Source organism: Clostridium sp. AF23-6LB (genome assembly GCF_003461085.1).
Lineage (GTDB): Bacteria > Bacillota > Clostridia > Lachnospirales > Lachnospiraceae > Coprococcus > Coprococcus ammoniilyticus.
This window is the reverse complement of record NZ_QTWK01000002.1, coordinates 231,985-462,670: the sequence shown is the minus strand read 5'-3', so window position 1 is coordinate 462,670 and position 230,686 is coordinate 231,985. Positions and strand designations below refer to the sequence as shown.

Here is a 230,686-nt window from a genome sequence, read left to right as displayed (position 1 = left end):
CGTCCATACATCGTTACAGTTACCGCAGGCTCCTTGAATATCCCGCTGATCGCGGTATCTCCATACACAACATCCATGTGAAGCTCCTTCGCAAGATCAGAAAGCTCCCGCAGAATTTTTTTCATACGCTTCTCATCATTTTCCGGCATCATAACCGTATCTGTAAGTGCAAATGGCTGATACCCGCCAAGCCGTAATTTATTATATTGTTTGATAACATCCGAAGTCACCGTACCCAGTGCATTTGCAAGGCAGAGTCCTTCCGTTACTGCAAGCTCACTATCCAACAACACAAGCCGGCTATAGTCATCTCCTATGCCGGCTTGTGTTACGTCAGAATGTTCCTGTTTATTCAACGATCTTAAGATTGACCGCTTCTGCTGTATAAATCGAAACTTTTCTTTATTCATCCCTGATACCTTTTAGAATGCATATGCAAGCATACCGATTACCATAGCTGCTACCAGGATTCCAACTATAATTGCAGATGCTACCTTTTTACCCTTTGAACTGCTTAAATTGATCATTTCCCATTTCTCCTTTATATTTTAAACTTATAATTTTCTGATATTATCCGCCCCACATCAGACCTTTTCCCGTCTTATGCAGCGACATCATGTATAGATTAACGCTGAATTTTCACTTTGTCCAGATATAATAGCATTATTTTATAGCAATTTAGCATTTGTGCCAGATTCTGCCAACTGCTTATTCCGTTACATTTGCCGATGGACATACATGGTTCAGCGCGCATTCGGCACATTTTGGTCGTCTGGCGATACAGATCGTTCTTCCAAGTGTAATGATCTGAATATTATATAAGATCCACTGTTCCTTTGGAAGCTTTTCCATAAGCTCATGCTCGATCTTCACCGGATCATCACTATCTGTCAGCCCAAGCAGCCTGGAAATACGTTTTACATGTGTATCAACGACGATACTTGGCTCGTGGTAGATATTGCCACGGATCACATTTGCGGTTTTTCTTCCAACACCGTCTAATTTCGTCAGGCTCTCGATATCACTCGGCACTTCTCCGCCATATTCACTGATGAGCTTCTTTGCACAGCCAATTATATTCTTCGCTTTATTCTTATAAAATCCGGTCGAGTAAATATCCTTTTCCAATTCCTTGATATCTGCATCGGCGAATGCCTGCAAGGTAGGATATTTCACGAACAGATCTTTTGTTACAATGTTTACTCTGGCATCTGTACATTGTGCCGACAGCATCGTTGCGATCAGAAGCTGCCATGCATTTTCATGATTCAGATAACACTTGTAATCTGTTCCATATGTCTCATTCAAGATCCGGCAGATCTCCGCGACCTGCTGCTTTTCTTTTTTTGTCATATTGCATTACTCCTGTTTTCCTGCCAGATAGTTGATAAACTGCTGGGCTGTACGACCGGAGATTCCACCATGCGACAGCTCCCATTTGTTTGCTTCTGCGCAGAGTTCCTCCTCTGTCATATGGATGCCATTCTTCTCTGCCAGACCTACAACGATCTGGAAATATTCCTTCTGTGATGGCTTGCTGTAATTGATCGTAACACCAAAACGATTGACCAGTGACAGCTTCTCCTGCATCGTATCACTCTTGTGCATACCATTATTATTCTCAAGATCGGTACGATCTGTCCATGTCTCACGGATCAGATGACGACGGTTCGAGGTTGCATAGATCAAAACATTATCCGGCTTGATCTCCAAGCCACCTTCGATGACTGCCTTCAGATATTTGTATTCTGTCTCAAACTCCTCAAAGGACAGATCATCCATGTAAATGATGAATCGATAGTTACGGTTCTTGATCTGGGAAATAACCTGAGACAGATCCTGAAACTGATGCTTATAGATCTCGATCATACGAAGTCCCTGATCGTAATATTCATTTATGATCGCCTTGATCGTTGTTGACTTTCCGGTTCCGCTGTCACCAAATAACAGCGCATTATTTGCCTTACGTCCTGCAACAAAGGCTTCCGTATTCTCCACGATCTTCTGTTTCTGGATCTCATATCCGATCAGATCATCCAGACGAACATCCTCTGTGTTATTGATCGGAACAAACTGCATATCTCCATTTGTCGGATGAACGATACGGAATGCCTTGTTCAGTCCGAACATTCCAACACCATATGCCTTATAGAAATCCGTCACGATCTTGAAGATATCATTTTCATCCTTTGCCCCTTCGATCGCACGGCTGATATCCTGTACCTTTGTGCTGACATTCTTATTATACATACGTTCTTTCTTGCCGATGGCTTTATAATTATTCACGATCGTGAAGCAGTCAATATCCAACGCTTCCTCAATCTCAGAGAAATCAAAATCAAACAGCTTCTTGAAGATCTTGAAATCATTTTTTGCAAAATAATTAACGGTTCCGTCATTGGCACCCACTTTTTCACTCGTCATAGAGAATGAATTCTCATTTGTGATAAGAATAAATGCCAGATAATTGTGCCACAGATTTGTGTCAAATCCATAATCGGTAGCAAGATCCAGCAACCGCTTGATCTGGTCGTAGATCCTTGCAACCAGCTCCGCATTCGGACAGTCTCCGCGGTCAAAATCCTCAAATATCCCGGACAGCTTCATCAGAATACTGTTCTCCCCCAGATTTCTATATAATACTAATTTCGCTATATCTCTGTACATCTTAAATTATCCTTCTTTCTTCATTTGTCTATATAAACAGGCATTTGCCCTGTTTTATCCAGCTCGTTTCTCTCAGGCATTTTCCTTGCTTCTTTTCTCTTTCATGCGTCTGGACTGTCGTCTCTGCTTCCGCTTCCGGGGTTTCTCCCTCCAGCCATCATCCGACGAAGCGTAAGGTTCTCCATACTTTTCCCAGGCGACTCCCTTTTCCCGCAATCTCATAAGTACGAATTCCTTCACCAGTGCATATAAGACAGAGGATAACGGTACAAATATCAACATACCGAGAATTCCCATCAGATCTCCGCCAATGATAACTGCAACCAACACCCATATAGATGGAAGTCCGACGGAACCGCCTACCACATGCGGATAGATCAGATTTCCCTCGACCTGCTGCAGTATGATAAACAGGATCAAAAATACCAGTACCTTTTTCGGATCGTCAACCAGAATGAGAAATGCACCAACACCACATCCAATAAATGCACCAAAGACCGGAATCAATGCCGTTACCACAATCGTAACACTGACCGTCAGTGCATATGGAATACTAAGAACGCTCATGGATACAAAGAACATCAAGCCCAGAATACATGCCTCCAAGCACTGTCCGGTTATGAAATTTGCAAATGTCTCATCTGCCATAACGCAGGTCTTGATGATCTTATCTGCTGTTTTCTCTTTAAATAACGCATATATCAGACCCTTTGTCTGACGCTTCAAGTTCTCCTTCTGTGCCAGAATATAGATTGCGAAAAATAATCCAACCACAAAATCGACTATACCGCTGACAACGGAGGTTGCAAAATTAAATGTTGATGACAACAGGCTTCCGCTTCCATTCTTTATCAGATTGATCGCGCTCTCACTCACCTTATCCCATGCAATATCAATCTCCATGATCCGGTCAACGATATCCGGATATCCCGCTGCCAGATTCACCGCCCAATTCTTAATTGCCTCCATCGTAGACGGGAACTGCTGTCCGATCGCTGTAATTGTCCGGCTGACCTCCGGTATCAGCATCGTGATCACAAAAGCAATCACCAGGACGACGCAGATAATGGAAAGCACCATACAGACCGGTCTCCGGAACCGATACCATCTACTTTTTTCATTTCGGAATAACAGATTTTCAAATCCCTTCATCGGCACATTCAGAATGAACGCAATCGCAAATCCAATCACGAACGGCATAAGCAACCCGATGATCCATGTACCGCAGGCATAGATTTTATCAAAACGAAATACGCAAAATACGACTAATACAGTTATAATGATCAGTTTTATGAGCTTTTTCATATTCGAATTATTCAGTTCCAAATTCAATTTCCTCTGCTTTCTTTTTACATTTTTTTGAGCAGGCACATAGAACGTGTCTGCTCAATCATGCCAAGACCATTTATTCCGGCAGATTGATGTTTCCAAATACATCTCCTATGGAATAGGTCATATTCTCTTTTGGTTTATAAGCATTCATAATCGGAGCCATGATCTTCTCAAACTTCTCCCTGTTCTTTGAAAGAACGAATACTTCTGCTGTATTTCTGGCATCCCACAATGCATCATGCTCTTTTCCCTGAAAATCTTCTCCCAGATAGAATACCGCATCTGACAGTGCCAGTCTTCTTCTGGTTCCAAGCATACGTGCAAATTCCTTCTGGAAATCCTTCCATTTGGATGCAAGCTTCTGTGCATCCGGATTATTGTAGGATTTTAACTTGCGTTCCCGGTTAAACTGCCGCAGATCATTCTCACTCCATGCATAGATCACATCCGCGCTTAAGCCCCATGCAATGAACCGATCCATCGCAATCGCAAAATCCGGTGCATCGTCTACCATCTCATTTGTGATCCCGGTAAGATTTGTTATTCTGGATGTCACAGGCGTAATTCCCGGCTTTACATAAGTCTTGAATGAATCAATCTCCTTATATGTATCGTCCAGCTTAACAGCTCCTATTTCAATTATTTCATTTTTGCAAATTTTTAATTCATCGGGATGAGAATTATCGATCTGATTCATCTCAAAATCCACAAATATATACTCCATGTGTCACAACCTTCCTACAGCTGTCTTCCGGATGAAAGCCGCCTGTCGAACATGGCTTCCACCGTCACAATCTTACCTTACAGCATACCATTCACGTCCAAAAAAGTCTATCTTTTTCTTGGTGGAGATTTCCTGTAAATGCCCTGTTAAAAAATGTAGCTATTTTCTACCTGTTTTTTTACACATATGAATCGCCACAAGTATAAACGGCAATGAAAATACCCCTGACAGTACATCGGAGATTCCCTGTGTAAGAGCCACGCCTGTTTCCTGAAAACACATTGGAAGAAGCCAGATCAATGGCAGGAAAAAGATTCCCTGTCTGGTGGAGGATATGAGAATGGCTTTTCCGATCTCCCCTATTGCCTGAAATAACATACCGCTGACCAGACACACCGCCATAAATGGCAATGATACCGCGTGCATCCGAAGAGAAAGAACTCCCAGCTCAAGTGCCGCATTTTCTCCAAATAATGAGATAATCGAGGATGCAAATATCCACACAAGAATACCTGTAACAGCCGATGCAATGACCTGACTTAGAATCGTAAATATGATCGCTTTTCTTACTCTATCATTCTTCTTTGCTCCATAATTATAACCGGCCACCGGTGCAAAGCCCTGCCCATATCCGACCATGACTGCAAATAATATGGCAAATACTTTATTTGATACTGATATCGCAGCTATCACGTCATCCCCATATGCTCTGGCTGCCCGATTCAACAGGATGGTCGCCACACAGACCAGCCCCTGACGGAAAAAGGATGGGATTCCGGTTCTCGTAATATCGATGGCTGTCTGCTTAAACACCGCTAAACCCCGTCTATCCTCTCTCTTTATCTGCTCAATTTTAACTCGCATTCCTGTTGGTTTATATTTGGCATCTGCATTTTGGGACAAATGATCCATTATGTCTGTATTTTTATTAAACCTGATCACACTTTTCCCACTCAGCATCACGATCAGCATAATAATGAGACTTACGCTCTGTCCACAAAATGTGGCAATTCCTGCTCCTCGGATTCCAAGCTCCAAACCTGACACCAGAATTGGATCTAAGACCGCATTTAAGACAGCACCGCTTCCAATTCCAACTAACGCCCAGACGGGCATTCCTTCCGCCCGCAGAACATTGTTGAGTACATACGACACACACATAACCGGCGCTGTAAGCAGGATCCAGAATCCATAATCTAATGCAAATGTCGCGATCGTATCCGTCGATCCCAGGAACTCAACCAACGGTTTCTGCCACAGAAATCCTGCTCCCATCAGTATAAGTCCGGCAATCAGCGACATTAAGACCGCAACCAGTGCATCTCTGCCTGCTTCCTTTTCTTTCTGTTCACCTAAAAATCGGGATATTCTGCTGCCTGCACCCATGCCAAATGTATACCCTACCGCCTGTATCATGGCAAGTACCGAAAATAAAACCCCAACTGCCGCAACTGCACTGTTTCCAAGGTCCGAAACAAAATACATATCTACGATATTGTACGTCGTTCCGGCAAGCATACTGACAATGGTTGAACACGATAATCGCAAAATAAGAGAAGGCACAGGAGTCTTTGTCATTTTCACATGATTCTCCTGTGCCTTATCCTTCGTATTGTCAGTTTTACCTTGAACATTATCATTTTTCATATGCAGACATCCTGCCTTATAGCCATAGTAAGAAACTGACAAATAAATATTTCTGTATCTATCCAAACTCTGATACCAAAATCATAACAATCTTTTTATATCAGCCAGATATTTATGCATTATTTCAGAAATTCAGCCACTTCCTCGATCTTATTCTGTGCATCATACACGCCCAGATCGTACATTGCCTGAATCTTCTTATCATCCTTTTCCGTTCTTGATATGTCGATCTGTACACTCGGACGGATAATAAGAACCTCGCCCTTCTGTTCCAGTTCAGCCAGCTTCTCCAATGTCTTATTATAATACAAATGCCTCATGGCTATTCGTTTCACATACTCCGGATATTCCTTATACCGGATTGCTTCCAGCTTCAACATGCTGTCTTCTTCCTTGACGTAACCTTCCGGTCTGGTCAAAACTACGATATCTTTTCGATATCCCATTCTCCTGAACTGGAAGATCGGAATGCTGTCTGCAGTTCCGCCATCCAATAACTTCTTGCCATCTACTTCTACAATCTGTGACACGATTGGAAGTGATGCTGATGCACGAAGCTTGTCCATATCCTTTCGAAGATCCGTACATTCCAGATACTCCGGCTGTCCGGTTTCTACATTTGTACAGCATACATAAAATCTCGTTGGATTCTCCTCAAATGCATCATAGTCGAATTTGTACAATTCATTTGGCAGTCGATCATAACAAAAATCAACTCCAAATAAATTTCCCGTTTTCAGCAATGACTTCAAGCTCATATATTCCTTATTGTTTCGGTATTCTAGGCTGTATGCAATATTTCTTCCACGCTGCTTGGATACGAAAGAGGCTCCATGAATAGCTCCCGCCGATACACCGATCACGCCATCCACTGTAATATTATGATCTAAAAATACATCCAGTACTCCGGCAGTATAGATGCCACGCATGCCACCGCCTTCTAAAACCAATCCTGTCTTTGTCATATATCTTCAACTTCCTTTCAAAACGAATTTGCTATCTTTTGTTTTTACTATGATAACGCAAATCTGGATTTTGGCAAGGGGAATTTTGGAGGTGGGGTGATGAATAAATAGGATGATGGATAATCTTATATTATCCATTGTTTTAGTAAGTAAGTAGTTCTATTAGAGACCGATAGATTATATGACTTTTGCAATATAAGATAATAACTAATACATATGGAGTACTATTATGAATAAAGATAATGAAATACTATTACAAAATGCAATAAATGATACAACTATTTCACAAGAAGATGTTATAAAGGCACAGATTGAATTAAAAAAACATGTAAAAAATAAAGATTTTTACAGAATAGATCAATATAAAATAAATTTCGGAACTCAGATTTCTAAAAATTATTCTAATTTGAATCAGCGTCGTTCCTTTTATTCTGATTGTTATTTTACAAAATCAAATTTTACAAATACGGGGTTTACTGGTTCTATTTTTTCTAATTGTAATTTTACAAATAATTTATTAAAGCGTACAGTTTTTGATTCATGTAATTTTAGACAATGTAATTTTGAATATTCAATCAGTGGTAATAATACATTAGAAGGCACAGATTTTAACAATGCTGTATTTGTAGAATGTACATTTGAAGGAATTACTTTTGATGCTGGAATGGCTTCTAATGCTATATTTCAAAGCGTAAGTTTTAAAGAATGTGTATTTTTAGGTATGCTTTGGGAAGCTGCAACTTTTGAGGATGTGTATTTTGATAATTGTCAAATGAAAGGACTTAATTTTGAACAGTGTGTTTTTGATAATATCCATATGAATAATACTCGTCTATTATTTCCGACTATTCCATATATAATTAACGGGATAAAATATTTAATGCAGACTGATGATAATGTTCAAATTTCTTCTGCAAATAGTTCAAGTGGTTTAATAAAGAAAGAAGAATATTTAAAACTTCTCCCTATATTAGAAAAATTTTATTATGGTACAAAAAATTATTTCCCATTGGCAAATATTTATGTCGCTCAAAATAAGTATCAAGATGCATACAATGCAATAATAAACGGGGTGCGTGTCGCTATGCAATTAAGGTCGTTTCGAAGTTTACGAAGTTTTTGTATATTGCTGAAAACCATTCCTGTTTTAGAGCCAAAACATTTTAATTTTGTATATGAATGTATACAAAATGAAATTGGATGTCAATTTTTTTCATCGACAGATTATTATATTTTATCAAGATACCTCGGTGAAGTTCGCCAACTACTAGTAAATGGAAAAGATGGTACTGTGGTAGGAATTACTATTAAAACAAATATAGAATCCAATGAATGTGATAAGTTAGGGATATTAATCTCAGTCATAAACTCTATAATTGATTATTCGTCAACAAATGCAAATAATTATATTGAGTTAAGGCATTATTCTCCATATGAAATTTTTTGTCAAATAACAGCTAATCCTGAATGTATTTTTTATATAATAGGCATTATATATTCTGGATTATTAGGTGTAGATACATTATATAAAAAATATAAAGAAAATATCAAAAATGAAATAGATGAAAAAAAATCTCTTGCTCAAATAGAATTAATAAAGGCTCAAACGGAACAAATAAAAATAGATAATTTATTAAAGAAAGAGCAAATAGAAAAACAAAGTAGCGAGAAAATTAAACATTCTCAACAGATTATTCAGGCTAATCAGATTACAATTAATAGCATAAGTCATAATATTACAGCAGGATCAATATTAAATTGTGATCCTATATTTCAAAGTTATTCTGCGTCTAACAATCAGTAAGGAATAGATGTAACATATAAATGATAACCAGCCTTTTGGGAGCTTAAGGCTGGTTATCATTTATATTTATATATCAATAGGATTAAAAGTATTGTTTTGATTATAAATATTTGGTGGCCCTAATTTGATATTATATTTTTTTGTTATCTCTATTGCAGTATTTATATACTGTTTACATTCTTCAAAATTTGGTGGAACATAGTTTGCTAATTTTGTATTTTGCATAGGCCGAAACGGAGATATCATGGGAGATACTCCAATTTTGCATAAGACCTCTATACCTTTTTTAAATGATTCAAGCGGCTCTAAACCTACAATTAGCATACTACGTACTTGTCCATCATTTCCAAAGACTTCTACAGCTTTTTGTAAAGCTTTTAGATATTCATTCCGTGAAATCATTCCTTTACCGGGCATTATTTCCTTTGAAATGGTTTCGTCATAAATTTCGAGATTAAAAGCAATTTCGTTTGCACCCAATTTCTTATATTCTTGAATATCATTTAAATCTTGTGGTGGAAGACTCATGATATAAATTGGTTTATCTGTATGTATTCTAATTATTTTAAGAATATCCTTTATGAGTGTTGGCTCATATATTCTATCGTTTGAAGCGCCACCTATCATAATTTCCTTAAATTCAAAATTTTCTAGATAAAACAAAAAGGATTCCGTTATATCGTCTAAATCAAAATTATAGTATTCTTCATTTTTTGCATGACAAAAATGACAGCCTTTTCCATTTTGTTTAAACAAACATATTGAATTATGACGAATGCGAATACGCATATTATTGCGCTGCACCATTTTTGAATATAATAAACCGGAATGTGTTTTAACATTTGGGATAGAATCTTTTTTATCTACATATACAATACTTATATTTTTTTCAAGATAAAATAAATAAAAGTTTTTTTCTATATATTTTAAAGTAAATGGCGAGAAATCTATAAAAGGGATTTTAAGTGGACAATTTACTATTAAGTCATTAGAAAATCTAATATCAACAGCATCAAATGTTCCTTCTTGAATTCCACCACATTCCGTTAATGCAATCATAGCAGATATATCAATTTTAATTCCTTGTAATAATAAGGCTGTCTTTAGATTATTCCAATCCATATTAGATTTTATTGAACACCGTATTATTTCATTCGAAAGTAAATTTTGATAAATATTAATTTGATGATTTGGATTCAAACTTATTATATTTCTTTTAGAAATAAAACGAAACATATATCCTCTAAGTTGAATATTATTTTGTATATTTAAACCATCCATAAAATATTTATCGATATCTTTACAATTACATAATTTATTGAAATATTCTACAGCTATATTTTTACTATATTTTATCTTGTAATAGCTATAATTAATATTCAAATTTTCTAATTTTTTCTTTTCTATTTTAATTGGTTCATTAGAAAATGCCATTTCATTTAATTCATATAATGATGGAAGGTTGTTTTCAAATAATGTACGATTAATCAAAAAAGAGGAACCTTGAAATCTGGGATTTATTTCAATAAAATATAATTTATTGTTTTGAACAATAAAGTCTAAACCACAGATTCCCCTATAATTCATTTTTCCTAGTTTATTACCTATTTTTTTTGCACAATTATATAAATTATTAATAATTAATTTTGGAATTTTTTGTGCTTCGATATAGTCAGATCCTCTAAAAATCAACGGAGATTGATTTGGGTCAATTATCTGGATTGATGGTGAGAATATTATTTGATTAAATTTACCAACTAATATATGTATATTTATTGAATAACTATTTTTCAATAATGGTGAAACTAAATAAATATTGCACGGATTGAGTATGTTAGCTTTCATATTTTGATCTTTTTTAATTATGAAACTACCTAATCCGCCAGATGAATAATTATCTTGAATTACAAATTCATTTTCTTGTGGAAATAATTTTTTAAAATTAGAAAAGGTACATTCACTTCCAGTAACAGTACAAAATGATGGTACATCAATAAGATTTTGGGCCCATACACGAACTAATGTTTTGTTTGATAGCCAATCAAGCAATTCTCTTGAATTAATATTTAAAATATGCTCTTTGCATTCCGGAAATTTGTTTATGACTTCATATGCATAACTCTGGTTATAAAAAATAAAATTATATTTGTCTAATCTGTATTTTATATTTTTTATAATAAAATTTATAAACACATTTTTGTCATAAACACGTGAATGTTTTGAGCAACAATATATATTGCCATTTGTTCCATCTCCATAGAAGGTAATGGAACCATTAAAATAATGACCTGTATATGCCATATCTGACTGATACTTTCCAATGAACATTAAAAACATTTATTAATCCCTCCGCAATTATTTTGATTATTATTTGGGGCTAAAGAATACCTGTGTAATTTATAAAACTTATAGATGATATAATTTAAGTATTATTCATCCTTTAGATTGATAATATAAGATTATCCATCACTTATTTTCTTATTTTCCTTCCCCTCCAATCTATCCCCAATCCCATGCAAAATCAACCATTTTGCATAAAACGACCATATATTACAGAAAATGACCAAATTTCTCTTATTTTTCGATTGTATTCTTCCATTTTATAAATTCTAGAATATATACTAAGCAAGGCAGAACCCTGCTACGGAGATTCTATGCACAGCAAAATAACCTTGGTAAGATCCATACCGGACTTATATCGGATCTATCTTGAAGTGCATCTAATAAATAATTTTAAGGAGAACAGATACAAATGACTACGACTCTTTTATCTACACACATTCAAAACTATCTCACCTACTGTAAGAACCAGAAGCGATTGGATGAGAAAACATTAAAAGCATACCGGATTGATCTGGCACAATTTGCACATGCACAAATTCCTTCTGACATCACAGATATCACTCCCGATCTTTTAGAGGAATATGTTGCAGGTCTTCACGAACAATATAAACCAAGAACGGTAAAACGGAAAATTGCTTCATTAAAAGCCTTCTTTCATTACCTGTTATATAAGGATTTTCTGCCTCAAAATCCATTCGATAAGCTTCAACTGCGTTTTCGCGAACCTATTATTTTACCAAAAACAATCCCATTAGCTACTGTCGAAACGCTTCTGTCTGTAGCACACAGACAGCAAACACTGGCGCCAACAGAATATCAACGAAAAAATGCATTAAGAGATACTGCCGTACTGGAACTACTCTTTGCAACGGGTATTCGAATCTCCGAGCTTTGCTCTCTTCACAATGATTCCATTGATCTGCAAGACGGAACCATTCTAATCTATGGAAAGGGATCAAAGGAACGCCGCATCCAGATTGGGAATGAATCTGTGCTTTATATTTTGAAAAAATATAAGATAACTTTTCACAAAGAAATATTCGCCTGCGATTCTTTCTTTGTTAATCAGGCTGCGAAACCCTTATCCGATCAGGCTGTACGGCGTATGATAAATAAATACACAGAACTTGCATCTATTGATATGCATATTACACCGCATATGTTTCGTCATACATTTGCAACCAGCCTTTTGGATGCGGATGTAGATATTCGATATATACAGGAAATGCTTGGTCACAGTTCGATCACCATAACCGAAATATATACTCATGTAGCTGTCGCCAAACAGCGTAATATTCTGGCAACCAGACATCCTCGAAATCAATTCATGCTATAAACCATATAGCATATATCAAAAAAGATGATGCAGAATATATCAAACTTCAATATTAGATTTTCAAATCTAACCTTTGAAGCTGGTATATTCCACACCATCTTTTCACATTTCTTCCAGATCATCTCTAGTCTTCTGTCGATTCCTCTATAACACAGTCTGGAAATTTTGAATGAATAAACAATTTTTCTTCTTCCGACAGCTTACGCCATAAATTAACCTTTGATAAATTATTAAATTTGCAAATATCATTTATATGTTTACTTTGAACATCTGCATTCAAATCTATTGTCTCTGGATAAATCTCTGCTATTTCTTTCAAAGTAACGCCCTTCGCTTCTATTATCATTTTTATATCTTCTGTATCTGGATATACGTAGATTTGAAATGTATCTCCCCATCCACTATAAAAATAGAAATATAAATTTCTCTTTTCATTCGTATTGCTATAATATTCCTTTGCTATATTTTCGTATACTGATTTAAGCTCCGGTAAACATTTTTCAAATTTCTTTTTCATCCGAAAATCAATTACAATAGTACTATCATCCTCATCTGATATATACATACCTCTATATGACATCAGCTTATGGTAATCTTTCCAATCAGACCATACAATCAGTCTTAAACGTTTAAAATCCAGAAGAATAAAAATTAACCCTAAGAAAATAACAATGATTGAAAAGGCTGCTAGCCATTCTTTTTTCAATCGCATCCACCTCCACCTCTTATGTCATCTTACGATGTATCATGCAATTCAAATAATAATATACCCATACCTGCCATATAATTACCACGGAACCTTTTCTATTTCCCAATAATTGGATAAGTCACGAATCTCACAATCAGGGAATATGGACCATATATATTCTTTCCAATTTTCCGGCATTGTTTCCCTAAAGCACCACCAATCCTGCAAACTCTCCAACTGTTCAATGGATTTTAAATCATCGAATGACATTACTACACTTCCATCTGTATTTATAGATGTCATATCCGGAAATGCCTCTATAATCCTAGGTAATGTAATACCACGCCCATCTAACTGCGTAAAAGATATCATCTTTTTGTTGCTATCATAATTTGTAACCAAAAATGCTCTTCCTGCATAACCTTTAAACATAAATGATAATGAATATAATTGATATTCTTCTCCCATATAACTTCTTATCTTTGGTGCGAGAATATAGCTTATTTTAGCCATATTGTCTAAATTCCAAGTATCTGTCTTATCCTGGAAACGAACTATAATTCCAGCATATTGTTTATCTGTTTCCGATCTTATCTCTACATTATCCAGTTCCCAATCAGGTTCATACACTTCACTATATTGCCTCACAAAAACATTATATGGATTCTCTTCTTTTTCCGGCTTGTTATTGTTATAGCGAATAATACCACTAACCATAATAAGTATTACTACTACTATGCAGACTGGAATAAGCCATTTTTTTCTCTTCCTTATATTTTTCTTCAATAGATCCTCTCATTTCTTTAATATCTCTCTTCATCCCGAATTACACAATCCAAATAGCAAAGCATGCATGATTTAACCAAATCAATCAAATCATGCATACCTGTTATATAATTACCACGGAACCTTTTCTATTTCCCAGTAATTGGATAAGTCACGGATCTCACAATCAGGGAATATGGACCATATATATTCTTTCCAATTTTCCGGCATTGTATCTGAAAAGCACCACCAATCCTGTAAACTATCCAACTGTTCAATAGCTTTTAAATCATCGAATGACATTGCTACACTTCCGTCTGTGCTTATGGATGTCATATCCGGAAATGCCTCTATAATCTCTGCTAATGTGATATAATGCGATCTTTGATGATCAAAAGCAATCATTCTTTTATTTGTATCATAATATATAAATTGGAATATAGCTCCTGCATACCCTTCAAAGCTGATTACCAATGCATACGATTGATATTCTTCTCCCATATAACTTCTTATTTTGGGTGCAAGCGTATAACAGATATGTGCCATATCAGTTAAGTTCCATACATCATTTTCTCCCCAAAAACGTACTTTAATTCTTGCATATTCATAATCCGTTTCAGACGATATACCCACATTATCCAATTCCCAATCCGGCTCATATATATCACTATATTGCCTTACATAAATATTATATGGATTTTTTTCTTCTATCGGTCTGGTATAACGGACAATTCCAATAATGATTGCTATTATTATCGCACCCGCTATACAGACAGGAATGATCCATTTTATTCTTTTTTTCATCAGAATCTCCTCCCGATCATTCTATAGTAATATGTAAAATATTTGTCGCAACACTTCCCATAGAGGCATATACCTGCATGTAATTCATATATTCTGCATAATCAAGGTAATACTTTTCTCCCCATGACGATACCTGTAGCCAGATCCTATCTTCTATAGAATTTTTAATTACCCCTGTAACCGTAACATAATGATTATTAAATGTTGATCTGACCATATTGTAATTCTTCTCTCTTGGAATTTCAGAATCATTTTTATACATCGCTATATATAATCCATCTTCCTCCGCTTGTGCCTTATACTCTTTCTTTATTGCATTAGCGGACAAAGTCACAGGAATATCACATTCCAGCATTTTTTCTATCCGATTTAGTATTTTATCTGTCCAACTCCCCCAGTTTCCATGTATGCCAACATTATAAAACCAGTTATATTTATTAACACCATTTGCAATCGATATTCCATTAATTCCACTTACTACTTTTTCTCCAGCAAAATCAATATCTCTTACATGAAAAAAATTCTTTTCCATATAACTTATATACTCAATATAAGAATTATATTCTATTGCTCCATTATCAGTCCTGATAAGATCTGTCATATCCGTCGAATACTTACTATCTACACTCGCTAAATACAACAAGATATCACTTATAGAAATCAAACCACACCCATAGCTTCTAATTGTTGAATATTTCTCAATATTATTTTGTTTATATTCCTCTCCAAACCATCCCTGATTTCCACCATATGAAATTTGACTATTACCATCTTCGTCTATATAATTTACCGCTATATAATCGTGCTTCAACTCATAAATATGGACATCACTGAATAATGGATTGGAATGATATGTTCTTACCTCTTCATAATCTGTATAACCATCATTATCAGTATCCGGATTATTTGGGCTGGATTTCATGTAATAAAAATCAGCATTTTTAGGAACATTCAGTGTCATTATATTCGAAAACTGCTTATTTCGTCTTGTCGGATCCATCTCCTCTCCATCTGTCAATTTATCCCCATCAGTATCCTTTTTCTCTGGATCAGTATATACGATCATACCATACTGATTTCTCATTCCTTCTCGTTCTACTACATCAGGAATACCATCTTCATCCGTATCTATTTTAAATTCATCTGGAAGTTCACTACTGCCTCCGGCTAATCCAGACTCATTTTCCGGAAGTTCACCAATTTTCATTTTTGAAATCAACTCATCTACATTGTCACGGTTAACCTCTTCTACTTTATAAAATTGTCCACCTGTTGCCTGTGATGCTTTAATAAGTGGTGCCGCATACGCATAATCTCCTATCATCAGCGTATCAATTCGAATATTTTCTTTTTTTGCTAATGCTAGTGTATTCTCTGAAATATTCCCTATATTGCCACCACAAACCAATATAATTCTTCGATCCGGAATGACAGTATTGCCGAGTTTGGCATCTTCCCTTGCCGTTACTATATAATCCCATACCATTATATTAACATTATCATTTCCACTCATCTGTGCGTCTGCATCATCATATCCCCAGTCAGCCCTCAGATAAACTCCAAGTTCATTTCCATTTATTTTATCTCTAAGATATTTCTTAGGATTCTCCTTCAATTCATTATTAAGAAGATAATCATACATGCCAGATCCCCACTGCTTATTTGAATGGTAAAGACCACAATCACACACATATCCCACCCGATCGTTTTCATGCATGGTGTTAATTGCTGCATTTATAATCTGTCTGGTTTGAGATATATAACTCACATGATACTCTGTTAATTGCTTTCCCTTTATATCTTCTGTATTTCCTGCTGTGTCTTTCAGCACTGTTGGAACCGCACCAAAAAAATACATATATGTATAACATGCATCTGCCCTACTTTGTTGTCTTTCCTCATAGGGGAACTTATGCTTCCATATCTCCGCCCATTTTTTTGCATCTACCAACATATATTTGCTAAAATGTGTTGTCTCCGTACTAACAATCCCCGTCTCAGCGTCATGCTCTGTCTCCAACTCAACCATCTGTTTATTATCCTCATCATACCATAAAAACAGAAGATCATTAAACTCCGTTTCTCCAAGTTTTGTCTGATCAACCTTATAAGAAAGTGTTGCGGTTTCAAATGTACATGTTGTTGTTATCTCAAATGGTTCACCCACCAGACCTGCTACATTTGAACATCCATAATCTGTATCCATTATACTTTCAATTGTTGTTGATGCCGTAAGGCTGCCGGATGTCACCATATCCACCTGAATCTCTGTAACAGCACACTCCTTATTCTCAACCTCATATGTAACACTCTGTTCAATCCGTTCTTTTCCATCAGGGATTCCATTTTCATCGGTATCCGGCTTTGTAGGATCAAATCCCATTGCCGGTTCATCCCCATCGATCAAACCATCTCCATCCGTATCCGGTTTTAATGGATCTGTTCCATATACCAGAACTTCCTCTCCATCGGACAGCCCATCCTGGTCGGTATCCGACTCCCATGGAAGCGTTCCATACATATATTCCTGCGCATTATTCAAACCATCACCATCAAAATCCTCCTCCGCATCGCTAATGCCATTTTCATCGGTATCCGGTTCAGTTAATGATGTTCCAAGCTGTAAAAACTCGTAATAATCATCTAAACCATCGCCATCGGTATCCGGAAGATTTTTGTCACTGCCCAGTAAGTCTTCCATTTCATCCGGTAACCCATCCTCATCAGTATCCAGATAAGAGTTCCAATTATCAAAATCACTCATCAATTCCTCATATCTTTTCTGTTTCGCATCCCAATCCTCTGTTGTCGTTTCCGTACTACTATCTTCTGTTGTATTTTCTTCGGTACTGTTGTCCTCTGTTGTTTCTTCTGAATTATTTTCTTCAGTAGTAACATCTGGGAGCTCTCTTCCCTCCAGATATTTTTTCTCATCATCCGGTATGTCTGGTAATTCAGACTCTGTGCCTATAAACTCTGCCATTTGACTACTATAATTTACATTTACACTACTACTTATGATCGTAACTGTTTCCGCTATTACAATAATGTTATTTAATCCCAGATTCTGTGCCTGTATCTTCACATGTCCAAATGGTGCGTAGATCAAGCCACTCAGATTCACATTTGTACTGTCAATAATGATATCTCCATATTTGGAATAGATAACAGAATTATTTGTATTTTTCACCTCTCCGGTAAGCGTTATGGTTTCCAATGCCTTAATTGCCGTATTCAGGTTAATATTTCCCTCCAGATTCATCTCTCCGGATGCCGCAACCGGAGTACTGATATTGATATTCGTCTCCTCTAAAACATAGTCTCCTTCACATGCCACATAATCGGTATCAGTAAAATATGCATCATCTATTGCATGAAACAAATACATCATAGATTCCTCTGCTGATTCTTTTTTTGTTCCATTAATTTGAAGATTTCCCGATGCTGATATCGTTCCATTCGTCACCATATCACCATTCAAGCAGAAATTATCTGCATTTATCGTAATGGCTCCTTCTTTCTGTGCTGATGCAAATATAGTATATGGATACCTGGTCTTCTCCTCAGCCTTTGCTGGCAATATCGTCATGCTGCCTGCCACCATTGCTCCAGCAGCAATAACCGCTGTTATCTGTTTCCATTTTCTTCTCCAATTCATAATAAATACCCTCCCATGTATTGATCCTTTTTCTTTTGTTACTTAATTATTTTTTGTTTCCTCCTTTTCATGCACTATACTGTTTTATCCCCCTCCAAACAACCCACTTTGCAGAAAACGACAATATATTGCAGAAAATGACCAAACTCACGTAAATCAATATTTATATGCTGTAAATGCTTCCTCTACTTCCTTATATCTGGCTTTCGGTATCGAAATAATATCACCATTATGAAGCGTAACTTCATATCTTGATACCTGCCTGATATGCTGCAAATTTACCAGATAACTTTGATGCACCCGGATAAAATGATATGACTTCAGCTCTGCTTCCAGATCATTCATGGTGCCATACCTGGTATATATCCGAACTTTCCCATTTTCTATAATATGGAACTCCAGTTTATGTAATTTACTTTCAATATATAAAATGTGATTGAATAAAACCTCTGTCTGCCCTTCTTTAAATGTAAATTTCTTTCTGGCAGTATGCGGTTCCCGTTTATCCAGAACTGCATCCAGACATTCTTCCACACAAGTTGTATTGGTATCAAGGAATATAATAGAATTTTCAGGAAGGGATTCTCCCTCACACAGGAACATCTCTCCTGAATCGAATGTATCAATTGTATATAAGATCTCTTTTGTATCCAGATAATTCTCTATGGATGTCCGCATCTGATCGCGGCATTTCTTTTCACCATTACATATGGCAATCTTCATCATATGTCCCCCTCTTTTTCGCATAATGCATTATGTCTGTAAACAATATAATATAAGATTTTCGCCCATAAATCAATCGTCTGCTCTTTTTATTCAACAAAAAACAACATCAACATGCCAGCCATAAGACTACCTTCTGATAATCTTATTTTTAACATATTGATGTTGCTTTTATATGTCCTCTATTCGATTATTTATTACTTATTCTTCGCCCAGATATTTGTCGATGCTGACCAGCTTTACACACAGCACAAAGATCTTGGAAGCTGCTTCCATCTCCTCAACAGATGGGAAGGATGGTGCGATACGGATATTGCTGTCTTTTGGATCTTTACCATATGGATATGTTGCACCTGCGCCTGTCAGAACAACTCCTGCATCCTTACACATTGCTACGATCTTCTTTGCACAGCCCTCTAATGCATCAAATGAAATGAAATATCCACCAACCGGTCTAACCCATGAACCGATCTCAAGTCCTGCAAGCTCCTTATCAAATTCATTCAGAACCGCCTCAAACTTTGGTCTTAAGATATCTGCATGCTTCTCCATATGAGCCTTCATGCCATCGATATTCTTAAAGAATCTTGTATGACGAAGCTGGTTGATCTTATCATGTCCGATTGTCTGAACGGTAAGCTGCTTCTTGATAAATTCAACATTTCTTGGAGATGTTGCAATTGCTGCTACACCGGAGCCAGGGAATGTGATCTTGGAAGTAGAGCCAAACATGTATACCATATCCGGATTTCCGGCTTTCTCACATTCATCTATGATATTTAAAATCTCTGCCTGCTTGTCCTTATATAAATGATGGATGCAGTATGCGTTATCCCAGAAGATTCTGAAGTCTTCTGCAGCAGGCTTTAATGCCGCAAAACGTCTTACAACTTCATCTGAATATACGATTCCGGTTGGATTTGAATACTTTGGTACACACCAGATACCCTTTACTGCAGGGTCGTTATTTACATACTGCTCTACAAGATCCATATCCGGACCATCCTCTAACAGAGGAATGTTGATCATATCTATTCCAAAGAACTCCGTGATCTTGAAATGTCTGTCATATCCCGGTACAGGGCAAAGGAACTTCACCTTGTCCAGCTTACACCATGGAGTAGAACCATTTACACCATGTGTCATGGAACGGGATACTGTATCATACATTACATTTAAGCTGGAGTTACCATATACGATGATATTCTCCTTTTTCACTTCCATCATATCTGCCATAAGCTGACGGCACTCACCGATACCATCCAGATCACCATAGTTTCTGGTATCGTTTCCTAACAAAGTTCTCATATCCGAAGAACTATTGATCTCATCCAACATTCCCATAGACAATGCAAGCTGTGAGAATCCAGGCTTACCTCTTGCCATGTTCAGACTCAGACCTTTTGCCTGTTCTTCCTTATACTCCTCCAAAAGAGCGGCTTTTAAAGTCAATAATTCATCTTTACTCATATCTTTGTATTTCTTCATTCTACATACCTGTGCCTTTCACTTATTCTATTCCGGTTAAATCAGTTATGTCCTGTAAAATTCCTATTAGCTATTTTAAAACATTTTTCAAAAAAGGCAAGCCTATAATTGAAAGTTCTTGTCTATTTCGTTTCAAATATCAACTATTTTATTGAATTTTCTTTATTTTATTCTGTTTTTTCTGCAAAAATCGCATTTTTCTCCATTATTTTCATGTATGACTTGTTTTCATTAAGTAATATGCAAACAAAATAACACCGGTCAGACTCTCTCTCCAACCGGTGCCATCTTATATGTATTTACAAATTGATACTTTTACAAGCTTTCATCTTAGTATATGGAACTAAAATCCAGATACCATTTTCCGCCTCTCTTATAGACATACATAGTGAAATCATTCTCGATATCATCATCCTTGCCCTTTACCTTGACCGTGCCTTCCACGCGTGCAACCTGGCTAACCTTGATATCGTATTCATCTTCATAGTCTTCCTGCTTATCTTCCAGCTTGCTGCCTTTTAACTTCTTAACCTTCTTGAACTTAACCTTGATGCTCTTTACTTTACCAACCTGGTTTTCGAGAGATTCACCTGACCATTCCAGAATCTGATCTAACTTATCGATCATTTCATCTTTATCCATATCTTCTTCGTCCTTCGTATATTTAAGGACTTTCTTATCAATCAGCTTATACAGCTTCTTACCGCTCTGCTTTTCTACTGCATTTACATAAGCCTTAACAACTGCCTTTGGGCTCTGCTTACCGTGACCAGCAATTCCACCGATAATGTTAAAGATCAGGATCAATGCAACAACTGCTGCCGCCGCAATAATAACGATCTTCTTATTATTCACAATCGCATTCTTTACTTTATCAAATCCACCGCCTGCCGGCTTATTACCCTGTGGCTGCTGTCCATACTGTCCACCATATGCCTGCTGGTTCGGATCGTAATACTGCTGTCCGCCGTATGCCTGCTGGTTCGGATCATAATACTGCTGTCCGCCATATGCCTGCTGGTTCGGATCATAATACTGCTGTCCGCCGTATGCCTGCTGATTCGGATCATAATACTGCTGTCCGCCATATGCCTGCTGATTCGGATCATAATACTGCTGTCCGCCGTATGCCTGCTGATTTGGATTCATATTCTGAGCTGCTCCATCCGGCTGTCCGGCATTCATGCCATTTTGCTGATTTCCATTCATATTCTCGTCCATGTTACTCTCCTTTATAATTCAGACTAAATTTCACCTGACAGCCTCATCTGCCAGATAGCCCATCGATAACACAATATATTCATTATCGACAAAATTTATTCTACCATCTAAAATCTCAACAGACAATATATTTCTAAAATTTTTGCTAAAGAAATGCCACACTTGTATATGTTCAAACCCCAAAATTCAGATACAACATTTCTGCTCTGTCTGGATTTCCACGAAAAAAAAGAGATAACATAACTGCTATCTCTCTTTTCTTCGGCAATCTCCTACCAGTCATTCAGGCTCTCCATCTTGTCGAGCTGGTTCTGGATCAGTGAAACTACCATATCTCTTATCTCATAGGTCTTCATATCTGCAAATGTCTCATATGGGATCGGCGGCAGAAAATGAAGCTGTGTAATAACCTTTCGGAAAGATTTTCCTTCGAATGGTTTAAATGAATCATATAATACAACCGGCACGATCGGGCATTTTGCCTTCTGTGCGATCTTGAAGCTTCCCGGCAGGAAGCCTCTCAGAGAATTATGGTTATGGTTATATCCGCCTTCCGGGAAAAGAATATATCGTCTTCCCGCTTTGATCTCTGTCGCAACGTCATTAATTACCTGAACCTGCTGCCTGAGATCGGTTTTATCCAGACGCTTTGCCTTTAACAGCTCACACAACTGCGTGACGATAAACAAATGTGATCGCTTCGCATCCATTACATATGTGCATGGCTTTTCATGTACGCTTATAACACCAAGTGCATCGTACTTGCCCTGATGATTTGCAAACATGATATATCCGCCTTCCGTCGGCAGATTCTCCATGCCGGATGCAACCGTCTCGATACGCCCTCTTTTCTTTACATGCTCGATCATAACCTGTGCCATTCTGTAGCATGTCTCCTCATCATATTTCTCACCATGTCTGGCATAATATGACATCTTCGGAACATAATACAAAATCAGAAAAAAACAGGAAATGATCACTATAAAAAATCTAACCATCTACCTAAATCCCCTGAATTTACAACTCTCTGTCCAAAAGTACTGCAATATCCAACAACTGTTTTTTTGATCCGGTGCGATCCGCACCGGATCCGGCCATTTATAAATCTCTACCCGTTACCTTTAATCGCATTAACGCTCTGGAAAGAGATGCTTCTGTCTGTTTGTACTCTTTCAGACTTTCCTTCTGTCTCAAACGCTCTTTCGCACGTTCAAGTGCCTGTTCAGCACGGACTCTGTCGATATCCTCCGGATGCTCTGCAGAATCCACCAGCATCGTTACACGGTTATTTACGATCTGGGCAAATCCTTCCCCGACAACACCAAGGATCTTCTTTCCATCCGGTGTATCAATTCGGATCTCCCCGATACTGGTTGCAATGATCATATTCTCATGGTGAGGAAGGACTGCCATCTCACCATCTTCCAAAGGCAATACAAACTTCGTAACCTTATCATCAAAAAATACTTTATTACTTGATATGACTCTCAGGTAAAATGTATTCATGTCTGTCTGCCTCCTTTATCCTACTGTCCCTTTGCGGCTTTTTCTTTGACTTCTTCGATTCCGCCTACGTTAAAGAATGCCCACTCAGGATATTCATCCATCTCACCGTCTAAGATAGCCTTAAAGCCCTTTACTGTTTCTTTAAGAGGTACATATTTTCCCGGAACACCTGTAAAGTTCTCTGCTACATGGAATGGCTGTGATAAGAACTTCTGCACCTTACGTGCTCTTGTAACCGTAATCTTATCTTCCTCTGATAATTCTTCCATACCAAGAATTGCGATGATATCCTGTAATTCTCTGTATTTCTGAAGAATCTCCTGAACGCCTCTGGCTACATTATAATGTTCTTCACCGACAACGTCCACCTCCAGAATACGGGAATTGGATTCCAGAGGATCAACAGCAGGATAGATACCCTGTTCTACGATCTTTCTGGAAAGAACGGTTGTCGCATCCAGATGCGCAAATGTAGTTGCCGGAGCCGGGTCTGTCAGGTCATCGGCAGGCACATAAACTGCCTGTACGGATGTAACGGATCCTGACTTTGTAGAAGCGATTCGCTCCTGCAACTCACCAAGCTCATTTGCCAGAGTTGGCTGATAACCAACTGCGGATGGCATACGTCCAAGCAGGGAAGAAACCTCTGATCCTGCCTGTACAAAACGAAAGATATTATCTATAAATAATAACACATCCTGATGATTTACGTCACGGAAATATTCTGCCATCGTAAGTCCTGTTTCCGCAACACGCATTCTTGCTCCAGGTGGCTCGTTCATCTGTCCAAACACTAAGGCTGTCTTGGACAATACCCCTGACTCTTTCATCTCTGTCCAGAGGTCATTACCCTCTCTGGAACGCTCACCAACACCGGTGAAGATAGAATATCCGCCATGCTCTGTTGCTACATTCTGGATCAGCTCCTGGATCAGAACGGTCTTACCTACACCGGCACCACCGAACAGACCGATCTTACCACCTTTGGCATATGGGGCAAGAAGATCGATAACCTTGATACCTGTTTCGAGAATCTCAACAACAGGGCTCTGATCCTCAAATGACGGAGGATCTCTGTGGATGACCCAGTGCTCTGTATCTGCCAGATTCGGTCCACCGTCCAGAGTGTCACCGGTTACATTAAATAATCTGCCAAGGGTATCTGTACCAACCGGAACCTTGATTCCTGATCCTGTCGGAACAACCTCCATATCTCTGGATAAGCCCTCGCTTGCTGCCAGCATGATGCATCTGACGGTATTATTTCCGATGTGCTGTGCAGCTTCCATTATGCATTTCTTTCCATGATTATCAACTTCCAGAGCATCCTTGATGTTTGGTAAATCATTATCCGGAAATTCTACGTCTACAACAGGTCCCATGACCTGTACTATTTTACCGTTTTTCAAAACATCAGACCTCCTATTTCTTATTCTGCAGAGCCTTCGCACCACCAACTACCTCGGTAATCTCCTGCGTGATCGCAGCCTGTCTGGCTCTGTTGTATTTAATACTGAGATCAGCTAACATATCTTTCGCACTTCTGGTTGCAGAATCCATTGCCATCATTCGGGAATTCTGTTCACTACAGAAGGATTCAACCAGTGCTCCATATATGAAACCTGTAATATAATTCGGAACAATTCGATCCATGACCGCTCTCGGAGAAGGTTCAATGATGATCTCCTCATGATAGACATCCGCCTGTGAGATCTTGAAATCCATCTTTCTGAACGGAAGAAGCTGGATCATCTCCGGCTCTGCCGTTACACTGTTTATCATCTTCGTATAAATGATATAGACTTCATCGATCTTACCGCTTTCATAGTTTTCCAGCATCTTATCCGCAATAACCCTTGCTCTGTGAAGACTTGGGTTCTGTGCTGTATACTGGAAATGAATATCAACCGGCACATTCTTCCTTGCAAAATAATGTCTTCCCACCTGTCCGACAACGTATAATTCGCTGTCCGGGTGGTTTGCCAGTTCTTCTTCTGCGATCTTAATGATATTATGGTTATATGCACCTGCCATGCCCTTATCGGCTGTAACTACAATATAACCTCTTTTTGGATTTTCCTTCTTTTCATCGTCTTCATTTTCGAAATAAAGATGATCCATATCAGGAAGATGTCGTAACAGTCGTGCCAGAGAAACCTGTAAAGTATAGAAATACGGTTCCGTATTCTCCAGATCCTTCTTCGCTTTTTTCAGTTTGGAAGAAGAGATCATGTACATGGCATTTGTGATCTTCATTGTATCCTTAATGCTTTTTATTCTGTTTTGGATTTCTTTGGTACTTGCCAATTACTCCACCCTCTTCATAAACTCTTTTCCTGCTTCAAGAATATGTTCTTTCAGATCATCTGTAAGAACCTTTCCTTCTTCAATCTCTTTGATAACATCCGGTTCTGCATCCTTGAAATATGCAAGCATATCCATCTGTGTCTGCTTTACTTTCTTGATATCTACATTTAAGAACAGCTTATTTGTTGCTGCAACCAGTGTAATAACCTGCTCTGCCATACTAAGCGGATGACATAACGGCTGCTTTAACAGCTCCATCAATCCCTTACCATAAGTAAGCTGCTCCTTTGTATTCTCATCCAGATCGGAACTGAACTGGGTGAATACTTCCATCTCACGGAACTGTGCAAGGTCGATACGGACGGTACCGGTTGCTTTCTTCATAGCCTTGGTCTGCGCTGCACCACCGACACGGGATACGGACAATCCTACATTTACCGCAGGACGCATACCTGAGAAGAACAGATCACTCTCAAGGAAGATCTGACCATCCGTGATGGAGATAACATTTGTTGGGATGTATGCAGATACATCACCTGCCTGTGTCTCTATAATAGGAAGGGCTGTGATCGAACCACCGCCTAATGAATCCTTTAACTTACTGGAACGCTCAAGCAGTCTGGAATGCAGATAGAATACATCACCAGGATATGCCTCACGTCCAGGGGAACGTCCAAGTAACAAGGACAGTGTTCTGTATGCTACTGCATGCTTTGACAGATCATCGTATACGATGAGCACGTCTTTTCCCTTATGCATAAAATATTCTGCCATCGATGTTCCTGCATATGGTGCTATATACTGAAGCGGTGCAGGATCACTGGCTGTTGATGCTACAATGATCGTATAGTCCATTGCATCATTCTTCTCAAGTGTGGAAACAATCTTTGCAACGGTGGATGCTTTCTGACCGATCGCTACATAGATGCAGACAACATCCTTTCCACGCTGGTTGATGATCGTATCAAGTGCGATCGAAGTCTTACCGGTCTGACGATCACCGATGATCAGCTCACGCTGTCCTTTACCGATCGGGAACATGGAATCGATCGACAGAATACCGGTCTGAAGTGGTTCATTGACCGACTGTCTGTCTGCGATACTTGGTGCTTCCTGCTCAACCGGCATGTAATCTGCCTCTTTGATCGCTCCCTTACCATCAATTGGTGCACCCAATGCATTGATGATTCTTCCAAGGAATTCTTCACCTACCGGTACGCCGGCTCTCTTACCTGTTCTGGTAACCTTTGTACCTTCTTTTATTCCGGTATCTTTTCCGAACAGGATACATCCAATCTCGGTTCTTCTGATATCCTGTACCATACCCTTGATACCATTTTCAAATACTACAATCTCACCATACATGGCATTATCAATACCATATATCGTTACTATTCCATCTCCTACCCAGATGACAGTTCCTACTTCTTTGTCCCGGGTGTCGAAGTCAAAATTCTCTATCTCACTTTTCAGTATGGAGATAATATCTCCTGAACTTATTGAACTCAAATCTTATCACCTCGTAACCAATCTTTGTGTAAGCCGCTTACATCTGCCTGCCAGACTCCAGTCATATTCCTTATTTCCGACCTTAATAATAAAGCCGCCGATCAGACTGTCTTTCTTCTCCAATGTCAGTTCCACATCTGAGGTCTTATATTCCTTTTTCAGAAAATCTTCAATCCCCTTCTTCTGTGTCTCCGTTGGAGGTGTCACATAATAAAGGGTTGCAAGAAGGACATCTGCCTTCTTCTTTATAAGAACTCTGTATTCCCTGCATATCTCAAAGAACTGATCAAAATCAGAATTGTTGCAAAGTACCTTTAAGAATTTTACCGTAGTCTTTGAACCGTCGAATATCTTATCGATAACTTCTGACTTTTTTTCTCTGCTGACAACCGGACACGTAAGTGCCTCCTGTAATTCAGGATTCTCCCTGACAACTGCTTCCATATCTGAAAGCTCAGCCGCATCAATATTCAGCTCGCACAAAACTTCAGCATAATTAATTGCTTTCTGTGTCATGGGCCTCACCTGCTTTTTCTATAAACTCATCATATAGTGACTGATTTTTCGCGTCATTTGAGTCTTCACCCAGAATCTTAGCCGCTGCCGACATTGCAAGCTCTGCAACCTGAGATTCCATATCGCTCAAAGCCTTTTCACGCTGTACTTCTATAGTTTTTTCCGCATCCTTGATCATACGGTTTGATTTCTCGCCTGCATCTGCCACAATCCTGTTATATTCATTCTGTGCAGCCTGTCTGGATTTATCCCGCATGGTATCACATTCATCCTGAACACCTGCGAGAGTATCTTCATATTGCTGCTTCAGTTTCATGGCATCATCCTTCGTCTGATTGGCATTCGCGATCGAGGATTTGATCATCTCTTCACGTTCTGCCATGATCTTATTGATCGGACCGATCAGGAATTTCTTTAACAGAAGAAACAAAACTATAATATTAATTATGGTTATGGCTATGGACGAGACACTTAAATTTATCATTTAATGACCTCCTGCCTTTCTGTCTGTTTTCGTTATCCGACAATTACGATTCCTTCATATCTATTATGATATAGTGCCGCAATCATCATATTCTTATAAATATTATTTCAGAAGAAGAATGATCAAAAGACCAATTACCAGACCGTAAACGGCTGTTGCCTCTGCAAGTGCTCCACCAATGATCAGAAGCTTTGTGATCTTACTGTCTGCTTCCGGCTGTCTTGCTACTGCTTCTACTGCCTTTGATGTTGCGATTCCAAGTCCGATACCTGCACCAATACCTGTTAATACTGCTATAGCAGCTCCAATTGCGATTACTGTATTCATAATTATTATCTCCTTTTCATTTTCCTTATGTTAATCTTAGTCTTCTCCCAATCCTTCCTGCATGTAGAGTGCAGTTAAGAATGTGAATACAAATGCCTGAAGTAAGCCATCAAAGATATCAAAATAAAGGCTTAACGGAATAGGCACAATGACAGGCGCTACCGCCTCAATTAATTTCATTACAACAAATGCACCTAAAACATTGCCGAACAATCGCATACATAACGACAATGGTTTTATTACAAGCTCCATTACATTTATAGGTGCTACTATTGCTACCGGCTCTGCAAAGCTCTTAAGCCAGCCTTTCGGTCCCCTGCTTCTGATACAGACAACCTGAACCATGACTATACTCATGATCGCCAGTGCTGCTGTTACGTTCAGATCCTTGGTTGGTGGTTTAAATCCAAATATACCTGCGATATTTGCCATTCCGATATACAAAATGACAGTGATCAGATACGGTATATATGCCTTACCTTTTTCTCCCAAAACGTCACTAAACAGATTATTAAATGTCGTAATGATCGACTCCAGAGCAAGCTGTTTCTTTCCCGGATTCTCAACTTTCAGATTCCGGACAAGTATAACGGACAACAGAACAAGTACCGCCATAATGATCCATGTTACCACGATTGATTCCGAGATCGGGATTCCACCAAAAATTGGAATGGTAAAGAGAGTCTCGCAATTCAGCTCCTCTGTTAACTTTTCTGCAAGGTCACCCGTAGGTCTTCACTTCCTCTCATGTAATTTTTTCAAAGGGCATACTAACTGTTAAGGATATTTATTACTTCTCTTGCATCACTCTCGGAAAATCCTTTTACTGTATTCTCCGTATTGATCCAGTAATCAGCAAGTCCAACTCTGTCCCAGTCTGAATCCATGTCATCTAAGATCACCAGCCTGTCTACATCGTGTTGGTCTACATAGTCCTTAACCTCAAAGCACCGTCCATAATCCTCATACTTGCCGGATATATGTTCCTGCGGCGGAGTTACATCGGATATAACGAGACCTTCCTCCTTAAGCTTCAGGATCAGCTCCTGTGCTCTCTCGTCACATACCGGATCTTTCATAACCTCTTTCCGCCAGTTAAAGATCGCTACCAGCTTCGCATCTGTTGCCTTTACAACATCTGCAAGGTTTTTTACATTTTTTCTGTCAACGGTTTCACCCGGATTGTTACAGATGAATTTGTTTGAATTTAACACACCGTCAATGTCGAAAAAAATGACTTTCATTTAAATTTCCTCCTGCATCCTTCCATGTGCTTCCAGTCGTCCTTTAAACAACAACGTATTATAGCACACCATTTTTTATTTTTCACCTTTTATTAATATATTAATAAAAAATATATTTCTAAACTTTTTATAAAAAATCATAACTAATTCTACTCTGTAAAGTAAAATAGCCCCATCCTTTTCAGGCTTTCTTCTGTTTTTTACGTTGTTCATAAAACAGAAGAAACTCTTACCGGAGAATGGGGCTTTATTTCTGAATATCTGTATTCTATTCAGCCCCACCTGTAATGATCCATGGTGCCGGCTGAGCAACAAATACATTTTCTTTATTTGTCTTGGATACGTTGATCTGTAACGCTTCCATATTCTGAATACCGAATTTGTCAAAAATCAGCTTGGTCTCTGCAAGGATACCAAGATCTAATGTGTAAATAACAAACTGCATCTGCGGATTGATCGCAAGCAGGCGTTCAATATCAGATTCCAGATAATGATTCGCAACGATAAATGCAAGTCTTGGTACCGGAATCTTACTTAAGGATTCTTCGCTCATATCTGGAATGATCTGCACGTTATGAACTCCAAACTTCTCAACATTTTCCTCCATAGATCTTCTGGAACCGCTGTCCGGCTCTACTGCAATGATCTGACCTTCACTCGCTGTGATCGCAGCTTCGATAACGATACTCTCTGCCATCAGAGCAAGAATCGTGTCATGCGTATCTACACCGAGAATACTCATGATAACCGCGCGGATCTCATTGCATACATAATGAACCGAGCCCTTTGTAAACAGATCATTCTTCATGCCATACCGAACGGATTCTCTGGTCTTCTCATTTACGATAAAGACAACCGTCGGTTCGGATATCTTCTTATTAATAACATTCTTGAGTTTTGCATTTGTAAGTTCACTTCCCGGCTCTGTTCCCTCGCCGATCCAGATATCATATTCGCCAAATCCCGCTTCCCATAATGTATAGAAGAGATCCTCATGACTGGTATCTGTATAGATCAGAACCCGCTTGTGTGTATCAATCGTTGGCACGACATTTTTCTGTCTGCCGCAGATATTAAGCATCTTTATCTTCTCCGGGCTGACATCCATCTTATTCGCAAAAAAGCCAAGCCAGTTCAACATGCCTGAATTACTGAACGTATTTTTCATTGTTTTCTACCCCACTTTTCTATCGTATTTTCCAATCAGAAACCTTCTCCAATCGGATTGTCGTTTTCTAAAACAGTCTTTATAATTATACAATTTTTCTCGTTAACTGTAAATTCTTTTGTGCGCTTTTCACACATCTATCCACGAAGTGTTTCATCAATTCCGAGTGCGATCGCATTCACGATATCTTCAAACCGGTAATCAAACAGATAATTATCCTTATCACTGTCAATAAATCCAGTCTCGATCAGAATTGCCGGCATCGTTGTCCGGCGCAGAACAGCCAGATTCTTCCGTTCCTCAACTCCCAGATTCTCAAATCCGATCTTTGCAAGCTCTGCATCCACATTTTCTGCCATTTCATATGCAATCCCTGATGTATTATAAACCAAGGTTTCCACTCCGTTATATTTGTTCGGATACGGTGCAGCATTCCTGTGCAGGGAGATAAAATAATCCGCACCGCTCTCATTTCCGATCTGTGCTTTTCTTGTCGGCGAATCATAGACATCTGTCGTTCTCGTAAATTCCACGTCATAACCAAGCTCTGACAACGCATCACCAAGTGCCAAAGCCAAATTCAGGTTGTCATTCTTCTCCGTTCTGCCATTATAAGATGCCCCATTGTCAAATCCACCATGTCCGGCATCGATCATTATTTTTATAGCCATAAAAAACCTGCATACTCTGTTTGCTACAGTATATGCAGGTTCTCTGTTATATGTACTTAATTTTCATGACCTTAATATGCCTTTCTTACATACTGCGTACATTTTTATATGAAAGGACCGATCTTAAGCCAGTACTTTCTTGATAGCTGCGAGCAGCTCATCATATGTCTCATAAGCCGGAAGATCAGGATTGTCTGCTTTGATCTGATCGGTACTCTTAAAGAGGAATCCGGCCTTGCTTGCGCGGATCATTCCAAGATCGTTGTGGCTGTCACCACTTGCGATCGTATCATAACCGATAGACTGAAGTGCTTTTACGGTTGTGTATTTGGATTTCTCACAACGCATCTTAAAGCCTGTGATCTCTCCACTTTCTGCTACCTCTAATGAATTACAGAAAATTGTCGGCCAGCCGAGCTTCTTCATAAGCGGGCTTGCAAACTGTGTAAATGTATCACTGATAATGATAACCTGTGTCATGGAACGAAGCTCATCTAAGAATTCCTTTGCACCGGGAATCGGATCGATCTTTGCGATCGTTTCCTGAATCTCTTTTAAGCCAAGTCCATGTTCTTTTAATATGCCAAGACGCCAGTTCATTAATTTGTCATAATCCGGCTCATCTCTTGTTGTTCTCTTTAACTCCGGGATACCGCTTGCCTCTGCAAATGCGATCCAAATCTCCGGTACTAATACGCCTTCCAAATCCAAACATACAATGTCCATTTCGGGTTCCTCCTGTTATCTACATTCTCGCTTCATTATAATATACCGCCTGCCATTCTGCAATACCCTTGGGCTAACAGAATAGCTGGGGTGGGTTATGAATGGGCTATCCGTATGTATATAAAAGATCCGTTTCGTTCCCTGTGAACTACATATGCCTGATTCGCTCATGCTCCTGTGCAAACTCGTCCTTCGGACTCAGACATGCACCCGCATTCGCTGGCAATATGTAGCTCCCTACGGAAACTCCACTATATATCTTTTATATACATACGGATAGCCCATCTACAACCCACCCCAGCTATTCTTTCCACTTATGTACATTTCTCTCCCTCTGCCTTGTATCTGCTACAGATACAAGGTGATGTCTATATATCAGAAATGTTGCACAGAGAATCCTTCCTATATCAAAAGCTTTGCTCCTTTATCGTTATAAGATACATATGGCTGACGTCAGGGCTGCACCGGGCATTGCAATAACATTGTGAGGATTTCGTTATGAGGTTTGCACTAGCTGTCAGCACAAAGCCCTTGTCTGAGTCCGTAAGGACGAGTTTGGGCGACTGCTGACAAATAAGCGTGCGAACCGAATAGAAACCCGGAACTCGTTATTGCAATGCCCGGTGCAGCCCTGACGCCAGCCATATGTATCGAAGATGGATCAGAAGAATAAAATCTTGTGGCCCTGGTCAATCTGGTAGTAGGAGATTTTGTGCTGTTGGGCAAATTCCTTCTCTGTTTCCATCTCGCCATGGAGGTTGGAGCGAAGCATCCACGACAGCAACAGACCTGCCGCAAACAGTCCGCCACAGACAATGCCCTGTATGATCGGTAACAATTTAAATCCTGCAAGTAAAATATTTATCGAATCCATGTCTTATCCTGCCTTTCTTTTACATAATCAGTCGTTGTTGAGGATGCAAGTCGTTCTTTGTCGTGCTTATACCTGTTGTATTTACTGAGATTTCTGGTAAAAAGTCCCGCCGCCAGCATAAAAAGGAATACAATGATCGACCCTCCATATTCATGGAAAAAGCCATACCCTTTTGCAATTCCCTGATTGATTTCATAAAATACAACCGCTCCGATCGTGCAGCATACAACTCCGGCCATCACCGCATCCGAAATAAAACTCCTTTTATTCACTGGAATATTGCCAACAACCTTTCCGGTCTGCCCATTGACCAGAATCGTATAAAGCTCATGCCTATACCAGAAGGTCATGAACCATGCAGGCAGGAGCGCATACTCAATCTTATCCACACTGTACTGTTCAATGCTCTTCTCTATGTAAGTCGTTCCTGTATCTTCTATCATTGCTTTATCCATAGCATCACTTATCCTCTGATGGATGTCCGGCGCAGCCTCTCTGGACGGCACATCATACCGATCTGCATAGAATCCGGACAGATACGATGGATCAAATGGCTTTAATGCTTCCATATGATATGGTTCCAGACGACTGGATAGCCGATCATCTAATTTTCTGGATGCATCAAAGGTAACCTGTTCAAAATTTCCATATGCATCTGCAAACATATCTGTCTTCTCATTTATACCTACAGAGACACTTCTCGTTTCCGCATCATATTTCTGATTCTGAAATGATCCCGGATACAATCCCATCTTCTTCGATGACTGCAGCATCGTATAAAAGGATTGGTTTCTGTTCATTCCGGCATTAAAGATATTTTCCGGTTCTTTCTTCTCAGCTTCATTACTCGTTACCAGATGCAGATTTGCTTTTTTCCGCATATACACTGTATACAGCCAATATGGAATATAGATTCCACGGATCTTGTCAATCTTCGGATGCTTGATCTCTCTTGGCACATATCTGCCTGTACCGAATTTCTCTTTGATCGCATCCACTGCCTGCTGTTCCGTTATGGAAAATGGAATGATATAATCCGGCCATACTTCCTTCGATTCACGGTCAAATATAACCGTCGGCTGTCCACAAAACGAACAAAAAGTTGCCCGCTCATTTCCATGGATCATAATCTGTGCTCCGCAGGAAGTACAGCGGAATATCTGAACCGACATCAGTCGTTCTCCCTGCATCTCTCTCCGGTCATCTGTATAAGCAGTGTCTTGTGCCTGCTGCTCTGATTTTTCTGATATATCTTCTGCTTCCGTCTGTTTTGATGCAGCCGATATATCTTCCGGTCTGTTATTCCGCATCTCAAATGCCAACAGATCCGCATCCCAGTCAGGATTGATCTGGATTTCCTTCTCTCCATGCCACTTCTGATCTTTATCAAGACCAAACCACAGATTGTCAAATGATCGTTTTCCGTCTTCTTTTTCCTCTGTATCCGGATCTACTTCCTTTAACTTCATATGGAATCTGCGTTCACTTGTTTGACCACATTGTGTACATTTCATTTTTCCGAGATCCGGATCATATACCAGCACACCCCCACATGCCTCACACTTATAGATCATATGTTTCTCCCCTTGAAATTCATCAAATTATATTATGATATTTTTTCGATACTGGACTCGTTGCCTGCTCCAGCCATATGCGTTCTTCCTCCGTCAGATGTGGAGCGATCTTCTCGTACACATTCTTGTGATATTCATTCAATCGTTGGAGCTCACGATCTGTCATCAGTTCCGGTATCAAAGCTTCTGTATCAAACGGAACCCAGGTCAGAGTTTCAAATTCCAGAAATGTTCCATTTGCTTCCGTTTCTTTCAAGAATACCTCCGGAAGCTTGCCTGCCGGTTTTCCTGCTTTCTTACAAAGAACCAGATTCTCATGACGGATGCCAAACCTTCCTTCTATATATATACCCGGTTCATCTGACGTGATCATTCCGTCTTCGAATACTGCTGTCGGTCTGCGTTCTTCCATGATTCGGAAGTGGATCCTGTTTGGCCCTTCGTGTACATTTAACAGATATCCGACTCCATGACCGGTGCCGTGATTGAAATCCAGGCCATACCGCCACAGTGGTTCACGCGCCAGATAATCGAGATTCTCACCACGCGTTCCATGTTTAAATCTTGCTGCTGCCAGATTCAGATGTCCGATCAACACCAGTGTATACGCCCATTTCTCTTCCTCTGTCAGAGTTCCGAGCGTGATCGTTCTGGTGATATCAGTTGTTCCCTCCATGTAATGGCCGCCGCTGTCCACTAATAAGAAGCTCTCCGGTTTTAGTTCGACATTTGTCTCCTCTGTCGGTTCATAATGTACGATCGCGCCATGTGGACCATATGCAGATATCGTATCAAAGCTCGGCTCGATATACCCCTTTTGCTCTTTTCGAAAAGACTCCAGCTTCTCTGCTGCCGAAAGCTCTGTGATCGTTTCTGTTCCGATATGATGCTTAAGCCAGTAGATAAATTTCGTTACAGCAACTCCATCCTTGATATGCGCATTCCGTTCATTTTCGCACTCTACAGAATTCTTCTGTGCCTTCATCAACTGAATAGCAGACGGTTCATCGACTACGGATACAGTCTCCGGTATACAGCTTCTCAATCTGTAATTGGCCTGACAACCATCCAGCAATATTGTTACCTGCTCTGCCTTTTTATGTGTTTGAATGACCTCCGGCAACCGCTTCAGATCCGTATAGATCTCATTATACGGATGAAGTGTGATCCCATCAACGGCAAGTCCTCTGGTGATTTCATCGTTTAAGATTGCATCATTGATATATAAACGACAGTCTTCATCTGCGATCAGCATATATGACAGGAATACCGGATTACAGTCTATATCATTTCCTCGCAGATTCAGAAGCCATGCGATCTCGTCCAGCGCAGAGATCACCCGGGCATCCGCACCTGCGGATCTTATTGACGCTCTGACACGCGCAAGCTTATCCGCACGGGTTTCGCCTGTGTATGAAAATGGTAATTCAAATACCGGCTCATGTGACAGCTCCGGTCTGTCCGCCCAGAGTTCATCGACCAGATCCAGTTCACCATTTAAAGTAACCTTTTTATCGCCCAGTTTGCCAAGCATCCTATCAGCAAAATCCAAGCTGACGGTTCTTCCATCAAAGCCTACAACCTTTTCCGGTTCCAGATGGTCATACAAATATTCTTCGATCGTTGGAACGCCCGGCTGTCCACTCTTCATCAGTTCGATCGTACTGCCTGCAAGCTGTGCTTCCGCCTGAATGAAATACCGCCCATCTGTAAACAATGCCGCCGTATCAGGGAGCACAACCAGTGTTCCGGCAGATCCTGTAAACCCGGACATATATTCTCTTTCCCTGAAATATGCTCCAACATATTCGGATGCATGAAAGTCATCCGTAGTGATCACATAAGCATCTACACCTGTTTCCTTCATTTTCTCACGCAGCTCTGCCAGCTTCTCTATTGTCGTCATCATATTCACCTTCTCATGTTCTAATCGACCGGTTTCAGGTAAATTCCGGAAAATGCCGGAAGGTCAAATCCAAAATCTCCATTTACACCCTTAATCGTTTTCTCTGTATCTTTTGTGCTTCCGCCAAACTTATTCCAGTCGCTGTTGATCAGTACCTTCATTGTATCACCATTTCCATAATTAAAGTGATAATTTTTATATACAAGTCCCGACAGGTTTAATACAACGATCACCTTATCTTCATTTACTTCGCGCTGAAAGATATAGACAACATCATTTTCCTTACCGCAAAGGATCCATGCAAATCCATTCGGATCATCATCCCATGCAGATAATGCCGGCTCTTTCATATAAATCTTATTCAGTGCTTTCATATACTGGTGGAAAGAATCATGGTTCGGATATTTCAAAAGATCCCAGTCCTGCTCGCGCTTCTCATCCCACTCGCGGAACTGTCCGATCTCATTTCCCATAAAGTTCAGCTTCTTGCCCGGATGCGCATACATATAAGCATATAATGCCTTTGCCTGCGGGAACTTTTCTTCATACATACCCGCCATCTTCTGAATGATCGTTGCCTTTCCATGTACAACCTCATCGTGTGACAAAGGAAGCAGATATCGTTCATTATAGTTATACATCATCGAGAATGTCAGGTCATGATAATGCTCGCCGCGGACAAATGGAAGTGTACGGAAGAAATTCAGTGTATCATTCATCCAGCCCATATCCCATTTGTAATCAAAGCCCAGTCCACCATATTTTGTTTCCTTCGTTGTACCCTTAAAGTCTGTCGAGTCTTCGGCACACAGGATGATCGAAGGATGACGATCCTTTAACCCCTGATTCATATTCCGGATAAAATCAACCGCCCGGTCATTTACACCACGGCTCTCATCGCCCATCCAGTAAATGATACGGCTGATCGCATCCATACGAAGTCCGTCAAAATGATACTCTGACAGCCAGTAATTCGACGCAGACTGTAAGAAGCTCCGCACTTCTCCTTTGGAATGAATGAAGTTCATGCTTCCCCACTCACTGTATCCCACATCGTTGCTTGGATATTCATACAATGCCGTGCCATCATATCTGGCAAGTCCATAGCCATCAAGTGCGAAATGAACCGGAACAAAATCAAGAATTGTGCCAATATTATGCTGATGCAGAATATCAATCATTTCCTTCAGGTCATCTGCTGTTCCATATCTGGATGTCGGACTGAAAAATCCGGTATTCTGATAGCCCCAGGACTGATCGGACGGATGCTCGGAGAGCGGCATGAACTCTACATAATTATATCCCTGCTCTTTCACATATTCCGCAAGCATCGGAGCGATCTCCTTATAGGTATACCAGCTCTCCGCTATCCGGTTGCTTTCTGCGATCTCCTCCGGTGTCAGCGGATTTCCCTGTTCATCAAAGACCGGTTTTGTGCGCCAGGAACCCAGATGAACTTCATAGATGTTAAGTGGACTTCCCTGACATACACTACGGTTCTTCATCCATTTGGCATCATGGAAACGATAAGTATCCATATCCCGAATAATGGATGCAAATGCCGGACGCAGCTCCATGCCGAAGCCATACGGATCACAATGCTCCATGCTGCTGCCGTCTCTGTGATAGATCTTATATTTGTACATCATGCCCGGTCTTGCTTCCGGCACAAATACCTTGAAAAAGCTGCCGTCATAACAGCGTTCCATGACCGTCTCGTTCCAGTCGTTGAATTCACCGATCACATTTACCCCCAGAGCATTCGGTGCATATGTGACAAATTCCACACCACTGACAACCGTCTTCTTTCCTGTGACCTCTTTCTTCACATGCGCCCCCAGTTCTCTATATGCATCAAAGCTTCTTCCGGAATAAAATTCGTAAATATCCATGTCATTCTCCTTTTGTATTTATACAGATGATTCTTGCACGGGCAGTTCGACCTTGCCAACTAGTGGCATTTGAAGCCGCCGGTCCTTAGATGGCGCATATGCGGCATCTTAGTACCGTTGCAGGCTGAAACGAGCGAGAGCGTCCACATGTTAGCAAGGTCGAACTGCCCGTGTAAGAATCATCTGTTTTGTTTCTTTATTGACTATAGTAAATTTATAGATTAAAATAGACATGTTTATTATATGAGATTACAAAAGCTGACACCATAGCCAATAATTGAATAACGTCAATTTATTGACCATAGTCAACAAATAGTAAATCAGGAGATTGCAATGGATTTAAGAATACAGAAAACCAAGAACAGCATTTTCAGTGCTTTTATAGAATTACGTGCGGCAAAACCGCTCGAAAAGATTACGATCCGGGAGCTGACCCAGAAAGCAAATATCAGCAAACAGACATTTTATCTTCATTTTAAAGATATCTACGATCTGTCGGAATATCTGGAAAATGACGCGATCACGTCACTGGTTGCAGACATTCCAAATCCGGATCTTATCATCACAGATCCGGCTGCCGCAGCCAGACTGCTCTGTACCGCATTTATCACACAGGGACATCTGTTCAACATTCTTTTCCCGGATGATGACAGAAGCTGTGGCGTGCTCACCAACAAACTGGAAGCCCGCATTAAGGAACTGATCTTTATCACGCATCCGGAATTCAAAGACAATCTGGAGAAAAATATCACAATTTCTCTGCTGATTCAAGGAAGCGTACATACTTTCTTAAAATATAAGGAAGAAGATACCGAGCAGGTGATTGAGATTCTTGCCGATACCATCGGAAGGATTGCCGACCATTCCTAATCATTCCTCGAACACTTCTCTGCATCAATCGCCAGAACAAACATAAGTGCAATAAGTGCATTTTGTGGATCATATACATCGATCACATATTGATCTGTCATATGAAACAGTTCCTTTGATATGGATGCAACCATACCACCTGCAGCATCTGTGATCTTGTAATCCCATTCCATAAAGCTTCCATCAATATGCCATCCATTATAATCAATATCATATCGGGGCTTAAGAAAGGAAAACTCTTTCTTAATGCATCCCAGATATTGATTTCCCTGATAGATCTCAAATTTTGGAAGAAATGTGAATATCTGCTCCTTTACTGTACCGACTTCATTCCCATATGGATCGAAAATCTTCAGACAATGTCCCCAGGATATCTGTCCCTTTACCACATATATCGGATTCCCCTGTTCATTATAAATATCATAACTGTCAAACCACGAAAACAATCTCTGTTTAAAATACATTCTCATACTGCCACCTCCGCTCATTTCGCCATATTTACTTATATTATCATTATCATCGCTTCATTGCCTTGAGTGCAGCTTTTTCCTCCGGTGTGATACGGAAGGATTCCTGCATCTTCTGGATTGCTTTGTTAAATGTGAAATCATCCAGATGGTTATTATTTAAAAATACCTTCGTCGGCTCCGGACATTTTACATAGGCTTCTGCAAGTCCCCATGCAACACCCATTTTCAGATAATAGCCATCATTCTTCATATGATCGTATGCATATAACACCTTATCAATATAGGCATCATTCAGATAATAATTCAACATCATAACTGCTACAAACCGCAGTTCAAACTCACGATTTCTCTCGTTAGCAGGCTTGCCATCGATTACTCCCTGCTCGTCCAGATATGGCATCAGGAAATCCCACACTTCCTGCTGATACTGGTTTGCGATCTTAAAGGTATTACAGCAAGTATCGCAGATCGACCAGTCATCGATCTTTGGTATGAACCGTCCCATGTATGTGAGAATGTCGTCGATCTTTCCTCTGGCATAGCCTAGCACGATGCCCTGTAGCATGACTTCTTCAAAGGTATCATCCCTTGCACCATCCAGATACTCCTTCCAGTTTACAGACGCGATCTCTTTCGCCATTTTGCGCAGCACCGGAATCCGAACGCCGATGATATTTCCTGCTCCCGGTGACAGACTTGCTGTAAATTTTCCATATTCAACATCCATATTTTTATACAACTCATCCCGTACCAGATCGTGAACTGTATATTCATTCGTATCTCCCATTTTTCCTCCTGCACCTGCACCCATATCGTTTAAAATTTAAACACCTTGCCAACCTCCGGTGTATAGCCATCCAGATAAGAAAGGATCTCATCTATATCTGTCATCACCTGATAGATCTCGTTTGTTACATGGTTCATAAAACCCTTCTCGACACATTCATCCATCATCTGAAACAGGGAATTAAAGAATCCATCCTGGTTATAGACAATGATCGCCTTGCCATGTCGTCCAAGCTGCTTTAAAGTCAGCACCTCAAAAAATTCCTCAAATGTTCCGATTCCACCCGGCACCATGATAAATGCATCACTCTGATCCTCCATGATCTGTTTCCGCTCACGCATCGTCTCTGTCCGGATCAGCTCTGTACATTTGTCATATATGATGCCGTCCACATTAAAAAATGTCGGTGCAACGCCAACGATCTCACCGTTTCCGGCACTTGCTCCTCTGGCGGCAGCCCCCATAAGACCTCTTGCACCCGCGCCAAATACTAATGTATGTCCTCTCTCTGCCAGCTTTTTTCCAAGATTAAAAACCGCATCCATGTATGCCTGATCAATGTCATTACTGGATGCACCAAATATACATATATTCATACTGCTACTCCATTTTCCTTTTATCACTGTTCATCGCTCTGTAAGCAACCTTATCCTATAGTATGCTATAGAGTTCACTGAAATTCAAATTATATTCTTATAAACCAGTCCAGTTCTTCCACCCGGTCGAGATTCTCATCCGAATGTTCGATCTCTCTGGAATACCGGTACACCAGTTCGATCAGATCAGCCATCTCTAACTTCTCACTGCACTTTATCCATCTGGCGAGAAGCAGCAGGAAGATTACTGTCACATGACCCACCGCGGAATCTATTTTACCAAGAATATTCCCATCATAGACCGCACCTAACAAATAGATCGAGATAAAATAAACAACGATCTGCTCCAGCACGATTTCAAGTGAAGGCAGGCTGCTGTTTCCCCACCATGACAGAAATCGTTTCTTATTCGCTGTGAAACCGGCTTCCCCCAGATCAAACAAAAGCACTTCGGATTCCACCAGCACATCGTCCCAGTCCTGATATAACAGCTCCAGCTCCTCTGACAGGAATCTCATATGCTTCCGGAACAGTTCATATTCATCTTTCACGCAGACTTTATCTGTATCCTCACATTCATCCCAGTCGATCAGATCCCCTTCTTCATAATGTCTCTGTGCGGAAGCACCGATCTGCAATACCTTTCTGATCCTTGCTTTCAGACTTTCTTCCCGGTTCTGGGTAATCTTCAAAATCTCCTCCCGGATATCCTCAAGATTGGAAAACAGGAAATAATCATAATCCTCAAATACTTCTTCCTCATCGTCTTCTTCACAGACAAATGTTACCGGTTCTGTCTTCTGCATCAATATCCTTGCCACCTCCGGGCAGGAAAGCGATAATGAAATCTCTCTTATATTTTCAAATTCTTCCGTATGTCTTGGATATTCCCGACAGGTCGTGCATAAGCTGTCTTTTCCCATATGCTTATACATGTCGCACAGTCCATCATCCCGCAAAAATGCACATTTGCCCTTCCGGTTATGTCCGAATACGCCTTCTTCCCACTGTATATTCCGGTGAAGTGTCTGCCTGTATTCTCCTGCGTAATTCCGATATTTTTCCAGTGATTCATCATCGATCACGATCTGCCAGTCAGAACAGCAAGTGTCCGGGCATTTGTCCGCTATACATCTAAACTTTTTATAATAATCCGGATAAGAATAAATCATATCTCTGCCTCACAAACATTTATATATCGTCACTGAGAATATTGCTCTCCCATTTTCCCTTATGCCGGTGCCGAAATGCCAACGATCATTTTATCCTTCAATCAAATGATACGAAATCTGAACACGGCAATTTCTATTATATTAGACCTGCATAAATGAATCAAGCTCGCAATCCATAGAAATTATTGACAAACGATAATTTTAATGATATTTTGAAACTGTAATTATTGTTTTTCGATAATTTTTAGATAAAATCAGCTATCAGAAAGGATATAACCATGAATCAGATTTTTACAACTCCGTTTGAATGGATCGCAGTATGGCTTCGAAAGCTTTCATTATCCGGAAACTCCGGTAACTGTATCGCGGTCATACTTTATATCATTATCTGCTGTCTCCCGGCAATCGCATTTCTGCTTCTTTGTCTGAGGAAAAAGAAGATCCGTGCAGACTATCTGTTACTCGTATGCTCTGCTGCCCTCTTTATCGGCATTTACCTGATGATAAATCCGGGGCTTATGACCCCCTATTTTCGTTATTCGATACCTATGATCAATCTGGCAATATCGACAACCCTGTGGTCCATCTTTATCTGTTACATCATTCTCCGGGTTCTTGCCATAATCCGGTATGCAAATGAGATCAATCTGGCAAAGATCGCACAGGTTTTCATCATTCTTGTAATGATCATATCAATCATTAATATCTGTTTCATAAAGCTTCCAAAACTATGGGCTTCTGCAAATCAAACAGGTCCTGACCTGTATTCCCGGATCATATCATCAGAAGATGGTGCTGTTATGCTTGATAATGGCAGCATGAGATCATTTCAGCCTGACCGCATTCCGTTACTCCTCTGCGACCTGGTTCCATCCCTGTTATTCATCTGGGTATTGATCGCATCCTTCCGGCTGTGTCGTTCTCTGAAAGACAATCATTTCACCGATCAGACGATCCAGGATGCAGGGGCACTCTCCCATCTGTGTGTAAGAGTTCTCTGCATTACGGCAGTACTTGAAGTTGTTCGAAATATCCTGCAGCTTCTTATGCTTCCGTCACTTTCAGATACGACCTTTACCGTATCTCTTCCTATTATAGAGATACTTCTGACCGTAACGGCATTTATCCTTGCAAAGAAATTCGAGACAGCACACACGCTGGAAGAAGAAAATGAAGCATTCATTTAACACGGAGGTTTCATATGGCAATTAAGATCAATCTGGAAAAAGTCTTAAAAGAAAATAATATGACTTCTAAAGAATTATGCAAAAAGATCGGCATAACCGAAGCAAATCTTTCCATTTTGCGAAGCGGAAAAGCAAAAGGTGTCCGATTTACAACCATCAATAAAATATGTTACTACCTGCACTGTGATGTAGGCGATATTCTGTCATTTGACGGAAATCTTGATGAGGAGGAAGAAGCATGAAGAAATTTTTATCTATAAGTATACTGACCATTTTAGGTCTGACTGTCCTTTCCGGCTGTCAGCTTGCAAAGAAAGAAAATACCCCATCTGCAGTTACCAGGCATCTGATTGGTATCTATTGTACAGCAACACCTCTGGATGATCAGGAAGAACCGATTTCCTGCACATATGATCAGAAAACAGATACTTTCAAACCGGATAATCCCGATATCTCCGGCTGCTATCTTGCTGCAATTAAAGTTGATGTATCCGAAGAAGAAGGAGGTTTCTATTATTCGTTCTGTTCCGATATGATGGCTGAACCATCTATAAACATTTCCGGTTCCGATGGAACGAGCACTACCTCCTATGAGTCTTCATCCCATACACTAACCGGTCAAAGCAATTATATATATCCGCCTGATGGTACCACAGAAGCTTCCTTATCCCTTTCCGGCACTCTCTATGTTGATCCGGACAAAACAGATTATTCCACAGATTCAGATCTTTATTATATCTATCTGAATCTAATCTATCAGAAAGAAAATGGTGATCTCTTTATAACACCCGGCTCTCCTGTTTCAATCATGAACGAAGGCGAATCAACGACTCAAACCTTCTCTGAAAGCTACACAGAATCAGGCATCGATTCCAATGCCACTACAACGAATACGATCTCCCTTACGGTACGATCCATTTCAGATCCTGTAGACAGCTACACCTTCTATGGTATGTCCGATGACAATACCATACTTTGGAGCGACACACAAAAAGCAGCCACCCTCACCGATGAACCGATATCCTTAAAAGGTGCTTCCTATCTGCTCATAAAAGAAGTGTCCACCAAAGGCACTGTTTCCTACGACGTCCTTACCCATACAGATGATGACGCAGAAACCACAGATCCTGACTACCACAACCGCTATATCGCAACCGACAGCTTTTACTATCAGCCTTCAGAGATCCATATTGTAAAGTAACCGGACGAAAAATATAGCCGGCTGTCCGGCACAGATACTTTTCATTCCGCAAGACGCTCTCGCTCTATTCTCATGTAGCGGTACTAAGCTCCCACTTCCGTGGATCGCTAAGAACCGACATTCGAACAGGCTTGCTTCATGAAAATATCTGTTGCAGAACAGCCGGCTATATTTTTCTGTCTTTGGTTCTTCCTCAAACAGAAAACACCACGGTATATATTCAAGGAACAGAACTCGGGCCGGGCTTATACTATTATGAAGCAAACCTTTCCGAGCGTCGGTACTTAGGCTGCGTCTTGCGCAGCCTTATGTACCGCTACGCCGAGGAATAGAGCGAAAGCGTTTTGCGTAATAATAGATATAAGCCCGGCCCGAATTCGTCACTTGACCATACACCGTGGTGTTTTCGTCTGCTACTTTAAAGTCTCTCGACAACCTTGTTGAGGACTTCAATCTCTTTGGCCTTTGCGGTCATGATATACTTCTCAAAACGATCAAGGCAGTTCACATTTCCTGTGATGGATGTCTTGATCAGAAGGTTTCTTGCTGTCAGCATATTGTTGACAACCTCCATGTACTCGTCAAGAATCTCATTATCATAAGCCAGCACACCTTTTGCCATCATATACTTCAGACGTTCATTCATCAGAACTTTATGATCGTATAACAGGTGAAGTGCACGGATATCAAAATCAGGTTCATCTCCTGAAAGCTGCTTTTCGATCTGCTTATATACTGCATCGTATACATTTACACCGAATACTGTATCTGAGAAACGGTTTCTCATCATACGGAAATGATTCTTGGAATCCTTTGCTTCCAGATATTCAACCAATGTATCCTTGATATATGCCACATCCAGATCATAATACATCTCAGCGGTATTCTTCTGGATCACATATAAACCACGTCTGCCTTTATAATCATCCTTAAACATATGATCTTCGGATGCTGTTATGATATCGTAACCCCGCTTAACATCCTCAAAAGATACAGTTGAATAAGAATAATGCTCACCAAATGTGAAATCACCAACATGGAATTCTTCCTTATCCTTATCATAGCCAAAAATAAATAACTCATGTGGGAATTTGTAATCTGCACCGGAATCGCACAGGATCTTTGCCTCGTCAAATACACCATAGACATATCCGTTCAGGTCGATCGTTTTAATAATGAAGTTAATGATATCTCCACAGTAGCTCTCTACCTGCTCTTTTGTCATCAGTGAGAACAGAAGATATGGACACTCCTTCAAAGAACTGCTTCCCGGCATCATATCTGCCAGAAGCATCTCATCTCCTGTGAAAATCTCCTCAATATTATAACATCTAAGCTGGATGTAATTGCTGAAGATCCAGTTCTTAGCTTTTTCGTCATCCCCCAGAATTGAGAATAATGTTGCATGCCACTGCCATGATGTAATCATCGGGTAGCTGACTGGCAATATCTTTTTATTGCTCATGATTATACCTCCCTTATCTTCTCTAATTCAACTTGGCTGCAACAGCGGCAACCACATCATTCATATCATAATACAAGCCCAATGCAAGTTCTGAATCCTGAAATTCAATATTAAAATCATTTTCAAGCTCTACGATCAACTGAATAATTGATACAGAATTAACCCCATATTCTTTTGTCAACTCGGCTGTCATGTCAAGCTTGCTGATGTCGATCTCCGGCATAACACAAGCTACAGCCTGTAAAACCTTTGCTTCCAAATCCTTTCTGTCCATTACTGACCTCCTATCTGATATTTTGGAACCCGGCATATTATATCGTCAGGTTCTTTTTGTTAATATTTACCAAATACTGTTATTAACATTGTATATGTTTTAACACTTTTTTTCAATAACTTCTTACTATATTAATAGCTTTTATTCTTTCCCCGCATCCAGAATCATCTGCCTGACTGCCTCAACTGCGGTCTTTACTGCCATGTCCGTATCGTATGCCAGTGGATTTTCAAGCCCTGCTGCCTTCCGCTCCTGATTTCCAACCACCAGATAACAGGCTCCGACCTTCACGCCCAGATAAGCACCTACGATAAATAACGCCGCTGACTCCATCTCGGATGCCAGACAGCCCATCCGCTTCCATGCCTCCCATTTGGCTTCCAGTTCATAGGACACCGGCTTGGTTCCCGGCTCATGCTGTCCATAGAAGGAATCCTTGCTCTGAACAACTCCGGTATGGTATCGAACTCCGGTCGTCTCGCAGGCTTTTGTCAATGCCTGAATGACCGGATAGCTTGCAACCGCCGGATATTCGATCGGAGCATATTCCTTTGATGTACCCTCCATCCGGACAGCACCGGTTGCCACCACGATATCTCCTCCCATGATATCTAACTGCATCGCGCCACAGGTTCCAACCCTTATAAATGTATCCGCGCCACAATGCACCAGTTCCTCCAATGCGATCGCTGCTGATGGTCCGCCGATACCTGTCGATGTTACACTGACCTTCTCGCCCTCCAGATATCCGGTATATGTCACGAATTCCCGGTTGTCCGCAACCAGCTTTGCATCATCCAGATAAGCTGCAATCTTCGCTGACCGCTTCGGGTCCCCCGGCAGGATCACATATTTTCCGATTTCGTTCTTCCCTGTCTTTATGTGATATTCCCGTCCTGATTCTTCCTGATAGATCATACTGCCACCTCCGTTTCTGTCTGCTTTTGTTCCGGTCAATCCCTGTTTTTTTACAGCTATTTACAAAAGCAGATACATATCAACTGCTATTTACCTGTATTATACCGAAAATATACACCAAAATCACCAATTTCTCCTATTTTGTACAAATTTTTCATAGCAATTTGTAACACCATTACAGTTTTACTACATATAAATGAATATCCTTAACTTAAAAATGCCGATTTTTGAATTTCTTTAGGATAAAATTTCTATCCGCTTTAAAAAATTTTATAAATTGGTAATAATTTTGCTTTTTGTTCACACTTTCATAATTTGACTTTAGCAAAAAAAAGGATTATAAATTGTTCAACAAATCAAGGAGGCGAGTTTTATGGCTAAATCAACTGACATTAAAGTAAAATTAAGCAGCGTTGATGAAGTAAAGCAGTTTGTAGATGTAATGAGAGGATATCATGGTGATGTCGATATATCAGCTACAAACAAAAACTATATGGTAGATGCAAAATCTATTCTTGGTGTTATCAGTCTCGATCTGAGAGATGAATTAACCGTAAAATTCTATGATGGTATTTCCGATTCATACATGTCAACACTGAAGCCTTTCATCGCTGAACCAGCAGTCGCATAAGGCAACTTACATTTAATAAAAGGAATATACGACAAACAGAAGCTATAAGAGCAGTCGTAAAAAAGGATATCCGGTCATGATTACCGGGTATCCTTTTTTCATTGTAAGGAAAAGGGTTATTGACGTAGCTAGAAAACCATCATAAAATGGATAAGTAAATTTGAATAATGATTTGAGGAACACAAATGAACTTATTAACAATGAAAAATATTCATAAAGCCTATACAGACAAGGTTCTCTTTAAGGGAGCCGATTTTTCTGTCAACACCGGTGATAAGATTGGTGTGATTGGTATAAATGGTACGGGAAAATCCTCCTTGTTAAAAATGATTGCCGGTATCGATACCTGCGATGCCGGATTGATCGTGAGAGGCAATAATGTTGTTGTCAATTATCTTCCACAGAGTCCGACTTTCCATGATGATGAAACAATCTACGAACATGTTATCACGGCAAACAGCACAGAAGAAAATAAGTGGAGCATTGAAGGAGATGCACGGGCACTTCTGGATAAGCTTGGATTCACAGATACCAGCATCTCGGTTTCCAGTCTGTCCGGCGGTCAGAAGAAAAAGGTAGCCCTTGCCGCTGCCCTTCTTTCAAGCTGTGATATTCTGGTTCTTGATGAACCAACTAACCATCTGGATAATGATATGACCGAATATCTAGAGGACTATCTGAACAACTACAGGGGTGCACTGGTCATGGTCACACATGACCGTTATTTTCTCGATCGTGTAACAAACCGGATCGTTGAGATCGACAAAGGATACATCTACAACTATGATGCCAATTATGAAGGCTATCTCATGTTGAAAGCCGAACGTGAAAATATTGCGCTTGCCACCGAACGCAAGCACCAGAATATTCTCCGGAAAGAGATCGCATGGATCCGCCGTGGTGCGCGCGCAAGAAGCACCAAACAAAAGGCTCATATCAAGCGCTATGAAGCCCTTGCAGCCGAAGAAATGATGGAAGCTGATAAGACAGTAAATCTCAGCTCAATTGCCAGCAGACTTGGAAATAAAACGATAGAACTTCATAATATTTCAAAAAGCTTTCCGGGACTTACTCACCCACTCATCGAGAACTTCTCTTATAATTTTCTGCGTAATGACAGAATCGGTATTACCGGACCAAATGGCTGTGGTAAATCAACCCTTATGAAGCTGATCACCGGCAAGCTGGAACCCGACTCCGGTATCATAGAGATCGGTGAAACCGTAAATATCGGATATTTCTCACAGGAAAATGAAATGCTGGACGATAACAAGATTGTACTGGACTATGTGAAGGAAACCGCAGAATATATCCGAACCGTCGATGGATATATGTCGGCATCTACCCTTTGTGAGGAATTCCTGTTTGACTCCACCCTGCAGCACCAACGGATCGGCAAGCTGTCCGGCGGGGAAAAGCGCCGCCTGTATCTGCTTAAGATCCTTGCCGGCTCGCCGAATGTTCTGATCCTGGATGAACCAACCAATGATCTGGATATATCAACACTCTGTATTCTGGAAGATTATCTGGATACCTTTCAGGGCATTCTGATCGCAGTTTCCCACGACCGGTATTTCCTTGACCGTGTTGTAAAACGGCTGTTTGTCTATGACGGCTATGGACAGATCAGGCAGTTTGAAGGAAGCTATACCGACTATTATCTGGAATATGGAACATTTGCAAATTCTGTAAAGTCCGGTTCCGGTTCTGCAAAGCCTGCTCCGGCTTCCAAGGGAAAACCTGCAGCAGATATTTCAAAATCAGAAACAGCAGAAAAGGATACCGCACCGAAACGTGCAAAAACCAAATTCACTTTTAATGAACAGCGTGAATACGATACCATAGAAGACGACATTGCTGCCTGTGAAGAAACCATTGATGGACTGGACAGGGAAATCGCAGCTTCCACAACAGATTTTACAAAGCTGAATCACCTGATGGCAGAAAAGGAAAATGCCGAACTGAAGCTGGAACATCTGATGGAACGGTATGTTTACCTTACAGATCTTCTGGAATCCTTTAAAAAATAGGTATAATCATAATAAATAAGAAAATGAGGAGACAGGCTTACATCTGTTTCCTCACTACTTTATACTCATCATCTAACTGAAAATATGGACAGCTTTCATATGAGCTCGTTATAAATCTGGCATAATCATCTTCATCCATATTCACCATGCATTCCGAAAAATCATCTTCTTCATCATACACATAGTGTGCGCATAAATCACAACTCGCTGCTCCCATAAGCACCTTCCTTCTTGTCATTTTTCCAAATTAATTTCCTGTTTTCAGTAAATATTACACATATTATTTCCAATTTGCAAGTCCTATCCCATAATATATTGTTCATGCCTACAGAAAAGAGTTTTTGACTGGCAATACTTTCCATATTGTGATATTATTAAGAAAGTATAATTTTATAACTTTTCTGATATAGAAAAGAAACTGGGGTGCGTAATTATGAGGAAAAAACTACTATTATTTATAATAGCTGCTATTTTTACTTTTTCAAGTATGACAGTCCTCGCCGCAGAGGATACCGCAGACAAAAATGCAAAAGATAAAAAGTCTGCCGCAGCTACCATCGATACTTCTTTATACTATTATAACAATTTCGATAACGATGCTTACCGGGATGCTTATAACCAGTTAAAAGAAGCAGCAGATGCATTTCACAATTCAAACCAGAATGCGGAATACGAAAATGCGAATACCGAAAACAGCTACTATAAAGCATTTTCGATCAATGTTACAAGCAAAACATGGGAAGTTATCGGTCCGACAGGTATGCAGGCAGTTATCAATGCCTTTCTGGCAGATAATCCTACATACTTCTGGATGTCTCCTTCCTTTAATTACAGTACCAAGTCTTTAGATGGCGGTGCTGTATGCTATAATGTCGAGATTGTCTGTTATAATGATTATGCAAATGGAAGTTCCAGACAGGTCATTAAGAATAACATTGATATCTCCGTATCAAATCTTGCTGGCAATCTGGAAAAAGATCTTCCTGATTACCAGAAGGAATATCTGATCCATAATGCGATCATTGAAGATACTTACTTCCAGGTCAGCAATGAAAACTCACATTCCGGATTAAGCTGGTCCTATACAGTAGATGGTATTTTCAACGCAAAGCATAAGACAGCAACTTCATTTGGATATGCCAAAGCATTCAAGGCAGTTATGGATGCCACCGGTGTAAAATGTATCTATGTAGAAGGAAATACCAAAGAAAACGATGATTCTACCTATAATTCACATGCATGGAACATGGTTTATCTGGATGATGGCTGGTATATTGTAGATCTTGCGTATGATCATCCGGAAACAACCTCCGGCAAAAATGTTCTGATCTATGATTATTTTAACATTACCAGTGATGAAGCATCCGATCTGAATCCTGCATCTGACTGGCTGCCTGGTATTCCAACCTGTACCGGTACGGCTCACAGTATCGACAGCATCCAGTCTACACTGGAAGCTGAAAACATCTGGCAGGAAGACAATTACAATTTTTTCGATAAAATACTGGATAAATACGGTGTGTCCGTTGTCCTGATCAGCCTTGGTGTTATCATAATCCTGATCGTCACTTTGGTTAAACGGATTCACAAAAGACGGAAAGCAAGACGTGTCGAAAAGATTAAGAATACAAAGACCGTAACGATCGATCATTCCGAACTGGATGAGGAACTTCGTCGTCCACCACTGTCATAATAAAAAAGTGGAACTATACCTATGATAACAAAGGTACAGTTCCACTTTTTTTCTTATTAATTTCCTATGATCAGCCAGGAGGTCAGGATTCCCAACAGGCGTTCATCCGGGTGTCCTGTCTCTGTTAAAAAGATCAGGCCAATCCTTTCATGATCTCTTCTGCTTTCTTCATAGTATTTCTTAACATTCATAACTTTTTCATCATATGCAACAAAGCGGAAACGTTCAGACGGATGTTTCTCCAGCTCAATATATTCCTGAAGATCCCGAAACCGGGTTTTCTCATCAATATGACAATTTGTGTCTCCCAACAAATACGGAAAAATACAGTTGTCACTGAAATCTCCCACTACCCTTTTATCTTTCAGGATTGGCACATGAGAAATATTTCTGTCATTCATGATCCGGATAACCGGCATAACCGGATCATCCAACGAACGCCATACCAGATTATTAAAGGGTACTGCAATATCCATACACCGCACCGGATTCTTAATACGATCCAGCACCATTTCCAGAAGCTCGATCATCTTCTTGCCCGGCTGTACAGCAAATTCCTCATCCAGCCGTTGATTATGCTGCAGCAGATTTCTCACTTCTCTGCAATAATTCAGTTCAAACCGGATATCCTTGAATTCACTCCGTTTTTCCAGCTTGGCAACCGCCGAACCATCCGGCGGAAGTTTGAATTCATTGATTGCTGCATTTTCCAGCTCCTTGTATTTATCAAGGAAAATTTCCGTATTATCCATAATGACATCCTCCCAATTTCTGATCTGATATCAGCCAGCAAGCTACACCCGAAAGTGTTTATTTTAAATAATTAAAATCACCCAGATTATCAATGGATATCCAGGTTCCTTCGTTTATGATCGTCTGAACCAGTTCATCATTTTCATCCATTTCCTTACTGCTGCAATCATCAGAAACTTCATATAGTATACTGTTATTGATCAATACATTTGCTGTTTTCTTATCTTTATCCGGATAGTATACATATACTCCATTATCCGATACCGCATATCCCTTATCCCGGTTATATGCACGGATTGCCAGCGCCGCATTCTTCATATCCCCTTCAAAGCCATATACGGTAACTGTAATATCCTTTGATGATGAATTATTGCTCCAGTCTGTAACACGAAGTGTACAGTCCAGATCTCCGGTCTTTGTTGTATCGATCTGACGGTTGATCGTAAGTTCATTGGTCAGATCCGGCTGTGAATCCTCTACTGAATAGTAATCCAGCAGATCGACCTGCTCATTTATGAAAACGCCCAGATTATCCGGTCCGATAATTTCCGGGAAATCTCTGTCAACTACTTCAAGCGTAAGTTTTTTCTTCTTTTTCAGCTTTCCGCATTTTACTATATAGCTCACTTTATAGGAACCAATCTTCTCCGGTGCAAAATCCGCTGTATCGCAGGTAACAACCGCCTTACTGTTCACCGGCTCTACATATGCCGTGATATCAAATTTCGAACCCAATACATATTCGCTTGAAATCTGCTTTACCTTGAGATAGCGGCCACGCATAATGCCATTTACCATAAAAAGCAGAATAATGCCTACAACAACTGCAAGCAGCAATGTAAACTGATTTGCCGTTATTCTCCTGCGTCTTCTTTTTTGTGGCTGTGTCTTTCTTCCTGATGTATTGTTTGAACGTACGCTGCCAGTGTTGGCACTCTTTGTTCCGTTACCTGAATGTGCGCTGGTGTTTCTTGCGCTGCCTCCATTGCTTCTGGCTGCGATATTTTTTACACCACTGCCTGTTCTATTTGAATGCGCACTACCAGCACCTGTACCACTACCCGGACGTGTACTGCCAGTGCTTTTTGTCCCGTTACCCGGACGTGTGCCGCCAGTGCTCTTTGTTCCAGTTCCCGCCGATCTTTTCTTCACTACTGCATTTGATACTGCGGGCTTCTTTACATTTTTATTTTCCTCACCCATTTTATTACCTGCTCCTTTTCTTTTATATATCAATATCCCTTTGTTTTTAAATCATGAACCAGCTTCACATAAAATTCCCGGACATCAAATCCCGGAATATTTTCCCGGTTTAGATCGATCACATCTCCATGCGAGATTCCGCGCTTCCCCTCCACTGTCAGGTATTTGAAATCTGCTCCCCATGGGAATGATTTTTCGCCTACCAGTCCATCATTTGCTCCATCAAAATATTTTACCAATCGATATGTATAATTCAGCGGAAATCTGCCATTTCCTGCCACATTCTGCCTCGAACCAACGCTCTGATATAACACGCCCTGTGCATCATGTAATTTATCATTTAGGGCTTTACATGCCGAAGCTGTCAGATCTTTTACTCCCAACAGAAAATCCGGCGAATCATCGCCCAATTTTTTAAATACTGCATTATACGCTTTTGCCACGCTCTGCTGCTCTTTTTCCGGAACAATATTTAACAGATAATCTGCAAATTCACATCCCCGGTGCGGTGTATTTATCGTTGTTAGTGATGCAACATACCGATCTGTACCAAGTTCTGATAAGGCATAGCGCATATCCAGACCACCTTTTGAATGTGCGATCACATTTACTTTTTCACAGCCCGTTTCAGCTACGATCTCCCGGATTCTTGCATCCAGCTCCTGTGCACATGCCGGAACCGATGCTGCCGACTGGTGATTGCCATAAAAAAGAACTGCACCATTTGTCTCCAGTTCCTTTGGAATTCTTCCCCAGTAATTTAACAATTTGAAATCCCGGAAGAAGATACCATGCACCAGCAGAATCGGGTATTTTGTTTTGCAGATCTGCTCTTTATTCCGTTCCCGATTCAATCGAACCTTATCATTTTCAAATGAAACCTCTCCTATCGTCAAGCGAAGTATCTTCCCAAGTACGACCAGATTTACAACCGGTATCATGCCACATACAGCTCCGATCCCTCTCCATTTGATACCAAGCTGTTCTGACGTCAGATATATCCGGATCATTCCATTCCAGAACACAACTGCTTCCACAAGAATCGCTGTCAATATATGAAATACCCACATTTTCCCATTTGTCGGTATATATTCAGCCGGAAGAACTTTTGCCATACATAAAACGGTATATATAATTGTAAGCACTGTGGATACACAGAATACAAATAGCTGCATACAACCGTTTCTGCATTTGCTAAGTCTTGGTGTTTCCAGTTTTCCGCACAATACCGTCGGTATTACACAGACCATCCCCGTAACAAGCCATGGAACAATATCGTACAACACGCTATTATAAACTCTGCCTGACAATACCGTACAGGCAGCAAGCCCAACTGCAAGGCTTCCAAAGACTGTAACAACCGCCAATCTCCCTTTTCTCATGTATATCCTCCGTTTTATACACTCTCCTTTTTTGTAACCATACTAATTATACCAAAGCATGTGCTGCCATGCTACAATTATTTCATTGCATTCTCTATAAAAAAATGCGATAATGACTTTTAGTATTATCCTATTCACAGGAGGAAATTGAAATGTCAATTAATAATATCGGCCCTTTCACAAAGAGCCATCTGGATATGTGTATCAAAAACAACAGCATTGATGATGCCTTATATGAAAAATATGGTGTAAAACGTAGTCTCCGTGATTTAAATGGTATCGGTATCAATGCCGGAATCACGAATGTCTCTCTTAGTAAATCATTTACAACAGATGAAAAAGGCAATCGTGTTCCATGTGCCGGAGAGCTCTACTATCGTGGCTACGAAATTCATGATCTGATCAAAGGATTTTTCCTGGATAATCGTTTTGGTTTTGAGGAATGTACATATCTCTTGTTATTCGGCGTTTTGCCGGATGAAAAGGAGCTTCAGAACTTCAAGCAGGTTTTAAATATCAGTTATGATCTGCCGCATCATTTCATTCAGGATGTGATCATGAAGAGTCCGACTGCCGATATTATTGCAAATATGACAAAGAGTACACTGGCTCTTGGTTCATACGATAAAAAGATGGGTGACAACTCTCTGGAAAATGTATTACAGCAGTGTATCCAGTTGATCAGTATGTTCCCTCGTCTGGCTGTTTATTCCTATCAGGGATACCGCCATTACGAGCTTGGCAAGAGTTGTTATATCCATAAGCCGCTTCCTGAATTGTCATTTGCCGAAAATATATTAAGTACCCTACGTTCCAATCGGAAATACACCCGTCTGGAAGCCCGTGTACTGGATCTGGCACTGGTACTTCATATGGAACACGGTGGCGGAAGCAACTCAACCTTTACAACACGTGTTGTAACCTCTTCCGGTTCCGATACATATGCAACAATGGCTGCTGCCCTCTGTTCCTTAAAGGGACCTTTAAACGGTGGCGGCGACTATCAGGTTATGGGTATGATGAAAAATATCCGTGACAATGTATCAGATATCACAGATGAGGAAGAAGTTGGCGAGTATATCCGTAAGATTGTCAACCGGGAAGCATATGACAAAACCGGTATCGTATATGGTATGGGGCATCCATTCTATTCCATATCCGATCCCCGTGCTCTGGAATTCAAAAAATATGTAAAGCTTCTGGCAGCCGAAAAGGGTATGGACGAAGAATATGCGCTTTATGAGATGATCGAGCGCATTGCACCTAAGATCATTGCCGAAGAACGTAAGATTTACAAAGGTGTTTGTATCAATATTGATTATTACAGCGGACTTCTCTACAAAATGTTAAAGATTCCTGCTGAGATGTTTACTCCGTTATTTGCAATCGCACGAGTAGTCGGCTGGAGCGCACACCGTATGGAAGAGCTTGTTAATTCCTACAAGATCATCCGTCCTGCCTACACCAGCATTGCAGAGATCAAAGAGTATGTTCCTATTAATGAGCGATAAAACAACTACAGCTACAGCCTTTTCTCCCTGTCTCCAGCCATCTCGATCCTATACTTATTATTCCGCAAAACGCTTTCGCTCTATTCCTCGACGCAGCGGTACATAAGGTTGCAGAAAACGCAACCTAAGTACCGGCGCTCGGAAAGGTTTGCTTCATAACAAGTATAGAACCAAGATAACTGAATGACAGGAAGAAAAGGCTGTAGCTGTTTATAACTTACAAAACTAACGCCCTTGTCTCAAGACATCAGCGAGGATTCCGTTATGAATTGCATATACCGGCAAATATGAGTGCTTGTCTGAGCCGTCGGGCGAATTGGCACGAGAACATTTGCGAATCAGGTATATGCAGTTCATAGGAACCGCAGGGAGTCTTGGCACAAGGTCGAATCTGGTATCGCACAGGTGACCGTCGTTTAGACATTTTCTACCACTCAAGTACGATCGCGCCATAGGTTAATCCAGCGCCAAATGCTGACATTGCAACCTTGTCGCCACGTTTTAAGCCGCCATCACGCACCAGACTGTCGAGCATGACAGGTACACTGGCAGCACTCATATTTCCAGTATATCCAAGTGTCATCGGGAACTTCTCGATCGGTGCTTTTAACCGCTTTGCTACTGATTCGATGATACGGACATTTGCCTGATGAAGAACGAAATAATCAATATCATCGGCTGTCATATCTGCCTTTTCCAGTGCTTCGAGCAGGCACTTCGGGCACTGTCTGACTGCGAATTTGTATACTTCCTGTCCATCCATATGCAGATAATCATGTTCGATCCCATCTTCCGTAAATATATTGTGAGTACGTCTGCTCTCGCAGTTCAGAACCATTCCCTTCTTACCGATCGATCCCTGTACTACACTGATAATCCCCTTGTCGGATTCTTCCAGATACGCTGCACCTGCTCCATCTCCAAACAACACGCAGGTTCCACGATCGTTCCAGTCGAGGATCTTGGATAATGTCTCCGCACCAATTATCAGTGCATTCTTAACAAAGCCTGTCTCGATGTACATTTTTGCCACATTGAGTGCAAATACAAATCCTGAACATGCAGCATTTACGTCAAATGCAATGGCTTTGTCTGCACCAAGTTCCGCCTGAACCTGACATGCAGCACTCGGTGTATAATAATCCGGTGTTACTGTTGCAAGCACGATCAGTTCTACATCAATTGCTTCTTTTCCTGCCATCTCCAAGGCTTTCTTTGCAGCCTCTGCTGCCATTCCTGCAGTCGTTTCATGTACTGCGATTCTTCTATTCTTAATTCCGGTTCGGCTGGAAATCCACTCGTCCGAAGTATCTACATATTTCTCAAGGTCTGTATTTGACACATTTTTTTCCGGTAAAAAGCTTCCGGTTCCCATTATTCTTATTGGCATAGGTTTTCCCCTTTGTATTTTTTAGTTGCACTCATTATAGCATACATTATTAATTCCAGCAATTTCCTTGTGAGCCTTCCATTTTATAAGCCACCGGAACGAAGGTTTTGAGCAAACGCATTTTCAGGCATGCCACCCACTACAAGATAACTATAAAAGAGCTTGCTTAATGTTTCATGAACCGTATCCGAAACCCTTGAAGCATTATCATAACATTCTTTTAAATAATCAAATGTTGACTGCTGTATTCCATTTGCCCACATATATTCCTCAAAATCAAGCGGATACACTGCCACGAAAAAAAGGGCTGCTGCCCTACGAATGATTCTTCGTAAAGCAACAGCCCCATTTATGATTATTCATATCTGACATTTCTATCAGAAGGAGACAAAATGATTTACTTTAATAATTTTCATACAGGAAGTGAAAGAATTATCCTTCAATTGAGATATATTTGCTTTCCTCAACCTTTGGCTTCTCTTCTTTCTTTGGTACGCTGATCTTTAAAACACCATCTTCAAATTTTGCCTTGATATCTTCCTTTTCAACTGCCTTACCAACATAGAAGCTACGGCTGCAAGAACCACAATATCTTTCACGGCGGACATATTTGCCTTTCTTGTCCTGATCGCCTGTTTCTTTCTTCGTTGTACCTGTGATGGTCAGGTAACCATCCTTCAACTCTGCCTTTACATCTTCTTTCTTGTAACCGGGCATATCAATATCCAGTTCAAATGAACCTTCGGTCTCTTTTACATCTGTCTTCATAATATTAGCAGGCTGTGTATAACCTGTTGTCACTTTATAAGGACGTGCAAAATCATCAAATAAATCATCAAATAAATTTTCTCCAAAAATACTAGGCATCAACATAAGTCATTCCTCCATTCAAATACATACATTTTATTCTTTTGTGTGCTGACCATTGTCAGAACACGTAATTGTTATTTTTCCGGAACTCCGGAACCTCCATCAGTCTCTATCTGATGTCCTCTCCTTCGTTCTGATTATGTTATACCACTTGTATTAGCACTCGTCAATAGAGAGTGCTAATAATTTTTGTGAAAAATCTGTGAAGTCTTGTAGATTATTCTCCTGCACACATTCCCCGCTCTGCCTTAAGCTTTTCATTTGCCGCTTCCACATTCATTCTGGAAAGTATAAGCAGGATTAGTATATCAAATATCAACGGCAGCCACAGATACATGAACTGCATCATATCAAGAGCCGACTGTGGCTGAACCGCCATCGTTCCTTTATAACCGGACAGTTCAAGGAGCCAGCCGACAACCGCCGTTCCGATTCCTCCTCCGATCTTTACACCAAGCGAAGTACAGGAGTACATAGTTCCGTCAACCCGCTTTCCCTGTGTCAGGTAGGTATATTCGGAACAGGAAGCAATAACCGCATTCATATCTCCCTGCCAAGGTCCCTGGCCTAGCGCTGCAAGAGCTGTAAATGCCAGCATAAGCGGGATGCTTCCAATATAGCCGGCAACAACAACCAAGGCTCTGCCAATAACCGCTATGATATATCCTCTAAGGTTCAGCTTATACATGCCCTTCCATTTGCCAACCAGCGTCGGTGTAAATATCAGTGCTATAATGAGGGGAATATTTACTGCCCAGGCAAACTGCCCGAACAGATTCTTATTCTTAAGAACCCATGTCATATAGAACAGACCCGCACCGATCATGGCACTGTAAAGCTGCTGCAAGATGTAAGTTCCACAGATCATAATATAATATTTGTTCTTAATAAGGAGCTTAAATGCCTGAACCAGACTATACTTCTCCTCGGTTTTCTTCGGTTCTCCATCGTTTAATTCTTCCTCCGGAAGCTCCTTCACAGACAGACCGGAGATCGTATTTACCACAAGACCAACTATCGCATAGATGATTGCTACTAATCTCCATGCCGCCGCATCTCCACCGCACCAGTCCACGAATCCGACCGTGATCGTCTGGATCAAAAGGCTGGTTGAAAATGCAAATATAAACCGATAAGAACCCATCTGAACCCGTTCTTTGCTGTTCTTTGTGATCAGTGAGGTAAGTGCCGAATACGCAATATTATTTGCTGTGTAAAACACACCATTTAACAATGTGTATGCAATGAAAAACCATGTATACTGTGCAGCCTTACCCATACCGGCTGGAACTGCAAAACATGCAACCAGCGTGATTGCACAGCCAATATATCCATAGATCATCCATGGTCTTGCCTTTCCCAGTCTGCTGTGTGTCTTATCAATCAGGGATCCGAAAAATACATCCGTAAATCCATCAAATAATTTGGATACCGCGATCAGTGTGCCGACAATGCCTGAAGCAAGTCCGACCGTATCCGTCAGGTATACCATGACAAAGGATGTCAGAAACGCATATACCACATTTCCCGCGATATCTCCCGAACCATAACCTACTTTATTATACCATTTTAAATATTTCTTCTCTTCCATCCGTATCTCCTCCTAATTAACCCCTCACAAACGGTACCAGCGTGAAATCAAACCGGAACTCATTTTCACTGAACCTGTATTCATCCGAAACAACCGGGCCACAGCTGTTCGAACCGATTCCATTCTGTGCATGATCAATACAGAGCACCGTACTGTCGGCTTCCGTAAGCTCATAATTGTGTTTCGTCTGCGTAAGCACTTCCTGAGTGTAATAAGAGGCATTAAATGAAAATGTATGTTCTGCTGCAACAGCCATTCCATATCGTTGATTTGTCAGTTCCACATAATCACAGTCATAGTGGCTTCCATTCTCCTGCGGCATGATATAGTCCTCATGAAGCTCCTGCACAGAACTTCTGAACAAGCCGTGGCTGGCAGCCCTGTGCTTGTCGCGGTAGCTTTCCTGTGGCCCCATGCCATAATAGGCAGCCTCAGAAAGCTTCTTATCCAGAAACATTCTTATACCAAATCTTGGAAGATCCGGGAGTTCTTCATCTTTTACTGCTGTTATTCCCGCAGCAATTCTGCCTGCGCCATCTATTTTCCACATAATCTCTACATCGATCAGCTTTTGAACGGTTGGAGCTACCACACCTGCATGGCACATGATCATTACTCCGAATTTGTTCTGAAGGATCTGTTCACTATATGCTCTTGTGTATGCCTCATCATAATGAGCCTTCTCCCATTCTGCCCGGATATACATATCGTTATCTGTAGGTGCACGCCAGATGTTAAGCTCCATTGGATGATTCAGATATTCCCTGCCTGCATACTGAAGTCCGCTAAACAAGCCGGTACGCTTATCCAGCCGATATGTGAAGCCATCACCATTTAACACGATCCATGCATCGTCTTCCTCTACCCTGATATCGGATACTTCCACATCCGAAGCCGTCCATTTGGCAGCTGTCTGGTTTCTTCCATCTTTATTCTCAAGCAAAAGTTCATCAAAGCCCAATACATGACCCGCAGAAACTAACGGAAGCTCTTTCTTTAACTGATAAGAAAGCTTCAGATATACTCTGCCTGCCGCAGGAACATCGATATCAAGCCCCACGGTGCAATCACTGTGCGGAGCAGCCGAAGCACCCACTACCTTGCCCTTCTGAACACTTAAGCCATCCTGAGTTACCTCATAACAGATATCCACAAAATCCTGAATATCATCAAAATCCATATAGTTATGAAGGGTAAGCGTTCCTCTCTCCTGATCAAATGACCGAACTCTGACCGGGCGGTAGACATTTTTGTATTCGAGCAGTCCGGTATGCGGGGTTCTGTCCGGATACACAAGACCATCCATACAGAAATTACCATCATGTATCGCCTCTCCATGATCTCCGCCATAGTAATACTTCGTCTTTCCGTTTTCCGCTTGATCATGTGCAACTGCATGGTCGCACCATTCCCATACAAATCCACCGCACATGCGGTCATCACTGTGGATCATTCGGAAATAATCTTCAAAATCTCCGGGACCATTTCCCATGCTGTGGCAGTATTCAACCAGCAGAAATGGTTTGCTTCCATCCTTTTCCAGATATTCCTCGATCTCTGACAGCGCTGGGTACATACGGCTGTACAGATCCAGATTCTCATAATTATAGGTCACATCATAATTTCTGTATCTTGCACTTTCATACTGGGTAATACGGGATGGATCATACTGCTTCGTCCATGCAAGTGCCTTTTCAAAATTGCAGCCATATGCACTTTCATTTCCCATCGACCACATCACGATACAGAAACGGTTCTTATCTCTCTCGACCATCCGCTTCACCCGGTCAAGAATAGCCGCCTCCCATTCCGGATTGTCTGCAATCTTCTCATTCCACTTTTTGAACCGGTTGTAGTCAGTATCCTCTTTGCGATATAACATATATGGGCCATGTGCTTCTATATCCGCCTCGTCGCATACCATGAAGCCATATTTGTCACACATCTGATAAAAATACGGTGCATTTGGATAATGACTGGAACGGATCGCATTGAAGTTGTGCTGTTTCATAAGGGTAAGATCCTTTTTTATCTTCTCCACATCCACTGTAAAGCCGGTTACCGGATCAGAATCGTGCCGGTTGACACCGCGGAATTTGATCTTCTGTCCATTGAAGTAAATAACTTTATCCTTTATCTCTATCGTTCTGACAGCGATATGATCAACGATCGTCTCATTTTCACTCTGCAAAATGAGGGTATACAGATATGGATTCTCGGTGTTCCAAAGTGTCGGCTGTATAATCTCAAATGTGAAAGCTCCGTCATGCTCTGCCTGTCCTTCCGCTACAACCACACCATTCCTGTCTTCGATCGTAACCTTAACCGCTGTCTCCTGATAAAAGCTCAGATCGAGCTTCACCTCAGCCTTTTCCTTTAAAACAGAGGTCGTGATACGGTAGTCGCGAATGGCGCACTCCGGTCTTTTCAGAATATAGACATCACGAAAAATTCCACTCATCCGAAATTTATCCTGATCCTCCAGATAAGAACCATCACACCATTTCATGACAAGGACAGCGATCGTATTTTCTCCCTCTTTTAAAATGTCTGTCACATCATACTCACTGGTCATATGGGATACCTGACTGTATCCGACATATTCCCCATTTATCCACACATAGAAGCAGCTATCCACACCTTCAAAATTCAGAAATGCCTTTGCCGCATCCACATCCTTTGCATAAGAAAAGGTATGCACATAAGCTCCACACGGTATATCCTGTGGGACATATGGTGGGTCAAATGGAAATGGATAGCGGATATTTGTATACTGGTGTGTATCATATCCTGCCATCTGCCATACGCCCGGAACCTCGATCTCGTCAAATGCTCCGGTGTCATATCCCATCTCATAAAAAGCATCCTTCACATCATAAATACTTTTAAAATATTGGAATTTCCATTTTCCATTTAATAACTGTAACCGATCTGATCCTTCTCTGTGCTCGACCAGATCATCCATCCTACAGGAAGCCGGTACATAGTATGCTCTTGCAGGCTGTGTATTTTCATGTAATACATTCAAATTCTCATAATAACGTGGCACTATCATAAGTCATCCTCCCTTATATGTACTTTTTTGTTTTCGACTATTCTTATGTTTTTGATATTATTTGCAAATATTATCTTGTTATTTCGTTTTATCTGTATTTATCATACACTTTAACAGCATTTCTGTCTATGAACCGGAATGGACAGAATATGGACAAAATGATACAATATCAATAAATCTTTTTATATTACAATCCTACAAATAAAGGAGAGCTTCATCATGTATATAAATACCGGATACCTGAATCATTCCTATCTTGACTTCAAGGACAAGCGCAGGCCGCTTATTGTCGGAAGCTGCGGAACATACCGCTTAAGTGGCGACCCGAAGATGCCTACCTATCGTCCTAAGGGCAGACAGGACTACCAGATCATCTATATCGCATCCGGGCTTGGACATTTTCATTTTGATAAAGCTGAGAATGAGACGATCGTTCCTGCCGGCAATATGGTACTCTACCGCCCGAAGGAACTACAGAAATATGAATATTACGGTGCAGATAAAACAGAGGTTTACTGGATTCATTTCACCGGCTCCGATGTGAAGAATCTTCTGAGGAAATATGGATTTAAAGATAACCGGAGAGTATTCCCTGTCGGTTCCTCTCTGGAATATGAACATATATTTAAACAGATCATCCTGGAGCTGCAGCGTTGTCAGGATGATTATGAAGAAATGCTGGCTTTACTGCTAACACGCCTTTTAATCGTATTCAAACGGGAGCTGTCACGCGAGCATATCCTGAAAAATGAATATCTGGATCGTGAAATGGACTATGCAGTTTCCTACTTTAATGAAAACTATAATAAAGACATCAGCATAGAACAATATGCCGAATCAAGAGGAATGAGCGTGAGCTGGTTCATACGGAATTTCAAGAAATACACAGGCATGACCCCGATGCAGTTCATCGTATCCCGCCGGATCAACAACGCCCAGCTTCTCTTAGAACAGACGAACTATTCTATAAATGAAATAGCCAAGGTCGTAGGATATGATAACCAGTTATATTTCAGCCGGCTGTTCCGGAAACAGAAGGGCTTCTCCCCCTCTCAATATCGGAAAAGAGAGATAGAAGCTATTAAATAAAAAACAAATATTTCTCTACTTCCGTCAGTGAATCCAGAATGACATCCGACAGCTCCTGCATTTCTTCCGTGACCGGTGCAAGATCCGGCACCATGATCGGATGCAGTCCCGCCGCATGTGCAGAACGGATACCATTATAAGAATCCTCTATGGCATATGCCTGCTCCGGCATCACATGGATCTGTCTGCATGCTTCCAGATAGATATCCGGTTCCGGTTTGCTCCGCTTTACCATATCTCCGCAGATTACCCGATCGAAATACGGAAGGATACCTGCATCCCGAAGCTCCTGTTCGACAACTGCTTTCCTGGTAGAAGATGCCAGCGCAACCTTTCTTCCATTCTTTTTTAATGTCTGCAACAGACCGGTAACTCCCGGTTTCATCGGAAGCTTTCCTCCTGCCGCCTGTTCATGGAACAGTGCCGACATCTCCGCCTTATACTCATCATAAGGGAAATCTGCCCCATACACCCCAAGCATCAGTTCTTTTGTCGCATCCTTATTCAGTCCCAGACATTTGTGACAGGTGTCTTCTATATTTTTGATTTCATATTTATCTGCAACGACCTGCCAGCACTTTATAACCAGCAGCTCCGAGTCGAATATAACCCCATCCATATCAAATATAACCGCTTCAAATCGTTTCATTGTTTCAATCATGCACCTCCTTTGCTTCAACATATCACAGCTTTTATCACCCGTCAATGCATTGTCATTATGTATTAATTTTAATAACACACAGCATAAACATTCCTATAACACAACGAAAAAAACAGACAAATATGTAAATTCCACATACTTGTCTGTTTTTTATTCGATCGGCGACAGTTAATTACTGCGCCTTTGCTGTTTTCTTCTTCTCTACCGCTTTCTTGCTGTTCTTGCCATTTGCAGCATCCTTCTTCTTACCAAATCCGGTCTTGAAGTAGTACCACAATGGACCAGTTACACAGATAGAAGAATAAGCACCGATTACGACACCGGCCATCAGAGTAAATGCGAACTCTTTGATCGCTGCTACACCCATTACATATAATACGAAGATCGTAACAAATGTTGTTAAGGATGTATAAATATTTCTGGTGATCGTCTGGTTAATACTTAAATTAACGATATGCTTGTAATCTTTCTTTGTTCCTGCATTTGCGATATTCTCACGGATACGATCGAATACGATGATCGTTGCATTGATCGAGTAACCGAAGATTGTCAGCATACATGCGATACAGGTATTACCAACGGATAACCGAAGTAAGATATACAGAACAAATACCATAGCTACATCGTGGCAAAGGGCTAATACCGCACTTACACCAAACTTCACATCCTTGAAACGGATTACAATGTAGATGAGCATCAGAACGGCTGCAAGTGCTACAGAAAGGAATGCATCCCTTGTCATATCGCTGCTGGCTGAACCACTGATATTATCGGAATTTGTTACTGTCGCACCGAGCTTCTCGCTGAGTGCAGCTGTTACCTTTGTCAACTGAGAATCATCACCCTGAGTCGTAAGCTCTGTGGTCTTGAATACGATCTCATTTGTACCGGAAACAGTCTGAACAGAGATATCTGCCTCACTGATGCCTGCTGCCTCAGCGATAACAGGAACAATGTCTTTCTCTGCCTCAGATAATGAATATGCTTTGTCAAATTCTGCTGTGATTGATGTACCACCTGCAAAATCAATACTTAAATTCAATGCACTTCCCTTTGTCTTTGCAAAGATCGGCATGAAACAGAAGCCGATCACGATGACAAGAACAGAAGCGATAATACAATATTTACCACCCTTTACAAAATTAACCTTACCAGGCTCTTTTGCTTTTCCAAAATATTTTACATCTGTTACGCCAAGTGTTACAAGTGCATTCAGTACCATCTGAGAGATAACAAGTGCTGTGAATACAGATAATACGATACCGATTGCCAGTGTGATTGCAAATCCCTTGATCGTACCGGTTCCGAAGATACCAAGCACAAGTGCTGCGATCAGGGTTGTCACGTTACCATCGATGATCGCTGATAACGCATTATGGAATCCGGCTTTTACAGACTGCTTAACAGAAGCACCTGTTGCCAGTTCTTCTTTAATACGTGTAAAGATAACGACGTTCGCATCGACCGCCATACCTACAGAAAGGATGATACCTGCAAGACCCGGAAGTGTCAATGTAACATTGAACAGGTTCATAACAAGTAAGATCATAAATGTATAAAGTGTCAATGATAATGATGCGATCAGACCCGGAATTCTGAATACGCAGATCATGATAATGAAGATACAGATAATACCAATGATACCTGCTTTGATCGTTGTTGATACTGCTTCTGAACCAAGAGTTGCTCCGACAATATTAGAACGTACCTGCTTCAGTGTCAGTGGCAATGCACCGATACGGATCGTAGTAGCAAGGCTGTCTGCCTCTTCATATGTTGAAATGCTGTTGATAACAGCATTTCCGTCTGTAATTGCCTGCTGTACAGTTGGTGCACTTACAACTTCACCATCATATACGATATAGACGATCTTTCCTACATTTGCTGTTGTTACATCTGCAAACTTCTGAGCACCTGCTGTTGTGAATGACAACTGTACTACATTGTCATCACCGGTCTCTGTAGAATCAATCTTGGCATCTGCACCCTTAATATCATCACCGGTAAGAGCTGGAGTATATTCCTTGCCCTGTGACCATAATTCATAATTCTCAGGATCTAAGAACTCTAACTTACCTTCGATACTCAGGTCTTCCAGAATTGCATCTGCATCTGTTACACCCGGAATTTCGGCAGTGATCTTACCATTTCCCTCTGAATATACGTTATGCTCTGTTGTATGGGAATCAATACGTTTCTGCAGCTTATAGATCGTATCCTGAACATCCGCATCACTGTAATCCTCATCCTGAATCTCATAGGTTACACTTAAGCCACCCTTCAGATCAAGTCCAAGGCTGATATACTTTGCTTTTCCTCTGTCGCCTACACCAAACAATGCAACGTAGATGGAACCCGCAAGCACAAGCAGGAACAGGATCAATACCCATATGGCTTTTTTTCTTGCTTTCTTCATCTTATTTACCTTTGTCCTCCTTATTGATTTTCTTCTTCATCTGCTAATGCGGCTTTGATCATGATCGCACATTCGATACGCTTCTTCTGAAGTTCACATCCGATATCATACGCATCTAATATATTTCCATGGAATTTATATGAGTTCGCCGCACAGCCACCGCTACAATAGAATCTTGCAAAACAGTCCTTACACTTGTCCTTTGCATAGACATTGCAGAGCTTAAACTCATCAACAAGTTCCGGCTTCGTAATACCTTCATTTACATTTCCAATGCAGAACCCATCCTCACCGACAAACTGATGGCACGGATAAAGGTCGCCCCATGGTGTAACTGACAGATATTCTGTACCTGAACCACACCCCGACAGACGTTTGGCCACGCATGGTCCCCCTGTCAAATCTATCATAAAGTGGAAGAAATTGAAGCCCCTTCCTTCTTTATGTCTTTTGATCATCTCTTTTGCAAGGATATCATACTGATCTAACAGATATGGGATATCCTCTTCCTTTATCGCATAAGGCTCGTCCGGCAGAGATACAACCGGCTCAATGGAGATCTGGTCAAATCCAAGATCTGCCATGTGTAATACATCCTTTGAAAAATCCAGATTGTTATGCGTATAAGTGCCTCTTACATAATAACTCTTTCCGGCACGCTTCTTTGCAAATTCCTGAAACTTTGGAAGTAACAGATCATAGCTTCCCTTTCCATTTCTGGTCGGACGCATGTAATCATGAATCTCTTTTCTTCCGTCGATGGATAATACGACATTTGCCATCTCTTTATTGGCAAATTCCATTACCTCATCATTTAACAACACACCGTTTGTTGTCAGTGTGAAACGGAATTTCTTATTATGCTTCTCCTCCAGGCTTCTTCCATATCGAACGGTCTCTTTTACGACATCCCAGTTCATAAGTGGCTCACCGCCGAAGAAATCGACCTCAAGATTTACACGGTTACCGGAATTGGCAACGAGGAAATCCAGAGATTTCTTTGCTATGTCAAGTGGCATCAGACCTCTGTCACCCTTGTACTCACCTTCTCCTGCAAAACAATATCTGCATGCAAGATTACAGTCATGTGCAATATTGATACACAGAGCCTTTACCACTGTTTTTCTCTTTTTAAAATCAATGATATAATCTTTGAATATGTCTTCTGTAAATAGTGTTCCGTCTTCTACCAGGCCGGTTACCTCGTCATAGGCTTCCGATACTTCATCCTTATCATAGGATGGCAGCAATTCTATTACCTGTTCTTTTGTATGATTTTCGTAATTTGCAATAATATCATACACAAGGTCATCCACTACGTGAACAGACCCACTACATACATCGAGTACGATATTATATCCATTACTTTTGTACTGATGTACCATACAAATTCTCCCATCTTGTGAATTAATTTTTCTGACACGCAACGAAAGAGGACTGTCATTTGTTTGACGGTCCCCTTTGTGGTTGTCTGTCTACAATGATCTCTTACTTGTTCTCAGCATTCTCACAGCTCTGATTTCCGACTGTGCATGATGTCTTACAAGCTGACTGACATGATGTCTGGCATTCGCCGCATCCGCCCTTAACCATTGTGTTCTTCATTGTTCTGTTTGTGAGTGTCTTTATTCTCTTCATAGGTACACTTCTCCTTTTTATGTCATATAGCGAAATTATAACACAACATGCTTTAAAGTCAAAGTATTTTTACGAAAAACTTGTCTCTAACCTAGCATTCCGCCAAGCATTCCGGCCGCCAGACACAGGATCACATTCGTCAATGTCCCTCCGGCAGAGATATGGATCGTACCATTCATAATGAAAGATACAATACCGATCACCAAAACATAACACACTCCAAGCATTAATCCCCAAATATATTTTTGCTCCTTTACCATCTTGCCGGTAAGAAAACCACCAAGGAATACAGAGATGCCATGAATGATGATAATACTCAGATGAATCACCGTATCACCCAGTCCCAGCTTGTACATGAGGAATGCCGTTATAAGCAGCAGGATTGCCGTTATTATGTAAGATACCGCAAGTGCCTTTAAAAGGCTGAAAATTTTCTGTCCTGTAATCATAGAAAAACCTCCTGACACTACTATATGCCGGAAGGTTTTCTTTCATTCCAGAGATCATTCTCTATTCTGCTATATCAATCATTTTCAGATGTCATTTTCGAAGTCAAACTGCTTCATCAGTCTTCAAATAATTCCGTCAGCTCAAATATATCGTTGCTGATACGGTCTGCTTTCTTCTTCGTTTCTTCATCCGGTTGGATCAGATCGATCACCATAAGGGTATACAGCCCTGCATCGTGGGAGGCTGTCACACCATTAATGGAATCCTCTACTCCAACTGTCTCCTCCGGCTTCGTACCAAGCTTCTCACAGGCTTTCAGATAGATGTCCGGGTATGGTTTTCCGCGCTCGATCTCATCCCCACAGATCACATCATCAAAATACGGAAGCAGTCCGCTTCGAACCAGTTTATCCTCTGCCCGTTCCCGATCCGTCGAGGTTGCAACCGCCATCTTGATCCCTCTTGCCTTTAAAGTCTTTAGTGTCTCGATCACGCCATGCTTTAATTCAACGCCATGCTCATTCATATATGCTTCGACCATATCCACTGTACGTTGTCTGAATGCAAGATAATCAAAATCCTCGCCCATCTTTTCTTTCATCACATGTGCATTTGTCTTCTTGGTTCCACCTGCCATCCGGTCACAGATCTTCGACATCTCATTCTCCGAGATACCGATGGACAATCCATTCTTCAACCAGCACATTCTGTATACCTTCTCGGAATCGATCAGGACTCCATCCATATCAAATGCTACCGCTCTTAATGCCATTTATGTCACCTCATTGAAAGACCACGCCTGTTCGGGCGTGGTCCCTTTCTTTCTATAGTCATGTTTTATTTACTACTGTGGCTGTTTCTTCTTTTTTTCATGATCAGAAGAAGGATCACTGCCACAACTGCAAGAATTGCAAGAATAATGATAACGATCAGGATCGGTGATGTCTTTTCCTTTAACTGGAAGGAGAATACCTCATCTGTTGCACTGTCATAGGTCGATGTAACATTTCCCGCTGTATCTCTTGCAGATACCCGAACCTTATAATTACCATAGTTCTCAACCTGGAACTCATACGAATTCGTATCCTCATACAGTGCCGGATCAATAGTATCTCCGTTGATCACGATCTCTGTCAGCATATCATCTGCATCTTCCAGACCGATCTTCATGGTAAACGGATTTCTTACAACGCTCTTATCATCAACGCCTGTGATAATGATACGAGGTGCTGTTCCATCATAGGTAAAGTCAAATGTTTCAGTTGTCACATGACCAACCTCATCGGTAACGGAAATCGTCATTGTATGATATCCATCTGTCAGATCTGAGAAATCTACAAAATCAATACCATCCAGCTTTACACTTGCCTTAAATACAGATGTATCATTAACTGACCAGAGTGCATCATATCCCTTTTCCTTGATATCCGCAAAATCCTGACTGTTCAGAAGAAGTTCTCCATCTTCTGATCTTCTCTCAGTAAATTCAGCCATCTTTGCAGTCTTGTCAATTGTTGGCGGTGTATTATCTACCGTAAATACCATGTTGTAATCATCTGCCTTGTTGCCAAGTGCATCTTCTGCTGTAACTGCTATGGTATATACACCATCCTCATCAAATCTCTGGCTTCCACGGCTGACTGCCGCATTACTGCCAAAGTTTGTAAAGTAAGAGGAAGATACGTCCTCGCCATCCTTCTGTACAGATATATTTACCTTATTCGAAGCAAAGAAGGACTCTGTTACTTCTATGTTCATATCTACATAATCTGTGTTGTTTACAGAGCTTCCACCAACTGTCTCATACTCATTTACGACACTGTTCTTGCTGTTCACTGCTGATACCTTAAGCTCTGGTGCTGTCTTATCTACCTTGAATGTCTTAGTAACAGCCGTTGCAACATTACCTGTCATGTCCTTTGCATTAAAAGTGATTGTATATTCACCATCTTCATCAAAGGTATAGGTCGCAGTATGCGGATTACCGGATGAAAAATTACCGGTATTTAAGGTTGCAACTGTTGATGCTCCTGTTCCATCCGTCTTTTTGGTGATCGTTGCCGTAATGTCAGCACTGTTCATTGCTTCTCCATCATAAGAGAATGCAAATGCCTCATTTACTGTCAGTGTCGCCGTACAGGATGTATTCTGTGAATCCGCAACGCCTGTTATCGATAATACAGGTGCTGTCTTATCAATCCGGAAGGATACATTCTCTGCGATCTGTTCATTACCAGCCTTATCATCCGCAGAAACAGTGATCTCATAATCGCCCTCATCTGAGAATACGATCTCCGGATTTACAGAAGTGTTATTCCATTCTACTGTTCTGTAATCTCCGTCATATGCAACTGCACCGGAAGCATCCTTCCGTTTTACATGTACGGTATAGGACTTTCCTTTATAATTATCTGCAAGGTTCACATTAAGTGCTACATTTCCATTATTCAGCTTATTCACAGTTGCAATTCCGATCGTAGGCTTTGTCTTATCAATTACAAATGCAGCCTCATCCTCTGTTACATTTCCAAATGCATCCGTAACTGTAACCTTCAGATTATAAATTCCCTGTGCATTCCGTTTCACTGTATAGGTTCCGCTCGTTCCCTTCATTGTGAAAGTGTCATCTGCATCACCATTTGTATCTTTATTCTTATCGGAAACCACGATCTCGTGTGTTTCGGCAAACTGTTCTTCTACTGCTATGTCAAATGCGATATCTTTATTGTAATAACCGTCATTTGTCTGCTCCAGCCGTGGTGTGATCGTTACCTTCGGCTTTGTTGCATCTACCTTGAAGCGGGAACCTGCTACATCGTATGAAACCTTATTGCCTGCCTTATCCGTTCCTGTTACCTTGAAGTAATAGGAGCAGGCTTTTCCCTTCTTCTGACCGCAATATGCAGAAGCCTCCAGTGTCTTGCCATCCACCTTCTTGATCGCCAGCTTCTTCTGTGTATATTTGCTTTCATCAAAGCATTTGTAATACTCTGTGATCTGGAAATCCTTCAACAACAGCTTCTGATTATCTGTAACTGTGATCTTCACATTTGTACCCTGTGTCAGACCATTCTCCGGTACACCTTCAATTGTCGCTACCGGGCTTTCCTTATCGATCACAAACTTAATATCTCTTACATAGTTTACATTTCCAAATGCATCCACTGCCTTGATCGTCAGGTTATATACACCAGGTGTTTTTCTCTTTACTGTGTAAGTTCCGGTTGTCTCATTCAGAACGTATGTCTCATCTTCGTCTCCATTCACGTCCTTGTTCTTATCACTTACTGTGATCTTCGTTTTTAATGGAAACTGCTCTGTTACTGTGAACTTGAAGCTTACGTTCTTGTTGTAGTAACCATCATTCTCAGAATCCGGATAGCGATCCAGCACGATATCCGGAAGTGTGGAATCGACCTTGAATCTGGAATCATTGATTTCATATTCCACATCATTTCCGGCTCTGTCTTTACCGGTTACCTTAAATACATAGGAACATGCCTTGCCGCTCTTCTGTCCGCAGTATGCAGATGCCTCTAATTCCTTTGCACCTACCTGCTTGATCTTGAGTTCCTTCTCAATGTATTCTGTACCATCAAAATATTTATAACACTCAACGACTTTAAAGCTTTCCGGATCCAGTCTCTCATTATCTGTGATCACAACACGGATCGTTGTACCGGTTGACTTCTTGTCATCCGGAACACCTTCAATCTCGACCAGAGGCTTCTCTGTATCGATCGTGAACCGGATATCGGATACTGTTGCTGCATTTCCGGATGCATCTACTGCTACAACCGTCCATTTATACCGATCAGCCTTTGATACAGTGAAACCAAATGTTTTCTGCTTTACATCTTTATAAGAAAATGTCTTATATGCTTTTGCAGCATAATCGGCTTCTGATTTGCAGTTCTTATAGTCGTCTGTATTTAACACATATACATTTGCGCCAAGTTCAAACTGCTCTGCCACTGTAATATTGAATCTGACCTTGTCATTATAATACTTTGTTCCGGTACCCGCGATTGCCGGTTCTACCGTTACTTCCGGTTTATATGGATCATAATAGAAGGTCTTGCTTCTCTTTTCTGAGCTGTTGCCGGATCTATCAGTTGCACTTACCGCAATGTAATATTTCATTGGCTTTCCATCAATAACCTTACAGTTTTTGATCGTAGCTGTAACTGTCTGATCCGAGCTGTTCTTTGCTGTGATGATCTCTTCACCCTTTACTCCGGCACCTGTCGTTGCATCATAGTCGTAAGTTTCATACACTACCTTCACAACCACATCGGAAGCTGCAATGCCATAATCATCTGCTGCCTTAACTGTAATCGTCTGTGTACCATCATTTTTATAAACACCACTTACCGGAATACCGGAGAAGCTGATATCTGCCAGTTCATTGTCGATAACAAAGGTACATTTTGCAGTCTTTGTGTTGCCAACCTCATCATATGCTGTTACTGTAACTTCATATACACCGGCTTTTTTGTAAATAAAGGATGCATTCATGGTCTGACCGATCGTTTCGGTCTCCAGATCCATCTTCTGCTCCTGATCTGCAACAGCCTTGCCGTCACAGGTTGCTGATGCAGTAATCCTGCTGATCAGAAAATTATCAGATGCAGACGCCTTTACTGTTACATCTGAACCATTCCAGTACTGCGTAAGCTTCAGACTGTTTGTGGATTCTTTATCTGCAATATCAACCGCTGGCTTTTCAGTATCAACCGCAAACCGGTATGCAACCCCATTTTCATTGGATTTTGTTGCAATATTTCCTGATTTATCACTGATATAGAATATGATCGTATAAATCTTATTCTCTTCAATTCCATTTGTTAATACAAGTGTTTTATCAAATGTTTTATCCCCATTCGCAGCTATATTTCCTGTAAGAATGGTATTTCCCACCTGATCTGTGACCTTGTAATCACCCAGTGAAAACGCATCCTCAGCCGTTATATGAATGGAAGGATCTTTACTGAAATAATAAATACCATCTGCTGATGCCTTTGCTCCGGCAAATTCCATTGCTGCTATTGATGGAGCTGTCTTGTCATATAACACCTGAATGGATGCATCCGTTGTGTTTGCATCTTCATTCGCAGCCACATAATGATGCTTTGATGTAAAGTGGAATGCATACACACCCTCTGTCGTCAGATCATAGGTCAGTGTAACGGTTTTCAGATTTCCATTTGCTGATATATCTGTTCTGGACGGTGCTACTTCAATACCGGCAGCAGACGCTGCGGCATCCGGAGCCTTTCTTGTTACCGTCTTTACAATATCATCGGCATCCAGATCCAGACCTGTTACTTTATATGTAACCGTTGTTGCACTTCCATTATGTCCGGCATATACCAGTGCCTGATCCTTTGCATCTATTGTTTTCCCCTCGGAGGAAACTGTCAAAGAATCCTGTAATGTTTCTTTATTCACATAAACGGTTACCGTTTTCTTTGTTGTATTTCCGGCACAGTCATATGCGTCAAGTGTTACTTTATACACACCAACATCCGGCAGTGACAGTTCATCTCCGGTCAATGTAACTTCCTCACCATTTACATAGACCTTTGTTTTAGCCGTATCGATCTGACTGTCAGCATCAGAAATCCGGAATATCAAAGTCTCTCCTGTCTTGGCTGTTACAGTATATTCTGCCTGATCCTGCAGTGATACACCACCATTTGCCTGACTCAGGATAAGTGCCTGTGGAGCTTTTGTATCCAGATTAAATGTGATCTCTTTGGTACCGGTCTGACCAAGACGGTTTACTGCCTCATATAAGACTGTATGTTTTCCTGATTTATCTACCAGAGCGGAAATCGGAATATTATCATATGTATAAGAATACTGATTTGCATCTGCTGATATATCTGTTACAGTTTCAATGATCTCACCATCAAGGCTGATCCTTGCCGTATCGATCGGTGCATAATCCTCAACTGCCGCTACTCCTGTCAGTTCTGCACCACTGAACCATGTATCTGCATCATATGTATAATTCTGGATCGAAATCGTTGCACTATCGTTTCCCTTTATGCCACGGAAAGAGCCCTTTGTAATTTCTGGTGCTTTTTCATCGATATATACAAATGATCCATTTTCATCAAATTTGTAAGTACCGATAGATTCATATATATGATCTGTGACTCTGAAGATTACTTTATAATCCGCACCTGCTACAGACGATTTCGGAATCAATACCGTTTTACTGCAGATACCGGTATCTCCATCTTTATCCATACATACCGACTGCCAGTTATTCATGGTCGTTCCATTCACAAAACAATATTCCAGATCCAGATCTGCAAAATTACTGTCGCCTATATCCTCAAGCGCCGATACCGTTACACGAATACCATCACCCTTTTTATTCAGGAACTCACCAAGTATCCCTTCCGTAATCTTTAATTCAGAATCTTCATCTACCGTTACATCCTGAATCCGAATATCTGAAGTATACCGGATCGTCACCGGAATAAATACCTTTTTCCCTTCCCTGCTATATGCTGTAAATACATATGATCCGGATTCCGGAACCTTTACATCAAAGGCTCCACCATCTTTACCGATTGGTATTTCTTTCTCATTTCCACCATTTAATGTATATGTAAGTTTAACAATATCCGCCGGATCTTCCGGTGTCTGTTTTATATATCCGTCAACCTGTTCCGTTCCATCTGACACATACCCCTTTACAGACACAACATCCCCTTTTTCAGCATAATAAAAACTATCTCCATTTTTATCATTTATCTGTGGAATGCTTTTATTTCCCGCCTCTGCTGAAATATGCATAGTTGGTCCAGCAACAGATAGATTATCCCCATTTTCAGCATTTTCTCCATATACACGTATTATCCCCGCAAATTCATAAGTATCCTTCTCATCTGCTGCTTTATACACTGCATACTGATATTCATCCTCTGAATCTGTGATCCGAATCTCCTCGATCTCCGAAGCCTGCTTTGTGGTCTTCTTATCCGATGCATCACAGGATGTTGCTATAATCTGCTTCTTATCAGATGCATCCAGTTCCTGCATCAGGTAGTCACCCTTAAATGTGACAGCAGTCTCTTCCGGAACAGAAATCTCAACCTCTTCTACACTGCCTGTCTTTACGCTTCCATCTTTATTTTTCTTATATGTAACTTTTTTGGGAATATACGTTTCAAGATTGATCACTTCTTTTGTATATTCGTCTTCTGCTTTCATTCCGATTCTGTTATCAATTACCACCAGTGATAACAGCATAACCGCCGTCATGACCAAAGCCACAAAACGATGTAAATATTTGTTTTTCTTCATTTTGGTCACTCCCTTCTATATCGATTCATCCGTATGAACTACAACAACATCAACTAACAGTGGGAATTTCTCAGCTTCTTCACCCTGTATATCGGTCTCACTACTGTCAGAAGCTTCTGTATCCATAGTGAGAACATCGGTTGCATCATCATCGGTGCTTAATACGTCTGTTGCATCACTGTCTGTACTTAAGACATCCGTTGCCGCATCTGCTTCATCCTCTGATGTCAGAATATCAGTCTCACGCTCATATTCATCATCCGCCCGAAGAACATCGGTCTCTTTTTCATAATCCTCCTCTGATCTCAGGACATCAGTTTCTTTCTCATAATCCTCTTCCGGTCTCAGGATGTCGGTTTCTTTTTCGTAATCCTCTTCCGGTCTCAGGATGTCGGTTTCTTTTTCGTAATCCTCTTCCGGTCTCAGGATGTCGGTTTCTTTTTCGTAATCCTCTTCCGGTCTCAGGATGTCGGTTTCTTTTTCGTAATCCTCTTCCGGTCTCAGGATATCGGTTGCTTTCTCAGAATCTGCTTCTTCCGGTCTGGTATGATGATGGCTTCTGCTCTTATTCAACTCATCCACAGCCTTCTTATATCTCTCATTTCCTTTCCTGGAAACTTCTTCGGATGCTGACTTGCCCTTGATATCACGCACCTCGATCTTACTGGTACTGCCCTTTGATTTGATCGCATCTTTTTTGGAAGCACCGCTTCCCTGTAAGCTTTCATAACCCTTTTCGCGGATCTCTTTGATCTGTTTTCTGGCTGTGCTTCCGGAAAGATCTCCGATCACCTTCGGGATATCCAGTTTTACAAATAATATAACTGCTATCACTGCAAAGACAACTGCAAGAGCTATACCGCCGAATAACATTACATTACATATCGTTTCATTCATTGTTATCACTCCTCACTCCCTGTCACTGCAGTATTTCCATTTATAATATCAGAAATTGCAGAGTTTACGATCAACGAGTTCCATTCATTATTACCACGGGAGACAAGAATATTGATCTTACTGCCCGCATCGTATACCGCTTTGATCTTCTGGATGCCATCCTGCTTCCAGCGTTTCGGATTGGATCCGTATTCTCCGGAATACCGGTCATACAGATATGTCAGATGACTGACATAAATATCGGCTGCATTATCAACCGTTCCCATGCTGCTCTCTGCGGAACTGTATACCTTTTCAGCCTGATCATAATAATCCTTATTGTCGCTGATCTTTTCAAGCGCTATGTAAGTTTCCGCTTCTTCCTTCATATATTTTACATATGATTTCTTTGTTGTATCCGGAAGATTTGGATCCGTGATATCGATACTTGCCAGATAACGGTTAAGTGAGTCGATTGCACTCAGATAATAGGTTTCCTTCTCTGCATCTACATTTGTATTCTTTGCCTGATAGGAATATACGGAATACAGGATTCTCGCATACTGTGCCGTGTAATATTTTACATTACGATCCTCCGGAAGTGCATTGGAAAGTGCTGTACTGTTTTCATCCAGCTTTTCGTTTGCCTCCGTCAGCAATGCAATCGTTCTCTGCGGCATATCTGCCGTATCACTTCCCAGATTATCAACATAGATAGAAGCGATATTCAGATAATTTACATATTTGCTTGGATTTGTATCTTCCAGTTCCTCACTGTTATAAGTTTCAAAATTAACCAGATTCTCTTTACTGTTTGCAAAATTGGAATTCTTCTTGATCTTATTCTCGCAAATTGCCGAATAGTATGCAGCCTGTGCTGTCTCATCCGGGAAGTTTGCCGAATCATTTACCTGATTAAAATACTGCATTGCAGCTTTGTAATCCTGGATTTCGTTGTAATAAATGATCGCAACCTCATAGACAACATCTGCATTTACCTTGTCAATATACTTGGTGACGTAACGTGCACCTAATTTTGCTCCACTGTCCACGTTCTCGGACACAGTGTCAGTGTTCTGATCCATATCATAATAATATGCATACGTATCAAGAAGTCCCAGATAGGCATCTGAGGATGATTCATCCAGAGCAATTGCTTCTTTATAGATCTTGATTGCTCCATTTATATCATTATCCTGCAGCGCATCCTCTGCCTCCAGTATCTTGTTGCTGTAGTTCTTCTCCTTGATCTCATTCTTCTTTACCCCGCCAAAAATGGCACAGCCAACAGACAGAAGGGATAATCCTGCCATCACGCCAAATGTAACCAGCTTTTTCTTTGCCTTTGCTCTGTACTCATTGTCCAACTCATTGTAATGATCCAACGCATACAGAAGTTCTGAACAGGACTGATATCTGTCATTTGGATTTGACTGGCAGCACTTGATAATGATCTGCTCCAGACCAGATGAAAGCATTGGATTCCACTGACGGATCGGTTTAATCTCATATGGTGGCTCACATGGATTCTTTCCGGTTACCAGATGATACAGCGTCGCACCCAGATTATAAATATCCGTTCTGGCATCAGTATTATAGATACCACGTCCCTGCGCATCACCGAACTGCTCCGGTGCTGCATATCCTCTGGTACCCAGCGCTGTCGTATCTGCGTTATTTTCAATTATGTACTCTTTTGCTGTTCCAAAATCGATCAGCTTTACTGAACCATCCGGCTTTAACATAACATTGGATGGTTTCATATCTCTGTATATGATCGGTGGATTCATGGAGTGCAGATAATCAAGTGCACTGGCAAGCGCACGACCCCACTCAATTACATCGGACTGCTTCTGTGCACCCTCTGCCTTCAGAACTTCATTTAACGGCTTACCTTCTACGAAATCCATGATTACATAAATCGTTCCATTCTCATTTATGATATCAACGATTCGAGGCAATACCGGATGATCCACATTTTTCAGGATATTTGCTTCGCGCTCCAATCCTTTTAAAAGTGTTTCTACACTCTTGGAACCATCATTCTTTATCTCTTTTACAGCCCACTGTTTATTCAGACGGTTATCCATCGCCAGATAAACAATTGACATTCCACCCTGACCAACTTTTTTCAGTATTTCATATTTTCCATCTAATACTGTTCCTAATTCTGTCATCTTATCTCCCCACTACTCAGCCTTGACCAGCAATACTGTTATATTGTCTGTTTCCTTCCTGTACTTTACAAGATCTGTTAAAAAAATACAGCCCTCTTTCATCTTATCTTCATCTGGTGCTGCCAACGGACTGAGTTTCGCCATAATCTCATCTCCGCTTATCTTATGTCTGAATCCATCCGAACATAACAAATAAGATGCATTTTGTGTAATATAACCTCTGATGAAATCAGGTTCCACTACCGGTGATGCGCCTACACACTGTAACAGTATGCTTCGTCTGCTGTCTGTTTCTGCCTGCTCCGGGGTCAGTCTTCCTGCTGCGATCTCCCTTGCAACCAATGTCTGATCCTGTGTAAGCTGCTCCATTTTATCTGTCAACTCATATACCCGGCTGTCGCCCACATGTATAATATAATATCTGTCCTCATACATAAGAATGGCTGACAACGTGGTTCCGATCATAATTCCCCGACTTTCACCATATGCTTTCAGCTTTTCATTCTCTGTTACAGCTATGCGATCCCACTGCTCCTTCAAGATCGCTGTATTAAATGTTCCTGTTCTGACCAGTTTTACAAAATCATGTTCAAACCAGCCACAATATGCATTTATGACCTCTTTGCTTGCAAGCTCTCCTTTTGCCAGTCCGCCCATGCCATCACAGATAATCGCAAAGGCAGCCTGTCCATTCGGAGTCTCTGCAATCTTGATTGCAAGAGAGTCCTGATTATTTTTCTTTTTTATACCCACATCTGTGTGATATGCCGCTCTATATTTCATACGCTTCTCCTGATTATTATCCCCATATCCTTATCTGACAAAATAAATGAAACCTTCATCACCCAGAGAAACCTTTGCATTATTTGTCAAAAATACATTTTTCTGTCCAGCTATGTTCTGTCCATTCACAAATGTACCATTTGTGGAGGCATTATCTCTGATATAGCTGACACCATTCTTTCTCTCAATGATGCAGTGGATCCGGCTGACATCTGAATTGTCTGTTACTGTATAATCTGCTTTGGTTGCAGATCTTCCTATTGAAAATTCAGGTTTATTTATATATATTTTTTCATTTGTTGCTATTCTTAACAGATATGGCACTGGCACCTGAGGCTTCTTCTCCTCAACCGGCGGTACCGGTGCTGTCTCCGGTTTCTTCTCCGGCATCGGTGGTACCGGTGCTGCCTCCGGTTTCTTCTCCGGCATCGGTGGTACCGGCGCTGCCTCCGGTTTCTTTTCCGGCATCGGTGGTACCGGTGTTGCCTCCGGTTTCTTTTCCGGCATTGATGGTGCCGGACGATTTGGGATTGGCGGCACGATTGGTTTGCCATCCGGTCCCATCTGCATTGGCATTGGCCGTCCCGGCATTGGCTGTCCGTTCATTGGCTTGCCATCCGGTCCCATCTGCATTGGCATTGGCTGTCCCGGCATTGGCATTGGCCGTCCCGGCATTGGCTGACCGTTCACTGGCTTGCCATCCGGTCCCATCTGCATCGGCATTGGCCGACCGTTCATTGGCTTGCCATCCGGTCCCATCTGCATTGGCATTGGCCGTCCCGGCATCGGCCGACCGTTCATTGGCTTGGCCTCCGGTCCCATCTGCATTTGCATTCGCCGTCCCGGCATCGGCCGACCGTTCATTGGCTTGGCCTCCGGTCCCATCTGCATTTGCATTCGCCGTCCCGGCATCGGCCGACCGTTCATTGGCTTGGCCTCCGGTCCCATCTGCATTTGCATTCGCCGTCCCGGCATCGGCCGTCCGTTCATTGGCTTGCCATCTGGTCCCATCTGCAGTGGCATTGGCCGTCCCGGCATTGGCTTGCCATCCGGTCCCATCTGCATTGGCATTGGCCGTCCCGGCATTGGCTGTCCGTTCGGCATCGGTGGTACCTGACGGTTTGGCATTGGTGGCACTGATCCTCTGGCAGAAGCACCAGGCTGTACCATCTTTGCATTATTCTGCATAACACCAATACGGCTTACCTTGTCGTTTGCAGTTTTTTCTTCTTTTTTCTCTGTTTTTTTCTTTTCTTCCTCTATGTGGATTCCCATATCAATCAGAAGCTGATTGACAAATTCTTTCATATCACCAACTGAGAATGTTCCAAGTTTATTCGTAAATGTGATCAGTCTTGCTACATAATTATCCCGATCCATCTCAAAATAATGTGCATTACAGATAACATCTTTTACAAAATTGCGAACCTCATTCAGATCCGTGATCTCCTTATCGACACCTGCAACAATAAAATAAACATTCAGGCTCTCAGGAGCAACAAACACATACTGGATATCCTTGGCAACATAGCTTAATGAGATCATGTTCATTCCAAATGCTTCCAGACCGCTTAAAAGGTTATACAGTAATGTCAGCATCTGCTTCTTGTTGATCTCTTTCTTGAGGAACTCAGTCAACTGTACCTTGTTGCCAATCTCATAAATAAATTCTCTCTGATTATCTTTCTCTTCCAGTCTGCACGGTATGATCTGTGGAAATTTTCCACTCACACCCTTATCTACCTTTTCATCAATAATATCAGTCTGATCCAGCACATATCTGCAGTTATATGTATCTCCCGTTTTTGTAAGTAATACTTTGTTCTTCTTCATGTCCCTCTCTCCATTCATGATCCGGAAATTCCAATACTGTCCGGATAATTATTTTCCATGTATACACCAAAAGCAGGTATTCCTACCTGCTCGTGTTCACCCGATCCGGGTGATAATATATATTAGCTTAATTTGAAAATGAAATCTTCTCCGCCGATTGTGATCGTCGCATCATTCTTAAGCTTAACTTCCTGACCTTCTTCCAGCTTCACGCCATCTACCAGTGTAGCATTTGTCGCTTTGTTATCTTTCAGGTAACAACCGTCATCTCTCTGATAAATAATCGCATGTACTCTGCTGATCGCACCATTTCCGTCAATTGTGAAATCAACACCACGGTTTGCCTTACCAAGCTTAAATACTGCCTTATTTACCATAACACGTTCCTTTGTGTTTACACGGATAATATATGGCATTGCCTTCGGCACACCCGGTGCAGGCTTCTTCTCTTCCTCCGGTGTCTGATCCTGTACAACACTCATGCCACCTGTAAGCTCAACCGTTGTTCCGGTCGCTCCTGTTTCAGGCTCTTCCTTTTCTTCAACAGGAACCGGTGTTGTAAGGGTTTCAGGCTCTACTGCATTCGCCTCATCTACGTCACCCGCTCCCCGGATCTGCTCCGTTGGATTATCAATAACCTCATCATCCTCCATCTCAACAGAAGCCTTCTGAATGATCTTTGCACGGTTGATTCTTATGTTCTTCATAACCGGTGGTTTCTCGATCAGATTATCCAGATCCTGAGTATCGATCAATACCGGTTTTTCTTCCATCTTGCTTTCAGCAGAAATTTCTGTCACACCCTCAGCAGTATGTGCAATCTCCTTGATATTAAATGCATGTGGCTTTTCTTCACCGATGTCCGCCAGATCAGCACCCGTCAGCATCTCTGTCATACCTTCTGACTCTTCTGCCTCCTCCGGTGTCTCTATCGGAATCTCTGCCGCAGGCTTAATATCTTCTGCCTCTGCTTCTTCTGTTTCCGGTTCTGCCTCATCATGAGCCGTTTCTTCTAACTCTGCATCTTCATCCAGTGTAAGCTCTTCCAGATTACTCTCATCGAACAGATCCATATTTACAGAATTCAGTGCGCTGTCAACATCTGCATTCAAATCCAGATCTTTGAAGATCGTATTCTCTTCTGTCGGTTCTTCCTCGTACATCTCAAGGCCATCATCGTCATCATCGTCAAATGATATATCCTTAAATTCCGGAAGATCATCCAGAGAGGTATCACCCTGTGGAATATCCACACCCTGAGAAACCTCCACGCCGGAATCTCCAACATCCATAAATTCTTCTTCTACCTGTAATCCGGCAGCCTCCATCAGCTCTGTGATCTGACTTACAAAACCACGGATCGTGAACTTCTCTACATTCAGCATATTTATAAGCTTAGCAACATAATTACAATCTTCATCGTCCGCATATGTTGCATTCAGAATCAGGCCTTTTACAAAAGCCTTAAATTCCGCATTTGCTGCCACATCCGATCCTACCGGAATACAGATCATCTTTACATCAAACGTTACAGGATTTACATATGTAAAATCCTTATTCAGAATAACATATGAAACAGGGATTCCCAGATCACGCATATTCATAATTCCTGATGCAACCCCTCTGATTATACCCAGCATCATCTCTGCATGTACCGTGCCTGAAAGGAGTGCTCCAACTGTTGTTCTGTCCGTTATATTGTATGTAAGATAATCATTCTCATCATCTTCTTCATAAATGATATCAATGAGTTCTGCAATTTTATTATCATCAAGGTAATCAAGCAACTCTTCATCCAGATCTGTCTCATCATCCAAAACATAAGACAAATACTTTTCAGAGCCTATATTTCTTACTTTGAAATTCACTTTTCTCATCAAACAATCCTCCTATCACACGTTCTGCTGTGCATATAAGGTAACAAATTATCCCATTGTCCATGCATACTCTATAAGTATATATAATTTCACCATATATCGCAAGTCTTTTTAAAAAGAAATCGGCAATCTGACCAATACATTACTGCGTATTAATATGTTCATCATATGTGGATGAGAAGATATGGCTTCCATCTCCGGCATTACTGGTATGATAATACAGATAATCGTTCTCATCCGGATATAATACAGCCTCTATCGATGCCTGACCCGGATTGCAGATCGGTCCTACCGGAAGTCCGGTATTTTTATAAGTGTTGTATGGTGATTCGATCTCCAGATCATCATAAGTAACCTCTGACTTATCATACATTCCGTCTGTCAGAGGGTACAGAACCGTCGGACACATCTGAAGCATCATATCGATCTTTAAACGATTATAGATAACACCTGCAATGATTGGTCTCTCACTGTCAATCTTTGCTTCACGTTCCACGATTGATGCCATGATCAGGATCTGATAATCTGTATATCCAAGATCTGCTGCCTTGGCACTGTATTCTGAGGTATAAACGCTCCGGAATTTTTCCAGCATCGTATCAATCAGACTTGCCGCAGTCGTATCTTCATAAATATCATAGGTTGCCGGAAACAGATATCCCTGAAGGTCGTACTTCGCACCATCTGTATTCATGTCTCCGGTACTGAACGGGATCTGATGATTTCCGTTCTTTACTTCATTCAGGAATTCCTCCGAGCTGCAAATATCCTGCTCCTCGCATTTTGCTGCGATCTGTTCGATACTGTATCCTTCCGGTATCGTCAGTGTATCAACAACTTCCTTGACAGGTTCTACATAACAAAGTTCTTCTATCATCTCGAGTGTACTCATTCCGGTGTTCAGTGTAAATGTACCGGGCTGGATCCGTCCTCTGTATTCTGATTCTTTCACTCGTAATACAAATGCATATTCATACTTGATCAGTCCGGCGTCATGCAGGATCGCTGCCACCTTCTTTGACGATGCTCCTTCCGGAATCTCGATCGTTACATCTGTTCCCGATGCGCTCTCCGTCCCCTTGTACTCACCCATAAATCCATCATAGACATTTTTAATCTTTAATCCGCCTATCACAACAAGGGCAATAACGACGACCAATACAATAATTACCTTAATACCTTTTCCGTTCTTCACTCTGCGTTTCTCCTTTTTCTGTTTGTAACTTTTTATTCCCCAATAAAAAATATACCCCAACCCAAAACAATGCATCCAACATTGACTTTGTAAAGCCTGTAATGATATGATAGCCTCATCATAAATGAAAGGATGCGATTTATTTTGGCAAATCCAATAGTAACAATTACAATGGAAAACGGTGATGTTATAAAGGCTGAGCTGTACCCGGACATTGCTCCTAATACAGTTAATAACTTTATCTCACTCGTAAAAAAAGGCTTTTACAATGGTTTGAACTTTCACCGTATCATCAATGGTTTCATGATTCAGGGCGGATGCCCGGAAGGAACCGGAATGGGCGGACCAAACTATAGCATTAAAGGTGAATTCTCACAGAATGGCTTCAAGAACGACCTGAAGCACACTGAAGGTGTTCTCTCCATGGCTCGTTCCATGCGACCGGATTCTGCAGGTTCCCAGTTTTTTATCATGCACAAGGCCGCTCCTCATTTAGACGGTGCATACGCTGCATTTGGCAAAGTAATCGAAGGAATGGATGTTGTAAATAAGATTGCAACAACCCGAACAACTTACGGTGATCGTCCTGTAAAAGAACAGAAAATGGCTTCCGTAACTGTTGACACATTTGGTATTGATTACCCGGAACCTGAAAAAGCCTGACTAAAATTCAGTATAAACTAAAACAGCCATTTTGGGAACAAATATTTCTCCAAAATGGCTGTTTTTTTTGCTTTTTTCTATAACCCGGCACAACGATTCTCAAGCGTCTCAGGTGAACTTATTTTTCGTTCAGATCCACATTCCAGAAGCCGTCTAATGTAGCAAAATAATCATCCGGTGTCTCTGCCCTGCGGATCAGTTTGGTACTGCCGTCTTCACAGAGGAGAACCTCTGCGGATTTCAGCTTGCCGTTATAGTTATATCCCATTGCAAAGCCATGTGCACCTGTATCATGAATTACCAGAACATCTCCCATATCGATCTTTGGAAGCATACGATCAATCGCAAATTTATCATTATTCTCACACAGCGAACCTGTTACATCGTATTTGTGGTCGCATGGTTCATTCTCTTTACCAAGAACTGTAATATGGTGATATGCACCATACATGGCAGGCCGCATCAGATTAACTGCACATGCATCTACACCGATATATTCCTTGTGTGTATGTTTCTCATGAATCGCTGTTGTGATCAAATGGCCATAAGGAGCCAACATGAATCGTCCAAGCTCTGTGTAAAGGGCTACGTCACCCATTCCTGCAGGAACCAGGATCTCCTCGTATACCTTTCTTACGCCTTCGCCGATCGCAAGGATATCATTCGGCTCTTTATCCGGTGTATACGGAACACCTACGCCGCCTGACAGATTGATAAAGTCAAGCTTTACGCCTGTCTTTTCCTTAATCTCAACCGCTACCTCAAATAAGGTTCTTGCAAGAACCGGATAGTAGTCATTCGTCACTGTATTGCTTGCAAGAAATGCATGCATTCCAAATCTCTTTACACCTTTGCCCTTCAGGATACGATACGCCTCAATGATCTGATCCTTGGTCATGCCATACTTGGCATCTCCGGGGTTGTCCATGATCGTTGTAGAAATAGAGAATGTTCCACCCGGATTATATCTGCAGCAGATCTTCTCGGGAATTCCTGCTGTCTTTTCAAGGAAGTCAATATGTGTGAAATCATCCAGATTGATCGTTGCACCAAGCTTCTTTGCAAGGATGAATTCCTCTGCCGGCGTATCATTGGATGAAAACATGATCTCGTCTCCGGTAAATCCCAGTTTATCTGACATCATAAGCTCTGTCAGTGATGAGCAGTCTGTACCGCATCCTTCTTCCTTTAAAATACGAAGAATAGTAGGATTTGGGGTTGCCTTTACCGCAAAGAACTCCTTAAATCCCTTATTCCATGAAAATGCCTGATATAACTTTCTTGCATTTTCTCTGATTCCTTTTTCGTCATAAAGATGAAATGGTGTTGGGTATTTCTTAATCATCTCATCAACCTGTGCTTTTGTTACAAATGGTGTCTTCATGATCATCTTACCTTCCTGTTGTATTTTGTAATTCCGACTATATATTTAAGCACACACATCTGGATTTGTAAAGAATACATATCAGATTCTGCATTCTTTATCTGTATAATACCACGATCTGTGATCTCTTTATGCATTATTCTCGGCTGCAACAAGGTTATCGCTCTTATGCTTCTTACGAAGCAGCGGCTTCTCGATCTTACCGGTTGCATTTCTCGGTACATCCTCAAAAATAATTCTTCTCGGTCTCTTGTATCTTGGAAGCTCCTTGCAGAATTCATTGATCTCATCTTCGGTACATTCCACACCGTCCTTTGTCTCGATGATCGCTGCCGTGATCTCACCAAGTCGTGGATCTGCAAGTCCTATAACTGCTACGTCTTTGACCTTTGGATATTTACTCAGGAAATTCTCGATCTGTACCGGATAAATATTCTCACCACCGCTGATGATAACATCCTTCTTACGGTCAACCAGATAGATGAAGCCATCTGCATCCTGCTCTGCCATATCTCCGGTATACAGCCATCCATCCTTTAATGTCTCAGCCGTTGCTTCCGGATTCTTATAATAACAGGTCATAACGCCAGGTCCCTTTAATAGCAGTTCTCCAACATCTCCCTGCTTCACATCTTTACCATCTTCATCTACGATACGCACCTGCCAACCATATCCCGGCACGCCGATCGCACCAACTTTATCGATATTCTCTACGCCCAGATGTACCGCACCCGGTCCGATAGACTCTGACAGACCATAGTTTGTATCATACTGGTGATGTGGAAAATATTCTTTCCAACGTTTGATCAGGCTCTGTGGAACCGGCTGTGCTCCGATATGCATCAGTCTCCATTGATCCAGCTTATAATCTGATAATTTTACTTCCCCTGATTCTAATGCCAGCAGCAGATCCTGTGCCCATGGTACTAACAGCCATACAATGGTACACTGTTCATCGGATACAGTTTGAAGAATCGTCTTTGCATTAACACCCTTTAACAGAACTGCTTTTCCGCCTGTGATCAGGCTTCCGAACCAATGCATCTTTGCACCTGTATGATATAAAGGCGGAATACATAAGAATACATCATCCTTTGTCTGTCCATGGTGCTTCTGCTCAACTGTAGCTGCATGCATCAAGCTCTCATGGTTATGTAAGATTGCCTTTGGAAAACCTGTTGTTCCTGATGAGAAATAGATCGCTGCATCGTCACTGTCTTTAATATCTCTCTTTTCAAAGGTACTGGAACAGTTTGCTGTCAGCTTGTCGTAGTCCTCTGCAAATGTTGGGCAGTTGCCACCGGCATATAACAGAATACGCTTCTCTGCGATCTCATCTACAACTGTCTCAACTCGCCCGATAAATTCAGGTCCAAATACAAGTACATCCACATCCGCAAGCTCTACGCAGTATTTGATCTCCTCTGCATCATAACGGAAATTAAGCGGCACTGCCAAAGCTCCTGTCTTTAATGCTCCAAAATAGATTGGAAGCCATTCCAGACAGTTCATCATCAGGATACCGATCTTATCTCCTTTCTGGATTCCCCTGGAAACCAGAAGATTTGCAAAACGATTGGCTTTCTCGTTAAATACATTCCATGTGATCTCCCGTCTATACTGACAGGTTGGATTCGCCTCGATCAGCTCATATTCTCTCCATGTCACTCTTCTCGTCTCTGTGACATCCGGATTAATCTCAACCAGCGCTACATCATCCCCAAATTCTCTGGCATTTCTTTCCAGATAATCTATAATTGGCATACCTATATTCCTCCGTATATTACAACTTTTTCGCTCAAACGCTTTAACGCGTTAAACATCCATACCCTTTAGTATACTCAATCTCATCCGAATACACAAGCAGTTTTTTCTATAAATAATATCAGCTCAGGATTTATCTCTTTATATCTCCGGGTTCATTGCTGCTTTCAAGAAATCAATATACCGGTTCATGAGATTATTTCCACAGAATAATGTAATAGCCAGACCTACGCTTAAGAAAGGGCCAAATGCAAAATGATCGTTTTTACCATGGCTTCTGCGAACCAGACAGATCACGCCATAGATTCCGCCAAGGATCAGTCCGATAAAGAAACCAACTACTGTTGCCTTCCAGCCAAGCAAGAAGCCGGCAGCAAACATCAGCTTGATATCTCCGCCGCCAAAGCCTTCCGGAATAATAAGAACGATCAGATATAACGGAAGACTGATACAGATCATACCGATCAGTCTGGATACGATCGTAACCCCATCCATTGCAAGGAACTCAGATCCCGGAGCTGCATCGGACACGAACTGAAGGATCAGAGATACCACACCCATCACGAAAATAATGACATTCAGTATAAACGGGATCTCCATGGTATCCATATCTATAAAGGTCACTACCGTAAGAACCGCCAGAAACAGGAAATAAATAATCCCCTGTAACCCCATTCCGAAAAATCCGGTAAATAAAACTGCTGCCAGACCACCAAATATAATGATCCCTGCATTTCTGAACTTTCCCGGTTCATGCAGCCGCTCTAACTGCTGTTTCTCCGGTATCCGGTAGATCACCTTTGTCAGCAGATAGAAGATCACCATACCTGCAATAAAAAATCCAAGGCAGGCTGCCACCCTGCCAACTGTTCCTGATATCTCCAACCACGTCATATGCTTATACCCCTTTCACCTTTCATCTGTTTATAATCGCCTGCAAAACACCATTTTCATCTCACATGAATCATTCCGGCATGAACTTTACAACTATTTATTTCTATCGCATAACCACATTATATACTTCACGCTTTGGAACGCCACGGTCTGCTGCCGCCTGTTTGATCGCATCCTTCTTCGTCATGCCCTGTTTCTCATACATGGCAACATGTTCTTCTATCGTCATCGAAAGAAATTCCTGCTGCTTTTCTGCTTTTGCTGCAGCCACATCCATGCCCTCGATCACCATCACATATTCACCTCTCGGCTCATGCTCTGCATAATAGGCGATCGCTTCCGACAACAGAAACTGTTCGATTGTTTCATGCCGTTTCGTAAGTTCCCGGCAAAGTGTGATCCTGCGGTCGCCAAGTGTATCAAATAATTCCGCAAGTGTCTTCTGCAGCCGGTGTGGTGCTTCATAGATCACCATCGTTCTGGTCTCATCCTTTAATCCTGCAAGAACCTCTGCCTTTTCTTTCTTGTCCTGTGGCAGAAATGCTTCAAATGTAAACCGTCTGGTCGGCAATCCCGATGAGATCAGCGCCGTGATACAGGCGCATGCCCCTGGTACAGCTGTTACGGTTACTCCTGCTGCAAGTGCCTGCCGTACCAGCTCCTCGCCCGGATCCGAGATACCCGGCGTTCCTGCATCGGTTATAACGGCAATATTTGTTCCTGCAAGAAGCTTGTCCACCAGAACCTTCGCCTTATCATATTTATTAAATTCATGGTAACTGGTCATTGGCGTTTTAATCTCAAAATGGTTTAACAGCTTGATACTGTTTCTCGTATCCTCTGCTGCGATCAGATCCACTTCGGACAGTGTACGCACCGCCCGGAATGTCATATCCTCGAGATTCCCGATCGGTGTAGCGACCAGATATAATATACCCGCCATGTAGATTCTCCTGTTCTGTCTGTTTTATTTCTTTGCTTCTCCTTCATACGTGGCAAGAAGCTGTTCCGTGTAAACGCCCGGTTCTTTATAGACGATCAGCGGCGGCTCGATCTTGATTCTGGAATTACCGCCCTTTACGCCCTCTACGATCACCATATTCGGTTCTTTATCAATATATGGATGAATGAGCTGCATCCGCTTCGGTTCCAATCCATTTGCAAGCAGCCCTTCAAAGATCTCCGCCAGCCGGAATGGTTTGTGTATCATATAGAAACTGCCGCCCGGCTTCAGCAGATATGCTGCTGCTTCGATCACATCCGAAAGCGTCACGCAGATTTCATGTCTGGCAATATTCTTCGGTTCATCCGGATTCGTCAGTCCATGATTTCCGCTGATATATGGAGGATTCGATGTCACAATATCAAAAAAGGCCTTCCTGTAATTACAGGAGACCTCTCTGATATCTCCATGATCGATTCGAACCTTCTGTTCCAGATCATTTAATCGGACACTTCTTCCAGCCATCTCTGCACAGGCATCCTGAATCTCCAGACCGATAAATTGGCAGGTGCCGTCAGACGGCTCTTTTGCCGCCAGCAGGATCGGTATCACACCGGTTCCTGTTCCCAGATCCATGTACATGCCATCCCGTCTGTGCTTTACAAAATTTGCAAGCAGCACCGCATCCATACCAAAGCAGAACATATTCGGATTCTGTATGATATGATGTCCCTTGCATTGCAGATCATCGATTCGTTCATCAGGGAGAAGATCAATCATCAAACTTGGATTTCCCTCCCTTATCTTCCAGTGCTTCCAATGCCTTATATTCTTCGTCGCTGATACGCTCTGTACTTCTGCGTTTCTTCGGCTTGAATTTTAATTCACTGACCGGATATTCCATAACCTCTTTATTGTCATCCTTATCCGTAACAACAATCCTTACCTTCTGGCGAAGAACGCTTACAGATAAGACTTCACCTTTGTTTCCATCTGTTGTACGGACAAAATCGCCAACATTTGGAAGTTTTTCATTCAAATATTCATATGTGTCCTGTTCATGCTTCAGGCAGCACATCAGTCTGCCGCACACACCGGATATCTTTGTCGGATTCAGAGACAGATTCTGTTCCTTTGCCATCTTGATCGATACCGGAACAAATTCCGAAAGATGCTTATGGCAACACAGCTCCCTGCCGCAGATACCAATACCGCCGACCATCTTGGTCTCATCACGGACACCGATCTGCCGGAGCTCAATCCTGGTCTTGAATACAGATGCCAGATCCTTTACCAGCTCACGGAAATCAATTCTTCCATCTGCTGTAAAATAAAACAGCACCTTGTTATTATCAAATGTATACTCCGCCTCGATCAGCTTCATATCAAGCTTATGCTTTGCGATCTTTTCTTTACAGATCACAAATGCTTTTTTGCTCTTTTCCTTGTTATCTTCATTTTTCTTCTTATCTTCATCTGTAGCTACTCTTATGATGGTCTTTAAAGTAGATACGATCTTGCCATCGTCTATATTTCTCTTTCCCAGAACCACTTTGCCGAATTCAACGCCACGGGCAGTCTCCACGATAACAAACTGTCCACATTCTACATCATGATCTCCCGGTGAGAAGAAATAAATCTTGCCGTTCGGTCTGAACCGGACTCCTATGATCTCTTTCATTATTTATTCTCCTTTATAGTCAGAAGCATAAGTTCCATAGCCACATCAAAATTAACATTTGCTTCCAGACGGATCTTCGCCTTATCCATCGCCTTTAAAACATTCTCGATACCCTCATAGGAAATGTGAGCTGACTGTTTGCGGATATCTGTATAATATTCCTTAAACATCAGTCGTCCGGCATTTCCTGTGATCTTTAACATCAGGATGTCACGATACCACATCATCATCAGATCAATATAATCACTGATCTTCAGCTTATGATGGTTCATATTCTTGATCGCAAATATAATATCATCGACTGTCATATCCGGGATCCTGCGGAGAATGCCTGTTACATCCTCTATGATCTCTTTATATTCTTCACTGGTCGCAAGCCGGATCGCCTTACCCAGATTTCCCTGCGCAAAGTCCATACAAAAATCTGCTTTTTCCTTTGGAAGCTTCAGCTCATTCATCAGGTAATCCAGTACATCCCGCTCTCTGACAGGCTTGATATTCAGTACGATACATCTGGAAATGATCGTCGGAAGGATCTTGTCAATATTGCTGGTCAGCAGGAAAATGATCGCATACTCCGGTGGCTCCTCGATTGTCTTGAGCAGAGCATTCTGTGCATTTGCATTTAAAAGCTGTGCATCGTCGATCACATAGATCTTGTACCGGCTGCTATACGGTTTGATCGTTATATCTTTATTTACCTGATCACGAATCTCCTCTACCGAGATCACATTTGGCTTGTCATGTGTGACCCATGTAACATCCGGCTGATTATCCGTATCCATCTGCTTGCATGATTTGCACTTGCAGCATGGTTCCGTTCCGCCTTCTTCACACTCCAGAGTCTTGATTATGGCACGCGTCAGAGTCTTCTTTCCGCTGCCTTCCTCTCCATTTATGATATAGCCCTGGGATACCTTTCCCATCTCTATACTTCTCTTAAAATGCTGGATTATATCCTCATGTCCGATAATTTCAGAAAATTCTATCATGCTATTCTCCTTGCTTATGCTATGGTCTTGCCAGCCATTTTTCTACATACGAAGTTATTATATCATGTATTGCCTCTTTTGGCAAAGCTGCATCGACTTTTACGATACGATCGGGACTCATTTCTGCAAGACTTCTATAACCCTCAACAACCTTCTTATGGAAGTCCAGACTTTCCTGTTCCATACGGTCAAGCTCTGCCTGATTTTTCTTTCTGGCAATACCGACTTCTGCATCCAGGTCCATTAAAAATGTCATATCCGGCAGGATGCCCTGCAAGGCAAATTCATTTACTTTATAAACGGTATCAATTCCAAGTCCCCGTCCGATTCCCTGATATACGGCTGATGAATCCACAAAACGGTCTGCGATAACTGCTTTGCCTGCAGATAATGCCGGCTTGATATTCTCCTTTACAAGCTGTGCTCTCGCTGCTGCATATAATAACAGCTCTGTCATATATCCCATCTCTGTAAAATCTTTATTCAAAATGACCTCACGGATCGCTTCACTGACAGCATTTCCGCCCGGATCTCTGGTGATAAGTACATCATATCCCTTTTTATTCAGATAATCCTTTAACAGTTCGATTTGTGTTGTCTTACCGGCTCCGTCCGGACCTTCCATCGTTATAAATATTCCCTGCATATATTCCATGCTCCTTTATGTGTTTAATCATATTTGTAAATGAATGATCGTCATCTAAACACCTGAACTTTTGATGTTTTCTTTACCGCACAGGTTCTGTAACCGGAATATAGATCCCATCCGTCTGATATTCGACTCCGATCATATTCAGACCGGTTTCCACCATCTGCGTAATATCCCGGATCACCTGCCCGTCGATCTTCTCGCCCGGTGTTATAACTGCAATTCCAGGTGGATATGCATATACATAATCTGCCGCTATGCTTCCTTCCGCCTCTGCCAGCTTCTCTCTGCTGCTATCCAGTCTCCACGCTGCTCCCGGCGTCATAACCTGCTCCGGCAGATGAAACCCTGTACTACATAAAACGGCATTCTCCATATCCGGTAGCACCGACATGGAATCTGCATGGTTCATCTGATCTGCATTTCTTCCTGCTTTATCCGCTGCTTCTGTCAGCTCCGAATCTATATGTTTCAATATCTCATAGAGATGCTCAAATGCCTTTTTCTTATCTGCAAATGAGGTCATCAGGATCACATGATGCGTTCCTGCCATCTCAACCACCTGCTGATATTCCGCCGCTAATACATGCGCAAGCCACGGTCCTGTAGCCGGAATGTCGTTCCGGCTGTCCGTTCCCGGTTCTGCCGGGTGCACACCTGATACAGTAAATACAAGCTTACCTTTATCATAAGCATAACATGTCTGCTTCGGTTGTAACAGTCTGATATGCCTCAGTTCCTTACATTTTTTTCGAAAATGCTTTAGTCGTTTTCTATATGCATCAAATACTTCCGGATGATTCCCCGCATATACGACTGCTTTCTCCATGCTCTGTGTGAACAGATAAGAGGGTGATGATGTCTGAAAAATATGCAAATACCTCTCCACCTTCGGAATCAGCTCCTTCCGGTTCACATGAAGAAGTGCTGTCTGTGTCAGTGAAGGAAGCGTCTTATGCGTACTCTGTATGACCAGATCTGCTCCTGCTGCGACCGCTGACAGATTTCGTTTCGGCATAAACGGGAGATGTGCTCCATGTGCCTCATCTACGATCAATGGAATATTATATGGCTCAAGCACATTTTTAATCCCACAGATATCTGATATCACGCCCTCGTACGTTGGGGATGTGATAACAACCACAGCCGGCAGCCTGTCCGTTTTTTTTAGTTCATTTAATGCCTGTTCCATCTGTTTCGGTGTGATATCTGCAAATATATCCGTTCCCGGCAGCAACTCCGGTACGACATATTCCGGCTTCAGATTCAGAAGACTGACTGCATGGCAAACCGATTTGTGACAATTCCGTCCCATCAACACAGATTCCCCCTCCGGTGCACAGGCATACAGGGCTGTCAGGATGCCTCCGGTGGCTCCATTTACCATCATATAGGTTTTCTCCGTACCATAAAACCGCTGCATCTGCTCCAGACTGTCCTTCATGAACAGCTCCGGTTCATGAAGATCGTCCAGCCCTTCTGCTTCCGTAAAATCCCGGAGAAACATATTTTCCCAGAAATCATCTTTAAATACATCCTGCCTTTTATGTCCCGGCATATGCCATGGGTAATAATCCCCTTTCCTGTATCTGTCCAGATATTGATTAATATATTCTTTCAAGCTGATCTCTCCTGTTCTATAAGAAGAAAGACCGGAGAATCTTATCTGCAAAAAAATCCCTGTTCTCTGCAAATAAAACCATCCAGTCTCCATCCTTCATCTTTAGCTGCCAATTATATTATGTATCATTTCCAGCTGACTGCGAAGTGCTTCTACATCGATCTGCCCCGGTGCAGAAGGGATTCCCGCAGTTGCGAATGAGATACAATTTCCGTACATTTCTCCGGTCGTTCTTGTGGATACGCCAAGCTCACCCATCGAAATAACGATCAATGGTGTCTGATTTCCAGATTCCTGAAGCTCCTTTGCAGCCTGCATCATATCAACAACCTGCGAGCCATCTTCCGGCATCATTGCAATCTTTGCAATATCTGTTCCGGTATTGATCATATCTTTAAACCGGTTTACGATCTGCTCCATCGGTAGCGTAGTCTTAAAATCATGATTCGATACGATAACCTTTACGCCATGTGCATGTGCTGTCTCGATCACTTCCGTCACGAATGGAATATCATAGAAATATTCTACATCGATCAGATCCGCATATCCGCTTTTGATCACATGCAGAAGCATTTCCCGGTACTGATCCGGTGTAATATCATGACTGCCGCCTTCACTTCTGGTACGAAATGTGAAAATGATCGGGAACTCAGATAACTTATCCTGAATCTTTTCCAGCGTCTTTGTTAATATATCCATATCCAGACAGTCCTCAAAGCAGTCTGCCCGGAATTCTACCAGATCTGTCTTAGATCTTTTGATCGTACGGATCTGCGCATCTACATCATAGTCTGTCGGTGCAACCATCGGTACGCAGATCTTAGTTGCGCCCTCACCGATCCTTACCCTTTTCACTTCTACTACATTCATATCATCTGTGCTCCCGGAATTCTTTTCTCCTGCTATTTCTGTATATCAATGACCTGATCATTTACAAGCTCATCTGCTATGGCTGTTATATCTGCCTTTACTTCTTCGCCTTCTCCGTCTGCCCATACATTGACATTTACAACCAGGTAATCCTTGTCGTTGACAGGATAGAAGTAATAATAATCACGGATATTTGTTCCGTAAACTTCTGAATTTATTACATAGCAGTCCAGTGTCTGGCCATTTGCACCTGTAACCTGCTCCATCTTCTTATCAACTACTTTGCCATCTTCTCCAAGATAATCAAAATATGCTTCAAAGTTCTCGCATTCTTTTTCTTTATCACAGTCCGGTGTCAGTGTGTAGTATACATTGTACTTATCATTGTAAATATCAACTTCAGAATCATCTGCATATCCACGGTCATAGCCGGACGGATCCTTGATCGCGATCGTATAGCTGTCGCCTGACATCTTGATGCCGGAATAGTCCTGATCATCAATATCAGCACTGTCTACGACCATCTCAGAATCATCCTCAATGTCTGAGATATCTCCAAGATCAATATCAGAAGATGTCAGATCTCCAAGACTGATATCATCCTTTATATCTGCTGATGAACCAAGTGCCTTTTTCCATGCAGATACGATCTTTTCCAGATTGTCTGTGTTCATATTATTCTGCATGTAATCATCTGTCATTTCTGTATAATCGATCACATTCTTGGAAGAATCCGGTGTCTTAATCTCAGTACCAAGATCACCTAATTTAATCTCCCCGCTCAAATCTGCATATACAGTAGAATCACCGTTTGTTACCTTCAGGGAATCTATAGCAACTGTATAAGACTTTCCTTTGTTGATATCCTTCAGGCTTCCTGTCAGATCATAAGCAAATACAGGCTGTTCTGCTACTGAAACTGTCATATGGCTCTCAAATGCATTTGTTGATTTTACAAATGAACTGTTCTGTGTAAGGGTTGCAGTCGTTTCTCCATTTACAACAACTGTCTCTTCCAGCTTCTTTGTATATGAACCCTTGCCATTCTCACTCTTGTCACTGATCGTAACAGATGCAAGTTCTTCTTCATCCTTTGTAACAGAAAGTGCTGCATAGATATCATCAGCCGGACTGTCTGTACCCATAAAGTCAACTGCCAGTGAGGCCTCTGCATTAAGTACAGTAAACTTGTAATCCATACCCAGTTTAACAACTTCATTATGCTTTACATATACATTTAATACAAAATCTCTTGAGAACAGCATACCATAATAGGTTGGTACATAATTAAATATCTGTGCAAGATCTGATCTTGTTATGTCAGCAGACTCAAGCTGCTCATCTGTTATAAATTCAGATGCATATGCATTCAGATAATTACATAATGCGGTAACATATGCCTTTACATCTGCAGTTGGAAGTGTAACTGTATACTGTTTACAGGAAACAGAATCTCCATTGTGATTCTCTACTGTTGCATTTCCGACCTTATCAAAAGAAATTGCCTTCTTAAGATCCTCATTTGCAGGAGTCATATATTTCTCATACAGCTCCTTCACTTTATTCTGTGCATCTGTATCAAGATCAGATGTATCAAGTGCATCCATCATAGATGCCAGATCCATCTTAAACACATCATTGTATAATTCCGGCAATTCAAAATAAATCACCCGGTCAACACAATACACACTTGCGGATAATGCCTGATCTGCGATTGAAAGAGAACCATTCAGATTCATATTATATGAATTGTCACTCTGCTTCTCAAATGCACCATTCAGATCCAGATTAGATCCTGCGATACCATCCATCTGATAGATACTATTGACTGTCATATTGACATCAAAATCCATCTTGTCATCACTGAATTCTGAAATACCGGTTGCTTCCTCCACCGGAGATTTATCTACCGTATCAGTAATTGTTTTCTTGATCGAACTCTTGATCACTTCTTCCGGTGTTTTTCTTACAAGGAAGAATACAACAGCAACAATTGCAGCAACTAATACCACTGCGATAAGTGAGATCAATGCGATCTTGCCGCCTTTTTTCTTCTTTGGTGCAGGAACCTGATATGGAACCTGATCTCCATATGCATTCATTTCCGGCTGTACATAACCGCCATTGCCTGCGTCTGCATTATAGTCTGCATAGCCACCCATATTCGGATCCGCATTATAACCGCCATATGCATTTCCATTTGGATCTGCGTTGTAACCGCCATATGCATTCCCATTTGGATCTGCGTTGTAATTGGCATATTCCCCATTATTCGGAGCTGCCTGATAACCGTCTGGATTTTCTGGAAATCCCTGATTCATATTATTTTCGTCCATTTGTCTTTCCTTTCATAATAAATATGTTACAGAAATCAGCTTTCTGTTTATATTTGTCTTAAGCCCTGACAAATCTTACATTAGTAGATATCTCCGGATTTGTCAAAGCATTTGCCTGATTTTAATTTACTTTTAATACCTCTATATTCCTTTAATCCTCATCAGACAAGCCAAGCTGCCCGATCAGGCTCTTCGGAACATACGCCTCCACGAAAATGCCATCCTCCAGATATTCTTCTGTGATCATTTCGCCATATTTTCGGATAAGCCCCGGTTTTCCCGCTTCCTGATAGGAAAATGTATGGCGGATATAGGTTTTCTGATCCCGGAGAACTTCTTCGATCACCGACAACAGCTCCGGTATACCTGCTCCGGTTCTTGCCGACATATAAACCATACGATCCGCTCTCAGATCCTTGATCGATGACTGATCGGCATCCTCCGGCAGCTTATCGATCTTGTTAAATACCGTGATCACCGGCCGGCCTTTCTCGTCATCAATATTCAACTGTCTGAGCGTTGTATATACTGTAGCAACATGATCATCCCAGTTCGGATCCGATGCATCCACCACATGAAGGATCACATCACTGTATCTGGCTTCTTCCAGTGTTGACTTGAATGCCTCTACCAGATGATGCGGAAGTTTTCGGATGAATCCGACTGTATCCGTAAATAACACCTGCTGCCCCGCCGGAAGCTCCGCATTCCTTGTTGCAGGATCCAGTGTTGCAAATAGCTTATCTTCCTCCAACACTCCGGCATCCGTCAGTTTGTTCAACAGGGTGGATTTTCCTGCATTCGTATATCCTACGATGCTGATAACCGGGATTCCGGTCCGGCTTCTCTGCTTTCGCTGTTCCGTCCGTCGGTTTTCCACCTGCCGCAGATCCGCTTTCAGCTTGGATATACGGTCTCTGATCACTCTTCGGTCAATCTCCAGCTTTTTCTCACCAGGTCCTCTGGTTCCGATTCCGCCACCCAGACGTGACAGGGAATCCCTCATTCCGACCAGTCTGGTCGCACGGAACTTCAACTGTGCAAGCTCGACCTGCAGCTTGCCTTCATAACTGCCTGCATGTGCCGCAAATATATCAAGGATGACCATTGTACGATCCATAACCTTGATCTCCAATGCATCCTGCAGATTCATCAACTGTGCCGGCGACAGCTCATCGTCACACACCACTCCGGTCGCATCATACATTGCGATCATGCTCCGAAGCTCTTCTACCTTTCCTCTTCCAAGATACAGGTCACTGGCTGCCCGGTCCCTGCTCTGGATCAGACGTCCAACCGACTGTGCTCCTGCTGTCTTTAACAGCTCCTCCAGTTCGTCCAGCGACTTTTCTGTTTCAGAAACCTCCACACCATCCATCGCTGCAGCAAACAGGATAACCCGTTCCTCTGTTTCCGCCAGAACCTCGTAGCCGGGTTTCTGTTCATTTTCTGACTTAATCTCCAATTATGCTTCTCTCCTTTATATCAGGATATCTTCAACCATTGTTTATTCCAGTTCGATCCATATTGTATAACTTTCGGATCGGTTGCCTGCCGCATCTTCTGCGTAACAGGATATCTCATAGCTTCCCGGTATATCCTCCACCCTGGAAAGATCTATAACAAGCTCTGCATCCTCTGTTGTATCCTTCTCTGGTGTCCATCTGTATTGGATGATCTGTTTCTCATTGTCATAAGCAGTAATATTTCTGGCGATCAGGTCTGCCAGTTCTTCTTTATCTCCATGATATCCGGCCAGATATAACCGGTCTGGCAGCATCGTAATAACCGGAGCTTCTGTATCAACAACCCGGATAAATATATCCCGCTCTATTTTCTTTCCATTGTCATAGAAAGAATACGCTAACTTATATTCCCCCGGTATCTGATTATCCACCGTACCATCTACCATAAGCCGGTCTGTTACATTCTGTCTGTCCGATGAAAATGCCATGACACCTGTTCTGCTGTCAAACGGTTCACCAATCTTGATCGTATGATCCTCTGCGCCATAGATCGCTGCCGTTCCTTCATACGGGCTGCCATCTGCCGTATCTGTCGGATCCCATCCGGTTTCAGACACATCTGCAAATGTATATGGCTGCTGCGGTCTGCCAAGCGGTCCCGGATAGTCACTGTTAAACAGATAAACCTGTGTCCCCGGCAGACAGTTCTCATAGATCCACTTGACATCTGCCACACATAACCGGATACAGCCAAGGGATGCACCCTCACCAAGCTTGTTATATTCCCATGTTTCCAGCTTATCATGTTTATTTTCTGTATATGGCACAGAATGGAAATAAATTCCTCCATGAATCTGATATGCATATTGTCCATATACATTTCCCTGCAGAAACGCCCATTCCAGACGCTTCTCTGTCGTCGTAAACAATCCGACCGGTGTTGTATCATCCAGTGAGATCGAGCACCGCATTGCTCTTACCGGCACTGTATAATATCCCTCATCATCCAGACTGTATACCGTTACGATATTCAGTGTCCGGTTGATCCTGATCGCATAAGGCATCCCGTTATCATCCAACCGCAGACCATTATATTCCTGTTTCTGCGGAAGCTCTGCAACTTCAAGGATCTCTGCCTCTCTTGTCAGATGAAGTACCTCCTGCAAGGTCTCTGTTCCCTGCCCGGTTCCATCCTCCGGTGTTGCCTCTTTATATATGGATATCTTTCTTCTGCTTGTTTCTCCTGCTCTTGTAACAGCCATCACTCCGATACCCACCAGTACCAGAATATAGACTACAAAAAATAAAAAGCCTTTTTTCTTCATATGTGACCAGACCTTCCAGTTATTTTATTCTAGCATATAACTATTTTATCAAATCTAAATTTATCTTACATATCCGGTTACCCGGTTTTGCTGCGCATTTATTTTCCTGCATCAGAAATCATTTTCTTCCGCAAACCGTCATTTTCACTAAATTACCTCAATCATTTTCTCCATACCTTTTTGCCGTATAAGCTATTTACACTTTTACAAAAATGTATATAATTCTATAAAGCAGAAAGGAGGATGCAGCAATTTTAAATGCTGCCGTTTATATATATGAAAGATTTAACCGAAGGAAAACCAATAAAAGTAATCTGGCTCTACGCTCTTCCAATGATCCTGGGTCAGATCGCACAGCAGCTTTATAACTTCTGTGACTCCGCTATCGTCGGAAACTGTATCAATCCGGAAGCACTTGCCGCAGTTGGAGCGACCAGTGTTATTTCCAACACCCTGATCGGCTTCTTAAACAGTGCCACTCTGGGTCTGTCCATACCGATTGCCCGATATTTTGGTGCGCAGGATAAGAAAAATATGAGAAAATGCATCGGTGTTTCTGCCATTCTCACACTTGTCTCCGCCATTGTACTTACCATCGTAGGATTACTGTTTATCTATGACCTTTTGGTGCTTCTTGATACACCTGAGGAAATTATACATATGGCTGACAACTACGTCAAATATATTTTAGCCGGACTGATCTTCTCCGCTGTTTATAATTTTGGTGCAAATCTGCTGCGTGCTGTCGGTGACAGCAAAACACCGCTTATCTTCCTGAGCATATCCGTTGTATTAAATATCGGTCTGGATCTGCTGTTCATTCAGGTCTTCCAGTCAGGCGTTGCTGGTGCTGCCATCGCAACTGTCATCTCGCAGGCAGTCGCAGGAATTGCATGTTTTATCTATATATTTACAAAGTGTCGTTTTCTGATTCCGGAAAAAGACGAATTCCGTGTTGCCCGTGCAGATTTTAATGATCTGGTACAGTCGGCTCTGGCTATGGGCTTCATGAGCTGCATCGTTAATTTCGGTACTGTCACCTTACAGAGTTCGATCAATAAATTAGGAACAAATATCATTACCGCACATACGGCTGCCAGAAAGATCTTCGACATTCTGGATGTCGTTCTCTATATCATCGGAAATGCAGTTACAACATTTGTCAGCCAGAATCTGGGTGCAAAGCGGATCGACCGTGTAAAAACAGGTGTCCGTGCCGGCATCATTATCAATACGATCGCAACCACGATCATCATTCTGATCGGATTCCCTGCTTCCCCGCTTCTGATCCGGTTGATCGCAGGAACAAATGACCCGGCAGTCATCAATCCGGCAGTTATGTATATAAGGATCAGCGTCTGCTGCTTCTATGTCCTTGGGCCTTTGTTTGTTCTCCGCTGTGCAATGCAGGGTATGGGAAGAAAGATCGTACCGGTTCTTTCCAGTACCATGGAAATGGTAGGAAAAATCCTTGCTGTTCTGTTCCTTGCTCCTGCACTTGGCTATCTCGGTGTTGCGATCACAGAACCGATCATCTGGGCAGCCTGCACGCTCATGCTTACGATCATGTACCTGTCCAATCCTCCGGAGAAAATGTTTGCTTCTATTTCAAGATCTTCTTCAGCATATGAACACGATTAAATGGGAATGAGAAATAATATCCGTCTGCAAAATCATCTGTCATCGCCATGAATTCTCTGGCGATCTGGACACCACAGGCTTCTCCTTCTTCCCGGCTCATATCTTCCCGGTATCGTTCTATGACCGTATCCGGTATCTCAATACCGGTCATTTCATTTTTCATAAATACCGCATTTTTACGGCTGACAAGGGGCATCAATCCAACCAGGATCGTTGCCCCGGTTTCTTTTTTCATCTGCCTTATAACATCTGCCTGCTCGGCTGAAAAGATCGGCTGTGTCATAAAGAAGGTCGCTCCCGCTGCCATTTTTCTTCTGATCCGTTCTGTTTCTGCCTTGGTATTCATCCGGTTGTGATTGATCGCCCCGCCATAGGTAACCGGATGGTCGGTAAATGTATCACTGTTCATCTCCTGAACAATCTTCATCATTCCAACCGAATCAAAGTTAAATACACTCTTTGTTGTCTGACGGAACAGTACCGGAACCGGATCCCCTGTCAGCAAAAGGAAGTTCGTGATGTGGTTCAGACTTGAACCAAGGATCGTAGAACGGATCGCAATCGCATTCTTATCCCGACAGCAGATATGCGGCATTACACATAATCCGGTCTCCAGCCTGATCTTCTCTGCCATCAATACGGAATCCGCTCTGGTTCTTCCGGATGGGGAATCCGGGAAAGTTACAACATCGACCTCTGCATTTTTTAATATATGCGCCGCATCTAATAGCTTTTCATCATTTGCATTCAATGGTGGCACCAGTTCAACTGCGATCAGTTTGTGGGCAGGCTCTTTCACCCGGCGTTCCATAAATCCATATACCGGATGCTCAGAGACAGTAATCTTCTCTGCCTCTGTTTCTGTTTTCCTAACCGGATGATCGGCTGATATGCCTGCTGCGATCCTTCGGATATACTCCGGTGTTGTACCGCAGCAGCCGCCAAAGATACCGACATCAAGAGCTGCGATCTCTTCCATCTTCTCAGTAAAATATTCTGCATTATCTGTGAATGTCAGACGATTGTTCAGATACTTCGGGTATCCGGAATTTGGAAACACCGACAGAAATGTCGTATCGTCCGGTGCGATCTTCCGGATCAGCTTCTCCATATGTCCGGGACCGACACCACAGTTTAAACCGGTACCATCAATATACGGGCAGGCATTTGCCTCTGCGATCAGACGTTTTGCAGACAGCCCTGTATTGCTGTAACCAAACTGATTCACGCTGAAATGTACCAGGATTGTACAGTCATGGTTTTCTTTCAGATATGTAACCGCCGGAAGGATCGTTTCGAGCTCCGGGAAGGTCTCAAATAACAGGATATCGATTCCCTGACTGAGCAATGTTTCTCCAATCGCAATATATTCCTGTGTCAGCCGGTCAGAATGCAGCATACCTTCGACAGGAATCGGTCCGATATCACCTGCAAGATAAATTTCCCGATCCACTTTGCCCGCTGCCATTTTTGCACACATAACCGCTGCACGGATATTCTCTTTCACTTTTTCCATATCAGCAGAAAGACTCTTTGTATTTGATGCAAATGTATTCGTCCGGACAAACTGTGCGCCGGCCTCTATATATTCTGTATGGATCCCGATAACACGCTCCGGCGCTTTTATATTAGCAAGCTCCGGAAGATTGGAAAGTCCTGCACCATTTTCTGCCCTGCTCCCATCCCCATATAACGATATATAATAAGTACCAAACGCTCCATCTGCAATGATACGTTTTGTCTGTATGTATTCCTTTAATTTCATAAAAATCTGCTTATCTCCTTGTTCGTTTCAAAATCCGACTTGCACAACATTATAAATCAAAAAATGATCTGCATGCAAGTCTGTCATTTCTGACTATCCTGCCTACAGATCATTTCATTTAATCAGAACATTATGATACCTTTATCATCTGCTCTTTTTCAGCAACGTACTTCATCATCCGAAGCACATAGGATGGCATCTTTCTTTTTCCTGCCTCCCAATCCTGCACGGTACGATATGGAATTCCATAATAGTCACAGAACTTTTTACGGTTCATTCCCATACTGTCTCGAAGTTTCCGGACTTCATTTCCATATACTTCTCTCTCATCCATTCTTGTTTCCTCCTTAACCCATTTGTATTCGTCCCCAAAACCAATACAGCATCAGTTTACAAAAATACCGGTCAATTTGCAATAGTCCCTGCAAAAATGTCCCGTTTTCTGTCTTATTTTACCGTTTTTTAGTCGTTTCAGGAATATATTGAACCCAGACTCCCTTATCAGAGTCAGATCAACTGTCTGTTTTTTGCTTCCAGTACTGCACCAGCTTTATCTTTTACACCTAACTTTTTATACGCCTGTGCCATATGATATTTTACATTTGCTTCCGTCATATCGAGCTGCTCTGCAACCTGTATTCTGGAATATCCTTCTGCCAGAAGTTTAATGATACGGATACCGGTTTCATTTAACCGGACCTCAGCCTTTCCTGCTTTGAGATACCCCGGATACGACTTTGCAACATTCTCCGTTTCCTTCATTACCTGTCTGTAATACTGGCGGTGTGTTTTCACCAGTTCTGCATCCTCCTCTGCCTTACCCTCGTCATCCGGAAATGCCTGTAGCAATGGATATATAGCCGCTCCTTCTCTGGATATTGCCCTTACAAAATGGTACTCTTCCGCTTCTGCAAGACCTTTCTGAAGAACCACTTTCCAGTCATCATTTCCCATCCGGTACAAAGTAACCGCCATCAACAGATTACATTCTATCCGGATATAAGTACGCTTCATGACATCTGCATAATATTGCAGCTTTACTAGCAGATTATATGCCTGATCATATTTTCCACGCTGGATATATACCCGCACCTTCGTTATATATAAGAAACGCTCATAGATCGAAAATTCCACATTTTCATCTGCCGTCTGTTCCATCCATCGGTTCACTTCTGACCACTCGCCCTTGTACAATGCACACCGGATCAGAAATGCCTGTATATTCGGAAGTAGCTTTTCTGCACCTTCCTTTTCTGCTTTTTCATAAAAGCTGCACAGAATCTCTTCCGCCTCCTGAACTTTTCCATTTATGATATGCAGCCATGCCAGGATTCCATCTGCTACAAAGCACTGCTCGATCTTGCCGCCTGCTTCTGCCTGCATCCGTCCTTTATTTGCAAGGACAGCAACCTCGTAATTGTCTTCGCCTTTTTCAAAAAAGCTCTCTGCCAATGCCAGATTGACCAACCCTTTGCCGTATTTGCCAAGGACAAATTCCACAAGCTTACCTATCTTGCCTGCCAGTTCGCGGTCTTTTTTGCTCCATTCACAGAAATCCTTGCCGCCGTTCATCATTGATGGCTGGTTGGATGTAACTGATAATTCTCCAAGCGTTGCCTGCCGGTCAAATACCAGCCGGTATGCCTGCTTCATAATATTGACCATATCCACAGAACCTCTGTGCGGCAATCCGATCTCCAGATACAACAGATTATTTTTTGCGATTCTCCGGCTACTGCCCTGATGACTGTCTGCATATGCCTGCAGTTCCTGATACCACCGTTCACTTTCTTCCGGATTCAGCAATAGCGATTGCAGCATACTCATGCCACACATAAGCTCCGGACTTTTTTTCACGCTCTCTTCCGGCAGTGCGAGATAATATTGCTTCAATTCATAAAAATATGCGCTGTTTGGTGATTTTCTTGCATTGTCGATCAGGATAGAAAGCATCCGTTCTGTTGAACCTGCTTTCTCATACATTGTAAGTGCCTGCATTGGATCACCAGCTAACTGATAGAACAGTCCAGCATTTTCATATACATTTTTTATCTGTTCCTTTGTGTACTTTCTGTGCATCCTGCGCTGCATGGATAACCGCATATGATCTCGAAGCTTATAGATTTTTTCTCCATTTGCTCCCATCTGTTCATCTAAGAAATTACCCATCCATCTTGCATGTTCGATCAAATTTTCTGCATCATTTGTTCCTGTGATCATCTCTGCCAGACGAACCGTAAATGTATCCACGATCGATATCTTCATCAAGAATTCCTGCATACGGATATCCCACTTGTCGTATACATGAAATTCCAGATAATTCCACATCTGCTCTATTACTTTTCTGGAATATTCATCATACTCTGAATCAGTCAGTCCATTTGTATATCCCAGTTCATAATACATGGACATTGCCACGCACAATGCAAATGCCATACCTCCGGTTTCGCGTGACAGACGCTGCTTCTGGGCTTCTGTTAAAACCATCTGTGTCTGTTCCACATATTTTAATATAGCCTGCATGTCCATAATAAGCATGGTTTCATCTATGATATAGAAGCCTTCCCGAAACCGGATCGTGGTAAGCCACGGCGGAACCGGACATCGTCCTGACAAGATCACCCAGACATCTTCCCTCACGATCAACCGGAAAATAGCATCCTGGATCGCATCATCTTCTTCCCAGATCAACTCATGCAGATCATCGATCACTATGATCTTCCGCACCGCTCCTTCCGGAATCTGAAGTTCCTCCGGTGTTATCGTTCCTGCATGAAGCATTTTGTATTTTCTCTTTCCCAGATAGCGAGTGATCAGGGTGCTTTTTCCTGTTCCACTGACTCCATATATGTACGCGGTTACATTCTCATCATCTGCTGTCTTTAATAACCGCCACGCTTTTTTCGGTTTGATATAACAGTCTTTTTCTATTGATCCAGTTCCGTTCATAACCGCTGTCCTTTCGTTTGTTTCTTCTTCTCCGTGAATAACTGCGATTTCTCCGTTCTTCGAACTCCCGAAATCGCCTCAGCCATTCGCTTTCCGGACTTTCGTCCTTCTTGCTCATGTCTGTTTGCCCGGCAAATAATTACACAGCTTCGCCTGCTAGCAGGCATGCTGTCATTCGCTTATTTCTTCTCCGTGAATAACTGCGATTTCTCCGTTCTTCGAACTCCCGAAATCGCCTCAGCCATTCGCTTTCCGGACTTTCGTCCTTCTTGCTCATGTCTGTTTGCCCGGCAAATAATTACACAGCTTCGCCTGCTAGCAGGCATGCTGTCATTCGCTTATTTCTTCTCCGTGAATAACTGCGATTTCTCCGTTCTTCGAACTCCCGAAATCGCCTCAGCCATTCGCTTTCCGGACTTTCGTCCTTCTTGCTCATGTCTGTTTGCCCGGCAAATAATTACACAGCTTCGCCTGCTAGCAGGCATGCTGTCATTTGCATATTTCTTCTCCGTGAATATCTGCGATTTCTCCGTTCTTCGAACTCCCGAAATCGCCACGGGCATTCGCATTCCGGACTTTCGCCCTTCTTGCTCATGTCTGTTTGCCCGGCAAATAATTACACAGCTTCGCCTGCTAGCAGGCATGCTGTGTAATTGCTTGCCGGGGTTATTCACTCATTATATCACTTGTTTTGGTACACTGTACACTGGACAAACGGCTAGTGTTGCACGCTTTTTTATAATTTTTAATTCTTTCTAACAAAACACTTGCTTTTTTCAGGAGAAATATTTATACTAATACAGGTGTTGGGAACCATACATTTGAGTATGGATTTTCTTTCGGCGCGTGGCTCAGCTTGGTAGAGCGCTTCGTTCGGGACGAAGAGGTCGCAGGTTCAAATCCTGTCGCGCCGATTTTTTTGTGCTCTTTTTTACGCACAGTTATAAAACAATCCGTTTTTCCGAATCTTAAAAATGGAAGAACACATTACCCATGCGCTCAAAAACAAACCCTCCTGCCTCAAGTTGTCTAATTAAATCCGATCTTTTCACCCAGTATTATCCCTCCTTATCCGGCTCCACGATCTATCTTGCAAATAAACAGACCCAGATGGTCGGAAGAAATTATCTGGATGATGTACGAAAAGCATTGCTGCGAATCGCACAATAAAACAGCACCCTATAAGCATGATACCCTTCAAGCAGTCAATGAAAATAACCAATGTCTGCTCAAAAACGTATCACTGCCCACAAAGTGCCTGAAATAATACATCTTCTACTGCTTCTTCACATTCGCCACAAATCTCAGGATCTTCTCCCGGTCTTTGCCGATTCCGGTGTCGTTCTCCACACCGGAGCTGGTGTCTGCACCATCCACATGAGTTGCGGCAAATGCCTCTGCCACATTGTCAGGATTTAAACCTCCGGCAAGAAGGGCAAACTTCTCATCGTGCGGAATATCGGAGAGCACAGACCAATTAAAGGTCTTCCCGCTGCCCGGTGTCTGTGCATCAAAGATATATCCTTTTACTATGTCCGCCTGATGATATCTCTCATAAGAAGACAGATCATGTACATTAAATGCTTTGATAACAGGAATACGGATCTCCTGCAGCAGTTCTTCGCTGACATCCCCATGAATCTGGATCATCTGGATTCCGGCCGCTTCGATCTCCCGTATCTGATCGAGCGTCGGTTCTACCGTTACCGCTACGGATGTAATCTCAGGATTCAGTATCTTTATAAGGGAAGATGCTTTTTCTACTGTGATATTCCGCTTGCTTTTCGGAAAGAACATCACCATTCCCATAAAGTCCGCACCGGCTTCATTTACATATTCAACTTCCTGTTCTTCTGTGATTCCACAGATTTTTACCAGACTCATAGCTTCTCCATTCTATCATTTATATGTACGACCTCTTTATCATAGTGGTAGAACAATACTTCTATATAAGAATCGATTATTTACACAGTTCATCTGCCAGTGCATCGATCTGTGCAAGGCTTGCGTCATTTAATGCCGCCTTGATCTGAACTGTTGTATCAGTAAATGTCAGATTCTTGCTGTTTTCAAACATACCCTTCATAACCTTTGCAGCCATCGGAGCCCATGCACCATTCTCAATCAGACCGATCGTGCGGTTCTGGAAATTACGCTCTGTCAGGTGATTAATGAACTCTCTCATAAATGGGAAAATGTCACCATTATAGGTCGTTGTTGCAAGTACCAGTTTGCCATAACGGAACGCATCCTCTACTGCTTCTGCCATATCACAGCGGGCAAGGTCATTGACTGCTACCTTTGGACATCCCTTTTCAGTCAGCTTCTTTGCAAGAAGCTCTGCTGCTTCTTTTGTATGTCCATAGACAGATGTGTAAGCGATCACTACACCATCCGTTTCTACTCCATAAGATGACCATGTATCATATAAACCGATGTAGTATCCGAGATTCTCTGTCAGAACCGGTCCATGAAGCGGACAGATGATCTGGATATCCAGTCCTGCTGCCTTCTTCAACAATGCCTGAACCTGTGCACCGAACTTTCCTACGATTCCGATGTAGTAACGGCGAGCCTCACATGCCCAGTCCTCCTCTACATCCAAGGCTCCGAATTTGCCGAAGCCGTCCGCGGAGAATAATACCTTATCTGTGCTGTCATAGGTCACCATAACCTCCGGCCAGTGTACCATCGGAGCCATGACAAATGTCAGCTCATGCTTTCCAAGTGATAAGGTATCTCCCTCTTTCACCATCATTCTTCTATCAGCATAATCTTTTCCAAAGAAGTTCTTCATCATGTTAAATGCTGCCGCCGTTGCAACAACTGTTGCTGTCGGATACTTCTCCATGAAATTTGCAAGATTCGCCGAATGATCCGGCTCCATATGCTGAACTACGATGTAATCCGGTGTCCGGCCTGCAAGCTCCGTTTCCAGCTTTGCAAACCATTCGTCTGTAAAATTTTGATCCACCGTATCCATAACGGCAATCTTCTCATCCATGATCACATAAGAATTATATGCCATGCCATTTGGCACAATATACTGTCCCTCAAACAGATCAATCTCATGGTCATTCACACCGATGTACTTAATATCATTTGTAACTGTCATTCTTTTCTTCCTCCTGTCATTTCATTTATATATTTTCTGCCTGCAATCACTCTATACACCTGCAATTTTCTTATAACATATGGTATCAACACAGAACCCGATACAATATGTTCTTTGCATTTTTATCTTATCCGCTTTAATCCACAGACTTCAAGGACTCCGCCATATTGATCCGCTCCAGTCTCACCGACATAAACAGGTTGACACAGCCATTAAAAGCAAACGTCAGGATAATGCTGTACACATAACTAAGCGGTGAAATGTAAGTGTCAAATGAAACCATATCCACACGAATCTGATCCATAACAAAGCTATGCAGAAATACTCCGAGCACCAGACCGACCGCTATTCCGATTGCCGTCAGCACCCAGTTTTCACGGAACACATAAGATGAGGTTTCATTTCTGAAAAATCCAAGCACCTTTACGGTTGCAATCTCCCGGATTCGTTCTGTAATATTGATATTTGTCAGGTTATACAGCACGATAAATGCCAGTGCTGCCGCCGACAGGATAACGACCAGAACGATATAGTCCAGACTCTTCATCATATTGCTGATACGTTCGCGCATATCTCCATTCACGACTACTGCAGAAACTACATTTTCTTTCATAAGATCGGCAGCCACTTCATGTGCATCCATATCAGGCTTCAGATTGAAATAGACGGAATGATATACCGGAGCTTCTCCCATCTGATCCATGTATGTTTCCGGCGACAGATATACATAATTATATACATAATTTTCAAAGATGCCGGAAATCTTTGCCTTGATCTCTTTCATATCACTGTTCCGGATCGTAATGGTATCTCCAACGGACAGATCATACCGGGTTGCCAGAGCACTGTTGATAATCGCCTCATCCTTGCCCGGATAAGCGACCTTCTTATTCTTACTGTTGTGAAAATCCATATATTTGTCCGAATGCTCCGGTTCCTTCATAATAACCAGATTAATGCTCTTAATGCCATCGGACTCTATCAGATCCCAGCTTGTCTCACCAACAAAATCATAGTCCTGCATATATTTGTCTAATTTATCATACAGATCACCGGCTGCCGCTGATTCCGAACCCGTCTGCGTTGCTTCCTGCTGATCCTTCTGATTTTCCTCAGAAGCTGCATTCATTTTCTTTACATCATCAACACTCTCTGCAAGGGTCATCGTTCCGTCTAAGATCTGGATCTCATCATACTGACGATCTGCAAAGCCGGCGATCGAATCATTGATACCAAATCCGGTCAGAAGCAGGGCTGTGCATCCACTGATTCCTATTACCATCATAAAGAAACGCTTCTTATAACGGAAGATATTTCGAACCGATACCTTATGCAGGAATTTTAACCGTTTCCATACAAATGATATTTTCTCAAGAAATACACGTTTGCCCGCCTTCGGTGCCTTCGGCCGCATCAGACCTGCCGCAGTCTCCGACAGCTCATACCGGCAGGTAAACCATGTCGTTCCTACCGAACATGCCAGAGATACCAGCATAGCAATTCCTGCCAGCTTCCAGTCTACAATATATTTTAAGCTAATATTCAGATACATCATATGATATGCTTTCCAGATTACCCGTGGGAATGCATACGTTCCAGCAAAAAAGCCTCCTATACATCCGATAACTGCTGCCAGCCCTGAATAGATCATATATTTGCTCATGATCGTATGCTCACTGTATCCAAGTGCCTTTAGCATTCCGATCATTGTTCGCTGTTCCTCGACCATACGATTCATCGTCGTCATACAGACAAGCACAGCAACCAATACGAAAAACACCGGAAATACCTTTGCTACACCATCTACGATATCGGAATCACTCTCAAAACAGACATAACCGACATTCGTCTCCCTGCCAAGAATATAATAACTGACATCCGGTGCATCATCTATGGTTACGCCGGCAACCATATCTTCGGTAAGCCCGGTCTGCATCAGAAGCGCCTGATATCGTTTCGTAACACGGTCATGACAGATAGCATCCCAGTCATCCTTTTTCTCGTCCATATAGGTATCGTACGCATCATCGTATAACGCATAGTCCTGATCAAACCTGACATAGACGTCAGTGTAGCATTCACAGTCAAATGCTTCCGGCTTCATATATACAAATCCACTTAATTTACCGGTCCCGAGAGTAGTCGTTCCACGTTCAAAATTAATATAAAGGGAGGACTGTACGGTTCCGGTAACCGTAAATTCCCTATAGCGGAGCTTTGTCTCAGTGGCATCACCATTCGTATCTGCCACGGTAATGACATCACCGATTCTCACATCTGTCAGCTTGTCATCCACTACGCATTCATCATCCGCTTCCGGCAGTCTGCCATCCACCAGACGGATGTCATTCACATGCTCCGGCAATGACAAGGTTTTGAGTGCACGTTCATTATCACCCATACCATCATAAAGCACATCAAATGAATAGCTGCCCTCTGCATACCGGACATCATCCTCACCCGCAAATGCTTCCACATCCTCATCTGTATAGCCAAGCGTAGACACCAGATGCAGATCATAGAATTCCGAATCACTGAGGAAATCCGTAATCGTCTTTACCATAGCCGGCTTGGTCATCTTCAGGCCTGAAAAGAAACCAACACCTAACGCTATGATCGCGAGAATCGCTGCAAACCGTCCAAAACTGTTTTTAATTTCTCGAAATGTCGTACGACGCATCATTGATTTCATAAGACATACCTACCATTCCAGATCTTCTACATTTTTAATGTTATCATTCAGAACAACCTTCTCTACTGTTCCGCTCTTAACTGTGATCACACGATCTGCCATTGCTGTAAGTGCCTGATTATGTGTGATAACGATAACCGTAGTTCCGGTGTTCCTACAGGTATCCTGAAGCAATTTGAGTACGGATTTTCCTGTATTATAGTCCAGCGCACCGGTCGGTTCATCACATAAAAGCAGCTTCGGATTCTTTGCAAGTGCTCTGGCGATCGCTACCCGCTGCTGCTCTCCACCGGATAACTGTGCAGGGAAATTTGCCATACGATCCTCAAGCCCTACCTGCTTTAATACCGTTGCCGCATCTAACGGGTCCTTACAGATCTGTGCCGCAAGCTCTACATTTTCCAGTGCCGTCAGATTCTGCACCAGATTATAGAACTGAAATACAAATCCTACATCATATCTCCTGTATGCCGTAAGCTGCCGCTTGTTCAGCCCGGAGATTTCTTTTCCGTCCAGATATACACTGCCGCCGGACAGCGTGTCCATTCCGCCCAGGATATTCAGAATCGTTGTCTTTCCCGCTCCTGACGCTCCAACAATGACACAGAATTCTCCTTTTTCAATCTCGAAGTTCACATCCCGCAGAGCATGGATCTCAACCTCGCCGGTCTTATATATTTTCTTAACATCCTTAAACTCAACATATGCACTCATGCCGCCTCGCTCCTTTCTGTTATTCACTTCTAAGTGCTATTACAGGGTCTTTCTTCGCTGCCATCTTAGATGGGATAAGACCGCCGATCAAAGTAAGCACAACACTAATGATCACAAGGATCACCGCACCCTTTACCGGAAGTGAAGATACATTTGGCACATTTACAAATTTCTCTATCACCTTGCTTATCGGGATATTTAACAGCACCGTAACCAGAATACCGATCGCACCGGATACCAGTCCGATAATAAATGTCTCTGCGTTAAACACACGGGAAATATCCTTTTTCGACGCTCCGATACTTCGAAGAATACCGATCTCCTTCGTTCTCTCCAGTACAGAGATATAGGTAATGATTCCGATCATGATCGATGATACGATCAACGAGATAGCTACAAATGCGATCAATACATAAGTGATCGCATCGATGATCTTCGTAACGGAAGATAGCATCAGCCCGATATAATCGGTATAAGTGATCTCGCTGTCTGAATGTGAATCATTATATTTGTCGATCAGATCTGTCAGCTTATCCTTGTCCGCGAATTCTGAACAATACAGGCTGATAACGGACGGCTTTGCCAGATCCGCAAATCCAAGCTTCTCGATATTATCATCATAGGTTGCGGTAGACTGTGCAAAATAGCCCTGTTCCTTTAACATTTCAAATAACTGCTCATCAGACATCTGTGAAATATATGCCTGCTGTTCCTCTGACAGGTTCATGGATGCAACGATCTGCTGCATGTCCACCTGACTCATGTCGATATCTTCTCCGTTTGAAAACGGAAGTCCTGTAAATACATCGGTATCCGGATTGTCAAGCTGCCGTTTTACGATCTCCGATTTTTCATTTTCGGATACAACATACTCTGCAAGTTCAGCGGTATAACCGATCATTCCCGCATCGATCGATGCTGCATAAGAGGATTCGCTCTGACGGATGATACCACAAACCTGAATATCCAGACCTTTGCTGATCACATCTGCCATATAATCTTCATCGGAACTCTTGTCTGCCCATGTTCCGTCTGCATTTTTTTGATAAATGTCACTCGGCAGAATGAGCTTGAATTTGAGATTTAAAAGATCATCATAGGAGAAGCTCATTTCCTCCGGTGCATCGTAATCTTTACCTGCCATGATCTTCGGAACCATCTCTCCAAGATCAGAAGCATTTCTGACACCTAATGTATATAAGGTAAAATCACTGATCTCGTTATTCTTATCAACGACCAGTACAACTTCATTTTTATTCTGAGGCCAGTGTCCTGCAAGCACATCGTACTGCTGTTCCAACAGCTCCCGATTACTCATTAACTGCTTCCACATATCCATGGAATTATTTCCGTAACTGAATGCCGACATGAAGCCTGACAGGGATTTCTGGGATTCTTCCATATCGCCAAATCCCATCTCTCGCATCATGATACTTGGATTTACCTGCTGTGTACCGCCTGCTGCATTTTCGTTAAATACATACATCGGAGTATCATAGGTATACTTGATATCACTCACGATATCCTTGAATCCATTTGTATCATCTTCAATATATTTCTTAAATGTTTCCAGATCGTTTTCCTTTACCTCTGAGAGCATGGACACCATCATATCGCCCATGACATCACCAGAGTATACACGATCCGGGTCATGATCACTCAGATCTTCTTCCTTTGTATTACCCGCCATTTCCGAGATCAGGTCAGAATAATCCATTGCCTTTTTCTGGATCTCGATTGGATAGGATGACAGGGTTTCCTCCTGCACATCATTGATATAGCCCTGGAATCCACTGGATAATGACAGAATCAGCGCGATACCGATGATACCGATACTTCCGGCAAATGCCGTTAAAAGGGTTCGTCCTTTCTTCGTCAGCAGGTTATTAAAGCTGAGGGAAAATGCCGTAAATACAGACATAGATGTCTTTCTCGGTGCATATGCTTCTTCTGATTCTTTCGCTTCGTCTTCATCTGAAAATGGTGCGGAATCATCTATGATCTTACCATCTAACAGCTTCACGATTCTTGTAGAATATTTGTCTGCAAGCTCCGGATTGTGTGTTACCATGATGACCAGCTTTTCTTCTGCGATCTCCTTTAACAGCTCCATGATCTGGACACTGGTTTCGGAGTCCAGGGCTCCGGTCGGCTCATCTGCAAGCAGGATATCAGGATCATTGATCAATGCTCTGGCGATCGCTACTCGCTGCATCTGTCCACCGGACATCTGATTCGGCTTCTTATAGATCTGATCGCCCAGACCAACCTTTTCCAACACCTCTTTTGCACGTTTTCTACGCTCGGATTTGGATACACCGGATAAGGTCAGCGCCAGCTCGACATTTGCGAGAACCGTCTGATGCGGAATCAGATTGTAACTCTGGAATACAAAACCGATCGAATTATTCCGGTATGAATCCCAGTCTCTTGCCTTGAATTCTTTTGTTGATCTGCCATTGATAACCAGATCACCACTCGTATACTGATCAAGTCCGCCTATAATATTAAGAAGCGTTGTCTTACCACAGCCGGACTGACCAAGTACCGATACGAATTCATTCTTTCTGAAATTAATGGAAATGCCTTTTAACGCCTTTACCACTTCATCTCCGGTCTGATAGTCCTTCACAATCTTCTTTAACTGAAGCATATATTGTTTCCTCCACGAATTATATTATAAAAATTTTACCATCCCAGTTTTAGCATTTCAAGGAAATGGCGGATTCTTTTATAAATGTTTTACATAATGATAAAATACTACGCTGCGACATCAGGGTTATTATGGCGCAGTATTTTTTTATTTTTATCAAGTTTTTGTAAATGGCTTTTATTTTGGAAATAAATAATGTATAATGGCGACAGAGTAGGGTTATCTAACCGGATTTTTACATTATAAATGTGGACAATTCGGGCAGATGAAAGCCCAAAATAATTTTTATAATGGAGGAATTTATAATGTTAGTTTCAGCAAAAGAAATGTTGGAAAAGGCTAAGGCTGGAAAATATGCCGTTGGTCAGTTTAACATCAATAACCTTGAATGGACAAAGGCTGTTCTTCTTACAGCTCAGGAACTTCAGTCTCCTGTAATCCTTGGTGTTTCAGAAGGCGCTGGAAAGTATATGACTGGATTTGAAACAGTTGCAGCTATGGTTAAGGCTATGCACGATTCTTTAGGAATTACAGTTCCTGTAGCTCTTCATCTTGATCACGGAACATATGAAGGATGCTACAAGTGTGTTAAGGCCGGATTCACATCTATCATGTTCGATGGTTCACACTATCCATTCGAAGAGAACCTTGCTAAGTCAACAGAGCTTGTTAATGTTGCTCATCAGCTTGGTCTTTCTATCGAGTGTGAAGTTGGTTCAATCGGTGGTGAAGAAGACGGTGTTATTGGTATGGGCGAGTGCGCAGATCCAGAAGAGTGTAAGATCATCGCTGATCTTGGCGTAGATATGCTTGCTGCCGGTATCGGTAACATCCATGGTAAGTACCCAGCAAACTGGAAGGGTCTTTCATTCGAAACACTTGATGCTATCCAGCAGAAGACAGGTACTATGCCATTAGTTCTTCACGGTGGTACAGGTATCCCTGCTGACATGATCAAGAAAGCTATCTCACTTGGCGTTTCAAAAATCAATGTTAACACAGAGTGCCAGTTATCATTCGCAGATGCTACAAGAAAGTACATCGAGGCTGGTAAGGATCTTGAAGGTAAGGGATTTGATCCTAGAAAGCTTCTTGCTCCTGGTTTCGAAGCTATCAAGGCTACTGTTAAAGAAAAGATGGAACTTTTCGGATCAGTTGGCAAAGCAAATGACTAGTATATAGTACGAATATCGTAACATAATACAAGCCGGATATGGCTTTATGTAGCAGATTGAGGTTCTGTATAACAGTTGCCAGCTGATACATTTCACATATTATTCCGCAAGGCGCTTTCGCTCTATTTCAACGTAGCGGTTCTAACCTCACTACCTGTGGTAGTTCGCTAAGAACCGACGTTGAAAAAGGCTTGCTTCATAATAGTGAATGTATCAGCTGACAACTGCCTTACAATCTCGTTCTGCTTCATAAACCATATCCGGCTTGTACTATGTTACGATATTCTGTGCTATGGATTTTTTTAACATATTTTTTCAGAGTTTTCATGTAGGAACGTCCTCGAACACAGCTGCCAGCCGGCATGATATCAGAAAAACATTGCGAGGATTTCGTGATGAACTGCATATATCAGCAAATGTGGGTGCCTGTTTGAGCCCGACGGGCGAGTTGGCACAGGAACATTTGCGAATAGGATATATGCAGTTCATAGAAACCGCAGTTGTTTTTCGGGTATTATGCCGGCTGGCAGCTATGCCCGGGGACGTTCTCCTGTACCTCTTTACCAGATGCCCATGATATGCTGCATAAGCAGGCTGACCAAGGTAATGCCAATCCAACAGCATGCACCTAACAAAATCGGCTTGCCACCGGTTTTGATCAGCTTAATAACATTGCTGTTTAACCCGATCGCCGCCATAGCCATGATAATGAAGAATTTGGACAGCTCCTTTAACGGCGCAAATACATCCGCATTTACGCCCAGACTGATACAGATCGTTGTGATTATAGATGCGATCACAAAATACAGAATGAACATAGGAAATGCTTTTTTCAAGCTGAATCCATTTGTCTTCTGCTCTGTCTTTGCCGCCTGTCTTGCACGAACTGCCGCAAGCACTAATGTGATCGGTATAATTGCCAGTGTTCTGGTCAGTTTTACCGTTACTGCCTTATTGAGAGTCTCACTTCCAAGATTCCACATGCTGTCCCATGTTGATGCCGCCGCTGTTACAGAAGATGTATCATTGATGGCTGTTCCCGCAAATATTCCAAATGCATCACCGGATGCCGTGTCAAATCCTATTACTTTTCCAATGATTGGGAAGAAGATAGCCGCAAGCACGTTAAAGAAAAAGATAACAGAAATAGCCTGTGCAACTTCATCGTCATCTGCATCTATAACCGGTGCTGTTGCTGCGATTGCGGAACCACCACAGATAGAAGATCCAACACCGACAAGAATCGAAGTATTTGCCGGAACCTTCATCACCTTTCGAAGGATCCATGCGATCAATAAGGATGTACCGATCGTACAGATAATGATCGGAAGCGACTGTTTTCCTGTCTGCAGGATTACTCCGAGATTCATGCCAAATCCTAATAATACAACGGCTGTCTGCAAAACAATCTTTGATGTCCATTTGATACCGGCTTCTGCCTTTCCCTTATCCGTCCATACAAGTGCGATCAACATACCGGCTAATATCGCAATGATCGGTCCGCCGACAACCGGAAACCGTTTTCCAAGTAACCATGAAGGAGCTGCTATGATAAAACACACCAGAATTCCTATCCAGTTTTTCTTAATAAAATTCATTTATTCCTACCTCACTGTGTTTTTTGCGGATGCTATTATAACACCCGCATACTAAAAATGCCATAAAATTGATTGACATTTTCTATCAACTTGGTATAATAGGCACGAATCGGACGGTATATATGATATACCTTGCAAGGTGTTCTGAATGTTATTCAGGATTCCCGGATGGACATGAATGTTATGAGCCAGATAAGATTATCTTATCTGGCTCTTTTTTTGTGAACAGCACAGCATAGGAGGACTTATAATGGATTTATTAAAAGACAATCTGAAAAAATTATACTTCAAATTTCTGATACCATCACTTGGAAGTGCCATGGTTATGTCTATTTATACACTGACAGATGCGATCGTCATTGGAAAAGGTGTCGGCGCAGATGCTCTTGCTGCCCTAAGTATTACAACACCACTTCTCTGCATCCTGATGTCAACCGGAATCCTGTTTGGTGTCGGCGGCTCTGTACAGATGAGTGTTCACAGGGGAAGTGGTAATCATCAGAAATCCAATCGTTATTTTACGATCTCTTTTTTCCTGATTACGGCTGTTACTACCCTTTTATGGCTGATCTATGCCACCTGCATGCCTAAGCTGCTTCATCTGATGGGAGCAAATGACACCTTATTCCCATACGCCATGTCCTACATGCGTTATATCAACATTTTCCTTCCGGTTGCTGTATTTTCAAATTATGTAGCAATCTTTATCCGTGCCGACAATGATCCAAACCGTGCAATGGCGGGAGTTCTGCTTGGCGGCGTCATAAATATCGCACTGGATATCATTTTTGTATTTCCTATGCATATGGGAATGGGCGGTGCCGCATTCGCTTCCGTTCTCGGTATGACTATCCAGGTAATTGTCGGTGGCTCACACTTTTTCTCACGCAAAAACGGTCTTCATTTCATCCGACCGATTCACACGATTCCCAGTATCCGTCATATTATTGTCGGTGGTATCCCAAGTTTTTTCAATGAATTTGCAAATGGATTCATCGTACTGCTGTTTAATATCCAGATCCTGAAATACTGCGGTGAAAATGCACTCTCGATCTACAGCGTGATCTCAAACTGTGTAATCCTGTTCAACTCCCTGTTTACCGGAGTCGGTCAGTCGATCCAGCCTGTTATCTCTACTAATTATGGTGCAGGAAATGGGGTCCGAATCAAAGGAATAAAAAAGATGGCATATACCACTATCCTTATAATGGGTGCCATCTTCTCGCTTAGTGGAATCTTATTCCCGACTGCGGTCTGTCGTATTTTTATTAAAATGAATCCAACACTGACTGATATTGCAAATCTGGGTATACGAACCTACTTTTTTGCATTCCTGCCATTTGGTATTAACCTGCTGACTTCTTACTATTTACAGGCGATACTGCGATCTGCACAATCCCTGTGCATCTCACTGCTCCGAAATATCATCTTAAGCAGTATCTGTATCCTTGTATTTCCATTGTGTCTGGGTGCATCCAGCCTGTGGTTTGTTATGCCGATCGTTGAAGTCGTAGTGTTATTTGTCAGCCTTGGCTACCTGAAAAGCAAATCTATATAGAACATAAACGCTAAGATATAACTGTAACTCTATCTGCAGTTCTGCTCTTAAACAGTTTCGGCTATATTATGGAAGTCGCTCATTAAAGACTCGTATGCAGCTTCGTCCATGCCATAGGAAAAGCATGCAAGTGCACGGAAACAGACCTCAGGTAATCTCTTAAGATTTCCGCTGTTATACTGTTCTGCCACCTGCTGTAATTCATTGATTATGTCATGCTTACGCTTCTGTTCTTCCAGGCTGCCATTCCAGAAACAGCTCATATCATAATCAGATGTATTCCCGCATGGAGCCGTACAGGTGGAACACCCGGGAGAAAGTCGGTATTTCTCCCGGTGTATTTCCTCTATTGTCTCATCATTGTCTTCCTGTAATAACGCACTTGCGATCGTCTGATCTGTTTTCTCTGTCCAGCCGGAATTACCGGCCGCACCTACAAGGCCGATCAATGCGCCAATGATCTTATCATTCCTCATGTTGCTAATTCCTTATGTTTCCAAATTTCTATATCTCTAATTCCTCTATATCAATTCTACACATTCTATAAAACTGATATCTATATAAGAGCTTAATTGTATTCTCTATCTTCACACTTTATAAATACCGCTTCAGATATTGTCCGGTATATGAATTCTCACATTCTGCGATCTCCTCCGGTGTTCCCTGTGCGATCACTGTTCCACCGCGAACACCGCCTTCCGGTCCCATGTCGATGATATAATCGGCAGTCTTTATAACATCCAGATTATGCTCGATAACAACTACGGTATTTCCACTGTCACTAAGTCTGCGAAGAATATCCACCAGACGATGAACATCGGCGAAATGAAGTCCGGTCGTCGGTTCATCCAGAATGTAGATCGTCTTTCCGGTTCCACGTCTGGCAAGCTCCGTCGCAAGCTTTACTCTCTGTGCCTCTCCTCCGGATAAAGTGGTAGATGGCTGTCCCAGACGGATATAACCCAGACCAACATCCTTTAACGTTTCGATCTTTCGCAGAATGCTTGGAACATTTGCAAAGAACTCGCAGGCTTCATCCACAGTCATATCCAGAACATCATAAATGCTCTTACCTTTATATTTTACTTCCAGCGTCTCACGATTGTACCGCTTGCCACCGCATACCTCGCAAGGAACATAGACATCCGGCAGGAAATGCATCTCGATCTTGATGATACCATCACCACGGCAGGCTTCGCATCGTCCACCCGATACATTGAATGAAAATCTTCCCTTCTTATATCCTCTTGCCTTGGCATCCTTTGTATTTGCAAACAGGTCACGGATCATGTCAAATACACCTGTATAGGTTGCCGGGTTCGATCTCGGACTTCTTCCGATTGGAGACTGATCGATATTGATCACCTTATCAAGTGCATCGTAACCCACGATATGATCATGACGCCCTGGTTTGATACGGCTCTTATTCAGTCTTCTCGCCAGCTTCTTATATAAGATCTCATTTACAAGTGAGCTCTTGCCCGAACCGGATACACCAGTCACGCATACCATAATACCCAGTGGTATATTCACATCGATATGCTTCAGGTTGTTCTCATAAGCATTCTGAACGGTCAGCCAGCCCGTTGGCTTTCTTCGTACCTCCGGTACCGGAATCTTTTTTCTTCCGCTTAAATAATCACCGGTGATCGAGTTCTCATTTTTCATGATCTCCTCTGCCGTACCTTCCGCAACGACATAACCACCATTTTCACCGGCTCCCGGACCGATATCTATAATATAATCCGCAGCACGCATCGTATCTTCATCATGCTCTACTACGATCAGAGTATTTCCAAGATCACGCAAATGCTCCAATGCTCCGATCAGCTTATCATTATCTCTCTGATGCAGACCGATACTTGGTTCATCCAGAATATAAGCAACTCCCACAAGCCCGGAACCGATCTGTGTCGCCAGACGGATTCGCTGTGCCTCTCCACCAGACAATGTGCCTGTAGAACGATAAAGTGCCAGATAATCAAGGCCTACATCGATCAGAAAATGCAGTCTCGCCCGGATTTCCTTTAAAACTGCCCCGCCGATCAGCATCTGCCGGTCTGTCAACTTAATATTATCCATAAAGTTTGTAAGATCCTCGATCGACATTCTGGTCAGATCATCAATATTCTTATCGGCGATCGTAACAGCCAGTGCTGTCGGTTTCAGACGTTTTCCCTTACATTCTTCACATGGCGTGATCGTCATAAAAGTCTCATACTCTGCCTTAGTCGTCTCACCTCCGGTCTCTCGGTACCTTCGCTGGACGTTCTTGATCAGACCTTCAAATGTAATATCATAAACGCCTTCTCCACGCTGTCCTTTATAATGAACCTTTACCGGACGACTGTTCTTGCCATATAATAACAGATCTTTGATCTCATCACTGTAATCCTGAAACGGTGTGTCCAGTGAGAAATGATATTCCTCTGCTAATGCACGAAGCACTGCATTTGTAAAACTCTTTCCATCATTACAGGACTGCCAGCCCAGCACAACAATTGCCCCTTCATTGATCGACAGCTTGGTATCCGGTATCATCAGATCCGGATCAAATTCCATCTTAAATCCCAGACCGGCACAACATGGACATGCGCCAAATGGATTATTGAATGAAAAGCTTCTGGGCTCAATCTCATCAATGCTGATTCCACAATCCGGGCAGGAAAAGCTGTCAGAGAAATTCAAGATTTCATTTTCTCCATCTGTATTTATAACCTCAATCTTCATCAGACCTTCTGCCATCCGCAGAGTTGTCTCTACAGAATCTGTCAGTCTTCGTTCCATATCAGGACGAACGACCAGACGATCCACAACGATATCAATATTATGCTTCTTATTCTTATCCAGCTTGATCTCCTCGGATAACTCATACATACTGCCATCAATGATCGCACGGACAAAACCGCTCTTTGCCGCCTTCTCCAACAGCTTCACATGTTCCCCTTTTCTGCCTCTTATAACCGGTGCGAGTACCATGAATTTTGTCCGTTCCGGCAATTGCATGATATCGTCTACCATCTGATCCACGCTCTGTTTGCTGATCACTTTTCCACATTTCGGACAGTGTGGGATTCCTGCTCTTGCATATAACAGACGGAAATAATCATAGATCTCTGTTACTGTTCCGACTGTGGATCTCGGATTCTTATTCGTCGATTTCTGATCGATCGATATCGCAGGCGACAGGCCCTCGATCTTCTCGACATCCGGCTTCTCTGCCTGTCCAAGGAACTGTCTTGCATAGGAAGATAAGGACTCCATATAGCGTCGCTGACCTTCGGCATAGATCGTATCAAATGCCAGTGAGGATTTGCCCGAACCGGACAGACCTGTCACAACGACAAATTTATCTCTCGGAATCTTCACATCTATATTCTTCAGGTTATGTTCTTTTGCACCTTTAATCGTAATATACTTAATATCACCCATTTCGGTTGACCTTCTTTCTGCTCATTTTATTTGAATCTTATAAACATGTATGATCATTATATTTATTATTACTTTTATACAATATGAAAGATACATTACATATTATTCCGTAAGACGCTTCCGCTCGTATCCTCGTGCAGCGGTACATAAAGTTGCAAAAAACGCAACTTAAGTACCGGCCTCGGATAAGGCTTACTTCATAATAGTAATGATATCTTTCATATTAGTTTAACAACTAATATTCAAACAAATAATATTATGATCATACATGTTTATACACTTTCAATTAGTACGACAGCATGATCTGTATTGTATTTTCTACTTATCATAGTCCCGAAGTGCTTCTTTATACTTCTTCAGCTCATCACGGACGATCGCTGCCATTTCAAAGTTCAGGTCCGCGGCTGCCATGTTCATCTTCTTTGTCAGCTTATCGATCATTGCTTTCAGCTCTTTCTTCGTCATGGATTCAATATCTTTCTCTGCATCCACAACCGGTTTATCTTCTGTGACTTCATTTGTAATAAGATCACGGATACTCTTCTGGATCGTCTTCGGTATGATCCCATGTTCCTTATTATAAGCATCCTGAATCTTTCGACGACGATTTGTCTCCGAGATCGCACGTTTCATGGAGTCTGTCATCATATCTGCATACATGATAACGTGACCTTCTGAGTTTCTCGCAGCACGTCCGATCGTCTGGATCAACGATGTCTCCGAACGCAGGAAGCCCTCTTTATCTGCATCCAGGATAGCCACCAGTGTGATCTCCGGAATATCAAGTCCCTCACGAAGGAGGTTGATACCAACTAATACGTCAAATACACCCATTCTGAGATCACGCACGATCTCTACACGCTCCATTGTATCAATATCGGAATGAAGATATTTGACCTTAATGCCATTCTCACGCAGGAAATCTGTCAGATCCTCTGCCATACGTTTTGTAAGTGTTGTAACCAGAACCTTGTGTCCCTGTTCTGTCTCTTTCAATATCTCTGACATCAGGTCGTCGATCTGTCCTTCTACCGGACGGACATCCACCGGTGGATCCAGCAATCCGGTCGGTCGGATGATCTGCTCGGCCCGGAGCAGCTCATGTTCTGCTTCATATTTGGATGGTGTCGCCGATACAAATAATACCTGATCTAACTTCGATTCAAATTCTTCAAAGTTTAACGGACGGTTGTCCAATGCGGATGGCAGACGAAATCCATAATCCACCAGATTCTGTTTTCTGGAACGATCACCTGCATACATTCCTCCGACCTGCGGAATCGTCATATGCGACTCATCTATGATCAACAGGAAATCATCACCGAAGAAATCCAGTAATGTGCTCGGAGTCTCCCCGGATTCTCTGCCGGATAATGGTCCTGAATAATTCTCGATACCGGAGCAGAAGCCTGTCTCCCGCATCATCTCTATATCAAAATTTGTCCGTTCTTCAATCCGCTGTGCTTCGATCAGCTTATCATTTTCCTTAAAATACTGTACCCGTTCAGCCAATTCCGCTTCGATCTTTGTAAGTGCACGTTCCAGTTTCTCATGTCCGACAACATAATGAGAAGCAGGAAAGATACAGGTAAAATTCAGGCTGCGCCTGATCTCCCCGGTCAACGGATCAAATTCACAGATACGGTCGATCTCATCACCAAAGAATTCAACACGCACAGCATCTTCAAATGTCGATACCGGAAGGATCTCCAGCACATCCCCGTGTACACGAAATGTTCCACGGTGGAAATCCATATCATTTCTGACATACTGGATATCCGTCAGTTCATCGATCACCATATCCCGATCCTTGATCATGCCGACACGGAGCGACAGCATCTGCTCCCGGTATTCATCCGGATCACCGATACCGTAAATACAGGATACCGAGGATACGACCACAACATCTTTTCTGTCGATCAAGGCCGCTGTTGCACTGTGACGCATCTTGTCAATATCATCGTTGATCGCAGAATCCTTCGCTATATAAGTATCAGTCGATGCCACATATGCTTCCGGCTGGTAATAATCATAATAAGAAACAAAATATTCTACCGCATTTTCCGGAAAAAATTCCTTCATTTCCGAATATAACTGTGCCGCCAGCGTTTTGTTGTGCGCAAGCACCAGCGTCGGTTTATTCAGTTGTGCTATTACATTTGCCATGGTAAATGTCTTACCGGAACCGGTTACACCTAACAAGGTTTCAAACTGGTTTCCCTCTTTAAATCCATCCACCAGCTCTTTGATCGCCTGCGGCTGATCACCGGTCGGCTGATATTCTGATACTAATTTGAAATGATCCATTATGTTCTCCTGATATATCTATCTAAATACAATCAATATTCTTATTATTGTTCTCTGTCTAATATATCATTCCATTTAAAAAAAGTACAGAGCAAATCGAATATTTGTTCTTTATTCTATAAGAACCTTCCGCTTCCCACTGTGTCATCCGCAAAGCGGATTTAAAAACCATGCCATCCATGGTATACTATGTCTTATCAAAAAAATGAACGAGGTGTAACATGAGCGCAATCGTAACATTAAAGAAGGGCGAGGGCAGAACCATCAAAGCCGGCGGCGCCTGGATTTATGACAATGAAATAGATACCATCATGGGGAGCTTTGAAAACGGGGATATCATCATTGTAAAAGACTTTGACGGATATCCGATGGGAAAGGGATTTATCAATACGAATTCCAAGATCACTGTCCGTATGCTGACACGTCACGTCGATACCGAGATCAATGAAGATTTCTTCCGCATGCGTCTGCAGGCAGCATGGGATTATCGTAAGAAAACCGTGGATACAAGCAGCTGCCGTATCGTATTTGGTGAGGCAGACTTCCTGCCCGGTATTGTGATTGACAAATTTGAAGATGTGCTGGTCGTTGAGTCACTTGCACTTGGAATCGACAGAGTTAAAAATTTGTTAATAAATATTTTAAAAAATATCCTTAAATCGGATGGTATAATAATCAAAGGTGTTTATGAGCGTAGCGATGCTAAAGTTAGAATAAATGAAGGGATGCAGCCATTCAAGGGATTCATTGGGGATGAATTCGACACGAACGTGGAAATTATTGAAAATGGCGTACACTATATTGTTGACGTAAAAGACGGTCAGAAGACCGGCTTCTTTCTTGACCAGAAATACAACCGACTTGCGATCCAGCGTCTTTGTAAGGATGCAAAAGTTCTTGACTGTTTCACACACACAGGCTCTTTTGCGCTGAACGCCGGAATTGCCGGTGCCGCAAGCGTACTGGGTGTAGATGCTTCGGCACTTGCGGTCAAACAGGCACAGGAAAATGCAAAGCTGAACCACCTGGAGGATTCGGTTACATTTATCTGTAAAGATGTCTTTGATCTGCTCCCTGAACTGGAAGAACAGGGCGAGAAATTCGACGTTGTAATTCTGGATCCACCTGCATTTACAAAATCACGCAACTCAATTAAAAACGCTGTAAAAGGTTATCGGGAAATAAATCTGAGAGCCATGAAGCTCGTTAAAGATGGCGGCTTTCTTGCCACCTGTTCATGCTCCCATTTCATGGACTATGAACTCTTTACAAAAACCATCGGGCAGGCTGCTTCCAACTCTCACAAACGACTGAGACAGGTTGAATTCCGTACTCAGGCTCCTGATCATCCGATTCTGTGGGCTGCAGATGAATCATATTATCTGAAGTTCTACATATTTCAAGTAACCAGCGACAAATAGCTGGAGTTTCAGAGATTGGTCCTCTGTCATTTATCTTACTTGTAATACTTTTGGGAGGTAAACATGAAGCTAATACAGAGAAATAGGGATGCAGCATATCTACAGTATGATAAATATGTCGATTTCGACAATCCCATGGTTATGGAGAAGGCTATGGATCTTACCAAAAACTGCAGATCTGTTTACGAAAAAATAGAAACCATATATTATTTTGTCAGAGATGAAATTGATCACACCTGGGACGCCAAAGATTCCACGATCACGATCTCTGCATCAGATGTTCTGGAAAAGAAAACCGGTATCAGCTATTCAAAGGCAAATCTGTTAGCCGCACTGATGCGTGCAAATGGTATTTACACCGGATTCTGCTACCAGAGGATCAAACGATTCACATATGATAACAAGCTGGCACTTCATGCACTGAATGCAGTATTTGAACCGGATGTCAAGAAATGGATCCGCTTGGACGCCAGAGGAAACAATTACCAGTTTCAAGCTGATTTCTCGATCAACGAACGAAATCTTGGATATGAGATCCGACCGGAGCTTGGTGAATTTGAATTCGACGATCTGATCGCGGTTCCTCTTCCATCGACAATGGCAGTTCTGGAAAAGAGCACAAATGCGATCAAAATGTACTATAACGATCTGCCGGACTACAACGATTAATATTATATTTTACAAAATCATCGGTCCTGCCGACCGACAGTTTTTCCTGATCATTCTAAAAACTGTTCTGTTGGCGCGGTCGATGATTTTTTATGTCTGTCTGAAATGATTTCCGTTGATTTTTCCGGTATCGCAGGGTTTAATTTCCTGTTGTCTTATGGTAGAATTATACACAGTTAAAAATTTTACGAAAAGGGGTTACCGATATGAGTAATGTCACAATTATGAATCATCCTTTGATCAAACACAAAATATCAATGTTAAGAAACGAGAACACCGGAACAAATGAATTCCGTACACTTGTAGAAGAAATCGCTATGCTTATGGGCTACGAAGCACTTCGTGATCTGCCTACAGAAGATGTAGAGATCAAGACTCCGATTGAAACCTGCAAATCTCCTATGATCTCAGGTAAGAAGATGGCAGTTGTACCGATCCTCCGTGCCGGGCTTGGCATGGTAAGCGGCATCCTTGCTCTGGTTCCATCAGCAAAGGTTGGACACATCGGGCTCTACAGAGACCCGAAGACACACGAGCCGCATGAATATTATTGTAAACTGCCGGATCCTATCGAGCAGAGAACAATCCTTGTTGTTGATCCAATGTTAGCAACCGGCGGTTCCGGTTCCGAAGCTGTTTCATTTATCAAACAGCACGGCGGCAAGAATATCAAATTCATGTGTATCATCGCTGCTCCCGAAGGTCTGGAAAGACTTCAGAAGGATCACCCGGACATCCAGATCTATGTTGGTCAGCTTGACAGATGCTTAAATGAAAATGCTTACATCTGCCCGGGTCTCGGTGATGCCGGCGACAGAATTTTCGGAACTAAATAACAGGAAGGCTTACATTATGAGATATATACACGAGCTTCGCGAAGGCGAAATGGTTTCAGAGGTTTACCTCTGCAAAAACAAGATCACAGGAAAGACAAAATCAGGTAAATCCTACTATTCTCTGCAGCTGGTAGATGCCAGCGGAACAATGGATGGTAAGATCTGGGAACTAAACAGCGGAATTGGACATTTTGAATCCATGAACTATGTTAAGGTTGACGGTCAGGTTACCTCATTTAACAACACTCTCCAGTTGACAATTAAGAAGATCCGTATCGCTGAAGAAGGGGAATACGATATCAACGACTATATGCCATGCACGAAGAAAAATGTCGATGAAATGTTTGACAAGCTGCTTGGCATTATCGCAACGATCGAAAAGCCTTACTACAAAAAGCTTCTGGAAAGCTTCTTTGTAGAGGACAAAGCTCTTGCAAAAGAATTCAAAAAGCATTCGGCTGCCAAATCCATTCATCATGGATTTGTCGGTGGTCTGTTAGAGCACACTCTGGCAGTTACCAGCATGTGTGACTACTACACTACATACTACCCGATCTTAAATCGTGACCTGCTCCTGACTGCTGCCATGCTTCATGACATCGGCAAGGTCTATGAGCTTTCAACATTCCCGGAAAACGATTACACAGATTCCGGTCAGTTACTTGGTCACATCGTAATGGGTACTATGATGATCCGCGACAAGATCCGTGATTCTGTTCCGGAATTTCCTGCAAAGGAAGCAAACGAACTGGAGCACTGTATCCTCGCCCACCACGGCGAACTGGAATACGGCTCTCCAAAAAAGCCTGCCCTGATCGAAGCACTTGCATTATCATTTGCCGATAATACAGATGCCAAGATCCAGACATTCATGGAAGCATTAGACAGCAAGGACGAGACCGGCTGGCTTGGTTACAATAAAATGATAGAAAGTAATATCCGCAGATCTACAAAATAAAGGATACGATATTTATTTTATGGAACTTAAAAAGAACAGTATATATACAATAGAAATAACGGACATGGGAAATGAGGGAGAAGGCATCGGCCATCTCTCTCTTTCTGATGTAACAAATAATAAAGCAGGCACAGACATTTCCACGAAAGCTTCATCCGAAGATGGAAATAACGTGCAGAATATCACTGTATTTGTCAAAGATACAGTGATCGGTGACGTAGCCGAGATCTCGATCATGAAAGCAAAAAAATCGATCGCCTACGGACGGCTGGTTCGCCTGATCACACCATCCCCTTACCGCGTAACTCCGGTCTGCCCAGTCGCAAAGAGCTGTGGTGGATGCAGTCTTCAGCACATTTCCTATGAGAAGCAGTTAGAATACAAATGGAACAAGGTAAGAGAATGTCTGCGCCGGATCGGCAAGATTGAGAATCCCGATACTCTGATGGAACCGATCTATGGTATGAAAGAACCATACCACTATCGAAACAAAGCACAGTTTCCGGTTGGCAGAGACAAAAACGGCAATATCGTGATCGGCTTCTATGCCGGCAGAACCCATTCGATCATCGATTCCGATACCTGTGCGATCGGTGCAAAAGTAAATGATCAGATTCTGCCGATCATCCGCGCATTTCTCACGGAATATAACATTTCCACTTATAACGAAACAACCGGACAGGGTCTGGTACGTCATATTCTGACTCGTGTTGGGTTTACAACCGGCGAAGTTATGGTCTGTCTCATCGTAAATGGAAAAAAACTACCTCATGCAGATGAACTCATCTCCCGTCTGACAAAAATTTCCGGAATGACTTCAATCTGCCTGAACATCAATACAGAAAAAACAAATAAGATTCTTGGACCAACCTGCAAAACACTGTGGGGCAGTCCATACATCACAGATTATATCGGCAATGTAAAATACCGGATCTCACCTCTGTCCTTCTATCAGGTAAACCCTGTGCAGACTAAGGTACTTTATGAAAAAGCATTGGAATATGCAGATCTGAACGGCGAGGAAACCGTCTGGGATATGTACTGCGGCATCGGAACCATTTCCCTGTTTCTTGCTCAGAAAGCAAAACAGGTATACGGTGTGGAGATCGTTCCTCAGGCAATCCTGGATGCCCGTAAAAATGCGGAACTTAACGATATCCATAACGTCGAATTCTTTACCGGAAAAGCGGAGGAAGTCGTTCCTGCCCTTTACGAAAAAGGCGGCGATGGTTCCCATGCAGATGTCGTCGTTGTCGATCCACCAAGAAAAGGCTGTGACAAGATACTCCTTGACACCCTGATCCGGATGAATCCAAAACGACTCGTCTATGTAAGCTGCGATCCCGCAACCCTTGCCCGTGACATCGCCATCCTCACTCCCGCCGGCTACCACCTCGAAAAAGTCGCTGTCGTCGACCAATTTGGCCATACCGGGCATTGTGAAAATGTTTGCTTGCTGTCGAAGAAACTTTGAGCTTATGGGGGTTAGCGGGCTTTTTTGAAGATTATGTATCTGTGTTTTTAACAGAAAAAATGTAGATAGAAAATAGAAATTTAAGAGGGGTGCCAAAATTTGCGAAAACACCAGACATGCGCCGGAATAGTATAGGCCTCCAGACGTGTGCGAATAATATATGTTTCTTTAGAAAAAATCGAATGAATTAAGAAAGGCCATAAGAAGGATGAGTAAGAAAAAAGAAATTATTTCTTTGATAATAGGTTTTGTGGGAGCTGTGGCTGGATTGTATGGTGTTATGTCATTTAACCGGTTCGTATTGATGTCATTACCGATAGGAATAAGAATGGTATGTATGATTCTGACTTACTGGTTAATTGCATTGATTCCAGCCATAGTTATGATTGTTAATAAAGACAAGTTGACAGATTATGGGTTTAGCAAAGAGAAAATAGGAATGCAGATTATTGTTGGCATCCTAATTGGAACTGTAATGTCGGTTTTGCTGACATTAATACCACATCAAATTGGTTTTGGTGAATTTGTAGATAGTGGAAAAAGATATAAATACCTATGGCAATTCATTTATGAATTCTTTTATTGTATATTTGCAATTGGTCTTGTTGAAGAGTTTGTATTCAGAGGATTCATTTTTGAAAAAATCAAACGTGTTGCTGGTAAGGATATCATAGCAGTTATTATTTCATCAATCTTTTTCGGGGTGTTTCATTTCTTCAGTGGAAATCTTGTACAAATGGTTATGACAGCGTGTATAGGAGCATTTTTCTGTTTTTGCAGATTAAAGATTAAAAATAGTTCTACTTTATCCTTGATCATTGGACATGGTGTATATGATGCATTAATTACTGTTTTCGCATCTGCTTTGTTATGAGGTTTCCGACCATTGCCACATGGTTTTTGGATTTGGAATCTCTTGATTCGATTATAGCTTTATGATAAAATATCCGAAAATGCGGAAAATATAGAAGGATATTATAGTATGAACATATATGAAAAAATCTTTGCCAGACTAGAAGAATTACATATGAGCCAAATTGAATTATCACGAAGAACTGGTATTGCTACCAGTACAATCAGCGACTGGCGTAAGAAAAAGATTAATCCACAGGCAGATAAATTGGTTTCTATTTGCAAGGCTCTAGATATGTCACTTGTGGATTTGCTTTGTGATGAGAAAGTAGTAGAGCAATCAATCGAAACAGACTTTGTGTCTGATGGTCAACATATTATTGAATTATTTATGGACTCAGATTTAGAAACAAAAAGAAGATTACTAAGATATTTTGAATTGATTGAAATCTGCAGAGAAATCAATCAGGAAAATGAGTTAGAAAATATTAAGCGAAATGTTTCAGTTATTCAGGATGCTGACGGCAACAATATTGTTATGATTAACGATATTGCATTTAAAGGAAAACGTTCTGTAGAGTGGAGTGATGTTGAAAAATATCTTAGGCAGTATGTGGGAGACATTTATCGAATAGCTGAAACAGAAGATATTATTTATATCGGTACAGATCTTCCTGATGAATATTCTGGCTCAAATTACACAAAGCATATAAAGGGAACTATTGCTAAAGCGAAAGCCAATGCTGCGCAGGCTATCCCAGAGATGATAGAAATCGCAACATCAAAGACTTTTGAAGATAATAAGAAAAATAAGCACAGCAGACACGCAAAAAATGGATGGTACCGTTATGACACAAGATTTGCATTGCCAGTATATGATGAAAATGGAGATGTTGAGCGATACAATGTATTCAGTGCGAGAATATTAATTAGACATGCATCTTCAGGAAAAATGTACTTGTATGATGTCTTGAAAATAAAAAAAGAAACGAGCAAGTCCTGTCAGGAATAATCCCTACCCGGTGAAAACCCATTTCCTTTATGATGCTATGGTACAATAAGAAATGCTATTTGTCAATCCGAATATTCAAATGAACCACAGGAGATACAACAATGTTATACATCATGCGACATGGAAAAACAGACTGGAATGCCATGCGGAAACTACAAGGTCGGACAGACATTCCATTAAATGAAGAAGGACGCCAGATGGCGGAGCATGCCAGAACAGAATATGCCGATATCCATTTTGATATCTGCTACTGCTCTCCCCTTATCCGAGCAAAGGAAACAGCCGAGATCGTATTAAAAGGGCGGAACATTCCGATCATAACGGACGACCGGTTAAAAGAAATGAGCTTTGGCAGCTATGAAGGAACTGCAAACTGCATAACTACTCCCGGCTGTCCAATAAAAGATCTCTTTCTTGATCCGGCAAACTATAAAGTTCCAAAGGATGGTGGAGAAAGCTTTGAACAGTTATTTGCGAGAACAGGAGAATTCCTAAAAGAGGTTGTAAAACCACAATTAGACGAAGGAAAAGATGTCCTGATCGTCGGACATGGAGCTATGAATTCCAGTATCATCTGTCAGGTCAAAGGGATCCCGCTGTCAGAATTCTGGAGCGCAGGAATCGAGAACTGCAAACTGAAACGCATACTATAAATATCATTTATAAATCCAAACAAAAGCAACACATTTCATTCAATAGCAAATGAGGAGATATTTGAAAATGAAGACCTACAACTTCTATGGTTGGGAACAGGCAACCGTTCCTGCCATAACAAACAAGTATAAAGGAATCCATACACCACAGGATCTGTATGACAGATTATCTGATATCTGGTGCGCTGATACTTGCGCACCAAGACTGCGTGATGGCTGGACACCGGAGAATAAAACCTTGGGGCAGTGTTCTATCACAGCATTTCTGGTTCAGGACATCTTTGGCGGCAAAGTGTATGGCATCCTGCGTCCCGGCGGAAACTATCATTGCTATAACGATGTCAACGGTCATATATTTGACCTGACCAGTGAACAGTTTGGTGATGAGACTCTTTCTTATAAGAACAATCCTGAGCAGTTCCGTGAAGTACATTTTGCAAAAGAAGAAAAACGTTTAAGATATGAATATCTGAAACAACAACTGGCACGCTTAAACCAGCAATCCACTTGCTGATTTTCGTAAGATCAGGTATGCTGAAAAATAAATATGACATCTGAGAAAGGAACCCATACTATGATAGGATTAATCGTCGCTCGTTCAAAAAATAATGTAATTGGAAAAAATGGACAGATCCCATGGCGGATCAAAGGAGAACAGAAACAGTTTAAAGAACTGACAACAGGGAATACTGTGGTTATGGGACGTAAGTCATATGAAGAGATCGGACATCCTCTCCCGAACCGAATGAATATCGTTGTGTCAAATACTGCCAATTACTCCGGTGAAAACCTGCTTACCGTTCATTCTTTACAGGAAGCTCTTGATGCTGTAAAAGAGGGAAATGTCTATATCTCCGGTGGATATGGGCTGTTCAAAGAGGCACTTCCACTGGTTGATATGATGTATATCACAGAAGTTGATACTGTCGTTGAAGACGGAGATGTCTTCTTCCCTGAATTCAATGCAGATGAATTCGATATTACAACCGGCGAATCCGGTGGTGACGACATTACATTTATCCGCACGACCTACACCCGCAAGAAACTGTAAACAAGGACAACTCACATGAATACACAGACAACGAATGAAAATCCTCTCGGCACTCAGCCCGTAAAAAAATTATTAATGCAATTTGCCATTCCAAGTATAGTAGCCATGCTGGTCAGCTCTCTTTATAACATTGTTGACCAGTTTTTCATTGGGCGAAATGTCGGTGAACTCGGAAATGCCGCAACCAATATTTCATTTCCACTTTCCATATCCTGTATCGCGATCGCTCTGCTGTTCGGCATCGGCGGCGCATCTGCTTTTAATCTGGCTATGGGAAAAGGAGAAAAGGAAAAAGCAGTTTATTATATCAGCAATTCCGCTGTCATGCTCTTTGGCTGTGGTGTAATTTTAACCACGATCACCCTGCTGTTCTTAGAGCCTCTGCTCCGTTTCTTTGGATCTCCCGACAATGTACTTTCCTATGCAAAAACTTACACAGGCATTGTTGCGATTGGATTTCCTTTTCTGATCCTCACGACCGGAAGCGGTCATCTGATCCGGGCAGATGGCAGACCGAAGATTAGCATGATCTGTAACCTTACCGGAGCCGTGATCAACACCATCTTAGATGCTCTGTTTGTATCCGTTCTTCAGATGGGTATGGCAGGCGCAGCCATCGCAACCGTTATCGGTCAGGTAATATCCGCCGGTCTTGTCATCTGGTTTTTATCCCACTGTAAGACTGTAACGATAAGAAAAGAACATCTCCGCATCAGTAGACCGATCATAGCGAGAGTCACATCCCTTGGTACTGCTCCTTGCAGCAATCAGCTTGCCATGATGATCGTACAGATCATTATGAACAAATCTCTCAAATACTATGGCTCCCTTTCTATCTATGGCGAAGCAATCCCTATCGCCTGTGCCGGAATTATCACAAAAGTAAACCAGGTATTCCTATCCCTGATCATCGGTATATCACAGGGCTTACAGCCGATCACCAGCTATAACTATGGTGCAGGGAAATACAAACGGGTGAAATCTGCCTATCTGTTTGCTTCTACCTGTGGATTTGTGATCGCGCTTATTGCATTTCTGCTGTTCCAGTTTGTGCCAAGGCAGATCATATCCATTTTCGGAAACGGCTCCGAAAGCTACTTTCAGTTTTCGATCAGCTATTTTCGTATTTTTCTGTTCTTTACGTTTATAAACTTTATGCAGCCGATCACTTCGAACTTCTTTACATCGATTGGCAAACCGAAAAAAGGAACATTCCTGTCATTGACCAGACAGATCCTGTTCCTTCTACCATTATTAATTATTCTGCCGCTTTTTATGGGCATTGATGGCATTATGTATTCTGGTCCGATTGCCGATGGACTTGCCGGAGCGGTCGCCATTTTCATGGTCTGGAATGAATTCCGCACCAAACCTTTCCGCTAAAGAGGTTGTTGTTGTTCAACCTCTACTTTTTGCCATGATATTTTGGCTCTGCTGGTATGGACATATACAAAGACCGTTCCGTTTTCTGCTCGGATTTGCACGCTTATTGCCAGCAGTCGCCCAAACTCACCCTTACGGGTTCAGACATGGGCTTGGTGCTGACAGCTAATGCAAACCTCACAACGAAAACTTCACTGATGTCTTATGTATATATCCATACCAGCAGAGCCAAAATATCACAACTATAAATAACACAAGAATCATCAACAACCTCTTTTTTACTCACACATCGGGAAACGGACAATAAAGCGGGTGCCGATCTCCGGACGGGAAACGACCTGAATCGTGCCGGAATGAGCATCGATGATCCATTTGGCGATAGACAAACCAAGGCCGGAACCGCCGGTCTCGCCATTTCTCGCTTCGTCCGACCGGTAAAATCGTTCAAAGATATGAACGACATCTGACGATTCCATTCCGATTCCCTCATCCTGTATCATATAACTGACATAACCGGATTCCAGCATAACTCCTAATATAATATCCGCATCATCCGAAGAATACTTTGCCGCATTCTGTACAAAGATCCGGATGGACTGTTTGATCATGGCTATATCACCTGTCATATATGCAGGATCTGTTCCACGGAACAGATAGCGGTGCTTCCCATCGATCATCTGGGATTCCTCCCAGACCTCACTGACCATCTGATTCAGATCCAGTTTCACTTTATTCAAGGTATTTCTTCCGCTGTCACCCCGCGCAAGGAACAGAAGCTGTTCTACCAGTTCTTTCATATGCTGGGACTCATTCTTAAGGGCTTCGATGGATTCTGTCAGAACCTTTTCATCCTCTTTTCCCCATCGATCCAGCATATTCACATATCCCTGGATCACAGCAATAGGTGTCCGAAGCTCATGTGACGCATCCGATACAAACCGTACCTGCCGCCTTTCATTTTCTTTCATATTCCGAAGCAGATTATTCAATGCGATCTCGATACTTTTCAGTTCCTTGTCACCGGTATGGATTCCCTGTTCGGCATCATCCGGAGAAATATGTGATATTGCCTGTTCCAGATGAGCCATCTGGTCCCGAGCGATCGTTTCTGTCGTCTTCGAATCAGAATGCTTCTTCCGATCCTCCATACCATTTTGCTCAAATGACATCTTACTGATCTGTTCTGCTTTTACCGCCAGATCATTTAACGGCTTCAGCTTTCTTCTGACAACAGAAGTCCGGAATAACGCAAAAAACAACACAAATCCTTCTGCCGATAACAGTATGGTTCCCGGTACAGCTGCCAAATCCCTTACATCCCGGAAATCATATGCATATGATTTCCGGTCATTTCCATCGATCACATATTCCAGTGTATGCTTTTCTTGATTGACATTAAAATAATAATGCTCACCTGTTACCTGATCCGGAAGCTTTGTTGTACACCAGTACATCCATGTTCCCATAATAAGAAGGGCAATGATAATATTGATTCCTATTACATTGCCCACTTCCTTCAGCCAGAAGCTGATATTTATTTTTCTCGCAATCGAGGTCACTCTCTTATTTTCATTCATCTGTGATACCTTTTCTTCTACATTCTTACATCCATACATGCACAGCTCTGGCTCGCGCCCTGCTCTCAAAAACAAATATTTCATGTATGCATTGCAAACTAATCAAGATGGCAATTGCACGCACTGTATTCAAAGCAGACATCCGACGATATCCTGCAGCCTTTATGCCAGTCTGTATCCTTACGATTCCCGGATCACATATCCAACCCCACGGACAGTTGTGATCAGCTTGATCCCAAACCGGTCATCAATCTTCGTACGAAGATAACGGACATATACGTCTATGATATTTGTCTCACCGACATACTCATAACCACAGACAATATTCATCAGCTTTTCCCGATCCATGACGATATTCTTATTCTCCATCAGCGTATGCAGCAGTTCAAATTCCCGATTGGTAAGCTCCACCGGTTCTCCCGCCACCATAACCTCATGCCGGTCAGTATCCAGGCTGACTCCATGGATCTCTAGCTTATGTGTCTCCTGCCGGTCTGTGCTTTTCCGCTTCAGCGCTACACGGATACGAGCCAGAAGTTCTTCGATCGCAAATGGCTTCGTAATGTAATCATCCGCTCCCGCATCCAGCCCGGACACCTTGTCCATTACCGCATCCCTTGCAGTAAGCAGCAGGATCGGTACATTATTTCCTTCTTTACGAATACGGCGAAGAACCTCCAGACCATTTAGCCTTGGAAGCATAACATCCAGCACGATCAGGTCAGCATGTTCTGATAGTGCCAGATCCAGACCTGTCCGCCCGTCAAATGCCTTTATTACTTCATAGCCTTCATGAACCAATTCCAGCTCTACAAATCTGGCAATCTTTTCTTCATCCTCTACAATCAAAATCTTCCGGCTCATCTCTACTCCTTGTTGTCACGATTTATTTTAAGGAATTATCCTGATTACCTGCGTCCATATTCTGACATACTATTATTCCGCAAGACGCTCTCGCTCTGTTGCTCATGTAGCGGTTCTAACCGCTCCACTCCGTGGATCGCTAAGTACCGACATTCGCAAAGGCTTGCTGCATAATAGTATATCAGAACATGGACAATGTATTTTCGTTTCATGTCCCTTAAAATAAATCTGTGTATTGTAAATTAATCTCTCACATTAGTTCTTGTTAATGTCTGTCTTAATAGTTTCTACCGTATCCGCAACCTTGTCACAGGCACTGTTCAAATCTACATTGATATTGTCGATTCCTGCGAAATGGTATCTACATTCACAGAATAAACCGACCACTAATAATGGAATCGTGATCCAGAATGCGAAGATGATCGCAAGTATCAACACCAGAACAGGTACATTCACCATAGTGCTGCCGCGTCTTTCTATGATGAACTTGGAATCCACGCTTTTCTTTAAAAGTCTTCCACACCAGGAAAAAAATTGATCCATCATCTGACCAAAGGTCTTTTTATTGCAGTCTCTGGTATATTCCTGCTGTGCCTGTTCGAATTCTGTTGATGTCTGCTGTGCCTGTTCCGTCGTGTAACTGGTTACCTCCGGTGCTTTCACCTTACCGTTCTTTTCCAGATAAATGATCGCATCCAGCACATCATAATTCGTTGCTTCCAAAGCTGCCTTGGCTTCTTCATAGCTGACACCTGTTTTTTCTCTTATCTTTTCTACTTTTTCTAAATTATCCATATCTTTTTCCTTCTTTCTCTATTCTCTCCTCAGCTGATAGTTTTACTATACCAGCCACGAATTAATCTAAAATAGGAGAAAGATTAAAATCAGATTAATAAATTAACCTTCTATTTCAATGCAGCTTTCTCGATCGAATAGCTTCCGATCAACTCATCATCTTCATCATAAACAGCAAATTCACCAGTCAGCGTTGTCATTGCTTTCACGTCGGACACGTCACAGAATAAGGTTGCATATGTATGCCCCATTGCATCTGCCACATAAGAAATTTCCTCTTCTTTTCCATTTACAAGAACTGTGTCAAATGTTGCCTGTATCTTTTTATCCGTTTTATTGTAAACCTCAAATGCCAGTACTTGTTCTGCGTCATCGCCATCACTGTCATTCTCAATTCCAATATAAGATACTGTAACCTTGTCATTATCAAGAATCGTTACAGCTCCCTCTTTTACGGTATATTCCTTTGTATTATTTTTTTCATTTGAAAGGGCAACGTCATCGATCTCATATGTACCGATCGTATAACCTTCCATGTCATCCACGCATACAATACCAGTCAAAGCAGCCGGCGCTGCATCACAATCCACCAGACAAATCTGATCCTCACTTGTCTGTGCTTCCACATCCAGTCCAAACATTGGCTGAAGCGTCTCTCCATCAACCACTACATCACTGAAATACACATTTACCATCTGATCATCCGATTTATTTGTAATCGTAAACATCATTCCATGAACTTCCGGATCATATCCATTATATACCAGTGCAATCTGATCATTATCCAGCACTTCTACTGCAACCGTTCCATCCTCTGCCGTTGTTATCTCTTCGGAGGTCTGCTGCTTTTTATCTCCGCATCCGGATACAAGCCCTGCCAGAATACACAAACCTGCCGCCAGAATACAATGTCCTCTTTTCATAATCATTTATCCTCCACATTTCTTTCAAAACCAGAACCCATCCGCTTTATCTTTAACCGATGCGCCCTATTATAAAACAAAACCGCACCCCGTATATCCCAGGCAGTCACCATAACCCGGTACAAACACAGGTTCTGGTTCGTTGCTTACACACAATAAGGATATACAGTGTGCAGTTTCATTATTTTTTATTCTTCCGTCTTCTGTTCGTCTAAAACTGTAATGTCAATACCAAGCTCTTTGAGCTGAGCCTCATCCACATAGTCCGGAGCATTTGTCATCAGGCAGGATGCATCCTTTACCTTAGGAAATGCGATCACATCACGGATAGAATCCTGTTTTGCCATAAGCATGACCAGACGATCCAGTCCATAAGCCAGTCCTGCGTGAGGTGGTACTCCATATTTGAATGCGTCTAACAGGAAACCAAATCTTTCATACGCCTGTTCCCTTGTAAATCCAAGACATTCAAACATCTTCTCCTGAATATCATCCTGATGGATTCTGACAGATCCACCACCAATCTCGTTACCATTTAATACGATATCATAGGCCTTTGCACGAACCTTACCCGGATCTGTATCAATGATCGCCAGATCCTCTTCCATCGGCATAGTAAATGGATGGTGCATAGCTGTGAAACGGTTCTGTTCATCTGACCACTCAAGAAGTGGAAATTCTGTGATCCATACGAATTCAAATACATTCTTGTCAAGCAGTCCCATCTGGTCTGCAAGGTGGCAGCGGAGTGCTCCAAGTGTATCCCATACAACCTTGTTCTTATCTGCTGCAAATAACAGCAAGTCTCCCGGTTCACCGGAAAGTGCTGCTACGATATTGTTCATCTCATCTTCAGTCATAAACTTTGCAAAAGATGACTTGTAAGTGCCATCTTCATTAATGGCAATATATGCAAGACCTTTTGCTCCGTATGTCTTTGCAAATTCAACCAGAGCATCAATCTTCTTACGAGGCATTGCTCCCTGTCCCTTTGCATTGATACCACGGACAGATCCGCCATTTTCAAGTGCACCTGTAAATACGCCGAATCCACAGCCCTTAACAACTTCGCTGATATCCTTTAATTCCATACCAAAACGAAGATCCGGCTTATCAGAACCGAAACGGTTCATTGCTTCGATCCATGTCATACGGCGGATTGGAAGTTTTACATCTACATCCAGAATCTCCTTGAATAATTTTGCAAGAAGTCTTTCATTTACATCAATAACGTCATCCACATCTACGAAGGATAACTCCATATCCATCTGTGTGAACTCCGGCTGTCTGTCTGCACGAAGATCCTCATCACGGAAACATCTTGCGATCTGGAAATAACGGTCATAACCGGAGCACATCAGAAGCTGCTTGTAGATCTGTGGAGACTGTGGTAATGCATAGAATGTACCCGGATGGATACGGCTTGGTACGAGATAATCTCTTGCGCCCTCCGGTGTTGACTTACATAACATAGGTGTCTCAATCTCAAGGAAACCTTCATTTGCCATGAACTGTCTGGCAATAGTCATAACCTTGCTCTTCATAACCAGATTTCTCTGAAGATCCGGTCTTCTCAGATCCAGATATCTGTATTTCAAACGTAATTCTTCTTTTGTCTTGCTGTTCTCTTCGATCGGGAATGGAGGTGTCTCGGCCTCTGATAAGATACGAAGGGAAGTTGCCACAACTTCAATATCTCCGGTTGTCAGATTCTCATTTACTGCACCGACACGCTTGCAGACGGTACCTTCGATCGCTGCTACAAACTCACTCTTAAGCTTTGTTGCTTTCTCAAAGCACTCGTTTCCGCATTTGGATTCCTCAAATATAATCTGAAGAATACCGCTTCTGTCTCTGAGATCGACAAATATGATTCCACCTTTATTTCTGCTCTTCTGAACCCAGCCCATTACGGTTACTTTCTGTCCTTCAAGAGCGTTTGAAACCTCTGCACATCTGTGGGAACGCTTCAATCCCTGCATTGATTCTGCCATTTTTCTATATCCTCCTATGGTTCTTATCTTTCTTCTAATACACTTGCAAGCTGATCCAGCGCAATCTCGGTCTGCTCGCCCGTTTCCATATTCTTGATACGACCGGTATTGGTCTCTAATTCATTATCACCAATAATGATCGTGTATCTCGCATTTAATTTATTTGCATATTTCATCTGCGCCTTTACGCTTCGATTCATGTAATCTGTCTCTACGATATAACCGGCCAGACGAAGATCATATACCAGCTTGTACGCTTTTGCCTTTGCGGAATCACCCATGATGCCGACATATAAATCAATCGGTTTTTCCGGCGCGAGATTGATATTTTCTTTCTCAAGGAAATACAGGATTCTTTCAATTCCCATACCGAATCCAACAGATGGCTGTGCCTCTTTTCCATCAATCTCATATACCAGATTGTCATATCTTCCCCCACCGCATAAGGTGAAGCCCTCTTTATTTACGAATTCAAATACTGTCTTTGTATAGTAATCCAGGCCACGAACGATTCCGGTGTCAACCTCAAATGGAATCTCAAGCTCTGTCAGAAGTCTCTGAAGCTCCTTGAAATGAGCATCGCATTCCTCACACAGATAATCAATTGTTCTTGGAGCATCCTTTACGATCGCCTTACAACCCGGCTCTTTACAGTCGATTACACGAAGCGGATTCTTAACCATACGCTCTTTACAGGTATTGCAGAGTCCTTCTTCATGACCTTTCAGATAAGAAATCAGTGCATCATTGTACACTTTCTTACATTTTGGACATCCGATACTGTTAATGTGAAGCTTTGCATCTGACAGACCAATCTGTTTGATGAGAGTTGATACCAGTGTCATAACCTCTACTTCTGCCATTGGATTTGGAGATCCGACAAACTCAACACCAAATTGATGATGCTGACGAAGTCGTCCGCTTTCCGGCTTCTCATAACGAAATGCCGGTGTAATATAGAACATCTTGACCGGCTGTGGTTCTGCATATAATTTATTCTCAACATAAGCACGGATCGCACCTGCTGTACCTTCCGGCTTCAATGTGATACTTCTTCCACCCTTATCAACAAAGGTGTACATTTCCTTCTGTACTACATCGGTTGTCTCTCCAACACCACGCTGGAACAGCACCGTATGTTCAAATACAGGTGTGATTACTTCCTTTATATTGAATTTCTCACACAGATTTCTCGCCATTGCTTCTACCTGTGTACGTGTTCTCATCTTGTCACCGAACCAGTCACTGGTTCCTCTTGGTGCCTGGGTTATCATATTCCATCCTCCATCTATTGTTCATATTTTTATACTATACATCAACTGATCCGTGATTCATAGCTCCCTTTTAAAATTAACTGAACCTCATCTAAAATATCAGTTGTATTTATAATTCTCTGAAATGCGAGAAATACTTTCATGTCAAAATGCCGCACCTCATCGATCACCATCAATAATGCGATCTTTGGTTCAAATGCTTTCCGGTATGCACGGTCACTGATCAGCGCGACAAATACATCACACACACGAATAATCCTTGCTCCGATCGGGATCTCCTCTCCCTGAAGACAGTACGGATAACCGGAACCATCATAGTTCTCGTGATGATACAAAATAATATCTGCAATATCATCCCCGTAGCCTTCTTGCCTTGCGATATCTGCCCCAAGCTTCGCATGAAGTCTCACATACCGCATTTCCTCAATCTTCATGGAATTGCCACGGCCATATATATACGGTGTGATGCGGAGCTTTCCGATATCATGGATCATACCGGCAACTGCGATCTTATGAATCTCTTCTTCCGGGAGCCCCAGTTCTCTGGCAAGCTCCGAAGACAACCGGCTGACACACATTCCATGACGGATGGCATCGTCCAGATCCTGTTCATAGTATTCTATTTCTTTATCTGTGTCTAAGTTTATAACTTTATCTGTCATTTTGCAAACGCCTGCTTTTTTCTGTCAATCATTTCATCAATTCTTGCGATATAATCGTCTACACTCTTACAATTTTCCACACGGTCGATCCGGTTTCCTATAACCGTCTCTCCTGTAACCGGATCCAGATCTCCCTCCCGGCGGATCAGCTTGCTGGAGCTTCCCGCACCGATTCCTATAATGTCTGTCCGTTCTTCCATGATCAGAATATTATAGAGACATTCCAGTCCATGTCTTGCATATCCGACATTTTCCAGATTTCCCGCCATATTCTTCTGTCTGTACAGATAATATGGTGCAAGTCCCAGTTCTTCTGCGGCCTGTCCAACCAGTGATAACTGCTCATCTACATCACCTGCAAAGCTGTATTTGTCCATCTCCTGTTTCAGATGCGCTGCCCGTTTGATTGCAAGTGTGTGAACCGTAAGGCTCTCCGGTGCAAGCTTCTTCACCTTTTCCAGTGTCCGCTTCACCATCTCTGCATCTTCACCCGGAAGACCTACGATCAAGTCCATATTAATATTGTCAAAGCCAGCTTCTCTGGCTCTCATAAATGCTTCTTCTGCCTGCTCCGGTGTATGTGCTCTTCCGATCAGCTTCAGTGTCTCTCCATTCATCGTCTGCGGATTGATACTGATACGATCAACGCCATGCGCTTTCATCACCTGCAGCTTATCTGCTGTTGTACTGTCCGGACGACCTGCTTCGATCGTATATTCCCGAACCTGCGACAAGTCAAAATGCTTCTCGATCATGCTGCACAGACGATCCATCTGCTCTGCACTGATCGAAGACGGCGTACCGCCACCAATATAAATGGATGCCAGTTTCTTCTCGGTATAACTTTCCGCAATATACTCCATTTCCTTTTCCATTGTATCCAGATAAGCATCGACCTTATCCTTATAAACACCGATCGGATAAGAGGTAAAGGAGCAGTACAGACATCTCGTCGGACAAAACGGTATGCCGATATACAGGCAGTATTCATTTCGCTCATCGATCGTCTCGATAATTGCTTTCTCACGTCTGGCGATCTTCACACAGGCTTCTGCCTTTTCCCGGCTTGCCACATAAGTTTCCTGATACAGCTTTTGTATCTCCTCATCTGTACATCCACGTTCTACCGCTTCCATTGCAATCTTCACCGGACGTACGCCGGTCAGACTACCCCATGGCAGAACTCTTCCGGTTCTCTCTGACAACATCCGGTACATGGCACGCTTCAGAACATTACGGAATACCTTTCTGTCATGATAATCCTGATCGATCACGATATCCGGTTTTCCACAGACTTCTCCCGCAGACCAGTCCTGCTGTTTATCCTCAGAAGCTCCTTCTGATTTCACATCCAGACCGCCGTCCTTCATCCAGATCTTTGTCTGACCTTCTGCAAATTCTGCCACAAGGGTTGCAGCAACATCTGCCCCAAGTTCAGGCTTCTTTTCTATATTCTCCGGTGTGATGATCTTCACACCCATGTAAAACGCCATGAGGATCACTCTCAGGTCATTATTATAATCTTCTACATTCTGAATCAGACAAATCATGTCAACCAAGTTCCTTATCGTTATTTATGAAAAAAATGGATTGAATTTTCTTTCTCTGCCAATCCTTGAAGTTCCGTTATGTCCCGGATACACAGCTGTTTCCTCCGGTAATACAAGAAGCTTCGTCTCGATCGCCTCTAACAGATCCTGTTCATTTCCGGTTGGGAAATCCGATCTGCCAACTGACGATGCAAATAATGTATCTCCGGTAAACAGCAGATGTTCTTCTGCGAAATAATAACACATGCCACCTATCGTATGTCCCGGCACACTGATACACCGTACCACAGTTCCTAAAACTGCAACCTCCTGTCCATCCTGCAGATAAATATCCGCTGATGTTTCAAGCGGATGGCCAAACACCGCAGACAGATTTCCTGTCCTGCTCTCAAGCACCTGCTTCTCGTTCTCGGAAGCATATGCCTTTACTCCTGTCAGTTTTCTCAGATCATCCAATGCTCCGATATGATCATAATGTCCATGTGTCAGGAAGATTCCTACACAGGCAAGTCCTGCATCTGTCAGACTCCTATAAATAAAATCTGCATTATCTGCCGGATCAACTACGATTGCTTCCTTTGTTTCTTTATTACTTACGATATAACAATTGGTTCCCAAATCACCCAACTGATATAATTTCACTTCTAATTCTGCCATCCGGATCTCCTATCCCACTGTTCTCTCTATATCAATAATGCTCTCCACATTTCGTATCTTTGCAATGATCGTATTCAACTGGTCGACCGATTTGATCGAGAAGCTGATCGTGATTGTCGCCTTACCCTGCTTGCTTGTACGGCTGTTAATACTGTTTACACTGATATTTGCCTCACTTAAGATTTTCGTTATATCAAAGAGGATTCCGCTTCTGTCATCCGCATAGATATTGATCTCTGTGAGATATGTGTTCTCCGCAACCGCATCCTGCTGCCATTCCGCATCAATGATCCTGTTTCTATCTTCTTCGCTCATACAGAGTACATTGACACAGTCTGTACGATGGATCGAGATGCCTCGTCCTCTGGTGATAAATCCGATGATCTCATCACCCGGTACCGGTGAACAGCATTTGGAGAAACGAACCGCTACATCATCTGCACCCTTTACGATGATTCCACCCTGTCCGTGGGAGGAATGCGGTGCCCGCTTCAGTGCATATGCCTCCAGAATTTCCTTGTCATCCGGCTGTTCCGTATGATCCTTGTTGTATTCCTCGATCAGCTTGTTGACAACCTGACCTTCCTTGATTCCCCCATGACCAACAGCCGCCATTGTAGCTTCCCAGTCATTGAAATTATATTTTTTATAGACACGTTCCTGATATTCCGGCTTGGAATACAGGGAGTAATCCAGTCCCTTTGATCTACAGTATGCAAGGATCAGTTCCTTACCGCGGCTGATGTTCTCATCCTTAAACTGATGCTTGAACCACTGATTGATCTTCGTCTTTGCCTGTGCACTCTTTACGATATTCAGCCAGTCTCTTGATGGTCCTGCCGAATTCTGGGATGTTATGATCTCTACCCGGTCACCATTATTTAACTTGGTATCGATTGGAACCTGTCTTCCGTTAATCCGCGCACCCACCATCTTATTACCGACTGCCGTATGAATGGCATAAGCAAAATCGATCGGTGTCGATCCACTTGGCAGATTCTTGACATCACCTGCCGGTGTAAAGCAATATACCTGTTCTGCAAACAGATCCAGGTCTGTCTTAACGAAGTTCATGAACTCCTTATTATCTGAAGTATCTCTCTGCCACTCCAGAATCTGACGAAGCCATGATAACTTCTCCTCTTCCTTCTGCATAACCGTACCGGTTATGTTCTCTTTATATTTCCAGTGTGCAGCAATACCATATTCAGCCGTCCGGTGCATCTCAAATGTACGGATCTGTATTTCAAATGGCTGTCCCTCCGGTCCGATCAGTGTTGTATGAAGGGACTGATACATATTGGACTTTGGCATTGCGATATAATCTTTAAAACGTCCCGGAATCGGCTTGTACATCTCATGGATGATTCCCAGTGCCGAATAACAGTCCCGAACGGTCTCCACTTTAATCCGGACTGCAAAAATATCATAAATCTGATCCAGTGTCTTGTTCTGGTTCTTCATCTTCTTATAAATACTGAACAGATGCTTTACACGACCGTCGATCTCTGCATCCAGATGTGCATTGTCAATATGCTTCTTTACATCCGCAACGATACGTTTGATATAGGCTTCCCTTTCATGCATTCTCGCATCGATCTGTGCTGTCAGATCCTTATATACCTCCGGCATCAGATACTTCATGGACAAGTCATCCAGTTCTACCTTGATCTTACTGATACCAAGACGATGTGCGATTGGTGCATAGATATCCATTGTTTCACGCGCTTTTTCCACCTGTTTCGCAGGAGACTGATACTGTAATGTTCTTAAGTTATGCAGTCTGTCTGCCAGCTTGATCAGGATAACGCGAATATCTTTTGCCATCGATAAGAACATTTTTCTCAGGTTTTCTGCCTGTACCTCAATCTTATCCGTTGTCATCTTCAACTGGGTCAGTTTGGTAACACCTTCCACCAGAAATGCCACTTCTTCCGAGAACTCTGCTGCAATCTCCTCTGAAGTCATGACTGTATCTTCTACTACATCATGAAGGATTCCGGCAACGATCGTCTCCTTATCCAGCTCCAGTTCTGCAAGAATAATAGCAACACAGAGTGGATGCATGATATATGGCTCTCCTGACTTACGAAGCTGTCCTTCATGTGCCTTGGATGCCACCTTATATGCCTTCTCAATCATCGAAATATCTGTTGATGGATGATAGGTCAGGATCTTTTTGATCAGCTCCTTATACAGATCCTCTGGCGGAGTAAAATCCGCAGGTGTAGACAGATCGATATCCCGTTTTTCCCGCATTGGTTTATTCTCCATTGCACCCGCCTTTGCCGCAAGCTCTTTTAATTCATCCATGCTTCCTGCTTTATCTTTTACGTTTTCCATGATCTTCACCACTTTTCCCAATTCGAATTTTTCTATTTCAGACTCATCTGTGAATCAAATGATCGTTTTTATTTGCCATCATAGCAGATAACAGAAGCTACATCATATTTGGCAAGCTTCTCTCTGCCCTTTAAACCTGCAAGTTCGATCAAGAATATGATCTTTACCACTTTACCACCAAGTTCTTCAACCAGCCTTGCAGCGGCTTCCATGGTTCCTCCGGTTGCGATCAGATCATCTACAAGGACAACCTTCTGTCCCGGTTTGATCGCATCCTTATGCATCTCGATCGTTGCACTGCCATATTCCAGATCATAAGATGCTTCAATCGTCTCCCTTGGTAACTTGCCTTTCTTTCTTACCAATGCAAATCCTTTTCCATTCTTATATGCAAGAGGTGTTCCAAAGATAAAGCCTCTGGACTCTGCTCCGGCTACTACGTCGTAATCTACGCCTTCAAGCAGGTCATCTAATGAATCAATCGCCAGCTTCAATCCATCCGGATCTCCGATCACGCTTGTAATATCTCTGAAAATAATTCCCGGTTCCGGAAAATCCGGTATACTTGTAACGTATTCTTCTATCTTTTTCATAATCTTCCTCCTGCATATATATGTATATTCTACAATTATTTACATTTTCCTTTTCTGCCCACATGATATCAAACGATCAGCAAAGCCTTTATTCCTCATGTTTCCGATATTCCAGCAACCGAATCTGCAAAGTTCTTCTTCCCGCAAATTCATTGATATCCGGATAATAGGCAACATCCAACACCACATGACTGGGCATTCCTTTTAGTATTTTATCACATTCATTTGTTCCAAACCACTGTTTTATGTTAGAAATAAACACTTCCGGGTCAAAACTTATGCCTTCGATCGTACCACCGTTCTCCATCAGGAACGAAACCCGCAGAACATTCTGTCTTTTTCCCATGATCCTTGCGCTTTTTACACGCACACCACTCTGCGCAAATACCGGCTTCTCGTTGCCTTTTCCAAATGGCTCCAGAACCTCCAGTTCTTCGGTCAGTGGAATACTTACATAATCGAGCGGCATCGGCACATCGATCCGGAGCTTCGGTGTCAGAAGTTTTTCGTCAAGCGTACAATTCGCATTCATTTTTTCCCGAAGTCTGGCCAGATTCCGCTTCTCCATGGAAAAGCCCGCTGCCATCTCATGTCCTCCGAACTTCGTGAAATAATCACTGCATTTATTGATCTCATCATACATATTATAGCCTTCGATCGAACGACCGGAGCCCTTGATGATTCCTTCTTCTTCGCTGTCCGTAAATAACAGCACCGGACGATAATACCGTTCCTTGATCCTGCCTGCGATAATCCCGACCAGACTTTCATGCAGTTTCGGAATATACATAACAAGTACCCGGTCCGACAATGCCGCAACTCCTGTCTCCGGAACTGCTCCCATAAGCAGATGATCCGAAGTTTCAAGCAGCCCGATTGCCGTTTTTGTTCCCTGCTCTGTCATATCTTTTCGGGTATTATTGATATTTAACAGCTCAATCGCACGCTCATTTGCCTTAAAGCTGTCTGTTTCAAGCAGGAATTCCAGGCTGGTCTTCGCATCTCCAAGTCTGCCCGCTGCATTGATACACGGTCCAATGATAAATCCCAGATCAAATGCTGACAGCTTCTTACCATCCCTGCCGCTGTTTGTGATCAGTGCCTTCAAACCATAATTACTACTGTCAGATAACCGGTGAAGTGCCTCTCTTACAATGATACGGTTCTCATCTACCAGATTCATAACATCACATACGGTTGCAATTCCAAGGATCTCTATAAATGCCTCACACTCCGCTTCCAGTATCCCGCACATCCGATATAACAACTGGATAAATTTGTATGCCACACCCGCTCCGCACAATTCCTTGCACGGATATTCACAGCCCGGCTGCTTGTGATCGATCACCGCATCCGCTTCCGGTACTTTGTATACCCGAATATCATTTTCATCTGTATCATATGGAATATCATGGTGATCCGTCACGATTACCCGCATCCCATATTCTTTTGCTTTTCTCACCGCATCAAATGCCGCAATCCCGTTATCACAGGTAATGATCATACTGACCTGATCGGCTGCCGCCGCATCTACCATACGGATATTGATTCCATATCCATCATAGATCCGGTGCGGAATATCATAATCGATCCCGTCTCCTGCAGGCAAACCATTTTCATGCTCCCACACACGCTGTAAGCCTTTATACAATATGTAGTTTGAACTTACACCATCCACATCATAATCCGAAATGATCCGTATCCGGTTCCGACTCCGGATCTCCTCCAGCATAAGGCTGCAGCCCTTCTCCATATTCTTCATCATCACAGGATCATGCAGCCGGTCAAGCCCCCCATTCAGATAGGTATCAATCTCTTCATCTGTTATCACATCCCGGTTCCGAATCACCCTTGCAGTTACCGGATCAATATGAAAACGCTCTGCGATCCCAAAGAAATCAGCCCGCTTTCCATACATTGTCCACACCATATCATATTTTATCGGAGGTTTTATCTCTGTTGCCATTTACTCTTACTCCCATCCATATCTATTCTTCCGCTATTCCTGATCGCAAAGGAATTATACACCAGTAAAAAATCGACCGTCAACTTCTTACATTCCGCCGCATTGCTGTAATACCGTAATTCACCTTTCAGGTTGTGTTCTTATACACCTCACAGGTTGTTTATTTGTTTTTTTATTCAAAATATAATGTAGTTTGGAGGTATTTTTATGGAGAACTTATACGCACAGATCGGTCAGAGGATCGTACAAATCCGGCGCTCAAATAACCTTACGCAGTACCAGCTTGCAGAGATGCTCGATATCTCTGTCAAACATTGCAGCGCCATAGAACGGGGAAAATCCAGTCTGTCCCTTGAAAAAATGATTGATTTCTGTGATCATTTCGGCGTAGATCTTGATTATCTGATCCGCGGGATCAAAAAATCGGATACAATTTTATCCTGCATTCCACATACCGTAGTCGAGATCATGACTTCTGACGACGAAAAAAGGAAGCAATTATTTATAGAATACATAGAAATGTTCAATTCCATTTCCAATTCTGATTAACAGCTATTCCTATTGATATAATGGCATATTTCCATATCATAACAAAAAACGAATCTGAAAGCCTTTTGCTTACAGGTTCGTTTTTTATATCTGTTATTTGAAATATTTGTTGATGATCTCGTTTGCCTTATCCGTATCATCTGTTACACAGTATACAACATAATTTCCGTCCTCTTTTATGATCGCCTTGTCAAGACGTCCGGTTTCGGATGGCTTGTAATCTGCATATGATGTTGTCTGTTTTTCTTTTCTGTCTTCACAGGCTGTTTTTACCTTGTCAGCCGCATCTGAATCTGCTGCCTCGAATACTGCAATCTCCTCAGCAGTTGCTCCGGTCGATACGATTATCACGCTGTCTTTTACGCTGTCTGCATCAATTCCGTAATATGTGAGTGCCATGCCTGCATCAAGCTCTGAAAGCGTATCTTCAAATGTCAGCCCGCTCTTCAGTTCATTTGCCATGTCCTTAACATTTATATTCAGGTCTTTCTTTGAACCACCTGCTCCACCAACCGTTGTTCCACAGCCTGCAAGCATTCCTGCCAGGCTAAAAATTGCACATAACTTTACTAATTTCTTCATCTTGTTTATTCTCTCCTGTTACTTCTATCTGATACTGTTATGATGATCCGAATATCTCTATCCGGGCATTTACTTCTTTATATATACATTCTGTCGGATGTAATCCAGCCATTTCTCGCAATATTCCTGATTGCAATGTCGTCCATCGGTACTGGCATCTGCCGGGAGAACTCCGTCTACCGTCACACTACTTGCAACATCCAGATAAATGATATCGCCATAATCCTTACACATCCGTTTCAACAGCTTGTTGAATGCCTTAATGTTGGAGTTATTATAAATCTCATCTTCATCTGATAAAGCCTTGGATACCGGAAGAATATTCTCAACATAGATCGTTGCATTTGGCTGTATCTCTCTTATTGCATCAATAAATGCTTTATAGTCTTCAATGAATACATCCTCATAGATCCATCCAAGCTCGTTAATACCAAATGAAATGTATATATTCTCATAATCCTTCTGCTTCAGTGCTTCCAGTGCCGTCAACATTCCGTCACTTGTAGAAACAATCGGCTCTGTCATGACCTTTTCGATATTCAGCCCCTTGGAACAGAACGCGTCCAGATTCGACATTCCGGTATAAAGACTAAGTCCCTCGGTTCTTGAATCACCGATCAGTACCGCTGTATCAAAATAAGCATCATCCGTTACATTTCCCGGCGTATACAGTTTCTTATCGTACCAGTCATTTCCCTTAGATGATGTATCCGGGTCCTCGATATTCACATATTTTACTGTTGAACCGCCTTCCTCGGATGATGCGGCAGTCGTTGTTTCTTCCGTTTCCGATGCTTCCGTTGTTACCTTTTCCGTAGTCGGTTTCTCTGTTGTCGCTGCTTCCGTTGTTATCTTCTCCGTCGTTTTTTCCTCGGAAGCCTCCTCTGATGCATCCGATCCGGTCGCAACATTTTCTATCTGATGGTCATTTCCATTTTCTCTGTCAAAGTTCCATATATCCTGTCTGTATCTTGTCGCAAATATCGCTATCGAACATACCAGAAATACGGCAGCCACACTGCTGATCTTTATCTTATCGCACCGCTCACTTTTTATCCTGGTGCTATATCTTTTCTCATTGTCCATTCTCTTATTCATTCCTCTTTTTGCCTTACATTTTATAAAAGGAAAGGGTCTTATCCCGTTAGCTTCGATTATAGCATACCACTTTACATAAGTGTACAGATTTTAAAATTTCTACATAATTCGCAGTTTTAGTCGTTTTTCGACTTTTCTGATTGTTGAAATTAACAAATCTTGTTTCATTTTTATGGACACTTTTTAACTTAAGTGTTACTATTCTATTAGATTTTTGAGATGGGTCTGTTTTCACACTTACACATACATAATATTATCTTGCAGACTTTTTCCGTTTTATGTATCTTAAATACAAATACTTATCACTTTATATGGGAGGCTACTATGAGTTTTAGCGCAAAAAACTATGATTTTAAAGGCGAAACCTGTATCGAACTTATCGCAGGAGATTTTCGTGCATTGATCGCACCTTTTAACGGAAGTAATGTAATGAAGCTTGAAAACACAGCTCTTAATATTGATATCTTAAGAAATGATCTGTCACTTTCACCGGAAGAACTGAAGGCTGCTGCCGAGGTATACGGTATGCCTACTTTATATCTTCCAAACAGATTATCTCATGGAAATCTGAAAACCTCAGATGCCATGTATCATTTTCCTTGCAACGATCCGCTGGGCAACCATCTGCATGGTTTTCTTCACAAACGCTGCCATACAATTGATGACATGTATGTAGAGGGTGAAAGTGCTGTTGCAAAGACTTCTTATGTATATGATGAAAATGATGAATTTTTCGAAACTTTCCCTGTCAGCTTCAAGGCAGAATTTGTCTTTACACTGACAGCAGACGGACTGGATTATTCCTTTACACTGACCAACCTTTCCAAGGTTCAGATGCCTTATGGTGTATGTAACCATATCGCATTCAAAGCACCGTTTACAAATGGCGGAAGCGGCGCAAATGTGCGTCTGCAGGTTCCGATCGGTGACAAATGGGAACTCAGCGACACCTGTATTCCAACCGAGAAAACACTGCCGCTTACCAGATATGATATGATGTACAAAGAGGGCGACATGGTTCCTGTTCTTCAGGACATCGACAACGACCTCTATACCGCTGAAATGAACGAATTAGACGGCAAACCATTCTATGGTGTCATCGTAACCGATAAAGTTACAGGCGTTCGTGTCTGCTACGAAGTATGTGATGTTATGAAATACTGGATCATGTGGAATGATCACGGCATGAAAGAATTCTTCTGTCCGGAACCTATGAGCTGGAACATTGATGCTCCAAACCTTTCCGGTGATCCTGCCGTAACCGGCTACACCGAACTGGCTCCCGGCGAATCCAAAACCGTAACCGAGAGAATTTTTGTAAGATAAAAAAGTCTATCGGGATATGTTCTTTCAGAGAAACGGCTCTGCTATAAATGACTCGCTGCGATTTCTGTTCGCTGCACATGCCTAATTTGTAAATACTCCTGTGCTAACTCGCCTTCGGCTCAAACAAGCACCCGTATTTACTGGCAATGTGCATCTTACTACGAAATCCACGCTAATGTCATTTTATAGCAGAGCCGTTTCTCTGAAAGGACACATCCGGTAGACATAGATTTATAAAAAACACGGCATATGTATTCTGTGTAAAGAATAGCATATGCCATGTTTTCATATAAGGCTCGGTCTTATTCGGTCTCTACCGTTCCACCGAGATACCATTTGCCGCCCTTCTTGTAACAGATCAGTGACATCTTGTCATCCTCTGTCTCTTTCTCTCCAAGGTAGTTTATTGTCATGGTATAATCAACATCACAGATATAAGCACATCTTACTTTGCTTGCTACAGATGTATCACCATACAGACCTTCGCACATATTCTTGATAGTTGCTCTGTTTGCCTTCTCTGTTGATGTGATCTTGTAATCAATAGAATACTCAACCCCCATAGAGGTCAGAAGCTCGAAGCTGCTGGATAATGTTGCCACATCATTGTCTGCAACACATTCTTTATCAACAAGTGATACGATCTTATCTGTATCTGCTTCTTCAATTCCGGTCATAAACTGATCTACTAATTTCTTGCTCTTCTTGGCTCCCCCAAGCGAACCTGAAAACAGGAATATAACTGCTGCTGCAATTACTGCAAGTGCAACAATGATTCCAATAACTGCTCCTGCGCCGGATTTCTTCTTTTTTGGTGGCTGCTGATAACCTACGCCATTATCAAATCCCGGTGTACCATATACATTTCCCGCATAACCATTCTGCATTGGATCTCCCTGATACTGTGGTCCACCATACTGTGGATCCATCCCCATTCCCTGCTGTGGTTGTGCACCATATGCTGCATTTTCCGGCTGCTGTGGCTGATCATTCCCTGCAAGTGCGAATCCACCACTTGTACCTACTGCTGCCCCACATACAGGACAAACAGATTCATTTGTCTCTGCTCCGCAATTTGGACAATTCATAATCTCTCCTCCTAAAAGTAAAAAATAATAAATAGTATTTGTGAACTTTTCGTGTCTGCTCACATTTTGAGTGTATCAGATGAGGCTTCTTTTTACAATGATTATTTTTCCACATTTTATCATGGGTTTTGTTGTCAAATATCCTATTTTATTATATAATATGCCCATATGGCTGTTTTTATAAAGGGCGTGTTATGTCCTTTGTAAGGGAGAGATCATGGAGCAGCGGATACTGCCTGATAACGGCAGACACTACTTATCTTAATACACATGAAAGGAAGGTATATATTACATGAAGTTTGGTTATTTTGATGATGCCAACAAGGAGTATGTCATCACATCTCCTAGAACTCCTTATCCTTGGATCAACTACCTTGGAACACAGGATTTCTTCTCACTGATTTCAAATACAGCGGGAGGTTACAGCTTCTACAAAGATGCTCGTCTTCGTAGAATTACAAGATACCGTTATAACAATGTACCTATCGATATGGGTGGTCGTTATTTCTATATTAACGAGAATGGTACAATCTGGAATCCGGGCTGGTCACCGGTTAAAACAGAGCTTGACGAATATGAATGCCGTCATGGTATGGGTTACACAGTGATCACCGGTAAGAAGAACAACTTAAAAGCAGAGGTTACCTTCTTCGTACCTCAGAACTACGCTGGTGAGGTTCAGCAGGTTGTTCTTACAAATGAAAGCTCAGAAGAGAAGACTTTCTCATTCTTCTCATTTGAAGAGTGGTGTCTCTGGGATGCACAGGATGACTGCACAAACTTCCAGAGAAACTTCAGTACAGGTCGTGTAGAGGTTGTTGGTTCAACAATCTACCACAAGACAGAGTACAGAGACAGACGTGATCATTTCGCATTCTACACAGTAAATGACGAGATCGACGGTTACGATACAGACAGAGATTCATTCATCGGACTTTACAATGGGTTCCACAACCCACAGGCTGTTGAAGCCGGCAAGTCAAATGATTCATTTGCAGATGGATGGTCACCAATCGCTTCACACTACAAGAAGATCACTCTTGCTCCGGGCGAGACAAAGACTCTTGTATTTATTCTTGGATATGTTGAGATGCCTGTTGACCAGAAGTTCGAAGCTGATGGCAAGACGATCAACAAGGTTAAGGCTCTTGAGATGATGGAGAAATACAACACTCCTGAGAAGGTTGCAGCAGGTCTTGCAGAACTCAAAGAGCACTGGAACAACCTCTTAAGCATCTTAAATGTTAATACTCCTGATGATAAGGTTAACCGTATGGTTAATATCTGGAATCAGTATCAGTGTATGGTTACATTCAACCTTTCACGTTCAGCATCATACTTCGAATCCGGTATCGGCCGTGGTATGGGATTCCGTGATTCCAACCAGGATGTACTTGGATTTGTTCATCAGATTCCTGATCGTGCAAGAGAAAGAATTATTGATATCGCTTCTACACAGTTCCCGGATGGTGGATGCTATCATCAGTATCAGCCACTTACAAAGAAGGGTAATGCAGATATCGGTGGTGACTTCTCAGACGATCCATTATGGCTGATCCTTTCTGTATCTGCATACATCAAGGAGACAGGCGACTGGGGTATTCTTGATGAGATGGTTCCATATGACAACGATATGTCCATCGCTAAGCCAATGCTTGACCACTTAAAGGTTTCCTTCTACAAGATCGTAAACAACCTTGGACCACACGGACTTCCACTTGCAATGAGAGCTGACTGGAACGACTGTATCAACCTTTCATGCTTCTCCGATACACCGGGTGAAAGCTTCCAGACATACACCAACCCTAAGTTCGCTGCTGAAGGCGGATACTCAAAGGTTGCTGAGTCAGTTATGGTTGCTACACTCTTTACATATGCAGGTCCTAACTATGTTGCTATTCTTAAGCACCTTGGAATGGACGCTGAAGCAGAAGCTGCTCAGGCTGAGATCGATAAGATGAAAGCTAACATCATGGAATCCGCTTGGGATGGTGACTGGTTCTTAAGAGCATACGATGCAAATGGTGAGAAGATGGGATCTAAGGAATGTGAAGAAGGACAGATCTTCATCGAGCCACAGGGCTTCGCTATTATGTCAGACATTGGTAAAGATCAGGGCTGCGACAAGAAGACACTTGCTGCTATTGATGAGCGTCTGAATACACAGTACGGACTTGTACTTAACAATCCTGCATTCACAAAGTATTACATCCAGTATGGTGAGATCTCAACATACCCAGGCGGATACAAAGAGAATGCCGGTATCTTCACACATAACAATGCATGGATCATCTGTGCTGCTGCTTACGCAGGCGCCGGCGATCAGGCATTCAAATATTACTCAGAGATCGCTCCTGCTTTCACTGAGGAGACATCCGATATTCACAAGACTGAACCATATGTATATGGTCAGATGATCGGTGGTAAGGATGCCGGTTCCGATATTGGAAAGCCGGGTAACCACTTTGGTCAGGGTAAGAACTCATGGCTTACAGGTACAGCAGCCTGGAACATGGTCGCTATTTCACAGTACATCTTAGGTATCTCAGCAGACTTCGATGGTCTTAAGATCGATCCATCTATTCCTGCTGCATGGGATGGTCTGAATGCTACACGTCAGTTCCGTGGTGCTACATATGATATCAAGGTTACAAATCCGAATCATGTAAATAAGGGTATCAAGAGTGTTACTGTAGATGGCAATGCTATCGAGAGCAATGTTCTTCCAGTATTTGGTGATGGCAAGACTCATACTGTAGAAGTAGTAATGGGGTAATCCATATATCAGATATTGATATAAAAAACGAGACACATATGACTGTATATTGCAGATCATATGTGTCTCATTTTTATTTCTATTCATCTTCCGTTTCTGTAATCTCAACTGCCATTGGATCCAACCGGCTTCGGTCATAAGCTTCCGTATTGATATTGGTCTGATCGATCTCTTCATATCCATCATCCAGATAATCATCTACAACCCCATCTGTTCCAAGATCTCCGGCAAAGGAAGATACCCTGTAGCGAATCTTTCGATATATCTTTTTAATTACCTTGATCACTAATACGATGCACCAGTTAATGATATAAGCCAGAATGATACTGATAACTATATCCTTACCACTGTCTCCAAATCTCTTCTGGATCGGAGTTCCAATATAACGGATCACAAAATACTGGGTCAGGTAAAAATCAAATACCATAGAGCTTAAGATTCCAAATGGTGATAATGTAAATATATGAGAAATCATTCCACCGTCATAAGAAAATACCATCACGATCAGCACATACAACAGCAATCTCAGAAGTGCTGCAGGAATTCCATATTTCCCAACTGTTCCCAGATAAATGAGAACCGCTGCCACAAGCACTACCAGCTCTGCTCCGGTCAGAAGATTTCTTCCAGCGGAACGATCTGTCTCGATCCGAATATTCAGTCTGAAATTTGCAAGCCAGACACCAATACAGAATAAAATAAGATTCATCAGAAACAGATATGGCATATCCTGCTTCAATACCATTGCATCAGCAAGTGGTCCTGCAACAATTATATATACAACGATCAGCCCGACTATCACCAATCCGCTTCTTTTCAGATCCCGCTTCATTCTTGCCGCCAGCATACCGATCACCGGAGCCAGAAGATAGATCAGAAAGATTGCTGATACAAACCAACTGACCGGATTCAGTGCCATATAATATCCAGCCTTCGGTATCATTGCCTGAAGCATCGGTATACTGATGATATACTTCACGATCAGTGTTTTAATTTCCTGTGAACCGGGATGGCTGCACAATGCGAGGATCAGGAATACTGTCTGCATGATCATATAAAGCGGATACAGAATCCCCAGCTTCTTTCCAAGAAATTCCAGATAATTCTTCTTGTTCAGATTGATAAACTTCTTATGATAATGAATACCGATTCCAAATCCTACCAGAACAAAGAAAAATGCCATTCCAAATATCCCATTATCCAGATATTTGTCATAAACTGCCTGCGCTTTTTCTCCTGGCATCATCCCCACACAATATGATAAAAAGACAAGGGTAATCATGATAACCTTCCATGCCTCAAATGATTTTGCTTTTACCTTCATATTCCTTCTCTCCTGTGCAATAAAACTTTTTTTGCTCATTTGGATTTATTATAGCATCTAACAACATACATATGCAAATCTTATATTTTCAAAAGCACTGGCAGATTCCTTGACACTCCATTCTCCCTGAACTAAAATTAAAGAATACCGTTTTGCCAGTTCATATGGCAGCGGCACAAGGAGAAGTTATATGAAAAAAGTGAATCTGATCGTTCCCTGTTACAATGAAGCGGAAGCACTTCCTTTATTTAAGGACGAACTAAACAAAGTAATCCAGACTCTGGATCAATATACATTTGAGATACTTCTGATCAATGATGGTTCTACAGATACAACCCTTTCCGTCATGAAAGAAATCTGTGATACGGATTCTCATTACAAATACATATCATTTTCAAGAAACTTTGGAAAAGAAGCTGCCATGTATGCCGGCTTCTATAATTCAGATGGTGACTATGCCGCCATCATGGATGCAGATATGCAGGATCCCCCTGCCCTACTGCCTGATATGCTCCACTGTCTGGAAACCGAGGATTATGACAGCGTTGCCACCCGGCGGGTATCGAGGATCGGAGAACCAAAGATCCGTTCCTTCTTTGCAAGGAATTTTTATAAGCTTATCAACAAGATCTCGGACGCAGATGTTGTCGATGGTGCCAGGGATTTTCGTCTGATGAAGCGTGAAATGGTAGACAGTATCGTCGCCATGTGCGAATACAACCGATTCTCAAAGGGTATCTTTGGCTGGATCGGTTTTAAGACCAAATGGCTGGAATATGAAAATGTAAACCGCATTGCCGGAGAAACAAAATGGAGTTTCTGGGGCTTATTCAAATATGCGGTCGATGGAATCATCAATTTTTCCGAAACCCCGATGTCCCTTGCATCCGGGCTTGGCATTTTTCTGACGATCTTTTCCTTTCTTATGGTTATTTTCATTATTATAAGAAAAGAAATATTCGGAGATCCGGTTGCCGGCTGGCCATCTCTTGCCTGTATCATCATCTTTATTGCTGGACTTCAGTTCCTGTGCATGGGTATTATGGGTAAATACATTGCCAAGACATATCTGGAAGTAAAAAACCGGCCACATTACATCGTATCGGAAACAAATAAGGATCATGTAGATCCGATCCATTAGGAATAAAAACAAAGAAGGCGTATATATAATGAAGAAACTTACATATATTATTTTGCATCTGCTGATTCTTCCATTGCTCCTCTACGGATTTTCTTTTTCTGTATCTGCGGAAGAAACCAGTTCCGAAGACACTGTTATACAGGTTACTGCGGAAGACGGCAGCGACATATCCCAAAAGCTGAACGAAGCGCTGATCAATGCCAGAGATCTTGCCGAAAGCTCCGGGCAGATTGTTACAGTCAGGGTTCAAAAAGGTAGTTATCTTCTTTCCGCTGCGCTGCATATTTACAGCAATACAACGCTGGATGTCACGGATGTTCACTTTACATTTGCCGGTTCCCATCGGTTCAATATGCTGATCACCGGTCCATCATCAACAGAAAATTACAAAGACTATGACGATTACAACAACAGTGAAGCCTGCTCCGGCTATGATGCCTATAAGAATATCACGGTTCTGGGCGGAATCTGGGAAAGCACCGAAGCCAATCTGAGTTGTATCGTTCGTATCTTTCATGCTACTAATATTACCCTTGACGGTCTTACTTTCACGGGCGGCGGATGCGTACATCAGCTAGAGGTTGCTGCGATCGACGGCTTTTATGTCAGAAACTGCACATTTAAAAACCACGGCAAACGTGCTGACGATACCAAAAACTTTGAAAAAGAAGAAGCCATACAGCTCGATATGCCATACAGTGAACTGGTATATCCCGGCACTTATCCGGACGGAACCCCTATGAAGAATGTGGAGATCACACACAATACATTCCAGAATATTGCCCGTGGTGTCGGAACACACACCATGCTCTGCGGTGCATATCACGAAAATATCAAGATCAACAATAACACATTTATCAATGTGCTGGAAGAATGTGTTGTCTGCTTAAACTATGTAAACTGTGAAGTAAAGAACAACACGATCACCAACTGCGGCGGCGGTATTCTGGTTCAGAATGCCAAGGAATACGAAGTATCCATGAACACAACGGTTTTAAATGGCGCAAAGAAGATCGACAACGCTGTTATCAACAATGCAGTAACAGAAGTCAGCGGCAACACCTTGAAGCTGACCTACCATCCGACAACATTAAAAACTGCCGGAATCTTCGTTTATGGAAGAAAGCTGAACAGCAACATCACAGGAGGAGATGGATTTCCTCTGCCGGATGAAGATTTCTATATCAGCTCCGTTATTATACGAAACAATACGATCATCACACCGGGAGACGGTATCACCTTATCCGATGCAAGAGATTGCGAGGTATCCGGTAATACGATTAATGGATATAATTTCTCGCCGGATGACAAATTACGAACTTCCAGAGATGGCATCCGTATTGATCAGTCCAGTAAGAATATCTCCGTAACCGGAAATGAGATCAAGAACATGCCGCGTTATGGTCTGTATATTACGGACAACAGTACCGCCTCTGCGATTGAAAATAACACCTTTAAAAACTGTACCGGAACCGGAATCTTTCTGACAGACTCCAGTGCATGTATCTATGATATTGCAAACAACATTGTAAAAAACTGCAAAGCCGGCGGTATTCTGGTTGGGAACAACAGCCGTGTCACGAACATAACAGGAAATGCCTTTGGTGCTGTCAGTGGCAATCCGGCGATCAAAGTATACAGCAACAGCCGTACCGGGCTGATCTCGACAAACCGGGTACGTGACATGGGTGATAAAACAAAAGCAACCGTTGCAAATGCAATTGAGATTACCGGACGCTCTTTTGCAAAAGAGATTTCATCCAACCGGATCTATGCATCAAAAACGGACGTCTCCTCCGGAATGGGAATTCTGGTTGATAAGGCCTCCAAAATTGCAGGTTCCGTAAAAAACAACACGATCTCGGATGTAGCCCTGTATGCCGTATCTATTGCCAATCATTCCAAGGTTGCAGAGCTGGTCAGTGAAAATGTGCTCTCTTCCATTGGCAAAAGTGCGATCGCAGTAAATGGAGCCAGCAGCATCGGTCAGAACATTGAGGGAAACTCTATCAATGGAAGTGGAACCAACGGTATCCTTCTGGAAAAAGAAGCAACGGTCTGTGGCGGCATCAACAATAATACAATCAGTGAGTGCAGCAATTACGGCATCAATGTCCAGAGCATCAATAACGATACAACTATCTCGTATAACTATATTTCCGCAAAAGGCAATGCCCCAATCAACATTGCTGCACACAGTAATTACCTGCTGACAGTTGTCAAAAATACCTTATGTGGATCTGCATCATTAAATGGTATGCAACTATCCAAATGTAATGTAGCTATTTCTGACAACGATATTACTGATTTCAAATATGGTATTGCTGCTTCCTCATCCGTATCCGGTGCGATCAGCAATAATATATATAACGATATAGCAAATAAAGATCTGTCGATTAATGACACTGACCAGAAAATATGCGGTACGGTAACGGATCTCACCTGTTCTATGAATACAGCACGCAATCAGGCAACCTTATCATGGAAGAAGGTCAAAGGAATCAGTGGCTATGAAGTACAATACAGTACAACCGATCATTTTTCCGGCAAATCGACAAAACAGCTTGGCAAGGGACAGACATCCTATGCTTTACAGGATCTTCCAAAGGGCAAAACAATCTACTATCGTGTTCGTGCCTATCGTTCCTTTGGAAATCTCAGCATCTATGGTTCCTATACAAGCGGAAACTTTACCGCCTGATCCTGTCAGGCAGATACTTAGTGGCATCTGTTTTTTTAACAGTCAACCAGAACATCTGATATTTTTGAAAGGGGAAGTTTTATGAAAAAACATCTTATCTCATGTATGGCGGGAGCAGTCCTTGCATCCGGTCTTATCTTCGGAACTGCATTTCGCTCAAATGCTGCAATGCCGGCTTCCGGTTTTACAACAGCGCCGGTCTTTGCCGCCGCATCGAATGACGACATGCTTATCTCTGACAGTGTGATCACACTGACTGTTAAAAACGGAACTGACATTACAACAGAATTAAACACAGCTTTAAAAACTGCCAGAGATATGGCAGATCAGACGGACAGTATCATTACTGTAACCGTTCCTTCCGGTTCTTATACCCTGTCATCGACAGCCCGTATTTTCAGCAACACCACATTAAATCTGAAAGGTGTTACACTGACCTGTGCAGACAATGGTAAATTCAACATGATCATATCTGGTACTCCCGGCTCCTACAAAGACCAGACAAACTACAACAAAAGTGATCTCTGCACCGGATATGATGGATTTAAAAATATAACGATCAATGGCGGAACGCTGATCGGAAACAGTGAGAATACTTCCAGTATGATCCGTCTCTTTCATGCAACAAATGTGAATCTGTCCGGTATCACCCTGTCGGGCGGCGGCTGTGTGCATCAGATGGAGGTCTGTGCGATCAATGGCTTCTATGTAAAAAACTGCACTTTCAAAAATAACGGACGGGAAACCGGTGTGACAAATGCTCACGTCAACCAGGAGGCCCTTCAGCTTGATACTCCGTGTAAAGAAGCCGCATTTCCGGGTGTCGTTCAGGATGGCACAACAATGAAAAACGTTGAGATCACCGGATGTAAATTTCAGAATGTCATCCGTGGCATTGGCAGCCATACACTTCTTCTGGGTGCTTACCATGAGAATATCAAGATCAATAACAATACCTTCAATAATGTTATGGAAGAATGTATTATCGGACTTAACTACCGCAACTGTGAGATCAAAAACAATACGATCACAAACTGCGGCGGCGGTATCCTGTTCCAAAATTTCAAATCCTACGAAGGCTCTGTTATTTCTACCATTCTGGACAGTAAACAACCATACAAAGGAAAGATCATCTACGATCTGAACTCTGTCATCAGCGATAACACAATCACCTTAAAGTATTCTCCATCCTGTGAAAATCCTGCAGCTATTAAGGTATTTGGCCACAACCAGTTGAAAAAAATGAAAGGTGCGGACGGTAAATATTTCCCTACCGGAAATTATTACATTACCGGTGTAACCGTATCCAATAACAATATCACAACAGCCGTTACCGGCATCCACATCACTGATGCCTGGAACTGTACCTTTACAAACAATACCGTTACCGGAAAGGGATTCAGCACAAAGGATCCTCTGAAAAATGAACGAGACGGCATCTTTATTCAAAGCTATGCAAAAGGACTTGTCCTGTCAAACAACAAGGTCTCCGGAATGACCGGACACGGTATTGCCATTCATTTCTCATCAACGGCTAAGAATATTATCAGCAACACAATTTCCAACTGCGGCGGTTATGGTATCCACATCTATCAGAACAGCGGTTGTACCGGTTTATTATCCAAGAATAAAATAAAGAAATGTGCAAGCGGCGGCATCAGTCTCAGTACAAACTCTACGGTGGCAGATATTCTATCCAATACCATCACCGGCGGCTGTACAGATACAGGTATCAGCCTGTACAATAACTGTGAAGCCGGAAAGATCAAAAACAACACGATCACAGCCATCGGCAAAAATGCTCCTGCGATCAAGCTGTCTCAGAAGTCAGCCTCTAAAACCATAACCGGAAACAAGATTCAGGCAGGAACTGCAAAATATTCCTGTGGAAGAGCAATCTTCCTTTATAACGGTTCCAAGGTTCGCGGTTCCATTATAGGCAACGCTATGGAAAACAGCAGCGATACTGCGATCTGCATCTCCACAAAGTCAACCGTAACCGGAGGAGTTACAAACAACCAGATCCTGTCAGCCGGAAAATACGGTCTTCAGGTCTTCAACGCATCGACTATAAAGAAAACGGTTTCGGGGAATACGATCAAGAAGGCAGCAACAAGCGGTATTAATATATGCAGTACCAAAAATGTGCTGACCATCGATAAAAATACAATATCCAGAAGCTCCAAGGCAGCCATCTATGTACAACCGGCTTCCACACAATATAAAGTGACAGTTAAAAACAACACTATTACCGGCAATAAAAAAGGTCCTGGTGTCTCAGCTCTCCAGGCAAATATCAAAGTGACCGGCAATAAAATATCCAAAGTGACCTTCGGTGTATATGCAGACCAGAAGTGCAAAGGCAACATCTACTCAAATAAAATTTCCAAAGCCTCCCGCCGCAAGATATACACTGCCACTAAAAAAGTGAAGCTAAAAAAATAACCCCACTGAAAATGGAGATATCACTTATTGAAAGCCCCCTATAATACATTTATTCCGCAGAACACTTTCGTTCTATTCTCACGTAGCGGTACTAAGCTCCCGCCATTTGGCGGGTCGCTAAGGACCGACGTTCGAACAGGTCTGCTACATAAAGTATATAGGGGGCTTTTCTATAAGTGATATCTCCATTTCTTATAGAGCAATTAACTCCCATTCTTTATATATTAGTTCTACTCCATAAAAGAACACCGCCTGCCTAAAACAACATAAAAATATTACTATTCCTATATGTAAAAACAGACCGGCGATCAATATATAAATACACTGTTATGTAGCAAGCCTTATCCGAGGCCGGTACTTAGGTTGCGTACTTTGCAACCTTATGTACCGCTGCACGAGGATTAGAGCGAAAGCGTCTTGCGAAATAATATGTGTATTATATACTGGTCGCCGGTCGTTCGTATATTATATATTAGTCTAATGTAACTTTAACCTTTTTGAGGTTCCAGATCTCTTTTGCATACTCTTCGATTGTTCTGTCTGATGAGAACTTACCGGAGCATGCTGTATTCAACATAACCATCTTAGCCCAGTTCTTCTCATCTCTGTAAAGAGTATCGATCTTTCTGTGAGCTTCTACATAAGAAGCAAAATCCTTAAGGATGAAGTATACATCTTCGTTGATAAGTGAATCATACAGATCTCTGAAACGATCCGGATCATCAGAAGAATACATACCATTGATAAGCTGTGTAAGAACAGTTCTTACTGCTGCATCATTGTTGTAGATATCCTTTGGATTGTATCCACCTTCACGCTCATACTTCATAACTTCTTCAGCTCTTAAACCGAAGATAACTGCATTTTCTTCACCAACTTCTTCAACAATCTCTACATTTGCACCATCCATGGTTCCAAGTGTAACTGCACCGTTTAACATGAACTTCATATTACCTGTACCGGATGCTTCTCTGGAAGCTGTTGAAATCTGCTCGCTGACATCTGCTGCTGCGAAGATCAGCTCTGCATTGGATACTCTGTAGTTCTCGATGAATACAACCTTGATCTTACCCTTGATAGATGCATCATTGTTGATAACATCTGCAACAGAGTTGATCAGCTTGATGATAAGCTTTGCTCTCTTATAACCGGCGGAAGCCTTTGCACCAAAGATATATGTTGTTGGATACATATCATATGATGGATTTGTCTTCAGCTCGTTGTACTGATACATAACATGTAAAATGTTAAGAAGCTGTCTCTTGTACTCATGAAGTCTCTTAACCTGTACATCAAAGATAGAACGAGGATCTACATCCACGCCATTATGCTCCTTGATATAATTTGCAAGACGGATCTTGTTCTGGTACTTAATATTCATGAATTCCTGCTGATACTTCTCATCAGTAGCATATACTTTTAACTTCTTCAGATTTGAAAGCTTAACGATCCATTCATCACCGATCTTATCTGTGATCCAGCTTGCAAGAAGCGGATTACCATGAAGAAGGAAACGTCTCTGTGTAATACCATTTGTCTTATTATTGAACTGCTCAGGTCTCATCTCATAGAAGTCCTTCAGCTCTCTCTCTTCCAGAATCTTTGTATGAAGTGCTGCAACACCATTTACAGAGTAAGAACCTGCGATAGCAAGATGTGCCATCTTAACCTGACCATCATAAAGGATAGCCATGTTCTTAACCTTATCCTGGTTGCCCGGATACATAGACTGGATCTTCAGTACAAATCTTCTGTTGATCTCTTCTACGATCTGATAGATACGAGGAAGTAATCTTGAGAATAATTCGATCGGCCATTTCTCAAGAGCTTCAGCCATGATCGTATGGTTAGTGTATGCACATGTTCTGGTTGTGATATCCCATGCGTCATCCCACTCAAGACCTTCTTCATCCATAAGGATTCTCATCAACTCTGCTACTGCAACTGTTGGATGTGTATCATTCATCTGGAACGTGATCTTTTCCGGAAGCTTATGGATATCACTGTTCTTCTCCTTGAATTTCAGGATTGCTCTCTGAACAGACGCTGAAATGAAGAAGTACTGCTGTCTCAGTCTTAATTCCTTACCTGCATAGTGATTATCATTTGGATAAAGAACTTCAACGATCGTCTTAGCAAGGTTCTGCTGCTCAACAGCCTTTTCATATTCACCCTTATCAAATGAATCAAGACAGAATTCCTGATCTGCTTCTGCATCCCAGATACGAAGTGTATTTACAACATTGTTGCCATAACCGACAACCGGAACATCATATGGTACGGCACGAACTGTCTGATAACCATCCTGAATAAAGTAATTTCTTCCATCTCTGTTCTCAACTCTTACATAACCGCCAAATTTAACTTCTACAGCATACTCCGGGCGCTTGATTTCAAATGGGTTGCCATCCTTTAACCAGTCATCCGGCAGCTCGATCTGATAACCATCCTTGATCGCCTGCTTGAACATACCATAACGATAACGGATACCACATCCGTATGCTGGATAACCAAGTGTTGCAAGAGAATCCAGGAAACATGCTGCAAGACGTCCCAAACCACCGTTACCAAGTGCTGCATCCGGCTCCTGATCCTCAATCAGATTCAGATCAAATCCAAGTTCATCTAATGCTTCTTTTACTGCATCATAGTATGTCAGATTGATCAGATTGTTTCCCAGGGCTCTACCCATCAGGAACTCCATGGACAGATAGTAAACTGTCTTAACGTTCTTCTTCTCATATTCCTTATGTGTTGCTATCCATCTGTCTATTATGTCATCCTTAACAGCGTAGCTGACAGCCTGGAATACCTGCTGTGGAGTTGCCTCTTCGATTGGTCTTCTGTACAATGTTTTCACATTTGTAATAACCTCTTTTTTGAAGCCCTCTTTGTCGAAATCAATCAACTTTTTCATTTATCGTATCCTCCTTGAAAATTGCACGCCAGAATGCATCCCTGACGATTTTTCTATTATCAGATGCCGGTATTATCCGGATCCTTTATATCTCTTTCGTCCTGATTCATCATAATAACCGATTTTACCATGAGAATTTTTGGAAGAAACCTATATTATTTTAACAAAAAAACATGTATTTCTCAATACATGTCTTAATTTTTTGTAGAAAAATACATATTTTTTAGACCAAAGTCTAATTAATCTTGCAATTTTACAATGATTTTTCAATTATTTTCTGTTTTTATAGTTATTTATACGCTCTTGCCCTATGCAACATACCAATATCTTAACAGTTTCATAAGGGTTTTCCCTTCTAATAACCGCCTGAATAATAGCCGCCACAAGGGAAACAGCACATATTTCCACCACAGCAGGAGAGACAAAGCAGGGTAGTGCAGAATGTATTACAGCATTTTGTCATATCCCGGCCTGACATATCCATGCCGTAGCCCTGTCCCTGATCCATATACCATTTCGATCCGCTCTTGATCTGTTCGTACGCCTGCTTGTATTCCATATTATCCGGCTCTAACTGTATCGCTCTCTGAAGCATCTCAAGCGCCCGGATCTGATTACCAAGTCCGGCATTGCACACACCGGAATAATAATGCCATTTTGCATTATGATCCTGAATCTGGTTCAATACTGTTCTTGCTTCCTCATAGCTGCCTGACCGCAGATAATTTCTGGCTGCCTGAAAATATCTGGAATCCTGATCGTTTGGATCATATTCCTCCCGTCTTCCGCCGGTATAACCGCCGAACCCACCAAACGGTCCAAAGCCGCCATAGAATCCGCCAAACGGATCTGACTCATCATAAGTCGTTCTTCCACCGCTGTTGCTGTTTCGGTAACTGCCTGAACCATATGAACCATTTCCATATGGGCTGCCATATCCACCTGCTCCGTATGAATTTCCATAACCGGTATCACCATCCATGATCGCCTTATATGCCTGCTGGATCTCTTTGAACTTCTCCTCAGCCTCGGCTTTATTTGGATTGTTGATATTCGCATCCGGATGATATTTTCTGCTCAATCGTCTGTATGCACTTTTTACTTCATCATTACTGGCACCATGCGGCAATCCCAGTACTTCATAAGGATCTTTCATTTATTCTCCATTCTGCCTGTTATCTGCTTTGCTACCGCATCTTTCGGCAGTTGCTTTATAATAATTATTCCATATGCCAGAATACACGATATTCCTGAGAATTTCCACATTTTTTATAATCGGAAGCTTCTCAAATTCTCTGGCACATTCTGCCGCCTGCATCATCAGGACTTCTTTTACCCAGTCTGCAAGCTTCTGCCATTCCTCCACCGGAATGTCCTCTGTCTTCATTTCTTCACTACATGTAAGCTTGTGTATCAATGGATTAAAGCTGTGTTTTTTTCGGTCCTTTTCAATATCATCGTAAGCGTCCAGAATATATACAAATCTTCCAAGATAATAACCGATCTTTCTCAGATTTTCTTCCCATGCATCAGCTCTTACGGCAAATATCTCTGCCAGCACTTCACCAAAATATCCTGATAACCGATCCAGATCTTCACTGTTTTCTTTCTCAAGCCCGCTGATCTTTGCAAGCCGATCTGCAATAGTATCAATCTTTTGTCTGTAATCATATAATCGGCTGTCTTCCTTTTCCAACTCTTTCTTCGGTATTAAAAGCTCCGCATACAGCTTACGAAACAGCTTCTTATCATCTGTCCAGTCATCCATGCATTTGTAATATGTAAGTATACGGTTCATATCCGCTGCATAATCGGAGTACAGATTTCTGGCATATTCATGCTTTGTCATCGGATGGACCACACACCTTTTTGTACCCCGCTCCTCTGACGGCTCATACAATCCGGTAAGCAGCAGCACCAGAAATGTCATATCGTAGCTTAATGACAACTGGCCTTTTGCGCCCTGATCTTCTTTTAATGCCCTGCACAACCCGCAGTAATACCTGTGGTATTCGTCAAATTCTTTAAATTTCATTTCCTGCTGGTTTACTACTATATATCCAAACACGCGCCTGTCTCCAATCAGCTTTTCTTAATAAAAGTATTCCCACATTTCGGACATCTTATCTCGATCCTGCCCTTGCCTCGTGGAATCCGGATCATCTGCTCACAACGTGGGCAGGTGAAGATCTTATAATCTTTTCCGGCTTCTTTGCTTTTCTTCATCCGTTTAAATACATTTCGAACGCCTGTCGTGTGGCTTAGAAACCACTTATTTTCTGCCGCACGTTTGTCATATTTCTTAGAAAAGATGCGCACATATCCATAGATAAAAGAAGCAAGTCCAAGGAAATACAAAACTCCTGTCTTCGCCCAGACATCTATGATGATCAGGATCAGTCCCATCCAGGTCAGAAATGATGAAAACTGATCATTTCCATATCTTGTTCGCATAAAGTTGTAAATCTTATCTCTCATATAAGCACCACTCTTTCTTTACCCTGCAGATCTGCTGCCATTTCAGCACCTTCAAATCATGTATTCTATCTATATATTTCCGATCCGACGATCGTAATATTCTGCCTATCCAAGGATCATTGCAGATTCCTGTAACTGTCTGTAAGCACCCTTTATATTGCCCGCTTCTATATCCGTGATCCGGTCAGCATCCGTCCGACATACCAGTTTCTTTAAGTATTCCAGATCTCTCCGAATCTTCTTGATCTGAGCCTTATCCAGATTCTGACTTTGTACCTCTAACTGATTTTCTACTTTATATACATATGCTTCAGCTTCATTCCAGATATCCATATTTTCCTTATTGCCCTGAGTTTCTTCCTCATACCGCATGGCATCTTCTCTTGCCCGGCGAATCTCTTCCTCTGAAAGATTCGTGCTGGATGTGATCACGATCTGCTGTTCCACGCCTCTGCCAAGATCCTTTGCAGATACCTTTAGGATACCATTTACATCAAGGTCAAATGTAACCTCGATCTGCGGAACTCCTGCAAGTGCTCGCTTGATCCCACTCAGGCGGAAGTTACCAAGCAGCTTATTATCTCTGGTATATTTGCGTTCGCCCTGATACACCTTTACCTCTACATCACGCTGGAAATTTCCGGCCGTCGTAAAGATCTTGGATACCCTGGTCGGAATTGGTGAGTTTCTTGGGATCAGTACATTTGCAATACCACCTAAAGTCTCGATTGACAGAGACAATGGCGTTACATCCATCAGCAAAATATCATTTACCTTATTCGTAACGGTCAGACCACCACTGAGCTTTCCTCCTTGAATCGCAGCTCCCATCGCAACGCACTCATCTGGATTGAGATTTTTTGAAAGCTCTTTTCCGGTTATCCTCTTAACCTCGTCCATAACGGCAGGGATTCTGGTTGACCCACCAACCAATAATACCTTATCTAAACTTCCGGCTGATATACCTGCATCCCGAAGTGCCTGATTGACCGGACCGTCTGTCCGTTTTACAAGATCATCTGTCAGCTCATTGAACAACTCTCTGGTTATGAGCATATCGAGATGCTTCGGCTCGTTCTTTACGACCGTGATAAACGGAAGATTGATATGAGTCTGCAGCGTACTGGATAATTCCTTCTTTGCCTCTTCGCATGCTTCCCGGATACGCTGTACCGCTGTTATATCTTTCTCCAGATTGATTCTTGTTTCTTTCTTAAATGACTTTATCACATACTGCACCAGACGCTCGTCAAAATCATCACCACCAAGATGATTGTCGCCTGCAGTTGCAAGAACCTCGATCACATGATCTCCGATTTCGATCACGGATACATCAAAGGTTCCGCCACCAAGGTCATATACCAGAATCTTCTGTGCCTCTCCGTTATCCAGACCATAGGCAAGTGCCGCTGATGTCGGCTCGTTGATGATTCGAAGTACATTTAACCCTGCGATCTTTCCGGCATCCTTCGTCGCCTGTCTCTGACTGTCATCAAAATACGCCGGAACCGTGATGACCGCATCATGAACCGGCTCACCTAGATAGTTTTCTGCATCCGCTCTTAACTTTGACAGAATGATCGCCGATATCTCCTGTGGTGAATAATCTTTTCCATCTATTCTTTTTCTATACGCTGTTCCCATTTCTCTCTTGATCGATGCAATGGTTCTGTCTACATTTACCGTAAGCTGTCTCTTTGCAGCATCCCCCACCAGTCTGTCGCCATTTTTCGTAATGGCTACTATCGATGGTGTGGTACGGTTGCCTTCGACATTCGGTATGATTGTCGCCTGTTCGCCTTCCAGAACGGCCACGCAGCTATTTGTCGTTCCTAAATCTATTCCTATTACCCTGCTCATGTATGATCTCCTTTTCTATCCGGACGAAGATATCTATACTGATATATCCTGTATTGTGTAATATCTATATAAATAGTATCTACTTTGTTTTTTCTAAAAGTATGATAGACAAGTTTTTTGAATAAATTGTGTATAGTTTATAAAGCAAGTATAAAGTGTTTCATAAAACTTTGGCTGGCTTTTGAGTTAAGAAAGAGCTATGATATCTAAAGAGTTTTACAGAAAGTGGTGTTTTTATATGCGAGAGAAAACAAAAGCAATTCTTTATATAATTCTGGCCGGTGTCGGTTTTTCTTTTATGAACGTATTCGTACGATTATCCGGCGATCTTCCTACGATTGAAAAAGCATTTTTCCGCAATCTGGTCGCAGCATTCATCGCGCTTGTTGTCCTGATCCGAAGTGATCTCGGACTGCATTATGAGAAACGGCACATTCCGATGCTGTTTATGCGGTCGATCTGCGGCACACTCGGTATCATGTGTAACTTCTATGCAGTCGATCACATGAACATCGCCGATGCTTCGATCCTGAATAAGCTGTCACCGTTTGCCGCCGTTATCTTCTCGATCTTCCTGTTAAAGGAAAAGGCAAGTCTGAAACAATATGCTGCTCTGATCGGGGTATTCATCGGTGCTTTATTTGTTATCAAACCATCCCTGAACTTCGCTGATTTTGCTCCGGGTCTCATCGGTTTTACCGGCGGTATGGGTGCAGGCGCTGCTTATGCGGCAGTAAGATATCTAAGCAACCACGGTGCAAAAAATCCACAGATCGTATTCTTTTTCTCCGCATTTTCGACTCTGGTCATGCTGCCATTTGTGATCGCCTTTTATAAACCGATGTCATTTTTCCAGTTGTTCTGTCTGTTCATGGCAGGTGCCTCCGCTGCTGTCGGTCAGTTCTCGATCACGGCTGCTTATTCACATGCTCCGGCAAAGGAAATATCGATCTTCGATTATTCGCAGATCATCACCTCGGCAATCCTTGGTTTCATCTTCTTCAGCCAGATACCGGATGCATTGAGCTTTATCGGGTATGCCATTATCATCGGCATTTCTTATCTGAACTGGCGCGCAGGATTAAAAGCAGATGCAGCCGGCAAGTAAATTTAGATACTTTTTTATAATTATTACTATAATATTTCTTATTATTTATATGGCTAACAGATTTGTATTAAACGAAACATCTTATCATGAAGCAGGTGCGATCGCTGAAATCGCTACAGAGGTCATCGGCCGTGGCTTCAAGAAAGCATTTGTCTGCTCTGATCCTGATCTCATTAAGTTCGGTGTTACTAATGTTCTGGACAACGCTGGTCTTGCATATGAGATCTATTCCAACATTAAACCAAACCCAACCATCGAGAATGTTCAGTCAGGTATTGCTGCTTTTAAGGCTGCAGAAGCTGATAACATCATTGCGATCGGTGGCGGATCATCCATGGACACAGCAAAGGGCGTTGGTATCGTGATCGCAAATCCGGATTTTGCTGATATCAGAAGTCTTGAGGGCGTTACTCCTACCAGGAATAAATCCGTACCTATCTTCGCTGTACCTACAACAGCCGGAATTCCTGCCGACTTAAAAGATATCGTAAAACCGGAGGATATTCCTTTCCTTGCTCAGTCTGCATATGATGATGCATGCCGCCCAGGCAATCCAAAGGAGACAAGCGTTGAGGATATCACCAAGCTGTACGAGTCATTGATCTAGGATTTATATAAAAACAGGGATGTAACATCGAGGGCACCATAATATTATTTCGCAAGACGCTTTCGCTCTATCCTCATGTAACGGTACTAAGCTCCCGCTTATCAGCGGATCGCTAAGGACCGACATTCGGACAGGCTTGCTACATAATATTATGATGCCCTCAATGTTACATCCCTGTTTTTTATTTTATTTACATCTCACGGAATCTCTTATATCTTGCAGCAGCAATCTCCTCGCCGCTCATTCCATCGAATTTCTTCAGGAATTCCTTGGCATTCATTTTAATGAATTTACCGATATATGGGACAGATTCTTTATCTGCTCCGCCATACTCAGGAATAACCTTCTCGATCACACCAAGTCTTGAAAGATCCTGTGCGGTAAGCTGCATAACCTCTGCCGCCTCCTCTGCACGATTGCTGTCCTTCCAGAGAATTGATGCATAGCCTTCCGGTGAAAGAATGGAATATACTGCATTTTCAAGCATCCATACTTCATTACCAACTGCCATAGCAAGTGCTCCACCACTACCGCCTTCACCGATCAGGATACAAAGTACAGGAACTTTAAGGGCTGACATCTCGTAAAGGTTTCTTGCGATTGCCTCACCCATACCACGCTCCTCTGCTTCCAGTCCACAGAATGCACCAGGTGTATTTACAAATGTGATGATAGGACGATTGAACTTCTCTGCCTGTTTCATCAGACGAAGAGCCTTACGGTATCCATCCGGAAGCGGCATACCGAAGTTACGCTCCATACACTCTGTCATGCTGGAACCCTTTACCTGTGCGATCACGGTTACAGGTTGTCCATCGATATGACCGATACCACCAACGATCGCTTTATCGTCATTCATTGTTCTGTCTCCATGGATCTCATGGAAATCTTCACAGATATAATCAATATAATCAAGTGCGCAAGGACGAGTCATCTGTCTTGTACCACGAATTTTCTCCCAAGGAGTCTTATTCTCAACAGAAGTCAATCTCTCCTTTAAGATCTCGCTGATATCAAACTTCTCGTCTTCTTCCTTATCGAAGTTTGCATAACCGGTTCTCTGTTTATGTGTAACGATCAACTGATACATGGTATCCTTCATCTTATCTCTGGTGATAATACCATCAATAATACCATGCTCTACCAGGAACTCTGAACGCTGGAAGCCTTCCGGAAGATCCTGTCCGATCGTCTGCTTGATAACACGAGGGCCTGCAAATCCAACCAGAGCACCAGGCTCACCTAAGATGATATCGCCAAGCATTGCAAAGCTGGCTGTTACACCACCGGTTGTAGGATCTGTAAGGATCGATACATATAACAATCCGGCTTCCGAATGTTTCTTCAATGCTGCGGAGGTTTTTGCCATCTGCATCAGGGAAATGATACCCTCCTGCATTCTGGCACCACCGGAACAACAGAACATGAATACAGGAAGCTTTTCTTCTGTCGCACGCTCAACCGCTCTGGCAATCTTCTCACCAACAACATAGCCCATACTGCTCATCAGGAATCTGGCATCACAGATACCGATCATTGCCGGCTCACCATTGATCAGAGCCTTACCGACTGTAACCGCTTCTTTCAGTCCTGTCTTTTCCTGCGCAGCCTTAACCTTATCCTCATATCCGGCTGTATTTAACGGATTTGACATCGGCATATCTTCAAACCATGGTTCAAATGACTTTGGATCTGTTACCATCTTAATACGGTTCTTTGTCTTAACACGGAAATAAGAACCACATTCATAACAGATATATTTTGCCTTTACAACTCTCTGCTTATCAAGCTCAGCTCCACATTTCGGACATTTTACAGTCTCCGGTTTTGGCTGTTCTGCTTCGACAGCCTTCATTTTTTTCATCTCGGCTTCTTTTGCCTTTTTCTTTATAAATAACATTTCTTTTTACTGCTCCTTATATTTCTGTAAAAGAATACATGCATTATGTCCGCCAAATCCAAGAGAATTGCTGATCGCACAGTCAACCTCCTGCTCATATGGCTCTTTACAATAATCAAGATCCAATTCTTCTTCACTCTCATGAAGGCCACGGGTTCTGTGGATATAGCCTTCCTCGATCGTCTTTGCTGTAACGATACATTCGATCGCACCTGCTGCGCCAAGAAGATGTCCTGTCATAGACTTTGTAGAATTAATCTTGATGTCCTTTGCATGATCGCCAAATGCTTTCTTGATCGCTCTGGTCTCAACCAGATCGTTTAAATGTGTACTGGTTCCGTGTGCATTGATATATGCAACATCCTCCGGGGATACGCCTGCATCTTTTACAGCATTTAACATAGCTTTTGCAGGGCTCTCGCCTGAATCTTCCGGTGCTGTGATATGGAATGCATCACTGGAGCATCCGTATCCGCTGATCTCTGCATAAATCTTTGCGCCACGCTTCTTAGCATGTTCCAGTTCCTCAAGAATAACGATACCGGAACCTTCACCAAGAACGAAACCATCTCTCTCTTTATCAAATGGAATTGAGCATCTGTCCGGATTATCAGATGATGACAACGCTGTTAATGCATCAAATGTCGAGATACCGATCGGTGAAACTGCTGCTTCTGTACCACCGGCGATCATTACATCTGCATCTCCATACTGAATTGTACGGAATGCTTCACCGATACTGTTTGTACCGGATGCACATGCTGTAACAACATCAATACTCTTTCCCTTGCAGCCAAGCTGAATCGCAATATTACCTGCTGCGATATTGCTGATCATCATAGGTACTGTAAATGGGCTTACACGATTCGGTCCCTTTGTCATGATCTTCTCATATGCACTTTCAAGTTCCTGAAGACTTCCTACACCGGAACCAACACAGGTTCCAACCATGTATGGATCTTCTGCTGTCATGTCAAGCTTTGCATCTGCAACTGCTTCCTTTGCTGCTGCAACCGCGAACTGTGAAAATCTTGCCATTCTTCTTGCAGCCTTTGGATCAATATAATCTTTTGCTACAAATCCTTTTACTTCACCTACAACCTTGCACTTATATTCTGATGCATCAAACTGTGTAATCGGTCCAAAACCATGTCTGCCTTCTTTTAAGCCGTTCCAGAACTCATCCACATTCAAGCCAAGTGGAGTAACCGCTCCCATTCCTGTAATCACTACTCTTCTACTCATATTCAATAATTCTCCTTAATATAAAGTATGATTTCCATTTTCTTCCATATCTATACCATCCAGATTATCTGTGAAAGATATAGAAGAAATCCTGCATTGTTAAATTCTATAAAAATTTACTTTGTCAGCTTATGTATAAACCACACATACTGCACAGAATGCATGGTTACGCCGATATTGTACTACATTTTACAAAAATATGGAAATAAATCTTGTAAAGTTTTTATTAATTATCTCACGATTTCACGACATACTTCGTCTTCCGACAACATTTCTCCACTATTTTTCTTTTCGTATTGAATAGAAAAGATAAATTTCTTACTGATGAAATAATTCAAAAAGATCACAAGGATCGATGTAAACACCTTAACGCCCATCGCATTCCATTTCAGTCCGGTGACAAGCGCAAAGATAATTCCCGTTTCGATCAGAAGTGTAGATACCCGGCTCAGATAGAATAATGCCAGTTCAATAAAATATGCCTTTACCGTGGCTGCCTTTGTGTGGAATACAGATTTGCGGTTTGTCGCAAATGACACATAGTTGTACAAAATCCACGACATATAATTGGCATAGATCTCATTTATCCCGCACTTGTACATAAAAAACCAGGCAGACCCTAAGTTCACTGCCCCTACGAGTATGCCCCATGCGATATATATGTATATTTCCTTTGGTATTTTGCGTAAAAGTTTCATACCATTCTCCCTATAGTCCTGATATCGGAAGCTGCTTGAGTGTCGTCTCTTCTTCCGGAAATTCCCGGACGATGCGATCATACATTTTATGGTTAAAAGCTTCCCTTTCTTTATAATTGAATTTCAGAATGTTCTTATAGCCCCATAAATGTGTGAAGATATCCTGGTTCTCGATCTGTGCCGAACCGGGAAAAAAAGATGATATCTGCTTTCCCTGCTTCTCTGCGCACATCGCAAGAAGCCGCTGTTCCGCAAATACCATATGGCAGAGATTCTCCTCTGTCTCCAGACAATTCTCCATAAATGTGATTGAACTGTCAACATAATAATTCTTAAACGCTTCATCCGCGATATATAACATACAGGTATTGACCGGAAGAACCTCAAAGCTCCAGTCCGGGTCAAACCGATACTCCGGCTTCATATGGAAAAACTCTTTTCCCGGATACACATCAGGGAATATCCCTTCTCTGTGTATTGCACAGATATCCGTATCTTTTATAATATTCCGTATATCCTTCCAGATGATCAGATCCAGATCCACCATGACCGCAGGCATCTGCATTTTTTTCAATGAATATAATTTGCCGGCTGCCCAGAACACCTTTTCCGGTACCGCTTCCGGCACTGTAATTTCCTCGATTCCGAGATTCCAGATGTGCGCAAGTCCCAGCTTCTCGATAAATACTCTTGCCTCTGCATCCGCACACAAACGAATCCCCCCATTGTGTTTTCTCCACATCAATGCCGAAAGAATCATCGTAAGGACTTCATAGTCCTGCATCCAATATTCGTCCGCTTGTTTTCCCGCCATATATGGTTTTGACCATAAGGAATGAAATCCGTCCATATGTTGTCCTTTCAAGATAATTGAAAATCGACTAAATATTGATTAGTTACAGTCTCTTGACCTTCTCAGCCAAGGGACGCTTCCGCTCTATATTAAATCCAGCCCATAGCCAAATGTGCTGTTTCCGCCTTTTCTGCTGCATGGTCGTTTTGACCGGTTTATAAGCTGCCATTCCGGCGGCATATAATACCAATGTGGAATGTCATAATCATCTGCCCCGCCATCTGTTACCTGATAAAATGTCGGTGTGTACCGGCTGTCTGCTAAAAATCCACACTGGCTGCCATTCTCGTATTCCCACTCATACATCCAAGGTCGATTACTGCTTGTCCAGAATTCACGATTGCTGCCCGTCAGATAGCCTCGGTTGCTGCCATAGAAAAAGCCGTTCCGGCTTCCAAAAAAGAAGCCCCGATTGCTACCTGTCAAAAACTCCCGCTGACTTCCAAAAAGGAATCCCTGCTGACTTGTCCCCCAAAATCTACCTTGACTTCCAAAGAAATTTCCACGTTGACTTGTACTAAACAAACTTCTCTGACTACCACCGAATAGACTTCTCTGGCTACCATTCTCATATTCCCACTCATACATCCAAGGTCGATTACTGCTTGTCCAGAATTCACGTTCACTACCAACAAAAGTTCCATGTTGACTGCCTGCTAATATTTTGCTCTGGCTTGTACCGAATAAGCTTCGTTGACTGCTCATCTGGCTTCCAGATACATCCGTACGATTTCCTTTACCGCCATTCTGCGAACCCTGTATCCTCACGTTCTCTGCTTTCTTCTTATAATCAACCGGGATTAATATATTTCCGTTAAATTCCACACTAAAAGGCCTGCCATTCCACATCACATATGTGCGATACGGATACAGCCTGCCCTCATGTGCGATCAACTTCATATAAACAGGAATTCCACCTGTTTTTTCTTCCAACTGTCTTGCCTGTTTTCCTGTTGCCTTTATAAAATAACCACCCGAAGGCAGTCTGTCATTCAGGATGGAATTCAATTCCTCATTCCACTCTATATAAACATTAAATTCCCCATTATCATTACGATAGTTTCGCATATCAAAAAAAACCAGACCGGCAGCCACTGGAAGCATGTTAGAAATTCTGTTATCAAATTGTGAAAGTTCCTCTCCGGTTCTCTGCAAAAACAATGAATATACGAAACTCATTCAAATCTCCATTCTGACACCCACAAATATGCTGTCCCAATTTTTCTGTCTCACAGGCGTCATTTGTTCGCCCTTCACGCTAAAAAAACGCTACAATCCCATACTAAATACTCATGATATTATGGTAAACCATTTACCCATTTATTTCAAGAAAAATCACACTTTCTTGCAATGAAAAATCAGCAGAATCAGGACTTCAAAAGCCACAAATATTAACAGCCGCAGAATTCCTGCAAATAGAATAATCATCTTTAGACAATAGACAAAAGCCGGACACTATCTCTTTAAACCAAAGATAGTGTCCGGCTTTTATCTATCTACAATTTATGCATCTTTATTATCTGCTAATGCTGCTGTGATGATCGCCATAGAATAAACCTCATCTGCTGTACATCCTCTGGACAGATCGTTGATAGGAGAATTAAGTCCTAACAGGATCGGGCCATATGCTGAGAAGTTACCCATTCTCTGCGCGATCTTGTAACCGATATTTCCTGCATTGATGTCAGGGAAGATAAAGGTATTTGCATTTCCTGCAACCTCTGACTGTGGACATTTCTTCTTTGCAACTCTAGGTGATACGGCTGCATCGAACTGGATCTCACCGGAGATTGGAAGATCAGGATTACGCTCCTTTGTCTTTCTTGCTGCATTTCTCATCTTATCCACATCTTCGCCCTTACCGGAGCCATAGGTTGAATAGCTTAAGAATGCAACCTTTGGATCTACACCAAAGATTCTTGCACAACGAACAGTCTCCTCTGCGATCTCAACCAGCTCATCTTCATTTGGCTTGATGTTGATACCACAGTCACCCATAGCGAACACTTCATTACCACCTGTTGCAAACGGACGTACCAGAATGAAGCAGGATGAAACCAGTGTGTTGCCCGGTCTTGTCTTGATCAGCTGTAAAGCAGGTCTTACTGTATCTGCAGTTGAATATGTAGCACCACCGAGAAGCGAATCTGCAATTCCCATCTTAACAAGCATCGTACCAAAGTAGTTGTTCTGATACAGGATCTCTCTTGCCTGCTCCGGTGTCACACCCTTGCTCTTTCTGAGTTCACAGAACATCTCAACCATCTCATCCATACGATCAAAATTCCTTGGATTGATGATCTCGGAACCTCTTATATTAAAACCGCTTTCCTCTGCAACTTCATAAATCTTATCAGGATCTCCTACAAGAATCGGATGCAGGAAGTTACTTGCAAGAAGTCTTGAAGATGCTTCCAGAATACGGGGATCAGTACCTTCAGTCAAAACAATTGTTTTTGGATTTTTCTTCAAAATATCGATCAATACACCGAAACCAAAATTTTTACGTTCTTCCACGATTATAGTCCTCCATTGATTATTTATACGAATCATATATCATGCATTATATACACGTTCCGTATATTTTCAGTATTAAAAGCTATACTTGCGCATAGCGAGTCATCTTACTTTTATTATAGTGATTTTTAACGAATAAACAAGGTTTTCCATCGAAATAATTGTACCTTTTTTTGAACAATTATAAAATTAGTTCTTGACAAATATATCATACCGGTGCAATATGAATACAATAAAACAAACCAATGAGCAAGAAGAGTAGCTTATGAACAACATGTCCAGAGAACTGCAGGTGGTGAGATTGCAGTGATGATTTCTTAAGTGAATGGACTTGCGAGGGCAAACCGAACGAGCGAATCTAGTAGGGGCGACGGAGACTTCCCGTTATAGAAAGTACATATATGTTAGTATATGGTTGAGTGCATCAGATTTTGATGAATATAGGTGGCACCGCAGGAGTGTTGTATTTGTATCTTGTCCTATAAGCGTTTTGCTTTTGGATGAGATTTTTTTATACAATCTTCTGACGGTGCTTTTTCTTTTTATAAAAAGCAGATCAGGCAAAGCGCACCTCACCATACATGAACAATTTCAAATAACTTATTAAACTATTATTTATGAACGAGGTGAAACATATGATACGACCAACACTTAGCGAAGCAAAAGAATATGCGAAACAGGGATATCACATGGTTCCGGTCTGTTATGAGATGCTCTCTGATATCATCACTCCGATCAATCTGTTGAAGAAACTGAAAGCGGAAAATGAGCATTGCTACATTCTGGAAAGCGTGGAGAATCAGGAGCTCTGGGGAAGATACACTTTCCTTGGATACAGTCCAAAACTGGATATCACCTGTATGAACGGAACCCTGACATTAAAGGATGAGAACGGAGCAGTCATCAAAGAGACCTCCGGCATCCATCCGGAAATCTTCATCCGTGAGGTTTTAAAAGATTATAAGAGTCCGAAGATCGAAGGCTTCCCTACCTTCACCGGCGGACTGGTTGGATATTTCTCTTATGACTATCTGAAATACAGTGAAAAGAAGCTGGTGCTTGATGCAAAGGACGAGGAAGGATTTCAGGATGTCGACCTGATGTTATTTGACAAGGTGATCGCATTTGACAATGTAAGATCCAAGCTGATCCTGATCGCAAATGCCGACACAGCAAATATCGAAGAAGGATATCAGAAAGCCTTACAGGATATCAAAGAAATGAAAGAACTCATTCTCCATGGCGCAGAAGCCGATATTCCTGCTCCTGTTCTTAAGACAGAATTCAAACCATTATTTGACAAAGAAGCCTACTGCCGGATGGTAGAAAAGGCAAAGCACTATATATATGAAGGAGATATTTTTCAGGTCGTGCTTTCCAACCGACTGGAAGCCGAAATGGAAGGAAGCCTGTTCGATACCTACCGGCTGCTCCGAAGCACAAACCCATCTCCTTACATGTTCTACTTTGACGGTGACACGATCGAGGTTGCCGGGGCTTCCCCTGAAACTCTGGTCAAGGTAGAGGATGGCGTTCTCCACACATTTCCTCTGGCAGGCACAAGACCAAGGGGAAAAACAAAGGTCGAAGATCTGGAACTGGAAAAGAGCCTGATGGCAGATGAAAAGGAACTTGCAGAACACAATATGTTAGTGGATCTCGGAAGAAATGATCTCGGAAAGGTCAGTCAGTTTGGAACGGTCGAAGTCGAACGATATATGTCCATCCAGCGTTATTCACACGTTATGCATATCGGCTCTACCGTACGCGGAACACTCCGTGAGGATCTGGATGCGATCTCCGCTGTCGATGCGGTTCTTCCGGCCGGAACCTTATCCGGTGCACCGAAGATCCGGGCATGTGAGATCATCAACGAGCTTGAAAATAACAAACGAGGTATTTACGGCGGCGCGATCGGTTATATCGATTTCTCAGGAAATCTGGATACCTGCATCGCGATCCGAATCGCATACCGCAAAAGAAATAAAGTATTTGTCCGTTCCGGTGCCGGCATTGTAGCCGACAGTGTACCGGCAAATGAATTCCAGGAATGCATCAACAAAGCAAAAGCCGTAACGGATGCATTGATTAATTCTCAGAAGATACGAGGTGACGAAGCATGATATTACTGATCGATAATTATGACAGCTTTTCCTACAATCTGTATCAGCTTGTAGGAAAGATCAATCCTGACATCAAGGTAATACGAAATGATGAATACACCTGTCAGGAGATTGAAGCAATGAACCCGGAGAAGATCATCATTTCACCCGGTCCCGGAAGACCTTCCGATGCAGGTATCTGTGAAGAAGCCATCTCCTATTTTGCCGGCAAGGTTCCGATCCTTGGTGTCTGTCTCGGACATCAGGCAATCTGTGAAACCTACGGTGCAACGATCACATACGCCAAAAAGCTGATGCATGGCAAAATGTCCGTTGCAAATGTCGACATCAACTGCAAACTGTTCAAGGGACTTCAGAAACGGATCGAGGTTGCCAGATATCATTCCCTTGCCGCTTCCGAAGAAAACTTCCCGGATGTTCTTACCGTTATTGCCCGAACCGACGATGATGAGATCATGGCAGTCAAACACAAGGATTATGAAATATATGGTGTCCAGTTCCATCCGGAATCGATTCTGACACCAAAAGGAACAATCATCTTACGAAACTTTTTAGAGGCATAACCTGACATTTGCAGGTTGCAATACACTACTTAGATTAAACATTTTTGCCATTACCAACCAGGAAACGCTTCCGCTCGTTTCCACTCTGTGTAACTTCGAACTAACCTCGGCTTAAGCCTCGCTAAGGTCTCAGTTACCCCTGCAGCGGTACTAAGATGCTGCTAATGCACCATCAAGTACCGGCGGACTCAAATGTCCCTGTCTTGGTAAGTCAAAATGTTTAATCATAACAATTCTATACAGAACCTGCAAATATCTTATTAAAAGATAATATCAAGGAGGATTTCAATATGATTACAGAAGCAATTGCTAAAATAGTTAAAGGCGAAAATTTAGATAAAGAAATGGCTGCAGCCGTTATGGATGAAATTATGAGTGGAGAAGCAACACAGGCACAGATTGGAAGCTTCTTAACAGCACTTCATATTAAAGGTGAAACGATCGATGAGATCACAGCATTTGCTGAGATCATGAGAAAACACTGTGGTGAATTTACACCGGATGTCGATGAGGAGATCGACATCGTAGGAACCGGTGGAGACTGCGCAGGAACCTTTAACATCTCAACTGTTTCCTCATTAGTAACAGCCGCAGGCGGTGGTAAGGTGGCAAAGCATGGCAACCGTGCAGCATCCAGCAAATGTGGAACAGCCGACTGCCTGGAAGCCCTTGGCGTCAACATCGCAGCAGACTGTAAAGTCAGCGAAGCCTGTCTGAAGGATCTTGGTACCTGCTTCTTATTTGCACAGAAATATCACACAGCCATGAGATTTGTCGGCGCTCCAAGAAAAGAGATCAAGATTCCTACAGTATTCAATATCTTAGGACCTCTTGCAAATCCGGCAAAAGCAAATCTTCAGTTACTCGGTGTCTATGATGCCTCCCTCGTTGATCCGCTTGCAAAAGTACTCAGCAACCTCGGTGTAAAACGTGGTATGGTCGTTCATGGAAACGACGGTCTGGATGAAATCTCAGCGGTTACAACAACAACTATATGTGAATTCAACGATGGCACATTTAACACCTATACCTTAGACCCAACCGCATACGGCTTCACCCTCTGTGACAAAGCCGAACTGGTCGGTGGCACACCGGAAGAAAATGCACAGATCACAAAGGATATCTTATCCGGCAAGATCACAGATGGCAAACGTACAGCCGTTATCTTAAATGCCGGTGCAGCTTTGCATATCACAAACCAAATCTCACTTGAAGAAGGCTTCGCCCTTGCAGCCGATATTCTGGCAAATGGAAGCGGTCTGAAGAAGCTGGAAGACTTTATAGCAGCAACAAACGCTTAATTATTTGTAAAAGCAAAACACATAACCGACCCGGAACCTTTAATCTCCGGACCGCTATGGAGGAATATATATGATCTTAGATGAAATAGCAGCAAAAACAAAAGAACGGATTGCCAAATGCAAAGAGCAGATCTCATTTGAAGAAATGAAGGCAAAAGCTCTTGCGATCGTAGAAAAGGAAACAGAGAACGGAACAAAACCTTATACCGTTTTTCCTTTCCGTGACAATCTGGCAAAGCCGGGAATCTCCTTTATCTGCGAAGTAAAAAAGGCTTCCCCTTCCAAAGGACTGATTGCACCGGATTTCCCATATATCGAGATTGCGAAAGAATATGAAGCCGCCGGTGCATCCGCCATATCCGTGCTGACCGAACCATTTTATTTTCAGGGAAGCAACGAATATCTGACAGCGATCCATGAAGCAGTATCCACTCCGATCCTGCGGAAGGATTTCACCGTCGATCCTTATATGATCTATGAAGCAAAGGTGATCGGTGCCTCTGCGATCCTTCTGATCTGTGCGATCCTTACCGACGAGCAGCTCAAAAGCTATTACGAGCTTGCAACAAGCCTCGGGCTGTCCGTTCTGGTAGAAGCACATGACGAAAAAGAAGTCAGACGTGCGATCGCGATCGGCGCAGACATTATCGGTGTAAATAACCGCGATCTGAAGACCTTTACCGTTGACATCATGAACAGTGTAAGACTTCGGACATTGATCCCGGATTCGATAAATGGTAAACCGGTCGTCTATGTATCCGAAAGCGGCATCCGCACACCGGAGGACATCGACCGTTTAAAGGGAAATGGCACAGATGCAGTATTGATCGGAGAAACCTTTATGCGAAGCCCTGATAAGAAAGCCGCATTTGCATGGTTACGGGGTGAAGATGTAGAACAGAACCCAATCCTGTTTCTGCAGGAACAACGAACTTTATTAGAAAGCATTGAAGATATTTTATAATATAGAAACAACATATACAGGAGGAAACATATATGTCAAAAGGACGTTTTGGAATCCATGGCGGACAGTACATACCGGAAACACTGATGAACGCCATGCTTGAGCTTGAAGAAGCATATAAGAAATACAAAGATGACCCGGAATTCAACCGGGAGCTGACAGAAATGTTAAATGAATACGCCGGCAGACCTAGCCGTCTGTACTATGCCAAGAGAATGACAGAGGATCTCGGTGGTGCAAAGATCTACCTGAAGCGTGAGGACTTGAATCACACCGGAGCACATAAGATCAACAATGTTATCGGTCAGATGCTCCTTGCAAAACGAATGGGTAAGACAAGAGTTATCGCCGAGACAGGAGCCGGTCAGCACGGTGTTGCAACTGCTACAGTTGCTGCCATGATGGGTATGGAATGTGAGATCTTCATGGGCAAGGAAGACACCATCCGTCAGGCTTTAAATGTCTATCGTATGAAATTATTAGGAGCAAAGGTTCACCCGGTAGAAACCGGTACCGGTACATTAAAGGATGCCGTTTCCGAAACCTTCCGTGAATGGACTTCCAGAATCGATGATACCCATTATGTTCTGGGTTCTGTTATGGGACCTTATCCTTTCCCTGAAATGGTTCGCGATTTTCAGGCTGTTATCAGCAAGGAGATCAAGGAACAGCTTATGGAGAAGGAAGGCAGACTGCCGGATGCCGTTCTCGCCTGTGTCGGCGGCGGTTCCAATGCGATCGGCGCATTCTATAACTTTATTCCGGATAAGAGCGTTCGCCTGATCGGATGTGAAGCGGCCGGACGTGGAATTGATACATTTGAGACAGCTGCAACGATCAATACCGGAAGACTTGGTATCTTCCATGGTATGAAGTCCTACTTCTGTCAGGATGAATTTGGACAGATCGCACCGGTTTATTCTATTTCCGCAGGTCTTGACTATCCGGGAATCGGACCGGAACATGCATACCTGCATGACATTGGCAGAGCAGAATATGTCGCTGTTACAGATGATGAAGCTGTTGATGCATTTGAATATCTGTCCAAGATCGAGGGTGTTATCCCTGCGATCGAGAGTGCTCATGCAGTTGCCTATGCAATGAAGCTTGCACCACAGATGGACAAAGACCAGATCATGGTTATTAACATTTCAGGACGAGGCGATAAAGACGTTGCCGCCATCGCCAGATACAGAGGGGAGGATCTCTATGAGTAATATTAAAAATGCATTCAAAAACGGAAAGGCGTTCATCCCATTTGTTACATGTGGTGACCCTGATCTTGAAACAACAGAACAGATCGTATATGCCATGGTAGAAGCAGGTGCAGACCTGATCGAACTTGGTATCCCATTCTCAGATCCAACCGCAGAAGGCCCTGTTATCCAGGGTGCAAATATCCGCGCACTCGCAAACCATGTTACGACAAATGATGTATTTGACCTTGTAAGAAAGCTCCGTAAGACAGTTACCATTCCTATGGTATTTATGACTTATGCAAATGTTGTCTTCTCTTACGGCTCTGAAAAATTTATCGGCATTTGTAAGGAGATCGGCATTGACGGACTGATCCTGCCGGATATCCCTTACGAAGAAAAGGATGAGTTCGACGGCATCTGTAAGAAGTATGATCTGGATCTGGTATCCATGATCGCACCAACCTCCCATGACCGGATCAGCATGATCGCAAAAGAAGCAAATGGATTTATCTACTGTGTTTCTTCTCTCGGTGTTACCGGAACAAGAAGCAAGATCACGACCGATATCGGTGCTATGACCAAGCTGGTCAAAGCCGTAACGGATACTCCGTGTGCGATCGGCTTCGGAATCTCCACACCGGAGCAGGCGAAGGAAATGGCTGCTCATGCTGACGGTGTGATCGTCGGCTCCGCCATTGTTAAGCTCTGCGCCAAATATGGCAGGGACTGCGTGCCTTATATCAAAGACTATGTCGCAAGCATGAAGGACGCTATCCGATAGAAGGACACCCATGTGAAACTATACAATCTATATAAAAGAACTGCCTTACTAAGACATTAGTGAGGATTTCGTAATGAGATGCATATACGAGCAAATGTGGGTGCCTGTCTGAGCCTGAAAGGCGAGTTGGCACAGGAACATTTGCGAATCACGTATATGCAGATCATAGAAACCACAGCGAGTCTAAGTAAGGCAGTTCTTTTATATAGTCACATGGTTTCACATGGGCTGATTTTTTCTCATCTCCTTAAAATCCTATATTGGTAGTCTTAATACTGCTGTATATCTGTATATGCCTGCCGATATTGTAACTATGCACACAATCTATATATTTTCCCGTTTCTTAGCCGGTTTCTCACAAATATTTAATATTTAATCTGATTGACACTACCATACGTTAACTTTATAATTGTTACGGCGACAGAAGTCGACATAATAATGAAGTTAGTTGGGGTATCACATGGTCTTTTCCAGTTTGACATTTTTATATATATTTTTACCGGTTACACTGGTTATCTATTATATTGTCCCGAAGCAGTTACGGAACCTGTTCATCCTGATCAGCGGACTGTTCTTCTACGCATGGGGCGAACCAATCTATGTATTTGTACTGATCGCATCGACAATGATCGATTATTTTGCAGGTCTGGTCATTTATAAGGCAGGCGACCGTCAGGCACTTCGAAAGCTTGCACTGATCGTATCGATGGTCATGAATCTGTCCTTGCTTGGCTTTTTCAAATACAGCAATTTCATCATTGAAAATATTAATAACCTATTCGGAACACACTATGGTTCACCGACCTCTCTGCTTCCGATCGGTATCAGCTTCTTTACCTTCCAGTCCATGTCATATACGATCGACCTGTACCGGAAGAACATCTCTGTTCAGAAGAATCCGATCACCTTTGCAGCCTTTGTCACGCTGTTCCCACAGATCGTAGCAGGTCCGATCGTTCGTTATGAAGATGTAGCTGCCGAGCTGAATGAACGTGTGATCGACATCGACCTGATCTGGGATGGTATTCTACGCTTCGCGGTCGGTCTTGGCAAGAAGGTTCTGATCGCAAATAATATCGGTGTTGTCTGGACAAATGTCAAAGCTATGGACTTATCCGAGCTTCCGATTGCAACCGCATGGCTAGGCATTGCCGCTTATACCTTACAGATCTATTTTGATTTTTCCGGTTATTCTGATATGGCGATCGGTCTGGGTAAGATGCTCGGTTTCCATTTCCCGGAAAACTTCAATTATCCCTATATGTCCAAGAGTATCAGCGAGTTCTGGCGCAGATGGCATATGACACTCTCCGGCTGGTTCAAGAGCTATGTCTATTTTCCTCTCGGAGGAAGCCGCAAGGGACTTGCCCGTACAATATTCAACACGGCAGTTGTCTGGTTCTTAACCGGTGTCTGGCATGGTGCAAGCTGGAACTTCATTCTGTGGGGTTCTCTGTACGGTGTTCTGATCATTATAGAAAAGCTGGTTACAACTGCTCTGACAAAAGCAGGAAAGCAGGATATCTTTACAAAGATTCCTTCTATTATAAAACGTATTTATGCGATCGTCCTCGTCATGCTTGGATGGGTACTCTTTGATACATCAACGATCGCACAGGCATTCTCCTATATGGGACGGATGTTCCGCTTTGGCAGTAACTTCTATGACAGTTATACCGTATATATCCTTGTAAACTTTGGATTGTTATTCATCATTGCGATCATCGGTTCTACGGATCTGCCAAAGAAGCTGGCTGTTAAGCTCGCAGACAAAGTTCCGGCTGTCGGCAATTACGGAAGCGTCATTTTGATGGCGATTCTGATGCTGCTTTCCACCGCCTACCTTGTCAACGCAAGCTATAACCCATTTTTGTACTTTAATTTTTAGAGGTGAGCCCTTATGCATAAAAAAATCGGAATTATCATATTTGCATGTATCATCATCGCACTTCCCATTTTGACACTTGTTAAACTGCCAAAAGAGAAGGCACCTTTTTCCGAAAATGAAAATCGCTATCTGTCGGAATTTCCAACCGTCAGCCTTTCGTCCATCAAGGACGAGACATGTATGAACGGTTTTGATGCCTGGTTCTCAGACCGGTTCTATGGCAGGGAACAGTGGATCTCAGCCATGAATGATTCTGAACGATTGATGGGTAAAACAGAGATTTCAACAGTATATACAAAAGACGATCGGATGATGCAGGTGCTTTCAGACTATGATGACATCGGTGCAGCATATGATGCTGATAAGATCCATACAAATCTTGCTGTCATTAACAGCTTCGCTGCAAAGCATCCGGAGATTCCAACCTACTTCATGTTGTGTCCAACCTCTGTCGGTGTCTATGGAGATTCCCTGCTGCCTGCAGCAGTTAAGAATGTATCGGTTGACGAAAAAGACATGATCGAATCCTGTTATAACGAACTATCCGATGTGACACCGATCAATATATATAATGCATTAAAGGGACATGATAGCGAGTATATCTATTATCGTACCGATCACCACTGGACATCTCTTGGTGCTTATTATGCATACCAGACTGCCGGAGCAGAGCTTGGATATACTCCTTATGAATTGAAGGATTTTACAAAAGAAACCGCAAGTACGGAATTTCAGGGAACCCTGTTCTCAAAGACCTTAGATCAGTCTGTTACAAAAGATGAGCTTGATTTCTATACACTGGCAGATAACAGCGTTGCACCATCCATGACGACCTCGAATGGATTTGACAAAGAAAATTCCTATGACTCCATCTTCTTCCGTGACTATCTGGACGTCAAAGACAAATACGCATCCTACACCGGACAGAATGTTGCTGTTGCTACGATCAGCCGCAACAAGGCATCCGATGCGGCAAATGATTCAAATATTTCGGATTCTGAAAAACGTTCCATCCTTGTGATCAAGGACAGCTATGCGAATTCAATGATACAGTTTCTGATCAATAACTACGATACCGTGACCATGATCGACCTGCGGTACACGAATCAGTCGATCAGCAATCTGGTAAATGTCGAAGACTACGATCAGGTATTATTCTTATATAACTGCATTACTTTTTCTGATGAAAACGACCTTATAAAAGCAGGCTTATAAAAATAAAGGTACTTCAGAATGTCATACAAATTATGTTAAACATTCTGAAGTACCTTTTACTTTATGAATAAAATATACAATCTGTTTCTAAATACCAAAGTTCTGAACGTAGTAATATTTATATCCACAATTATCACTGGATACTGCTACAAATACACCAACACCAATTTTACTGAATAGTGAAAATTTCATATTTGCATCATGTCCCGGTGAATTTTTCCAGGCTGTCATTGCTGCATCTGCAGAAGGATATCCGGCTGCAATATTTTCGCCATTCATTTCTGATGAAGCAGTAAAACACCGAGTACCATCCGGTCTTGTATGTGAGAAGGAATAAGAGCACTCATATGCACGTACTCTTGCAGAATCCACCAGGCTCTGTGATCTTGTCAATTCATTAAGACCATTTGCCTTTCTGTATGCATTTAACTGACGAATGATCGTATTTTCTGCATCATAATCAAAATATCCATATACCTGCTTTGTACTGCCATTACTGAGCTTGATCGTATACCAACCGGTTGCAGAATGTCCGGTTGTTTCTTTTACAGGTGTTCTGGAATCCGTAACAACTCCCTGTGAATTTACGTAGATCTCTTTATCTGATGATATCTTATACCAACCGGATTTGGTAACACGTACACCGTCGGAACCAAAATACAACAGATATTTACCAATATATTTTGTTGTATTTCTCCACATTACATATTTGCCATTTTTGTATTCATAGCATTTCATGGACTCCACATAGTAGATTCTGGATGCCTTTCCGGTTGCATCAAAGTAATAGATCTTGCCATATGCCTGTGCCCACTTGCTTCTGAACTTATCCCAGCCTTTCTTTGTGCTGACATAACATTTCCATGCACCGCCATCCTTCTTCAACAGATAATCTACGGTATCGGAACCCTTTTCGCCGACCAGAACATGACGATTATCATTGATCTTATACCAGCTATGTTTCGTCTGACGGATACCATTTGCACTGAAATAATACATGTTTCCATTTGCCAGACGAAGGGTATCATTCTTCACATACTTCCATTTACCACCGGAATACCGCTTTGCCTTTTTGCTGGCACCATAATAGATCGTGGTGACCTTGCCTTTTGCATTCGCATAATACTGGTTATGTGAGATTGTCACCCAGACCTTTTTCTGCGCTTTCCATTTGCCATTCTTTTTCAGATAATAACGGAAGAACCCATTCTTCTTCACCAGCTTCTTCGTTACCTTGCCTGCCTTGCTGTAATATTCAAAACGGCCGGAACTCTTCTTTACCCAGCCTGAACTTGCAGCAAGTTCTGCACTTTCATCTGAAACAACTGTACTGTTTTCTTTTGTCTCTCCAATAAACTCTGTCGCTGCCATTGCAGGTGTTACACAGAAAGAACACACCAGCGCAACAAGTAAGATACTCATTGCCGCCTGCTTTAAGATGTTTTTCATACTCCCATCTTCCTTTCCTTTTTTATTTAAACCAGATATTTCCATCTGATCTGTTTCAACTGTTATACCGGACATTTCTGCATCTTCTGCATCATACCCCTTCATTTGTAAATGGAGGTATAAAACTCTCTGATGCCGTTTCCCCTTCCTGAATGAAACCATTCTCTACACCGATTGAAACCGCATAATCAACCAGTTCATCATATTCCCGTTCCGTCAGTTTGCGGTTCAGTTCCGGGAACTTCTCACCGATACCCTCCATCGGCGTATACTGGTTCATAATGCTGATGTAAATATTATTTCCATATGTTTTATATAAGTAACGAATGACAGCCTTGGAATCCTCGATACATCCCGGAAGCTCCAGATGACGGACAATAACACCACGCTTCATGATGCCATCCTCGTCAAATGTCGTCTGATCTCCTCCAACCTGCCGTACCATCTCCGCCAGTGCCGTTTTCGCCACCTCCGGATAATCCGGTGCGTGACTGTATCTCGCCGCCAGTTCTGCCGACATATATTTAAAATCGGGCAGGTAAATGTCAATGTATCCATCTAACAGCTTCAGGGCGTCGATCTCCTCATATCCACTGCAATTATAGACAAACAGAAGATTGAACCCCTGCTCCTTTGCCATATCGATTGCCTCTATGATCTGAGGAATAAAATGATCCGGCGTTACCAGATTGATATTATTGGCTCCCTGCTCTTTTAACTCAAAGAAAATTTCCGATAAGCGCTTTATCGTGATCTCTTTTCCATTCAAGCCCCCGGATATATCATGGTTTTGGCAATATGCACATCCAAGTGAACAACCGGAAAAGAATACCGCGCCCGATCCGTTCTCTCCGGAAATGCAAGGCTCCTCCCACATATGCAATGCCGCCCTTGCGGCTGATATTGATAATGTTTCATTACATGCCCCTGTCTGTCCGTTTATGCGGTTCACCCCGCATTTTCTCGGACACAGGTGGCAGCTTTCCAGTAATTTTCTAAGTTTCATCCTATCTTTCCCACGATCGTCTGTGCGAATTCCTTCAGCTTTGATTCCGGCATATCCTCGATCTTACCTTCATCCATCAGACCGGCAAGTGCAGGGTCGATTGGAAGCTTTACGACCGTCTCGATACCGAAACGATCCTGTATCTCCTCTACTTTACTCTCACCGAAGATGCTGTGTTCTTTGCCGCAATCCGGGCATTTGAAATATGACATATTCTCAACCAGACCTAAGATACGGATTCCCATATCGTCTGCCATACGGACTGCCTTCTCCACAATAAGAGACACCAGATCCTGAGGTGTTGTAACAATAACTGCGCCATCAACCGGCAGAGACTGGAATACCGTAAGCGGTACATCTCCGGTTCCGGGCGGACAATCAACCAGCATATAATCAATATCTCCCCAGACAACATCTGTATAAAACTGTTTTACTGCTCCCGCGATGATCGGACCACGCCAGATAACCGGTGCCGTCTGATCTTCGATCAACAGATTGATCGACATCATCTTGATTCCGGTCTTTGTTTCAACCGCATACAGGAAATCATCGCCTCTCTCCGGTTCTTCATTTATTCCAAATGCTGTCGGAATCGAAGGTCCGGTAATATCTGCATCCAGAACCGCCGTTTTATAACCAAGACGATTCAAGGTAACTGCAAGGGATGTCGTTACGGATGATTTTCCAACACCGCCTTTTCCACTGATAACTGCTATGATATGTTTGATCTTTGTTCCTTCATGTGGTGTTTCAAGTAAACTCTGAGGAGCAGTTCTTGATGAACAGCTCTCTCCACAACTACTACAATTATGATTACAACCTTCTGCCATTTTCTTGTACTCCAAATTTCATTTCATATTTTTTCAAGTCTTACAAATACATATACTTTCTATATGAACCGCCATGTACTTATTCATACTGACGGAACCATGCACATTCTTCCTCATTGCACTGTACGCCTTCCGGGTTTTTCAGATTAATGTGAAATACATGTCCGCTGTCCGGATGTTTCTCTCCAAATGACCGGATCACATGCCGGACACCCAGCTTCTCCATTCGTTCATCCAGATGAATGGTCTGAAATCTCAGATCATCATTTACACTGTACATCAGATATGCCGGTGGAAAATCTTTCGTCAGATACTCAAGCTGTGAAAGGAACAACTTTCTCTGCTCTTCAGATACTACATAACTTCCATCTTCCTTCTTCATATACCAGTCAGAAATATTATCCTCCCGCTTGTCCATCTCATATGCTCCGCAGTTCAGGCACACAGCCTTTGGAAGTCTGTCATATGTAAAGAAATCCAGCTTGCTCCGATACGCTGCATTCCCGGCAATAATACAGTAATTTGCCGTAAGCTGCGCTCCTGCTGAATCCCCCAGCATATAAAACTTTTCCGTATCCAGATGAAGCATCCCTGCATTCTCGTGAATATAATGGATAATGTATGCCACATCCTCAATCGCTGCCGGATATTTGTTCTGAGGTGCCAGCCGGTAATTAAAATTCACAACCGCAAATCCCTTTGATGCCAGATGGCAGCAATAATAACTATACAGCTCTTTATCTCCATAAAACCATCCACCGCCATGAACGCTGACGATCACCGGATATGTTGTCTGCGCATCCGGCTCAGCCGGATAATATATATCAAATAAACTGTTTGATGCATAACGTTCAGAATCAAGATTCGAAGCATCGTCCGGTTCATTATAATAAATGATTCTTTCATTATCTTCTCTCTGGAAAGATTCATTCCATTTTTTAACGTCTATCGCTTTCTTATAATCCAAATTCTTGATCTGAATTACATTATCCGGATATGCCAGTCCTTCATCCCGCTTTGCATCACTGGCACTCCATGCATGCCGCATATTTAACCACGCCGGAAGCTCTGCATTCTTATTTCCCTGCTCTATAATTTCCGAAACATTTTTCATATTATTCTATTTCCTCTAATATCACATAATATATAAGTCTATCTTACTCTCTGACAAATACGAATGCAAGAAAACAATAAACTTCCAGTAAAGATTTAATTAAATTAAGCACGATTCTCTTGTAATCAATGGTTTTCTCGTGTAATATTTGACCATAGTAAAAAATGTATATGACAGAACAGGAGGCTTTTATATGAATAAACTAAAAACCATCTTTCGTTCCCTACACTGGAAAAATATCCTCGGGCTGACCATTGCCGGGCTTATCAATGCCTTCGGTATTACGATATTTTTAAGTCCTGTTAATCTCTATGACAGTGGCATATCCGGTACTTCCATGCTACTAAGTCAGATCACTCCGGAACACCTGTCACTTTCTGTTTTCCTTATTATTTTAAATATTCCACTATTCTTATATGGCTGGAAAAAGCAGGGATCTACCTTCACCATCTATGCGATCTATGTAGTTGCGATCTACTCTCTGGGTGCATGGTTGATTACAGATGTCCTTCCTGTCGATGTCCGATTTGTATCTCCGCTTGCAGGCTCCGATCTGCTTCTGTGCGCACTCTTTGGCGGTCTGATCTCCGGTGCGGGAAGCGGACTTGCGATCCGTTTTGGCGGTGCAATGGATGGTATCGAGACACTTGCAATCATATTTGCCAAACGCCTTGGCATCACCGTCGGAACCTTTGTTATGGCATATAATGTAATGCTTTATATCATCTGTGGCATTATCCTGAACAGTTGGATCCTGCCTCTCTATTCCATCGTTACATATATGGCTGCACTTAAGACTATCGACTTTATCGTAGAAGGTATTGACCGTTCCAAAGCCGCCTATATCATTACAACGAAGCCACAGGAAATCTGTCAGGAACTCTCGGATACATTTTCCTGCGGTATAACGATGATCGATGCAAAGGGCTTCTATTCGGATCAGGAAAAGACCATGATCTACATTGTTGTAAACCGTTTCCAGATTGGAAAGATGAAGAATATTGTCCATGAACTTGACGATAAAGCCTATGTCTCCATCAGCGAGATTGCCGAAGTTTACAGCTTTAACAAACAATAATAACATCCTGATAACTTATCTACATAATCGAAACAGGCACCGGTAACAATACCGATGCCTGTCTTGTGTAAATACTTATGTGTTTATATGCCTGTGAATTATTCAGCAAGCTTTTTTAAAGAGATATTTGATACTGTGATTGTAGATGCAGGGGTATCAACATCCGCAATCTTACCCATAGAGAGGAAGAATCCAGCATCAGTATCTGTCTCTTCATTCATTGTGAATGTAATGGTTTTTACAACCTCTTCATTCTTTGGAAGAACAATTGTTTCTCCACCATACCATTTATAAGTGTTGCTCATGAAATTCAATAATACCGTTCTTGCTTCGGTTGACTTTAAAGTAATACTTGCTTCATAGGTCTTTCCATTTTCCAATGCCAGTCCCGTCTGCTTCAACTGTACATTCCAGTCAGCAGTTCCAACATCTGATAATTCATAAGTGATAACACCCTTATCAACTGTCTGTGTTCCAACAGCATCACCCATAATACCACCTTCCCAGTTTGAAAGTCCATTGTCTCCCTCTGAGAAATCTGCGTTCTTGATCAGATTCACATCTGACTCCGTCTCATCAACCTTTGGAGCATCAATTTTCTCAAGAATAATATCATCAATACAGATTCTATGCTGCTGTTTGATCTGAACACCGCCTACAGCACCCATAGAAATACTTAAAATTGTTCTAGGATCACTCTTGTTCTTCATCTTGAACTCAACAACAATAGACTGATATTCATCTGTAAGATCAACTGTCTTTGATCCTGAATATGGTGTCCAGTCATCATCAGATGAACCATCTCTCTGAAGTGCAACCATAAGCTTACGGTTCATATCTGATTTTGCCTTTAATGATAGTCTGTACCACTGACCTTCTTCAAGACTAATATTGTTCTGCTTTAACTGGATCATCCAGTCCTGAGCACCTGTATCCTTGATCGTAAAATCTGCTGCACAATCTTCTGTCTGACTGTCGACTACATAAGATACATCTGTGCTGCCTTCTGCATATACTTCGTAACCAGAGAAACCTGCCTTAAAACTTCCGTTCTTAATCAGTGTATTTTCAACAACGCGAACATTGTCCAAATAGATCGTTCCCTTATTTCCAAGGAAATATGTTATCGTCTTAAATGCATCAGTTAACTCTTCCGGTGTTTTAAATACATAGTTAAATGTCTGTTTGTCTGTTGTTACATCTGCAGTAAATGTTTCACCTGCAATAACTACATCAAGCTGCATATCTGTATCTGCCTGTGCGTCAAAGCTCAATGCATATTCTGTCTCAACGTTAAGTGGAAGACCATCCTGTGAAAGGATTACATCCGCTTTATTCTTTGTATCAGCCTTTACCATAAGACGACGGCCATCTGCCAATCCTGTTACGCTAACTACTGCCTGGCAGTTATTTGTCACAGTCCAGTCACCGAGACGATTCTTACCTTCCTGAAAACCACCATTGTAAATATAGTTACCATCTGATAAAGGTTTTTTACTATTATCAATTTCCTTCTGTGCTGTCTTTTTAATTGATACATTTGTAATGTATACAGTAGCTGTTGAATCTGTAGCACCGAAATTGAACTCCAGACGTGCATTTGCATCCGGCTTATCCGTCATGGTGTATGTATAAGTATAGGTCTGCTTCTCTGTTGTAAGATCAACAACCGTATCATTCAGATAACGCTTGTAGGAACGATCTGGTGCAGATACATCTACTTTCATAGTACGTGCTTCATCTGCCCATGCATCAAATGTTACTGTATATTCGCCGCCTTTTTCTGCAGGAATTGATGGCTGAACAAGCTGAATACTGTAATCAACTGTTCCGGCTTTATCTGTATGTATTTCAATTGCCTTGTTTTTAATAACTGCATTTCCTTCTCCTTCTAAAGTGGTAAGGAATTTCCAGTCTATGTCATCTGTGAGATCTTCTGTCTTAGCAAAATCTCCATTGTTTACATAGTTTCCATTTGCATCCGGATCACGGATAATTACTTCGTTAACAGGTTTTTCTACATCTTCATTATAGCTGTCCTTCTGATATACTTTTACATAATCAATACTATAACTCTGAGTATTGATATAATCTGCATCATCATCCGGATATCCAACCCATGATCCACCAACTGCAAGATTTAAGATCATGTAAAATGGCTGATCAAATGGTGCAGGATAAGCAACCTCTGTTTCACCCTCAACGGCTGTGAACCAGTCACTTGTCTCATGATATTTTATTCCATCTACATACCATGTGATCTTACCCGGCTGCCAGTCACATGAAAATGTATGATATTCATCTGCAAAATTTCCATTCTCTAATGTATATGTTCCCTGCTTTTCCGCATGTGGACTTCCATAGTGAATCGTGCCATAAACCTTATCTGTTTCCTGCCCCATAACTTCCATAGCATCAATCTCACCACATCTTGGCCACTGTCCATACAGATTTTCATCTGTTGGCATCATCCAGAAGGCCGGAAGGAAACCTTTTCCACTTGGAACCTTAGCTCTTACCTCAAACAATCCATATGTAAAATCATGCTTACCCTGTGTATTGATTCTTCCTGAAGTAATAGAATATGAACCATCTTCATTCTTTGTCTTGACAGGCTGGATAACCAGCTTTCCATCCTTTACATATACATTCTGATCAGACTTTACATATGCCTGTAATTCACTGTTTACCCATCCTGGTGCATGCTCTTCATAATTCCAGTCATCCTCATTTAACGCATCACCATCAAAGTCATCTTCCCATTTCAGATTATATCCATCATAAGAAAGCTTGTTGTCTTCATCGCCCTTGTTATCCTGGTCGTCTTTATCATCCGGCTTGTTTGGTGTTACCGGCTTGTTTGGTGTTACCGGCTTGTTTGGCGTTCCCGGCTTGTTTGGCGTTCCCGGTTTATTGGATGGCTCAGTTTTCTTCTTTTTAATAGTAATTGTACATTTTGCCTTCTTTGCACTTCCATCTTTAGCCGTAGCTGTAATTGTAACTTTTCCAGCCTTTTTACAGGTAACAACACCCTTTTTACTTACTGTTGCAACCTTCTTATTGCTTGAAGTAAACTTTACACCCTTTACACTGGATTTTTTAGGTGAAACTGTTGCTTTTAATTTTACCTTCTTGCCAACCTGTGTTTTCACCTTGCTTTTATTGAGCTTTACAGCTTTAACAGGTGTTCCAACAATAACCTTCAAGGTTGTCTTTTTCTTCTTATTTACCTTGCTTCTTACTGTTATAGTTGTTTTTCCCTTTTTCAATGCCTTGATTTTACCGTTTTTACTTACGGTAGCAACCTTTTCATTTGAAGATTTGTAGGTTACTTTCTTACTGATTTTTCCATTTACAGTTACTTTTGTTTTCAACTGGTATGATTTCTTTGCTTTTAAAACAAGCGTTTTTGTCTCAGGCTTTACAATCGATACCGTCTTGATTGTTGCTTTTTTTGTTGTTGCAGCCATAACCGGCATCTGGATGGTGCTTACTAAAAGTGTAAGAGCCATTAAAAAAGCAATAATCTTTTTTGCATTTTTCATGAATACATACCTCCCGTATAAATTTTTGTTATGCAAATAGTATAAGAAGACTACTGTTTTCTTTATATCGTTTATATTACTTTTATATCGTTTTATTGACCATAGTCATGTTTTATGATACAATTTATACAAATTTACTAATAGTCTTATTGTTTTATCTGTCATATTTACTATATAGTCTTATGACTGTTTTATACGAACGGGGATAGAATATGCAACTGAAAAAAGAACTTGTATACCGAGAATTTGTTCAAAGGGAAAATAATCTTCTGCGGGCTCCATACAATCCGGAGGTTTCCTTTTATACAGCGATAAAAGAAGGAGATGTAGCAAAGGTTGAACAGCTGTGTCAGGAATCCTTATTAGATAAAGAAGGATTAGGCACCTTGTCCGACCACTATCTTCAAAACATAAAATACCATTATGTCATTACAACAGCAATTATTGCACGTTACTGCATTGAAGGTGGTATGGAATTGTCAAATGCCTACAGTCTGAGCGATTTCTATATCCAAAAAGCGGACCGTTGCAAAACGCCAGAGGAAGTTGCAGCACTTCATCCTGCCATGTGTATGGATTATGCGAAACGAATGCGAAACCTTCGAAAATCCAAAATATCATCACTCCATATTGCTGTCTGTCTGGATTATATCTATGATCATCTTCATACCCATATCACAGCAGAACAACTTGCTAAGCTGACAGGATTAAATATCTCCTATCTATCCCGGCTTTTTAAAAAGGAAACCGGTCAGACAATCAGCAACTATATTCGTGATAAAAAAATTGAAACAGCGAAAAATATGTTACTTTATTCTGATTTCTCGCCTTCTGAAATTGCCTCAATTCTGGCATTTCCCAGCCAGAGTTATTTTACAGAAGTATTTCGAAAGACAACTGGAGTCACTCCAAGAAAATATCAGGAATCTTTTTTACGAACAACTGCCCTTGGAAAATAATACAACAACTATCTGTGCATATCTTGTGTTATACTGGATATGCATATTTTATTTTATATTATAGTGTAAGCATAGCTCACTCAATGCATTCGAAAAATCATCCCTTGCAAGCAAGTGATTTTTCAGCATTATATCGTGAGCTTATTTCAAGGAGGCACATATGTCTATATTATCATCTATAGAACCGCAAAATGTATTCCATTATTTTGAAGAAATCTGCTCCATCCCACACGGCTCCGGTCATACCGATGCGATCAGTAATTATCTGGCTGCATTTGCCGAAGCACATGAACTGAAATATATCAAAGATGCTTCCAACAATGTCATTATCTTTAAGCCGGGAACATCCGGCTATGAAACTTCCGCCCCTGTCATGCTGCAGGGACATATTGACATGGTTGCTGTGAAAGAAAAGGACTGCCCGATCAATATGGATACCGACGGTCTGAAACTCAAGTTGGAAAACGGCATTATCAGCGCAGAAGGCACGACCCTTGGCGGTGATGATGGAATCGCTGTCGCATTTGCACTTGCAATACTCGACTCTCACGATATCCCACATCCACCACTGGAAGCAGTCTTCACGGTTGATGAGGAGATCGGCATGCTCGGTGCGGTGGCTCTTGACTGCACACCACTTTCATCCCGTATCATGTTAAATCTTGATTCCGAAGACGAAGGCTATCTGCTTGTCAGTTGTGCAGGCGGCGCAACCGCAGATGTTCAGATCCCTGTTAAATGGGAAAATACGAACGAAAAGGCATCTGCCTATAAGCTCTCTGTCTCACATGCCTGTGGCGGTCATTCCGGTGTCGAGATCAACAAGCAAAGTGCAAATGCCAGCAAGGTGTTAGGACGTGTTCTGAACGCACTTGCAAACGATTTTGATATGAAATTATCTACACTCTCCGGTGGCTTAAAGGATAACGCCATTCCGACCGATGCAGAAGCTGTCGTTATCTTTTCTGATACCGATATGTCTGACATAAGCACACCAGGCCATGCAGATATTCCAGCAAATTCTGCGCACGCAAGTCTTCAGGATCTCATCTCCAAGTGGAATCAGATCATCCGTCATGAATGCACCCATACAGACCCGGATATCTGTATCACCTTAGAGCCTGTTGATCTTCCGGCAGCCACAATGGCGGATACATCTACCCATACCGTGATCGATGTCTTAATGGCTTATCCAAATGGTGTCCGGAAAATGAGCAAGGATATCGCAGGACTGGTTCAGACTTCCCTGAACCTCGGTATCCTGTCAACGATCAAACCAGACGATCAATCAACAAATGGCATGGTATCTTTTAAAAGCTCCGTCCGAAGCAGTATCGGAAGCGAAAAAGATGCTCTGCTTAACAGCCTGAAATCTCTCGCCACTCTTGCAGGCGGAACACTGACAGTAACCGGAGATTATCCCGCATGGGAATACCGGGAAGATTCTCCGCTTCGCGATCTGATGGTAAAAATATTCAAACAGCAGTATGGAAAAGAACCTGTAATACAGGCACTCCATGCCGGTGTAGAATGTGGAATCTTTGCTTCTAAACTTCCGGGACTTGACTGTGTATCCTTCGGACCGGATATGGACGATATCCACACAACCAACGAATCCATGAACGTGGAAAGTGTCCGCAGAACATGGAAATATACCTTAAAGATATTGAAAGAATTGAAATAATATATCTTAAAAAAAGGAGCTGACACCTAACAATTCTATTGTTATCGTGTCAGCTCTTATCATAAAAGAATCTGAGAGAAATTAATAATATTTTATCTTACTTAGTATATAAATGTTATTTGTTGTTTGTCATCACTTGTTTGACTGCTTCCAAGCCCTACAACCCTCAAACTAACACTTTTATTCTTATCTATTGTGTTAGTAAGATTCATTGTAGTGTTTTTATTGTTCTTGTATAACTTAATTGATGATGAATATGCCGCCCAACTACCTGATATATTAGAACGGACTTGTCCATAACAGTACTCCATTTTACCAAATCCAGATGCATTCTTTGCATACACTATTTTTCCTGTTGATGTTTTTGTATATATACCATGAACGCTCCAGATAGATGGATGTACATACATTGTCTTTAAAGTTCCAGCCGCCTCTGCCTTTGGAACACTCGTAGGAGCTATACAAAATATTGCCATTAATGCTATAACAAGAATTTTTACCTTCATTTTCATAATTACCCTCCCTTATTCCTCTCTCAGATCCTTTAAGATTCTTTGTCTTTTTAATTGAATAACATCCATAAAAATTGCCACTATCTGAATAAACAGAACAAATGCAAGCACCAGTGCTATGCTTTTCCAGCCATCAACCAACACAATATTTTTTGTTATTTCTGGCAAATATAAGCGGCACAAAAGTGTCACTATAAAGACAGCTACAATAGATACAACAATTCCCTGACCAATCTTGGTCAGAAGCATCGGCAAAATAATACTGCTGTCTGTGCGGCCAATTGCCTTCAGGATGGCAAAGTTATGTCTGCGTCGAACGAATGTCAGTGCATGGATATATAAAACTGCCAGGAAATTAATTACCATAATGATTACAAAAATTCCATAAGTACCACCCTGAATCGTTTTCTTATTATCCTGATCCCGGATGTAATCTGTCAAAGTATCAAAGAAAGAATATTCATATACAGGTGCATGTGTATTCAGAAACTCTGCTGCCTTTAACTCATAACCCGACTTTACATTTATATTAATAAGTACATTTGTATAATCGAATTGTTTTTTAAACAGCTCTTCAGGAAGAATGATAGCGATTCCATTCTGATCCTTCCAGTTTAAGAATCTGCTCCTTCCGAAAACCGGGACTTCTCCCCCTGAAAATACCGGTCCTTCTTCCTCCTGACGACCCGCATACCTTAGTGTATCCGGGATATCATTTAAAATACAATCTTCTGTATTCTTATAATTATCAATTATGATCACTCCCCCAGATTGGACAAACTTATTATAGCTGACCTCCTGTGACATCTCTATTTTTCGGTTATATTGTTTTTCACTGACACCAACGATCTCACACCACACACCCTTTTCATCATCTGAAAATATCAAATCATCTGCATAGTCCATATTGATAAGAGAAGGATCAATGAAAAACTCACCCATAGTATCATAAACCTCATCATAGTAGGAAACGCCCGGTATGAGATTTTCAAAATCATCCATATGGCTGACATCATCGGATATTAGTGAAAACTGTACATCCTGACTTTCCTCAGACAATAACTGATATGATACATAACGATTTACCATAAGAACCAGCATCGTTACCATTCCGATCAATACAAGAGACAGGAATGAAAATACCTTTTCATAATCTCCGGTATCCCGAATGGAATACCGCATCATGATATTTCCTTTTTCAGATCCACGTTTATCCTTTACCTTATAATTGTTTCTGCCGCCTTTCATAATATCGATCAATTTCATTCTGGAACGATATATTAATACAGGACAGATTCCAACTACAAAATCCAAGACACAGATTCCCAAAATGACCAAATATGAAATTGGCTGGAACTGTGGAGCAAAATGCTCCAGTGGGATGGTTCGTAATGACTGTATAAGTTTAAAGATCAAAATGGTTATATATCTTCCAAGTATAAGTCCAAGCACACATCCAATGATTATTAGAATGAAACCCTCCAGGAAATATGCCGAAAAAATATAGCTATTTGAAAATCCAAGACTCATAAGGATTCCCTGCTGATTATTTCTTTCACTCATATACGACAGGAAAATATGAATACCAAGAATGAGTGAAGTGAGTATGATCAGTATGATAAAACCCATGAGGAGTTGTCCAATATTGGTATCCTCCAGTCCGCCTGATCTGTCAATCTCTATCGCGTTCAGATCTCCATTTGTGATCATATGGTATCCTTCCATAAATCCATGGGCGGTATCACCATTAAAGATCTGCTTAGTACTCAGATCCAAATATTTTTTTATTGCTTTATATCCCGGTTGATAGTCCCGTCGATCATTAAAATGAATATAGATGTTGTATAAATTTCCCCGTGTACTTCCATTTACGATCGCAACCTTATAGACATCCTGTGTACTATAATCATAATCATTTAAAATTCCACTGATCATATAGGTCTGATCCTTGAAGGTAACTGTGTCTCCCAGATCAAATTGTTTTGCAATATAAACATTTTTGTATTTGGCTGTTGCCGATATAGCAATCTCATTTTCTTTTTTGGGAAAACTACCCTTTTCTAATTGGTAATGATTCATAGTGATCGAAGCTGCATCACTATCCACGATACATAATTCATTATTTACATTTGCAACTATTTTTTCTACACCAAGTGTTGCCTGATCCTTATACTGCTCCAATATCCAGTCACGAACCTTATATGTTACATTATGTAAAGTAATATTGTATTCTCCATTTGTCTGATACGCATTTTGCAGCCGCATATCCTGAAATGATATATATGCATTGATCGAGGAAAAGATAAGCATAACAGAAAAACAAATACTTATAATTGCCCGAACCGCTTTTTTCCTGTTGTGCAGGATATTGTGAAATATCAATCGGCACTTCATATTGTTTCTCCTCCTTAATTCTGCTGGATTCTTCCGTCAACAAGATGAATACAGTGATTTGCCTGCTTTGCAATATCAGCATCATGCGTCACCATGAGCAAAGTCATGCCATATTCATTTGTTGTCTGTTTCAACAGATCAATGACACGTCTGCTGTTCTCCGAATCCAGATTACCGGTTGGTTCGTCTGCCAGTATGATCCTAGGCTGATTGATCAACGCCCTCGCGATCGCAATCCGTTGTTGCTGTCCACCTGATAACTGATCCGGATATTTATTTAAAAGATCTTTTATATCTAATTGTTCTGTCAATGTATCAAAATAATCCTTCTTACATTTCTTTACACATTCATTTGCGATCATAATATTATCCCGACATGTAAGAACCGGTATTAACTGAAAAAACTGGAATACCATTCCAATCATTTCCCGACGATATCGTAGACAGTCTTTTTTACCATAGGCCAATATATTCCTGTCTTCAACCAATATACTTCCGGAATCCGGCTTATCAATCAATCCGATCATATTTAATAATGTTGTTTTTCCACTTCCACTTTTGCCTGTAATAACTGTAAATGTATTTTCCTGAATATCTGCACTAACGTCATTAAGCGCCAGACAACAGGAATCTCCTTCTCCATACTTTTTTGTCAAATGTTCTATTTTTATCATGATATCCACCTCTCTGCGCTCAATATTTTTATTTAACAAAAGCACGTCATATTTTCCATTTACAGTCGATTTTTCTTATTATAAATAACATGGAAAATATAACGTGCTTCATTATTTGAAGAATCGCTTTCTGCTTTTATCCCCTCAATTTAGATCTCTGACTATCTGCAAATGCATCTAATCCTTCTGGTTCTTCTGCCTGATAATACTTATTCTTACATACATCAGATACCAGTGGTGCAATGACCATAGCTACAGCACAAAGCTGTGTTCCAAACTTACAGATCAGTCTGGCTATTGCCTTCTTCATAAGCATCTCCCCCTTTCTTATTATTTAGCCTTTGTTTATCACGGCTAAAACCCAAACCGTAGTTATATTCTAGCATATTATTTGCAAATTGTGTTGATTTAGGAGTGAGTGGTCGAAATTAAGGAGTGAACGGTAGTAGTTATACCATTTACTCCCTAATTTCGACCGTTCACTCCAAAAAAATGCACTTTTTTTAAAATCATGTTATACTGGCTTTATCTATAAAAAGGGGGACAATACACATGAAACAACTCGGAACATATCTGGCAGATACCTTAACCGAAGATGGACAGATATCAAAAGAACAACAGGCAATCTATGCTTATCTGTTTGATTATCTGATTGAAGCCCTACTATATGATATAGTTGTTCTTATTATCGGTTTACTCGTACACCGCCTCGACCTAACGCTCTGCTATCTTCTGGTCACCATTCCTCTCCGCCACTTCGCAGGTGGATTTCATGCAAATACCAGACTTGGCTGTACCATACTATCCTATGGGATTTATCTTATAACTATTTTTTCTTGTTCGCTTATTCTTAAACATATAAAGCCTGTCTGGATATTTATCCTATATCTGCTCACCTGGTGTATGATACTTCCGGTTGCACCAGTAGATACAAAAAACAAGCGTTTATCTGAACATCAGAAAAAGAAATTATTTCACCGATGCCTGATAACCTGTTTCATTTTAACAATCTTAACAGGTTTTCTATATCTACATCACCAGATCACCTATTGCGGAATTATTATGCTGTGTATGGTCGAGGGTGTAATAAGTGTATATATTGGCATCTGGAAAAACAGGAGGAATTTATGATATTACGAATCGGCATCTGTGATGACACACAAACAGACATTATTCATTTGGAAAAACACATTAAACATTATATGGCATCTTATAATATTGAATTTGAAATCGAATCCTTCCGTTCTGGGGCAGCCCTTCTGCAGGCACAAAAGGAGCAGCCATTTCACATTTTACTGCTTGATATCGAATTGCCTGAAATTAATGGTATGATGGTCGCCCGATATCTACGTGATGAATTATATGATGATGTTTTCATTGTCTTTGTAACATCCTATCCACAATACATGCAGGAAAGTTTTGATGTACAGCCTTTTCAGTTCCTTACAAAACCTGTTAGTTATACAAAAATAGAAAAACTACTTTCCGATATCATCCATCGATATAAACATTCTCATATAACTAAAATTGTAATTGACTCACATGGAAAAGAACATTTGATCCCTGTAAACAATATCTTATATATTCAGGCTGTTAAAGGAGAAAAACGATATCTGGAATACCATTTAATTGATGCCATATTAACAGGAGAAGGAACGATTCAGGATTGGGAAAATCGCTTATCTGATCATGATTTTTGTTCTCCTTACCGTGGATATCTGGTAAATATACGGCATATTCAAACAATTCAGCCTTCAAATATTGTAATAGCTAATGGGACTTTGATTCCTATAAGCAGAAGAAAAGTAACAACTTTACAGCAACTTTATGCCAACCGTATTATTCACGTTTTAAAATAGAAAGAAGAGGAAATCAAACATGATAGTTCTAATAAGCGTGCTTAGTTTTATATTTGATAATTCATTATTATATATCTTTTTTCAAACTATGTTTGAAAAGAAAAAAAGAGATTACAATCCATATTATATTTTATTTGCCTTTATAATAGCTGACTCTATCTTCTGGATAATTTCATATTCACTGGTAGGAAATGTTTCATATTGGGCTTCTGCTACAAGGACAATGCTTACAAATATTATAAATTTATGTCTCTCTTTATTTTTTACTTCCGGAATTATTTATAGAATTTCTGTCATTTTAAGTTATTCTATAATAATTTCCATCTGCGAAGAAATGGCATATTATATTATTTCACATTTTACAGATATAACCATACAATTTGACTCCTTACCTGAGATCGTATTCACGTCTATTTCTCTTGTTAGTGATTTATTAATTCTGCTTATCATTATAATTCTTCATGTCATTCGAAAGCAAAAGGCTGGAATCAAATCTAAAAAATATAGCATTTTACTATTGATCATCCCATTACTTTCCTGCACACTTGTATTACTTCCTACCTTTTTCAGTTTGAATAAAACCAACCCAAACACTTACCTGATCCTTGTTATCTTTCTGCTTATTATTAATATCGTAAACTACATTCTTCTTCAGAGCGTCTTAAAAGCTGAATCACTTGCCCAGGAAGCAGGACAGCTTACCGAGCAGGTAAACTATCAGCGACAGAAATACCAGCAGCTTGGAGATGCCTATAAAAACATTCGTGGATTCATGCATGATATCAAGAAGCATTTATTCTATATTGAGACCTGTGTAAATGAAGAACACTATGATCGTATCATTCCATATGCCAGAGAAACCATGTCCGATCTGGAAGCCAGATATTGTACTGTAAATACAGGGAATCTGGTCATCGACGCTTTTATAAGCAATCTGATGCTTCGGACTGCCCGCCACAACATCAAACTCACAACCAAACTAAAAATCGACAATGACCTTGTTCCATGTGACGATTATCATATGACTATTATTCTTGGAAACCTGTTAGATAATGCATTAAATGCCTGTCTGGAAGAACAGAGTGGCGAGATCAATATCAATATTCAGACGATCGAGCATACCTTTACGATCTATATTACAAATACCTACCATTTTCCTATCGGAGAAAAACCACCGGAAGATATAGAAAATCTGGACTTTATTCATGGATATGGTTTGAAGAATGTAAAAAAATCTGCTGAAGCCTGCGGCGGATTTTGCCTGATCAATTACGAAAATGGAATCTATTCTGTAACGGTTATTATTCCTGAAAAAAAGAGAACTACCTGAATCAAAAATATATATTCTTATACCGAAAAAAAGCCCCAACCCAGCAGCTTCAAATATCTGCCAAATTAGGACTTTTGTAGTGGGCCGCCGGGGGCTCGAACCCCGCACACCCTGATTAAGAGTCAGGTGCTCTACCAAATGAGCTAGCGGCCCGAAGTCGTTTTTATTTTGTTATCTCGCCGACAACGAAATTGATTATATAACATAGTTTATCCAAATGCAAGCATTTTTTTCAAAAATTTTTAACTTTTTTTAATATCGGTTATTTGCATAGATTTTATGCGCATTTTTGTACTATTTTCCTATTGATTTTTATCTTCTTCTATTGTAGCAGCGCGGTTTCTTTTCTCTCTTGCAGCAATCCTGATTCAAAATTTTTTTCACTTCCTCATATCCCCTGTATAAACAAACACACCATTTGTTAAATCCTTTTTTGCAGTAACAGCATGCAGTCACCTTTTTCTGAAATTTATGATCTCCCATTCACAAAAACACCTCCGCTTTTCATCCAACTTCTGACGGACAAAAATCTCTTCCCCACCAAAAAAAAGCCTCCTATACCATATTATATGAAGAAACCAGAATAAGTTCCCGGTAATTCTTGATTTCACCATCAAAACCCACGAAAAAACATAAAAAAAACAGCCCCGCTATTTACTTTAAAACCCTAATATTGATATAATGGAACAATGAGCAATGCAGAATTATATATATGTAGAACGAGCGGAAGCTTGCTTACGGCGAGTTCTATATATATATAATTCTATAGTGCGAAGCACTACAACGAGCCGTCAGGCGAGGTGGGCATTGCGAATTGACCACATGGTAGGCATTGCGAATTGACCACATGGTGGGCATTGCGAATTGACCACATGGTGGGCATTGCGAATTAAGATTATTTTGGAGGAACACCCTCGTGAGACTTAGAAACGTAAAAGGCTCCAGAGAGACAATCGCCGACAACAAATACGTCGTACACGACGAAGAAAGCATGAAAGGCAAATGGAGCGAATTTTTTGGAAATACAAATCCCATCCACATCGAGATTGGTATGGGAAAAGGACAATTTATCATGGAGCTTGCCAGACGGAATCCGGATATCAACTATCTCGGCATCGAGAAATATTCCAGTGTTCTGGTACGTGCCATCGAGAAACGTGAACAGGAAGAAGACATGACCAATCTTTATTTTATAAGAATGGATGCTGAGTACATCGAGAATGTCTTTGCAGAAAATGAAGTAGCAAATATCTACCTGAACTTCTCTGATCCATGGCCAAAGGATCGCCATGCCAGGAGACGACTGACTTCAACTCACTTTTTCGAACACTACGATCATATCCTTGCGCCGGACGGACGTGTTATGTTCAAGACAGATAACCGCCCATTATTTGACTTCTCCTTAGAGCAGGTTCCGGAAGCAGGATGGACACTTGAAAACTACACATATGATCTGCACCATTCCGAATACAACGAAGGAAATATCATGACAGAATACGAAGCAAAGTTTTCTGCTCTTGGTACTCCGATCAACCGGCTGGTTGCATATCGAACAAAGAAATAGCATTGGAGAATAACCGTTCATGAAGATAAGAAAGAACCCGAAGAAAAACAGGACAAGACATGCAATTCCTGTCGTTATCCTGTCCACTGTTCTGTTATTTACCATGAGCGTTTTCTATATAGACAGCACGTCATCCTCTGCTGCCGGAACAGACCATTTGTTTCTTCCAGACAGTACAGTTACGAATACGGCATCTGATGACTCTACAAACGAAGGATCAGATAACAGCACAGATGAGGATGGAACAACTGAATACTTAGTTACAACCGAGTACCCTGATGAACCGGGCAAAGCACCGGAGCTTGCGTCCAACTATGCCATCGTACTGGACGCAAATACTGGGAATATTCTATATCAAAAAAACGCTTTTGATAAACAGTACCCGGCAAGTATCACGAAGATTATGACCTTCTTACTTGCCATTGAAAATACAAAGCTGACCGATACTGTAACAATGTCACACGATGCCGTCTTCGGCATTGATCGAGGAAGCAGCCATATCGGTCTGGATGAAGGTGAACAGATCTCTATGGAGGATGCCCTCTATGGTATGATGCTGGAATCCGCAAATGAAGTTGCATGGGGCATCGGAGAATTTGTCTCTGGTGGGAGCATCGAAGATTTTGCTAAGATGATGAATGAACGTGCAGTCAAGCTTGGCTGCCTTGGCACTCATTTTGTAAATGCAAATGGTCTTCCGGATGAGAACCATTATACAACCTGTTATGACATGGCATTAATAACCAAAGCCTGTCTGAAACACGATGAATTTCGTAAAATAACAGGTACCAGAAATCATGTCATTGGACCGACAAATATTTGCGAGGAAGAACGCCAGCTCTGGCAGCACTGTAAAATGACAAATCCCGACAGCAAATATTACTATGAATACTGCGAAGGCGGTAAGACCGGTTATACAAATGATGCATTAAATACCCTTGTTACCTGGAGTAAAAAAGGTGATACCGAACTGATCTGCGTTCTGATGAACTGTAACGGTGCAGCAAATACCTACACTGACAGCAAAGCCATCTATGAGTATTGCTTCCGGAATTATAGTCTCCAGACACCTCTGGCCGACTATACCTTTGACAGCACCCAGACATCACAGACGCTTGATTATTTGAACTCCTATTACAAGACTGATTCCGGTTCTGATATTACATTACAGGTTGATAAGGACTATAAATTGAATTTCAATAAAAATGATGATATTAAGAAATTAACTTACAGTATCGAATACAACAAAGAACCGGTAAAAGATGGAGATACTTATACCGTGGGGCATCTGATTCTCTCCTATGGCGGAAATATGATAGGAACAACAGATCTTACCGTAACCGGCTATAACCCGGATGGGAAACAGATTTCATCAAATAACACAGAACATGCAGCCGATGCAACAGTTGCAGCCTCTGCAGCAAAAAAGAAGCTGTCGATCCATCCATTGTGGATCATTCTTGCAGTTCTGCTTCTTCTTGCCGTATTGTTTGTGACCTATCTGATCCATATACAGAAAGCAAGAAAGCATCAACGCGCGCTTCAGGCAGCAAGAAAAAAACAATATGAAGAACGCCGACGACAGCTTCAGGAAACATTTGATAATGACCTTGACGAGTAAGGTACAATAGAAACAACAAAACCTCTTAACAGATATAGAGGAGAATGGAGAATATCATGGATATTTCAACAACGGAAAATCTGAAAACAGTGCGGGATTCCAATCAGGAAATTCTGGACTACTTCAACGAACTGTATGTAGAGAAACTGGAACAGATCCAGGCTCTGAAAACAGAACAGTTTGAATTAAAGATTAAAATTGATGAACTTATGAAAACACTGGAGGTCTACTCCTTTAAAAACAGTGCCGGACATAATGTCTTTTCTCCATTTTCTACAACGACAACAACGCAGGAAGAAAAAGCTGCACAGATTGAACAGGAATTAAAAGAGCTGAACGCTTCTAATGCTGCTCTTACAACAAAGATCCACTGCTTACAGGCAGATGCCGACGAGCTGAAGGGCAGGATCACACGCATTCATACAGCAACCAAAAAGCTGGATGCTTTTCTGGATGAAATGGCAGAAGAATTCACAAAGGAAGCGGTTGCATTGGAAAAAGAGCCGGTTGAAGAAGACCTTCCGGTTATCAATCATGGCTTCAATATTCTTCGTCTGAAAAAATACGATCAGGATAAATTAGTACAATCCTTACATACCGATATTCTGGAGCAATTAGATCGAACCAGACATACTCTGGATTCCCTGTCATGGCTGATCAAGTCGGATGTCAACCGGGCAAAGATCACACTTGATGAACTCATCGACTCAACTGCATCCATGGAAGATTCTCTGAATGCTATCCTTTTGGGACTTACCGGTGACATTGATGCAACTGTACCGATTGAAACCTTATTAGAAGATACCATTTTCCGATACAAAGATGCTTATCCAGAATGTGTCATTGAATCTGACATTGACTGTCCGGATGCTTCGATCGAGATTCCGGAAATTATCACGATCAGTCTGATCCGTATACTGTGTGAATGTCTGGACAATGTATATAAGCATGCAAATGCAAATCGTGTTGGTATCAACATTCAGATCTACAGTGATCAGATATCGGTACATATCAATGATAACGGCATCGGCATTGATGAGAATTACAGTCACACCTCTCCATGGAACAGTGGACTTCACCGCATTCAGGAGATTATTTATTTGTTAAATGGACAACTTAAGATAGAAGGTGATATCATCAGTGGAACAGATATCCGTTTTTCTATCCCGATTGAAATAATGTAGATTATGGGTTCTCCCCCTTAATTATGAAATGAAAGAAAAATAAGGACATTTCCTTAATATATAAGAAAGAATTTGAAAGGACAACCTTAATTATGAAAGAAAAAATCGTAAATCTGATTGCAAATCATGTAGAAGGCATGACTGCTGAAGAAATTGCAACTTTTATTGAGATACCACCAAAGCAGGAGCTTGGCGACTATGCATTTCCTTGCTTCAGACTGGCAAAGACTATGCACAAAGCACCAAACCTGATCGCAGCCGATATCAAAGAAGCTATTGGTGATATTGATTTTCTCGATAAGATCGATGTTCAGGGCGCATATCTGAACTTCTTCGTAAAGAAAAATATCTTTGTCCAGACCATGATCGAATCAGCATTAAAGGACAACTTCGGCGGTTCCGATGAAGGTGCAGACAAGGTTATCTGCATCGATTACTCCTCGCCAAACGTAGCAAAGAACTTCCACGTTGGACACCTCAGAACTACTATCATCGGTAATTCCCTCTATAAGATCTATTCCAAACTCGGCTATAAAGTAATCCGTATCAACCACTTAGGTGACTGGGGTACACAGTTTGGTAAGCTGATCGTTGCATATAAGAACTGGGGAACAAAGGAAGCAGTTGAGAAAGATGGCGTTGCCGAGCTTATGCGTCTCTATGTGAAGTTCCATGAAGAAGCAGACCAGAATCCGGAGCTTGTAGATGAAGCAAGAGCATGGTTCAGCAAGATGGAGCATGGGGATGAAGAAGCACTCTCGATCTGGCAGTGGTTCAAGGACATCAGCCTTGTAGAATACAAACGTACCTATGACCTTCTGGGTATGGATTTTGATTATTATCTCGGTGAAAGCTTCTATCGTGACAAATGTCAGGAAGTTGTTGACCAGTTGACAAATGCGAACCTGTTAAAGGAAAGCGAAGGTGCTATGATCGTAGATCTGTCCGACTATGATATGGCTCCATGTATCGTTACAAAGAAAGATGGAAGCTCCATCTATGCAACCCGTGATCTGGCTGCTATTTTCTATCGTAAGAATACCTATCATTTCACAAAATGCTTATATGTAACCGGACAGGAACAGAAGCTGCATTTTGCACAGGTATTCAAGGTAGTTGAGCTTCTTGGAAATGACTGGGCAAAGGATTCTCTGGTTCACATTCCTTATGGACTGGTAAGCTTAGAGGGTGCAAAGCTTTCAACCAGAAGCGGAAATATCATCTATGCAGAAGATATTCTGCATGATGCAATTAAAAAGAGTTTTGAAATCATCTCAGAAAAGAGCCCGAACCTTCCTGATAAGGAAGAAGTTGCCAAGATCGTCGGCGTTGGCTCTGTTCTGTTCAATGACCTTTATAACCAGCGTATCAAGGATGTATCCTTTAGCTGGGATAAGGTATTAAACTTTGACGGTGAGACCGGTCCTTATGTTCAGTACACACATGCAAGATGCTCCAGCGTTGTAAGACTTGCTGAGAATTTCGATCCTGCAAAGCCGGTTGATTACAGCACGATCTCTGAACCGGATGCTATGAATCTCTTAAAAGAGATCAGCCGTTTCCCTAAGGTTGTATCGGATGCAGCAGAGAAATACGAACCATCTGTTGTTGCAAGATTCGCTGTCGATGTTGCTCAGGCATTTAACAAATTCTATAACTCCACACGTATCAACGTACCGGAGGAAAATGTAAAGAATGCCCGTGTCATGCTGACATACCTTACAAAGAAAACTCTTCACGATGCATTAGAGCTTCTCGGAATCAATGCACCGGAAGCTATGTAAATCAGGTGATCTTTCATGTCGAAACGATTAAATAAGACTATTAAATGGGATAAACTCGATAACACTGCCAACCTGTTTCCTGTCATTGTAAGCGAAAATGTAAGCAACGTTTATCGTATTTCCGTTACATTGACAGAAGACATAGATGCAGAGCTCCTGCAAAAGGCACTGGATAAGATTCTTCCATTTTTTGATGTGTTTAATCACAAACTAAAAAATGGGATCTTCTGGTATTACTTTGAAGCAAATGAACGACCTGCTCCAAGGGTAATGCCAGAAGACACATACCCTTGTCTGTATATCAATCCCTATACAAATAATGAATATCTGTTCCGTGTTACCTACTATCAGAAACGGATCAATCTGGAAGTCTTTCATGTCTTAACAGATGGAAATGGTGCTCTTATTTTCCTGAAGGAACTGACTTATCAGTACCTCCGGTACAAATACCCGGAACTTGCTGAAAAAGCAGGTAATACCTTAAATGCAGATTCCTCGTTGGATATCGAGGACAGCTACAAGAAGAACTATATAAGACCTGCCAAACGTTCCTATAAAACGGAAAAAGCAGTTATCTTAAAAGGTGAAAAGCTGCCTTTTAATCATTTTGCTATCCTGCACGGCTATATCCCGGTTTCCGAGATCAAACAGGCGGCAGCAAAATATGGTGTAACCATCAACCAGTATCTGCTTGGAACATTTACATGGGCAATCTACAAAGAATACCTGAAAGGGCAGCCTTCCAAGCGTCCGATCAGCACCGTTGTTCCTGTAAATCTTCGCCCATATTTTAATTCCAATACAACGAAGAACTTCTTTGCCGTTGTCTCTGCTTACTTCAAGCCGGAGAAGGATACTTATACATTTGAAGATGTTCTGCACATCATCGCAGATAGTCTGAAGGAACAGATCAATAAAGAAAATCTGGAGAAGCTGTTATCCTATAACGTTTCCAATGAAGTGAATTTTATTATCCGTGCCGTTCCGCGTGTCTTTAAGAGCATCGCCATGCGCCGTATTTATAAAGCTTCATTAAAAGCAAATACATCAACGATCACCAACCTTGGAGTTGTATCCGTTGATGATATATATAAGGAATATATCGACCGCTTCCATGTCGTTCTGTCGATGTCCAAAGGACAGTTCATCAAAGGAAGTGTCATCAGTTATAAGGATACACTGGTCTTCACCTTCAGCTCTGCCATTCGTGAAACATTTATACAGAAAGAATTTTTCCGCCAGATGGTTCGGGATGGGATTCATGTATCGATAGAAAGTAACGGGGTGTATTATGAGTAAATGTAGACGTTGTAATATAGATGTTCTGGATCACTCCCTTTCATGCCCTTTATGTAACGGAGTTCTGGAATATGATCCGGTGAAAGATCCGGAAAGCGAAAAAGACTTTCTTGACCATAGTCAAGAAACTGGTGAAAAGTCAAAATCTGTTATGTATCCGGACATCACACCTGCAATGCGTCGTATGCGATTTGTTATCAAACTGACAATTTTTTGCAGTATTGTTGTAGAAGGAATCCTGATCCTGATCAACTACCTGACATATTCAAAGGTCAAATGGTCAGCTCTTTGTGGAATCGGACTTGCATATGCCTGTTTTTCACTGATCTATTCATTTAGGCACAATAAGAGTCATCGAAAAAAAATGCTGGTACAGGCAATTTTCATCATGCCCGTTCTTGTATTGATTGATTATATCCTTGGATATACCGGGTGGTCAATTGACTTTGCAATACCTTGTGTTATTGCAATGCTTGACATTGCAATTCTTGTATTGATGATTATTAATACTGAAAACTGGCAATCCTATATTTTATTACAGGTATATATCATTATTATCTGTGTGATCCTGACAATACTTATGCTTACCGGAAAGTTCTTCAAACATGATTTCTTTATGATCATTGCAGATATTATGAGTGCTCTGTTGCTCGGTGGTACACTGGTGTTCGGAGATCGACCTGCAACAACAGAACTAAAACGTAGATTTCATGTATAGAATTATATTTCAGGCATAGATATTATTTTATAAATGACATCACAGATAATATTCTACAAATATAAATATCTTAAAATACAAATTATCTTATAGTAAAAGCAGTGCCAGCAATTATTTTTCGTTGTGCACTGCTTACTATTAACTAAATTTAGAAAGAGAGATTTTATTAAATGGCACTTTTAGATAAATTAACCTCTGGTTCTTCTACTCCTCCTGATACTTCAGGAATGAGCAAACAGGCAAAGCTTGTATGTGAACTGGTCGCTGATTTTAACAGCAATAATCTTCTTACGCAGATCAGAAATAACAATCGTTCCAAAAGCGACATTGATAAAACATACAAATATCCCGATCACTTTACCAGTGAATTGATTGAAACTAAAAACTTCAAAATGGAACTGTTAAAGTGGAAAAATTCTCATAATCCATATGTTGTCCTGCAACTTCATGGTGGTGGTTATGTTGGAGCTTTTAAAACACAGTATCGTATGTTTGCCGGATTATATTCGGAACTTGGAAAAGGTACATCCGTCTTATCCATTGACTATAGGGTTGCTCCTGAAAATCCATATCCTGCAGCATTAAATGATGCTTTATATGCATATGATTGGCTGCTAAATCATGGATACTCGGAAAACCATATTATTCTTGCTGGTGATTCTGCAGGTGGCGGACTGGCTATGGCTCTCTGCCATTATCTTACAGACCGTGACCGTATTCTTCCTGCCGGAATCGTAGCTATGTCACCATGGACAGATCTGACTGCAAGCGGATCATCCTATACAGAAAACTTTGAGATTGATCCTCTCTTTGGCAATACAAATGAAAGTCTGATCTATAACAGTGTATATCCCGGAAATCACGATCTGACAGATCCATATATTTCACCATTGTTTGGAGATTTCACCGGTTTTCCTCCAATGCTGATTCAAGTTGGATCAAATGAGATGCTTTTATCCGATTCTGTTCTGGTTGCTGAAAAAGCCAAGTCACAAGGTGTAAAAGTGCGCCTATCGATCTACGAGAATATGTTCCATGTATTTCAAATGGGTATGACTCTTATGCCGGAGTCCAAAAAGGCATGGGTGGAAGTTTCCAAGTTTTTAGAGCAAATGATGATATTATAATCTTGATATGTCACACACATAAAACAGGATTGTCTTAATCTAAAGGGGCAATCCTGTTTTTATGTTTCACGTGAAACATAATCTTAATTAATAACTTATTGTTTCATGTGAAACATTCCTTGTAAATTTTTCAACATTTTTCAAAATAATAGTAGATATTTCTACACAATGGTGTTATAATAAGAACATCGAAGACGCAGTCTACGTTTCGATAAGATTGATGTGACTACACATGATATAGCAAAATTTAATCCCCCCCTTTTTTTAAATTGCTCTTTCCGGAGCCGCTATATTATGTTAAGTCACATCTTTCCTTTTTTATTAGACTATTACAAAATTCCCGTTCTACTGATTATTCAATAATTAGTGTAACGGGATTTGTAATATATAGAGATATTTTCATTTCATTAATCCTATTATAGTGATATAATGGAACACGGAATCAATAAACAAACATTTAATCTGTTGGCATAATACAATAAAATTACATATTATGAAAATCATATATATTATATGAATAAAAGAATATAGGAAATAGCTACATATCTTCTTTAGCTAATAATCACTTTATTTTATTATTATATAATATATATGTTCACATATGTAGAGAAAACAATTATTGGAAATATAGAATGTTTCACGTGAAACACAAAAAGGAGAATATCAAGTGGGAAGAATTATCGCAATAGCCAACCAGAAGGGTGGCGTAGGAAAAACTACAACTGCAATCAATCTTGCGGCATGTCTTGCAAAAAAAGGAAAGAAAGTCTTAGCAATTGACATGGATCCACAGGGAAATATGACCAGTGGACTTGGAGTTGATAAGAATTCCCTTGAGTACAGTGTTTATGATATGTTAAACGGTGACTGCAATTTAGGCGAATGTATGCTTATCGACGTTTACCCTGATATCAAAGGACTGAATCTTCTCCCAGCCAGCAGAGAGCTTGCAGGTGCAGAAGTAGAATTTGTTACAGTGGAAGATCCACAGTATATTCTTAAAAACCATATCAAGAATGTAAGACGTAAATTTGATTATATTATCATCGACTGCCCTCCTGCTCTTGGAATGTTAACAGTAAATGCCTTAACAGCAGCCAATACTGTATTAGTTCCAATTCAATGTGAGTTCTTTGCATTAGATGGATTATCCCAGTTAATTTATACCGTTAATCTGATACGGAAACAATTAAACAGACTACTTACGATTGAAGGAATTGTATTTACCATGTACGATTCCCGTACCAATCTGTCAATGCAGGTTGTAGATAATGTAAAACAAAATCTGAATCAGCATATTTACAACACTATTATTCCAAGAAATGTTCGTCTGGCTGAATCCCCAAGCTATGGAATGCCAATCATTGCATATGATCCACGATCTGCCGGAGCTGAACATTATATGATGCTGGCTGATGAAGTCATAGCAAATGATTATTACAAATAGAAAGAAATCAAATGACTCACAGGAGGAAATAAAATGCCTGTAAAAAAAGGCTTAGGCAGAGGTCTGGATCAGTTAATTCCTACAAATGATCCACCAAAGAGTAAATCAAAATCTGCTTCCAGTGGGACAACAAAAACTGTCACAAAAGAAGTTGTGAAGGAAGTTGTAAAAGAAGTAGAACAGAAAATTAAAATAACACAGATTGAACCAAACCAATCACAGCCAAGAAAGCAATTTGATGAAGATGCTTTACAGGAACTGGCTGATTCTATCAAACAATACGGAGTGTTAGAACCTCTTATTGTAACAAAAAAAGGAAAATTCTATGAGATTATTGCCGGTGAAAGAAGATGGCGTGCTGCCAGGATGGCCGGAATAAAGGAAATACCTGTTGTAATCCGAGAATACACAGACCGTGAAATTATGGAGATCTCTCTCATAGAAAATATTCAGCGTGAGGACCTGAATCCGATTGAAGAAGCAATGGCATATGAAAGTCTTATCAACGAATATAGTCTTACACAGGAAGAAGTAGCTGAAAAGGTTTCAAAGAATCGTTCAACGATTGCAAACTCTCTTCGACTTCTGAAATTATGTGATGAAGTTCGTCAAATGATCATAGAAGACAAGCTGACAACCGGACACGCCAGAGCGTTAATTCCGATTGAGGATGCTGCTCTACAGACAGAAGCTGCAAACTTTATATTTGATAATAAATTAAGTGTTCGTGATACAGAAATCTATGTCAAGAAACTACTTAGTGCACCAAAAGAACCAAAACAGAATAATGTGGACACAAAAGATCTTTCTATCTTCTACAATGATATTGAAAGCCGTCTGAAAAATATTTTGGGTGCAAAGATTGAAATCAAATCAAAAAACAATGATAAAGGAAAAATTGAAATAAATTATTATTCTCAGGAAGAATTGGAAAGAATAACAGAGATGTTATATTCTATTCACAGAGAATAATTGGAAAGGAAATATCAGAATGAACAGTTCTTTACTAGATAAGATTGGTATTGACCCTGCCATTATTTTAATCATACTTCTTGTACTCGTCATCGTTTTATTTGGACTTGTATTCTATCTTATGGCGAATATAAAGAAAAGAAATAAAGATATCAAACGCCTTTTAAGTGGTAAAACGGCAGGTGATATGGAAGAAATTATATTGGATCGATTTGCTGAAATGGATGCTGTGAAGAACAATTCCAAGCGGCTTACAAAAGAACACAAAGAGATCCAGGAAACACTTGCAGCATGTATCAGCAAAATCGGACTGGTCAAATATGATGCATTTGAGGGAATGGGCGGAAGTCTAAGCTTCGCAGTTGCATTTCTAGACAGTCGTAACAATGGTGTAGTTTTAAATTGTATGCATTCCAGAGAAGGATGCTTCGCTTATGCAAAAGAATTGATCAAAGGTGAATCCTATGTAGCTCTTTCTGATGAAGAAAAAGAAGCCATTGAACGTGCAAAAACGCTTGATGAAGAGATTGCTGATATTATGGAAGAAGAATAATAAATCATAATAAAAAACAATTAAATATAATAAAAAATAATTATAATTGACTATAGTCAAAAAAATATAAAAGCATGTGAGAATAAGTATAAACAACCTTATTCCATATGAACCAGGAGGAATATCAAAAAATGATAGACATTAAATTTTTAAGAGAGAATCCAGATGTAGTAAAACAGAACATTAAGAACAAATTTCAGGACAGCAAACTTCCACTTGTTGATGAAGTAATTGAACTTGATGCCCAGGCAAGAGCAACTCAGCAGGAGGCTGACGATCTGAGAGCGAATCGTAATAAGCTCTCCAAACAAATCGGTGCATTAATGGCACAGGGCAAAAAAGAAGAAGCTGAAGGAGTAAAAAAACAGGTAACAGAACAGGCAGAACGCTTATCTGAATTACAGGAAAAAGAAACTGAACTTCAGGCAAAAGTAAAAGAGATCATGATGGTAATTCCAAATATCATTGATCCATCTGTTCCTATTGGTAAAGATGATTCCGAAAACGTAGAAATTGAACGTTTTGGTGAGCCGGTTGTTCCTGATTTTGAGATTCCATATCACTCAGAGATCATGGAACATCTTCATGGACTGGATCTTGATTCAGCAAGACGTGTAGCAGGAAATGGTTTCTACTATCTGATGGGTGATATCGCAAGACTTCATTCTGCTGTTATCTCTTACGCAAGAGATTTCATGATTGACAGAGGATTTACCTATTGTGTTCCTCCTTTCATGATTCGAAGTAACGTCGTTACAGGTGTTATGAGCTTTGCAGAAATGGATGCCATGATGTATAAGATTGAAGGCGAAGACCTCTACCTGATTGGTACATCTGAACATTCCATGATTGGTAAATTCATCGATCAGATCATTCCGGAAGAAGAACTTCCAAAGACACTTACAAGCTATTCACCTTGTTTTAGAAAAGAAAAAGGTGCTCATGGTATTGAGGAACGTGGTGTATACCGTATTCATCAGTTTGAGAAACAGGAAATGATCGTTGTCTGCAAACCGGAAGAAAGCAAAATGTGGTTTGATAAATTATGGCAGAACACCGTTGACCTCTTCCGTTCACTTGATATTCCTGTACGTACATTGGAATGCTGCTCCGGTGATCTTGCAGATCTGAAGGTTAAATCACTGGATGTAGAAGCATGGTCTCCACGTCAGAAAAAATACTTTGAAGTAGGAAGCTGCTCAAATCTGGGTGATGCTCAGGCAAGAAGACTTCAGATCCGTGTAAAGGGTGAAGACGGTAAGAAGTATCTTGCACATACCTTAAACAACACTGTTGTTGCTCCACCTAGAATGCTGATTGCTTTCCTTGAGAATAATCTTCAGGCAGATGGCTCTGTAAGAATTCCGGAAGCACTCCGTCCATACATGGGTGGAAAAGATAAGATTGAAGCTTAATTCCATATTTATTAATTAAATATACTTTTTTGACCATAGTAAAATAAGTTAAGAATCAGAAAGGAGGTGTCTGTGTGCACAGTTATTTACGTTCCATTGGATTTTCCGACATTAAAAACAGACGGCAGTTAACTCCGATCACAAAGGAGATCATTGCCAACCCAACAACAAAAAACATTGTAACTGTTGATGCAGACACCCGTCTGGTTCAATTAAATAAGGACTTTGGAAAACACTTCGGTATCTCTCTTGTCGGAGAAATGGACATCGATAATACCATTTCATTTGAATACTATTTTCCCTATGTCCGCAGTTCTTTCATTATGAATCAGGAACGGATCTATATAGAAAAACATGGTGATAAAGAATCCTATGCCGGTGTCTGTGAAGACTATAATCTGGGCATGACACTCATCTTCTTTCTGACAAATATTTCTGATTATACAAATACAAAATGGATGAACTATTCCAACCATCTGATCACTAAGGCTTATATGTCCGGACTGTCAACAAGCGGTAAAGTTATTCTTGATATTGAACAGCTTCCACCTGCAAACAGAGAACATAAATGTTCCTCTGTTAATCGAAACAAACTGATCGAAGCTGCCAGACAAGGAGACCGTTCCGCCATGGAAAGCCTTACATTAGATGATATGGATATCTATACACAGGTAAGTCGCCGTGCACATTACGAAGATATCCTTTCTATCGTAGAAACGAATTTCATGCCATATGGCATTGAAACAGAACATTATTCTATCATAGGAAATATTCTGGACTGCAGCCTGTGCGAAAATGATTATACAAAGGAACCTGTATACCTTCTGAATGTGGAAACAAATGAAATGCTGATGGCTATAGCGATCAATGAAAAAGATCTGCTCGGTACACCTGCTCCAGGTCGCCGGTTCAAAGGCGAAATCTGGCTCCAGGGAAATGTTATTTTTTAAGAAATTGACATTTCTTACATTCTTGGGTATCATAGTAATGTTGGGTTTATTATATATTTTCCCCTTCTGCATTTGTAGCTCAGCAGGATAGAGCGTCCGCCTCCTAAGCGGAAGGCCGTGGGTTCGAATCCCGCCAGGTGCATTTTAGTGCATATAAATTAATTTGAAAGTATACGACAGTTATTTTCATATAACAAATCAAAGGATCAATACACATGAACTATATCGTAATGGATCTTGAGTGGAATCAAAGTTATTCCGGTCATATCGGAGAACATCCCCGAATGCCGTTTGAAATAATCGAAATCGGTGCGGTTAAAGTAGATAAGAACTATCGCATCATTGATGAATACTCCAGTTTGATAAAACCCCGGATCTATAAAAAATTACATTCAAAAATCAGAACCATTTTAAATTATGATGAAACGGATCTGGCAAAAGGAAGAGGATTTAAAGAAGTCTGTACGGAATTTCTGGAATGGTGCGGTAAAGATTATATCTTCTGTACCTGGGGTCCCATGGACCTTACCGAATTACAAACAAATATGGCTTTCTACTATATGGACAAGCTTCCTCGTCCTTTGAAATTTTTAAATCTTCAGCAGATATATGCAAACATGGTCGACCCAACCGGTTCTACCGTCAGTAAACTGGAAAAAGCAGTTGCAGATTTTAATATACCGGAAGATGAACCTTTTCATTCTGCTGTAAACGATGCCAGATATACCGCTCTTGTTTTAAAAGAGATGCATCCAAGAAATTTGAAAGATTTATACAGCTTCGATCTGTATATTCATCCTACAAAAAAGGAAGAGGAAATTGTAGCCATACATAATAATCAGTATGAATACATTACAAGAGAATTTTCAAGCAAGCAGGAAGCAATGGACGATAAAGATATTGCCTGTATAAGATGCTACAAATGTAACAAGAAGATCAATAAGAGGCTTGAATGGTTTTCAAACAGTCCGTCTTCTTACATCTGTGCAGGGAAATGCTGGCACCATGGTTATTTCAGTGGAAAGATAAAATTTAAACCACTTGATAACGGAAAATACTATGTTGTTAAAACAATTAAACCAATAGATAAAAACGGTGTTGAAGCTATCAAACAAAAACAGACAGAAATTCGAGAGAGACGTAAAGAAAAACGGCACACTCGTGCTACAAGATAATATTCTAACATTTGATAATAAAACGAACAGATCATTTTTCTGTATATTTTCCTAATAAAAATGGAGCAGGTTTACAAATACCTGCTCCATTTTTATATAATGTCTTTCATTGATATTATATATATTTTTCATTTCTACTATACTTTTTTATTTTTCCTTCATTCCAAGAGGCTTCTTTGTCGCTGTTCCTGCTTTTCTTGGATACTCCTCCGGTGTTGCTGCCATCTTCTTTACAAATACAAAGCAACGCTCCATATCCGTATCAGGTATCGTTGTATGAAAGATATTCTCTACCTGTCCTCCAAGGATACGAATCGCCTTTTTTCCTGCATGTATCTCTTCATCCAGTCCGGATGCCTTATATGGAATAAAATATCCACCTGTCTTAACAAATGGCATACAAAACTCTGATAAAGAGGATAAATTTGCAACCGCTCTTGATACCGCAAGATCATACTTCTCACGATACTGTGCATTTCTTCCACCATCCTCAGCTCTGCTGTGAATAGCTTCTATATCGTCCATCTCAAGTGTCCGGATAACCTCATTTAAGAACTTTACACGCTTATTCAGGGAATCCATTAATGTTACCTTTAAACCCGGAAAAGCGATTTTAAGCGGTATTCCGGGAAATCCTGCTCCGGTCCCTACATCTATGACTGATAAAGATTCATCCAGCTTTTTATATTTTGCAAGCAGAAGACTATCTGCAAAATGCTTTATAATGACATCTTCCTTCTCTGTGATGGCTGTCAGATTCATAACCTTATTCCACTCTACCAAAAGCTCATAATATCTCTGAAACTGCTCTAACTGATGATCATTTAATTCAATATCTATCTTCTTTGCTAATTCACTTAGTCGATCCATATTGTGATATCCCTTCTATTATTTAATTTCAGGCTCTCCGTCATGCTGCTTCATCTTCAGATAAACCAGCAGCACAGATATATCTGCCGGTGATACACCGGAGATTCTGGATGCCTGACCGATATTTTCCGGCTTGATATCCTTTAACTTCTGTCTGGCTTCTTTTCGAAGATTCGATACATCATCATAATTCAGATCAGCCGGGATCATCCTCTTTTCCATCTTTTTAAACTGATGTACCTGTTCTGTCTGTCTCTTGATATATCCTTCATACTTGATCGATATATCAATCTGTTCGATCACATCCGCAGGCAACGGATGTCTGTCCGGATCAATCGGTACAATCTTCTCATAAGAAAGCTCCGGTCTGCGGATCAACTCTGCAAGACTTACTGC

Annotated in this window: 184 protein-coding genes, 3 tRNA genes, 1 pseudogene and 1 other annotated feature (2 of these 189 running past the window's edge); of the genes and pseudogenes, 63 read left to right on the top strand and 125 right to left on the bottom strand. The window is 41.6% G+C overall.

Annotation, left to right across the window (positions count from 1 at the left end; all coding sequences use genetic code 11):
* The 7 genes from DWY07_RS06505 to DWY07_RS13520 all read right to left on the bottom strand — a co-directional run.
* Positions 1 to 410, bottom strand: partial view of an AIR synthase family protein gene (locus tag DWY07_RS06505; RefSeq protein ID WP_117822513.1) — the 5' end (the start) only. Its footprint begins 535 nt before the window's first position; only the first 410 of its 945 coding nucleotides appear in the window; the start codon lies at positions 408 to 410; the stop codon falls past the left edge of the window.
* A gap of 298 nt (positions 411 to 708) precedes the next feature.
* The gene (gene nth, locus DWY07_RS06500; protein WP_117822512.1) at positions 709 to 1,353 is read right to left on the bottom strand and encodes an endonuclease III; all 645 of its coding nucleotides are present in this window, start codon (positions 1,351 to 1,353) and stop codon (positions 709 to 711) included.
* Between the two features lie 6 nt (positions 1,354 to 1,359).
* Positions 1,360 to 2,667 (bottom strand): ATP-binding protein, encoded by a 1,308-nt coding sequence (locus DWY07_RS06495; protein ID WP_008400495.1) that lies wholly within the window; start codon positions 2,665 to 2,667, stop codon positions 1,360 to 1,362.
* A gap of 72 nt (positions 2,668 to 2,739) precedes the next feature.
* Positions 2,740 to 3,993, bottom strand: coding sequence for an AI-2E family transporter (locus DWY07_RS06490; RefSeq protein ID WP_226801097.1), 1,254 nt, complete (start codon positions 3,991 to 3,993; stop codon positions 2,740 to 2,742).
* A 79-nt stretch (positions 3,994 to 4,072) separates the two neighbouring features.
* On the bottom strand, positions 4,073 to 4,723 hold the full coding sequence (locus tag DWY07_RS06485; RefSeq protein ID WP_117784669.1) for a 3'-5' exonuclease: 651 nt from the start codon (positions 4,721 to 4,723) through the stop codon (positions 4,073 to 4,075).
* Positions 4,724 to 4,882: 159 nt separating this feature from the next.
* Positions 4,883 to 6,370, bottom strand: coding sequence for an MATE family efflux transporter (locus DWY07_RS06480; protein WP_117822510.1), 1,488 nt, complete (start codon positions 6,368 to 6,370; stop codon positions 4,883 to 4,885).
* 119 nt (positions 6,371 to 6,489) lie between these two features.
* On the bottom strand, positions 6,490 to 7,335 hold the full coding sequence (locus DWY07_RS13520; RefSeq protein WP_117822509.1) for a patatin family protein: 846 nt from the start codon (positions 7,333 to 7,335) through the stop codon (positions 6,490 to 6,492).
* Positions 7,336 to 7,564: 229 nt separating this feature from the next.
* Here DWY07_RS13520 and DWY07_RS06470 point away from each other — a divergent pair, with 229 nt between their 5' ends.
* On the top strand, positions 7,565 to 9,139 hold the full coding sequence (locus DWY07_RS06470) for a pentapeptide repeat-containing protein (protein ID WP_117784667.1): 1,575 nt from the start codon (positions 7,565 to 7,567) through the stop codon (positions 9,137 to 9,139).
* Positions 9,140 to 9,205: 66 nt separating this feature from the next.
* Here DWY07_RS06470 and DWY07_RS06465 read toward each other — a convergent pair whose 3' ends face one another.
* On the bottom strand, positions 9,206 to 11,476 hold the full coding sequence (locus DWY07_RS06465; protein WP_117822508.1) for a radical SAM protein: 2,271 nt from the start codon (positions 11,474 to 11,476) through the stop codon (positions 9,206 to 9,208).
* 415 nt (positions 11,477 to 11,891) lie between these two features.
* On the opposite strand from DWY07_RS06465, the gene DWY07_RS06460 reads away from it, so the two are divergent.
* Positions 11,892 to 12,818, top strand: coding sequence for a tyrosine-type recombinase/integrase (locus tag DWY07_RS06460; protein WP_117822507.1), 927 nt, complete (start codon positions 11,892 to 11,894; stop codon positions 12,816 to 12,818).
* A gap of 124 nt (positions 12,819 to 12,942) precedes the next feature.
* Here DWY07_RS06460 and DWY07_RS06455 read toward each other — a convergent pair whose 3' ends face one another.
* The 24 genes and pseudogenes from DWY07_RS06455 to glgB all read right to left on the bottom strand — a co-directional run bounded on the left by DWY07_RS06455 (position 12,943) and on the right by glgB (position 38,869).
* Positions 12,943 to 13,524 (bottom strand): hypothetical protein, encoded by a 582-nt coding sequence (locus DWY07_RS06455; protein WP_147340244.1) that lies wholly within the window; start codon positions 13,522 to 13,524, stop codon positions 12,943 to 12,945.
* Positions 13,525 to 13,605: 81 nt separating this feature from the next.
* On the bottom strand, positions 13,606 to 14,292 hold the full coding sequence (locus DWY07_RS06450; RefSeq protein ID WP_117822505.1) for a hypothetical protein: 687 nt from the start codon (positions 14,290 to 14,292) through the stop codon (positions 13,606 to 13,608).
* Positions 14,293 to 14,403: 111 nt separating this feature from the next.
* Positions 14,404 to 15,075 (bottom strand): hypothetical protein, encoded by a 672-nt coding sequence (locus tag DWY07_RS06445; RefSeq protein WP_117808525.1) that lies wholly within the window; start codon positions 15,073 to 15,075, stop codon positions 14,404 to 14,406.
* Positions 15,076 to 15,091: 16 nt separating this feature from the next.
* Positions 15,092 to 18,733 (bottom strand): hypothetical protein, encoded by a 3,642-nt coding sequence (locus tag DWY07_RS06440; RefSeq protein WP_117808524.1) that lies wholly within the window; start codon positions 18,731 to 18,733, stop codon positions 15,092 to 15,094.
* A gap of 156 nt (positions 18,734 to 18,889) precedes the next feature.
* A complete protein-coding gene (locus DWY07_RS06435; RefSeq protein WP_242997319.1) occupies positions 18,890 to 19,456 on the bottom strand; it encodes a LytTR family transcriptional regulator DNA-binding domain-containing protein in 567 nt (188 codons plus the stop codon).
* A gap of 201 nt (positions 19,457 to 19,657) precedes the next feature.
* Positions 19,658 to 20,944 carry an aminotransferase class I/II-fold pyridoxal phosphate-dependent enzyme gene (locus tag DWY07_RS06430; protein WP_117822503.1) on the bottom strand — a complete coding sequence of 429 codons (1,287 nt, stop codon included), beginning with the start codon at positions 20,942 to 20,944 and terminating at the stop codon, positions 19,658 to 19,660.
* 330 nt (positions 20,945 to 21,274) lie between these two features.
* Positions 21,275 to 22,165: a hypothetical protein gene (locus DWY07_RS13370; RefSeq protein WP_117822502.1), complete on the bottom strand. Its 891-nt coding sequence runs from the start codon at positions 22,163 to 22,165 to the stop codon at positions 21,275 to 21,277.
* A 272-nt stretch (positions 22,166 to 22,437) separates the two neighbouring features.
* Positions 22,438 to 23,163, bottom strand: coding sequence for a lysophospholipid acyltransferase family protein (locus DWY07_RS06420; protein ID WP_117822501.1), 726 nt, complete (start codon positions 23,161 to 23,163; stop codon positions 22,438 to 22,440).
* Positions 23,164 to 23,263: 100 nt separating this feature from the next.
* The gene (gene atpC / locus DWY07_RS06415; protein ID WP_117784657.1) at positions 23,264 to 23,671 is read right to left on the bottom strand and encodes an ATP synthase F1 subunit epsilon; all 408 of its coding nucleotides are present in this window, start codon (positions 23,669 to 23,671) and stop codon (positions 23,264 to 23,266) included.
* 20 nt (positions 23,672 to 23,691) lie between these two features.
* Positions 23,692 to 25,080: a F0F1 ATP synthase subunit beta gene (gene atpD, locus DWY07_RS06410; RefSeq protein WP_044944676.1), complete on the bottom strand. Its 1,389-nt coding sequence runs from the start codon at positions 25,078 to 25,080 to the stop codon at positions 23,692 to 23,694.
* Between the two features lie 13 nt (positions 25,081 to 25,093).
* Complete coding sequence (gene atpG, locus DWY07_RS06405; RefSeq protein ID WP_021944440.1) at positions 25,094 to 25,978, bottom strand: ATP synthase F1 subunit gamma; 885 nt, start codon at positions 25,976 to 25,978, stop codon at positions 25,094 to 25,096.
* Positions 25,979 to 27,487, bottom strand: a complete 1,509-nt coding sequence (atpA, locus tag DWY07_RS06400; protein ID WP_008400508.1) for a F0F1 ATP synthase subunit alpha — start codon at positions 27,485 to 27,487, stop codon at positions 25,979 to 25,981.
* Positions 27,488 to 27,493: 6 nt separating this feature from the next.
* On the bottom strand, positions 27,494 to 28,003 hold the full coding sequence (gene atpH / locus DWY07_RS06395; protein ID WP_021944441.1) for an ATP synthase F1 subunit delta: 510 nt from the start codon (positions 28,001 to 28,003) through the stop codon (positions 27,494 to 27,496).
* On the bottom strand, positions 27,984 to 28,487 hold the full coding sequence (atpF, locus tag DWY07_RS06390) for a F0F1 ATP synthase subunit B (RefSeq protein ID WP_008400510.1): 504 nt from the start codon (positions 28,485 to 28,487) through the stop codon (positions 27,984 to 27,986). Before atpF ends, atpH begins: the two co-directional genes overlap by 20 nt.
* 102 nt (positions 28,488 to 28,589) lie before the next feature.
* Positions 28,590 to 28,814, bottom strand: coding sequence for an ATP synthase F0 subunit C (atpE, locus tag DWY07_RS06385; protein WP_008400511.1), 225 nt, complete (start codon positions 28,812 to 28,814; stop codon positions 28,590 to 28,592).
* Between the two features lie 36 nt (positions 28,815 to 28,850).
* Positions 28,851 to 29,522, bottom strand: a pseudogene (locus DWY07_RS06380) (F0F1 ATP synthase subunit A); the annotation flags it as partial.
* A gap of 62 nt (positions 29,523 to 29,584) precedes the next feature.
* Positions 29,585 to 30,058 (bottom strand): HAD domain-containing protein, encoded by a 474-nt coding sequence (locus DWY07_RS06375; protein WP_021944443.1) that lies wholly within the window; start codon positions 30,056 to 30,058, stop codon positions 29,585 to 29,587.
* Positions 30,059 to 30,326: 268 nt separating this feature from the next.
* Entirely contained in the window at positions 30,327 to 31,226 is a 900-nt protein-coding gene (locus DWY07_RS06370; RefSeq protein WP_117822499.1) for a Precorrin-6B methylase 2, read from the bottom strand.
* 137 nt (positions 31,227 to 31,363) lie between these two features.
* Entirely contained in the window at positions 31,364 to 31,897 is a 534-nt protein-coding gene (locus DWY07_RS06365; protein ID WP_021944445.1) for an N-acetylmuramoyl-L-alanine amidase, read from the bottom strand.
* A gap of 123 nt (positions 31,898 to 32,020) precedes the next feature.
* On the bottom strand, positions 32,021 to 32,623 hold the full coding sequence (gene thrH, locus DWY07_RS06360) for a bifunctional phosphoserine phosphatase/homoserine phosphotransferase ThrH (RefSeq protein ID WP_021944446.1): 603 nt from the start codon (positions 32,621 to 32,623) through the stop codon (positions 32,021 to 32,023).
* 661 nt (positions 32,624 to 33,284) lie between these two features.
* Entirely contained in the window at positions 33,285 to 33,497 is a 213-nt protein-coding gene (locus tag DWY07_RS06355; protein ID WP_117822498.1) for a hypothetical protein, read from the bottom strand.
* Positions 33,485 to 35,071, bottom strand: coding sequence for a zinc ribbon domain-containing protein (locus DWY07_RS06350; RefSeq protein WP_117822497.1), 1,587 nt, complete (start codon positions 35,069 to 35,071; stop codon positions 33,485 to 33,487). The genes DWY07_RS06355 and DWY07_RS06350 overlap by 13 nt, the downstream gene beginning before the upstream one ends.
* Positions 35,072 to 35,093: 22 nt before the next feature.
* The gene (locus DWY07_RS06345) at positions 35,094 to 36,980 is read right to left on the bottom strand and encodes an aminopeptidase P family protein (RefSeq protein WP_117822496.1); all 1,887 of its coding nucleotides are present in this window, start codon (positions 36,978 to 36,980) and stop codon (positions 35,094 to 35,096) included.
* Between the two features lie 17 nt (positions 36,981 to 36,997).
* Complete coding sequence (gene glgB, locus DWY07_RS06340; protein ID WP_117822495.1) at positions 36,998 to 38,869, bottom strand: 1,4-alpha-glucan branching protein GlgB; 1,872 nt, start codon at positions 38,867 to 38,869, stop codon at positions 36,998 to 37,000.
* Positions 38,870 to 39,202: 333 nt separating this feature from the next.
* On the opposite strand from glgB, the gene DWY07_RS06335 reads away from it, so the two are divergent.
* Positions 39,203 to 39,739, top strand: a complete 537-nt coding sequence (locus tag DWY07_RS06335) for a TetR/AcrR family transcriptional regulator (protein ID WP_008400525.1) — start codon at positions 39,203 to 39,205, stop codon at positions 39,737 to 39,739.
* Here DWY07_RS06335 and DWY07_RS06330 read toward each other — a convergent pair.
* The 4 genes from DWY07_RS06330 to fliB all read right to left on the bottom strand — a co-directional run bounded on the left by DWY07_RS06330 (position 39,736) and on the right by fliB (position 42,764).
* Entirely contained in the window at positions 39,736 to 40,209 is a 474-nt protein-coding gene (locus DWY07_RS06330; protein WP_117822494.1) for an LURP-one-related family protein, read from the bottom strand. The genes DWY07_RS06335 and DWY07_RS06330 overlap by 4 nt on opposite strands.
* A gap of 46 nt (positions 40,210 to 40,255) precedes the next feature.
* Positions 40,256 to 40,996 (bottom strand): DNA alkylation repair protein, encoded by a 741-nt coding sequence (locus tag DWY07_RS06325; RefSeq protein WP_021944452.1) that lies wholly within the window; start codon positions 40,994 to 40,996, stop codon positions 40,256 to 40,258.
* A 29-nt stretch (positions 40,997 to 41,025) separates the two neighbouring features.
* A complete protein-coding gene (locus DWY07_RS06320) occupies positions 41,026 to 41,592 on the bottom strand; it encodes a TIGR00730 family Rossman fold protein (RefSeq protein ID WP_117822493.1) in 567 nt (188 codons plus the stop codon).
* Positions 41,593 to 41,681: 89 nt separating this feature from the next.
* A complete protein-coding gene (fliB, locus tag DWY07_RS06315) occupies positions 41,682 to 42,764 on the bottom strand; it encodes a flagellin lysine-N-methylase (RefSeq protein WP_021944454.1) in 1,083 nt (360 codons plus the stop codon).
* Between the two features lie 278 nt (positions 42,765 to 43,042).
* Between fliB and DWY07_RS06310 the strand changes: the two genes are divergently transcribed.
* Genes DWY07_RS06310 through DWY07_RS06300 form a run of 3 tightly spaced genes read left to right on the top strand, consistent with a single transcriptional unit; the run spans position 43,043 to position 45,152 of the window.
* Entirely contained in the window at positions 43,043 to 43,951 is a 909-nt protein-coding gene (locus DWY07_RS06310; protein ID WP_117808516.1) for a DUF2975 domain-containing protein, read from the top strand.
* Between the two features lie 14 nt (positions 43,952 to 43,965).
* Complete coding sequence (locus DWY07_RS06305; protein ID WP_008400533.1) at positions 43,966 to 44,193, top strand: helix-turn-helix transcriptional regulator; 228 nt, start codon at positions 43,966 to 43,968, stop codon at positions 44,191 to 44,193.
* Positions 44,190 to 45,152, top strand: coding sequence for a hypothetical protein (locus DWY07_RS06300; RefSeq protein ID WP_117808515.1), 963 nt, complete (start codon positions 44,190 to 44,192; stop codon positions 45,150 to 45,152). The genes DWY07_RS06305 and DWY07_RS06300 overlap by 4 nt, the downstream gene beginning before the upstream one ends.
* Before the next feature lie 418 nt (positions 45,153 to 45,570).
* On the opposite strand, the gene DWY07_RS06295 is transcribed toward DWY07_RS06300, so the two are convergent.
* The 3 genes from DWY07_RS06295 to udp form a co-directional block, all read right to left on the bottom strand.
* Positions 45,571 to 46,617 carry a hypothetical protein gene (locus tag DWY07_RS06295; protein WP_117808514.1) on the bottom strand — a complete coding sequence of 349 codons (1,047 nt, stop codon included), beginning with the start codon at positions 46,615 to 46,617 and terminating at the stop codon, positions 45,571 to 45,573.
* Between the two features lie 22 nt (positions 46,618 to 46,639).
* Entirely contained in the window at positions 46,640 to 46,891 is a 252-nt protein-coding gene (locus DWY07_RS06290) for an acyl carrier protein (RefSeq protein ID WP_008400537.1), read from the bottom strand.
* A gap of 141 nt (positions 46,892 to 47,032) precedes the next feature.
* Positions 47,033 to 47,809 carry a uridine phosphorylase gene (gene udp, locus DWY07_RS06285; RefSeq protein WP_117808513.1) on the bottom strand — a complete coding sequence of 259 codons (777 nt, stop codon included), beginning with the start codon at positions 47,807 to 47,809 and terminating at the stop codon, positions 47,033 to 47,035.
* Positions 47,810 to 48,182: 373 nt separating this feature from the next.
* Between udp and DWY07_RS06280 the strand changes: the two genes are divergently transcribed.
* The gene (locus tag DWY07_RS06280; protein WP_008400539.1) at positions 48,183 to 48,440 is read left to right on the top strand and encodes an HPr family phosphocarrier protein; all 258 of its coding nucleotides are present in this window, start codon (positions 48,183 to 48,185) and stop codon (positions 48,438 to 48,440) included.
* A 185-nt stretch (positions 48,441 to 48,625) separates the two neighbouring features.
* A complete protein-coding gene (locus DWY07_RS06275; RefSeq protein ID WP_117822492.1) occupies positions 48,626 to 50,470 on the top strand; it encodes an ABC-F family ATP-binding cassette domain-containing protein in 1,845 nt (614 codons plus the stop codon).
* A gap of 37 nt (positions 50,471 to 50,507) precedes the next feature.
* On the opposite strand, the gene DWY07_RS06270 is transcribed toward DWY07_RS06275, so the two are convergent.
* Positions 50,508 to 50,687, bottom strand: coding sequence for a DUF6472 family protein (locus DWY07_RS06270; protein WP_021944461.1), 180 nt, complete (start codon positions 50,685 to 50,687; stop codon positions 50,508 to 50,510).
* A 216-nt stretch (positions 50,688 to 50,903) separates the two neighbouring features.
* Between DWY07_RS06270 and DWY07_RS06265 the strand changes: the two genes are divergently transcribed.
* A complete protein-coding gene (locus DWY07_RS06265; RefSeq protein WP_117822491.1) occupies positions 50,904 to 52,163 on the top strand; it encodes a transglutaminase domain-containing protein in 1,260 nt (419 codons plus the stop codon).
* Positions 52,164 to 52,219: 56 nt separating this feature from the next.
* Here DWY07_RS06265 and DWY07_RS06260 read toward each other — a convergent pair whose 3' ends face one another.
* From DWY07_RS06260 to DWY07_RS06250, 3 genes are read right to left on the bottom strand one after another with little or no spacing between them, the layout of a single operon-like run.
* Positions 52,220 to 52,915 (bottom strand): hypothetical protein, encoded by a 696-nt coding sequence (locus tag DWY07_RS06260; protein ID WP_021944463.1) that lies wholly within the window; start codon positions 52,913 to 52,915, stop codon positions 52,220 to 52,222.
* A gap of 58 nt (positions 52,916 to 52,973) precedes the next feature.
* Positions 52,974 to 54,119: a hypothetical protein gene (locus DWY07_RS06255; RefSeq protein WP_117808511.1), complete on the bottom strand. Its 1,146-nt coding sequence runs from the start codon at positions 54,117 to 54,119 to the stop codon at positions 52,974 to 52,976.
* Between the two features lie 29 nt (positions 54,120 to 54,148).
* Positions 54,149 to 55,501 (bottom strand): triacylglycerol lipase, encoded by a 1,353-nt coding sequence (locus tag DWY07_RS06250; RefSeq protein ID WP_117808510.1) that lies wholly within the window; start codon positions 55,499 to 55,501, stop codon positions 54,149 to 54,151.
* A 152-nt stretch (positions 55,502 to 55,653) separates the two neighbouring features.
* On the opposite strand from DWY07_RS06250, the gene DWY07_RS06245 reads away from it, so the two are divergent.
* Positions 55,654 to 57,012 carry a citrate synthase gene (locus DWY07_RS06245; protein ID WP_117808509.1) on the top strand — a complete coding sequence of 453 codons (1,359 nt, stop codon included), beginning with the start codon at positions 55,654 to 55,656 and terminating at the stop codon, positions 57,010 to 57,012.
* A 427-nt stretch (positions 57,013 to 57,439) separates the two neighbouring features.
* Here DWY07_RS06245 and DWY07_RS06240 read toward each other — a convergent pair whose 3' ends face one another.
* The 5 genes from DWY07_RS06240 to DWY07_RS06220 form a co-directional block, all read right to left on the bottom strand.
* Positions 57,440 to 58,402 carry a beta-ketoacyl-ACP synthase III gene (locus DWY07_RS06240; protein WP_117822490.1) on the bottom strand — a complete coding sequence of 321 codons (963 nt, stop codon included), beginning with the start codon at positions 58,400 to 58,402 and terminating at the stop codon, positions 57,440 to 57,442.
* Positions 58,403 to 58,485: 83 nt separating this feature from the next.
* Positions 58,486 to 58,698 carry a hypothetical protein gene (locus DWY07_RS06235; RefSeq protein ID WP_226801122.1) on the bottom strand — a complete coding sequence of 71 codons (213 nt, stop codon included), beginning with the start codon at positions 58,696 to 58,698 and terminating at the stop codon, positions 58,486 to 58,488.
* Between the two features lie 136 nt (positions 58,699 to 58,834).
* Entirely contained in the window at positions 58,835 to 59,275 is a 441-nt protein-coding gene (locus tag DWY07_RS06230) for an Hsp20/alpha crystallin family protein (RefSeq protein WP_008401623.1), read from the bottom strand.
* 214 nt (positions 59,276 to 59,489) lie between these two features.
* Positions 59,490 to 60,863, bottom strand: a complete 1,374-nt coding sequence (locus tag DWY07_RS06225; RefSeq protein ID WP_117784644.1) for a glycoside-pentoside-hexuronide (GPH):cation symporter — start codon at positions 60,861 to 60,863, stop codon at positions 59,490 to 59,492.
* Between the two features lie 16 nt (positions 60,864 to 60,879).
* Positions 60,880 to 63,918, bottom strand: coding sequence for a glycoside hydrolase family 2 TIM barrel-domain containing protein (locus DWY07_RS06220; RefSeq protein WP_117784643.1), 3,039 nt, complete (start codon positions 63,916 to 63,918; stop codon positions 60,880 to 60,882).
* A 219-nt stretch (positions 63,919 to 64,137) separates the two neighbouring features.
* On the opposite strand from DWY07_RS06220, the gene DWY07_RS06215 reads away from it, so the two are divergent.
* Complete coding sequence (locus DWY07_RS06215; protein WP_117808507.1) at positions 64,138 to 65,007, top strand: AraC family transcriptional regulator; 870 nt, start codon at positions 64,138 to 64,140, stop codon at positions 65,005 to 65,007.
* On the opposite strand, the gene DWY07_RS06210 is transcribed toward DWY07_RS06215, so the two are convergent.
* The 13 genes from DWY07_RS06210 to mltG all read right to left on the bottom strand — a co-directional run bounded on the left by DWY07_RS06210 (position 65,000) and on the right by mltG (position 86,236).
* A complete protein-coding gene (locus DWY07_RS06210; protein WP_242997318.1) occupies positions 65,000 to 65,668 on the bottom strand; it encodes an HAD family phosphatase in 669 nt (222 codons plus the stop codon). The two genes, DWY07_RS06215 and DWY07_RS06210, sit on opposite strands and share 8 nt — an antisense overlap.
* A 172-nt stretch (positions 65,669 to 65,840) precedes the next feature.
* Positions 65,841 to 68,084: a protein translocase subunit SecD gene (gene secD / locus DWY07_RS06205; protein WP_117822489.1), complete on the bottom strand. Its 2,244-nt coding sequence runs from the start codon at positions 68,082 to 68,084 to the stop codon at positions 65,841 to 65,843.
* Positions 68,085 to 68,104: 20 nt separating this feature from the next.
* Positions 68,105 to 69,469, bottom strand: coding sequence for a thioether cross-link-forming SCIFF peptide maturase (gene scfB / locus DWY07_RS06200; protein WP_117808505.1), 1,365 nt, complete (start codon positions 69,467 to 69,469; stop codon positions 68,105 to 68,107).
* Between the two features lie 103 nt (positions 69,470 to 69,572).
* A complete protein-coding gene (gene scfA / locus DWY07_RS06195) occupies positions 69,573 to 69,722 on the bottom strand; it encodes a six-cysteine ranthipeptide SCIFF (RefSeq protein WP_008401634.1) in 150 nt (49 codons plus the stop codon).
* A gap of 86 nt (positions 69,723 to 69,808) precedes the next feature.
* Positions 69,809 to 70,171, bottom strand: coding sequence for a TIGR04086 family membrane protein (locus DWY07_RS06190; RefSeq protein WP_117808504.1), 363 nt, complete (start codon positions 70,169 to 70,171; stop codon positions 69,809 to 69,811).
* A gap of 116 nt (positions 70,172 to 70,287) precedes the next feature.
* The gene (locus DWY07_RS06185) at positions 70,288 to 70,944 is read right to left on the bottom strand and encodes an HAD family phosphatase (RefSeq protein WP_117822488.1); all 657 of its coding nucleotides are present in this window, start codon (positions 70,942 to 70,944) and stop codon (positions 70,288 to 70,290) included.
* Positions 70,945 to 71,009: 65 nt separating this feature from the next.
* Entirely contained in the window at positions 71,010 to 77,495 is a 6,486-nt protein-coding gene (locus DWY07_RS06180; protein WP_117822487.1) for an Ig-like domain-containing protein, read from the bottom strand.
* Positions 77,496 to 77,510: 15 nt separating this feature from the next.
* Positions 77,511 to 78,392: a hypothetical protein gene (locus DWY07_RS06175; RefSeq protein WP_117822486.1), complete on the bottom strand. Its 882-nt coding sequence runs from the start codon at positions 78,390 to 78,392 to the stop codon at positions 77,511 to 77,513.
* A 5-nt stretch (positions 78,393 to 78,397) separates the two neighbouring features.
* Complete coding sequence (locus DWY07_RS06170) at positions 78,398 to 80,548, bottom strand: protein kinase (RefSeq protein ID WP_117822485.1); 2,151 nt, start codon at positions 80,546 to 80,548, stop codon at positions 78,398 to 78,400.
* Positions 80,549 to 80,560: 12 nt separating this feature from the next.
* Positions 80,561 to 81,331 carry a PP2C family serine/threonine-protein phosphatase gene (locus DWY07_RS06165; RefSeq protein ID WP_021944561.1) on the bottom strand — a complete coding sequence of 257 codons (771 nt, stop codon included), beginning with the start codon at positions 81,329 to 81,331 and terminating at the stop codon, positions 80,561 to 80,563.
* 30 nt (positions 81,332 to 81,361) lie between these two features.
* Positions 81,362 to 83,164 (bottom strand): FHA domain-containing protein, encoded by a 1,803-nt coding sequence (locus DWY07_RS06160; RefSeq protein ID WP_117822484.1) that lies wholly within the window; start codon positions 83,162 to 83,164, stop codon positions 81,362 to 81,364.
* 122 nt (positions 83,165 to 83,286) lie between these two features.
* Entirely contained in the window at positions 83,287 to 85,041 is a 1,755-nt protein-coding gene (locus DWY07_RS06155; protein WP_117822483.1) for an FHA domain-containing protein, read from the bottom strand.
* Between the two features lie 142 nt (positions 85,042 to 85,183).
* Complete coding sequence (mltG, locus tag DWY07_RS06150; protein WP_242997317.1) at positions 85,184 to 86,236, bottom strand: endolytic transglycosylase MltG; 1,053 nt, start codon at positions 86,234 to 86,236, stop codon at positions 85,184 to 85,186.
* Between the two features lie 144 nt (positions 86,237 to 86,380).
* Between mltG and DWY07_RS06145 the strand changes: the two genes are divergently transcribed.
* Positions 86,381 to 86,899: a peptidylprolyl isomerase gene (locus tag DWY07_RS06145; RefSeq protein WP_021944557.1), complete on the top strand. Its 519-nt coding sequence runs from the start codon at positions 86,381 to 86,383 to the stop codon at positions 86,897 to 86,899.
* A gap of 118 nt (positions 86,900 to 87,017) precedes the next feature.
* On the opposite strand, the gene DWY07_RS06140 is transcribed toward DWY07_RS06145, so the two are convergent.
* From DWY07_RS06140 to DWY07_RS06080, 13 genes are all read right to left on the bottom strand, one after another.
* A complete protein-coding gene (locus DWY07_RS06140) occupies positions 87,018 to 88,283 on the bottom strand; it encodes a diaminopimelate decarboxylase (protein WP_347465302.1) in 1,266 nt (421 codons plus the stop codon).
* Positions 88,284 to 88,412: 129 nt separating this feature from the next.
* On the bottom strand, positions 88,413 to 90,047 hold the full coding sequence (locus tag DWY07_RS06135; protein WP_117784635.1) for a class I adenylate-forming enzyme family protein: 1,635 nt from the start codon (positions 90,045 to 90,047) through the stop codon (positions 88,413 to 88,415).
* Positions 90,048 to 90,188: 141 nt separating this feature from the next.
* Complete coding sequence (locus tag DWY07_RS06130) at positions 90,189 to 90,941, bottom strand: A24 family peptidase (RefSeq protein ID WP_117822481.1); 753 nt, start codon at positions 90,939 to 90,941, stop codon at positions 90,189 to 90,191.
* A 103-nt stretch (positions 90,942 to 91,044) separates the two neighbouring features.
* Positions 91,045 to 91,884, bottom strand: coding sequence for a 16S rRNA (cytidine(1402)-2'-O)-methyltransferase (gene rsmI, locus DWY07_RS06125; protein ID WP_117807789.1), 840 nt, complete (start codon positions 91,882 to 91,884; stop codon positions 91,045 to 91,047).
* Positions 91,885 to 91,908: 24 nt separating this feature from the next.
* Positions 91,909 to 92,664 carry a tRNA1(Val) (adenine(37)-N6)-methyltransferase gene (locus tag DWY07_RS06120; RefSeq protein WP_181983894.1) on the bottom strand — a complete coding sequence of 252 codons (756 nt, stop codon included), beginning with the start codon at positions 92,662 to 92,664 and terminating at the stop codon, positions 91,909 to 91,911.
* Positions 92,657 to 93,565, bottom strand: a complete 909-nt coding sequence (locus DWY07_RS06115; RefSeq protein WP_021944363.1) for a stage 0 sporulation family protein — start codon at positions 93,563 to 93,565, stop codon at positions 92,657 to 92,659. Before DWY07_RS06115 ends, DWY07_RS06120 begins: the two co-directional genes overlap by 8 nt.
* Positions 93,565 to 94,557, bottom strand: a complete 993-nt coding sequence (locus tag DWY07_RS06110; protein ID WP_021944362.1) for a DNA polymerase III, delta' subunit — start codon at positions 94,555 to 94,557, stop codon at positions 93,565 to 93,567. The genes DWY07_RS06115 and DWY07_RS06110 overlap by 1 nt, the downstream gene beginning before the upstream one ends.
* 19 nt (positions 94,558 to 94,576) lie before the next feature.
* Complete coding sequence (gene tmk, locus DWY07_RS06105) at positions 94,577 to 95,203, bottom strand: dTMP kinase (protein WP_117822480.1); 627 nt, start codon at positions 95,201 to 95,203, stop codon at positions 94,577 to 94,579.
* 82 nt (positions 95,204 to 95,285) lie between these two features.
* A complete protein-coding gene (locus DWY07_RS06100; protein ID WP_181983891.1) occupies positions 95,286 to 96,827 on the bottom strand; it encodes an aminotransferase class I/II-fold pyridoxal phosphate-dependent enzyme in 1,542 nt (513 codons plus the stop codon).
* A 102-nt stretch (positions 96,828 to 96,929) separates the two neighbouring features.
* Positions 96,930 to 97,697, bottom strand: a complete 768-nt coding sequence (aroD, locus tag DWY07_RS06095) for a type I 3-dehydroquinate dehydratase (RefSeq protein WP_021944359.1) — start codon at positions 97,695 to 97,697, stop codon at positions 96,930 to 96,932.
* A gap of 32 nt (positions 97,698 to 97,729) precedes the next feature.
* Positions 97,730 to 100,033 carry a hypothetical protein gene (locus DWY07_RS06090; protein WP_117822478.1) on the bottom strand — a complete coding sequence of 768 codons (2,304 nt, stop codon included), beginning with the start codon at positions 100,031 to 100,033 and terminating at the stop codon, positions 97,730 to 97,732.
* Between the two features lie 151 nt (positions 100,034 to 100,184).
* Positions 100,185 to 101,498 carry a GTPase HflX gene (gene hflX / locus DWY07_RS06085; protein ID WP_330584338.1) on the bottom strand — a complete coding sequence of 438 codons (1,314 nt, stop codon included), beginning with the start codon at positions 101,496 to 101,498 and terminating at the stop codon, positions 100,185 to 100,187.
* Positions 101,499 to 101,540: 42 nt separating this feature from the next.
* The gene (locus tag DWY07_RS06080) at positions 101,541 to 102,824 is read right to left on the bottom strand and encodes a L,D-transpeptidase family protein (RefSeq protein ID WP_117807799.1); all 1,284 of its coding nucleotides are present in this window, start codon (positions 102,822 to 102,824) and stop codon (positions 101,541 to 101,543) included.
* Positions 102,825 to 103,100: 276 nt separating this feature from the next.
* On the opposite strand from DWY07_RS06080, the gene DWY07_RS06075 reads away from it, so the two are divergent.
* A complete protein-coding gene (locus tag DWY07_RS06075; RefSeq protein WP_117822557.1) occupies positions 103,101 to 104,465 on the top strand; it encodes an MATE family efflux transporter in 1,365 nt (454 codons plus the stop codon).
* On the opposite strand, the gene DWY07_RS06070 is transcribed toward DWY07_RS06075, so the two are convergent.
* The 3 genes from DWY07_RS06070 to DWY07_RS06060 form a co-directional block, all read right to left on the bottom strand.
* Positions 104,428 to 106,230 carry a bifunctional homocysteine S-methyltransferase/methylenetetrahydrofolate reductase gene (locus DWY07_RS06070; RefSeq protein ID WP_117822477.1) on the bottom strand — a complete coding sequence of 601 codons (1,803 nt, stop codon included), beginning with the start codon at positions 106,228 to 106,230 and terminating at the stop codon, positions 104,428 to 104,430. The genes DWY07_RS06075 and DWY07_RS06070 overlap by 38 nt on opposite strands.
* A gap of 130 nt (positions 106,231 to 106,360) precedes the next feature.
* Positions 106,361 to 106,564: a helix-turn-helix domain-containing protein gene (locus DWY07_RS06065; protein ID WP_021944353.1), complete on the bottom strand. Its 204-nt coding sequence runs from the start codon at positions 106,562 to 106,564 to the stop codon at positions 106,361 to 106,363.
* Between the two features lie 173 nt (positions 106,565 to 106,737).
* The gene (locus tag DWY07_RS06060) at positions 106,738 to 109,179 is read right to left on the bottom strand and encodes a LuxR C-terminal-related transcriptional regulator (RefSeq protein WP_117822476.1); all 2,442 of its coding nucleotides are present in this window, start codon (positions 109,177 to 109,179) and stop codon (positions 106,738 to 106,740) included.
* A gap of 840 nt (positions 109,180 to 110,019) precedes the next feature.
* Here DWY07_RS06060 and DWY07_RS06050 point away from each other — a divergent pair.
* Positions 110,020 to 110,093, top strand: a tRNA-Pro gene (locus tag DWY07_RS06050).
* 361 nt (positions 110,094 to 110,454) lie between these two features.
* On the opposite strand, the gene DWY07_RS06040 is transcribed toward DWY07_RS06050, so the two are convergent.
* From DWY07_RS06040 to DWY07_RS06020, 5 genes are all read right to left on the bottom strand, one after another.
* Positions 110,455 to 111,063: a phosphoribosylanthranilate isomerase gene (locus DWY07_RS06040; RefSeq protein WP_117784626.1), complete on the bottom strand. Its 609-nt coding sequence runs from the start codon at positions 111,061 to 111,063 to the stop codon at positions 110,455 to 110,457.
* 76 nt (positions 111,064 to 111,139) lie between these two features.
* Positions 111,140 to 112,294 (bottom strand): FprA family A-type flavoprotein, encoded by a 1,155-nt coding sequence (locus DWY07_RS06035; protein WP_117784625.1) that lies wholly within the window; start codon positions 112,292 to 112,294, stop codon positions 111,140 to 111,142.
* A 136-nt stretch (positions 112,295 to 112,430) separates the two neighbouring features.
* Positions 112,431 to 114,986 carry an ABC transporter permease gene (locus tag DWY07_RS06030; protein ID WP_181983890.1) on the bottom strand — a complete coding sequence of 852 codons (2,556 nt, stop codon included), beginning with the start codon at positions 114,984 to 114,986 and terminating at the stop codon, positions 112,431 to 112,433.
* A gap of 9 nt (positions 114,987 to 114,995) precedes the next feature.
* Positions 114,996 to 115,700 carry an ABC transporter ATP-binding protein gene (locus DWY07_RS06025; protein WP_008401792.1) on the bottom strand — a complete coding sequence of 235 codons (705 nt, stop codon included), beginning with the start codon at positions 115,698 to 115,700 and terminating at the stop codon, positions 114,996 to 114,998.
* A gap of 19 nt (positions 115,701 to 115,719) precedes the next feature.
* Positions 115,720 to 118,353: an ABC transporter ATP-binding protein/permease gene (locus DWY07_RS06020; RefSeq protein ID WP_008401791.1), complete on the bottom strand. Its 2,634-nt coding sequence runs from the start codon at positions 118,351 to 118,353 to the stop codon at positions 115,720 to 115,722.
* Between the two features lie 305 nt (positions 118,354 to 118,658).
* Here DWY07_RS06020 and fba point away from each other — a divergent pair, with 305 nt between their 5' ends.
* Positions 118,659 to 119,528, top strand: a complete 870-nt coding sequence (gene fba / locus DWY07_RS06015) for a class II fructose-1,6-bisphosphate aldolase (protein WP_021944348.1) — start codon at positions 118,659 to 118,661, stop codon at positions 119,526 to 119,528.
* Positions 119,529 to 120,088: 560 nt separating this feature from the next.
* Here fba and DWY07_RS06010 read toward each other — a convergent pair.
* Complete coding sequence (locus DWY07_RS06010; RefSeq protein ID WP_117822474.1) at positions 120,089 to 121,126, bottom strand: YeiH family protein; 1,038 nt, start codon at positions 121,124 to 121,126, stop codon at positions 120,089 to 120,091.
* Positions 121,127 to 121,376: 250 nt separating this feature from the next.
* Between DWY07_RS06010 and DWY07_RS06005 the strand changes: the two genes are divergently transcribed.
* A complete protein-coding gene (locus tag DWY07_RS06005; protein ID WP_117822473.1) occupies positions 121,377 to 122,684 on the top strand; it encodes an MATE family efflux transporter in 1,308 nt (435 codons plus the stop codon).
* Positions 122,685 to 122,731: 47 nt separating this feature from the next.
* Here DWY07_RS06005 and DWY07_RS06000 read toward each other — a convergent pair whose 3' ends face one another.
* The 3 genes from DWY07_RS06000 to uvrB form a co-directional block, all read right to left on the bottom strand.
* Positions 122,732 to 123,160 carry a hypothetical protein gene (locus DWY07_RS06000; protein ID WP_008401785.1) on the bottom strand — a complete coding sequence of 143 codons (429 nt, stop codon included), beginning with the start codon at positions 123,158 to 123,160 and terminating at the stop codon, positions 122,732 to 122,734.
* 118 nt (positions 123,161 to 123,278) lie between these two features.
* The gene (uvrA, locus tag DWY07_RS05995) at positions 123,279 to 126,116 is read right to left on the bottom strand and encodes an excinuclease ABC subunit UvrA (protein WP_117822472.1); all 2,838 of its coding nucleotides are present in this window, start codon (positions 126,114 to 126,116) and stop codon (positions 123,279 to 123,281) included.
* Positions 126,117 to 126,434: 318 nt separating this feature from the next.
* Positions 126,435 to 128,423, bottom strand: a complete 1,989-nt coding sequence (gene uvrB / locus DWY07_RS05990) for an excinuclease ABC subunit UvrB (protein ID WP_008401782.1) — start codon at positions 128,421 to 128,423, stop codon at positions 126,435 to 126,437.
* Between the two features lie 221 nt (positions 128,424 to 128,644).
* On the opposite strand from uvrB, the gene DWY07_RS05985 reads away from it, so the two are divergent.
* The 11 genes from DWY07_RS05985 (at position 128,645) to DWY07_RS05935 (ending at position 138,732) form a co-directional block, all read left to right on the top strand.
* Complete coding sequence (locus tag DWY07_RS05985; protein ID WP_117822471.1) at positions 128,645 to 129,844, top strand: class I SAM-dependent rRNA methyltransferase; 1,200 nt, start codon at positions 128,645 to 128,647, stop codon at positions 129,842 to 129,844.
* Between the two features lie 63 nt (positions 129,845 to 129,907).
* On the top strand, positions 129,908 to 130,513 hold the full coding sequence (locus DWY07_RS05980; protein WP_008401776.1) for a transglutaminase family protein: 606 nt from the start codon (positions 129,908 to 129,910) through the stop codon (positions 130,511 to 130,513).
* A 206-nt stretch (positions 130,514 to 130,719) separates the two neighbouring features.
* The gene (upp, locus tag DWY07_RS05975; protein WP_117784619.1) at positions 130,720 to 131,349 is read left to right on the top strand and encodes a uracil phosphoribosyltransferase; all 630 of its coding nucleotides are present in this window, start codon (positions 130,720 to 130,722) and stop codon (positions 131,347 to 131,349) included.
* Between the two features lie 16 nt (positions 131,350 to 131,365).
* A complete protein-coding gene (locus tag DWY07_RS05970; RefSeq protein WP_021944344.1) occupies positions 131,366 to 132,307 on the top strand; it encodes an HD domain-containing protein in 942 nt (313 codons plus the stop codon).
* 19 nt (positions 132,308 to 132,326) lie between these two features.
* The gene (gene rlmD / locus DWY07_RS05965) at positions 132,327 to 133,781 is read left to right on the top strand and encodes a 23S rRNA (uracil(1939)-C(5))-methyltransferase RlmD (protein ID WP_117822470.1); all 1,455 of its coding nucleotides are present in this window, start codon (positions 132,327 to 132,329) and stop codon (positions 133,779 to 133,781) included.
* 208 nt (positions 133,782 to 133,989) lie between these two features.
* Positions 133,990 to 134,655: a type II CAAX endopeptidase family protein gene (locus DWY07_RS05960; protein ID WP_117807844.1), complete on the top strand. Its 666-nt coding sequence runs from the start codon at positions 133,990 to 133,992 to the stop codon at positions 134,653 to 134,655.
* 108 nt (positions 134,656 to 134,763) lie between these two features.
* A complete protein-coding gene (locus DWY07_RS05955; RefSeq protein WP_117807846.1) occupies positions 134,764 to 135,645 on the top strand; it encodes a helix-turn-helix transcriptional regulator in 882 nt (293 codons plus the stop codon).
* A gap of 101 nt (positions 135,646 to 135,746) precedes the next feature.
* The gene (locus DWY07_RS05950; RefSeq protein ID WP_117807848.1) at positions 135,747 to 136,298 is read left to right on the top strand and encodes a histidine phosphatase family protein; all 552 of its coding nucleotides are present in this window, start codon (positions 135,747 to 135,749) and stop codon (positions 136,296 to 136,298) included.
* A 67-nt stretch (positions 136,299 to 136,365) separates the two neighbouring features.
* Positions 136,366 to 136,812, top strand: a complete 447-nt coding sequence (locus DWY07_RS05945; protein ID WP_242997316.1) for a hypothetical protein — start codon at positions 136,366 to 136,368, stop codon at positions 136,810 to 136,812.
* A 60-nt stretch (positions 136,813 to 136,872) separates the two neighbouring features.
* Positions 136,873 to 137,349, top strand: coding sequence for a dihydrofolate reductase (locus DWY07_RS05940; protein WP_117822468.1), 477 nt, complete (start codon positions 136,873 to 136,875; stop codon positions 137,347 to 137,349).
* A gap of 15 nt (positions 137,350 to 137,364) precedes the next feature.
* The gene (locus DWY07_RS05935) at positions 137,365 to 138,732 is read left to right on the top strand and encodes an MATE family efflux transporter (protein WP_117822467.1); all 1,368 of its coding nucleotides are present in this window, start codon (positions 137,365 to 137,367) and stop codon (positions 138,730 to 138,732) included.
* 278 nt (positions 138,733 to 139,010) lie between these two features.
* On the opposite strand, the gene DWY07_RS05930 is transcribed toward DWY07_RS05935, so the two are convergent.
* The 12 genes from DWY07_RS05930 to recJ all read right to left on the bottom strand — a co-directional run bounded on the left by DWY07_RS05930 (position 139,011) and on the right by recJ (position 153,930).
* The gene (locus DWY07_RS05930; protein ID WP_242997315.1) at positions 139,011 to 140,378 is read right to left on the bottom strand and encodes a HAMP domain-containing sensor histidine kinase; all 1,368 of its coding nucleotides are present in this window, start codon (positions 140,376 to 140,378) and stop codon (positions 139,011 to 139,013) included.
* 111 nt (positions 140,379 to 140,489) lie between these two features.
* Positions 140,490 to 141,173 carry a response regulator transcription factor gene (locus DWY07_RS05925; protein WP_117807856.1) on the bottom strand — a complete coding sequence of 228 codons (684 nt, stop codon included), beginning with the start codon at positions 141,171 to 141,173 and terminating at the stop codon, positions 140,490 to 140,492.
* A 255-nt stretch (positions 141,174 to 141,428) separates the two neighbouring features.
* Positions 141,429 to 141,968, bottom strand: a complete 540-nt coding sequence (locus DWY07_RS05920; protein WP_117807858.1) for a DUF4342 domain-containing protein — start codon at positions 141,966 to 141,968, stop codon at positions 141,429 to 141,431.
* 110 nt (positions 141,969 to 142,078) lie between these two features.
* The gene (locus DWY07_RS05915; protein ID WP_117822466.1) at positions 142,079 to 142,891 is read right to left on the bottom strand and encodes a hypothetical protein; all 813 of its coding nucleotides are present in this window, start codon (positions 142,889 to 142,891) and stop codon (positions 142,079 to 142,081) included.
* A 188-nt stretch (positions 142,892 to 143,079) separates the two neighbouring features.
* Positions 143,080 to 144,885, bottom strand: a complete 1,806-nt coding sequence (aspS, locus tag DWY07_RS05910) for an aspartate--tRNA ligase (protein WP_021944335.1) — start codon at positions 144,883 to 144,885, stop codon at positions 143,080 to 143,082.
* A gap of 23 nt (positions 144,886 to 144,908) precedes the next feature.
* A complete protein-coding gene (hisS, locus tag DWY07_RS05905) occupies positions 144,909 to 146,159 on the bottom strand; it encodes a histidine--tRNA ligase (RefSeq protein WP_021944334.1) in 1,251 nt (416 codons plus the stop codon).
* A 41-nt stretch (positions 146,160 to 146,200) separates the two neighbouring features.
* On the bottom strand, positions 146,201 to 146,821 hold the full coding sequence (locus tag DWY07_RS05900; RefSeq protein WP_021944333.1) for an HD domain-containing phosphohydrolase: 621 nt from the start codon (positions 146,819 to 146,821) through the stop codon (positions 146,201 to 146,203).
* Complete coding sequence (gene hemZ / locus DWY07_RS05895; RefSeq protein WP_117784612.1) at positions 146,818 to 148,371, bottom strand: coproporphyrinogen dehydrogenase HemZ; 1,554 nt, start codon at positions 148,369 to 148,371, stop codon at positions 146,818 to 146,820. The genes DWY07_RS05900 and hemZ overlap by 4 nt, the downstream gene beginning before the upstream one ends.
* A gap of 24 nt (positions 148,372 to 148,395) precedes the next feature.
* Entirely contained in the window at positions 148,396 to 149,028 is a 633-nt protein-coding gene (locus DWY07_RS05890; RefSeq protein ID WP_021944331.1) for an MBL fold metallo-hydrolase, read from the bottom strand.
* 9 nt (positions 149,029 to 149,037) lie between these two features.
* Positions 149,038 to 151,302 carry a bifunctional (p)ppGpp synthetase/guanosine-3',5'-bis(diphosphate) 3'-pyrophosphohydrolase gene (locus tag DWY07_RS05885; protein ID WP_347465301.1) on the bottom strand — a complete coding sequence of 755 codons (2,265 nt, stop codon included), beginning with the start codon at positions 151,300 to 151,302 and terminating at the stop codon, positions 149,038 to 149,040.
* A gap of 137 nt (positions 151,303 to 151,439) precedes the next feature.
* Positions 151,440 to 151,964 (bottom strand): adenine phosphoribosyltransferase, encoded by a 525-nt coding sequence (locus DWY07_RS05880; RefSeq protein WP_021944329.1) that lies wholly within the window; start codon positions 151,962 to 151,964, stop codon positions 151,440 to 151,442.
* Between the two features lie 88 nt (positions 151,965 to 152,052).
* Positions 152,053 to 153,930 (bottom strand): single-stranded-DNA-specific exonuclease RecJ, encoded by a 1,878-nt coding sequence (gene recJ, locus DWY07_RS05875; RefSeq protein WP_117822465.1) that lies wholly within the window; start codon positions 153,928 to 153,930, stop codon positions 152,053 to 152,055.
* A gap of 207 nt (positions 153,931 to 154,137) precedes the next feature.
* On the opposite strand from recJ, the gene DWY07_RS05870 reads away from it, so the two are divergent.
* Positions 154,138 to 154,479, top strand: coding sequence for a helix-turn-helix domain-containing protein (locus DWY07_RS05870; protein ID WP_021944327.1), 342 nt, complete (start codon positions 154,138 to 154,140; stop codon positions 154,477 to 154,479).
* 93 nt (positions 154,480 to 154,572) lie between these two features.
* Here the strand turns inward: DWY07_RS05870 and DWY07_RS05865 are convergent, their stop codons facing one another.
* Positions 154,573 to 155,061, bottom strand: coding sequence for a DUF4358 domain-containing protein (locus tag DWY07_RS05865; protein WP_117822464.1), 489 nt, complete (start codon positions 155,059 to 155,061; stop codon positions 154,573 to 154,575).
* A 69-nt stretch (positions 155,062 to 155,130) separates the two neighbouring features.
* On the bottom strand, positions 155,131 to 156,147 hold the full coding sequence (locus DWY07_RS05860) for a GDSL-type esterase/lipase family protein (RefSeq protein WP_181983889.1): 1,017 nt from the start codon (positions 156,145 to 156,147) through the stop codon (positions 155,131 to 155,133).
* 336 nt (positions 156,148 to 156,483) lie between these two features.
* On the opposite strand from DWY07_RS05860, the gene DWY07_RS05855 reads away from it, so the two are divergent.
* A complete protein-coding gene (locus tag DWY07_RS05855; protein WP_117784608.1) occupies positions 156,484 to 157,485 on the top strand; it encodes an aldose 1-epimerase in 1,002 nt (333 codons plus the stop codon).
* Between the two features lie 302 nt (positions 157,486 to 157,787).
* On the opposite strand, the gene DWY07_RS05850 is transcribed toward DWY07_RS05855, so the two are convergent.
* Positions 157,788 to 158,573: a hypothetical protein gene (locus DWY07_RS05850; RefSeq protein WP_117822462.1), complete on the bottom strand. Its 786-nt coding sequence runs from the start codon at positions 158,571 to 158,573 to the stop codon at positions 157,788 to 157,790.
* A 292-nt stretch (positions 158,574 to 158,865) separates the two neighbouring features.
* Here DWY07_RS05850 and DWY07_RS05845 point away from each other — a divergent pair, with 292 nt between their 5' ends.
* The gene (locus DWY07_RS05845) at positions 158,866 to 161,349 is read left to right on the top strand and encodes a glycosyltransferase family 36 (protein ID WP_021944321.1); all 2,484 of its coding nucleotides are present in this window, start codon (positions 158,866 to 158,868) and stop codon (positions 161,347 to 161,349) included.
* Between the two features lie 79 nt (positions 161,350 to 161,428).
* Here the strand turns inward: DWY07_RS05845 and DWY07_RS05840 are convergent, their stop codons facing one another.
* Entirely contained in the window at positions 161,429 to 162,673 is a 1,245-nt protein-coding gene (locus tag DWY07_RS05840; RefSeq protein WP_021944320.1) for an acyltransferase, read from the bottom strand.
* Between the two features lie 190 nt (positions 162,674 to 162,863).
* On the opposite strand from DWY07_RS05840, the gene DWY07_RS05835 reads away from it, so the two are divergent.
* The 3 genes from DWY07_RS05835 (at position 162,864) to DWY07_RS05825 (ending at position 168,960) form a co-directional block, all read left to right on the top strand.
* Positions 162,864 to 163,814, top strand: a complete 951-nt coding sequence (locus DWY07_RS05835) for a glycosyltransferase family 2 protein (RefSeq protein ID WP_117822461.1) — start codon at positions 162,864 to 162,866, stop codon at positions 163,812 to 163,814.
* A gap of 28 nt (positions 163,815 to 163,842) precedes the next feature.
* Positions 163,843 to 166,515 (top strand): right-handed parallel beta-helix repeat-containing protein, encoded by a 2,673-nt coding sequence (locus DWY07_RS05830; protein ID WP_117822460.1) that lies wholly within the window; start codon positions 163,843 to 163,845, stop codon positions 166,513 to 166,515.
* A gap of 81 nt (positions 166,516 to 166,596) precedes the next feature.
* A complete protein-coding gene (locus DWY07_RS05825) occupies positions 166,597 to 168,960 on the top strand; it encodes a right-handed parallel beta-helix repeat-containing protein (RefSeq protein WP_117822459.1) in 2,364 nt (787 codons plus the stop codon).
* Between the two features lie 472 nt (positions 168,961 to 169,432).
* Here the strand turns inward: DWY07_RS05825 and DWY07_RS05820 are convergent, their stop codons facing one another.
* From DWY07_RS05820 to dnaK, 5 genes are all read right to left on the bottom strand, one after another.
* Positions 169,433 to 171,877, bottom strand: coding sequence for a glycogen/starch/alpha-glucan phosphorylase (locus DWY07_RS05820; RefSeq protein WP_008401742.1), 2,445 nt, complete (start codon positions 171,875 to 171,877; stop codon positions 169,433 to 169,435).
* A 355-nt stretch (positions 171,878 to 172,232) separates the two neighbouring features.
* Entirely contained in the window at positions 172,233 to 173,033 is an 801-nt protein-coding gene (locus DWY07_RS05815; protein ID WP_021944315.1) for a DnaJ domain-containing protein, read from the bottom strand.
* Entirely contained in the window at positions 173,034 to 173,945 is a 912-nt protein-coding gene (locus tag DWY07_RS05810; RefSeq protein ID WP_021944314.1) for a DUF5685 family protein, read from the bottom strand.
* A gap of 14 nt (positions 173,946 to 173,959) precedes the next feature.
* Positions 173,960 to 174,355, bottom strand: coding sequence for a hypothetical protein (locus DWY07_RS05805; RefSeq protein WP_021944313.1), 396 nt, complete (start codon positions 174,353 to 174,355; stop codon positions 173,960 to 173,962).
* 105 nt (positions 174,356 to 174,460) lie between these two features.
* The gene (gene dnaK, locus DWY07_RS05800; RefSeq protein WP_117784603.1) at positions 174,461 to 176,215 is read right to left on the bottom strand and encodes a molecular chaperone DnaK; all 1,755 of its coding nucleotides are present in this window, start codon (positions 176,213 to 176,215) and stop codon (positions 174,461 to 174,463) included.
* Positions 176,216 to 176,453: 238 nt separating this feature from the next.
* On the opposite strand from dnaK, the gene DWY07_RS05795 reads away from it, so the two are divergent.
* Together DWY07_RS05795 and DWY07_RS05790 are read left to right on the top strand one after the other, a co-directional pair.
* Complete coding sequence (locus DWY07_RS05795; RefSeq protein ID WP_117784602.1) at positions 176,454 to 177,323, top strand: DMT family transporter; 870 nt, start codon at positions 176,454 to 176,456, stop codon at positions 177,321 to 177,323.
* A 49-nt stretch (positions 177,324 to 177,372) separates the two neighbouring features.
* A complete protein-coding gene (locus DWY07_RS05790) occupies positions 177,373 to 177,930 on the top strand; it encodes an iron-containing alcohol dehydrogenase (protein ID WP_117822554.1) in 558 nt (185 codons plus the stop codon).
* Positions 177,931 to 178,120: 190 nt separating this feature from the next.
* Here the strand turns inward: DWY07_RS05790 and DWY07_RS05785 are convergent, their stop codons facing one another.
* The 6 genes from DWY07_RS05785 to pta all read right to left on the bottom strand — a co-directional run bounded on the left by DWY07_RS05785 (position 178,121) and on the right by pta (position 185,143).
* Positions 178,121 to 179,830, bottom strand: a complete 1,710-nt coding sequence (locus tag DWY07_RS05785; protein ID WP_117822458.1) for an acetyl-CoA carboxylase carboxyltransferase subunit alpha — start codon at positions 179,828 to 179,830, stop codon at positions 178,121 to 178,123.
* A gap of 6 nt (positions 179,831 to 179,836) precedes the next feature.
* Positions 179,837 to 181,075, bottom strand: a complete 1,239-nt coding sequence (fabF, locus tag DWY07_RS05780; RefSeq protein ID WP_117807902.1) for a beta-ketoacyl-ACP synthase II — start codon at positions 181,073 to 181,075, stop codon at positions 179,837 to 179,839.
* Between the two features lie 230 nt (positions 181,076 to 181,305).
* A complete protein-coding gene (locus DWY07_RS05775) occupies positions 181,306 to 181,773 on the bottom strand; it encodes a GtrA family protein (protein ID WP_008401732.1) in 468 nt (155 codons plus the stop codon).
* A 10-nt stretch (positions 181,774 to 181,783) separates the two neighbouring features.
* Positions 181,784 to 182,623: a DUF6734 family protein gene (locus tag DWY07_RS05770; RefSeq protein WP_242997313.1), complete on the bottom strand. Its 840-nt coding sequence runs from the start codon at positions 182,621 to 182,623 to the stop codon at positions 181,784 to 181,786.
* Between the two features lie 87 nt (positions 182,624 to 182,710).
* The gene (locus DWY07_RS05765) at positions 182,711 to 183,805 is read right to left on the bottom strand and encodes a hypothetical protein (RefSeq protein ID WP_117822457.1); all 1,095 of its coding nucleotides are present in this window, start codon (positions 183,803 to 183,805) and stop codon (positions 182,711 to 182,713) included.
* A 324-nt stretch (positions 183,806 to 184,129) separates the two neighbouring features.
* Positions 184,130 to 185,143 carry a phosphate acetyltransferase gene (gene pta, locus DWY07_RS05760; RefSeq protein ID WP_021944306.1) on the bottom strand — a complete coding sequence of 338 codons (1,014 nt, stop codon included), beginning with the start codon at positions 185,141 to 185,143 and terminating at the stop codon, positions 184,130 to 184,132.
* Between the two features lie 236 nt (positions 185,144 to 185,379).
* Positions 185,380 to 185,628, top strand: a binding site (T-box leader).
* Between the two features lie 150 nt (positions 185,629 to 185,778).
* On the opposite strand from pta, the gene trpE reads away from it, so the two are divergent.
* The 8 genes from trpE to DWY07_RS05720 all read left to right on the top strand — a co-directional run bounded on the left by trpE (position 185,779) and on the right by DWY07_RS05720 (position 195,177).
* Positions 185,779 to 187,266: an anthranilate synthase component I gene (gene trpE, locus DWY07_RS05755; RefSeq protein WP_117822456.1), complete on the top strand. Its 1,488-nt coding sequence runs from the start codon at positions 185,779 to 185,781 to the stop codon at positions 187,264 to 187,266.
* Positions 187,263 to 187,829, top strand: a complete 567-nt coding sequence (locus tag DWY07_RS05750) for an aminodeoxychorismate/anthranilate synthase component II (RefSeq protein WP_117822455.1) — start codon at positions 187,263 to 187,265, stop codon at positions 187,827 to 187,829. Before trpE ends, DWY07_RS05750 begins: the two co-directional genes overlap by 4 nt.
* A 290-nt stretch (positions 187,830 to 188,119) precedes the next feature.
* A complete protein-coding gene (gene trpD / locus DWY07_RS05745) occupies positions 188,120 to 189,130 on the top strand; it encodes an anthranilate phosphoribosyltransferase (protein ID WP_117822454.1) in 1,011 nt (336 codons plus the stop codon).
* A gap of 70 nt (positions 189,131 to 189,200) precedes the next feature.
* Positions 189,201 to 190,094, top strand: a complete 894-nt coding sequence (gene trpC, locus DWY07_RS05740; protein ID WP_242997312.1) for an indole-3-glycerol phosphate synthase TrpC — start codon at positions 189,201 to 189,203, stop codon at positions 190,092 to 190,094.
* A gap of 32 nt (positions 190,095 to 190,126) precedes the next feature.
* Positions 190,127 to 191,311 carry a tryptophan synthase subunit beta gene (trpB, locus tag DWY07_RS05735; RefSeq protein ID WP_021944302.1) on the top strand — a complete coding sequence of 395 codons (1,185 nt, stop codon included), beginning with the start codon at positions 190,127 to 190,129 and terminating at the stop codon, positions 191,309 to 191,311.
* Entirely contained in the window at positions 191,304 to 192,074 is a 771-nt protein-coding gene (gene trpA / locus DWY07_RS05730; protein WP_117784594.1) for a tryptophan synthase subunit alpha, read from the top strand. Before trpB ends, trpA begins: the two co-directional genes overlap by 8 nt.
* 460 nt (positions 192,075 to 192,534) lie before the next feature.
* Positions 192,535 to 193,962: an MBOAT family O-acyltransferase gene (locus tag DWY07_RS05725; RefSeq protein ID WP_117822453.1), complete on the top strand. Its 1,428-nt coding sequence runs from the start codon at positions 192,535 to 192,537 to the stop codon at positions 193,960 to 193,962.
* Between the two features lie 12 nt (positions 193,963 to 193,974).
* Positions 193,975 to 195,177 carry a DHHW family protein gene (locus DWY07_RS05720; protein ID WP_117822452.1) on the top strand — a complete coding sequence of 401 codons (1,203 nt, stop codon included), beginning with the start codon at positions 193,975 to 193,977 and terminating at the stop codon, positions 195,175 to 195,177.
* Between the two features lie 87 nt (positions 195,178 to 195,264).
* Here the strand turns inward: DWY07_RS05720 and DWY07_RS05715 are convergent, their stop codons facing one another.
* From DWY07_RS05715 to DWY07_RS05700, 4 genes are all read right to left on the bottom strand, one after another.
* Positions 195,265 to 196,626: a CAP domain-containing protein gene (locus DWY07_RS05715; protein ID WP_181983888.1), complete on the bottom strand. Its 1,362-nt coding sequence runs from the start codon at positions 196,624 to 196,626 to the stop codon at positions 195,265 to 195,267.
* Between the two features lie 91 nt (positions 196,627 to 196,717).
* The gene (locus tag DWY07_RS05710; RefSeq protein WP_117822450.1) at positions 196,718 to 197,632 is read right to left on the bottom strand and encodes a radical SAM protein; all 915 of its coding nucleotides are present in this window, start codon (positions 197,630 to 197,632) and stop codon (positions 196,718 to 196,720) included.
* The gene (locus DWY07_RS05705) at positions 197,629 to 198,462 is read right to left on the bottom strand and encodes an Mrp/NBP35 family ATP-binding protein (RefSeq protein WP_117784589.1); all 834 of its coding nucleotides are present in this window, start codon (positions 198,460 to 198,462) and stop codon (positions 197,629 to 197,631) included. The genes DWY07_RS05710 and DWY07_RS05705 overlap by 4 nt, the downstream gene beginning before the upstream one ends.
* Positions 198,463 to 198,541: 79 nt before the next feature.
* Positions 198,542 to 199,576 carry an alpha/beta hydrolase gene (locus tag DWY07_RS05700; protein ID WP_117822449.1) on the bottom strand — a complete coding sequence of 345 codons (1,035 nt, stop codon included), beginning with the start codon at positions 199,574 to 199,576 and terminating at the stop codon, positions 198,542 to 198,544.
* A 193-nt stretch (positions 199,577 to 199,769) separates the two neighbouring features.
* On the opposite strand from DWY07_RS05700, the gene DWY07_RS05695 reads away from it, so the two are divergent.
* The gene (locus DWY07_RS05695; RefSeq protein WP_008401711.1) at positions 199,770 to 200,654 is read left to right on the top strand and encodes a YitT family protein; all 885 of its coding nucleotides are present in this window, start codon (positions 199,770 to 199,772) and stop codon (positions 200,652 to 200,654) included.
* A 98-nt stretch (positions 200,655 to 200,752) separates the two neighbouring features.
* Here DWY07_RS05695 and DWY07_RS05690 read toward each other — a convergent pair whose 3' ends face one another.
* Positions 200,753 to 204,199: a carbohydrate binding domain-containing protein gene (locus tag DWY07_RS05690; RefSeq protein ID WP_117822448.1), complete on the bottom strand. Its 3,447-nt coding sequence runs from the start codon at positions 204,197 to 204,199 to the stop codon at positions 200,753 to 200,755.
* 212 nt (positions 204,200 to 204,411) lie between these two features.
* Between DWY07_RS05690 and DWY07_RS05685 the strand changes: the two genes are divergently transcribed.
* Entirely contained in the window at positions 204,412 to 205,158 is a 747-nt protein-coding gene (locus DWY07_RS05685) for an AraC family transcriptional regulator (RefSeq protein WP_117822447.1), read from the top strand.
* Between the two features lie 160 nt (positions 205,159 to 205,318).
* Positions 205,319 to 206,842, top strand: a complete 1,524-nt coding sequence (locus DWY07_RS05680; RefSeq protein WP_117822446.1) for an aminoacyl-histidine dipeptidase — start codon at positions 205,319 to 205,321, stop codon at positions 206,840 to 206,842.
* 101 nt (positions 206,843 to 206,943) lie between these two features.
* Here DWY07_RS05680 and DWY07_RS05675 read toward each other — a convergent pair whose 3' ends face one another.
* From DWY07_RS05675 to DWY07_RS13195, 4 genes are all read right to left on the bottom strand, one after another.
* A complete protein-coding gene (locus tag DWY07_RS05675; protein ID WP_008401707.1) occupies positions 206,944 to 207,354 on the bottom strand; it encodes a hypothetical protein in 411 nt (136 codons plus the stop codon).
* A 12-nt stretch (positions 207,355 to 207,366) separates the two neighbouring features.
* Entirely contained in the window at positions 207,367 to 209,748 is a 2,382-nt protein-coding gene (locus DWY07_RS05670) for an ABC transporter permease (protein WP_117822445.1), read from the bottom strand.
* Positions 209,749 to 209,762: 14 nt separating this feature from the next.
* The gene (locus tag DWY07_RS05665) at positions 209,763 to 210,422 is read right to left on the bottom strand and encodes an ABC transporter ATP-binding protein (protein ID WP_179969994.1); all 660 of its coding nucleotides are present in this window, start codon (positions 210,420 to 210,422) and stop codon (positions 209,763 to 209,765) included.
* A 136-nt stretch (positions 210,423 to 210,558) separates the two neighbouring features.
* On the bottom strand, positions 210,559 to 210,732 hold the full coding sequence (locus tag DWY07_RS13195) for a hypothetical protein (RefSeq protein WP_021944287.1): 174 nt from the start codon (positions 210,730 to 210,732) through the stop codon (positions 210,559 to 210,561).
* 242 nt (positions 210,733 to 210,974) lie between these two features.
* Here DWY07_RS13195 and DWY07_RS05660 point away from each other — a divergent pair, with 242 nt between their 5' ends.
* The 3 genes from DWY07_RS05660 (at position 210,975) to DWY07_RS05650 (ending at position 213,611) form a co-directional block, all read left to right on the top strand.
* The gene (locus DWY07_RS05660) at positions 210,975 to 211,553 is read left to right on the top strand and encodes an accessory gene regulator B family protein (protein WP_117822444.1); all 579 of its coding nucleotides are present in this window, start codon (positions 210,975 to 210,977) and stop codon (positions 211,551 to 211,553) included.
* Positions 211,550 to 212,281: a LytTR family DNA-binding domain-containing protein gene (locus DWY07_RS05655; RefSeq protein WP_021944285.1), complete on the top strand. Its 732-nt coding sequence runs from the start codon at positions 211,550 to 211,552 to the stop codon at positions 212,279 to 212,281. Before DWY07_RS05660 ends, DWY07_RS05655 begins: the two co-directional genes overlap by 4 nt.
* A 517-nt stretch (positions 212,282 to 212,798) precedes the next feature.
* Positions 212,799 to 213,611: a GHKL domain-containing protein gene (locus DWY07_RS05650; protein WP_242997311.1), complete on the top strand. Its 813-nt coding sequence runs from the start codon at positions 212,799 to 212,801 to the stop codon at positions 213,609 to 213,611.
* A gap of 80 nt (positions 213,612 to 213,691) precedes the next feature.
* Here the strand turns inward: DWY07_RS05650 and DWY07_RS05645 are convergent.
* A tRNA-Lys gene (locus DWY07_RS05645) sits at positions 213,692 to 213,764 on the bottom strand.
* Between the two features lie 763 nt (positions 213,765 to 214,527).
* On the opposite strand from DWY07_RS05645, the gene trmB reads away from it, so the two are divergent.
* The 14 genes from trmB to DWY07_RS05575 all read left to right on the top strand — a co-directional run bounded on the left by trmB (position 214,528) and on the right by DWY07_RS05575 (position 229,420).
* A complete protein-coding gene (gene trmB / locus DWY07_RS05640) occupies positions 214,528 to 215,175 on the top strand; it encodes a tRNA (guanosine(46)-N7)-methyltransferase TrmB (RefSeq protein ID WP_117784580.1) in 648 nt (215 codons plus the stop codon).
* 19 nt (positions 215,176 to 215,194) lie between these two features.
* On the top strand, positions 215,195 to 216,796 hold the full coding sequence (locus tag DWY07_RS05635) for a D-alanyl-D-alanine carboxypeptidase family protein (protein WP_117784579.1): 1,602 nt from the start codon (positions 215,195 to 215,197) through the stop codon (positions 216,794 to 216,796).
* A 56-nt stretch (positions 216,797 to 216,852) separates the two neighbouring features.
* Entirely contained in the window at positions 216,853 to 217,980 is a 1,128-nt protein-coding gene (locus tag DWY07_RS05630) for an ATP-binding protein (RefSeq protein WP_242996057.1), read from the top strand.
* A gap of 92 nt (positions 217,981 to 218,072) precedes the next feature.
* On the top strand, positions 218,073 to 219,764 hold the full coding sequence (gene argS / locus DWY07_RS05625; RefSeq protein ID WP_117807947.1) for an arginine--tRNA ligase: 1,692 nt from the start codon (positions 218,073 to 218,075) through the stop codon (positions 219,762 to 219,764).
* Positions 219,765 to 219,779: 15 nt separating this feature from the next.
* Positions 219,780 to 221,063: a hypothetical protein gene (locus DWY07_RS05620; RefSeq protein WP_117822442.1), complete on the top strand. Its 1,284-nt coding sequence runs from the start codon at positions 219,780 to 219,782 to the stop codon at positions 221,061 to 221,063.
* Positions 221,056 to 221,781: a DUF6320 domain-containing protein gene (locus tag DWY07_RS05615; protein WP_117807951.1), complete on the top strand. Its 726-nt coding sequence runs from the start codon at positions 221,056 to 221,058 to the stop codon at positions 221,779 to 221,781. Before DWY07_RS05620 ends, DWY07_RS05615 begins: the two co-directional genes overlap by 8 nt.
* Before the next feature lie 170 nt (positions 221,782 to 221,951).
* A complete protein-coding gene (locus DWY07_RS05610; RefSeq protein ID WP_347465234.1) occupies positions 221,952 to 222,908 on the top strand; it encodes an alpha/beta hydrolase in 957 nt (318 codons plus the stop codon).
* 667 nt (positions 222,909 to 223,575) lie between these two features.
* Positions 223,576 to 224,355 carry an AAA family ATPase gene (locus DWY07_RS05605; protein ID WP_021944277.1) on the top strand — a complete coding sequence of 260 codons (780 nt, stop codon included), beginning with the start codon at positions 223,576 to 223,578 and terminating at the stop codon, positions 224,353 to 224,355.
* A 33-nt stretch (positions 224,356 to 224,388) separates the two neighbouring features.
* Complete coding sequence (locus DWY07_RS05600; protein WP_021944276.1) at positions 224,389 to 225,327, top strand: ParB/RepB/Spo0J family partition protein; 939 nt, start codon at positions 224,389 to 224,391, stop codon at positions 225,325 to 225,327.
* Positions 225,328 to 225,346: 19 nt separating this feature from the next.
* Positions 225,347 to 225,880, top strand: a complete 534-nt coding sequence (locus tag DWY07_RS05595) for a DUF4446 family protein (protein ID WP_021944275.1) — start codon at positions 225,347 to 225,349, stop codon at positions 225,878 to 225,880.
* A gap of 131 nt (positions 225,881 to 226,011) precedes the next feature.
* A complete protein-coding gene (gene serS, locus DWY07_RS05590) occupies positions 226,012 to 227,295 on the top strand; it encodes a serine--tRNA ligase (RefSeq protein ID WP_117822441.1) in 1,284 nt (427 codons plus the stop codon).
* A gap of 74 nt (positions 227,296 to 227,369) precedes the next feature.
* On the top strand, positions 227,370 to 228,245 hold the full coding sequence (locus DWY07_RS05585; RefSeq protein WP_117822440.1) for a DUF3881 family protein: 876 nt from the start codon (positions 227,370 to 227,372) through the stop codon (positions 228,243 to 228,245).
* Positions 228,246 to 228,313: 68 nt separating this feature from the next.
* Positions 228,314 to 228,387 (top strand) — tRNA-Arg (locus DWY07_RS05580).
* A 142-nt stretch (positions 228,388 to 228,529) separates the two neighbouring features.
* The gene (locus DWY07_RS05575; protein ID WP_242997310.1) at positions 228,530 to 229,420 is read left to right on the top strand and encodes a 3'-5' exonuclease; all 891 of its coding nucleotides are present in this window, start codon (positions 228,530 to 228,532) and stop codon (positions 229,418 to 229,420) included.
* 147 nt (positions 229,421 to 229,567) lie between these two features.
* Here DWY07_RS05575 and rsmG read toward each other — a convergent pair whose 3' ends face one another.
* Positions 229,568 to 230,290, bottom strand: a complete 723-nt coding sequence (gene rsmG, locus DWY07_RS05570) for a 16S rRNA (guanine(527)-N(7))-methyltransferase RsmG (protein WP_117807957.1) — start codon at positions 230,288 to 230,290, stop codon at positions 229,568 to 229,570.
* A gap of 18 nt (positions 230,291 to 230,308) precedes the next feature.
* On the bottom strand, positions 230,309 to 230,686 hold the end of the coding sequence (mnmG, locus tag DWY07_RS05565) for a tRNA uridine-5-carboxymethylaminomethyl(34) synthesis enzyme MnmG (RefSeq protein WP_117822439.1). Its footprint extends 1,521 nt past the window's final position; the window shows 378 of its 1,899 coding nt (coding positions 1,522-1,899); its start codon lies beyond the right edge, outside the window; it ends in the stop codon at positions 230,309 to 230,311.

Bases quoted from the DNA above. Each gene is read 5' to 3' on its own strand.
- DWY07_RS05885 (WP_347465301.1), bottom strand. From the start codon at position 151,302: ATGGAGAATAAACCAATGCGGGAAAAACGGGATATCGATCTGTCTACA.
- DWY07_RS05855 (WP_117784608.1), top strand. From the start codon at position 156,484: ATGAGTTTTAGCGCAAAAAACTATGATTTTAAAGGCGAAACCTGTATC.
- DWY07_RS05980 (WP_008401776.1), top strand. From the start codon at position 129,908: ATGAAGCTAATACAGAGAAATAGGGATGCAGCATATCTACAGTATGAT.
- DWY07_RS06345 (WP_117822496.1), bottom strand. From the start codon at position 36,980: ATGATGACGACAATAGAGAAGCTGGCAGAGCTGCGTGAGAAAATGAAG.
- DWY07_RS05575 (WP_242997310.1), top strand. From the start codon at position 228,530: ATGCCGTTTGAAATAATCGAAATCGGTGCGGTTAAAGTAGATAAGAAC.
- DWY07_RS05720 (WP_117822452.1), top strand. From the start codon at position 193,975: ATGCATAAAAAAATCGGAATTATCATATTTGCATGTATCATCATCGCA.
- DWY07_RS06070 (WP_117822477.1), bottom strand. From the start codon at position 106,230: ATGAAATTAAAGGAATACATACAGACAAAACGTATCATTGCAGATGGA.
- DWY07_RS05690 (WP_117822448.1), bottom strand. From the start codon at position 204,199: ATGAAAAATGCAAAAAAGATTATTGCTTTTTTAATGGCTCTTACACTT.
- DWY07_RS05805 (WP_021944313.1), bottom strand. From the start codon at position 174,355: ATGAGAGATAAGATTTACAACTTTATGCGAACAAGATATGGAAATGAT.
- fliB (WP_021944454.1), bottom strand. From the start codon at position 42,764: ATGATTTATTCTTATCCGGATTATTATAAAAAGTTTAGATGTATAGCG.
- DWY07_RS06250 (WP_117808510.1), bottom strand. From the start codon at position 55,501: ATGAGAAAAGGGAGATTGGCGGTTGTTACAGTCTTTGGAAGCCTTGCA.
- DWY07_RS06010 (WP_117822474.1), bottom strand. From the start codon at position 121,126: ATGAATTTTATTAAGAAAAACTGGATAGGAATTCTGGTGTGTTTTATC.
- DWY07_RS06220 (WP_117784643.1), bottom strand. From the start codon at position 63,918: ATGATAGTGCCACGTTATTATGAGAATTTGAATGTATTACATGAAAAT.
- DWY07_RS06280 (WP_008400539.1), top strand. From the start codon at position 48,183: ATGGCTAAATCAACTGACATTAAAGTAAAATTAAGCAGCGTTGATGAA.
- trpB (WP_021944302.1), top strand. From the start codon at position 190,127: ATGTCAAAAGGACGTTTTGGAATCCATGGCGGACAGTACATACCGGAA.
- DWY07_RS06470 (WP_117784667.1), top strand. From the start codon at position 7,565: ATGAATAAAGATAATGAAATACTATTACAAAATGCAATAAATGATACA.
- DWY07_RS06480 (WP_117822510.1), bottom strand. From the start codon at position 6,370: ATGAAAAATGATAATGTTCAAGGTAAAACTGACAATACGAAGGATAAG.
- DWY07_RS06190 (WP_117808504.1), bottom strand. From the start codon at position 70,171: ATGATTACAGGACAGAAAATTTTCAGCCTTTTAAAGGCACTTGCGGTA.
- DWY07_RS05795 (WP_117784602.1), top strand. From the start codon at position 176,454: ATGCGAGAGAAAACAAAAGCAATTCTTTATATAATTCTGGCCGGTGTC.
- DWY07_RS06460 (WP_117822507.1), top strand. From the start codon at position 11,892: ATGACTACGACTCTTTTATCTACACACATTCAAAACTATCTCACCTAC.
- DWY07_RS05670 (WP_117822445.1), bottom strand. From the start codon at position 209,748: ATGAAGTGCCGATTGATATTTCACAATATCCTGCACAACAGGAAAAAA.
- DWY07_RS06265 (WP_117822491.1), top strand. From the start codon at position 50,904: ATGAGGAAAAAACTACTATTATTTATAATAGCTGCTATTTTTACTTTT.
- DWY07_RS06240 (WP_117822490.1), bottom strand. From the start codon at position 58,402: ATGCCAATAAGAATAATGGGAACCGGAAGCTTTTTACCGGAAAAAAAT.
- DWY07_RS06110 (WP_021944362.1), bottom strand. From the start codon at position 94,557: ATGATAGAATTTTCTGAAATTATCGGACATGAGGATATAATCCAGCAT.
- DWY07_RS13370 (WP_117822502.1), bottom strand. From the start codon at position 22,165: ATGGACGAGAATATGAATGGAAATCAGCAAAATGGCATGAATGCCGGA.
- rsmI (WP_117807789.1), bottom strand. From the start codon at position 91,884: ATGGCGGGTATATTATATCTGGTCGCTACACCGATCGGGAATCTCGAG.
- DWY07_RS05835 (WP_117822461.1), top strand. From the start codon at position 162,864: ATGAAAAAAGTGAATCTGATCGTTCCCTGTTACAATGAAGCGGAAGCA.
- DWY07_RS06130 (WP_117822481.1), bottom strand. From the start codon at position 90,941: ATGACGTGGTTGGAGATATCAGGAACAGTTGGCAGGGTGGCAGCCTGC.
- DWY07_RS05820 (WP_008401742.1), bottom strand. From the start codon at position 171,877: ATGAAAAAGTTGATTGATTTCGACAAAGAGGGCTTCAAAAAAGAGGTT.
- DWY07_RS05830 (WP_117822460.1), top strand. From the start codon at position 163,843: ATGAAGAAACTTACATATATTATTTTGCATCTGCTGATTCTTCCATTG.
- DWY07_RS05815 (WP_021944315.1), bottom strand. From the start codon at position 173,033: ATGAAAGATCCTTATGAAGTACTGGGATTGCCGCATGGTGCCAGTAAT.
- hemZ (WP_117784612.1), bottom strand. From the start codon at position 148,371: ATGATTTGTCTGATTCAGAATGTAGAAGATTATAATAATGACCTGAGA.
- DWY07_RS06080 (WP_117807799.1), bottom strand. From the start codon at position 102,824: ATGAAGAAAAAAGGCTTTTTATTTTTTGTAGTCTATATTCTGGTACTG.
- DWY07_RS06350 (WP_117822497.1), bottom strand. From the start codon at position 35,071: ATGATCTATAAGTGTGAGGCATGTGGGGGTGTGCTGGTATATGATCCG.
- DWY07_RS05840 (WP_021944320.1), bottom strand. From the start codon at position 162,673: ATGAAGGTAAAAGCAAAATCATTTGAGGCATGGAAGGTTATCATGATT.
- DWY07_RS05635 (WP_117784579.1), top strand. From the start codon at position 215,195: ATGAAGATAAGAAAGAACCCGAAGAAAAACAGGACAAGACATGCAATT.
- DWY07_RS05775 (WP_008401732.1), bottom strand. From the start codon at position 181,773: ATGAAACTTTTACGCAAAATACCAAAGGAAATATACATATATATCGCA.
- glgB (WP_117822495.1), bottom strand. From the start codon at position 38,869: ATGGATATTTACGAATTTTATTCCGGAAGAAGCTTTGATGCATATAGA.
- DWY07_RS05880 (WP_021944329.1), bottom strand. From the start codon at position 151,964: ATGAAAAAGATAGAAGAATACGTTACAAGTATACCGGATTTTCCGGAA.
- atpH (WP_021944441.1), bottom strand. From the start codon at position 28,003: ATGACACAGAAAGCAATTAATTATGCTGAAGTTTTGTGCGAGCTGAAT.
- DWY07_RS05765 (WP_117822457.1), bottom strand. From the start codon at position 183,805: ATGAGTTTCGTATATTCATTGTTTTTGCAGAGAACCGGAGAGGAACTT.
- DWY07_RS06020 (WP_008401791.1), bottom strand. From the start codon at position 118,353: ATGCTTCAGTTAAAGAAGATTGTGAAGGACTATCAGACCGGAGATGAA.
- DWY07_RS05715 (WP_181983888.1), bottom strand. From the start codon at position 196,626: ATGAAAAACATCTTAAAGCAGGCGGCAATGAGTATCTTACTTGTTGCG.
- DWY07_RS06115 (WP_021944363.1), bottom strand. From the start codon at position 93,565: ATGAAAGAGATCATAGGAGTCCGGTTCAGACCGAACGGCAAGATTTAT.
- DWY07_RS06435 (WP_242997319.1), bottom strand. From the start codon at position 19,456: ATGAAGATTGCCATATGTAATGGTGAAAAGAAATGCCGCGATCAGATG.
- DWY07_RS05865 (WP_117822464.1), bottom strand. From the start codon at position 155,061: ATGAAGAAATTAGTAAAGTTATGTGCAATTTTTAGCCTGGCAGGAATG.
- DWY07_RS06320 (WP_117822493.1), bottom strand. From the start codon at position 41,592: ATGAATATATGTATATTTGGTGCATCCAGTAATGACATTGATCAGGCA.
- DWY07_RS06175 (WP_117822486.1), bottom strand. From the start codon at position 78,392: ATGAATGAAACGATATGTAATGTAATGTTATTCGGCGGTATAGCTCTT.
- DWY07_RS06245 (WP_117808509.1), top strand. From the start codon at position 55,654: ATGTCAATTAATAATATCGGCCCTTTCACAAAGAGCCATCTGGATATG.
- DWY07_RS06485 (WP_117784669.1), bottom strand. From the start codon at position 4,723: ATGGAGTATATATTTGTGGATTTTGAGATGAATCAGATCGATAATTCT.
- DWY07_RS06165 (WP_021944561.1), bottom strand. From the start codon at position 81,331: ATGAAATATAGAGCGGCATATCACACAGATGTGGGTATAAAAAAGAAA.
- DWY07_RS05630 (WP_242996057.1), top strand. From the start codon at position 216,853: ATGGATATTTCAACAACGGAAAATCTGAAAACAGTGCGGGATTCCAAT.
- DWY07_RS06310 (WP_117808516.1), top strand. From the start codon at position 43,043: ATGAATCAGATTTTTACAACTCCGTTTGAATGGATCGCAGTATGGCTT.
- DWY07_RS06275 (WP_117822492.1), top strand. From the start codon at position 48,626: ATGAACTTATTAACAATGAAAAATATTCATAAAGCCTATACAGACAAG.
- DWY07_RS05595 (WP_021944275.1), top strand. From the start codon at position 225,347: ATGAACAGTTCTTTACTAGATAAGATTGGTATTGACCCTGCCATTATT.
- DWY07_RS05655 (WP_021944285.1), top strand. From the start codon at position 211,550: ATGATATTACGAATCGGCATCTGTGATGACACACAAACAGACATTATT.
- DWY07_RS05610 (WP_347465234.1), top strand. From the start codon at position 221,952: ATGGCACTTTTAGATAAATTAACCTCTGGTTCTTCTACTCCTCCTGAT.
- DWY07_RS06225 (WP_117784644.1), bottom strand. From the start codon at position 60,863: ATGGAAGAGAAGAAATATTTAAAATGGTATAATAAAGTAGGTTATGGT.
- DWY07_RS05845 (WP_021944321.1), top strand. From the start codon at position 158,866: ATGAAGTTTGGTTATTTTGATGATGCCAACAAGGAGTATGTCATCACA.
- DWY07_RS06040 (WP_117784626.1), bottom strand. From the start codon at position 111,063: ATGAGTCTGGTAAAAATCTGTGGAATCACAGAAGAACAGGAAGTTGAA.
- DWY07_RS06305 (WP_008400533.1), top strand. From the start codon at position 43,966: ATGGCAATTAAGATCAATCTGGAAAAAGTCTTAAAAGAAAATAATATG.
- DWY07_RS06120 (WP_181983894.1), bottom strand. From the start codon at position 92,664: ATGATTGATCTTCTCCCTGATGAACGAATCGATGATCTGCAATGCAAG.
- rsmG (WP_117807957.1), bottom strand. From the start codon at position 230,290: ATGGATCGACTAAGTGAATTAGCAAAGAAGATAGATATTGAATTAAAT.
- DWY07_RS06135 (WP_117784635.1), bottom strand. From the start codon at position 90,047: ATGCCAATTATAGATTATCTGGAAAGAAATGCCAGAGAATTTGGGGAT.
- DWY07_RS05600 (WP_021944276.1), top strand. From the start codon at position 224,389: ATGCCTGTAAAAAAAGGCTTAGGCAGAGGTCTGGATCAGTTAATTCCT.
- atpE (WP_008400511.1), bottom strand. From the start codon at position 28,814: ATGAATACAGTAATCGCAATTGGAGCTGCTATAGCAGTATTAACAGGT.
- DWY07_RS05945 (WP_242997316.1), top strand. From the start codon at position 136,366: ATGAAGACCTACAACTTCTATGGTTGGGAACAGGCAACCGTTCCTGCC.
- DWY07_RS06365 (WP_021944445.1), bottom strand. From the start codon at position 31,897: ATGGCTATAAAAATAATGATCGATGCCGGACATGGTGGATTTGACAAT.
- DWY07_RS06025 (WP_008401792.1), bottom strand. From the start codon at position 115,700: ATGAGTGCATATGTTGAGTTTAAGGATGTTAAGAAAATATATAAGACC.
- atpC (WP_117784657.1), bottom strand. From the start codon at position 23,671: ATGAATACATTTTACCTGAGAGTCATATCAAGTAATAAAGTATTTTTT.
- DWY07_RS06300 (WP_117808515.1), top strand. From the start codon at position 44,190: ATGAAGAAATTTTTATCTATAAGTATACTGACCATTTTAGGTCTGACT.
- DWY07_RS05785 (WP_117822458.1), bottom strand. From the start codon at position 179,830: ATGTTATTTATAAAGAAAAAGGCAAAAGAAGCCGAGATGAAAAAAATG.
- DWY07_RS05960 (WP_117807844.1), top strand. From the start codon at position 133,990: ATGAGTAAGAAAAAAGAAATTATTTCTTTGATAATAGGTTTTGTGGGA.
- DWY07_RS06075 (WP_117822557.1), top strand. From the start codon at position 103,101: ATGAAAGATTTAACCGAAGGAAAACCAATAAAAGTAATCTGGCTCTAC.
- thrH (WP_021944446.1), bottom strand. From the start codon at position 32,623: ATGGACATTGTATGTTTGGATTTGGAAGGCGTATTAGTACCGGAGATT.
- DWY07_RS05985 (WP_117822471.1), top strand. From the start codon at position 128,645: ATGAGCGCAATCGTAACATTAAAGAAGGGCGAGGGCAGAACCATCAAA.
- DWY07_RS13195 (WP_021944287.1), bottom strand. From the start codon at position 210,732: ATGAAGAAGGCAATAGCCAGACTGATCTGTAAGTTTGGAACACAGCTT.
- DWY07_RS06260 (WP_021944463.1), bottom strand. From the start codon at position 52,915: ATGGATAATACGGAAATTTTCCTTGATAAATACAAGGAGCTGGAAAAT.
- recJ (WP_117822465.1), bottom strand. From the start codon at position 153,930: ATGGCAACAGAGATAAAACCTCCGATAAAATATGATATGGTGTGGACA.
- DWY07_RS05685 (WP_117822447.1), top strand. From the start codon at position 204,412: ATGCAACTGAAAAAAGAACTTGTATACCGAGAATTTGTTCAAAGGGAA.
- DWY07_RS05890 (WP_021944331.1), bottom strand. From the start codon at position 149,028: ATGGCAGAATTAGAAGTGAAATTATATCAGTTGGGTGATTTGGGAACC.
- nth (WP_117822512.1), bottom strand. From the start codon at position 1,353: ATGACAAAAAAAGAAAAGCAGCAGGTCGCGGAGATCTGCCGGATCTTG.
- DWY07_RS05620 (WP_117822442.1), top strand. From the start codon at position 219,780: ATGTCGAAACGATTAAATAAGACTATTAAATGGGATAAACTCGATAAC.
- argS (WP_117807947.1), top strand. From the start codon at position 218,073: ATGAAAGAAAAAATCGTAAATCTGATTGCAAATCATGTAGAAGGCATG.
- DWY07_RS06210 (WP_242997318.1), bottom strand. From the start codon at position 65,668: ATGATTGAAACAATGAAACGATTTGAAGCGGTTATATTTGATATGGAT.
- DWY07_RS05705 (WP_117784589.1), bottom strand. From the start codon at position 198,462: ATGGCAGAAGGTTGTAATCATAATTGTAGTAGTTGTGGAGAGAGCTGT.
- DWY07_RS05825 (WP_117822459.1), top strand. From the start codon at position 166,597: ATGAAAAAACATCTTATCTCATGTATGGCGGGAGCAGTCCTTGCATCC.
- DWY07_RS05700 (WP_117822449.1), bottom strand. From the start codon at position 199,576: ATGAAAAATGTTTCGGAAATTATAGAGCAGGGAAATAAGAATGCAGAG.
- DWY07_RS05870 (WP_021944327.1), top strand. From the start codon at position 154,138: ATGGAGAACTTATACGCACAGATCGGTCAGAGGATCGTACAAATCCGG.
- upp (WP_117784619.1), top strand. From the start codon at position 130,720: ATGAGTAATGTCACAATTATGAATCATCCTTTGATCAAACACAAAATA.
- DWY07_RS05955 (WP_117807846.1), top strand. From the start codon at position 134,764: ATGAACATATATGAAAAAATCTTTGCCAGACTAGAAGAATTACATATG.
- trpE (WP_117822456.1), top strand. From the start codon at position 185,779: ATGATACGACCAACACTTAGCGAAGCAAAAGAATATGCGAAACAGGGA.
- DWY07_RS06270 (WP_021944461.1), bottom strand. From the start codon at position 50,687: ATGGGAGCAGCGAGTTGTGATTTATGCGCACACTATGTGTATGATGAA.
- DWY07_RS06355 (WP_117822498.1), bottom strand. From the start codon at position 33,497: ATGGATTCGATAAATATTTTACTTGCAGGATTTAAATTGTTACCGATC.
- DWY07_RS05935 (WP_117822467.1), top strand. From the start codon at position 137,365: ATGAATACACAGACAACGAATGAAAATCCTCTCGGCACTCAGCCCGTA.
- DWY07_RS06030 (WP_181983890.1), bottom strand. From the start codon at position 114,986: ATGAAATCAATGATGCGTCGTACGACATTTCGAGAAATTAAAAACAGT.
- DWY07_RS06000 (WP_008401785.1), bottom strand. From the start codon at position 123,160: ATGAGGAATGATAAGATCATTGGCGCATTGATCGGCCTTGTAGGTGCG.
- DWY07_RS06255 (WP_117808511.1), bottom strand. From the start codon at position 54,119: ATGGGTGAGGAAAATAAAAATGTAAAGAAGCCCGCAGTATCAAATGCA.
- DWY07_RS05615 (WP_117807951.1), top strand. From the start codon at position 221,056: ATGAGTAAATGTAGACGTTGTAATATAGATGTTCTGGATCACTCCCTT.
- DWY07_RS06060 (WP_117822476.1), bottom strand. From the start codon at position 109,179: ATGAACGGAACTGGATCAATAGAAAAAGACTGTTATATCAAACCGAAA.
- DWY07_RS06155 (WP_117822483.1), bottom strand. From the start codon at position 85,041: ATGAGAAAAGTGAATTTCAAAGTAAGAAATATAGGCTCTGAAAAGTAT.
- DWY07_RS06065 (WP_021944353.1), bottom strand. From the start codon at position 106,564: ATGGATGAGAGAGAAGTATATGGAAATGAAGTCCGGAAACTTCGAGAC.
- scfB (WP_117808505.1), bottom strand. From the start codon at position 69,469: ATGGTACATCAGTACAAAAGTAATGGATATAATATCGTACTCGATGTA.
- tmk (WP_117822480.1), bottom strand. From the start codon at position 95,203: ATGCAGGGAATATTTATAACGATGGAAGGTCCGGACGGAGCCGGTAAG.
- DWY07_RS05860 (WP_181983889.1), bottom strand. From the start codon at position 156,147: ATGGACAATGAGAAAAGATATAGCACCAGGATAAAAAGTGAGCGGTGC.
- secD (WP_117822489.1), bottom strand. From the start codon at position 68,084: ATGAAGAAAGCAAGAAAAAAAGCCATATGGGTATTGATCCTGTTCCTG.
- atpF (WP_008400510.1), bottom strand. From the start codon at position 28,487: ATGATAAATTTAAGTGTCTCGTCCATAGCCATAACCATAATTAATATT.
- fba (WP_021944348.1), top strand. From the start codon at position 118,659: ATGTTAGTTTCAGCAAAAGAAATGTTGGAAAAGGCTAAGGCTGGAAAA.
- DWY07_RS05675 (WP_008401707.1), bottom strand. From the start codon at position 207,354: ATGAAAATGAAGGTAAAAATTCTTGTTATAGCATTAATGGCAATATTT.
- dnaK (WP_117784603.1), bottom strand. From the start codon at position 176,215: ATGAGCAGGGTAATAGGAATAGATTTAGGAACGACAAATAGCTGCGTG.
- scfA (WP_008401634.1), bottom strand. From the start codon at position 69,722: ATGAAGAGAATAAAGACACTCACAAACAGAACAATGAAGAACACAATG.
- DWY07_RS06430 (WP_117822503.1), bottom strand. From the start codon at position 20,944: ATGAAGAAATACAAAGATATGAGTAAAGATGAATTATTGACTTTAAAA.
- DWY07_RS05925 (WP_117807856.1), bottom strand. From the start codon at position 141,173: ATGAGCCGGAAGATTTTGATTGTAGAGGATGAAGAAAAGATTGCCAGA.
- DWY07_RS05915 (WP_117822466.1), bottom strand. From the start codon at position 142,891: ATGAAAAGAGGACATTGTATTCTGGCGGCAGGTTTGTGTATTCTGGCA.
- DWY07_RS05900 (WP_021944333.1), bottom strand. From the start codon at position 146,821: ATGACAGATAAAGTTATAAACTTAGACACAGATAAAGAAATAGAATAC.
- DWY07_RS05710 (WP_117822450.1), bottom strand. From the start codon at position 197,632: ATGAAACTTAGAAAATTACTGGAAAGCTGCCACCTGTGTCCGAGAAAA.
- trpA (WP_117784594.1), top strand. From the start codon at position 191,304: ATGAGTAATATTAAAAATGCATTCAAAAACGGAAAGGCGTTCATCCCA.
- DWY07_RS06465 (WP_117822508.1), bottom strand. From the start codon at position 11,476: ATGTTTTTAATGTTCATTGGAAAGTATCAGTCAGATATGGCATATACA.
- DWY07_RS06295 (WP_117808514.1), bottom strand. From the start codon at position 46,617: ATGAGCAATAAAAAGATATTGCCAGTCAGCTACCCGATGATTACATCA.
- hisS (WP_021944334.1), bottom strand. From the start codon at position 146,159: ATGATAACCCAGGCACCAAGAGGAACCAGTGACTGGTTCGGTGACAAG.
- DWY07_RS06160 (WP_117822484.1), bottom strand. From the start codon at position 83,164: ATGAAGAAGAACAAAGTATTACTTACAAAAACGGGAGATACATATAAC.
- DWY07_RS06185 (WP_117822488.1), bottom strand. From the start codon at position 70,944: ATGGCATTAAGAGCGGTAGCATTTGATATGGATGGAGTCCTGATCGAT.
- DWY07_RS06325 (WP_021944452.1), bottom strand. From the start codon at position 40,996: ATGGGAGATACGAATGAATATACAGTTCACGATCTGGTACGGGATGAG.
- DWY07_RS06230 (WP_008401623.1), bottom strand. From the start codon at position 59,275: ATGTTGATGCCTAGTATTTTTGGAGAAAATTTATTTGATGATTTATTT.
- DWY07_RS05970 (WP_021944344.1), top strand. From the start codon at position 131,366: ATGAGATATATACACGAGCTTCGCGAAGGCGAAATGGTTTCAGAGGTT.
- DWY07_RS06090 (WP_117822478.1), bottom strand. From the start codon at position 100,033: ATGGACGAAAATAATATGAATCAGGGATTTCCAGAAAATCCAGACGGT.
- uvrB (WP_008401782.1), bottom strand. From the start codon at position 128,423: ATGGATCATTTCAAATTAGTATCAGAATATCAGCCGACCGGTGATCAG.
- DWY07_RS13520 (WP_117822509.1), bottom strand. From the start codon at position 7,335: ATGACAAAGACAGGATTGGTTTTAGAAGGCGGTGGCATGCGTGGCATC.
- DWY07_RS06420 (WP_117822501.1), bottom strand. From the start codon at position 23,163: ATGGTTAGATTTTTTATAGTGATCATTTCCTGTTTTTTTCTGATTTTG.
- DWY07_RS05790 (WP_117822554.1), top strand. From the start codon at position 177,373: ATGGCTAACAGATTTGTATTAAACGAAACATCTTATCATGAAGCAGGT.
- DWY07_RS06445 (WP_117808525.1), bottom strand. From the start codon at position 15,075: ATGAAAAAAAGAATAAAATGGATCATTCCTGTCTGTATAGCGGGTGCG.
- trpD (WP_117822454.1), top strand. From the start codon at position 188,120: ATGATTACAGAAGCAATTGCTAAAATAGTTAAAGGCGAAAATTTAGAT.
- serS (WP_117822441.1), top strand. From the start codon at position 226,012: ATGATAGACATTAAATTTTTAAGAGAGAATCCAGATGTAGTAAAACAG.
- aroD (WP_021944359.1), bottom strand. From the start codon at position 97,697: ATGAATGTAGTAGAAGTGAAAAGGGTAAGGATCGGTGAGGGCGCAACT.
- DWY07_RS05695 (WP_008401711.1), top strand. From the start codon at position 199,770: ATGAATAAACTAAAAACCATCTTTCGTTCCCTACACTGGAAAAATATC.
- DWY07_RS06495 (WP_008400495.1), bottom strand. From the start codon at position 2,667: ATGTACAGAGATATAGCGAAATTAGTATTATATAGAAATCTGGGGGAG.
- DWY07_RS06005 (WP_117822473.1), top strand. From the start codon at position 121,377: ATGGATTTATTAAAAGACAATCTGAAAAAATTATACTTCAAATTTCTG.
- DWY07_RS05665 (WP_179969994.1), bottom strand. From the start codon at position 210,422: ATGATAAAAATAGAACATTTGACAAAAAAGTATGGAGAAGGAGATTCC.
- fabF (WP_117807902.1), bottom strand. From the start codon at position 181,075: ATGAGTAGAAGAGTAGTGATTACAGGAATGGGAGCGGTTACTCCACTT.
- DWY07_RS06330 (WP_117822494.1), bottom strand. From the start codon at position 40,209: ATGAGAATGTATTTTAAACAGAGATTGTTTTCGTGGTTTGACAGTTAT.
- DWY07_RS06215 (WP_117808507.1), top strand. From the start codon at position 64,138: ATGTATATAAATACCGGATACCTGAATCATTCCTATCTTGACTTCAAG.
- DWY07_RS05725 (WP_117822453.1), top strand. From the start codon at position 192,535: ATGGTCTTTTCCAGTTTGACATTTTTATATATATTTTTACCGGTTACA.
- DWY07_RS05770 (WP_242997313.1), bottom strand. From the start codon at position 182,623: ATGGACGGATTTCATTCCTTATGGTCAAAACCATATATGGCGGGAAAA.
- DWY07_RS06180 (WP_117822487.1), bottom strand. From the start codon at position 77,495: ATGAAGAAAAACAAATATTTACATCGTTTTGTGGCTTTGGTCATGACG.
- DWY07_RS05850 (WP_117822462.1), bottom strand. From the start codon at position 158,573: ATGAATTGTCCAAATTGCGGAGCAGAGACAAATGAATCTGTTTGTCCT.
- trpC (WP_242997312.1), top strand. From the start codon at position 189,201: ATGATCTTAGATGAAATAGCAGCAAAAACAAAAGAACGGATTGCCAAA.
- uvrA (WP_117822472.1), bottom strand. From the start codon at position 126,116: ATGGGTGATATTAAGTATATTACGATTAAAGGTGCAAAAGAACATAAC.
- DWY07_RS06290 (WP_008400537.1), bottom strand. From the start codon at position 46,891: ATGGACAGAAAGGATTTGGAAGCAAAGGTTTTACAGGCTGTAGCTTGT.
- DWY07_RS06370 (WP_117822499.1), bottom strand. From the start codon at position 31,226: ATGAAAAATACGTTCAGTAATTCAGGCATGTTGAACTGGCTTGGCTTT.
- DWY07_RS06170 (WP_117822485.1), bottom strand. From the start codon at position 80,548: ATGACAGAATTAGGAACAGTATTAGATGGAAAATATGAAATACTGAAA.
- DWY07_RS05680 (WP_117822446.1), top strand. From the start codon at position 205,319: ATGTCTATATTATCATCTATAGAACCGCAAAATGTATTCCATTATTTT.
- DWY07_RS05920 (WP_117807858.1), bottom strand. From the start codon at position 141,968: ATGGATAATTTAGAAAAAGTAGAAAAGATAAGAGAAAAAACAGGTGTC.
- DWY07_RS05660 (WP_117822444.1), top strand. From the start codon at position 210,975: ATGAAACAACTCGGAACATATCTGGCAGATACCTTAACCGAAGATGGA.
- DWY07_RS06335 (WP_008400525.1), top strand. From the start codon at position 39,203: ATGGATTTAAGAATACAGAAAACCAAGAACAGCATTTTCAGTGCTTTT.
- rlmD (WP_117822470.1), top strand. From the start codon at position 132,327: ATGGAACTTAAAAAGAACAGTATATATACAATAGAAATAACGGACATG.
- DWY07_RS06140 (WP_347465302.1), bottom strand. From the start codon at position 88,283: ATGAAGACACCATTTGTAACAAAAGCACAGGTTGATGAGATGATTAAG.
- DWY07_RS06035 (WP_117784625.1), bottom strand. From the start codon at position 112,294: ATGACAGTTACAAATGATATTAAGTACATCGGTGTGAATGACCATGAG.
- DWY07_RS05750 (WP_117822455.1), top strand. From the start codon at position 187,263: ATGATATTACTGATCGATAATTATGACAGCTTTTCCTACAATCTGTAT.
- DWY07_RS05940 (WP_117822468.1), top strand. From the start codon at position 136,873: ATGATAGGATTAATCGTCGCTCGTTCAAAAAATAATGTAATTGGAAAA.
- udp (WP_117808513.1), bottom strand. From the start codon at position 47,809: ATGATCTATCAGGAAGAATCAGGACGGGAATATCACATAAAGACAGGG.
- DWY07_RS06440 (WP_117808524.1), bottom strand. From the start codon at position 18,733: ATGAATTGGAGAAGAAAATGGAAACAGATAACAGCGGTTATTGCTGCT.
- aspS (WP_021944335.1), bottom strand. From the start codon at position 144,885: ATGGCAGAATCAATGCAGGGATTGAAGCGTTCCCACAGATGTGCAGAG.
- DWY07_RS06375 (WP_021944443.1), bottom strand. From the start codon at position 30,058: ATGAAAGTCATTTTTTTCGACATTGACGGTGTGTTAAATTCAAACAAA.
- DWY07_RS05950 (WP_117807848.1), top strand. From the start codon at position 135,747: ATGTTATACATCATGCGACATGGAAAAACAGACTGGAATGCCATGCGG.